General features: G+C 53.1%; 191 protein-coding genes, 2 tRNA genes, 2 rRNA genes and 3 pseudogenes (2 of these 198 running past the window's edge). 127 read left to right on the plus strand and 71 right to left on the minus strand.

The window, feature by feature from the left end; all coding sequences use genetic code 11:
- The 5 genes from D5085_11430 to D5085_11450 all read left to right on the plus strand — a co-directional run.
- Positions 1-1,221 (plus strand): 23S ribosomal RNA (locus D5085_11430); it begins 1,684 nt to the left of the window's first position.
- Between the two features lie 36 nt (positions 1,222-1,257).
- Positions 1,258-1,372: ribosomal RNA gene (gene rrf, locus D5085_11435) — 5S ribosomal RNA — on the plus strand.
- 54 nt (positions 1,373-1,426) lie between these two features.
- Positions 1,427-2,224, plus strand: a complete 798-nt coding sequence (locus tag D5085_11440) for a biotin--[acetyl-CoA-carboxylase] ligase (protein QEP43675.1) — start codon at positions 1,427-1,429, stop codon at positions 2,222-2,224.
- On the plus strand, positions 2,170-2,979 hold the full coding sequence (locus tag D5085_11445; protein ID QEP43676.1) for a type III pantothenate kinase: 810 nt from the start codon (positions 2,170-2,172) through the stop codon (positions 2,977-2,979). The genes D5085_11440 and D5085_11445 overlap by 55 nt, the downstream gene beginning before the upstream one ends.
- Entirely contained in the window at positions 2,976-3,746 is a 771-nt protein-coding gene (locus D5085_11450; protein ID QEP43677.1) for a hypothetical protein, read from the plus strand. Before D5085_11445 ends, D5085_11450 begins: the two co-directional genes overlap by 4 nt.
- Here D5085_11450 and D5085_11455 read toward each other — a convergent pair.
- Positions 3,737-7,432, minus strand: a complete 3,696-nt coding sequence (locus D5085_11455) for a methionine synthase (GenBank protein QEP43678.1) — start codon at positions 7,430-7,432, stop codon at positions 3,737-3,739. The two genes, D5085_11450 and D5085_11455, sit on opposite strands and share 10 nt — an antisense overlap.
- Before the next feature lie 57 nt (positions 7,433-7,489).
- Between D5085_11455 and D5085_11460 the strand changes: the two genes are divergently transcribed.
- Positions 7,490-8,356 carry a DUF4124 domain-containing protein gene (locus D5085_11460; protein QEP43679.1) on the plus strand — a complete coding sequence of 289 codons (867 nt, stop codon included), beginning with the start codon at positions 7,490-7,492 and terminating at the stop codon, positions 8,354-8,356.
- Here the strand turns inward: D5085_11460 and D5085_11465 are convergent.
- From D5085_11465 to D5085_11510, 10 genes and pseudogenes are all read right to left on the minus strand, one after another.
- Positions 8,348-10,027, minus strand: coding sequence for a DEAD/DEAH box helicase (locus D5085_11465; protein QEP43680.1), 1,680 nt, complete (start codon positions 10,025-10,027; stop codon positions 8,348-8,350). The two genes, D5085_11460 and D5085_11465, sit on opposite strands and share 9 nt — an antisense overlap.
- 63 nt (positions 10,028-10,090) lie before the next feature.
- Positions 10,091-11,167, minus strand: a complete 1,077-nt coding sequence (locus D5085_11470; protein QEP43681.1) for a chemotaxis response regulator protein-glutamate methylesterase — start codon at positions 11,165-11,167, stop codon at positions 10,091-10,093.
- 14 nt (positions 11,168-11,181) lie between these two features.
- Entirely contained in the window at positions 11,182-11,985 is an 804-nt protein-coding gene (locus D5085_11475) for a protein-glutamate O-methyltransferase CheR (GenBank protein QEP45143.1), read from the minus strand.
- A 144-nt stretch (positions 11,986-12,129) separates the two neighbouring features.
- Positions 12,130-13,173, minus strand: coding sequence for an ABC transporter ATP-binding protein (locus tag D5085_11480; GenBank protein ID QEP43682.1), 1,044 nt, complete (start codon positions 13,171-13,173; stop codon positions 12,130-12,132).
- A complete protein-coding gene (locus D5085_11485) occupies positions 13,170-14,870 on the minus strand; it encodes an iron ABC transporter permease (protein ID QEP43683.1) in 1,701 nt (566 codons plus the stop codon). The genes D5085_11480 and D5085_11485 overlap by 4 nt, the downstream gene beginning before the upstream one ends.
- Positions 14,861-15,865: a Fe(3+) ABC transporter substrate-binding protein gene (locus D5085_11490; GenBank protein QEP43684.1), complete on the minus strand. Its 1,005-nt coding sequence runs from the start codon at positions 15,863-15,865 to the stop codon at positions 14,861-14,863. The genes D5085_11485 and D5085_11490 overlap by 10 nt, the downstream gene beginning before the upstream one ends.
- Before the next feature lie 318 nt (positions 15,866-16,183).
- A pseudogene (locus D5085_11495) lies at positions 16,184-16,537 on the minus strand (sulfur globule protein CV1).
- A 212-nt stretch (positions 16,538-16,749) separates the two neighbouring features.
- Positions 16,750-17,388 carry a guanylate kinase gene (locus D5085_11500; protein QEP43685.1) on the minus strand — a complete coding sequence of 213 codons (639 nt, stop codon included), beginning with the start codon at positions 17,386-17,388 and terminating at the stop codon, positions 16,750-16,752.
- Positions 17,389-17,412: 24 nt separating this feature from the next.
- Entirely contained in the window at positions 17,413-18,288 is an 876-nt protein-coding gene (locus D5085_11505; GenBank protein ID QEP43686.1) for a lipid A biosynthesis acyltransferase, read from the minus strand.
- Positions 18,272-19,009 carry a tRNA 2-thiocytidine biosynthesis protein TtcA gene (locus D5085_11510; protein ID QEP43687.1) on the minus strand — a complete coding sequence of 246 codons (738 nt, stop codon included), beginning with the start codon at positions 19,007-19,009 and terminating at the stop codon, positions 18,272-18,274. Before D5085_11510 ends, D5085_11505 begins: the two co-directional genes overlap by 17 nt.
- A 40-nt stretch (positions 19,010-19,049) precedes the next feature.
- On the opposite strand from D5085_11510, the gene D5085_11515 reads away from it, so the two are divergent.
- The 9 genes from D5085_11515 (at position 19,050) to D5085_11555 (ending at position 29,247) form a co-directional block, all read left to right on the plus strand.
- On the plus strand, positions 19,050-19,478 hold the full coding sequence (locus D5085_11515; GenBank protein QEP43688.1) for a rhodanese-like domain-containing protein: 429 nt from the start codon (positions 19,050-19,052) through the stop codon (positions 19,476-19,478).
- Positions 19,479-19,531: 53 nt separating this feature from the next.
- Positions 19,532-20,161, plus strand: coding sequence for an IS607 family transposase (locus tag D5085_11520; GenBank protein ID QEP43689.1), 630 nt, complete (start codon positions 19,532-19,534; stop codon positions 20,159-20,161).
- Entirely contained in the window at positions 20,158-21,558 is a 1,401-nt protein-coding gene (locus D5085_11525) for a transposase (GenBank protein ID QEP43690.1), read from the plus strand. Before D5085_11520 ends, D5085_11525 begins: the two co-directional genes overlap by 4 nt.
- 15 nt (positions 21,559-21,573) lie before the next feature.
- Positions 21,574-24,441 carry a class I adenylate cyclase gene (locus D5085_11530; GenBank protein QEP43691.1) on the plus strand — a complete coding sequence of 956 codons (2,868 nt, stop codon included), beginning with the start codon at positions 21,574-21,576 and terminating at the stop codon, positions 24,439-24,441.
- The gene (locus D5085_11535; GenBank protein ID QEP43692.1) at positions 24,441-24,686 is read left to right on the plus strand and encodes a hypothetical protein; all 246 of its coding nucleotides are present in this window, start codon (positions 24,441-24,443) and stop codon (positions 24,684-24,686) included. The genes D5085_11530 and D5085_11535 overlap by 1 nt, the downstream gene beginning before the upstream one ends.
- Positions 24,649-26,268 (plus strand): PAS domain-containing protein, encoded by a 1,620-nt coding sequence (locus tag D5085_11540; protein ID QEP43693.1) that lies wholly within the window; start codon positions 24,649-24,651, stop codon positions 26,266-26,268. Before D5085_11535 ends, D5085_11540 begins: the two co-directional genes overlap by 38 nt.
- Before the next feature lie 10 nt (positions 26,269-26,278).
- Positions 26,279-26,995 carry a DUF3782 domain-containing protein gene (locus D5085_11545; protein ID QEP43694.1) on the plus strand — a complete coding sequence of 239 codons (717 nt, stop codon included), beginning with the start codon at positions 26,279-26,281 and terminating at the stop codon, positions 26,993-26,995.
- A 66-nt stretch (positions 26,996-27,061) separates the two neighbouring features.
- Complete coding sequence (locus D5085_11550; protein QEP43695.1) at positions 27,062-27,874, plus strand: DUF3782 domain-containing protein; 813 nt, start codon at positions 27,062-27,064, stop codon at positions 27,872-27,874.
- Entirely contained in the window at positions 27,871-29,247 is a 1,377-nt protein-coding gene (locus D5085_11555; GenBank protein QEP43696.1) for a sigma-54-dependent Fis family transcriptional regulator, read from the plus strand. The genes D5085_11550 and D5085_11555 overlap by 4 nt, the downstream gene beginning before the upstream one ends.
- Here D5085_11555 and D5085_11560 read toward each other — a convergent pair.
- Positions 29,198-30,031, minus strand: coding sequence for an inositol monophosphatase (locus D5085_11560; protein ID QEP43697.1), 834 nt, complete (start codon positions 30,029-30,031; stop codon positions 29,198-29,200). The genes D5085_11555 and D5085_11560 overlap by 50 nt on opposite strands.
- A gap of 216 nt (positions 30,032-30,247) precedes the next feature.
- Here D5085_11560 and D5085_11565 point away from each other — a divergent pair, with 216 nt between their 5' ends.
- The 34 genes from D5085_11565 (at position 30,248) to D5085_11730 (ending at position 64,665) form a co-directional block, all read left to right on the plus strand.
- Positions 30,248-30,946, plus strand: a complete 699-nt coding sequence (locus D5085_11565) for an RNA methyltransferase (GenBank protein QEP45144.1) — start codon at positions 30,248-30,250, stop codon at positions 30,944-30,946.
- Between the two features lie 62 nt (positions 30,947-31,008).
- Complete coding sequence (cysE, locus tag D5085_11570) at positions 31,009-31,815, plus strand: serine O-acetyltransferase (GenBank protein QEP43698.1); 807 nt, start codon at positions 31,009-31,011, stop codon at positions 31,813-31,815.
- A 78-nt stretch (positions 31,816-31,893) separates the two neighbouring features.
- Entirely contained in the window at positions 31,894-32,376 is a 483-nt protein-coding gene (locus D5085_11575) for an Rrf2 family transcriptional regulator (protein ID QEP43699.1), read from the plus strand.
- Positions 32,377-32,406: 30 nt separating this feature from the next.
- The gene (locus tag D5085_11580; GenBank protein ID QEP43700.1) at positions 32,407-33,555 is read left to right on the plus strand and encodes a cysteine desulfurase; all 1,149 of its coding nucleotides are present in this window, start codon (positions 32,407-32,409) and stop codon (positions 33,553-33,555) included.
- A gap of 52 nt (positions 33,556-33,607) precedes the next feature.
- Positions 33,608-34,825 (plus strand): IscS subfamily cysteine desulfurase, encoded by a 1,218-nt coding sequence (locus D5085_11585; protein QEP43701.1) that lies wholly within the window; start codon positions 33,608-33,610, stop codon positions 34,823-34,825.
- 103 nt (positions 34,826-34,928) lie between these two features.
- On the plus strand, positions 34,929-35,333 hold the full coding sequence (gene iscU / locus D5085_11590) for a Fe-S cluster assembly scaffold IscU (protein QEP43702.1): 405 nt from the start codon (positions 34,929-34,931) through the stop codon (positions 35,331-35,333).
- Positions 35,334-35,657, plus strand: coding sequence for an iron-sulfur cluster assembly protein IscA (iscA, locus tag D5085_11595; protein QEP43703.1), 324 nt, complete (start codon positions 35,334-35,336; stop codon positions 35,655-35,657).
- Positions 35,657-36,205: a Fe-S protein assembly co-chaperone HscB gene (gene hscB / locus D5085_11600; protein ID QEP43704.1), complete on the plus strand. Its 549-nt coding sequence runs from the start codon at positions 35,657-35,659 to the stop codon at positions 36,203-36,205. The genes iscA and hscB overlap by 1 nt, the downstream gene beginning before the upstream one ends.
- 50 nt (positions 36,206-36,255) lie before the next feature.
- Complete coding sequence (hscA, locus tag D5085_11605; GenBank protein QEP43705.1) at positions 36,256-38,130, plus strand: Fe-S protein assembly chaperone HscA; 1,875 nt, start codon at positions 36,256-36,258, stop codon at positions 38,128-38,130.
- Between the two features lie 10 nt (positions 38,131-38,140).
- Positions 38,141-38,479 carry an ISC system 2Fe-2S type ferredoxin gene (fdx, locus tag D5085_11610; protein QEP43706.1) on the plus strand — a complete coding sequence of 113 codons (339 nt, stop codon included), beginning with the start codon at positions 38,141-38,143 and terminating at the stop codon, positions 38,477-38,479.
- 18 nt (positions 38,480-38,497) lie between these two features.
- On the plus strand, positions 38,498-38,692 hold the full coding sequence (gene iscX / locus D5085_11615) for a Fe-S assembly protein IscX (protein QEP43707.1): 195 nt from the start codon (positions 38,498-38,500) through the stop codon (positions 38,690-38,692).
- Positions 38,693-38,748: 56 nt separating this feature from the next.
- On the plus strand, positions 38,749-39,084 hold the full coding sequence (locus D5085_11620) for a helix-hairpin-helix domain-containing protein (GenBank protein QEP43708.1): 336 nt from the start codon (positions 38,749-38,751) through the stop codon (positions 39,082-39,084).
- 139 nt (positions 39,085-39,223) lie between these two features.
- Entirely contained in the window at positions 39,224-39,433 is a 210-nt protein-coding gene (locus tag D5085_11625; protein QEP43709.1) for a 50S ribosomal protein L31, read from the plus strand.
- A gap of 83 nt (positions 39,434-39,516) precedes the next feature.
- The gene (locus tag D5085_11630; GenBank protein QEP43710.1) at positions 39,517-40,911 is read left to right on the plus strand and encodes a hypothetical protein; all 1,395 of its coding nucleotides are present in this window, start codon (positions 39,517-39,519) and stop codon (positions 40,909-40,911) included.
- A 13-nt stretch (positions 40,912-40,924) separates the two neighbouring features.
- The gene (locus D5085_11635) at positions 40,925-41,329 is read left to right on the plus strand and encodes a DUF1425 domain-containing protein (protein ID QEP43711.1); all 405 of its coding nucleotides are present in this window, start codon (positions 40,925-40,927) and stop codon (positions 41,327-41,329) included.
- Positions 41,329-41,916 carry a penicillin-binding protein activator LpoB gene (gene lpoB / locus D5085_11640; GenBank protein ID QEP43712.1) on the plus strand — a complete coding sequence of 196 codons (588 nt, stop codon included), beginning with the start codon at positions 41,329-41,331 and terminating at the stop codon, positions 41,914-41,916. The genes D5085_11635 and lpoB overlap by 1 nt, the downstream gene beginning before the upstream one ends.
- Before the next feature lie 3 nt (positions 41,917-41,919).
- The gene (locus D5085_11645; protein QEP43713.1) at positions 41,920-43,068 is read left to right on the plus strand and encodes an FAD-dependent oxidoreductase; all 1,149 of its coding nucleotides are present in this window, start codon (positions 41,920-41,922) and stop codon (positions 43,066-43,068) included.
- A 19-nt stretch (positions 43,069-43,087) separates the two neighbouring features.
- The gene (locus tag D5085_11650) at positions 43,088-43,330 is read left to right on the plus strand and encodes a hypothetical protein (GenBank protein QEP43714.1); all 243 of its coding nucleotides are present in this window, start codon (positions 43,088-43,090) and stop codon (positions 43,328-43,330) included.
- 32 nt (positions 43,331-43,362) lie between these two features.
- Complete coding sequence (locus D5085_11655) at positions 43,363-43,713, plus strand: response regulator (protein ID QEP45145.1); 351 nt, start codon at positions 43,363-43,365, stop codon at positions 43,711-43,713.
- Positions 43,714-43,739: 26 nt separating this feature from the next.
- Positions 43,740-44,102 (plus strand): response regulator, encoded by a 363-nt coding sequence (locus tag D5085_11660; protein QEP43715.1) that lies wholly within the window; start codon positions 43,740-43,742, stop codon positions 44,100-44,102.
- A 15-nt stretch (positions 44,103-44,117) separates the two neighbouring features.
- Positions 44,118-44,684, plus strand: coding sequence for a chemotaxis protein CheW (locus tag D5085_11665; GenBank protein ID QEP43716.1), 567 nt, complete (start codon positions 44,118-44,120; stop codon positions 44,682-44,684).
- A 62-nt stretch (positions 44,685-44,746) separates the two neighbouring features.
- Complete coding sequence (locus D5085_11670; GenBank protein ID QEP43717.1) at positions 44,747-46,837, plus strand: chemotaxis protein; 2,091 nt, start codon at positions 44,747-44,749, stop codon at positions 46,835-46,837.
- Between the two features lie 48 nt (positions 46,838-46,885).
- Positions 46,886-52,516: a response regulator gene (locus tag D5085_11675; GenBank protein ID QEP43718.1), complete on the plus strand. Its 5,631-nt coding sequence runs from the start codon at positions 46,886-46,888 to the stop codon at positions 52,514-52,516.
- 3 nt (positions 52,517-52,519) lie between these two features.
- Entirely contained in the window at positions 52,520-52,996 is a 477-nt protein-coding gene (locus tag D5085_11680; GenBank protein QEP43719.1) for a chemotaxis protein CheW, read from the plus strand.
- Between the two features lie 232 nt (positions 52,997-53,228).
- Positions 53,229-56,216 (plus strand): hypothetical protein, encoded by a 2,988-nt coding sequence (locus tag D5085_11685; GenBank protein ID QEP43720.1) that lies wholly within the window; start codon positions 53,229-53,231, stop codon positions 56,214-56,216.
- A 29-nt stretch (positions 56,217-56,245) separates the two neighbouring features.
- Positions 56,246-57,031: a tRNA pseudouridine(38-40) synthase TruA gene (gene truA, locus D5085_11690; GenBank protein QEP43721.1), complete on the plus strand. Its 786-nt coding sequence runs from the start codon at positions 56,246-56,248 to the stop codon at positions 57,029-57,031.
- Positions 57,032-57,035: 4 nt separating this feature from the next.
- A complete protein-coding gene (locus tag D5085_11695) occupies positions 57,036-57,668 on the plus strand; it encodes a phosphoribosylanthranilate isomerase (GenBank protein ID QEP43722.1) in 633 nt (210 codons plus the stop codon).
- Entirely contained in the window at positions 57,652-58,872 is a 1,221-nt protein-coding gene (gene trpB / locus D5085_11700; GenBank protein ID QEP43723.1) for a tryptophan synthase subunit beta, read from the plus strand. Before D5085_11695 ends, trpB begins: the two co-directional genes overlap by 17 nt.
- The gene (locus D5085_11705; GenBank protein QEP43724.1) at positions 58,869-59,669 is read left to right on the plus strand and encodes a tryptophan synthase subunit alpha; all 801 of its coding nucleotides are present in this window, start codon (positions 58,869-58,871) and stop codon (positions 59,667-59,669) included. The genes trpB and D5085_11705 overlap by 4 nt, the downstream gene beginning before the upstream one ends.
- Before the next feature lie 39 nt (positions 59,670-59,708).
- The gene (locus D5085_11710; GenBank protein ID QEP43725.1) at positions 59,709-60,581 is read left to right on the plus strand and encodes an acetyl-CoA carboxylase carboxyltransferase subunit beta; all 873 of its coding nucleotides are present in this window, start codon (positions 59,709-59,711) and stop codon (positions 60,579-60,581) included.
- 15 nt (positions 60,582-60,596) lie between these two features.
- The gene (locus tag D5085_11715) at positions 60,597-61,883 is read left to right on the plus strand and encodes a bifunctional folylpolyglutamate synthase/dihydrofolate synthase (protein QEP43726.1); all 1,287 of its coding nucleotides are present in this window, start codon (positions 60,597-60,599) and stop codon (positions 61,881-61,883) included.
- Positions 61,876-62,469, plus strand: coding sequence for a hypothetical protein (locus D5085_11720; protein QEP43727.1), 594 nt, complete (start codon positions 61,876-61,878; stop codon positions 62,467-62,469). The genes D5085_11715 and D5085_11720 overlap by 8 nt, the downstream gene beginning before the upstream one ends.
- A 72-nt stretch (positions 62,470-62,541) precedes the next feature.
- The gene (locus D5085_11725) at positions 62,542-63,099 is read left to right on the plus strand and encodes a CvpA family protein (protein ID QEP45146.1); all 558 of its coding nucleotides are present in this window, start codon (positions 62,542-62,544) and stop codon (positions 63,097-63,099) included.
- 18 nt (positions 63,100-63,117) lie between these two features.
- Positions 63,118-64,665, plus strand: a complete 1,548-nt coding sequence (locus tag D5085_11730) for an amidophosphoribosyltransferase (protein ID QEP43728.1) — start codon at positions 63,118-63,120, stop codon at positions 64,663-64,665.
- Here D5085_11730 and D5085_11735 read toward each other — a convergent pair.
- A complete protein-coding gene (locus D5085_11735) occupies positions 64,662-65,903 on the minus strand; it encodes a DUF1015 domain-containing protein (protein ID QEP43729.1) in 1,242 nt (413 codons plus the stop codon). The genes D5085_11730 and D5085_11735 overlap by 4 nt on opposite strands.
- Positions 65,904-65,966: 63 nt before the next feature.
- Complete coding sequence (locus tag D5085_11740) at positions 65,967-66,251, minus strand: YcgL domain-containing protein (GenBank protein QEP43730.1); 285 nt, start codon at positions 66,249-66,251, stop codon at positions 65,967-65,969.
- Between the two features lie 104 nt (positions 66,252-66,355).
- Between D5085_11740 and soxB the strand changes: the two genes are divergently transcribed.
- Positions 66,356-68,155, plus strand: a complete 1,800-nt coding sequence (gene soxB / locus D5085_11745; protein QEP43731.1) for a thiosulfohydrolase SoxB — start codon at positions 66,356-66,358, stop codon at positions 68,153-68,155.
- Between the two features lie 210 nt (positions 68,156-68,365).
- Here soxB and D5085_11750 read toward each other — a convergent pair whose 3' ends face one another.
- Entirely contained in the window at positions 68,366-69,475 is a 1,110-nt protein-coding gene (locus D5085_11750) for a hypothetical protein (GenBank protein QEP43732.1), read from the minus strand.
- A 321-nt stretch (positions 69,476-69,796) separates the two neighbouring features.
- Here D5085_11750 and D5085_11755 point away from each other — a divergent pair, with 321 nt between their 5' ends.
- Together D5085_11755 and D5085_11760 are read left to right on the plus strand one after the other, a co-directional pair.
- Positions 69,797-70,312 carry a hypothetical protein gene (locus D5085_11755; protein ID QEP43733.1) on the plus strand — a complete coding sequence of 172 codons (516 nt, stop codon included), beginning with the start codon at positions 69,797-69,799 and terminating at the stop codon, positions 70,310-70,312.
- A gap of 3 nt (positions 70,313-70,315) precedes the next feature.
- Positions 70,316-70,993, plus strand: coding sequence for a hypothetical protein (locus tag D5085_11760; protein QEP43734.1), 678 nt, complete (start codon positions 70,316-70,318; stop codon positions 70,991-70,993).
- 20 nt (positions 70,994-71,013) lie between these two features.
- Here the strand turns inward: D5085_11760 and tusE are convergent, their stop codons facing one another.
- Positions 71,014-71,352 (minus strand): TusE/DsrC/DsvC family sulfur relay protein, encoded by a 339-nt coding sequence (gene tusE, locus D5085_11765; protein ID QEP43735.1) that lies wholly within the window; start codon positions 71,350-71,352, stop codon positions 71,014-71,016.
- Between the two features lie 115 nt (positions 71,353-71,467).
- Positions 71,468-73,582, minus strand: a complete 2,115-nt coding sequence (gene rlmL / locus D5085_11770; protein ID QEP43736.1) for a bifunctional 23S rRNA (guanine(2069)-N(7))-methyltransferase RlmK/23S rRNA (guanine(2445)-N(2))-methyltransferase RlmL — start codon at positions 73,580-73,582, stop codon at positions 71,468-71,470.
- A gap of 189 nt (positions 73,583-73,771) precedes the next feature.
- Here rlmL and D5085_11775 point away from each other — a divergent pair, with 189 nt between their 5' ends.
- The 3 genes from D5085_11775 to D5085_11785 are packed head-to-tail and all read left to right on the plus strand — an operon-like array spanning position 73,772 to position 75,662.
- Positions 73,772-74,548, plus strand: coding sequence for a hypothetical protein (locus D5085_11775; protein QEP43737.1), 777 nt, complete (start codon positions 73,772-73,774; stop codon positions 74,546-74,548).
- Positions 74,549-74,572: 24 nt separating this feature from the next.
- On the plus strand, positions 74,573-74,785 hold the full coding sequence (locus D5085_11780; protein QEP43738.1) for a DUF465 domain-containing protein: 213 nt from the start codon (positions 74,573-74,575) through the stop codon (positions 74,783-74,785).
- The gene (locus D5085_11785; GenBank protein ID QEP43739.1) at positions 74,778-75,662 is read left to right on the plus strand and encodes a taurine catabolism dioxygenase TauD; all 885 of its coding nucleotides are present in this window, start codon (positions 74,778-74,780) and stop codon (positions 75,660-75,662) included. The genes D5085_11780 and D5085_11785 overlap by 8 nt, the downstream gene beginning before the upstream one ends.
- Here D5085_11785 and D5085_11790 read toward each other — a convergent pair.
- On the minus strand, positions 75,651-76,835 hold the full coding sequence (locus tag D5085_11790; protein ID QEP43740.1) for a nitronate monooxygenase: 1,185 nt from the start codon (positions 76,833-76,835) through the stop codon (positions 75,651-75,653). The two genes, D5085_11785 and D5085_11790, sit on opposite strands and share 12 nt — an antisense overlap.
- A gap of 133 nt (positions 76,836-76,968) precedes the next feature.
- On the opposite strand from D5085_11790, the gene D5085_11795 reads away from it, so the two are divergent.
- From D5085_11795 to D5085_11860, 14 genes are all read left to right on the plus strand, one after another.
- Positions 76,969-77,589 (plus strand): radical SAM protein, encoded by a 621-nt coding sequence (locus D5085_11795; GenBank protein ID QEP43741.1) that lies wholly within the window; start codon positions 76,969-76,971, stop codon positions 77,587-77,589.
- Between the two features lie 141 nt (positions 77,590-77,730).
- Positions 77,731-78,060 carry an ATP-dependent Clp protease adapter ClpS gene (clpS, locus tag D5085_11800; GenBank protein QEP45147.1) on the plus strand — a complete coding sequence of 110 codons (330 nt, stop codon included), beginning with the start codon at positions 77,731-77,733 and terminating at the stop codon, positions 78,058-78,060.
- Positions 78,061-78,062: 2 nt separating this feature from the next.
- The gene (locus D5085_11805; protein QEP43742.1) at positions 78,063-78,701 is read left to right on the plus strand and encodes a hypothetical protein; all 639 of its coding nucleotides are present in this window, start codon (positions 78,063-78,065) and stop codon (positions 78,699-78,701) included.
- A gap of 7 nt (positions 78,702-78,708) precedes the next feature.
- On the plus strand, positions 78,709-82,359 hold the full coding sequence (locus tag D5085_11810; GenBank protein ID QEP43743.1) for a hypothetical protein: 3,651 nt from the start codon (positions 78,709-78,711) through the stop codon (positions 82,357-82,359).
- 15 nt (positions 82,360-82,374) lie between these two features.
- Positions 82,375-82,602 carry an envelope stress response membrane protein PspB gene (pspB, locus tag D5085_11815; protein ID QEP43744.1) on the plus strand — a complete coding sequence of 76 codons (228 nt, stop codon included), beginning with the start codon at positions 82,375-82,377 and terminating at the stop codon, positions 82,600-82,602.
- Complete coding sequence (locus tag D5085_11820) at positions 82,599-82,949, plus strand: PspC domain-containing protein (GenBank protein QEP43745.1); 351 nt, start codon at positions 82,599-82,601, stop codon at positions 82,947-82,949. The genes pspB and D5085_11820 overlap by 4 nt, the downstream gene beginning before the upstream one ends.
- Positions 82,950-82,971: 22 nt before the next feature.
- Positions 82,972-83,766 (plus strand): prolipoprotein diacylglyceryl transferase, encoded by a 795-nt coding sequence (locus D5085_11825; GenBank protein ID QEP43746.1) that lies wholly within the window; start codon positions 82,972-82,974, stop codon positions 83,764-83,766.
- Positions 83,759-84,553 (plus strand): thymidylate synthase, encoded by a 795-nt coding sequence (locus tag D5085_11830; protein ID QEP43747.1) that lies wholly within the window; start codon positions 83,759-83,761, stop codon positions 84,551-84,553. The genes D5085_11825 and D5085_11830 overlap by 8 nt, the downstream gene beginning before the upstream one ends.
- 32 nt (positions 84,554-84,585) lie before the next feature.
- Complete coding sequence (locus tag D5085_11835) at positions 84,586-85,569, plus strand: DUF2887 domain-containing protein (protein ID QEP43748.1); 984 nt, start codon at positions 84,586-84,588, stop codon at positions 85,567-85,569.
- A gap of 89 nt (positions 85,570-85,658) precedes the next feature.
- Positions 85,659-86,021, plus strand: coding sequence for a DUF4351 domain-containing protein (locus tag D5085_11840; GenBank protein ID QEP43749.1), 363 nt, complete (start codon positions 85,659-85,661; stop codon positions 86,019-86,021).
- Between the two features lie 41 nt (positions 86,022-86,062).
- A complete protein-coding gene (locus D5085_11845) occupies positions 86,063-86,998 on the plus strand; it encodes a DUF2887 domain-containing protein (GenBank protein QEP43750.1) in 936 nt (311 codons plus the stop codon).
- Positions 86,995-87,492 (plus strand): dihydrofolate reductase, encoded by a 498-nt coding sequence (locus D5085_11850; GenBank protein QEP43751.1) that lies wholly within the window; start codon positions 86,995-86,997, stop codon positions 87,490-87,492. The genes D5085_11845 and D5085_11850 overlap by 4 nt, the downstream gene beginning before the upstream one ends.
- Complete coding sequence (locus tag D5085_11855; GenBank protein ID QEP43752.1) at positions 87,485-87,892, plus strand: YjbQ family protein; 408 nt, start codon at positions 87,485-87,487, stop codon at positions 87,890-87,892. Before D5085_11850 ends, D5085_11855 begins: the two co-directional genes overlap by 8 nt.
- 73 nt (positions 87,893-87,965) lie before the next feature.
- The gene (locus D5085_11860; GenBank protein QEP43753.1) at positions 87,966-88,529 is read left to right on the plus strand and encodes a TIGR04211 family SH3 domain-containing protein; all 564 of its coding nucleotides are present in this window, start codon (positions 87,966-87,968) and stop codon (positions 88,527-88,529) included.
- A gap of 46 nt (positions 88,530-88,575) precedes the next feature.
- Here D5085_11860 and D5085_11865 read toward each other — a convergent pair whose 3' ends face one another.
- Together D5085_11865 and msrB are read right to left on the minus strand one after the other, a co-directional pair.
- Positions 88,576-89,475: a hypothetical protein gene (locus D5085_11865; GenBank protein ID QEP43754.1), complete on the minus strand. Its 900-nt coding sequence runs from the start codon at positions 89,473-89,475 to the stop codon at positions 88,576-88,578.
- Positions 89,476-89,582: 107 nt separating this feature from the next.
- Complete coding sequence (msrB, locus tag D5085_11870) at positions 89,583-89,954, minus strand: peptide-methionine (R)-S-oxide reductase (protein ID QEP43755.1); 372 nt, start codon at positions 89,952-89,954, stop codon at positions 89,583-89,585.
- A gap of 412 nt (positions 89,955-90,366) precedes the next feature.
- On the opposite strand from msrB, the gene ccoN reads away from it, so the two are divergent.
- From ccoN to D5085_11920, 10 genes are all read left to right on the plus strand, one after another.
- Complete coding sequence (gene ccoN / locus D5085_11875) at positions 90,367-91,794, plus strand: cytochrome-c oxidase, cbb3-type subunit I (GenBank protein QEP43756.1); 1,428 nt, start codon at positions 90,367-90,369, stop codon at positions 91,792-91,794.
- Between the two features lie 19 nt (positions 91,795-91,813).
- A complete protein-coding gene (ccoO, locus tag D5085_11880) occupies positions 91,814-92,527 on the plus strand; it encodes a cytochrome-c oxidase, cbb3-type subunit II (protein QEP43757.1) in 714 nt (237 codons plus the stop codon).
- Positions 92,528-92,563: 36 nt separating this feature from the next.
- On the plus strand, positions 92,564-92,710 hold the full coding sequence (locus D5085_11885; GenBank protein QEP43758.1) for a cbb3-type cytochrome c oxidase subunit 3: 147 nt from the start codon (positions 92,564-92,566) through the stop codon (positions 92,708-92,710).
- Positions 92,711-92,730: 20 nt separating this feature from the next.
- A complete protein-coding gene (gene ccoP / locus D5085_11890) occupies positions 92,731-93,582 on the plus strand; it encodes a cytochrome-c oxidase, cbb3-type subunit III (protein ID QEP43759.1) in 852 nt (283 codons plus the stop codon).
- A gap of 345 nt (positions 93,583-93,927) precedes the next feature.
- Complete coding sequence (ccoG, locus tag D5085_11895) at positions 93,928-95,340, plus strand: cytochrome c oxidase accessory protein CcoG (GenBank protein ID QEP43760.1); 1,413 nt, start codon at positions 93,928-93,930, stop codon at positions 95,338-95,340.
- 12 nt (positions 95,341-95,352) lie between these two features.
- Entirely contained in the window at positions 95,353-95,874 is a 522-nt protein-coding gene (locus tag D5085_11900) for a hypothetical protein (GenBank protein QEP43761.1), read from the plus strand.
- Positions 95,871-98,339 (plus strand): heavy metal translocating P-type ATPase, encoded by a 2,469-nt coding sequence (locus tag D5085_11905; GenBank protein ID QEP43762.1) that lies wholly within the window; start codon positions 95,871-95,873, stop codon positions 98,337-98,339. The genes D5085_11900 and D5085_11905 overlap by 4 nt, the downstream gene beginning before the upstream one ends.
- 6 nt (positions 98,340-98,345) lie before the next feature.
- On the plus strand, positions 98,346-99,497 hold the full coding sequence (locus tag D5085_11910) for a lipid-A-disaccharide synthase (protein QEP43763.1): 1,152 nt from the start codon (positions 98,346-98,348) through the stop codon (positions 99,495-99,497).
- Positions 99,497-100,675, plus strand: a complete 1,179-nt coding sequence (locus D5085_11915) for a hypothetical protein (protein ID QEP43764.1) — start codon at positions 99,497-99,499, stop codon at positions 100,673-100,675. The genes D5085_11910 and D5085_11915 overlap by 1 nt, the downstream gene beginning before the upstream one ends.
- A gap of 9 nt (positions 100,676-100,684) precedes the next feature.
- Positions 100,685-101,629 carry a DUF1722 domain-containing protein gene (locus D5085_11920; GenBank protein QEP43765.1) on the plus strand — a complete coding sequence of 315 codons (945 nt, stop codon included), beginning with the start codon at positions 100,685-100,687 and terminating at the stop codon, positions 101,627-101,629.
- Here D5085_11920 and D5085_11925 read toward each other — a convergent pair.
- Positions 101,626-102,033 (minus strand): BLUF domain-containing protein, encoded by a 408-nt coding sequence (locus D5085_11925; protein QEP43766.1) that lies wholly within the window; start codon positions 102,031-102,033, stop codon positions 101,626-101,628. The two genes, D5085_11920 and D5085_11925, sit on opposite strands and share 4 nt — an antisense overlap.
- 230 nt (positions 102,034-102,263) lie before the next feature.
- On the opposite strand from D5085_11925, the gene D5085_11930 reads away from it, so the two are divergent.
- From D5085_11930 to D5085_11980, 11 genes and pseudogenes are all read left to right on the plus strand, one after another.
- Complete coding sequence (locus D5085_11930; GenBank protein ID QEP43767.1) at positions 102,264-104,183, plus strand: methyl-accepting chemotaxis protein; 1,920 nt, start codon at positions 102,264-102,266, stop codon at positions 104,181-104,183.
- Positions 104,184-104,195: 12 nt separating this feature from the next.
- A complete protein-coding gene (locus D5085_11935; GenBank protein QEP43768.1) occupies positions 104,196-105,761 on the plus strand; it encodes a purine-binding chemotaxis protein CheW in 1,566 nt (521 codons plus the stop codon).
- Between the two features lie 61 nt (positions 105,762-105,822).
- On the plus strand, positions 105,823-106,890 hold the full coding sequence (cheB, locus tag D5085_11940; GenBank protein ID QEP43769.1) for a chemotaxis-specific protein-glutamate methyltransferase CheB: 1,068 nt from the start codon (positions 105,823-105,825) through the stop codon (positions 106,888-106,890).
- Between the two features lie 13 nt (positions 106,891-106,903).
- Positions 106,904-107,536: a HEAT repeat domain-containing protein gene (locus D5085_11945; GenBank protein QEP43770.1), complete on the plus strand. Its 633-nt coding sequence runs from the start codon at positions 106,904-106,906 to the stop codon at positions 107,534-107,536.
- Between the two features lies 1 nt (position 107,537).
- Positions 107,538-108,410: a protein-glutamate O-methyltransferase CheR gene (locus D5085_11950; GenBank protein QEP43771.1), complete on the plus strand. Its 873-nt coding sequence runs from the start codon at positions 107,538-107,540 to the stop codon at positions 108,408-108,410.
- A 26-nt stretch (positions 108,411-108,436) separates the two neighbouring features.
- Positions 108,437-108,805, plus strand: a complete 369-nt coding sequence (locus D5085_11955) for a response regulator (protein ID QEP43772.1) — start codon at positions 108,437-108,439, stop codon at positions 108,803-108,805.
- Position 108,806: 1 nt separating this feature from the next.
- A complete protein-coding gene (locus D5085_11960) occupies positions 108,807-111,464 on the plus strand; it encodes a chemotaxis protein CheA (GenBank protein QEP43773.1) in 2,658 nt (885 codons plus the stop codon).
- Positions 111,455-111,634, plus strand: a pseudogene (locus D5085_11965) (hypothetical protein). Before D5085_11960 ends, D5085_11965 begins: the two are co-directional and overlap by 10 nt.
- 148 nt (positions 111,635-111,782) lie before the next feature.
- Positions 111,783-112,556 (plus strand): ParA family protein, encoded by a 774-nt coding sequence (locus D5085_11970; protein QEP43774.1) that lies wholly within the window; start codon positions 111,783-111,785, stop codon positions 112,554-112,556.
- 30 nt (positions 112,557-112,586) lie between these two features.
- Positions 112,587-112,958: a response regulator gene (locus tag D5085_11975; protein ID QEP43775.1), complete on the plus strand. Its 372-nt coding sequence runs from the start codon at positions 112,587-112,589 to the stop codon at positions 112,956-112,958.
- A 17-nt stretch (positions 112,959-112,975) separates the two neighbouring features.
- Positions 112,976-114,292, plus strand: coding sequence for a hypothetical protein (locus D5085_11980; protein QEP43776.1), 1,317 nt, complete (start codon positions 112,976-112,978; stop codon positions 114,290-114,292).
- Positions 114,293-114,382: 90 nt separating this feature from the next.
- Here the strand turns inward: D5085_11980 and D5085_11985 are convergent, their stop codons facing one another.
- The 5 genes from D5085_11985 to D5085_12005 all read right to left on the minus strand — a co-directional run bounded on the left by D5085_11985 (position 114,383) and on the right by D5085_12005 (position 117,189).
- Complete coding sequence (locus D5085_11985; GenBank protein ID QEP43777.1) at positions 114,383-115,012, minus strand: hypothetical protein; 630 nt, start codon at positions 115,010-115,012, stop codon at positions 114,383-114,385.
- Complete coding sequence (locus D5085_11990) at positions 115,000-115,413, minus strand: anti-sigma regulatory factor (GenBank protein ID QEP43778.1); 414 nt, start codon at positions 115,411-115,413, stop codon at positions 115,000-115,002. The genes D5085_11985 and D5085_11990 overlap by 13 nt, the downstream gene beginning before the upstream one ends.
- A 3-nt stretch (positions 115,414-115,416) precedes the next feature.
- On the minus strand, positions 115,417-115,842 hold the full coding sequence (locus D5085_11995) for an anti-sigma regulatory factor (protein QEP43779.1): 426 nt from the start codon (positions 115,840-115,842) through the stop codon (positions 115,417-115,419).
- Positions 115,839-116,270: an STAS domain-containing protein gene (locus D5085_12000; protein QEP43780.1), complete on the minus strand. Its 432-nt coding sequence runs from the start codon at positions 116,268-116,270 to the stop codon at positions 115,839-115,841. Before D5085_12000 ends, D5085_11995 begins: the two co-directional genes overlap by 4 nt.
- 61 nt (positions 116,271-116,331) lie before the next feature.
- On the minus strand, positions 116,332-117,189 hold the full coding sequence (locus tag D5085_12005) for an STAS domain-containing protein (GenBank protein QEP43781.1): 858 nt from the start codon (positions 117,187-117,189) through the stop codon (positions 116,332-116,334).
- A gap of 119 nt (positions 117,190-117,308) precedes the next feature.
- Between D5085_12005 and D5085_12010 the strand changes: the two genes are divergently transcribed.
- From D5085_12010 to D5085_12085, 16 genes are all read left to right on the plus strand, one after another.
- Positions 117,309-119,111: a response regulator gene (locus tag D5085_12010; GenBank protein ID QEP43782.1), complete on the plus strand. Its 1,803-nt coding sequence runs from the start codon at positions 117,309-117,311 to the stop codon at positions 119,109-119,111.
- A gap of 2 nt (positions 119,112-119,113) precedes the next feature.
- Positions 119,114-119,482: a response regulator gene (locus tag D5085_12015; GenBank protein QEP43783.1), complete on the plus strand. Its 369-nt coding sequence runs from the start codon at positions 119,114-119,116 to the stop codon at positions 119,480-119,482.
- Positions 119,483-119,561: 79 nt separating this feature from the next.
- Positions 119,562-122,387: an EAL domain-containing protein gene (locus tag D5085_12020; protein ID QEP43784.1), complete on the plus strand. Its 2,826-nt coding sequence runs from the start codon at positions 119,562-119,564 to the stop codon at positions 122,385-122,387.
- Positions 122,387-123,205: a hypothetical protein gene (locus tag D5085_12025; GenBank protein QEP43785.1), complete on the plus strand. Its 819-nt coding sequence runs from the start codon at positions 122,387-122,389 to the stop codon at positions 123,203-123,205. Before D5085_12020 ends, D5085_12025 begins: the two co-directional genes overlap by 1 nt.
- On the plus strand, positions 123,202-123,558 hold the full coding sequence (locus tag D5085_12030) for a response regulator (GenBank protein ID QEP43786.1): 357 nt from the start codon (positions 123,202-123,204) through the stop codon (positions 123,556-123,558). The genes D5085_12025 and D5085_12030 overlap by 4 nt, the downstream gene beginning before the upstream one ends.
- A 74-nt stretch (positions 123,559-123,632) precedes the next feature.
- Positions 123,633-124,823 (plus strand): hypothetical protein, encoded by a 1,191-nt coding sequence (locus D5085_12035; GenBank protein QEP43787.1) that lies wholly within the window; start codon positions 123,633-123,635, stop codon positions 124,821-124,823.
- Between the two features lie 6 nt (positions 124,824-124,829).
- A complete protein-coding gene (locus tag D5085_12040; GenBank protein ID QEP43788.1) occupies positions 124,830-126,605 on the plus strand; it encodes a response regulator in 1,776 nt (591 codons plus the stop codon).
- A 15-nt stretch (positions 126,606-126,620) separates the two neighbouring features.
- Positions 126,621-127,802, plus strand: a complete 1,182-nt coding sequence (locus D5085_12045) for a DNA cytosine methyltransferase (GenBank protein QEP43789.1) — start codon at positions 126,621-126,623, stop codon at positions 127,800-127,802.
- Positions 127,792-128,700 (plus strand): restriction endonuclease, encoded by a 909-nt coding sequence (locus D5085_12050; GenBank protein QEP43790.1) that lies wholly within the window; start codon positions 127,792-127,794, stop codon positions 128,698-128,700. Before D5085_12045 ends, D5085_12050 begins: the two co-directional genes overlap by 11 nt.
- Before the next feature lie 147 nt (positions 128,701-128,847).
- The gene (locus tag D5085_12055; protein ID QEP43791.1) at positions 128,848-129,111 is read left to right on the plus strand and encodes a hypothetical protein; all 264 of its coding nucleotides are present in this window, start codon (positions 128,848-128,850) and stop codon (positions 129,109-129,111) included.
- The gene (locus tag D5085_12060; GenBank protein QEP43792.1) at positions 129,108-129,326 is read left to right on the plus strand and encodes a hypothetical protein; all 219 of its coding nucleotides are present in this window, start codon (positions 129,108-129,110) and stop codon (positions 129,324-129,326) included. The genes D5085_12055 and D5085_12060 overlap by 4 nt, the downstream gene beginning before the upstream one ends.
- A gap of 323 nt (positions 129,327-129,649) precedes the next feature.
- Positions 129,650-132,844: a carboxypeptidase regulatory-like domain-containing protein gene (locus tag D5085_12065; GenBank protein ID QEP43793.1), complete on the plus strand. Its 3,195-nt coding sequence runs from the start codon at positions 129,650-129,652 to the stop codon at positions 132,842-132,844.
- Between the two features lie 212 nt (positions 132,845-133,056).
- Positions 133,057-138,216 carry a DUF1566 domain-containing protein gene (locus tag D5085_12070; GenBank protein ID QEP43794.1) on the plus strand — a complete coding sequence of 1,720 codons (5,160 nt, stop codon included), beginning with the start codon at positions 133,057-133,059 and terminating at the stop codon, positions 138,214-138,216.
- On the plus strand, positions 138,107-138,619 hold the full coding sequence (locus tag D5085_12075; GenBank protein QEP43795.1) for a four helix bundle protein: 513 nt from the start codon (positions 138,107-138,109) through the stop codon (positions 138,617-138,619). The genes D5085_12070 and D5085_12075 overlap by 110 nt, the downstream gene beginning before the upstream one ends.
- A gap of 145 nt (positions 138,620-138,764) precedes the next feature.
- Positions 138,765-140,360 (plus strand): RNA-directed DNA polymerase, encoded by a 1,596-nt coding sequence (locus D5085_12080; protein QEP43796.1) that lies wholly within the window; start codon positions 138,765-138,767, stop codon positions 140,358-140,360.
- Positions 140,342-140,863, plus strand: a complete 522-nt coding sequence (locus D5085_12085; GenBank protein QEP43797.1) for a DUF1566 domain-containing protein — start codon at positions 140,342-140,344, stop codon at positions 140,861-140,863. Before D5085_12080 ends, D5085_12085 begins: the two co-directional genes overlap by 19 nt.
- A gap of 377 nt (positions 140,864-141,240) precedes the next feature.
- Here the strand turns inward: D5085_12085 and D5085_12090 are convergent, their stop codons facing one another.
- From D5085_12090 to D5085_12105, 4 genes are all read right to left on the minus strand, one after another.
- Positions 141,241-142,224 carry an Rpn family recombination-promoting nuclease/putative transposase gene (locus D5085_12090; GenBank protein QEP43798.1) on the minus strand — a complete coding sequence of 328 codons (984 nt, stop codon included), beginning with the start codon at positions 142,222-142,224 and terminating at the stop codon, positions 141,241-141,243.
- A gap of 655 nt (positions 142,225-142,879) precedes the next feature.
- On the minus strand, positions 142,880-143,884 hold the full coding sequence (locus D5085_12095) for an Rpn family recombination-promoting nuclease/putative transposase (protein QEP43799.1): 1,005 nt from the start codon (positions 143,882-143,884) through the stop codon (positions 142,880-142,882).
- 655 nt (positions 143,885-144,539) lie between these two features.
- Positions 144,540-145,607, minus strand: coding sequence for an Rpn family recombination-promoting nuclease/putative transposase (locus D5085_12100; GenBank protein ID QEP43800.1), 1,068 nt, complete (start codon positions 145,605-145,607; stop codon positions 144,540-144,542).
- A 655-nt stretch (positions 145,608-146,262) separates the two neighbouring features.
- The gene (locus tag D5085_12105) at positions 146,263-147,288 is read right to left on the minus strand and encodes an Rpn family recombination-promoting nuclease/putative transposase (GenBank protein QEP43801.1); all 1,026 of its coding nucleotides are present in this window, start codon (positions 147,286-147,288) and stop codon (positions 146,263-146,265) included.
- 874 nt (positions 147,289-148,162) lie between these two features.
- Here D5085_12105 and D5085_12110 point away from each other — a divergent pair.
- Positions 148,163-149,449: pseudogene (locus tag D5085_12110) on the plus strand (IS701 family transposase).
- A gap of 202 nt (positions 149,450-149,651) precedes the next feature.
- Here the strand turns inward: D5085_12110 and D5085_12115 are convergent.
- Positions 149,652-150,668 carry an Rpn family recombination-promoting nuclease/putative transposase gene (locus D5085_12115; protein ID QEP43802.1) on the minus strand — a complete coding sequence of 339 codons (1,017 nt, stop codon included), beginning with the start codon at positions 150,666-150,668 and terminating at the stop codon, positions 149,652-149,654.
- Positions 150,669-150,918: 250 nt separating this feature from the next.
- Between D5085_12115 and D5085_12120 the strand changes: the two genes are divergently transcribed.
- Positions 150,919-152,163, plus strand: coding sequence for a hypothetical protein (locus D5085_12120; protein QEP43803.1), 1,245 nt, complete (start codon positions 150,919-150,921; stop codon positions 152,161-152,163).
- Between the two features lie 894 nt (positions 152,164-153,057).
- Here D5085_12120 and D5085_12125 read toward each other — a convergent pair.
- Entirely contained in the window at positions 153,058-154,020 is a 963-nt protein-coding gene (locus D5085_12125; GenBank protein ID QEP43804.1) for an Rpn family recombination-promoting nuclease/putative transposase, read from the minus strand.
- Between the two features lie 486 nt (positions 154,021-154,506).
- On the opposite strand from D5085_12125, the gene D5085_12130 reads away from it, so the two are divergent.
- Entirely contained in the window at positions 154,507-155,751 is a 1,245-nt protein-coding gene (locus D5085_12130) for a hypothetical protein (protein QEP43805.1), read from the plus strand.
- Positions 155,752-156,378: 627 nt separating this feature from the next.
- On the opposite strand, the gene D5085_12135 is transcribed toward D5085_12130, so the two are convergent.
- The 7 genes from D5085_12135 to D5085_12165 form a co-directional block, all read right to left on the minus strand.
- Positions 156,379-156,885 carry a hypothetical protein gene (locus D5085_12135; GenBank protein ID QEP43806.1) on the minus strand — a complete coding sequence of 169 codons (507 nt, stop codon included), beginning with the start codon at positions 156,883-156,885 and terminating at the stop codon, positions 156,379-156,381.
- Positions 156,886-157,215: 330 nt separating this feature from the next.
- Positions 157,216-157,926 (minus strand): transposase, encoded by a 711-nt coding sequence (locus D5085_12140; GenBank protein ID QEP43807.1) that lies wholly within the window; start codon positions 157,924-157,926, stop codon positions 157,216-157,218.
- Positions 157,927-158,259: 333 nt separating this feature from the next.
- On the minus strand, positions 158,260-158,703 hold the full coding sequence (locus tag D5085_12145) for a hypothetical protein (GenBank protein ID QEP43808.1): 444 nt from the start codon (positions 158,701-158,703) through the stop codon (positions 158,260-158,262).
- Entirely contained in the window at positions 158,612-159,211 is a 600-nt protein-coding gene (locus tag D5085_12150; protein ID QEP43809.1) for an Rpn family recombination-promoting nuclease/putative transposase, read from the minus strand. Before D5085_12150 ends, D5085_12145 begins: the two co-directional genes overlap by 92 nt.
- Positions 159,212-159,866: 655 nt before the next feature.
- On the minus strand, positions 159,867-160,934 hold the full coding sequence (locus D5085_12155; GenBank protein QEP43810.1) for an Rpn family recombination-promoting nuclease/putative transposase: 1,068 nt from the start codon (positions 160,932-160,934) through the stop codon (positions 159,867-159,869).
- Between the two features lie 689 nt (positions 160,935-161,623).
- Positions 161,624-162,715 carry an Rpn family recombination-promoting nuclease/putative transposase gene (locus D5085_12160; protein ID QEP43811.1) on the minus strand — a complete coding sequence of 364 codons (1,092 nt, stop codon included), beginning with the start codon at positions 162,713-162,715 and terminating at the stop codon, positions 161,624-161,626.
- Positions 162,716-163,017: 302 nt separating this feature from the next.
- On the minus strand, positions 163,018-164,262 hold the full coding sequence (locus tag D5085_12165) for a hypothetical protein (GenBank protein QEP43812.1): 1,245 nt from the start codon (positions 164,260-164,262) through the stop codon (positions 163,018-163,020).
- A gap of 351 nt (positions 164,263-164,613) precedes the next feature.
- Between D5085_12165 and D5085_12170 the strand changes: the two genes are divergently transcribed.
- On the plus strand, positions 164,614-166,296 hold the full coding sequence (locus tag D5085_12170) for an IS1634 family transposase (protein ID QEP43813.1): 1,683 nt from the start codon (positions 164,614-164,616) through the stop codon (positions 166,294-166,296).
- A 654-nt stretch (positions 166,297-166,950) separates the two neighbouring features.
- Here D5085_12170 and D5085_12175 read toward each other — a convergent pair.
- The 3 genes from D5085_12175 to D5085_12185 all read right to left on the minus strand — a co-directional run bounded on the left by D5085_12175 (position 166,951) and on the right by D5085_12185 (position 171,380).
- Positions 166,951-168,018 carry an Rpn family recombination-promoting nuclease/putative transposase gene (locus D5085_12175; GenBank protein QEP43814.1) on the minus strand — a complete coding sequence of 356 codons (1,068 nt, stop codon included), beginning with the start codon at positions 168,016-168,018 and terminating at the stop codon, positions 166,951-166,953.
- A gap of 655 nt (positions 168,019-168,673) precedes the next feature.
- Positions 168,674-169,699, minus strand: a complete 1,026-nt coding sequence (locus tag D5085_12180; GenBank protein ID QEP43815.1) for an Rpn family recombination-promoting nuclease/putative transposase — start codon at positions 169,697-169,699, stop codon at positions 168,674-168,676.
- A gap of 655 nt (positions 169,700-170,354) precedes the next feature.
- Complete coding sequence (locus tag D5085_12185; protein ID QEP43816.1) at positions 170,355-171,380, minus strand: Rpn family recombination-promoting nuclease/putative transposase; 1,026 nt, start codon at positions 171,378-171,380, stop codon at positions 170,355-170,357.
- 460 nt (positions 171,381-171,840) lie between these two features.
- On the opposite strand from D5085_12185, the gene D5085_12190 reads away from it, so the two are divergent.
- From D5085_12190 to D5085_12215, 6 genes are all read left to right on the plus strand, one after another.
- Complete coding sequence (locus D5085_12190; protein ID QEP43817.1) at positions 171,841-174,606, plus strand: hypothetical protein; 2,766 nt, start codon at positions 171,841-171,843, stop codon at positions 174,604-174,606.
- 170 nt (positions 174,607-174,776) lie between these two features.
- A complete protein-coding gene (locus D5085_12195; GenBank protein QEP43818.1) occupies positions 174,777-176,927 on the plus strand; it encodes a hypothetical protein in 2,151 nt (716 codons plus the stop codon).
- Complete coding sequence (locus tag D5085_12200) at positions 176,921-181,315, plus strand: DUF1566 domain-containing protein (GenBank protein ID QEP43819.1); 4,395 nt, start codon at positions 176,921-176,923, stop codon at positions 181,313-181,315. Before D5085_12195 ends, D5085_12200 begins: the two co-directional genes overlap by 7 nt.
- 59 nt (positions 181,316-181,374) lie before the next feature.
- Entirely contained in the window at positions 181,375-181,908 is a 534-nt protein-coding gene (locus tag D5085_12205) for a DUF1566 domain-containing protein (protein ID QEP43820.1), read from the plus strand.
- Positions 181,909-182,154: 246 nt separating this feature from the next.
- Positions 182,155-182,472, plus strand: coding sequence for a hypothetical protein (locus D5085_12210; GenBank protein ID QEP43821.1), 318 nt, complete (start codon positions 182,155-182,157; stop codon positions 182,470-182,472).
- The gene (locus tag D5085_12215; protein QEP43822.1) at positions 182,472-182,771 is read left to right on the plus strand and encodes a helix-turn-helix domain-containing protein; all 300 of its coding nucleotides are present in this window, start codon (positions 182,472-182,474) and stop codon (positions 182,769-182,771) included. The genes D5085_12210 and D5085_12215 overlap by 1 nt, the downstream gene beginning before the upstream one ends.
- A gap of 155 nt (positions 182,772-182,926) precedes the next feature.
- Here D5085_12215 and D5085_12220 read toward each other — a convergent pair whose 3' ends face one another.
- From D5085_12220 to D5085_12245, 6 genes are all read right to left on the minus strand, one after another.
- Positions 182,927-184,309, minus strand: a complete 1,383-nt coding sequence (locus D5085_12220; GenBank protein QEP43823.1) for a DUF1566 domain-containing protein — start codon at positions 184,307-184,309, stop codon at positions 182,927-182,929.
- Positions 184,310-184,383: 74 nt separating this feature from the next.
- Positions 184,384-185,094, minus strand: a complete 711-nt coding sequence (locus D5085_12225) for a 3'-5' exonuclease (GenBank protein ID QEP43824.1) — start codon at positions 185,092-185,094, stop codon at positions 184,384-184,386.
- 12 nt (positions 185,095-185,106) lie between these two features.
- Positions 185,107-186,501, minus strand: a complete 1,395-nt coding sequence (locus D5085_12230) for a CBS domain-containing protein (protein QEP43825.1) — start codon at positions 186,499-186,501, stop codon at positions 185,107-185,109.
- An 83-nt stretch (positions 186,502-186,584) separates the two neighbouring features.
- A complete protein-coding gene (locus D5085_12235; GenBank protein ID QEP43826.1) occupies positions 186,585-186,947 on the minus strand; it encodes a hypothetical protein in 363 nt (120 codons plus the stop codon).
- A gap of 88 nt (positions 186,948-187,035) precedes the next feature.
- Positions 187,036-187,692 carry a hypothetical protein gene (locus D5085_12240; protein ID QEP43827.1) on the minus strand — a complete coding sequence of 219 codons (657 nt, stop codon included), beginning with the start codon at positions 187,690-187,692 and terminating at the stop codon, positions 187,036-187,038.
- A 200-nt stretch (positions 187,693-187,892) separates the two neighbouring features.
- Positions 187,893-189,137, minus strand: coding sequence for a hypothetical protein (locus D5085_12245; protein QEP43828.1), 1,245 nt, complete (start codon positions 189,135-189,137; stop codon positions 187,893-187,895).
- Positions 189,138-189,185: 48 nt separating this feature from the next.
- On the opposite strand from D5085_12245, the gene D5085_12250 reads away from it, so the two are divergent.
- From D5085_12250 to D5085_12260, 3 genes are all read left to right on the plus strand, one after another.
- On the plus strand, positions 189,186-189,941 hold the full coding sequence (locus D5085_12250) for a class I SAM-dependent methyltransferase (GenBank protein QEP43829.1): 756 nt from the start codon (positions 189,186-189,188) through the stop codon (positions 189,939-189,941).
- A 293-nt stretch (positions 189,942-190,234) separates the two neighbouring features.
- Positions 190,235-190,310: transfer RNA gene (locus D5085_12255), tRNA-Gly, on the plus strand.
- Positions 190,311-190,321: 11 nt separating this feature from the next.
- Positions 190,322-190,398, plus strand: a tRNA-Arg gene (locus tag D5085_12260).
- Between the two features lie 45 nt (positions 190,399-190,443).
- Here the strand turns inward: D5085_12260 and D5085_12265 are convergent.
- From D5085_12265 to psd, 6 genes are all read right to left on the minus strand, one after another.
- Positions 190,444-191,043, minus strand: a complete 600-nt coding sequence (locus D5085_12265; protein ID QEP43830.1) for a hypothetical protein — start codon at positions 191,041-191,043, stop codon at positions 190,444-190,446.
- A gap of 19 nt (positions 191,044-191,062) precedes the next feature.
- Entirely contained in the window at positions 191,063-191,950 is an 888-nt protein-coding gene (locus D5085_12270; GenBank protein ID QEP45148.1) for a transglutaminase family protein, read from the minus strand.
- A 21-nt stretch (positions 191,951-191,971) separates the two neighbouring features.
- Positions 191,972-194,569 carry a hypothetical protein gene (locus D5085_12275; GenBank protein QEP43831.1) on the minus strand — a complete coding sequence of 866 codons (2,598 nt, stop codon included), beginning with the start codon at positions 194,567-194,569 and terminating at the stop codon, positions 191,972-191,974.
- A 63-nt stretch (positions 194,570-194,632) separates the two neighbouring features.
- Positions 194,633-197,782, minus strand: coding sequence for a DUF748 domain-containing protein (locus D5085_12280; GenBank protein ID QEP43832.1), 3,150 nt, complete (start codon positions 197,780-197,782; stop codon positions 194,633-194,635).
- A gap of 28 nt (positions 197,783-197,810) precedes the next feature.
- Entirely contained in the window at positions 197,811-198,242 is a 432-nt protein-coding gene (locus tag D5085_12285; GenBank protein ID QEP43833.1) for an SseB family protein, read from the minus strand.
- Positions 198,243-198,337: 95 nt separating this feature from the next.
- The gene (psd, locus tag D5085_12290) at positions 198,338-199,201 is read right to left on the minus strand and encodes a phosphatidylserine decarboxylase (GenBank protein ID QEP43834.1); all 864 of its coding nucleotides are present in this window, start codon (positions 199,199-199,201) and stop codon (positions 198,338-198,340) included.
- Positions 199,202-199,375: 174 nt separating this feature from the next.
- Here psd and D5085_12295 point away from each other — a divergent pair, with 174 nt between their 5' ends.
- The 3 genes from D5085_12295 to amt all read left to right on the plus strand — a co-directional run bounded on the left by D5085_12295 (position 199,376) and on the right by amt (position 204,781).
- Positions 199,376-199,819 carry an NUDIX domain-containing protein gene (locus D5085_12295; GenBank protein QEP43835.1) on the plus strand — a complete coding sequence of 148 codons (444 nt, stop codon included), beginning with the start codon at positions 199,376-199,378 and terminating at the stop codon, positions 199,817-199,819.
- On the plus strand, positions 199,812-201,188 hold the full coding sequence (radA, locus tag D5085_12300) for a DNA repair protein RadA (protein QEP43836.1): 1,377 nt from the start codon (positions 199,812-199,814) through the stop codon (positions 201,186-201,188). Before D5085_12295 ends, radA begins: the two co-directional genes overlap by 8 nt.
- Before the next feature lie 167 nt (positions 201,189-201,355).
- A complete protein-coding gene (amt, locus tag D5085_12305; protein ID QEP43837.1) occupies positions 201,356-204,781 on the plus strand; it encodes an ammonium transporter in 3,426 nt (1,141 codons plus the stop codon).
- On the opposite strand, the gene D5085_12310 is transcribed toward amt, so the two are convergent.
- Positions 204,752-205,474 (minus strand): DNA-binding response regulator, encoded by a 723-nt coding sequence (locus D5085_12310; protein ID QEP43838.1) that lies wholly within the window; start codon positions 205,472-205,474, stop codon positions 204,752-204,754. The genes amt and D5085_12310 overlap by 30 nt on opposite strands.
- 147 nt (positions 205,475-205,621) lie before the next feature.
- On the opposite strand from D5085_12310, the gene D5085_12315 reads away from it, so the two are divergent.
- Positions 205,622-206,851, plus strand: coding sequence for a response regulator (locus D5085_12315; protein ID QEP43839.1), 1,230 nt, complete (start codon positions 205,622-205,624; stop codon positions 206,849-206,851).
- Positions 206,852-206,861: 10 nt separating this feature from the next.
- On the opposite strand, the gene D5085_12320 is transcribed toward D5085_12315, so the two are convergent.
- The 16 genes from D5085_12320 to D5085_12395 form a co-directional block, all read right to left on the minus strand.
- A complete protein-coding gene (locus D5085_12320; protein ID QEP43840.1) occupies positions 206,862-207,404 on the minus strand; it encodes a hypothetical protein in 543 nt (180 codons plus the stop codon).
- A gap of 15 nt (positions 207,405-207,419) precedes the next feature.
- Positions 207,420-207,827: a response regulator gene (locus D5085_12325; protein ID QEP43841.1), complete on the minus strand. Its 408-nt coding sequence runs from the start codon at positions 207,825-207,827 to the stop codon at positions 207,420-207,422.
- A complete protein-coding gene (locus D5085_12330; GenBank protein QEP43842.1) occupies positions 207,820-209,535 on the minus strand; it encodes a response regulator in 1,716 nt (571 codons plus the stop codon). Before D5085_12330 ends, D5085_12325 begins: the two co-directional genes overlap by 8 nt.
- On the minus strand, positions 209,507-210,625 hold the full coding sequence (locus D5085_12335) for a 3-deoxy-7-phosphoheptulonate synthase (protein ID QEP43843.1): 1,119 nt from the start codon (positions 210,623-210,625) through the stop codon (positions 209,507-209,509). The genes D5085_12330 and D5085_12335 overlap by 29 nt, the downstream gene beginning before the upstream one ends.
- Positions 210,626-210,713: 88 nt before the next feature.
- Positions 210,714-211,343 carry a VacJ family lipoprotein gene (locus tag D5085_12340; protein ID QEP45149.1) on the minus strand — a complete coding sequence of 210 codons (630 nt, stop codon included), beginning with the start codon at positions 211,341-211,343 and terminating at the stop codon, positions 210,714-210,716.
- Between the two features lie 212 nt (positions 211,344-211,555).
- Positions 211,556-214,636 (minus strand): efflux RND transporter permease subunit, encoded by a 3,081-nt coding sequence (locus D5085_12345; protein QEP45150.1) that lies wholly within the window; start codon positions 214,634-214,636, stop codon positions 211,556-211,558.
- 101 nt (positions 214,637-214,737) lie between these two features.
- Positions 214,738-215,835, minus strand: coding sequence for a tRNA 2-thiouridine(34) synthase MnmA (gene mnmA, locus D5085_12350; protein ID QEP43844.1), 1,098 nt, complete (start codon positions 215,833-215,835; stop codon positions 214,738-214,740).
- Positions 215,836-215,849: 14 nt separating this feature from the next.
- Positions 215,850-216,557 (minus strand): hypothetical protein, encoded by a 708-nt coding sequence (locus D5085_12355; protein ID QEP43845.1) that lies wholly within the window; start codon positions 216,555-216,557, stop codon positions 215,850-215,852.
- 26 nt (positions 216,558-216,583) lie between these two features.
- On the minus strand, positions 216,584-219,286 hold the full coding sequence (gene polA / locus D5085_12360) for a DNA polymerase I (GenBank protein QEP45151.1): 2,703 nt from the start codon (positions 219,284-219,286) through the stop codon (positions 216,584-216,586).
- 9 nt (positions 219,287-219,295) lie between these two features.
- Positions 219,296-220,894, minus strand: coding sequence for a HAMP domain-containing protein (locus D5085_12365; GenBank protein ID QEP43846.1), 1,599 nt, complete (start codon positions 220,892-220,894; stop codon positions 219,296-219,298).
- A gap of 48 nt (positions 220,895-220,942) precedes the next feature.
- Entirely contained in the window at positions 220,943-221,446 is a 504-nt protein-coding gene (locus tag D5085_12370; protein QEP43847.1) for a heme-binding protein, read from the minus strand.
- A gap of 19 nt (positions 221,447-221,465) precedes the next feature.
- The gene (locus D5085_12375; GenBank protein ID QEP43848.1) at positions 221,466-222,698 is read right to left on the minus strand and encodes a 2-octaprenyl-3-methyl-6-methoxy-1,4-benzoquinol hydroxylase; all 1,233 of its coding nucleotides are present in this window, start codon (positions 222,696-222,698) and stop codon (positions 221,466-221,468) included.
- Positions 222,685-223,995 carry a 2-octaprenyl-6-methoxyphenyl hydroxylase gene (locus D5085_12380; protein QEP43849.1) on the minus strand — a complete coding sequence of 437 codons (1,311 nt, stop codon included), beginning with the start codon at positions 223,993-223,995 and terminating at the stop codon, positions 222,685-222,687. Before D5085_12380 ends, D5085_12375 begins: the two co-directional genes overlap by 14 nt.
- Complete coding sequence (locus D5085_12385; protein ID QEP45152.1) at positions 223,895-225,214, minus strand: Xaa-Pro aminopeptidase; 1,320 nt, start codon at positions 225,212-225,214, stop codon at positions 223,895-223,897. The genes D5085_12380 and D5085_12385 overlap by 101 nt, the downstream gene beginning before the upstream one ends.
- A gap of 27 nt (positions 225,215-225,241) precedes the next feature.
- Positions 225,242-225,820, minus strand: coding sequence for a hypothetical protein (locus tag D5085_12390; GenBank protein ID QEP43850.1), 579 nt, complete (start codon positions 225,818-225,820; stop codon positions 225,242-225,244).
- Between the two features lie 74 nt (positions 225,821-225,894).
- Complete coding sequence (locus D5085_12395) at positions 225,895-226,284, minus strand: prepilin-type N-terminal cleavage/methylation domain-containing protein (GenBank protein ID QEP43851.1); 390 nt, start codon at positions 226,282-226,284, stop codon at positions 225,895-225,897.
- Between the two features lie 196 nt (positions 226,285-226,480).
- Between D5085_12395 and gspH the strand changes: the two genes are divergently transcribed.
- The 4 genes in view from gspH to D5085_12415 are tightly spaced (at most 16 nt apart) and all read left to right on the plus strand, a layout consistent with a single transcriptional unit that may run on beyond the window.
- Positions 226,481-227,062: a type II secretion system protein GspH gene (gene gspH / locus D5085_12400; protein QEP43852.1), complete on the plus strand. Its 582-nt coding sequence runs from the start codon at positions 226,481-226,483 to the stop codon at positions 227,060-227,062.
- A gap of 6 nt (positions 227,063-227,068) precedes the next feature.
- Positions 227,069-227,863: a hypothetical protein gene (locus D5085_12405; GenBank protein ID QEP43853.1), complete on the plus strand. Its 795-nt coding sequence runs from the start codon at positions 227,069-227,071 to the stop codon at positions 227,861-227,863.
- Positions 227,864-227,879: 16 nt separating this feature from the next.
- Positions 227,880-229,046: a hypothetical protein gene (locus D5085_12410; GenBank protein QEP43854.1), complete on the plus strand. Its 1,167-nt coding sequence runs from the start codon at positions 227,880-227,882 to the stop codon at positions 229,044-229,046.
- A gap of 12 nt (positions 229,047-229,058) precedes the next feature.
- Positions 229,059-230,686, plus strand: partial view of a hypothetical protein gene (locus D5085_12415; GenBank protein QEP43855.1) — the 5' portion only. The gene runs 1,390 nt beyond the window's last position; 1,628 of the gene's 3,018 nt are visible here — the first part of the coding sequence; its start codon is at positions 229,059-229,061; the stop codon falls past the right edge of the window.

The raw sequence follows: 230,686 nt of genomic DNA on the forward strand, positions 1-230,686 counted from the left end.
AAGGTGTGCCTGCATTAAGTGAAGCTTCTAGCAAGTAGAGCTGAAACAGGTTGCAATAACCAGGTGGCTGCGACTGTTTATCAAAAACATAGCACTCTGCAAAATCGAAAGATGAAGTATAGGGTGTGACGCCTGCCCGGTGCCGGAAGGTTAATTGATGGGGTTAGCGCAAGCGAAGCTCTTGATCGAAGCCCCGGTAAACGGCGGCCGTAACTATAACGGTCCTAAGGTAGCGAAATTCCTTGTCGGGTAAGTTCCGACCTGCACGAATGGCGTAACGATGGCCACACTGTCTCCACCCGAGACTCAGTGAAATTGAAATCGCTGTTAAGATGCAGCGTACCCGCGGCTAGACGGAAAGACCCCGTGAACCTTTACTACAGCTTTGCACTGAATTTTGAACCTGCTTGTGTAGGATAGGTGGGAGGCAATGAAACTAAAACGCCAGTTTTAGCCGAGCCGCCCTTGAAATACCACCCTGGCATGTTTGGAGTTCTAACCTCGGGCCGTAAACCGGTTCAGGGACAGTGTATGGTGGGTAGTTTGACTGGGGCGGTCTCCTCCCAAAGAGTAACGGAGGAGCACGAAGGTACCCTAAGCATGGTCGGACATCATGCGGTTAGTGTAAAGGCACAAGGGTGCTTGACTGTGAGACAGACAAGTCGAACAGGTACGAAAGTAGGTCTTAGTGATCCGGTGGTTCTGAATGGAAGGGCCATCGCTCAACGGATAAAAGGTACTCCGGGGATAACAGGCTGATACCGCCCAAGAGTTCATATCGACGGCGGTGTTTGGCACCTCGATGTCGGCTCATCACATCCTGGGGCTGTAGTCGGTCCCAAGGGTATGGCTGTTCGCCATTTAAAGTGGTACGCGAGCTGGGTTCAGAACGTCGTGAGACAGTTCGGTCCCTATCTGCCGTGGGCGTTTGAGAATTGAGAGGAGCTGCTCCTAGTACGAGAGGACCGGAGTGGACGAACCTCTGGTGTTCCGGTTGTCACGCCAGTGGCACTGCCGGGTAGCTATGTTCGGACGGGATAACCGCTGAAAGCATCTAAGCGGGAAGCCTCCCTCAAGACGAGTTCTCACTGGAGCCTTGAGCTCCCTAAAGGGTCGTTGGAGACTACGACGTTGATAGGTCGGGTGTGGAAGCGCAGTAATGTGTGAAGCTAACCGATACTAATTGCCCGTGAGGCTTGGCCATATAACCCCAAAGGGTTTAGCCGATTATTAACATGCTTGCCTGTACCTGTTTTTCCTGGTGGCAATAGCGAGTGGGAACCACCTGACCCCATCCCGAACTCAGAAGTGAAACTGCTCAGCGCCGATGATAGTGTGGCAGATGCTATGTGAAAGTAGGTCACCGCCAGGAACTTATTCCTAAAGCCTCTGCTATAGCCTAGCAGAGGCTTTCTTCGTTTGGAGAGTGCCAACCTTGTTTGAATTGCAGAACCGCATTTTTTGCGCGTTACTACGAAGCTATTGCTGCTTATCTCGTCGCTACTCCATTGAGATATTTGATCAGATCGATTCAACCAACTCCTATCTATTGCAACGCTCTCCCCTTCAGTCGGATAGAGTACAGTTACTCTTTGCTCGTCGGCAGACGGCCGGTAGGGGACAGTATCGGCGCCAGTGGCTCTCGCCTGAGACGGGGAATCTCTATCTATCTATCGGTTTTGGTGCTGAGATGAATCACCCTAATCTCTCTCAGGCAAGCCTGTTAACTGGAGTGCTACTGATAACCACGCTACAAAATAGCCCTATGCCAGAGCCGATTAAGCACCGTTTACAGTTAAAATGGCCTAACGATCTCTGGTTAGAGGGGGCGAAAGTGGGGGGAGTATTGACCGAGCAGCGTTTTACCGGTCAGCACATTAGTATGGTTATCGGTTTAGGTGTTAACTTTAGTGGTGAAGGTTTGGAGCCGCTTGAGAGTAGCTACAGCTATCTGTCGCTAGAAGCGGGGGCACAACCGGTCTGGTTAGCTCAGTTACTACAGGGGATGGATAGACTTTTTTGCCAGTTTGATACTCAATACGCCGTTGAGCTGTTGCAGTTGTGGCCAACCCTGGATGCTTTGTGGCAGCAGCCTCTGCAGGTTCAGCAGGGAGAGAGAGTTTTTTATGGAACGGGGGCGGGTATCGATAGCCGTGGTCACCTGTTGCTATCTACTCAAGAGGGAGTGGTCGCTCTCTGCTCCGGCTCGGTGGTATTGTGTTGAGGGTCGCCACACTCTACTGTGATGCTGGTAACAGCCGCTTAAAGTGGTGGTTGGTGGCTGAAGAGCAGCAGCTCGATAGTGGTGTGTGGCTCTATCAGATGCGATGCGATTCCCCTCTGGTTAAGTGGTCTAAGCGGATTAGCTTGCAGCAGGTGGTGGTCGCCGCTGTCGTTGAGCGGGAGCGACTAGATCCCCTTTGGGAGGCGCTCTCTCCTTGGTTAAAAGGGATAGTGCCTACTTTTATCGCTGCTGATGCGATTGCAGGGCTGGTCGATTCTGATTATGATCTCACTCAGTTGGGTGTGGATCGAGCTTTAGCTATCGCCGCAGTCTCTGCTAGCGCCCACGCGATAGTGGTTGTCGATTGCGGGACATCGGTGACGGTGGAGCTGGTGACCTCAAAACAGCGCTATTTGGGGGGGTATATCTTGCCAGGCGTGGCCATGATCTCAGAGCTTTTTCGAGCGCATACCGCTGCGGTAAGGCTCGATGGTGGAGTGCAACCGATCGTGGCAGCGAAAACTCCCGGCACGAATACTCAACAGGCGTTACTGCACGGCTCAATGGTGGCGGTAGGTGAGACGGTAGCGTATGCGATCAACTACCTACAGCAGCTTGAGCAGCAGTTACCGAAACTAGTTGTGACCGGTGGTGATGGGCAGATTATGGCGCAGCAGTTTAAGCACCCTTTTCAGTTACGGCCCGATCTGATCTTGTCGGGTATGCAGCGACTACAGCGGTTAGGAAGAGTGTGAAAAGACTGCTACTGCTGTTAGGGCTCATGAATCTGGCGGTGGCGCTACTGCTACTCGGGGAGAGGCTCTCTGCTGAGAGGGCGGCTCTCTCGCTTTCGGTGATAGCGACACCTGTTCCAGATCAGATTCAGCTATTGAGTGAGTTATCAGCGGCACAGTTGCAGCAACGCAAAAAATCGGCACCAGCTAAGAGCCCTCCGGCCCCGATACCGATGGTGCTCTTTGAGTGGCAGGCGAGTCGCGTGAAACTAGAATCGTTGTGGCAGACACGACTGCCCGATGAGATGAGTGTTGTCCCTCAGCCCCCGCGCTACTGTCTGCAAGCGCAGCAGTTATTGACCGTCACAGAGGTTGAGCGCTGGAGTCACCAGTTAGAGCCACTTGGCGAGGTGAGCCAGCAACAGGTGCCGCAGCAGGTGGAGCGCTACTGGGTGATGATACCGCAGCAGCGTCTGTCACAATCGGCACCTCGGCTAGTGACTGTGTTAAAGTCGCAGGGGGTGGTCGATGTGGCGCAGATCTTTGTCGGCGAGCACCGTGGCGCCGTCTCGTTGGGGCTCTTTTCACAGCGTAGCAGTGCAGAGCGGCGGTTGCAGCAGGTTAATCGCCTGCTCTCGAAACGGGAGCAGGCGGAGGTAGTTGTCCAGAAACGGCAGTTAGATCGAATCGCGCTCTATCTGCTTACAGAGCGATCGCTAAGTGAGCTACCCGCCTCGGTGACTGAGTTAGCGTGGCAGGTGGTAGAGAGGCAGCGGTGTCATGAGTAACCTAGGTTGGGGCTAAGCCACCTCTCTACCTCCTCTAGTGCCATCTGTTTGCGCTGGGCGTACTCTTTAACTTGATCTCGACCTAGTTTGCCTATCGCAAAATAGCGGGCGTCGGGGTGGCTGAAGTAGAGGCCGCTTACCGCAGCAGTCGGTACCATTGCCTTGGATTCTGTGAGCCAGATGCCGGTTTGCTGTTCGGCATCTAACTGCTGCCACAGTGGATCTTTTTCACTATGATCGGGGCTGGCGGGGTAACCCATCGCGGGACGAATGCCTTGATACTTCTCCGCAATTAACTGCTCATTGGTGAGCTTTTCGTTAGCGGCGTAGCCCCATAGATCGGTGCGTACCTGTTGATGGAGCCACTCAGCGAGCGCTTCGGCGAGACGATCTGCCAGCGCTTTGAGCATAATGGCACGATAGTCGTCGTGTTCGGCCTCAAAGCGGGCGACATGGTCATCAATGCCAATTCCGGCGGTGCAGGCAAACATTCCTAAATAGTCGCTCACACCACTTGCCGTCGGAGCGATATAGTCGGCTAGACAGTAGTTAGGGTGCCCTTTAGGTTGCGGTTTCTGTTGGCGTAAAAAACAGAACCGCTGCTCTCCATGGGGTAGTCGGCGCATAATGACATCATCGCCATCGCTATTAGCTGGAAAGAGGCCCACAATCGCTTTCGCTTGGAGCCAGTGATGCTCAATCAGCTCGGTGAGCATCGCTTCGGCATCGGCAAATAGTTTTCTCGCCTCCTCCCCCTTCTCCCTATCTTCAAGAATTTGTGGATAGCGCCCCTTAAGCTCCCAAGCGTGGAAGAAGAAAGTCCAATCGATATAGGGGCGCAGTTGGTTTAAGTCGATACTATCGAACAGCGTCAGGCCGAGGCGGCGGGGGGGCGGTGGGGTGTAGTTAGACCAATCGATAGTGACCCGATTAGCACGAGCCGTGGCGAGATCGATAAGAGCCGTCTGGCCATGGCGCTGCTGATGGGCGGTGCGCACCTGCTCATAGTCGAGAGCTAACTGCGCTAAAAAGGGTTCGCGTCCCCCCTTACTAATCAGATTTTGTGCCACCCCGACGGCGCGGGAGGCGTCTTTAACCCACACAATGGGGGAGTCGGAGTGGGGGGCGATCTTAACCGCAGTATGGGCCTTCGAGGTGGTGGCACCGCCAATCATTAAAGGGGTAGTGAGTTTAAGCCGCGCCATCTCTTTAGCGATCTGCTCCATCTCCTCTAGCGATGGGGTGATGAGTCCCGATAGGCCGATAATATCGACCTGATGCTCCAGTGCCGCCTCCAGAATTTTACCCATCGGCACCATGACACCGAGATCAATCACCTCAAAGTTGTTGCACTGTAGTACCACCGCGACGATATTTTTGCCGATATCGTGTACATCTCCCTTGACTGTCGCTAGTAGAATTTTGCCGTTAGAACTACTGACTCCCGCCTGCTCTCCCGCTTCGATATAGGGGATAAGATAGGCGACCGCCTTTTTCATCACCCGAGCCGACTTGACCACTTGGGGCAGAAACATCTTACCGGCACCAAAGAGATCGCCAACGCTATTCATGCCTGCCATTAACGGCCCCTCAATAACCCTAATCGGATCTTGTAGCTGTTGCCGAGCCTCTTCAGTATCCTCTTCGACATAACGATCAATGCCTTTAATGAGCGAGTGCTCTAGCCGCTGCTCTATCGGTAACTCACGCCAGCTATCACTCTCACTCTTATCGCTCGGTTGAGCGCTATCACGGTAGTTTTCGGCAATTTCTAGTAGCCTGTCGGTGCTATCTTGGCGTCGATTGAGAATGACATCTTCAACCCGTTCACGCAGCTCTTCTGTCAGCTCGTCGTAGAGCGCTAGTTGGCCGGCGTTGACAATTCCCATCGTGAGTCCGGCTTTAATGGCGTGGTAGAGAAAGACGGAGTGGATAGCCTCTCGCACCGGATGATTGCCCCGAAATGAGAACGAGACATTGGAAACCCCACCGGAGATATGGGTGTAGGGTAGGTGCTGTTTAATCCAACGAGTGGCTTCGATAAAATCGACTGCGTAGTTATTGTGCTCCTCAATTCCGGTCGCAACGGCGAAGATATTAGGATCAAAGATAATATCGGCCGGATCGAAGTGAATCGTCTCGGTTAAGAGTCGATAGCTACGCTGGCAGATATCGATTTTGCGCTGATAGCTGTCGGCCTGGCCGCTCTCATCAAAGGCCATAATAACCACAGCGGCCCCATAGCGCTGTAGCCGCTTCGCCTGCTGTAGAAACTTCTCCTCCCCCTCTTTGAGGGAGATAGAGTTTACAATCGCCTTGCCCTGACAGCACTGTAGGCCGGCTTCGATAATCTCCCACTTTGAGGAGTCGAGCATCACTGGTACGCGGGAGATATCGGGTTCAGCGGCGATAAGGTTAAGAAAGGTGACCATCGCCTCTTTGCCATCGAGCATCGCCTCATCCATATTGATGTCGATAATTTGAGCACCATTTTCGACCTGTTCCCGACAGACCGAGAGCGCCTCATCGTAGTCGCCATTGAGAATGAGTCGCTTGAACTTGGCCGAGCCGGTGACATTGGCTCGCTCACCGACATTCACAAATAGTGACTTTTTATCGATGTTAAAGGCCTCCAATCCGGCTAGACGACACTTAGGCTCTAGCGTTGGTAGCTGTCGCGGTGAGAAGGGGGCAACCGCCTCGGCGATCGCCTGAATATGTGCCGGTGTGGTGCCACAGCAGCCGCCGATAATATTTAAAAAGCCCCGCTCGGCCCACTCGGCTATTTTAGTGGCCATCGATTCGGGTGTCTCATCATAGTCACCAAAGGCGTTGGGTAAGCCGGCGTTGGGGTGGACATTGACCCGACAATCGACTTCGCGCGCAATCTCTTCAACATACTGACGCAGCTCATCGGCACCGAGGGCACAGTTAAAGCCAAAACTTAGGGGGGTCGCGTGGCGCAGCGAGTTCCAGAACGCCTCAACGGTTTGACCGGAGAGGGTTCTTCCGGAGGCATCGGTAATGGTGCCGGAGATAATAATCGGCAGCTCAATTTGGTGCCGCTCAAAGTAGTCTCGAATGGCAAAGAGTGCTGCTTTGGCATTGAGAGTATCGAAGATCGTTTCGACTAGGACGATATCCACTCCCCCCTCAATCAGGCCGTGTAGCGCTTCGTGATAGGTATCGACCAGTTGGCTAAAGTTGATATTGCGAAAGCCGGGGTTATTAACATCGGGAGAGATAGAGCAGGTTTTACTGGTCGGGCCAAGAACACCGGCGACAAAACGGGGTTTTGCGGCCGTTTGCGCCGTCATGGTATCGGCAGCCTCTCTCGCTAGTTCCGCGCCGGCGCGATTGAGACGATAGACTAACTGCTGCATACCGTAATCTTCCATTGAGATAGCGGTAGCATTAAAGGTGTTAGTTTCGATAATATCGGCACCCGCTTGCAGGTAGTCGCTATGGATGGTGCGAATCAGATCGGGCTGAGTTAGGTTGAGCAGATCGTTATTGCCTTTTAGATCGCTTTGCCAGTTAGCAAACTCGGTGCCGCGATAGGCGGCTTCGGTCAGCTTCTGTCGCTGAATCATGGTACCCATGCCGCCATCGAGAATGATAATGCGCTGTTGCAGAGCGTTAAGTAGGGCAGCGCTACGGCTGCCGGTGTAGGAGGGGAGAAGCATAGTGCAGAGGTTTCCGTTATGACAAAGTGTGATTGAAAATTTGAGGGGTAGTTTAACATGGCTCGGGTAGTAAAATCGTCTTTGAAGTTAGCGAGCCTACTATTAGGGGGGGCTCTGTCGCTATCGGTCGCTGCGGTGACGGTCTATCAGTGGCGTGGTGAGGGGGAGGTGACTTCGTTTGGTGATCGCCCTCCAGCGACAGCGGCGGAGGTTAAAAAGCGCCAGCTAGGTGTCGAGCCGGCCCTCTATCGGGTTAAATCGGTACATGATGGCGATACGGTGACCCTAACCGATGGTCGCCGGGTACGGCTGATCGGCATTAACGCGCCCGAAATTGCCCATCGCGGTAGGCCGGGGCAGACGGGGGGGAAGGCGGCGAAGCGCTACCTTAAACAGCTAGTGGAGGGCAAATCGATCTACCTTCAGTGGGGGGTTGAGCGACAGGATCGCTATAAGCGGCTGTTAGCCCATCTGCTCTTTCAGGATAGAGATAGCGTTAACGAGCAGTTACTGCGGCAGGGGCTGGTTCATCTATCGATAAAACCGCCTAATCTGACTCGATTAGAGAGCTATCATCAGGCCGAACAGGAGGCACGGCAGGCAGGACGCGGCATTTGGCAGCTACCGCAGTACCAAATTGTGGCCGCTGCGGATAGAGCGGACTATCAAAATACCTTTCGCCGTATGAGAGGCGAGGTGACTGGGGTGACCGAAAAAGAGCATCTGTGGGTGGTGGCGCTCACAGGGGGAGTTAAGGTGATGATTCGCAAGGACTCTCTGCCCGCCTTTAGCGCAGCAGGGCTGGCGTTACCGGCCCTGCTGGGGCAAGAGGTGGTTGTTCGCGGCTGGGTTCATCGCGCCTCGGGTGAACCGGTCGTGCGGCTAGTCCATCCGTTGGAGTTTGAGCAGTGGTCGCTACGATAGGGGTTTAAGCTTCATCGGCTTGCCACAGATGCGGCAATTGTAGAGATCGCCAAAGATCTCCTCCGGCATACCGTCGGGGAGTTCGACGGTGCTGTGATCACTATAGATTTCGATATTGCCGATATGGCGACTCTCTAGACCGGCAACATTGGCAATGGCGCCAACGATGTTGCCCGGTTTGACCTGATCCTGACTACCGATCTCAAGGCGGTAGAGCTTATTGGCAAGAGTGCCTGAGTGGCGCTTTTGACGCTTACTGTCGCGCCCTTTTTTGCCTCTGTCGCCCTGAGGGGGAGCGCTAGCGTGCTCACCCCCGCGCCGTTCGTTCGCCTCACCAAAATCGCTTGCGGGGAGCTCTTTGACCGAGAGTAGCGCGTCGCCCTGCTGTAGCATCGCTAGTACGGCGGCCATATCGTCAAAGGCGATATCGTACTCGGCCTCTAATTGATGCACGATACCGCGATAGCGCTCTAGTCTGGGATCCTCCATCGCCGCGAGCAGGGTCTGGGTAAAGCGATCGAGTCGCAGACGGTTAATCTCTGCCGCACTAGGTAGCTCCATTAACTCAATCGGCTGACGCGTAGAGCGCTCAATCGTGCGCAGCATCCTCTTTTCCCGTGGGGTGACAAACAGAATCGCCTCCCCCTCACGACCGGCACGACCGGTACGGCCGATACGGTGGACATACGATTCGGCATCGTAGGGGATATCGTAATTGACCACCAGCGTGACCCGTTCGACATCAAGACCTCGGGCGGCGACATCGGTAGCTACTAGGATATCGATCTTCCCTTTCTTGAACTGATCTACAGTTCGTTGACGAATGCTCTGATCCATATCGCCATTTAGCGCCGAAGCGCTGTAGCCTCTCGCTAGCAGCTTTTCGTTTAGCTCTGTGGTGCTATTTTTGGTACGAACGAAGATAATAACCCCCTCATACTCCCGCCCTTCGAGAATGCGGGTCAGCACTTCAGTCTTATGGTGAGCGGCTACCACGCGATATTTTTGGGTGATGGTGGTGGCGGTACGAGTCTGGCTCTTAATCGTAATCTCTTCCGGCTGACGCAGATAGCGGGCGGCGATGCGACCGATCGGAGCCGGCATGGTGGCTGAGAAGAGGGCGATCTGTCTCTCAGTCGGTGTCTGCTCTAAGATAGTCTCAACATCATCGATAAAGCCCATGCGTAACATCTCATCGGCCTCATCTAGGACTAGATGGGCGAGTTGATCTAACTTAAGTGAGCCACGACGCAGGTGATCTAAAATGCGCCCCGGTGTGCCGACGACAATATCGACTCCCCGTTTAAGCTGCCGTAGCTGTACTCGGTACTCCTCTCCGCCATAGATAGCGGCAATATGGATATCTTGACGGGCAGAGGCGTAGCGCTGACACGCTTCGGCTACCTGTAGCGCCAGTTCGCGGGTGGGGGTCAAAATCAGTAGCTGTGGCTGCTGACTGTGGCCACTAAGCTGGCTGAGGAGGGGGAGGGCAAAGGCGGCGGTTTTGCCAGTACCGGTCTGGGCAACGCCGATGACATCGCGTCCTGCTAGTAGATGGGGAATAATGGCTGCCTGAATCGGAGAGGGGGATTCGTAGCCTATCTGTTGTAGCGACTGTAGTACCGCCTCGCTAAGGCCTAGGTCGCTAAATGTGGGCTGAGTGTTTTGCATAGAGTTGAATCTCGAATTAATTTAGGGGTAGATAAAAAATGGGCAAGATCGTAGTGTCTTTAATCAGGCGTGCCCCTTGATAATCAGCTCTGGTAGCCGATTTAGCGGTAGCTGGATATCGACTCCACCGAGTTTGACCGCCTCTTTAGGCATGCCATACACCACACAGCTCGCCTCATCTTGAGCAACGGTATAGGCGCCGGCATCATGCATCTCTTTCATGCCGCGGGCACCATCATCTCCCATGCCGGTCATAATAATACCGATGGCATTTTTACCGGCTGAGTTAGCAACCGAGCGAAATAGCACATCGACAGAGGGGCGGTGGCGACTGACTAGTGGGCCATCTTTTACCTCGACCCGATATTGAGCACCACTGCGACGCAGCAGCATGTGTTTACCGCCATTGGCGACGAGCGCTAGCCCTGGCATGACTCTATCACCACTGACGGCCTCTTTGACCTGTATTTGACACACACTGTCGAGCCGAGCGGCAAAGGCGGAGGTAAAGTGTTCTGGCATATGTTGTACGATCACAATACCGGGGACGGTGCGGGGGAGTTGAGTTAGTAGCTGCTCTAACGCCTGAGTTCCTCCGGTGCTGGTACCGATGGCGATGACTCTGTCGGTGGTCTCATGCATCGGTCTGGTCGCAGGTTGTATGACTGCGTCGGCCGACAGCTTGGCGGTTACCAACAGCGGCTGCGCGGTGGCCGAGGGGGGGCTAAAGCGCATCTTGCCCACTGCGGCGCGGGAGGCGTTTTTGACCGCATTGACAACGGTATGGCCCGACTCCTCCAGAAAACCGCGTAGTCCCGCCTTCGGTTTGGTAATGATCTCCACCGCACCGCTAGCCATCGCTTCCATGGTCACCTTGGCACCTCGTTCGGTGAGGGTAGAGCAGATCACGACCGGAGTTGGGTGCTCTGCCATAATCTTTTTTAGAAAGGTGATGCCATCCATGCGGGGCATTTCGATATCGAGCACAATCACATCGGGCCACTCGCGCTCCATCGCCTTCATGGCAAAGATGGGATCACGGGCAGAGCCGATGAGATGGATACCGGGCGATTTTTGTAGCTGTTCGGTCAGTACCTGCCGTACTACTGCTGAGTCGTCAACAATGAGAACTTTAATCATAGACTATATTTAAGTTATAGACGGCGGAAGATAGACGATTTAATCGTCTCTAGTTTGCCGCCCTCTAAGCCACGCAAATTTTCGGTATGGCTGATAAAGAGATACCCCCCGTGGTTAAGATGGGTGAGTACATTGTCAAGCACCCGTCGTTTGGTCTCCTGTTCAAAGTAGATAAGTACATTGCGTAAAAAGATCACATCAAAGTGGCCAAGATTGCGTAGCGGGGTGATTAAGTTGAGCTGTTTGAAGTCACACCGTTGATGCAGCGGATCGGCAATCATAAAGGTGCCTAGGTGTTGCCGCACCCCCTTAAGGCAGTAGCGGCGTAGCCTATCGGCGCTAATACCGCCATTGCGCTCCATCGGATAGTGGCCGTTACGGGCCATCTCAAGCACTCGCTCACTAATATCGGATCCCATGATATACCAATCTTTAACCGGACTGTCGGCCATCTCCATCGCAAGCGAATAGACCTCCTCTCCTGAGGAGCAGGCGGCACTCCACAGCCGCATCGGGCGACCGCTATAGTGGGGGAGAATCATCTGCCGCAGAAAGTCAAAATGGGCCGGTTCGCGAAAAAAGTAGGTCTCATTTGTCGTTAATAGATCAATAAATCGCTGCTTCTCTGCGGTATTAGATGGCTGGTTAATTAGGTTGATATAGTCACTAAAGCGCGACATACCGTAGTGTGCTAGCCGCTTTTGCAGCCGACTAGAGACCATCATCTTTTTGCTAGGGCAGAGGGAGATACCGGCACTGTCGAAGATCAGCTTGCGTACACGGTTAAACTCTTCGTCACTAATAGGACGAATGTTAATAAATTTATCCACAAAGGTTGGAGGCGCGTTACCGAGTAGTCAGAAAGGGGGGATTATATACCGAGACGGGGTAAAGTGCATTAATCGATTACATCGCCTAGCTCGCGGCGCTATCCTTGCGACCGCTGTTTGAGGCTTCTGAGGTTATTGATACGAGGCCTCCGCTAGGGTGCAGACCGGATAGAGCGAATCGTCGGCACGCACTCGCAGCCGCTGCCCCGGTGGGAAACTGGTGTGGCTAGCGAAGAGCCCTAACAGGGGGGTGTGGTCACTGCTCTCTAACTCGTAGAGGTAGCTGGCACCGCGAAAGTGGCGCCGTTTGACCGTAACCTCTAGGGGGCCGTCATCATCGGCAATAATATCATCGGGGCGAATGAGTACCTCAAGTTTGTGGTCAAGTGGGTAGTTGCCGTTAATCGCTAGGGTGCCTAGGAGGGTCTCTACTAGCGAGGGGGCGATCATGCGAGCAGGAATACAGACCCCCTCACCGATAAAGTCGGCGACATAGCGGCTCGCTGGTTGATGGTAGAGAAGATAGCCGCGATCCCACTGCTCTAGCTGCCCTTGATGCATAACTCCGATCAGATCGGCCATCGCAAAGGCCTCGTTTTGATCGTGGGTGACCATCAGAGCGCTCATCTGCTCTTGGCGGATAATATCCCCTAGCTCTAGCGCTAGTTTAGCGCGTAGTTCGACATCAAGATTGGAGAACGGTTCATCTAGTAGCAGCAGTTTAGGTCGAGGAGCGAGCGCCCGAGCGAGTGCAACTCGCTGCTGCTGTCCACCTGAGAGCTGGTGCGGATATTCGTGCCGAATGTGGTCTAAGCCGACTAGCTGTAGTAGCTCATCGATCCGTTGTTGCTGTTGTGCTCTGGAGGCGTGGCGCAGACCGAAGGCGATATTGGCTCGAACCGACAGGTGGGGGAAGAGGGCGTGATCTTGAAATACCATGCCGATATGACGCGCCTCGGTTGGCAGCGTATCGACAGCCTGGTTATCGATGGTGATGCTCCCCTCGGTGAGCGGTTCAAAGCCGGCGATGGCGCGAAGCAGGGTGGTTTTACCACAGCCGCTAGCCCCTAACAGAGCCCCAATCGCCCCTTGTGGCAGCGTGAGTGAGAGTTGGCGTACAACAGTCTGGCTACCATAACAGACCGTGACATCGGTTAGATTTAATGCGCTGCTCATCGACTCTCTTCTCCTGTGGTGGTGATGGGTTGAGTGGCCGTACTGCGACTGCGGCTAATCGCGACACTAAGTAAGACCACCGGAATGAGGCCGGCGGCAACAATCATGAGTGCCGAAGGGGCTGAATCGGCTAGCCGTTCATCGGCGGCTAGTTCAAAAGTTCTTACGGCAAGGGTATTAAAGTTGAACGGGCGCAGCACCAGTGTGGCCGGTAGCTCCTTCATCACATCGACAAAGACTAGCAGTAGGGCCGTGAGCAGGCTGCCTCGTAGTAGCGGCAGATGGAGCCGGTACCACATTGTACGGGGGGGGTAGCCGAGGGTGCGTGCGGCATCATCGATATGCGGGTCGATCTTGCCCATACCGCTCTCGACACTATTGATCGCTACGGCCAAAAAGCGGATCAGATAACCGAAGATGAGAGCAAATAGGGTGCCACTGAGCAGTAGTCCTGGAGTGATATCGAACAGAGCCGTGCCTAGCCGATTTAGCTGCTGATCGAGCCACCCTAACGGGGTTAGTACCGCGACAGCGATAATAGCGCCGGGAACGGCGTAGCCGAAGCTGACCACTTTGGCCGCTGTAGATAGCCCCTTGCTAGGTTGAAACCGGCGTAGTAGTTGAATAGAGAGCGCGATTACCACAGCTAGTAGCGCGGTAATGAGGGCTAGCTTTAGCGTATTGGCCACTAACGCCCAAAACTGCTCATCGACCACGCGGTGGTAGCTCTCTACCGACCAGAGTCCGAGCTGAATGGCCGGGATCATAAACCCTAGCAGTAGCGGCATCAGGCAGAGTGCAAAGAGTAGCCACTGCCGTGAGCGCGAGAGGATCATCAGCTTGACCGGTCGTTGGCTGCTACTGCGGCTATTGTGGTAGCGGGCGTGGCGTCGTGACCACTGCTCTAGCAGTAGCAGGACGATGACAAAGAGCAGCAGCATGGCGGCTAACTGGCTAGCTGCCTGTAGATCACCTAGGCCAAACCAGGTGCGGTAGATACCGGTGGTGAAGGTATCGATACCAAAATATTGTACCGTACCGTAGTCGGCCAGCGTCTCCATAAGTGCTAACGCCATGCCGGCAATAATGGCCGGTCTAGCCATCGGTACTGCGATACGAAAAAAGCTCTGACGGCGGTTAAGCCCTAAGGTTTGAGCCGCCTCTAGGGCTGTTAATGACTGTTGCAAAAAGGCGGCCCGAGCGAGAAGATAGACGTAGGGGTAGAGTACCAGCGAGAGCATGATAATCGCGCCACCGAGAGTGCGAATATCGGGAAAGGTGTAGTCGCCATAGTGCCAGTCAAATAGCTGGCGTAACATACTCTGTAACGGGCCGCTGTAGTCGAGCAGTCCGGTGTAGGTGTAGGCGATAATATAGGCCGGCATCGCCAGCGGTAGCAGCAGCGCCCAGCTAAGCCAGCGCCGACCGGGGAAGTGGTACATGGCGGTTAGCCAAGCGGTCGGCACCCCTAGCAGCAGGGTGCCTATGGCAACCCCCAAGACCAAAATGGCGCTATTAATAAGGTAGCCGCCTAATACAGTGTCAACTAGGTGCTGCCAGTGGTTACTGGTACCAAAAAGCTGCGCCACCACGATCAGAATCGGGGCGGCGAGAGCTATCGTTAGCAGATAGACCATCCCCTGTGGCCACCGTTTTAGGGTGGCTAGCAGGGAGCTATTAGGAGAGGTTAGCGCCATCCAGCGCGATCCATTAACTTGACCGCTGTTGCATTGTGTTCTCCTAGGAGATGGAGGGGTAACTCCTCGCCCTTAAATTCACCCCACTGTTTTAAAGTGGCAGAGACGGGGATATTATCGACGACAGGGTACTCGTGGTTCTGTTCGGCATACCACTTTTGGGCGTGATCACTGAGTAAGAACTCGATCAGTTGTAGCGCATCATCGCGATTTTTAGCGGTACGGGTGAGGCCGATACCGGAGACATTGATATGGGTTCCCCGATCGCTCTGATTCGGCCAGAAGAGGGCAACTCGATTGGCTGCCTCCCGCTCATCGTTATCGCTACTATTTAACATCATCCCTAGATAGTAGGCGTTAACCACAGCGACATCGCACTGACCGGTGGCGACCGCTTTAATCTGATCGCGATCCCCCCCTTGGGGCTTGCGGGCGAAGTTAGCGACTAGGCCGCGCATCCATGTTTCGGTTTCAGTCTCTCCGAGCAGGGCGATCATAGCGGCGGCTAAGGATTGATTGTAGATATTATTGGAGGAGCGGATACAGATGCGGTTGCGCCACTTCTCATCGGTGAGGGCCTCATAGCTCTCAAGCTCTTCGGGTTTGACTCGATCTTTTGCGTAGATTAAGGGGCGGGTACGCACCGAGAGCGCCGTCCAGTACCCATCGGGATCACGATAATGGGCCGCTACTCGCGCCTTAATCGAGGCGGAGCTGAGGGGGGAGAGAACCCCCGCCTGCTGAGCACGATAGAGTCGACCTGCATCAGTGGTCAGTAACAGATCGGCCGGAGAGTACTCCCCTTCGCGAATGAGTCGTTGCAGCAGAGCATCGGCTTTGCCGGTGACTAGATTGACTTCGATGCCGCTTTGGGCGGTAAATTGATCGAGTAGGGGTTTAATGAGCGCCTCTTTACGCGCCGAGTAGATATTGACCGCTGTCGCGGGTAGTGAGAGGGTGAGTAGCAGCAGCCAGAGTAGGGGTTGAAAACGCATAGTTGATGAATCTCCTAGTTAAATGGTAATGATTAGCAACATCGATTCTAAATGAAATTAAGTAGCGTTTGCAACAGTTTCATTGCGGTTTTTTGGGGGGGCACAAAAAAAAGCCTGCCTCGGCGAACCGAGACAGGCTTGATTGCAATCGGGGGACGATTACTGGGCGGCAGGTGCTTTAGGCTCTGTAGGAGCACCATACTGCTGCATACGATCTTCGTAGGCTTTACGCTGGGCTTCCATCCGCTCCATCGCCTGCTGACGATGCTTCTCCATCATCTCTTGCTGCGCTTTCATCTGTGCTTCAGCCGCTTCAGGGCCGAAGCCATGACCGGCAGGAGCCGCAGGGGCGCCATAGCCATAAGGAGCGCCATAACCATAAGGAGCGTAGCCATAAGGGGCATAACCGTTGTAACCACGATAGTCGTTGTAGCCATAACCGCGATAGCTGTTGTAGCCGCGACCGGTACCACGACCACTGCCACGACCGCTCATGCCAAAGTTGAAGCTACCATCCATATCACCGTAACCGTCGCCATAGCCATCACCGTAGCCATCGCCCCAGCCATTACCATAGCCGTTACCGTTGTTCCAACCATCTCCCCACCATGCTTGAGCACTGGCGGCAACGGTAAATAGGGCTGTGGCGGCAATAATATTACGAATTTTCATATATCTCTCTCCTAAAATGGAAATTACTTAAGTGACAAAATCTGACGGCATGGTAGAGGCGCTATTAGGTGCCCTTTGTGTCCGCCGAGTGAGCATTAGTATATTAGATTTTTCTTAAATTGCAATAGTGATTTCGATCAATTTATCGATTCGATTCGGCATAATTGAATTTGATTTTAATAAACAATGAGTTAGTTTGATATTTAATGATACTAAATTTTTTCTTCCCCCCCTTGTTCGCCGAGCAGTTGCCGCAGAAGTGACTGCTGCCGCTGCTGTTGAGAGGGGGTGCGCAGACGGTTAGCGGTAAATATCGCCTGTAGCTGTGTTAGGGCGGTATCAAAGTTATCGTTAATGATTAGATAGTCGCCTTCGTGGTAGTGGCTGCTCTCGCTTAGCGCTTCGGCCATCCGTCGTTCAATGATCGCCTCGCTATCTTGTCCGCGCTGGCGCAGCCGCTGCTCTAAGGCGTCGCGCCCTGGGGGGAGGATAAAGATGGCTAGCGTCTCTGGTAGCTGCTGTTTTATCTGCCGCGCTCCTTGCCAGTCGATCTCTAAAATGACATCGGCCTGTTGTGCTCTTAGGCGATTAACCGATTCGACGGCGGTGCCGTAGTAGTTGTCAAATACCTTGGCGTGTTCGAGAAACTGGCCCTGCGCTACCATCGACTCAAAAGTGGTGTGATCAATGAAATGGTAATCGATGCCATCGCTCTCTCCCGGGCGGGGGAGGCGCGTGGTGTGAGAGATGGAGAGTTTCGCGTAGCTATCTTGTTGCCGTAGCGCCTTTAGCAAGCTGGTTTTGCCGGCCCCTGAGGGGGCCGATACGGTATAGAGTTGTCCGGTGGTCATCCTAAGTGCTCCTTGAGGGGTAAGTTAGGGGTAGAGAGGGGGGTGGTCGGGAGGACGGGTGCGGAACCGTTTATAGCTCCACTGATATTGGGTCGGCTGGGTTCTAATCTGCCGCTCTAGTTCGCGATTGAGGGCGGCGGTAATCTGCGCTAGCGACTCGGTGGCCGAGATATCGGCAGGTTGACTAAAATGGAGCCGAAAGCCGCGCCCAAAACTGAGCCGCTCAGCGGTGCAGAAGAGGGCCGCCGCTCCCCCTTTTTGCACTAGCCGTCCATAGAGGGTCATGGTGTTAGCGTCAATGCCGAACAGGGGAGCAAATAGATTGCCATGTTGGCGCGGATCTTGATCGGGTAAAATGCCGATCATCTCTCCCTGCTTTAATGCCTGTAAGCTGGTGCGAATACCGCGACTATCGAGTGTCACTAGGCGGGCACCGAAGCGGGCGCGACTGTCACGAATGAGCTGCTCTAGTTGCTGTTGACGAGGGGGGCGGTAGAGGGTCACCATCGGGTAGTGGAGTGAGCACCACGCGCCGGCCATCTCCCAGGCACCTAAATGGAAAGTCGCCATCACCACCCCCTGCTGCGCTATCGCCCGATCTGCTAGCTGTTGTTGATGAACACTACGGACCATGCGTCGTAGGCGAGTTTTGGAGGCAAGCAGCAGGATTGGGGTCTCAAATAGGGTCTTGCCGGTCTCAATGAGGGTAAGAAGTAGGTACCACTGGTGTAACATTTTACTTAGCTCTGGAAAGCAGAGTGCTAGATTAATCGCGCTAATTTGGCGATGATGATTGGGGACGATATAGAAGAGCACACCGAGCAGCAGCCCTAACAGATGAGCTAACGGTAGTGGTGTAACGGCATAGAGCCGCAGGAGTGCGCTAGTGAGTACGGCCATCTAATAGCGGTTTCATCGTGGTGAGCAGGGTTTTAAACAGCGTGGGGGTGTGCTGCTCTTCACTTAATAGGAGCTGTTTGAGATGTTGGCGCTCAGTCGGTTGACGAAAGCAGGCGGGGCAGTTGTCGGGGACGACAGGTAACTCTGCTTGGCGAGCAAAGGCGTCGGTTTGGCGTTCCCGAACATAGATGAGTGGTCGGATAATACGCAAATCGCCCTGATCGTTGGTATAGTGGGCCATCATGGTACGAAGTTGACCACGATGAAAGGCTGACATCAAAAAGCTTTCGGCCAGATCGTCCAGATGCTGTGCTAATACAATCACGCCGTAGCCGTGTTGGCGTGCAGTAGAGTAGATCATCCCCCGTTTCATGCGGGCGCAGTAAGCGCAGAAGGAGAATCCGGGCTCATTCGCGTGCTCTTTGGCGTCGGCGGCAATGGTTTGTGACTGGTAGAAGTAGGGGAGGTTAAGCTCGGAGAGATAGGGTTTGAGGGTTGAGGGGTCAAAACCGTCGATAGATGGATCGATGGTGACCACTCCTAAATCGAACCTAACCGGAGCGTAGCGGCGCAGATGGGCCAGAATATGGAGCAGTGATAGCGAGTCTTTGCCGCCGGAGAGTCCGAGCAGCAGCCGGTCACCATCGCGAATCATTGCGTAGTCGGCGATGGCGCGTCCTACCTGACGCATGATGGATTTTGGAGGCTTTACTGGTAACATGATCTATAATTTTACGGTTAATTGGTGAGGATGATTGTAAGTGAATCGGCAAACGAACCCAAGCGGCGTTTCACCTGAAGTGTGTTGGCAGGCGCTGCAGAGCAACCGTTATGCGTTGCTAATCGATGTTCGCTCCAGTATGGAGTATCTGTTTGTGGGCCACCCTAGGGGGGCGATCCACCTTCCGTGGATTGATGAGCCTGACTGGGATGTTAACCCCGATTTTGTCAAACAGGTGCGCCAACTGCTGCTAGAGAGAGTGGCGCAAGGGGGGGAGAACCGCACCGAAATCTATCTTATCTGCCGCAGCGGTAACCGTTCGCATGAGGCGGGTAAACAGCTCTTGGAGGCGGGATTAGAGCGGGTCTTTAATGTCCTAGAGGGGTTTGAGGGGGAGCTAGATGAGCAGCACCACCGTAGTACCCTAGGGGGGTGGCGCTTTGCCGGCCTGCCGTGGGAGCAGTGTTAGGAGCAATTAACAGTTGCTTGATTTATACTCGAATATGTCTATAATTACGTGTTATGAGCAGTAGATACAGCATAGGTGAGTTTGCTAAGCGCATTGGGCGGTCAGTACAAACCGTGCGGCGTTGGGAAAGAGAGGGGAAGTTGCAGTCCAAGCGCCTGCCATCGGGGCATCGGTATTTCGATGAGTCCGATGTTCGCCTGATGCTGGGCGGGGCGCCTAAGAGGCGAGATGTGGTGGTGTATTGCCGAGTCTCCAGTGCGGGACAAAAAGACGATCTTGCCTCCCAGGTCAAAGCGATGGAAACCTACTGTCTGGGCGCAGGGATTGCGGTCGATGAGTGGGTGCAAGAAATCGGCGGCGGGATGAACTTCAAGCGCAAGCGCTTTCTCGCTCTGGTCGATCGGATTCATCGTGGGGAAGTGCGCCTACTGCTGATTGCCCACAAGGATCGGTTGATGCGCTTTGGCTTCGATTTGTTGGCGCATATCGCAGCAGAAAATGGCTGTGAGATAGTCGTTGTGAACCAGGAGTCTCTCTCCCCTGAGCAAGAGATGGTTGAGGATTTACTGGCGATTGTGCATACCTTCAGTTGCCGACTGTATCGGATGCGCAAGTACAAGCAGCAGATCAAGGAGGATTTTCCCGATAGTCCCATTCAGTTACCAAAGGATGTGTGCGAATGAAGGTCACGCGAGTTTTGAACGCAAAACGCCCGAACAAGGGCAAAGTCGCCGCATTGCGCGAGCAGGCGCGTCGGCTTGGCCAAGTGCGTACCGAGGTCTGGCAGAGGTTTGGGTCGGTCGGTGGCGTGGGTCTCTCGGATCGCAAGATTCGCGATGGCTGGCTGAAGGAAGGTCGCGCCTTTCCGGTTTCCGCCAACGCTTGGAAAGAGACCCTACGCGATGCGAAGGGCAACATCACCGCCTGCATGGAAGCGGCCAAGGTTAAGGTTCGCCAATCTGTCTTTCGTCACATCCGGGACGAAGCCGAGCAAAAACGCCTGTTCACTGCCCTCAAGCGCAACGAATGGACGGGCGATTCTTATCTGCGCCGGCTCATGCGTAAGCACTGGCATCATGGCCATAACCATACCCATAACCAGATTATTGTCCGTTCAGATAATTACACTACCTTCCTCCTGGGTGGGTGCGTCTGGATCAAGATCCCCGGCCTTGTTAAAGGTCAGCGTATCGCCATTTTGCTCAATACCACGATCACGCCAACTGGCACTCTGCGCGTCATTATCAAAGACGATGACCGTATTGAGGTTCACACCACCGTTAATGTCGAAACCAAACAGGATTGCGGCAAGCGCACCCTCGGCATTGATAAAGGCTACTCCGAAGTGCTTGTGGATTCAGACGGCGATCACCACGGCCAGGAGCTCGGTCAAGTACTGACCGAACAATCCGATAAGCTAAAAGCCAAATATCAGTGCCGATCAAAACTGCGAGCGCTCGCCAACACGACCCGTAACCCGCATAAACGCGAGCACATTTATCGCTTTAACCTTGGGCGCAAAAAGCTAAACCGGCAGATGGACAAAACCCATGCAAGCATCCGTGATGTGGTGTTTCAGTCGGTTCATAAGGTTGTTGATAAAGCCGCCGTGATTGCGGCGGAAGAGCTCACCGCCCCGATGTCGGGCAAGTCCTTCGGCAAGAACGTCAATCGTCGGCTGGCAAGCTGGACGAAAGGCGTCATTGCCGAAGCACTTGATAGTGTTTCAAGCCGCAGAGGTTCTGCGGTCGTTCTGGTCAATCCTGCCTACACATCGCAAATTGATTCCCGCAACGGATGCCTACTCGGCAAACGCCAGGGGGATCGGTTTTACTGTTTCGACGGGGTTGTGTTGCAGGCAGATCAGAACGCTGCGCGAAACGTGCTGGCACGGTTGTCCGATCTTGACATCGATCGGTTCATGCCGTACCGACAGGTGAAGACGATCTTGCAAGCGCGGACTGAGCGCCTCCGGTTGGGACTGCTCAACCAGGACTCCAGTTGCTCGCCCGTACGGGTGTTATCAACGGAGAGCGAATTACCGAAAAACTGCCATGAGCAACTTTGCTTAGGTTTTTAGGAACAGCTATATCAAGTGACTACCCTTGACAATAGCCACAAAGGGCTAATTAGCCGCTTTCGCCAAGTCAATAGCCAGCGCCTAGAGCGTGCCTACGCGCTGGTGCGGCCGAGTCAGCGCCCCTTTCTGGAGCTGCTGCCGCTGCTGTGGCATAGCAACGATCCCCATTTACCAGGCTTTGTGGGCGAAGAGACCCCGTGGGGAGTTTGGGACTACGCCCCCCCACAGGAGCTACAGAAGCTGGCGCAAAAGATCTACTCCCGCAACTTTGTCAGTCGCCGACCACGCCGACAGCCGATTTTGGCCCTCTATGTGATGGGCAGCGTCGGCTCGATCGCCCAAAGCAGTGGCAGCGACTTCGATTTCTGGCTCTGCCACAGCCCCGATCTAAAACGGCATGAGCTGGAGCTGTTGCAGCAGAAGGCGATGCTGTTAGAGCAGGAGGCGGAGCGACTGCAGCTAGAGGTTCACTTCTTTTTAGTCGATGCGCAGAAGTTTCGCCAAGGGCAGATGAGTTCACTTAGCAGTGAGAGCAGTGGCACTGCACAGCACCATCTACTGCTCGATGAGTTCTACCGTACCGGCCTGCTGATTGTCGGTAAATTTCCGGCCTGGTGGATGGTGCCGCCTGAGCGGGAGGGCGACTATGAGGCGCTGTTAGAGGAGTACTATCAGCACCGCTTTTTCTTTGTCGATGAGATGCTCGATTTTGGCTCAATGTCCACCATTCAGGCCGAGGAGTTTTTTGGTGCCTCCTTGTGGCAGTTCTCCAAAGCGATCGATTCGCCCTATAAATCGATGCTGAAACTACTGCTCATCGAGAGCTATATTCAGAACTACCCCGATATCAATCTGCTGAGTCACCAATTTAAAGAGTTAATCTATCGGGGGGTGACCGAACTCGATCTGCTCGATGGCTACTGCGGGATGGTGAACCATCTGGAGAGCTACCTACAGCAGCTACAGGACGCCTCGCGGCTGGAGCTGCTGCGCCGAGCCTTCTACTTTAAAGTCAATATCGAGCTAAGTGGCGCGTCTCGGCAACGAGTATCGCCCTGGCGCAAGGCGCTATTAGAGAAGATGATCGCCAAATGGGGGTGGGGGTTAAGCGACTACGCTACCCTCGATAGACGCCATAGCTGGGGGGTCTCTCAGGTGGGCAGAGAGCGGCAAAATCTGTTTGAGGCGCTCTCTAACAGCTATCGGGTTCTCTCCCTATCGGTGCACAAATTTGGGGCTCGGGCGATGATTAGCGAGCAGGATTTGACTATTTTAGGGCGTAAGCTCTTTGCCGCCTACGAGCGCAAAGCGGGCAAAATAGATATTATCAGTCGCGGGCTAGCGCGAGATCTGCATAGCGATAGACTCTCGCTGCACGAGGTCTATGACACGGAAGGGAGAGCGATTTGGCAGGGGTTTAATGGCTACATTACCAGCGAGGAGCGGCGTGGCCGTACCCCCATTAAGCAGGCTCGCAGTATGGTAGAGGTGCTGACTTGGTGCTACTTTAACCGTATTATCGATAAATCGACCGTGGTCTCACTCTTTAGTCAGCGTAGTTTAAATGATAAGTCGGTTGTGCAGAAGATTATCGACCGCCTTAGTTACCAGTTCCCCTTAGCTGAGATGGGCTATAGTGGTAGCGACTATAGTCAGGCGGCGGTGATGCAGCGCTGCCAGTTTTTTCTCAATATCGGTCTGGACGATAGCGAAGGTTTCGATCCGCAAAAGTATAAAACAGAAGGGCGGGTAAGTGAGCCGTTAAGTTACGGCTTCAAAAAGGAGTGCCTGCTACAGCGAATCGACTTTGTCTATAGCACTAGCTGGGGCGAAATTTTAACCAGTCGCCACCTCGGTGAGAGTGGCATTGCCGATGCGATCTGCCACTACCTAAAGTGGTATCCGCGTCAAGGTGGGCAGCGCCCGCTGGTGCCGGAGTTTATGACCATGGGAGTGTCGAAGGGGACTTCGATCAGCTATCGTATGACTGAGCTGTTTACCGTGCTCATCAATTTTTTTTACGACGAAGAGGAGAGTCTCGGCTACCGCTTTCTGCTCGCTGTTGGCGAAAACTGGTATCTATTCTACTTTGGTGCCGAAAGGCTACTTAAAGCGCGTCGAATTGAGAGCTACGCCCAGCTCTGTAGCTTGATGGGGCAGGGGAGTAGCCGTTTCATTAATACCCTCATTGATAACTATGCGCTGGTCGATAAGCCACTGCCACACCTATTTCGGCTTAACCGCAGTGGTGTCATTCAGTTCTTCTATCTAGTACGGCAGCGTAAGGTCGATATTTGGGTGCTAGATGAGCGGGGGGTGCTATTTACCCAAGAGGGGGCCGATCTCTACGACGATACGACACTGATTAACCAATTTAACCACTTCTTTGAGGCGGTCATTAATCGAATCACTTTTCTTAGCCAAGAGGGGGTAACCCAAATGGTTCCGAGCCGAGTCGAGTACTATCAGGTTGAACGCAATAATTTGGGAGAGTATGGGCTAAAACGGCAGAGTCCGGCGACTCTAATGCTAGCGGGGCGTTTCTTGAGTCTACAAGTGATTGTCGATGTCGATGAGCGGCAGAAGACCCAATTTACCATCTATTGCGAGGGTGAGGAGTTCTCCTCGCTAGCGCACGGTAACGGGCTATTTCGTGAAGTGGTTAGCCATATTCTGGCCAAACGCTCTAGTGGTCAGGCCTACCCGGTCTATATTACTGATATTAGTATGTCACCTGATGTCGTTGGTGAGGAGGGGAGCAGCAAGATAGAGACTACACTATTTTTAAAGTATAAGACGCGCATTGAGGCGCGGTTAAATCAGGTGCTGCAGCAGGTAGCATTGAGTGGTGGCGATCTCGCCACAGTTGAGGAGGTGTCGTGATGGGAGTCGGTTTTATTCGTTTACTTATTATTGGGTTAATTATTTGGTTGCTATTGCGACTCTATCGGGGTTGGCAGCAGAAACAGCAGCAGCTACCGCAAGAGCGCAGATCGCCGCGCCAGATCGGGACGATGGTTCGTTGCGACTACTGTGGTCTGCATATTCCCGATACCGAAGCGATTATCAGCGATAAGAGCCACTTCTGCTGTGAACAGCATCGAAAACAGCATCAACAGTCACCGTAGTGACCATCGGCTAATCGAAGGCGAGCGGTGGCAACTGCTGCTACTGCTCCATCTAGCTCGCATCGCGGTGGTGATGCTGCTGCTGATGCTGGCGATTATCCATGAGCTGCCGCTGCCGCTCGGTGATCGCGATGCCGATCTCTTCACCCGTATTAGCGTTATCTACCTCTTCTTGCTGCTACTAACGACGCCGCCGCTGCTACTACGGCGACCCCGTTTTGGCTGGCAGTGTGGCATTCAGGTGGCAATAGATGTGGCAATGATTACGCCGCTAATGTATAGCAGTGGCGGGGTAGGGAGTGGGGTGGCGATGTTAATGGTGATTAGTATCGCCAACCACAGCATGTTAACCAGTGGTCGTATGGGGCTCTTTTTTGCCTCACTAGGGACGATTGCACTGCTGTTAGAGCAGAGCTTTACCCTCTATTTGGCCAGTTATACCACCATTAACTACCCCTATGCGGCACTGTTTGGGGTGGTGTTGTTTACGACCACCCAGTTAACTCGGGTGATGGCGCGGCGAGCGCAGCAGAGTGCGGAGCTGGCTGAACAGCGCTCGATTGATCTGGAAAATATGGCTGAATTGGCCCAGTTTGTCATTACACAACTAGGTGACGGGGTAGTCGTGCTTGATGGGAAGGGGCAGATTCGGATGGTCAATCAGGCCGCCAGCGAGCTGCTGGGGGTGGCTCTAGTCACGGGGGTTCCGCTGGCGCAGCTAGTGGCTCCACTCGCGCGGCCACTTAAACAGTGGCTGAGATCGCAGCGTTGCGACGGTGAGCCGATCCCCTCCTTGCCATCGGGGCGGCAGGTTTTAATTCACTGCCGCCCTCTAGGAAGTCGAGGCAGCGATGGGCTTTTACTACTGCTAGAGGATATTGAGCAGAGCCACCAGCGGGCGCAGCAGTTGAAGCTGGCGGCGCTCGGACAGTTAACCGCCAGCATAGCTCATGAGATTCGTAACCCGTTGGGGGCGATTAGCCACGCCGGAGAGTTATTGAGAGAGTCGGAAGGACTCGGGGCAACTGATCAGCGACTGAGCGAGATTATTCACAGTAACAGTCGCCGCTTAAACCAGATTATCGAGTCGATATTAGTTCTTGGGCGCAAGGATCGAGTGGTGAATCGCACGGCCATCGATCTATTACAATGGCTACCGCCGCACCTAGAGTCGTTTCGCACTACCTACCACCTGCAGCCAGAAGAGGTAGTGATGCTGCCGCTACCAGAGGGGCTGCCGATGCTAAAGTTTGATGAGGGGCACCTCTATCAGCTGCTATGGAATGTGTGTAAAAATGGCCTGCGCCACGCGACGACCGTCCCTAGGTTGCAACTACAGCTTGCGTGTCGTGACGAACGACTTTGTGTGATGGTCATCGATAGTGGGCCGGGGATTGCCAAAGAGGATGAGGAACACCTATTTGAGCCCTTCTTTACCACCGAGAGCCAAGGGACTGGTTTGGGGCTCTATATCAGTAAAACGCTGGCGGAGGCGAACCACGCCTCGCTCAAATTTCAGCGAACCGAGAGAGGAGAGAGTGCGTTTGTGCTCTGTGGTGAAATATTAACTAATAGAGATTAAGAGGTAGAGTATGACTCAGGTGATTGAAAAAGAGCAGCTAGTCGAGACGATTCGTCTCTACTTACCAGAACTATTAGAGAGTGATCAACAGTTTCGATACGAGATAGAGCAGCTACTCTCGCGCCACTTTATGAACCGTCACGAAAGTGATCGTCGTTTTGATCGCTTAATGGACGAGTGGCGCAGTGAACGAGAGGAGCAGAGCCGTCAGTGGGAACTTAAGTGGGAGGAGCAGAACAGTAAGTGGGATGAGCAGAATCGTAAGTGGGATGAGCACCGACGCGAGTTTGATCGTGTGCATGAAGAGATTATGGCGATAAGCCAAAAGCATGATCGCTCAATCGGTGCCTTAGGGTCTCGTTGGGGGCTCCAATCGGAACGAGCGTTTCGGGACGCACTTGCCGCCATTTTAGAGCAGAGTTTTGGGGTACAGGTCATTAATGTGAACGAGTTTGATGATGAGGGGAGCGTGTTTGGGGCACCGGATCAGGTCGAGATTGATGTGATTATCAGAAATGGCCTACTCATTATTTGTGAACTTAAATCGTCCATCGATAAGGCGGGTATGTATATTTTTCATCGCAAGACACTCTTTTATGAGCAGCGCCATAACCGGACAGCTAACCGTAAAATAGTGATCTCACCGATGATCGATACAAGAGCGAGAGCGGTAGGTGAGCGGTTAGGGATTGAGATGTATGGTGATTCACTCGATGTTGTGGCATGAGTTTTAGGTCAACGAAGCTGACGCTAGTGAAAGATGAACTAACAGATAGAGATTAAGAGGTAGAGTATGACTCAGGTGATTGAAAAAGAGCAGCTAGTCGAGACGATTCGTCTCTACTTACCAGAACTATTAGAGAGTGATCAACAGTTTCGATACGAGATAGAGCAGCTACTCTCGCGCCACTTTATGAACCGTCACGAAAGTGATCGTCGTTTTGATCGCTTAATGGACGAGTGGCGCAGTGAACGAGAGGAGCAGAGCCGTCAGTGGGATCTCAAGTGGGAGGAGCAGAACAGTAAGTGGGAGGAGCAGAACCGTAAGTGGGAGGAGCAGAACCGTAAGTGGGATGAACAGAACCGGAAGTGGGATGAACAGAACCGTAAGTGGGATGAACAGAACCGGAAGTGGGAACTTAAGTGGGAGGAGCACCGACGCGAGTTTGATCGTGTGCATGAAGAGATTATGGCGATAAGCCAAAAGCATGATCGATCAATCGGTGCCTTAGGGTCTCGTTGGGGGCTCCAATCGGAACGAGCGTTTCGGGACGCACTTGCCGCCATTTTAGAGCAGAGTTTTGGGGTACAGGTCATTAATGTGAACGAGTTTGATGATGAGGGGAGCGTGTTTGGGGCACCGGATCAGGTCGAGATTGATGTGATTATCAAAAACGGCCTACTCATTATTTGTGAGCTTAAATCGTCCATCGATAAGGCGGGTATGTATATTTTTCATCGCAAGACACTCTTTTATGAGCAGCGCCATAACCGGACAGCTAACCGTAAAATAGTGATCTCACCGATGATCGATACAAGAGCGAGAGCGGTAGGTGAGCGGTTAGGGATTGAGATGTATGGTGATTCACTCGATGTTGTGGCATGAGTTTTAGGCCAACGGCGCTCATTGTCGATGATGAGCCCGATATACTAGAGCTATTAGCGCTGACTCTGTCGCGCATGGGAGTGGAGAGTCGTGCTGCCGCCTCACTAGAGCAGGCGTTTCGTATGTTACAACAGCAGCCGTTTCACCTCTGTTTGACCGATATGCGTCTGCCCGATGGCGATGGTCTGGAGCTAGTGCGCTATATTAGCAGCGAACTACCACAGCTACCGGTAGCGGTGATTACCGCTCACGGCAATATGGATTGCGCGATTGAGGCGCTAAAGGCGGGGGCGTTCGATTTTGTTAATAAACCGGTCGAACTGAAAACACTGAAGGCACTCATCGAGAGTGCACTGAAGCTATCACGCGGCGATAGTGAACCATCAGCAGACCGGGCGAGTGAGGAGGCTAGTTTTTTAGGCGAGGCCGCTGTGGTTATCGAGCTGCGGCAGACAGTGCGTAAATTAGCACGCAGCCAGGCACCCATCTACATTAAAGGCGAGTCGGGAACCGGCAAAGAGCTCATCGCCCGCATGATTCACCGCTTAAGTCCCCGAGCAGAGCGACCCTTTATCGCCGTTAACTGTGGCGCGATTCCGGCTGAACTGATTGAGAGCGAACTGTTTGGCCATGTGAAGGGGAGCTTTACCGGCGCTACTCAGAATAAACAGGGGCTATTTGTAGCGGCCGATGGCGGGACGCTGTTTTTAGACGAAATCGCCGAACTGCCGCTTGAGATGCAGGTTAAATTGCTGCGGGTGATTCAGGAGCGGCGAGTGCGTCCGGTCGGCTCAGAGCGAGAGCAGGCGATCGATATTCGTATTTTGAGTGCTACCCACCAACATTTAGCTGCCCGAGTACGGGAGGGGCTGTTTCGGGAAGATCTCTACTTCCGAATTAATGTGATTGAGCTGGAGCTACCGAGTCTGCGCCAACGGCGTGAGGATATTCCCCTACTAGTTGACCATATTGTGCAGAGGATCTGTCGGCGTCTGCAGCAGCTACCGATCAAACTGAGCCCGCAGGCGCTAGAGACGCTGCAACACTACCCCTTTCCGGGCAATGTTCGAGAGTTGGAGAATATACTAGAGCGAGCCTTGACCTTGAGTGATGGCTCAATGGTGGGGGTGGACGATCTGCGTCTGCAGCTCCCCGAACCGGAAGAGCTGCAGCGAGAGAGACTTGATGAGGGGGCTAGAGTGCTGCTGTGGGCAGAGGAGGTAGGGCTCGATGCCTGCATGGAACAGATAGAGCGCTCTGTGTTACAGCAGGCGCTACAACAGTGCCGTTTTAATAAAACGGCTGCCGCAAAGAGGCTTGGAATCAGTTTTCGTTCGCTGCGCTATCGTCTGCAGCGACTGGGGATTGAGTAGCGGCTAACACCGGTTGTAGCCGTTTAATCATGACGCCAAATAGTTTAGGACCGGCAGCAACGAGGTCGCCGCGCTGCATATAGCCCTCATCGCCGCGCATATCGCCGACCAGCCCCCCCGCCTCTTTGATCAGTAATACCCCAGCGGCAATATCCCAAGGATTGAGGCCAAACTCCCAAAAACCGTCAAAACGGCCCGCAGCGACCCAAGCTAGATCGAGTGCTGCCGAGCCTGGGCGACGAATACCGGCACTATCGGGTATCAGTGCCTTTAGGGTCTGTAGATAGAGCTCCAGATTCTGATTGGGGCGAAATGGAAATCCAGTGCCGAGTAGCGCCCCCTTCATGGAACGGCGTTGAGTGACTCGCAGGCGGCGGTTATTGAGCTGAGCGCCGCCCCCCTTGCTAGCGGTAAAGAGCTCCTGACTCACCGGATCGTACACCACCGCTTGGGTTAGCTGCCCCTTATGTTGTAGCGCAATCGAGACGGCAAACTGCGGCACTCCGTGGATAAAGTTGGTAGTGCCATCTAGGGGATCGATAATCCACACATAGTCGCTATCGCGCAGATTTTGGCCACTCTCCTCGCCCCAAAAGCCGTGATCGGGGTAGGCTTTGGTCAAAGTTTCAATAATCATCTGCTCCGCCCGCTCATCGACCTCAGTGACATAGTCGTGTCGCGACTTGTTGTTTATCTGCAACCTATCCACCTGTTCTAGCGAACGGCTGATATAATTCCCCGCCTTGAGGGCGGCATTAACGGCAATATTGAGCATCGGATGCATGATGGGCTCCTTGATGGTGAATGGTGAACAGTGCAGATGACAGAGTCAATGGAGTGAGGGGCGATTATAGCAGCCGTCCGCCTTAGAGGGGGCGCTGTTCTGTCGTGGTTATGACATTTTTTGTTGCTAAGGCTATTTTAAACGGGAGATAAGGAGCAGAGAGTGAACAGCTATCATGAGGCGAGGCGAGTTAAACCGCGTGATGTTGTCGTGGTCATGGTGGAGACCAGCCACCCTGGAAATATCGGCGCAGCAGCCCGAGCGATGAAAAATATGGGATTGCGGCAGTTACGACTAGTCGAGCCGCGCCACTTTCCCCACCCTGATGCAGAGGCTCGCGCATCGGGGGCGGAGGATATTTTGCAAAAAGCAGAGCGCTACTCGCAGTTAGCTGAAGCGATTGCCGATTGCGACATCGTCTATGGTGCTTCGGCGCGGCAGCGAACTCTGCACTGGCCGCAGGTCACGCCGCGAGAACTGGCTGAAGAGGTTAGTCAGCGACCTCTCTCGAAGGTGGCGCTGGTCTTAGGGCGGGAGAGCTCCGGCTTGAGCAACAGTGAGCTTCAGTTATGTCAGCGGCTAGTTACCATACCGGCGGCTGCCGATTTTAGCTCGCTAAATGTGGCCGCTGCGGTGCAGATTTTAGCTTACGAACTCTTTCTTGCCCTCGCCGAGAGGGAGCTACCGCCGTTATCATCGCCGTCGGCTGCTAGTCGGTTGGTGAGTAGTGGTGAACGCGAAGGGTTCTACGCCCAGCTACAGCAGACACTGATAGCGCTCGATTTTCTCGATCCGACTAATCCGCGTCAGCTAATGCCACGGTTGCGACGACTCTTCGCTCGTATTGAGCTAGAGCAGCGGGAGCTTAATATCCTTAGGGGAATATTGACCGCTATGGGCAAGCGCCTACAGTAACTATTGGCCTGGTTATTGCATTGATTTAACAGAACAGAACATTGGCATGGAGCATAAAAGTTATGTTTGAACGGTTAAGAGAGGATATTCGCTGTATTTTTGATCGTGATCCAGCAGCCCATTCACTAGCTGAGGTGCTGCTTACCTATCCGGGGCTGCATGCGGTGCTATTTCACCGTATGGCGCATAGGCTATGGCACTGGCGATTATCGCTACTGGCCAAACTGGTGGCTACCTTTTCACGCTGGCTAACCGGCATTGAGATCCATCCTGCTGCAGTGATTGGGCGACGCTTTTTTATCGATCACGGCATGGGGGTGGTCATTGGCGAGACGGCAGTCATTGGGGATGACTGTACCCTCTATCACGGCGTGACGCTAGGAGGAACGAGTTGGCAGGCGGGTAAGCGCCATCCGACTTTAGGTAACGATGTCGTGGTTGGCGCAGGGGCTAAGGTACTCGGGCCTTTAGAGGTCGGTGATGGCGCTCGTATTGGCTCAAATGCAGTCATTGTCAAAGGGGTGCCGCCGCGGACCACCGTCGTCGGGGTGCCGGGGCGAGTGGTGCGCCGCCCTGTGGCTGACGAAACACACGAAAAGCGTAAAAAGATCGCCGCTAAAATTGGCTTTGACGCTTACGGCACCAGCGCTGACATGCCTGATCCGGTTGCGCATGCGATTAACTGTATGCTGGACCATATTCATGCGATGGATGAGAAGATGGAGCAGATGTGCGGGGCGATAAAGAGCTTGGGGGCCGAGATCGATATCGACAAACTAGTCGAACTCGGTGCCTGTGAGATCGATTCGGGAGAGGCGTTGTTACAGCGAGAGCGCCTCGATACCGGTGAGAAGGGGGAAAAAATTTGATCCTTAATACTTGACTATTTTGCTAAGGAACTATAGATTAGCAGCCAATGATAGCGACAACGATGGGGAATCACAACGATGCGACTCACTACAAAAGGGCGTTATGCCGTCACTGCGATGCTCGATTTGGCTCTTCACTACGAACAGGGAGCCGTTAGCCTCTCCGATATCTCTGCTCGGCAAGGGATTTCGCTCTCCTATTTAGAGCAGCTCTTCTCTAAGATGCGCCGCAGGGGGCTAGTTAATAGCTCTCGCGGCCCCGGTGGCGGGTATCGTTTGAGCCGCAGCGCGTCGGACATTTTTGTCGCCGAGGTGATTGCCTCTGTCGATGAGAAGGTTGATGCGCGTAAGTGCGAGGGCAAGGGCAACTGCAACAATGAGACCAAATGTCTGACACACGATCTCTGGTGCGATTTGAGTGACCAGATCTATAACTTCCTCAGTCAGATCGATCTGCAGCAGCTAGTTAACCGAGAGCAGGCGAGAGGGCGTAGCTGCTCGACTACCACTAACCAGCTATTGCGCCAAGAGATTTTGTCACAGTCGTTGCCATCACTTTAAAGCACGAGGGTAGCGGCTGAGGCTCTTAGCGTGTCACTCGAATACTATTTTGACCACAATGCGACCACCCCCTGCTTCGATGAGGTGGTTGAAGCGATGCAGCCCTTTTGGCGGCAACACTGTTATAACCCCTCTGCTCTCTACCGGGGAGCTAGAGTTGCTAAAGATGCTGTTGAGCAGGCGCGTAGAGAGGTAGCGGCGCTGGTTGAGGCCTATCCGGAGCAGGTGCTATTCACCAGTGGCGGCAGTGAAGCGAACAGTTGGGGGGTGGCCGAACTGTGGCGTCAGAGCCGTAGTGGAGCGGTGGGTGTCAGTCGCATCGAACATCCCTCGGTGCTTGAGGCGGCGCGGGCACAGAGGGGAGAGTGTCATCCGTTAGCGGTTAACGAAGTGGGTGAACTGGATATGGCCGCTTTGCAGCAGCAGCTTGAGAGTGGCACCGATGCGATTGCAGTCATGGCGGCAAATAATGAAACCGGCGTGGTGCAGCCGCTGCAACAGCTTAGCGAGCTGTGTCGTCACTCTCAGTGTCGCTGGCACTGTGACGCGGTACAGCTAGTTGGCAAGGTGCCGTTTAGCTTTAGCCAGAGCCACTGCGCTACACTGTCGCTGTCGGCACACAAGCTAAATGGCCCTAAGGGTGTCGGGGCACTGGTGGTGCGCGAACCGGCACGATTGAGCCCGCACCAGCGAGGTGGAGGACAGGAGCGATCGTTACGAGCTGGAACAGAAAATGTTGCCGCTATCGTCGGTTTCGGTGTCGCCGCTTCGATATGGCACCAGCAGGGAGAGGGGCTGCGGCAGCATCTGACACAGTTAGGTCACTATTTAGAGCAGCAGCTACGGCGGCGATTTCCGACGGCACGGCTGTTTGCGACCGAGGCGGAGCAGCGACTGCCTAATACGCTCTTTTTTGCGCTCCCTGCGATTGAGGGGCAGAGCCTGATTATGGCGCTCGACCGAGTCGGTTTTGCCATCGCCAGTGGTTCGGCTTGTGGTAGTCATCATGAAGCACCGAGCCATGTACTACAGGCGATGGGGGTGAGTGACGAGTTAGCGCGCGGCGCAGTTAGAGTCAGCTTAGGTATCGATAGCTGCCGTGACGGTGTCGATAGTCTGCTAACTGCTCTGGAGCAGCAGGTAAAAGGGCTACGCTCGATCGCTGCGCTAGGCTGGTAAAGCAATGGGTAATGACTAATTTTTTTACGATGACGATTTTGGAGCAACGATGATGAACAGACCAATCTATCTTGACTATTCGGCAACCACCCCGGTCGATCCGCGTGTGGCCCACGAGATGTGCCGCTATCTGATGCCGGAGGATGGTCTATTTGGTAACCCCGCCTCCCGCTCTCATCGCTATGGCTGGGATGCGGAGAAGGCGGTGGAGCAGGCGCGGCACTATGTGGCCGAGCTGATTAATGCTGATGCAAAAGAGATAGTCTGGACCTCGGGGGCGACTGAATCGAATAATCTGGCCATTAAAGGGGTCGCCCACTTCTACCATAAGAGGGGCAAACATATTATCACCAGTAAGACCGAACATAAGGCAGTACTCGATACCTGTCGCCACCTTGAGAAGGAGGGGTATGAGGTCACCTATCTCGATCCCGACGCCAATGGCCTCATCGATCTGGCCAAGCTAGAGGCGACGATGCGTGAGGATACTATCTTGGTCTCGATTATGCATGTGAATAACGAAATTGGCGTAGTGCAGAATATGGCGGCGATTGGTGAGCTGTGTCGTGAGCGCAAAGTGCTGTTCCATGTCGATGGAGCCCAGAGCGCCGGCAAGGTGCCGATTGATGTGCGGGCGATGAAGATCGATCTACTATCGCTCTCGGCGCATAAAATTTATGGCCCTAAAGGGGTAGGAGCGCTCTATGTGCAACGCAAGCCGAGGGTTCGCATTGAGGCGCAGATGCACGGTGGTGGGCATGAAAGAGGGATGCGCTCTGGAACGCTAGCGACCCATCAGCTAGTGGGTATGGGAGAGGCGTTTCGGCTAGCTAAAGAGGAGATGGCGAGCGATAACGAACGGATCTACGCTCTGCGCGAGCGACTGCTAGCGGGGATTAAGGATATAGAGGAGGTCTATATTAATGGCGATATGGAGCAGCGGGTGCCGCATAATATCAATATTAGCTTTAACTATGTTGAGGGCGAATCGCTGATGATGGCGCTGTCAGATCTGGCCGTCTCCTCTGGTTCTGCCTGCACGTCAGCCTCCTTAGAGCCCTCTTATGTGTTGCGAGCGTTAGGCCGGAGCGATGAGTTAGCCCACAGCTCAATTCGCTTTAGCATCGGGCGCTTTACCACTGAGGCCGATATTGACCATGCGATTGAGCTGATTCAACAGAAGATTAGCAAACTGCGCGACCTCTCCCCGTTGTGGGAGATGTATAAAGAGGGGATCGATCTGTCCAAAATTCAGTGGGCAGCCCATTAATTTAACTCTCGTCGATGTCGGCAGAACAGGCAGCGGCCGGCAAAATCCCGTATAATGAACAGGGAATTGAGAGCTGCCAAGCGATAAAATGAGGTAAATAGCAATGGCATATAGCGAAAAGGTAATTGATCACTACGAAAACCCGCGTAATGTTGGGGCGTTTGACAAGAGTGAAACTAATGTAGGTACCGGCATGGTCGGGGCACCGGCGTGTGGCGATGTGATGCGGCTACAGATTCGGGTTAACGATGAGGGGGTGATTGAAGACGCCTGTTTTAAAACCTACGGCTGTGGTTCGGCGATTGCATCGAGCTCACTGGTCACCGAGTGGGTAAAGGGGAAGAGCCTAGATGAGGCGAGTACGATAAAAAATAGCGATATTGCCGAAGAGTTGGCACTACCGCCGGTAAAAATCCACTGCTCGGTGTTAGCTGAAGATGCGATTAAGGCCGCGATTCACGATCTACAGGAGAAGCGGGGTGCGGCTGTTGCCGCAAAGGGGGCCTAGATGGCGGTGACACTGACGAATACGGCCGCAGAACGGGTAAAGAGCTACCTGACTAATCGTGGCAAGGGGGAGGGGCTACGCCTTGGGGTACGCACCTCCGGTTGCTCTGGCATGGCCTATGTGATCGAGTTTGCTGACGAGGTTTCGAGTGAAGATCAAGTCTTTGAAAGTCACGGCGTAAAGGTGATCGTTGATCCTAAAAGCATGGTCTATCTCAATGGCACTGAGGTCGATTTTGCCAAAGAGGGGCTCAATGAGGGGTTTAAGTTTAATAACCCTAACGCCAAAGATGCCTGTGGTTGCGGCGAGAGTTTTAATGTCTGATGCAACTCGATAGCCGTTTAAGTACTAAAGACCATTTTGAGCTGTTTGGGCTAACCCCCGGTTTCGATATCGATACCGGGCAGTTAGCCAGCGCCTATCGAGAGCTACAGCAGCAGACCCATCCTGATCGCTTCGTCAATGAGGGAGAGTCGCTGCGGCGGATGGCGCTCCAGCTCAATTCGCAGGTGAATGAGGCCTACACCACACTCAAATCGCCCCTCTCTCGTGGGCGTTATCTACTTCAGCTACGAGGGCTGTTGATGGATGAGAGCGATACTCGTATGGAGACCCCCTTTTTGATGCAGCAGATGGCGCTGCGTGAGGCACTAGAGAACTCTGGCCAGAGTGAGGATCCGCTAGCTACCATCGACTCAATTCGACAACAGCTAGAGGCCGATACCAACGCACTACAGCAGAGCTTGCGTAGTCAGTTAGCTCAACAGAGCCCGCAAGGGGATAGCGAGGCGTGGCAGAGCCTTCGTAAACTACAGTTTTTAGTTAAATTTGCCCAAGAGCTGGATGAAGCGGAGCAGCGGCTCAGCGACTAGCATCAACCATTTAATTGTACTAATAGCCACAACAGAGAAGGGAGAGCGTTTTGGCACTTTTGCAAATTAGCGAACCGGGGCAGTCGGCCGCTCCGCACCAACGGCGATTGGCGGTCGGCATCGATTTAGGTACGACCAATTCGCTAGTGGCGACCGTGCGCAGTGGCATGGCCGAAACCCTAGCCGATGGAGAGGAGCGCCACCCCCTCCCTTCAGTGGTGCGTTATCTGCCAGAGGGGCGAGTGACAGTCGGCTACGAGGCAAAGGCTGCCGCAACCACGGATCCACTCAATACCATCGTCTCCGTTAAACGCTTTTTAGGACGAGGCGTTGACGATTTTAAACTGCTAGGGACAACCCCGCCGCATGAGTTTATTGCCACCGATTCGGCAATGCCGAGATTGCGAACCGTCGGCGGTGATGTCAGTCCGGTGGAGGTATCGGCTGAAATTCTCAAAGCCCTAAAACATCGCGCGAAAGAGAGTCTAGGGGGCGAGATTGAGGGGGCGGTCATTACGGTGCCGGCCTACTTCGATGATGCTCAGCGACAGGCGACCAAAGATGCCGCTCGTCTGGCCGGACTCAATATTTTACGACTATTAAATGAACCGACCGCAGCAGCGGTTGCCTATGGGCTGGATCAAGGCTCGGAGGGGGTGATCGCCATCTACGATCTAGGCGGGGGAACTTTCGATATCTCGATTTTACGCCTCAATAAGGGGGTATTTGAGGTGTTAGCCACAGCGGGTGACTCTGCCCTAGGGGGGGATGATTTTGATCGCGCCTTAGCGGGCTGGATTATGCAGCAGGCGGCCATTCGTGACGATGCGGATCACCACCAGATGCGGCGCTTGATGCAGGTGGCTTGCGATGCGAAAGAGCTGTTGACTGAGGTGGAACAGACCAATATCCGCATCGAGCTGGAGGATGGCAGCCACTGGGAGGGGCGTCTGAACCGAGAGGAGATGGAGCGGCTATTTGCCCCCTTAGTACGAAAAACCCTCATTCCGTGTCGGCGGGCGCTAGCTGATGCGGGAATAGCCATCGATGAGATTCACGATGTAGTGATGGTGGGTGGTTCGACTCGGATTCCTTTGGTCAGAGAGAGGGTGGGCGACTTTTTTCAGCGCGAACCGCACGTCGATATCGACCCTGATCGGGTCGTGGCGATTGGCGCCGCGATGCAGGCCGATCAACTCATCGGCAATAAACCTGACGACCAGATGCTGCTTTTAGATGTCATTCCGCTCTCTCTCGGGTTAGAGATGATGGGCGGATTAACCGAAAAAGTGGTTCCACGAAACACCACGATTCCAGTTGCTAGAGCACAGGAGTTTACCACCTATAAAGAGGGGCAGACGGCTATGGTGATCCATGTAGTACAAGGCGAACGGGAGCTGGTGAGCGACTGTCGCTCACTCGCGCGCTTTGAGCTGCACGGTATCCCCCCTATGGCGGCGGGAGCGGCCAGAATTCGGGTCACCTTTCAGGTGGATGCCGATGGTCTGCTCTCGGTGACAGCGAAAGAGCAGACCAGTGGCGTTGAGAGCAGCATTCAAGTCAAACCCTCCTATGGCCTGAGCGATAGTGAAATTAGCCGCATGATCGAAGAGTCGATGGCTCATGCTAGGGATGATATGGATGCTCGTAATCTGCGTGAACAGCAGGTTGAAGCGCAGCGTGTGGTTGAGGCGCTACAGGTGGCCCTTAACGCTGATGGTGAGGCGCTGCTAAGTGAAAAAGAGCGTCAGCGAATCGATAGAGCGATGGTGGCCGTTAACGAGAAGATGGCCGGTGATAACTGGATGGAGCTGAAAGAGGCGGTAACTCGATTGAACCATAGTACTACCGAGTTTGCGGCTAGGCGGATGAATGTCTCCATTCAAAAAGCTCTGTCGGGTCAACAACTGCAACATTTTGAATAGAGGGTGAGCCATGCCACAACTAATTTTTCTTCCCCACGAAGAGCTCTGCCCCGATGGGGCAGTGATTGAGGCCGATAGCGGTATCTCGATTTGTGATGCGGCTAACGCCGGTGGTATAGAGATTGAACACGCTTGTGAAAAGTCGTGTGCCTGTACCACCTGCCATGTCATTATTCGAGAGGGGTTTGACTCTCTTGAGCCATCGGATGAGCTAGAAGATGATATGCTCGATAAGGCGTGGGGGCTGGAGCCTGAGTCGCGCCTCTCGTGTCAGGCGCGGGTGGCTGAGGAGGATTTGGTCATAGAAATTCCTAAATATACGCTCAACATGGTTTCAGAAAACCACTAGCAAGTAAGGGGGTAGAGTATGCGCTGGTCAGATGTTAATGAGATTGCGATAGAGCTAGAGGAGCAGCACGGCGATATCGATCCACAGTATGTCAGATTCACCGATCTCCATCGCTGGATAACAGCACTAGAGGGGTTTGAGGATGATCCTGAGCGGTCAAACGAAAAGATTCTTGAGGCCATTCAGATGGCTTGGATGGAAGAGAGGGATTGACAGAGATCAAATAAGTTGGCACATTAGCCGCTCTTAACAACTTAAGGAGGATTAAGATGAGTCGTAAAGTTTATGCTCTAGTCGCTTTTGTCTTAGCGATGATGATTTTTCCACTTCAAGCCGAAGTGATCGATATTAACAGTGCGACCGCCGCACAGATTAGTAGCGCTTTAGCCGGTATTGGGCCTGCTAAGGCTGAAGCTATCGTCGCTTATCGCAACGCGAACGGTTCGTTTAAATCGATCGATGATCTACTAAAGGTGAAGGGAATTGGGCCGGCGACGCTGCAAAAGATAGCCAACAAGCTGCAATTTGGCGCTGTCGCTCCGGCGGCAAAAGCGGCCGCACAGAGCGTTAAGAGCGGTAGTGTCGGCGCGATGCCGGGAATGTAGCTAAAATCGGTGGTTGCAGTTGTTGCCAACGCTCTGTATGATTGCGCACCTTTTTTGATTGGCGGTCATGGTGCCTCTTAACGATATAGTTAAGATTTAAGGGGTAGCGATGTCCAGAAATTTGCAACCGGAGTGTTAAATGAAGTCCGAAATCCATCCCGATTATCACGATATTAATGTGAACTGTAGTTGCGGTAATAGTTTTGTTACCCGCTCTACGCTCGACAAGGAGAGCCTGACGCTGGATGTCTGCTCTAGTTGTCACCCCTTCTTCACAGGCAAGCAGAAAATTGTTGATACTGCGGGCCGAGTCGATAAGTTCCGGCAGAAATACGGACTCAAAAAGTAACCTTTTCAATCGTCAACCGGAAGGTAGCTACGATGTGAGTCACATCGTAGTTGCCTCTCCTTAAGTGAGTTCAGGGCGCAGCCGTGAAATTTAGCCGACAATGGCTACTTCTCTGGTCTCTGCTTATTGCAGGTTGTGCTACCACCTCCCTCTTCTTGAGCTATCCTGAGCTACTCGCGCCGGTAAAGCGTGCGCTACAGAGTGGACAGATTGAGCCGGCGATCAAGGCCCTCTCCCCCTATCGTGATTCAGCCGATGGCGTGCTCTATCTACTCGAACTTGGCCGAGTGCACCAAATTGGCGGGGAGTTATCGGCTAGTAGAGCGAGCTTTAAACAGGCGCTCTCCCGTTTTAGCCAGATAGACAATCGGGCTACAATCAGCTTACGGCGTAGTGTCGCCACCGGCGGTTCGCTGTTAACCAACGAGAATGCCATTCCATACGATGGCGAAAGTTATGAACGGATCTTTTTGCACCAACTTCAGTCGCTCAACTATCTATTTTTAGGTGAGCTAGAGGCTGCGCTAGTGGAGGTAAGGCGAGCCAATTTAGAACAGAAGCTAGCACTAGAGCGCCATATCGATGAAGTAGAGCAGGCGACTCAACAGCATCAGCGGCTGCTACAACGCAACGAGACCTTTATATCGGGCTTTAAGTCGCTACAGGAGCGGGTGGCTGGCGTCAAAAATTCGTTCCAAAATGGCTACACCTTTTTTACCTCTGGACTTATCTATGAGATTAACGGCCAGCTAGAGTCAGCCTACATCGACTACCGTCGCGCTCAGGAGATCTATCCCGACAACCGCTACCTACAGCAGATAGTGCTACGGCTAGCCGAACAGCTACAACGGCGGGACGATCTACAGCGCTATCGGCGTCAATTTGGCCTATCCTCTGCACGACTCGGCGCCGATGCTGGAGAGCTAATTGTGCTCTATGAGTACGCCTTTGCCCCAGTCAGACAGCAGATTAAAGTGCCGATATTAGGGGAGAACCATTGGCATACGATCGCCTTTCCCACCTATTCGACGACCCAACAAGCGCCGACCACTGCGTTACGCTTGCGCACTCAAGGGGGTAACATAGATATCACCACTGAGCCGATCGTCTCGGTGGCCGCGTTAGCGGCCAAATCGCTCCAAGAGCGTCTGCCGGGGATGATGTTGCGACAGCTACTACGGCTAGCGGCAAAGAAGAGGCTTGCCGATCAGTCACAACAGCTTCTAGGCGATATGGGCGGGATTTTGGCCAATGTCGCCAATACCCTAAGTGAAAATGCCGATCTGCGTAGCTGGCTGACCCTACCATCGGGGGCACACATTGCCCGCCAAGGGGTGGAGGCGGGGCGGGTTAAACTGGAGCTTCGGCGTGGTAGTGTGAGCCGTTGGCTCGATATAGAGGTTAGAGCTGGGGGTAAAAGCGTGATCTGGGTGATCGATACCGGCCAGCGGTGGCAGATTCAACAGCAGCAATTTTAGGAGGTACCATTGTATGGCAGTCGCTAGAGGGAGAGGTTGGTTAGGTGTATGGATAGGGCTTGTCGCCATCGTAGGCGGCTGTGCAACGGCCGGTATTGAACAGCGAGGGGGACGAGAGGGGGAGGATCAGCTATTTGTTTACAACCAGCCATTGGCCGATCGGATTGACTTGACCGCAGCGCGATGGCGTCAACAGGGCGAACTGTTACAAGTTGAAGTTACGGTGGTTAATCAGAGTCAATTTACCGAATCGCTGCAGTACCGTTGGCAGTGGTTTGATAGCGAACAGTTTGTCATTGAGGGGGAGAAGCCTAGCTGGATTCCGTTGACACTTTATGGTAGATCGTCCCAAGCTTTACGCGCTGTGGCTCCTAGTGCCACAGCGACCCAATATCAACTCTATCTGCGAGAGAGGTAATGTTAATGAAATCGGTCATTGTATTCATGGCGCTGTGGCTACTCGGTGGCTGTGCGACTAAAATCGACTATGGCGATGCGACGGCGGTAGAGACGACTACCATCGATTTTGGCTCGACCGATCTGCAGCAGATGGCCTCCTCCATGGTCGATTCGCTGCTCTCGTTCCCGCCAATGGTAGAGGCCACTAGGGAGCGCAGACCGGTTATCTTTGTCGAAAAGGTGAGTAATAAGACCACAGAGCATATCGATACCGAATCGATTACCGATACCATTAGTAACCGACTGCTGCGTTCGGGCAAGTTCCGCTTTGTCGATATGGGCAAGAGCCGGGTGGCACTAGAGCAGATGGAGTTTCAGAATAGCGGCTTAGTTGATCGCTCGACGGCAGTCAAAATAGGACGCCAAATTGGCGCTGAATACATGATGTATGGCAACCTTGCGGCCATCGATAAGCGCGATGGAGATAGTCGCGACCTCTACTATAAATTTACTCTGCGTCTGATGCACCTTGAGAGTGGCCTAATTGAGTGGTCAGATGAGAAGGAGATTCGTAAAACTGCCGAAAAATCGCTATTTGGGTTATAGAGGATGGCTAAAACCTATGAGGTCGCCATTATTGGGGCCGGACTTATCGGCCTATTAACCGCACGAGAGCTGAGTCGCGCGGGGGTATCGGTAGTGGTGCTGGAGCGGCAGCAGGCGGGGCGTGAGTCAACTTGGGCCGGCGGAGGGATTATTTCCCCCCTCTATCCTTGGCGCTACCCTGAGGCGGTATCGGCGCTCGCATCTTGGGGACAGCAGCACTATCAGGAGCTATGTCGGCAGCTAACTGAGGAGAGTGGTACCGATCCTCAGTGGCAACGCAGTGGTCTGTTAATTCCCAATTTGGACGAATCAGAACGGCAGCGAGCACTACAGTGGTGTCAGCGTTGGCAAAATAGCGCGCTAGAGGTTGACGCAAAAGAGATGGCTAAATTAGAGCCACTACTGGCCACTGAGGCGTTAACTACCGGCCTCTATCTGCCCGAGGTGGCGCAGCTACGCAACTCACGCCTCTCCCGTGCACTGGTAAAATCGACCGAGCGCAGCGATATCGACCTAAAACAGCACTGGCCGGTGAGTGGTATTGAGTCTAGGGGCGGCTGTTTCTACTGTCGTAACTCTCTAGGAGAGCAGATCGCCGCGGCACAGGTGGTGCTCTGTGGTGGGGCGTGGAGTGGTGAGCTAGGTGATCTAGCCGGGGAGTCGTTGAGTGTGGCACCGGTTAAAGGGCAGATGATTGCCATCCCGCTTGAGCCGGAGCAGATCAAACGGATTACCTTGATTGATGGCCACTACTTCATTCCCCGTCGTGACGGGCTGCTACTGGTCGGCTCAACGCTGGAGCCAGAGGCCGGTTTTGACAAGCAGATAAGTCACGCAGCGGCTGAAGAGCTACAACGGTTAGCCTGGCGCTATCTGCCGGCACTCAATGGGCGAGTCTTGCGCTACCATTGGGCCGGCCTGCGTCCGGGTAGCGAGAACCGAGGGATTCCGTTTATCGGTAAAAGTCGCATAACTGACGGGATTTGGTATAATTGCGGCCACTTTCGTAACGGCGTTGTGCTAGGCGCGGCATCGGCTCGACTGCTAGCCGATCTGCTGTTGCAACGACAACCGCAGCTTGCCTCTGAACCCTATAGAATTAATAGTGATGCAACGATGAATAAGGCAAAACTTAACAATATAACGATATGATGATATACCCTGTGAACGCATGGAATTGCTTGAATCTGGTGGCAGCTCTTCTATAATTGCCCTCCTGTTGTGGTGTTTAGCGGGAGCAAACCGGCCGGCATCGCAGGGAAAACAGGGATGGGAAGAGTTTGTCGATGTAGAGATAGACCATAACCAGATAAGCATAGAGTTGACTTTGGTGTCGCCGGCTGGCCTGTGGTCGTCGGCTACGCATAGCCGCCATATCGATTGGGCGGAGAGGATCCGAAGGAGGATAATGTGAGCGCTGCACCACAGTTCGATGGCCTGAAAGTTATGGTCATTGATGACAGTAAAACCATTCGGCGAACGGCCGAGACCCTGTTGGCGAAAGAGGGGTGCGATGTCATTACCGCCGGTGATGGCTTTGAGGCGCTGGCCAAAATTGTTGATCACAATCCACAAGTTATCTTTGTCGATATTATGATGCCCCGTCTGGATGGTTATCAAACCTGTGCTCTGATTAAACATAACCAGAAATTTAGTCAAACCCCGGTCATTATGTTAACTAGCAAAGATGGCCTGTTTGATCGGGCTAGGGGACGCATCGTTGGTGCCTCCCAATATTTGACCAAACCTTTCAATAAACAGACTCTGCTGGAGGCTCTGCAGCAGATCGTCCACTAACAGCTATCAGTTTCAGGAGAGACGCAATGGCTTCCGTATTAATTGTTGATGATTCACCGACTGAAGTGCATGTCCTAAAGGGGGTGCTGACGAAGTTAGGCCACGATGCTCACCACGCCCAAAATGGCGAGATTGGGGTGGAGATGGCCGCTGCCATTCAACCGGATCTGATTCTAATGGATGTTGTGATGCCGGGAATGAACGGTTTCCAGGCGACGCGGCAGATATCCAAAAATCCTGCCACCTCCCATATACCGGTGATTATTGTCACGACTAAAAATCAGGAGACTGATCGAGTCTGGGGGCTGCGCCAAGGAGCGAAGGACTACATTACCAAGCCGATTGATGAGTCGTTATTAATGCAAAAAATTGATGCCCTCATCGGCTAATAGTCGGGGAGTCGCATGGAACAGGAACAGCTCACCGACTTAGCCGCGGATAATCCGGCTCGGCTACTGTGGCAGATCGACCAACAGGTTCGCCGCTACGCCTCGCCACTACCGCAGCGAATTGAACTAAAAGCGAACTGGGAAGGGATTGCCTTTCGGATATTCGATACCCCGATGGTGGTGTCGGTTGAGCAGGTGGCCGAGATTTTGCTCGATTTTCGGGTGACCGTGGTTCCCGGTGTTAAAGCGTGGGTATTAGGCGTTGCTAATGTGCGGGGAGTCCTGTTGCCGATGCTTGATCTACCGACGCTGCTCGGCGACCACTCTCGGGTCGCCTTGAACCGAAAAAAGGTCTTTATCGTCAATCATGCTGGGATGAGTGCTGGGCTCTGCATAGACGAGGTGATCGGAATTCGGCGTTTTGATGAGGGGGATTACCAACGAGGTGACGGTGGCGTAACACTGCCGCAGTTGCGGACACTCATTCAGGGGAGCTATCGCGATAACGACGACAGGCAGTGGCCAGTGGTCGATCTCTATCGATTGATGGAGCAAGATGAGTTTTTGCAGATTGCGGCCTGAGTTACCGATAACTAGAGTTCGGGGTAGCCAGACTAAGCCAATTATGAGGATAACTGGAGATAATGATGAGTAGTAGTGTAACGGGGAATAAGCAACAGTTCAGTGGCCGCATCGGCATACTTTTCATTGTACTGCTGCTGCTGTCGATGCTTATCGGCTTTACCATCTATGGTCTGGTGGCTCGCCAAGCGGGATATGACCGTGAGTATGCCACGACCTTAGGGGAGATGCGGGTTTTATCACAGCAGATGACCACCCTAACCCAACAGGTGAGTCGTGGCCGGCCGCAAACTTTTGATAATCTGCAACAGATGCGCGAGCGTTTTAATGAGCTAGTGCGGATGTTAGAGCAAGGGAATAGTGAGAGCGGTATGCCCCCGACTGCAGACGAATTGAATCCGCGACGGCTTGAGATGAGTAGCGTTTGGAGCGAGTACAACGAACAGGTACTGCAACTGCTAGAGGCACGCGGGGTCATTATCTCCCTCAGTGAGATTGTGCGGCTGATTAACGAATATTCGGCAGAGTTTTTTATTAAAACCGATGCGATTGCCACACAGATGGCCAAAGGGAAGAAGTTTAGCCAGCAGGAGATCTATGTCGCGACCCGTCAGCTAATGTTAGGGCAGCGGATTATTACCAATGTCAACAAGATTTTCGATGGCGGCGAAGATGCGCTTGATGCGGCTAATAACTTCGGGCGCGATGCCGAGCTATTTGGCCGAGTATTGAACGGTTTTTACGATGGGGATGCCGAACTAGGCATTAAACCGTTTGAGGATGAGCAGCTAGTGACCCTAGTCGATGAGACAGCCGATATTTTCGATACAATTGGTCGGCAGGTGAACGGTATCCTAGAGCGGAGCCCAGAGATGTTACGGGTATCGCAGGCGGTGAATCGAGTGACCGAATTGAGCCAACCGCTGTTAGAACGCCTGTCGGAGCTAGAGCTCTCCCATGCTAACTATCTGGAACAGCGGCTACTTAGCCCGATGCTGGGAAATATTTTTAGTGGTTTGGCTGTGTTATGGTTAATTTTGCTCGGGATTACTTTGAAACGAGAGGCTGATCGCCGGATTGAAGAGACAGAAGCGCAGCGAATTAAGACCGAACAGGAGAATGCCCGTAATCAGGCCGCGATTTTACAGCTACTAGATGAGATGGGTGATCTGGCCGATGGTGATCTGACCGTGAATGCGACAGTGACGGAGGACATTACCGGTGCCATCGCCGATTCGATGAACTTTACTATCGAAGCACTGCGCTCACTAGTTGAATCGATCACCTCCAGTTCGCAAGGGGTATTGCAGTCGGCGGAGCAGAGTCTGAATACCGCTAGCCGCCTAACCGAAGCGAGTCGAGTCCAGACCGAGCAGATTACTAACGCTGCCGATGCGGTACAGAATATGGCCTCCTCTATTGAAGGGGTTTCGGCGACTGCGGGGCAGTTGGCCAAAGAGTCGGAGCGCTCGGTAACTATCGCCAAGAAGGGGGCGGAGACGGTTGCCAGTACCATCGAGGGGATGAACACCATTCGGGAACAGATTCAGGAGACCTCCAAGCGGATTAAACGACTAGGGGAGAGCTCGCAGGAGATTGGTGAGATTGTGGAGCTAATTAACGACATCGCCGAACAGACCAATATCTTGTCGCTAAACGCCTCTATTCAGGCCGCGATGGCTGGCGATGCTGGACGCGGTTTTGCGGTGGTTGCCGACGAAGTGCAGCGGCTAGCGGAGCGCTCTGCCGATGCGACCAAACAGATTGAAGCGTTAGTGAAGACGATTCAGACCGATACTAACGAAGCGGTGACCTCCATGGAGCGTAGTACCTCAGAGGTGGTCAGTGGTGCCGGATTGGCCCAAGATGCGGGGGCGGCACTGCAGGAGATTCAGACAGTAGCCGATACCCTAGCGCAACTTATCGGCAATATCTCTACCGCTACCGGTGAACAGGCCAAAGTGGCCGAGAGCGTCACCCACATTATGCGTCAAATTGAGGAGGTGACTCGTCAAACGACCGAAGGAACCGAGACCACAGCGAAAGATATCGGCAAGCTAGCAGAACTAGCAGAGGAGATGAAACGCTCAGTCTCGGGCTTTAAGCTGCCACAAGAGAGCCTTGTCGATAGTGCCAGTCGTGCAGCGATCTAGCTGAGCACTCAACTTTGACCCAATCAGACGGCAGGTAGGGGGTAGAGCATGGCTGACCCGCAACAACAGTATGACAGCAGCACTCTGGACTGGATTAAGGCCGAAATCGCCGAAAATCTGGCGTTAGCGCGTAGGGTGCTCGAACAGCTACTAGAACAGCAGGAGGCCGCAGAGAACCTTCAAGCGCTACAAAACTGCCTGCATCAGGTCGCCGGAGCGCTGCAACTTGTCGAACTACAGGGGATAGCCACCTATGTGGCTGAATTAGAGGCCTTTGCGGCAAGAAGTGAGCTCTACCTACAAGATGAGGCGCTCGCGGAGTTGTTGATGGAGGGGATCTTACTCATCCCCGAATATATGGAGTACATCGCCCAAGGGCGTCCCGACTCGCTCTATGCGCTACTATCGCCCCTGAATCAGCTTAGAGGGGTATTAGGAGAGCCGCCTCTCAAACGGCTTGACTATTTTCAACCCTCGCTCTCGGTTCCGGTACCGGAGGGGTTTGCTGGATTGTTAGCCGGTAAGGAGACCGCGCGGCAAGCGGCGACCAAGCTGCTCAAATATCTGCAAGCGGCGGTTATAGCGCTGCCGCAGGGGGAGGCGTCGAAACAGCTCGCCGTCGTGATGACCGTATTGCAAAAACTGGCCCCCTATCTGAGCCATGAACGGATGCAGCGCTGGCTCTGGATAGCGACCGCTTTTGTCGATGGGTTGCAGAGCCAAAAAATACCGCTCGATGAGGAGAGTCTAGGCGGGATACAGAAGATCGTCGAAATGGTACAGCTACTCTCTCGACAGGGGGAGTCGGAGCAGCTACCGTGGGCTACCATCGATAAGCTCAACTACTGGCTATTGTGGAGAGTTGCGACGACCAACTCCTCTTATCCGCTACAGAGTGTGGCGGCAGAGGTCTATCACGCCTTTGCACTAGGGGGATTTTGGGGGGCTAATGATGCGGTAGCGACGATTAACAGCGAGACCCGTCAGGCACTAGCGGACGATATTCTGGGCGAGTTAACGACCATTAAGGAGCGACTCGACCTCTGTGTTCGTACCGGTAATCGAGAAGATGAGAAGCTACAATCGCTGCTCGAACAGCTACAGAGGATGCGAGCCCCCTTGATGATTATCGAGCAGAGTGACGCGGTTAACGATCTGCAACAGGTCTGCTCTCTCCTACAGACTCTCCTTGAACAGGGGGGCGGTCTGGAGTTAATGATGGATGCTGCCACGCTGATTTTGCAGCTCGAAGCGACCCTACAGGGGTGGAGTCAGCATACCAGTGTCGCAGCAGACGAGACGGGGGGGGGCGAACTCTTCTCCTCTAGCCATAATGTCGTCATTCAACATGCGATGGAGGAGGCTCGTAGCGAGCTGCTTAAAGTACGCGCACAGCTATCGGACTATCTCGAACAAGGTGGTCAAGCCGAGTTATTGACGGAGGCGCTACAGCAGCTTGATCAGCTGCGTGGAACCTTGATTATGCTCAACTATTCGCGACTAGCGAAGTTAATTCACGCCTGCGGCCTATTTGTTCAACGAGAGCTCATTGGTGCCGATTCGTTACCACCAGCGGCGCGACTCGATATGTTTGCCGATGCGTTTATGGCTGCCGAGTACTTTTTAGATGCTTTCGTAGAGAAGAGAGTTCACCCCGCACTCATTCTCCGAGTGGCTGAGACCTCTTTTGTCGCTCTCGGTATCGATCTTAACTCCCTAGAGCCGTTACAGCTCGCGGTTAAGGCGAGCGACGAGCTAGCCGATGAGGGTGAGGATGAGGATGAGGGTGAAAGTGAGGATTTAGCCTGGATCGCGACCGACTATGCTGCACCGATGGCTGATGAGACGGTGCCTGGTGAAGAGGCTTCGACCGCTTCGCAACAGCCGACTGAGGCGCTAGAGGAGGAGCAGGGAGAGGAGATCGATGAGGAGATTTTAGAGATATTCATCGACGAGGCTAAGACAGAGCTTGAGAGTATCGCCACCGAACTGCCGCATTGGCAACAGAATCCACAAAATAGCGACGCTCTTGGCTCTATTCGGCGCAGCTTCCATACCATAAAGGGGAGTGGCCGGCTGGTCGGCGCGACGAGATTAGGCGAATTTGCTTGGGCATTTGAGAAACTGCTGAACAAAATACTTGAGGGGCAGTTGGCTCCTAGCGCCACCCTTTTCGATATGCTAGAGCAGGCGTTAGAGGCGCTAGAGCAGCTAATCGCCAACTTCTCTCAACGGGAACCGATTAGCGTCGATTACCAGCTATTGCAATCGTTTGCTCACGAGCTAGTTGATGGCATGGGGATGCCGGTTGCCGAATCGGTGGTTGACGAGCCGCCGGCAGCGGTCGTGGTGAGCAGAGCAGACCCCTCAGCTGAAGACAGTGCTTATGATGCTGAACTGTTAGCCATCTACAGTGCCGAAACAGATACGCATCTCGATACCCTGCGCCAATTTATCGATGATAGTCAGCGGCGGACAATTGATGAGCCGGTGATGCGAGCGATACACACCCTTAACGGCAGCTCCCGCATGGCCGGTATTGAGGCCGTGCCGGCGCTAATGGTGCCGCTAGAGGAGGTGGTGCGGCAGATGCAGTTAAGTGGTACCGATGTCTCGGTGGCGATGCGAGAGCTGTTGAGTGATGCCATCGACTATATCTTCACGGTCAGAGAGCAGCTACTCGCGGGGGGGGATAACTACCCCTCGGTTACCTCACTACTGCAACGGCTGCAGCAGCTTAGCGAGGGTATCGGCAGAGTCGATGGCACCCATCCTGAGCAGGGGCTAGTCTCAGTGGCCGAGCCGGTCGAAGAGTGCATGATGCCCGAGTATAGCGGGGATGATGCGGAGCTGATTGAGATCTTCTTGGTCGAGGCCGAAGAGTTAATCGATGCGAGCGAGAGTGCCCTACACCAGTGGGCTCAAAATCCACAGCAGTTGAGCTGGGCTAGAGAGCTACAGCGCCATCTCCACACACTAAAAGGGGGGGCGCGATTAGGGGGAATTACCCCCATGGGTGATCTAAGCCACGCGCTAGAGTCGGCCTTTGAAGCGGTGGTCGAGGGGCGGCTGCCGAGCAGTCGTGAGCTATTTGAGCTGCTACAGTTAGCGCATGATCGCCTAGTCGGAATGTTACAACAGGTAGAGCAGCGCCAAGCGGTGACGGTTGCTAGGGCGATTATTGAGCAGCTACAGAGGCTGCAACGGGGTGAGACAGCCGTCGTCGAAGCCGCAATCGTTAAGGATGAGGAGACTCCTCCTGAGCCTAGCGTTGTTGAAGTAGCGGTGACTCCGAGTTCGCAACTCCCTTGTCATGAGGTCAACTATGACGATGAGGATGCCGATCTACTGGAGATATTTCTGGAGGAGGCCAAAGAGCTACTCGATGCGAGCGATGGAACGCTCCATCTCTGGTCGGAGCAGCCCGATAACTTTGAACTGGCACGCATTTTACAACGCCAGCTTCACACCCTCAAAGGGGGGGCGCGCCTCGCTGGCCTGAGTTCGATGGGGGAGCTCTGCTATGCGCTAGAGGCCCTGTTTGAGAGCGCTGTGCTATTAACCCCCCCCCTGCTGGAGTCACTGACATTGGCTCAGCGTCGTTTAACGACCATGGTCGAGCAGCTAGAGGCGAAGCAGCCGGTGGTGGTGGGGGATGATCTCGTCCCACTGTTTGAGCGGCTGCGTTGCGGTGAGTCGCTACGCCTCGTCGAGCGGGAGCAGGGGGAGACTATCGTTGCGACAGAGAGCGCCCCCTCTGAACCACCCACGACAGCCGCGAGAGATGTAGCAGCCGCAGCCGCAGCCACACCCACACCCGTATCGGAGCGAGCCACCCAAGATATTGTCCGGGTACGGGCCGATCTACTCGATAATTTGGTCAATTTTGCCGGTGAAATGAGTATCTACCGCTCTAGGATAGAGCAGCAGATAGGCAAATTTGGTGGCCAGCTCTATGAGATGGAGCAGACAATCGAACGACTGCGGGAGCAGCTGCGCAAATTCGATATCGAAACTGAAGCGCAAATTGACGCTAAAGGGTATCGGGCAGAGGGGGAGGTCGAGAGTAACAGCGAGTTCGACCCACTCGAATTTGATCGCTTTACCACCATGCAGCAGCTATCGCGCTCCATGATGGAGTCACTGGCCGATATTCAAAATATCGAAGATACCATGCTAGGGCTATCGCGTGATACTGAGACGCTGTTACTACAGCAGTCTCGGGTTAACTCTGAATTGCAACAGAGTTTAGTGCAGACCCGAATGACTCCTCTAGCCGATTACGCCTCGCGTCTGCGGCGACTCGTTCGACAAGTGGCTAGCGAGTTGGGCAAAAAGGCCAACTTACTGATTCGTGGCGCCGAAGTAGAGATGGATCGCCATGTCGTTGAGCGGATTATTGCACCCTTAGAGCATCTGCTGCGCAACGCCTTAGCGCACGGCATTGAGTCACCAGAGCAGCGACAGCAGCGGGGTAAGACTGCTGAGGGTGAAATTGCCATTATGGTCGAGCGCGAAGGGTCGGAGATTGTTATTCATGTTCGCGATGATGGGAGCGGAATTGCCATCGATAAGGTGCGACAAAAGGCGGTAGCGCGTGGCCTAATTCCGGTCAATGCCGTGTTAAGTGACGAGGAGATGCTGCAATTTATCTTCGAGTCGGGCTTCTCTACCGCCTCGGGGGTGAGTCAAGTGGCGGGGCGCGGCGTCGGTATGGATGTGGTCAATAGCGAAGTGCGTCAACTCGGTGGTGCGATTCACCTTAAATCGGTAGCGGATCAAGGGGCCACCTTTACCATTCGTCTGCCGCTTAATCTGACAGTGACTCGGGCGCTGTTAGTCGAAGTCGGTGAGAGCGTCTATGCGCTGCCGCTGTTAAGTGTGCGTACGATTGAGCGGATCGATAATAGCGATCTACTTGAGCTTCTGAATGAAGATAAACCGATATTTGAGTGGGTAGATGGCGATTACGAAATGTTTCACCTCACCCATCTTTTAGGGGAGATGGTTCACTCGATTATCGAGAATGAGGGTAAACAGTCGTTAATCTTGGTGCAAAGTGGTGAGCATAAGGTTGCCATGATGGTTGACCGCCTAATCGGTAGCCGCGAAGTGGTGGTAAAGTCGCTAGGACTACAGTTAGGCGCACTACCGAAGATCTCCGGTGCAACGATTATGGGGGATGGGAGTGTGGTGCTGATTCTGGATGTGCCAGCGCTAATTCGCCACCGGACGCAACTCTATGAGGAGCTGCAACAGCGAGCACTGCACGAGGCGCAGGAGCAGCATCAGAGGCAGCAAAATATCGATCCGTTGGTCATGGTGGTGGATGACTCCATTACGGTGCGCAAGGTGACTGAACGCATGCTCAAGCGGCAGAATATCCGTTGTGTCACCGCGAAAGATGGGGTCGATGCGATCGCAGTGCTGGATCATACCCTGCCCGATGTGATGCTGCTTGATATCGAAATGCCGCGGATGGATGGTTTTGAGCTAGCGACCCATATTCGCAATAATCAGCGTTTGCGCCATATTCCAATCATCATGATCACCTCTCGTAGCGGGGATAAGCATCGCAATCGCGCCTTTGAGATCGGGGTTAACCGCTATATGACCAAACCTTACGCCGAAGCAGATCTGCTACAGGCGATTCAACAGCAGCTACTGGTGGAGGTATAGCGCATGGCCAATATCTATCAAGATAGCGAACGGCGCCTGCGTTGCCTCTCGCTGCCGGTTGCCCTCTCGGAGCCATTGATTGTCCCTAACGCCGCCGTGGCGGAGATTCTGCCCTACAGTGAACCGGAGAGGATGCGTGACCCCCCAAAGTGGCTACTCGGTCTCTACCATTGGCGTGGCCACTCGATGCCGCTGATAACCTTGCAACCGCTGTTGGAGCGACAAAAGGTGCCATCGCCGCGACAACATCGCCGAATTGCGGTGATGAATCAGCTCTGTGCCGACTCCCGACGCCCCTTTTATGGGATTGCGCTCGATGAGGTGCCGCACCAGTTGACTATCGGTAGCACCACCTTGAGCGCCCGTGGCGAAGTGTTACAAAATCAGCCACTGCTGCAACGGGTGAGCTACCTTGGGATCCCCTATGCCATTCCCAATTTAGAGTACTATGAGGCGTTGGCGAACAAGCTAACCCTCTAGTGGGTGTGAATTAGCGCCGCTTTTAACCAATAAACTGTTTGGAAATAGCCGCGAGTGGGGTATAGTTTTGCCCAAACTGTTGTCGTGCTCTCTTAGTGGTTGTCGATTTTGCTAGGAGGTGCGGGTTGGGTAGTTGGTGCCATTATACTCTGCAAGATCGCAACAGAGGACTTAATGACATTAGGAAGAGTAAACAGACAAGACTCTGTGCAAAGCGTTTTAAGGAAAGAGGATGAACTATAGACTGATAGCCGGTCTGCTCTCGGTTCTGGTTGGATTGCCATCGCTGGCTGCTGCCCTCGGATTGGGGGAGATTCGGCTCTATTCGGCTCTCAATCAACAACTCAATGCCGAAATTGAGCTACTCTCAGCGGAGCCCGATGATTTAAATCGATTATCGATCAATTTAGCCTCCCATGAGACCTTTGCTAAATTAGGTCTTGAGCGCCCGCAGCATCTACTCTCGCTCCGTTTTCAGGTCGAACCGTCGCTTCAAGGCAAAGCGGTAGTTCGGATCACCAGTCAGGAGAATATTCGCGAGCCTTTTCTTGATTTTGTCATCGAGGCGCTCTGGCCTGGGGGGCGGGTGCTGCGTGAATATACGCTACTGCTCGATCCGCCAGAGTATAACCGCAATCAACCGGTTAGGGTCGCGGCTCAGCCGCTTCAACCACCACCGGAGTGGGGGGGGAGTGGCAGGGGCGCTTCGGTTGGGGCAAGCGCAAGTGGCGAGACCTTTACCTACGGGCCGGTGCGTCGTGGCGATACCTTGTGGCGTATTGCCGGTGAGTATCGCTCAAATCAGCAAGCAAGCCGTCAGCAGATTATGCAGGCGCTGTTTCGGGAGAATCCCGAAGCCTTTATGGAGGGAGATATTAACCGCCTAAAACAGGGGGTGATTTTGCGCCTGAGCGAGCCTGCGCTGGTGGCGAGTATGGCGTCCCCCGCGGCGATAGAGGCGCTACGGCGTCAGAGTGAGCAGGAGCGGCTACAGATGGCGGCCGAGGCGGAGAAGCGTCAGCCGGAGCCTGCACCAGAGAAGCCGCCGGCTGATCGCGTTGTGGCTCAACGACCTAATGTTAAACTGGTCTCTCCGAGCGAAGGGGGGCGTGAGCTTGATCTCTCCGGTAGTGGCGAGGGTGACAACGATAAGTTACAGCAGCAGTTGCGACAGGAGCTGCTGCTAGCACTAGAGACCTCTGAAGCACAACGGCAGGAGAATAGTGAGCTGCGGCAGCGTCTAGGTGAGTTGCAGCAGCAGTTAGAGCAGGTAAAGCGCCTGATAGCGCTGAAAAATCCCCAGTTAGCACAACTACAGCAGTTAGCCGGTAACGATGAGGTGCCACCGACAGACAGCGCCGTGGTTGAGACGCCGTCTGTACCGGCACCGATGGTTGAGGCGGTGGCAACGGCGACTGACCCTGACTCCGATCTGGAGTCGGTTGAGGGGAGTGAGACTAGAACTGACACTGGGGCTGAGGCTGAGGCTGAGGCTGAGACTAGAACCGAGACCGACATCGAAGCTATCGCAGTCACAGCTACCGCTTTACAGGTAGAGCCACCGTCCCCTCCACCGCCACCACCCCCGCCGGCTAGAGCAGCGCCATCGGCACTCGACTGGGTAATGGCTAATCTGTGGCTAGTCGGCAGCGGCGCGGCACTGGTACTGATTCTGCTAACTCTAGTGATTACCATCATGCGGCGGCGGCGAGGTTTTCAAGAGAGCATCCTCAGCAACGGCGGTTCGTTATCGGTAGCGACAACCTTTGACGGTGGCAGCGGCCCCGATACCTCATTTATGAGCGATTTGGCCATCAGTGGTCTGAGCACGATTGGGGGGAGTGATGAGGGGAGTAGCGTCGATCCCCTCACTGAGGCCGATGTCTATATGGCCTATGGACGGATTAAACAGGCCGAGGAGCTACTAAGTCACGCGATTGAGAAGGAGCCGGATAGACTCGAACTAAAGGTCAAGATGCTGGAGGTTTACTACCTAAAGAAGGATCAAAAGTCGTTTGATAAGCTGCTACTAGCGGCCGGCGTAGCGCTACAGGAGCAGGAGGAGTTATGGCGTCAGGTGGTGCCGATGGGCAGGGAGATCTCCCCCGATAATCCTCTGTTTGCTAATGTCGAAGAGGGTGAGTTTGAGCTGCCGCCCGGCGTGGTTGAGGGAGAGGGGAGTGATAAGCCGTCAATCTTCGATGATGTACTCGATATAGGTATCGATCTCGACGAGTTGAGTGCCGAGATGGAGTCAGCGGTCGGCGACGATCTAGATATTGACTTAGGGATCGACTTCTCTGAGCTAGGAGATACTTTTGGGGGGACCGCGACCGAAGCCGTTAAGAAGGGGGGGGATAGCGAGATGGATGCGCTGCTCAACTTTACGGTTGAGGAGCTAGAGCTAGAGAGGGGTGATAGCGATAAAGAGAAAGAGAAAGAGAACAGTGAGGCGACTAAACCCTCTGTCGCTAGCGGTGGCGTGGCCGCAGCCGCAACTATGGATATGGAGGATTCACTAGGAGAGCTGCTTAACCTCGATCTCAACCTAGAGAGTTCACCGCCCCTGACCGAGGAGAGCGAACGCGACACGGATGAGGAGGCACCGCTTAACCTAGACGATTTGGCCGATCTCGATCTGACGCTGCCCGATGAGAACGACTCTCCGAGTGGCGAGGCTGAGCTAGATTTTAGCCTTGAACTAGACCAGTTAGCTCTGGAGCAGAGTGATGTCGCTGCTGCCCATACTGACAATGGGGGGGGCGATGCCCTGCCTGAGTTCAATTTTGATGATCTAGATATCGATTTAACCGAACTAGAGGGGATCGAGGCTACCCCGCCCATCCCTGAGACTGATGCGAGCGATGCACTGCTTGATTTGAGTGAGCTGGAGTTAGATAGCCTCCCTGAGGTAGCAGAGGATGAGTCGGAGCTAGCCGCGCTAGCGCAGCAGCTTGACCTTGGGGAGGGGAGCGGCGACGATTTTCTGACCGATTTAGGTGAAATCCCCGATTTTGATGCCATGTTTGGAGATGATTTGACCCAAGGCGAGAGCGATAGTAGCGGTGAAAGCGTCGAAACTAAGCTCGATTTGGCACGCGCCTATATGGAGATGGAGGGGGGAGACGCCGATGCTCGCAGCCAGTTACAAGAGGTACTGGCCGAAGGGAGTGAGGAGCAGAAACACAAAGCGCAGCAGCTACTGGATAAACTCGGTTAAGCGGTTAAACGGTCGAACTGTTAAGCTCTGTGCGTATCGCTGTCGGAATTGAATATGATGGGAGTGGATTCTGCGGCTGGCAGCGTCAGCGCCATACCGCAGCGACAATACAGCAGGTGTGTGAAGAGGCGCTAAGCCAAGTGGCCAACCAGCCGCTGGCGCTACAGTGCGCCGGCCGTACCGATACCGGAGTCCATGCGGCGATGCAGGTGGCCCATTTTGATACCACCGCGTCGCGTAGTGAGCGCTCTTGGGTGTTAGGTGGCAACGCTAATCTGCCCACTGGGGTGGTGGTACACTGGGCTAAAGCGGTAGAGAGCCGATTTCATGCCCGCTTTAGCGCCACTCGACGCTGTTACCGCTACCTGATTCAGCAGCGCTCGGTGCGGCCGGTGTTGAGCGCCCACCGAGTCTGCTGGAGCCGACAGGCGCTCGATATGGAGAGTATGCAGCAGGCGGCGCTGCTGCTCGTTGGCAGGCACGACTTTAGTGCGCTAAGAGCCGCTGGGTGTCAGGCGAGATCGCCCTATCGGCTGGTATCGAAATTCAATTTAGAGGGGCGGGGCGACTTTATCTGGTTCGATATCTGCGCAAACGCCTTTTTGCACCACATGGTTAGAAATATCGCCGGGTTGCTGTTAGCCGTAGGCCGACGCGAGCAGCCGCCGCAGTGGGTGGCCGAGGTGTTGCAGAGTCGGGATCGGCGCCTAGCGGGGGTGACCGCGCCAGCGGCCGGTCTCTATCTGACTGATATCAGCTATCCGGCCCATTTTGGCGTGCCGACTGCAATAATGCGGCCCGATTTGATAGGATAGTGGGATGAGTCGAGTTCATGTCAAAATTTGTGGAATTACCCGCCCTGAGGATGGCCTCTTTGCCGCCGCCTGTGGGGTCGATGCGATTGGTCTGGTCTTCTATCCGCCGAGCCCAAGAGCGGTCACTCTGGAGCAGGCTGCGGCAGTGGTTGCGCGACTACCACCGTTTGTCTCGGTGGTGGCGCTCCTAGTCAACCCGACAGTCACGGAGGTCGAGGCGGTGTTGGCGCAGATCGCCCCCGATATTTTGCAGTTTCATGGCCAAGAGAGTGATGAGTTTTGTCGCCAGTTTCAGCGGCGCTACATTAAAGCGTTGGCGGTACAGTCGGGCAGTTCGGTGGTGCAGTTAGTCTCAGCCTATCCTGAGGCTTCGGCGCTGCTGCTCGATGCTTGGCACCCTAAGCTGCATGGGGGCAGTGGCGAGGCGTTTGATTGGGGGCTCATTCCCCCCCTCACCCAGCCATTGATCCTAGCCGGAGGGCTCAATCCCGATAATGTCGCTACCGCTATCGCCACGGTGCACCCCTATGCGGTCGATGTCAGTAGTGGGGTCGAGTCGCGCAAGGGGTGTAAGGATCACACCAAAATCAGCCGTTTTTTAACCGAAGTAGAGCAGTGTAATGTCAATAGAGTCTGATTCATCTACCCAATATCGCTGGCCCGATGCTGGCGGTCACTTTGGCCCCTATGGTGGTATGTTTGTGGCCGAAACCTTAATGGCACCGCTACAGCAGCTACAGCAGGCCTACGAGCGCTATCTGCAAGACCCCGACTTTCTGGCCGAATTTGAGCACGATCTGCACCAATTTGTCGGCCGACCGACGCCGCTCTACTATGCCGAGCGCTGGAGTCGGGAGTTAGGGGGAGCCAAAATCTACCTTAAACGGGAGGATTTGAACCATACCGGTGCCCATAAAATTAACAATACCATCGGTCAGGCGCTCTTAGCGCGTCGAATGGGTAAACAGCGAATTATCGCTGAAACCGGTGCCGGCCAGCATGGGGTGGCGACGGCGACGGTAGCGGCGCGAATGGGGCTAGAGTGCGTGGTCTATATGGGGGCTGACGATATTGAGCGCCAAAAGATCAATGTCTATCGCATGAAGCTGCTCGGGGCGGAGGTGGTGGCGGTCAGATCGGGCACGGCAACTTTGAAAGATGCGCTTAATGAGGCGATGCGTGACTGGGTGACTAGCGTCGATAATACCTTCTACATTATCGGCACTGTGGCCGGCCCCCACCCCTATCCGGCGATGGTGCGCGACTTCCAATCGGTGATCGGCAGAGAGACTCGCGAGCAGATATTGGCGCAGGAGGGGAGGCTGCCCGATAGGTTAATCGCCTGTGTCGGCGGTGGCTCGAATGCGATGGGGCTCTTCTACCCATTTTTGGACGATAGTGGTGTGGGGATTATCGGGGTCGAGGCGGCCGGTGATGGCCTTGAGAGTGGTCGCCACGCCGCACCGCTCTGTGCTGGTAGGCCGGGGGTGTTGCACGGTAACCGTACCTATCTGATGGAGGATAGTGATGGCCAGATTATCGGTACCCACTCGATCTCGGCTGGACTCGACTACCCCGGTGTCGGCCCCGAACACGCTTGGCTAAAAGATAGCGGTCGGGCGCGATATGTGGCCGTGACCGATACCGAGGCGCTACAGGCGTTTCACTCTTTAACCCGAACTGAGGGGATTATTCCGGCACTAGAGTCGAGCCACGCACTCGCCTATGCCGCTAAACTCGCTCCAACGCTCGACCGAGAGCAGTTGATAGTGGTGAACCTCTCCGGTCGCGGTGATAAGGATATTCATACGGTTGCATCACTAGAGGGCATGAAGGTATGAGCCGAATTCAATCCCGTTTTGAAAAGTTACGCGCCGCGCAGCGCCGGGGATTAATCCCCTTCATTACCGCCGGCGATCCCCATCCGGATCAGACGGTAGCGATGATGCTGATGTTGGTGGCACAGGGGGCTGATCTGATTGAGTTGGGCGTCCCCTTTTCCGATCCGATGGCCGATGGTCCGGTCATTCAACGCGCGAGCGAACGGGCGTTAGCCCATGGGGTCTCGTTGCGGCAGGTGCTTGAGCTGGTAGCGCTGTTTCGGCAACAAGATAGCGAGACGCCGGTTATCTTGATGGGGTATCTGAATCCGGTCGAGGTGATGGGATACGCCTCTTTTGCGACCGCAGCTGCTAAGGCGGGTGTCGATGGGGTACTGCTCGTTGATCTCCCTCCGGAGGAGAGCGATATGCTAGCGGCGGCGTTAAAACAGCAGCAGATCGATATGATCTATCTTATCGCACCGACCACGACCGATGAGCGCATGGCGACTATCTGTCGTCTTGCTAGCGGGTTTGTCTATTATGTTTCGGTTAAGGGGATTACCGGTGCCGGGAGCTTAAATAGCGAGGAGGTGGCGCAGCGGGTGGCCCATATTCGCCAATTTACCTCGCTACCGGTCGGGGTCGGTTTTGGGATTAAAGAGGGTGCCTCAGCGGCAGCGATTACGCGCACAGCCGATGCCGCTGTGGTCGGCAGTGCCGTTGTCAGCCGTATTGAGGCTAACGCAGCCGACGCAGCCGCTGCCCGCGAGAGTGTCGGAGCCTTTATTGCTGAGCTGCGCCAAGCGTTGAGTTAAGCTAATAATCTAACAGTAGAGATGGAATGATAATCGGTTATGAGTAGCTGGCTACAGAAATTTTTTCCCTCCCAAATTCGTACGGAAGGGGGGAATAAGAAGAATGTCCCCGAAGGGCTATGGGATAAGTGTCAAGGCTGCAACTCGGTGCTTTACAAAGCGGAGTTAGAGCGCAACCTTGAGGTCTGCCCTAAGTGTGGTCACCATATGCGTATTGGTGCGCGACGGCGCTTAGAGGGGTTTCTCGATCCGGAGCCTCGGCAAGAGTTAGCAAGTGGCGTTGTGCCGATAGATATGCTTAAATTTAAGGACTCGAAACGCTATAAAGATCGCCTCGCACAGGCGCAAAAGAGCACCGATGAGAGCGATGCTCTGCTGGTGATGCGGGGGGAGGTGAGGGGATTGGCGGTGATTGCCGCTGCGTTTGAGTTTCGCTTTATGGGGGGCTCGATGGGCTCGGTGGTCGGTGAGCGTTTTGTTCGTGGTGTCAATGCTGCCATTGAGCACCACTCGCCGCTCATCGTCTTCTCCGCTAGTGGTGGGGCGCGGATGCAGGAGGCGCTCTTTTCGCTGATGCAGATGGCCAAAACCTCGGCGGCACTGACCCGTTTAAGTGATCAACGGCTCCCCTTTATCTCGGTATTAACCGATCCGACTATGGGGGGGGTCTCGGCTAGTCTAGCGATGCTAGGCGATATCCATATCGCCGAACCGAATGCTCTCATCGGCTTTGCAGGGCCGCGGGTCATCGAACAGACGGTGCGAGAGACGCTACCGTCAGGCTTTCAGCGCAGTGAGTTTCTGCTAGAGAAGGGGGCTATCGACATGATTGTCGATCGCCGCGAGCTAGCAGAGAGGATTCATGCCCTGTTAAGTATGATGATGGCAAATCGTACCATAGCAGCAGCTTGACACCCGTTGCGCCTAATGAGTCGAACGCCTAGAGGGGGATCGTTGCCACAGAGCCTCTCTGAATGGTTGCAGTGGCAGCAGCAGCTCCACCCAAAATCGATCGATATGGGGCTAGAGCGTAGCCGTCAGGTGTTAAACCGTATGGCATTAGTACAGCCTCCGCTGGTGGTGACTGTGGCGGGAACGAATGGCAAAGGCTCGGTTGTCGCCCTGCTAACTAAGCTGTTTCAACTCGGCGGCTATCGGGTGGGAAGCTATACCTCCCCCCACCTGTGGCGCTATAACGAACGGATAGCGCTCAATGGCGAGCCGGTGAGCGATAGTGAGCTGATAGCGGCCTTTAACGCCGTTGAGGCGGCCAGAGAGGGGCAGCCTCTGACCTATTTTGAGTTTGGTACCCTCGCTGCGTTTGCTCTGCTAGTGAGATGGCGGGTCGAGGTCGCGGTGTTGGAGGTCGGATTGGGCGGGCGACTCGATGCGGTCAATCTGTGGGATGCCGATATGGCGATTATTAGCGCCATCGGGCTCGACCACACCGCTTGGTTAGGCGAGACTGAGACTGAGATTGCGCGGGAGAAGGCGGGTATTATGCGCCGAGATCAGACGGTTATCTATGGAGGCAGAGCGGTTGTCGAAGTGATTGAGGCTGAAGCGAGTCGAAGGGGGGCACGGCTGTGGCGAGCTGGGCGCGACTACCATTGGCAGCAGGGGCATTCGATGTGGCAGTGGCAGAGCGATAACCACCGTTTTACCCTACCGCTACCGGCACTGGTCGGAGAGCATCAACTGAGTAACGCCGCTGCGGTGGTGATGTTGCAGCAGCGACTGCCGGTGTCTGTTTCAATCTCGTTATCGAGCGTTATTAAGGCGCTGCGCCACTGGTCACTACCGGCACGGCTAGAGCGGCGAGTCGTGCAGCCTGAAGGGGTGGAGTGTCTGCTCGATGTCTCCCATAACCCGCAGGCGGTCGCCGCCCTTAGCGACTGGTTGCGCCGCCACCCTGCCTCTGGACGACAGCTAGCTCTGTTGTCGATGCTGGCCGATAAGGACTACACCACGGTGATTAAAATAATGCTACCTCTGATTGATCTTTGGTATGTGACCGATTCAGAGGGGGAACGGGGGCTATCGGGACGCGAACTTGAACGGGTTATTACGGCAGCGGGGGGAGAGGCCTGCTATCATAGCGACCTGACCACAGTATGGCGACAGCTGCGTGGTCAGTTGTTGACGACCGATCGCCTGATTGTGTTTGGTTCTTTCTATAGTGTCGCCGCAGTAGGGGCGTTAATTGATGAGTGAACAGCTAAAACAGCGCTTAGTTGGAGCCGTCGTGCTGTTGTCACTGGCGGTGATATTTATCCCGATGCTACTCGGGGGTAGAGAGGCGACTACCCAAATAACCTCCCTTGAGCCGCACCCCCCTAAACCGGTATTTAGCTATGAGTCGCTGCCACTGCCAACCCCAGATCAGTTAGTGTTTAATGACGAGACGGTGGTCACCGCCCCAGAGCCGAGCTATGAACCGGAGCCGAACAAGACACCAGAGCCCTCCAGTCCCCCAAGCCACGATCCTAAACCGACGGTTGCACAACCTGTGACCGAACCACCTGTTGAGACAGAGGTGCCTCCCGTCTCAGATAACGCTCTCGCTTGGGTGGTACAGATCGCCAGTGTTACCCGCCAACAGGGGGCGCTGGCGCTGCGTGATAAGGTGCGTGAGCAGGGACATCGCTGCTTTGTGCTCACTACCGATATTAACGGCACCCGCTTCTTTCGGGTGCGGGTAGGGCCGTTTCTGGATAAGAGCGAGGCGCAGCGGGCGGAGCGGCAGCTACAGCAGCAGCTAAAACTAAAGGGGCAGATATTGCGCCATGCGTCGCAGTAGCTTGCGATAGGCATAGATAGATAGATAGTAGATAGACAGCGTTCAAGTGAGAGAGTAGCCACAATGGAGAGTATGCAACAGACAGTAGCCGATATCGGCTTTAATTGGGCCGACTATGCGATTTTGGTCATCATTGCCCTATCAGTGATCATCAGCGTGATTCGGGGGTTTGCTAAAGAGGCACTCTCTTTAGCCGGCTGGATTATCTCATTTTGGGTAGCGGTGCAGTTCTCCCCCGAACTACAGCCGCTGCTAGCGGACTATATCGATACCCCCTCGCTACAGCTACTGATCTCGTTTGTGGTGCTGCTAATTATGGGACTGTTTGTGACCGGATTTATTAACTTTCTGGTCGGACAGGTAATTCAAAAAACCGGTTTAAGTGGCACTGATCGTATGGTTGGGGTACTGTTCGGGGGGGTGCGCGGAGTAGTGATTGTCGCAGCTTTAGTCTTAATGGCTAGCATGACACCGATACCGAGCGATCCTTGGTGGCAAGCGTCGCAGCTACTGCCCCACTTTGAGCAGTTAGCAGCCGAGCTGCAAAGCTATCTGCCGGAGGATATTCCGGCTCGATTTGGTGACAGTGAACTGTTTCAGCAGGTGGTGCCCGCAGAGGGCGGCCCTTAACTCTGAGGAGAGAGGTCGATGTGTGGAATTATAGGAATAGTGGCCAATAGCTCGGTCAATCAGGCGCTGTATGATGGTTTGACCGTACTACAGCACCGAGGTCAGGATGCGGCGGGGATGATGACCTGTGATGGCGATCGAATCTATCTGCGCAAGGATAACGGTCTGGTTAGGGATGTCTTCCATACCCGGCACATGATCGGGTTACGAGGCAATATGGGGATTGGCCATGTGCGCTATCCGACGGCGGGTAGCGCCTCCTCAGCAGAGGCGCAGCCCTTCTATGTCAACTCCCCCTACGGTATCGCCCTAGCCCATAATGGTAATTTAACCAATGCGGCGATGTTAAAGGCGGATCTGTTTCGGGAGGAGTTGCGCCATATTAATACCAACTCCGATTCAGAGATTCTGCTCAATGTCTTTGCCTACGAGCTACAGCAGCAGGGAAAAATCGTCTGCACTGCCGCAGATATTTTTGCGGCTATCGAGCGGGTGCACCAGCGCTGTGAGGGGGGGTATGCCGCTGTAGCGCTCATTATCGGTTACGGTGTGGTTGCCTTTCGTGATCCCTTCGGCATTCGGCCACTGATGATCGGTCGGCGCAGCCATGGCAAACGAAGTGAGTATATGGTCGCCTCGGAGAGTGTGTCGATTGATGTACTCGGATTCGAGCGCTATCGCGATGTCGAACCGGGGGAGGCGGTCTATATCGATAGTAAAGGCCAGCTCCATAGCCACCAGTGTGCCAAATCACCCCGTTATGCCCCCTGTCTGTTTGAGTATGTCTATTTTGCCCGCCCCGACTCAATTATTGACGGGATTTCGGTCTATAAAGCGCGACTACGAATGGGCACTAAGCTGGCGAAAAAGATTGAACGGACCTTCCCTGATCACGATATCGATGTCGTCATTCCGATCCCCGATACCAGTCGAACCTCGGCGCTGCAGCTAGCTAATAAGTTAGGGGTTACTTTTCGGGAGGGGTTTATTAAAAACCGCTATATTGGCCGTACCTTCATTATGCCAGGACAGAAGCAGCGCAAAAAATCGGTACGGCAGAAACTGAATGCCATCGAACTAGAGTTTCATGGCAAAAATGTACTGCTAGTCGATGACTCCATTGTGCGGGGGACGACCTCAAAACAGATTATTCAGATGGCACGCGAGGCGGGAGCGAACAAGGTCTATTTCGCCTCCGCCTCGCCGCCGGTACGCTATCCGAATGTTTACGGTATCGATATGCCGGCTGCGAGTGAGCTAGTCGGTCATGGTCGCGATGAGGCGCAGATCGCCGCTAAAATTGGTGCCGACAGGCTCTTTTACCAAGATTTAAAAGATTTAGTTAAAGCGGTCTGCCATAAAAAAATCCCACATATTCAAGAGTTCGAGGATTCGGTCTTTAGCGGCCACTATATCACCGAGGGGATTACCAAAGACTACTTAACTCGACTAGAGCAGCAGCGCAGCGACAAGGCCAAACATAGTAGCATCGGGGGGGAGGAGTTAACCGATGTGGATCACAATGCTAATACCGATCTAGCCGCTGCGACCGAAGTACAGCTTTAACGCAACGAGTGCGATACCAATCCATCAGCGAGTTTTGGCTCAAACCAGGTCGATTTAGGTGGCATGACCTCATTGGCATCGGCTACGTCCATTAGCTGCGCTAGTGAGGTCGGATAGAGCGAGAAGGCAACTGCCATCTCGCCGCTGTTAACCCTCTTCTCTAACTCGCCTAGACCACGAATACCACCGACAAAGTCGATGCGCTTATCGCGTCTCGGATCACTAATACCGAGCAGTGGCTCAATCAGTTCGCTAGCTAGCAGGCTGACATCGAGCGCCTTGACCGGATTATCTGCTGGGATCTTCTCCGCTTTAATCGTCAAAGCGTACCACTGCCCCGAAAGATACATCCCAAACTCTCCCCGCTGCTGCGGCTTGATAGCAGTGCGGCTTGGGGTGATCTCGAAGCTAGCACTCACGCGCTTGAGCAGGGTGTCGCTATCGAGGCCGTTTAGATCGACCACGACTCGATTATAGTCGAGAATTAACATCTGGTTATCGGGAAAGAGAACCGATAGAAAGTAGTTGTAGGGTTCATCACCGGTATGGTTAGGATTAGCCGCCTTACGAGCCGCGCAGACGCGGGAGGCGGCGGCAGAGCGGTGGTGACCATCGGCGATATAGATAGCCTCCATGCTATTAAAAGTCGTCGTGATAGTCTCAATCGCACTGCTGTCGGTGATCGGCCAGAGACGGTGAATGATACCATCATCCGCCGTCACCTCGACTTCGGCTGGTGCGGTCACTATCGCGTTAACTAGCGCATCAATGTCGGGGTGGTGGCGATAGGTGAGAAAGACTGGGCCGGTCTGGGCGTCAAGGGCGTCAATCTGTCGCACGCGGTCATCCTCTTTATCGGGGCGGGTGAATTCGTGTTTACGAATACGGTTGGTCTCGTAATCGGCCACTGAGGCGGCGGCGACTAGACCTATCTGCGTATGTTCGCCCATCGTAAGCTGATAGAGATAGTAGCTCGGCTGCTCATCTTGTCGCAAAACGCCCTGTTGTAGCAAGTGGCGGTAGTTCTCTGCCCCTTTTGCATAGACCTCATCGGCATAGGGGTGGGTGCCTTCGGGTAGATCGATCTCCGGTTTGGAGATATGGAGAAAGCTCCAGGGACGATTAGCGGCTCGTTGCCGTGCCTCGCTGCTATTTAGCACATCGTAGGGGGGGGCAATAACATCAGCGGCATGGCCGGGGGCAGGACGAATCGCGCGAAACGGGCGTAGAAGGGACATAGCTTCTCCTTAGTAAGTTAAGAGGGGTTAATGAAGAGAGTGGGGGGGGAGTGCAGGCTTTGGCTAAGTTGCTGTTAATTGCTCCTCAAGCGGAATCTCTGGGGGTAGTTGAATATGGAACCCCCTCTTGGCCAGATTTTGCAGCACCTCGGCCACGCTGCTGCGGGCGAGGCGGCTCTGTGGCGTTAGTTGCAGCGTCATGGCGTATTCTGGGGGGCCGAAGTAGCGCCATACCGTCTCTGGTAGTGCGGTAAAGTCATCTTTTTGCGCTAAAAAGAGGTAGAGTTCGCCCCTTTTGCGCGAGCGGTAGATAAAACAGGGGGTTATAACGGTTGATTTATTTAGCATACATGGCATATTAGCTGGCTTTTAACTTTAGCAATTATACCATTATAGAGGCGCGAGGCTGTAGCCCCCTGCGTCAATTTACCAAAGAGAGGAGAAACCCGTTTATGTCTTTAAGTCGTCGTCAATTTGTGCAGCTACTCGGTTTTGCCGGTATGGCAGGCTCTCTGCCTGGCTGTTTTGGAGATGCGTTTGCTAAGAGTCATGCCTCCGTGCCGGAGGACTACTATGAGATCCCCAAGTTTGGCAATGTATCGCTGCTGCATATTACCGATACTCACGCGCAGCTAAAACCTATCTATTTTCGTGAACCGAATGTCAATTTAGGGCTAGGCGATGCGTTTGGTAAAGCGCCCCATCTGGTGGGGGAGGCGTTGTTAAAGCACTTCAATTTAGGCGCACCTATCGACTCTCACGGCTATACCTATCTCGATTTTATCAATCAGAGCGAGCTGTTTGGTAAGGTGGGCGGCTTTGCTCATCTAGCGACTTTAGTGAAACGGATTCGCGCTGCCCGTGGTGAGGGTAACTCGCTGCTGCTCGATGGGGGCGATACTTGGCAGGGGTCGGCCACAGCACTCTGGACCCGAGGCAAAGATATGGTGCAGGCGTGTAACTTACTGGGGGTCGATATTATGACCGGTCACTGGGAGTTTACCTATCTAGATTATGAGGTGCTGGACAACATTGCCGATTTTAAGGGCGAGTTTGTGGCGCAAAATATTCGGCTCACCGATGAGGCGCTCTTTGACTACGAATATGATAGCTTTGATGGGTTTAATGAGGATAGCGGCCACGCCTTTAAGCCCTATACGATTCGTAATGTTGGGGGGGCGAAGGTCGCGGTGATAGGTCAGGCGTTCCCTTATACACCGATTGCCAACCCATCCCGCTTTATGCCCTACTGGAGCTTCGGTATTCGTGATCTGGAGATGCAGGAGATGGTTGATCAGATACGGGAGAGTGATAAACCCGATCTGGTCGTGGTACTCTCTCACAACGGTATGGATGTGGATCTGAAAATGGCGTCGGTGGTGAGTGGTATTGATGTCATTTTAGGCGGCCATACCCACGACGGGATGCCGGCGCCTTCGGTGATCCAAAATAGCGGCGGCAAGACGCTGGTGACTAATGCCGGCTCTAATGGTAAATATCTGGGGGTACTTGATCTCGATGTGCGCGGCGGCAAGCTGCGTGACTATCGTTATCGGCTACTGCCGATCTTCTCTAATCTGCTGCCGGCTGATGCCGAGATGGATCGGCTGATTAACCGTATTCGTGCCCCCTATGAGGATAAGCTAGGTGAGAGGCTGGCGGTTGCCGGCGATCTGCTCTACCGTCGTGGTAACTTTAACGGTACCTTTGATCAGATTATTTGTGATGCTCAGCGGGTAGTTGGGGAGGCTCAAATCTCGCTCTCCCCCGGCTTTCGCTGGGGCACCACGGTGCTACCGGGGCAGGCTATTACTATGGAGCATATCTATGATCAGACCGGTACCACCTATCCTGAGACCTATGTGCGCGATATGAGTGGTGAGGAGATTAAGCTGATCCTAGAAGATGTACTCGATAACCTATTTAACGAGGATCCCTTTCGCCAACAAGGGGGTGACATGGTGCGGGTCGGTGGGCTCGATTATAGCTGTCACCCAGCCGCTAGGTTCGGTAAACGGATTACCGCGATGCAGTTAGATGATGGCACTAAAATTGAAGCGACTAAAAAGTATCGTGTGGCAGGCTGGGCGACTGTGGGAGCGAAGTCAGAGGGGCCGCCGATTTGGGAGGTGGTGGCCGACTATCTGCGTGATGTGAAGGTGGCTGAGGTGAAGAAGTTTAATACGCCGGTATTAACTGGGGTGAAGGGGAATCCTGGTATTGCCGATTATGATGGTCAGATAGTGTCATAAATTTTAGCTCTGTTCATTGATGCCCCCCTCCAAAATACTTAGGCGTAGAGTTCGCCATTGATTAGTTGGTAACGCTGTTCGCTGTGGTGCTCTTTAGCTAGGTACTCTTCGGTACTTAGTTTGGTCTGTTTGAGTTGTGGGTGTGCCATGATTGTTGAGGTGGGTTCCCACGGCGAGCGTGGGAACCTGACGCAGTCAATCAGAAATTGTCTAAAAGGATGTTGTTGTTCCGAGAGCAGATACCTGCTTAGTTTGGAAATCAACTGTGATCGCACCAGCGGGACAGGCGCTGACAGCACTATAAGAGTTAACTGTTAGGGTGCCTCCGGTAGAACCTGATTGAGCCATGGCACTCTCTACTTCAGATTGAAGATTGATATTACAGGCAGCAGGGTCGATATTGGTATAGCAGACCTTATAAGGGAAGGTCATTGGCATGGGTGAAGTTATCTGCATGGTTAAATCCGCTAGACAGGTACCACTTCCCACGGCGGCATCCATAGCCTCATTGACCTCTTGCTGCTGCTCTGCGGTGTATCCTGGGACATGAGCTGTGATCGTTTGTCCGTTGACTGTCATTGTCACTTTGCCATCACTTAATTTAATGTCAGTCGGTGGGATAGCGTCCATGATGGCATCAAAGTTGTCACCAACGGTAAATTGGCTCATGAAAAAATCAACATTTTCAAACGAAGCTGTCGGCAGACCTGCGGTTTTTAGCTGAGTTTTTAACTCGGTGATGGCTGATTCGATACCAGCTGCCTTAATAGGTTGGGAGGATTTCCAGTCATCCCACACCGCTTTTAGATCATCGCTATTAGCTGCCATCTTTAAGGCGGTATCGGTCAGGGTAGTTACATTGACCGGTACATTTTCATCACTGCTGTCGCTCCATGAGTAGAGTGTTAACTCTTCACGACCGTCACAGTCGGAGGCTTTAATCATGTAGGGGGGCGTTCTAGTGATAGTCAGATCGCTATAGACACCGTTACTGTCGGTTGTGGTTGTCTTGGTCTCACCGCCACCGTTTTTGGCGATAACCTCCCCATTAGCACAAGCGGCACCGGTGGCAACGGTACCAGAGAGCTTGACTGAGAGTGTTTCGTCGCTGTTATTCGTGGTATCAGTGGCGGTTGCTGTGCTGGTGGCGGTTGCTGTGCTGGTGGCGGTTGCTGTGCTGGTGGCAGTTGCTGTGTTGGCCGCTTCGGGTGTCGAGCCAGAGTTGTTGTCGTCGTCATCACTACTACAACCACTTAGTACTAGTAGCATCGCCGCACTGGTTAAGGTTAGCAGGGAGGGGAGTGTCAGTTCAGTTCTCATAGAGCATCCTTTGAATGTAAGTTTAAGTTTGAGAGCTAGAGATTGGCTAGCGCCAGAGAACGGATCATGGCGAATGTTACCGGTTGTGTCAATTTAGGTGGCGGTAGAAATGCCAGTTAAAAAAATAGATCTAAAAAAAACAATAAGTTATAACCAAGAGTAAAGGATAGTCTCCGGAGGTTATGTCAAAATGTGCTAGTGGGCTCGGGGCGAGGGGACGATGGGCTAGCGGGTGTGGCTAGGGCGGCGGTAATTTGCTGGAAATTTAACTCCGTTCGCGCTACCTTAACGCCCCTTTAATCTTTTGTCGGAGTGATTTTTATGCAGGTCGATGTCTCTGAGTTATCGTGCAAACGGGCTAAAATGCCACACGAAATTTTTCTTATCAATTTGATTACTAACCATATTTTGCTTTTTGTCGGCCTGCTGGGAATGGCAAAAACTGTTCCGGCTGTGATGGCGGTCACGCCGGTTATCTCGCTGCTGGTGATTAGCTATCTATTGCTGCGCAATCGGCAGATTCAGGGGAGTGAGCGTGACTGGTTCGTCCGCTGCCACTGGCAGTTAGGGGTGCGGCGCAGCCTCTTTTTTGTGGCGATGCTGCTGTTGATGACCGTGGTGGTAGCGGCCATCGTCAGCTCTGTTGGCTGGGATTTTAACGCTCTGCGGCCGGGACACTTTGCGCTGTTGGGGCTTGGGGTGTTGCCGACGATGTTGTCGGTGCTGGTGCTGATCGTGATGGAGTCGGATGCGATTCATCAGGCTAAGCAGGGTAAGCTACCTAAGTGGCTATGGGAGAGAAATCCCGATAGCGCGATTGTGGTGTTGGCGGAGTAGGCGATGAGATTTTGGGAACGGCATACCTTTTTGACGGTGTTGGGTGTGACTCTGCTCTTGGTGGCGGTCGCGATGTTGGTGCCGCCGGAGCATATTGTCGAGGAGCGCTATCTACCGTGGCAGATCGAGCCGGTGGGGGAGTCGATTGAGGTCTTCGGATTAACCTTAGGGGAAACAACCTTGGCGGAGACTGAGCAGCGCTTTTTGGAGTCGGCAGAGGTGACGCTGTTTGTTCGTGACGGTAGGCATGTGGTGGAGGCCTATTTTGATAGCGTCACTTTGGCGCAAATTCGAGCTAAAGTGGTGGTCTCGTTAGCCTTTTCGGCGACAGAGTTAGAGCAGATCTATCAGCGCGGTGCCCGTATCGCTAAGATGGGGGATGGCGGCCATAAGGTGACCCTCTCTGGGGCCGATGTCGAGCTAAGTTATCGCACGCCTATCGACTCGATTACCTATATGCCAAGAGCAACACTCTCGCCGGAGCTGGTGGTGCGGCGCTTTGGTGAACCGATTGAGCAGATTGAGGAGCCTGGCGTGGGTCAGCATTGGCTCTATCCCGATAGGGGACTCGATCTATTGTTAACTGAGAGGGGGAGTGCGGTGTTGCAGTATGTGGCACCGAGCCATTTTGAGCGCCTTATCGCGCCCCTAAGAGCACTCTCCGCACCGAGCGGAGAGTAGGGGGGCAAAGGGGAAGGGGGTTAGCTGCACCCTTTAGGGCGGGGGAGGCCGGCAATTTTGTTGGCTGACTTCACTAGCCCAAATGGAAATAGCGAGTAGATATACTTTTGCGAGCTGCGATCCTCACCGTACTTCTTCTTCATCAATTTAGAGAAGGAGCGCGGTTCGCAGACCACGCCATACTCTTCGTAGTAGCTGCGAGCTTCGCGAATGATATCCCAATGCTCATCGGTCAATTCGACCTTCTCGTTTATCGCAATCTGTCGGGCGACATCCTCATCCCACTGACTTAAATCTTCCAACCAGCCATTTTCGCTGACTTCAACCTCTTTGCCGTTAATCTCGTATTTGGTTCCCATGGAACGCTCTCCTTACATTGTGTGGGGATAAAAAACCTACTAAATTTGTCGGGATAATAGTAATCCTGACTATTTTTGTCAAGTGTTTGCAAAAAAAAGATGATATAGGCGCTCGTCACTCCCTCCCTTTTAGCCGATGCCGCAGCTCCCAACAGCGGTGGGGGGGGCGTTGACGAAAATCTTCATCGATAGTGCGGGCGGTGATCTCTTCGCAAATAAACTGCTCAGTTAGTGCGCTATCGAACCGAAATTTGCGAAAGTTGGTGGAGAAGAGCAGCACTCCATTAGCTCTAAGTCGCTGCATCGCCTGTTGTAATAGCTGGGTATGGTGGGTCTGAATATCGAAGTGTTCACGAGTGCGTTTGGAGTTGGAGAAGGTGGGGGGATCGACAAAGATCAGATCAAATTCGGCTTTAGGCCACGGGCGTTGTAGCCACTGCATCACATCGGCCTCTATGAGCTGGTGCTCTGCGCTTTCGCGCCACCGATTGAGGCGAAAGTTATCTCTGGCCCACTCAAGGTAGGTCGGCGATAGATCGACCGAGACGGTGCGGCTGGCCCCGCCAGCAATCGCATGTAGGGTGGCGCTGGCAGTGTAGGCAAATAGGTTTAAAAAGTGGCACTGTTTAGCGTGCGCGGCAATCCAGAGCCGTAGTGGGCGGTGGTCGAGAAAGAGGCCGGTATCGAGATAGTCGTGGCAGTTAATGGCGAGGGTAACCTGCCCTTCCGTCACCAGTTCTATCTGCTGCTGCCGATTGTGGCGCTGGTATTGGGCGTTGCCCTTCTGTCGTTGGCGGGTCTTAAGGTGCAGCTCATCTGGGGCAAACTGCTCTTGGATGAGTTGTAGCGCCTGCTGTCGTCGCTCTGCGGCTACTTCGGGGGGGATATCTTTCGGCGCTTGATACTCTTGCAGCACTAGGAGGGTTTTACCGCTCTGGCTCTGGTAGCGATCTAAGGCAAAGGCAAAGTCGGGGAGATCGGCATCGTAGAGCCGATAGCACTCTATTTGGCGCCGTTTGGCCCACTTTTGCAGATGTTTGTGCCGTTTTTGCAGTCGGTTACTCAAGGGAATCACCGCATCGGGCAGGGGGGTTGCTGCGGGGAGGTGGTGGTAGATAGTGCACTCTAACGCACCATTGTTAACTTTAAGAGGGGCGGCATCGTGGCCTTGACAGGCGTGGTAGAGCGTTTCATCGCTGGTTATGAGTGCGAGGTGGTAGTGGCGATAGTGGCTCTGCATGAGTTCGCCTAAGCGTCGATAGAGTGGGGTTAACTCGGCCCCCCTACCGAGCCGCTCCCCGTAGGGGGGGTTGGTGATGACCAGTCCGCTCTCTGTTGTTGGGGCGGGAGGGGGGTGGTGGAGATCGTGGTTTTGAAACCGAATCGACTCCCCCAAACCGGCTCTTTGGCTGTTGTGTTGTGCTAGCTCAATGAGAGCTAGATCGCTATCGTAGCCGTAGAGCGGATAGCGTAGTTCACTACGGCACGCTTCGGCCTGCTGCCGTAGCTGTTGCCATAGGTCAGGTTGGTGCCGTTTCCAGCGTTCAACGCCAAATTGGGGACGCAGTAGGCCTGGGGCGGTGTGGGTTGCCATGAGTGCCGCTTCAATCACTAGCGTGCCAGAGCCGCAGAGCGGATCGATGAGTGAGCCACCGGCGGCGTAAATCTCAGGCCAGCCGGCGTGCATTAGCATGGCTGCGGCGAGATTCTCTTTAATCGGAGCGTCACCGGCCTGCGTGCGGTAACCGCGACGATGTAGTGCTTCCCCGCTAAGATCGATGGAGATCTTTACCTTATCAGGCAGTAGGAGTAGCTGTAGCCGCAGATCGGGGTGGTCGGTATCGATATCGGGTCGTTCGCCGAACTGTGCCTTCAGGCGGTCAACAATCGCATCTTTAACTGTCAGTGCGGCAAAGTGGCTGTGGCGAAAGTGATCGTTCTGACCGCGAGTATCGATAGCTAACGAACCGGAGGAGTCAAGGTGGCGCTCCCAGCGAATCGCCCTGACCGCCTGATAGAGCTCAGTGGCTGAGGTGGCCGGCAGGGTCTCTAGCGGTAACAGAATACGGCTGGCGATACGGCTATGGAGCAGGGCGCGATAGACGCCGTCGAGTTCGGCATCGAAACTGACACCGCTCTGGGCGCGGCGGTGGATGGTCAGTTTTAGCTGCTGTAGCTCTTGCTGTAACAGGGGCACGAGAGCGGGAGAGGTGGTGGCAAAGAGTCGCATAGTGGGTCTAACAGAGTGAATAAAGGGGCTATTCTACTCTGAAAAAGGGGGGGAGAGTTGATCTGGTGTTAACTTAATCTGTTGCGGGAGGGGGAATCTTACTGTGGTCGGAACCGAACCTCTGCTATGATAGCGGGCTGAAAGTTAATTGGACGGTGGTGAGTGGTACGCTATCTCTTCTCAACAATATTGCTGTTATTGCTGGCTTGGCGGGTCGAGGCCGAAGATCCGGCGACGCGAATGATGGAGCTAATGCTTGATATGATGGAGCTCTTCTCTGGGGTCGATATTGATCGCTATGATGAGTGGCGTGATCGCGTTGGCGATGGGCGCTCTCTCCCCTATCGCTCTTTGAGTGAGTGGGGGAGTATGGTGCCAGGGGGAGGCTACTCGCCGTTAGGCTTTAACTCGGTTTTCAATGGCTTTAGCCTCTCTAATCCGGCGATGGTGCCGTTAGGTTTAGGGGGAGGGCTGCCCGCCTTCTCTCATTGGGATAGCCTGCTGGAGGAGCCGAAGCGCTTTATGAGCTGGCGCGATGAGCTGCGGCGTGAGCCGTCACGCTATAGAGAGGGCAGAAGAGAGGGCAGAGACGATAGAGACAGCTATCGTGATCGTCGTGATCTGGATGAGCGAGAGCCGCGCTATAGCGAGGGGCGAGGCGGTTTTGCCCGCGAGGTGGCTCCCTATTCGGGTTACGAGGGGTTGGATGGTGTCTGGCTCTCCCCGTCGGGGGAGCGCTGGCTGGTGCAGCAGAATCAGTTTATCCTCTATCACGGTTCGGGGGGGGGGAGTGAGGGGGTGTTTCGGGTGCGGGATGATAAAATTATCGCCCAAGTGGTAGGGAGCAGTCGTCCGGTCATTTTTCAGTTTCGACAGATGGATGATCTACTACTGCTCCGCTCTGATGGCGGCCAGATCATGCTGCTGCAGCGGGGCTACGCCAATCTGGACAGAAAGCTCTATTAATAATAACAGGCGCAGAGGTGGGTGATGGAACTGGAGAATGAGGAGATCGTGGCGCTGCACCAGCAGCTCTATGAGCTGCGACAGCAGCATCGAGATCTGGATGAAGCTATCTATAGCCTATCGCACTCAAGCCGTGCTGATCAGCTACAGCTAGTACGGTTTAAAAAACGCAAGCTGCAACTAAAAGAGCAGATTCAACGGCTTGAAGATAGATTGATTCCCGATCTTAATGCCTGATTCGACTCCAGTCTGGCTACAGCCCCTCCACTCCGATAGCTGGCAGCGCTGGGTGGAGGCGAAACTGGCGGCCTATCCGCGCTCAATGGCGCAGCTAGTGGTCGATATCGCAACACCGCAGGCGATCTCGCCAGAGGAGCATCAGCAGCTAGCCATGCGAATTAGCAGCTGTAATATGGCCATCTACTGTCTGCCTACGCCAGAGATTGCGACTAAAGAGAGTTTGCGAGCGATTGCGGCCCACTTTGGTCTGCTAGGACTCGATAGTAACTATCTGGCCGATGAGGATGGGATTAGTGCGATAGAGGTGGCGGCAGGAGAGTTGAAACCGAACTATATTCCCTATACTAATCGGGCGATTCATTGGCACTGTGATGGCTACTACAATCGTCCGGGGGAACAGATTCAGGCGATGGTGCTGCAGTGCGTGCGCAGTGCTGCTGCGGGGGGGGAGAGCGGATTACTGGATCATGAGTTAGTGTGGCTGCTACTGCGTCAGCAGAGCCCTGAGGCGGCGCTTACCCTAATGGAGCCCGATATTTTGACCATCCCCGCTGGCAAAGATGGCGCGGGGGCAGAGCGCGGTGCCTCTGTCGGCCCGCTCTTTTCGATAACCGCTGAGGGGCGACTCCATATGCGCTACAGCGCCCGTAAGCGCCATATCGAGTGGCGTCAGGATAGGGCCGCAGTGGCGGCTAGGGCGCTGTTAGAGCAGACGCTCGCTGAGTGTGACTATGTGCTAACCGGTCGTCTGGAGCCGGGCATGGGGCTTATCTGCAATAATGTGCTGCATCGTCGCGCTGCCTTTGAGGAGCCTAGGCAGGGGGCGGGGCGGCTCCTATACCGTGCCCGCTATCATCGGCCGTTACGCCTCTAGTGAGAGACTCGGTTGGTATCCGTTTGGAAACTTGCCATTGAGTAGATATTGCAGCGTGTCGTGTACCGAATAGATCTGGTTTCCGAACGGTAATGGCTCGGAGCCGCGAAAAAATAGCCCCTTATCGATATTGCCTAGCACTGCATGTTGCAGTTGGGTATCGATGCAAAATTGACCTGCATCGCCATTCCCATCTTTTAAGCCGCAGTGGCTGAGGCACTCGAACCAGACGGCGCACTTGCTCTTATCGGGGTTCGCTCGGGCACGCACTTTTGACTCTCGCTCCAGATACTTCTTCAGCCAAGGGGTCAATACCGCCCGCGCCGGTAGGCCAGCGGTACTCATAAAGGTCACAATATCTTCTGGTTTGGCATTTAGCAGAATCTGTTTAAAGTTGATATGGGCATCTCCCTCTTGGGTGACCGCAAAGGGGGTGCCGATCTGTACCCCACTCGCCCCCATGCCAAATAGCTCTTTAATTTTTTGAAACGAATTGATCCCGCCGGCGGGAATGAGCGGAATCGGATCGATTTTGAGTGCCTCAAAGACTCGGGCGATCTCCTCTAAAATACGCGGAAAGTCGAAGCGAGGGTTATTGACATCCTCCGGTTTCGGGGCACCGAGGTGGCCGCCGGCGTAACGAGGGTGTTCGAGGATAATGGCATCTGGCAGGGTATCTTTACGCATCCACCGTTTTAGCACGGCTCTAACGCCGCGCTCTTCAGAGAGGATAGGAAACAGCGATACCTTATCGGTGTACTCTCTCATAATGTCGGGGAGATCAAACGGCAGACCGGCACCCATAATGATGGCATTGGCACCTGTGGCGCAGGCTTGGCGAACCAGATCGGCGTAGCGATCCACCGCCTTCATTACATTCACTGCGATAAAGCCGTGACTGCCCGCTAGTGCTCTGGCTGAGCGAATTTCGCGCTCTAGCGCCTCCATATTGGCCTCATCAATAACATCGCGGCTCTTAGTGCGATGAGTTCGCGCCATTAAATCGGCATGGTGAACCCGCAGATCGATGCTGGCGATGGTACCGATAGCCCCCTCTCTGGCGACTGTACCGGCAAGTCGGTGTGCCGAGATGCCAACGCCCATCCCTCCCTGTATTAGCGGCAGCAGCTTTTGTCCACGAATATCCAAAAGTGGCAGGGAAGTTTCAATCATCTTCTTTAATGTCCCGGTATCTGGTTAGGTTACTGTGGAAAACGGTGTATGATACCCTAATTTGGGGATTGAGGGGGGAGAGTTTAACTCCCCCCGTGAAAATAGTTTAGCAAATTAGTAAAGTACTGGAACCGTGACCGATAAAACTCCCGCCTCGACCTACGCCTATGAGCTGCATGGTAGCTGCTATCTCAACATTACCAGCGAGTGCACGCTTCGTTGCCGTTTCTGCCCTAAATATCACCACACTTGGCAGGTGCAGCAGTACGATTTAGCCCTCAAACAGGAGCCTGAGCTAGCGCAAGTGCTGCAGGCGGTGGGGGATGCTAGTCGTTATCGGGAGATAGTCTTTTGTGGCTTAGGGGAGCCGACCCAGCGGCTGTCGCTACTGCTGCAGGTAGCGACAGAGCTAAAGTTGCGCTACGGCTCGACGATTCGGGTCAATACTGACGGCTTGGCGAATCTGCTCTACCATCGGGATGTCACAGCTCAAATGGCCGCTGTGGTCGATGCGGTATCGATATCGCTTAATGGTCAAAATAGCACCGTTTATGAGCGCCATACCCGCCCTAAGCGGGAGGGCACCTATCCGGCGATGCTCGACTTTGCCCGTGCCGCCAAAGCGGCAGGGATGGCGGTGACGCTAACCGCCATCGACGGTCTGGAGGGGCTTGATATCGAAGCGTGCCGTAAAATTGCCGAGGAGGAGATTGGGGTCAGTTTTCGGCGGCGGGTGCTGGATGAGGTTGGGTAGAACAACTGGGGAGCAATTAACAGCGAATCGGCTATAATGGGCCGATAACGGGAGTTTTTTTCGAGCGCAAGCTGGAGCAGTAGGTTATAACGCATGCAGCAACTGAGTATCATGGCAACTGACATAGAGATGATTCGCCTGATGGCGGAGAGTGACGGAGACGGAGACGGAGAGTATGACGACGGCTTTGTGGTCGAGGCGATCCGACCGAAGCTAAAAAAGCCGCCGCTCTATCGGGTGGTATTATTGAACGATGACTATACTCCGATGGAGTTTGTCGTCCATGTACTACAGGTGTTTTTTAACAAAAACCGCGAAGAGGCAACTCAGATTATGTGGAAAGTTCACACTGAAGGGAGAGGCGTTTGTGGTCTTTTTACCTACGATATAGCGGAGACTAAGGTCAGTCAGGTCAATAATTATGCTAGAAAACATGAGCATCCATTATTATCGATGCTGGAGGCGGAGTAGAGATGAGACTAAAGCGGAACGCAATAGCGGTTCTATTGTGGTTGGGATTAAGTATTGTTTCAGCGGTCCTTAAAGCGGAGATCAGTGACCTTTACGCCCAGCTCCATTTAGGCAGCGCGACTAGCCGTGGGTTAAGCGATGCGATTGGGGGGGTAGAGGATCAGAGCATGGGTTATCGAGTCGCAGCCGGATTGATGCTAAGTCGTTACCTTGGTGTTGAGGCGGGTTTTGCCGATTTAGGTGCCTACGATATTAATAGCGGTTTGAGTGTGGGTGAGTGGAAAGCGCAAGCGAGTGATATTTCGATCATGGGTCACCTTCCTCTAAAAGAGATGGCGATTGAGGATGATAACTGGCGGGTAAGACTCGGTTTTGGGCTGACTCAGTGGCGTAGTTCGGTGTCACAATACGACATTACCCACAGTGTGAGCGGTACCGGAACGCGGTTTGGGATTGAGCTTGGTTATCGACTCAATCGGGTCAGGCAACCTGTCGATGCGATGGTGGTAAAACGGCAGTTGAGTTATGAGCTCTCACTCGGCTGGAGTCGTTATGGTGATGTCGGAGAGGGGGCGAGTCACGGTGGCTATGGCAATAGTGATATCGATCTCTGGTTGGCAGGGCTTCGGGTAACCTACTAATCTACTAATGTTTGGCGAGACTGTTATGCTTCTGTTTATGCGTATGTGTCTGTCTATGTCTATGCGGCTCATGGTGATTGGGGGGGGCTTACTAATAGCGGCCTGTCAATCAGATAGCGAGCCGGAAGATAACCTGGCGGTACTGCCACCATTGACCGATTCTCAATATGCGACACTGATTGAGAGTGTCGATTTGAATAGGGTTGCGACCAGAGTAGATGCCGGAAGTGAGGCCATTGTGCTGGCGCTGCAAATTAGTGATAGTCAGGGCAAGCCGCTAGCGGGGGTGCCGGTAGATATCTGTAGCGATTTGGGGCAATTACTTACCGCTGAGGGGGCTGTTATTGAGAGCAGTGAGGCGTGCGAGCCCTCTGACGATGTGGCCGAGGTGGCAACAGAAACAGAAGCTGTGGCTGTAGCGGGAGTGATGCGATATGCCCCTGACCGTTTGATGACCGATAGTCGTGGGGTAGTTAACTTAACTTTTCTTCCCGGTCAAAAGAGTGGGGTGGCATCGGTCATTATCCGCTACCCCGGTGGTGAACTGCTGCAACAGTTTGAGATAGTGCCGCTGTCACTATCGACTATCGAATGGCAGTATGTTGAGTTCATGGAGGTGGGTAGCACCCAGACTATCGAACTGATCGCGCAAGATCGTTACGGTAACCCCTTGAGTGATATCTCGCTGGCGCTACAGCTTGAGAGTCAGATTGGATCTGTGTTGAGTGAGAGTCGGCTGGTGACCGATAGCGATGGTAGGGCTACGGTTGATTTGGTTGCCGGTAGTGGATCAGGGATGGATAGCCTGAGTGCTGAGGCTGATGAGATAGTCGATGCGATAACGATTGAGATCACCCGTCCCTCGCAGAGTTTGGCAGAGGTTGAGTTTATTGACGGCGTAGCGGCTCTAGCGGCTGATGGTGAGAGCTTGATAAGCCGTTTTGTGGTTTTGCGAGATGTTTTAGGGGAGGTCATCCCTGAACAGATAGTTACCTTCACAACCACCATGGGCGATATCGATCTTGATAGAGCAGGCGTGCAGAGTAGCGTGGTGACCAAAACCGATCAGCAGGGGCGGGCAATGGTCACACTGCAGGGGGTACCGGGCGAGATAGGTAGTGCCAAAATGACGGCATCGAGTGGGCGATTGAGTGACTTGATTCAAATTAACCTCACTGCTGCCACAGCCGCTGAGCTAACCCTGTCGGCGGGCAAAGATAGGCTAGAGACTGGAACGGAGACCGTTATTCAGGCAACTGTTAAAGATGGCTATGGTGTGCCGATCGTTGGAGCTAGCGTACATTTTAGTCTAATCGTCAATCGTAGTGGTGGTTCGCTATCGGCTCAAGAGCTAAAAACCGATGCTTTTGGGGTTGCCTCTGTGACCTATCGTGCTGGTGAAGCTGAGGTGATAGATAGTGTGGCTGTGGTTGTGGCAGATAATTTTAATCTCTCCAAACAGCAGCAGATAACTGTGGTAGAGCCGGAGGTGGTGGATACCGATACCGATACCGATACTGATACTGATACGGTTGTGGATGATGGTACGGTTACAACCGCGACTCTACAAGGGAGTGGAACGGGTAATAGTGATAAATTGCTGAAAATAGACGATACCAATGTGGTAACATTTTCAATCAATTACAGTGGTACAGATAGGGATAACTATTTTTGGCTCTACGATAAAAATAACAATAAAATTGCTACACTGTTTTATCAATTTGGTGGTGAGGCTGTAAAAACTCTCTCTCTTCCTACCGGTAGTTATTTTATTTCAGCTAGAGCCGATTCGGCTTGGATGGTAACAGCCATAGCGACTCGTGGTTTTCTGGTGGAAAATAATGGGCTTGCGACGGTGGCGGCAGTCAAAGCAGAGCACCTATTTTTAGCGACGAATGCCGTCTCTGTAAAGACTGATGGAATAAGTGAAGCAACGATTAGCGCGACCATATTGGATCAAAACCGAGGCGCACTCTCCGAAATCGAGGTCAATTTTAGTACGACAGGCGGACAGTTAAGCCACAGTAAGGTCAGTTCTGGTGACAATGGTGTGGCAGCGGTAACCCTGAGCGCCGGCAATGAAAAGATAAACCAAACGGTTGTGATCACCGCCTTAGTTGAAGGCTTGGAGCAAAAACAGATTCCGATTGTCATTACCGGCAGTGATATTTTGCTTGAACCGGCACAGCTATCACTGCGTACCGATGAGTCGATAGGGGTGACGGTCTCATTAACGGATGCCGCTGGGGTTGGTATTTACGGGGTGCCTATTGAGTTATCGATCTCATCTGACGGTGAGGGCGCTGGTCATTGGGGGAGTGAGAGTGACTCACAGTTGGTCACGACCTCGGGTTTCACCGATGTATTAGGGCAATTCTTTCAATCGCTGACGGCTACCAACGCGGGCAATATCACCGTTACCGCGACTGCCTTGAATCGGCAACAGCAGAAGAGCCTCGCCATTGAGGGGGCTTCGACAGCGCTTCAAATCACCTCTCCGGCACAGACCCCTGTCACCAATGAAATTAACAACGAACTAACGGTTTGCGTGCGTGCTCCTATCTCCGAGTCGGTTAAATTTGTCACCAGCCATGGTCAGTGGGATAGCGTAGATAGTGCGGTAGTTGTGAAACCGGTGGTTAATGATACGACTTGTAACGGCATGACTGATCGTTTTGCCTCTGCGGTACTCTCGGCTACCGAGAGTGGTACGGCTTCGGTACAGGTTCTAGACGGTGGTGAAGAGAGTAGCTCAGTGGATAAGTTGACCGTCTATTTTACTAATTCAACGGTAACAGCTACCGATACGATTAATTTTCAAGCAACGGCTGCAACTTTAGGTATTTCAAGTGGCGATAACCAAAATTCGACCACCCTGATTGCCAGAGTGAAAGATGATAATGGCCAGCCGGTTTCTGGGGCATTAGTGCAGTTTCAAATCTCCAATAGTACTGGAGGAGGGGAATACCTAGAACCTCCCTATGCGGTGACCGATGTCGCTGGTGTGGCGCAGAGTCGTTTCTTCTCAGGGAGTTTGAGCAGCGATTCACAAGGGGTGGATGTGACAGCGACTCTCTATGACCAAGATAATAATGTAATCCATAATGATAGCGTGACACTGATTATTAACCAGTCGGCAGCTTCGGTCACTTTAGGGGCTGCGACAACAGCTAGCGTAGATTATAATGATACGATATATAAGTTACCTATTTCGCTATTAGTAACTGACTCGGCGGGTAATGCGGTAGGTAATCAGAGAGTCTATTTGCATCTATGGCCAATGAAATATCGCACGGGTAGTTGGTCGCTACCCGATGCAAACGGCGTCTGCTCACCTATTATTAATGCCGTTTACGATAATGATGATGTTAATCGTAATCTTGTCCTTGATGATGGTGAGATCGACTCAGATGGGAATGGTATGATAACCCCACCAAGCTCAAGCGCGGGTTCGTTGCCAAGCGAAGTGGTAACGGATGAAAATGGGGTGGCTAACTTTAACCTAACCTATCTTAAAGAGTATGCTGTTTGGATAGAGGCAGAAATTAGCGCTTCAACACAAGTATTGGGTAATGAGAGCCGTTCGGTATTCACCAAAATCCTTCCGTATGTTGTTAGTGATTCATGTTTTTTGAGTAGCTCACCCTTTAATTTTTAAAACAGGAGTATAAATATGGAAGCCATAGAAGATGCTATCTATGTCATTTTGATTTTTATCCTGCCGATTTGGCTCTTTCTGCACTATCGGCTAAAAACAGCGCAAGCGAAAAATGGCCTCTCGAAAGAGGAGCGAGAACAGGTAGCCCAGCTTACAGAGCAGGCGGAACGATTACAAAGGCGGGTTGAATCGCTGGAGATTATTCTCGACGAGTCGCTGCCCGATTGGAGAGCTCGGCAATGATACAACTGCCACTCTATCGCGATCGGGAGAATCGGGTGCTGTTCGGGGTCTGCGCTGGTATCGCCACCTACCTCGATATTAACCGCATCTTCTTACGCACTATCTGGTTCTTTATCGGTCTAGTACAGCCCTTTTTTATCTTACTCTATTTTGGCTTGGTACTGCTGCTCAAATCGAACCCTAATGCTCTCTCGCGCCAAAGAGAGAACGAAATCTCCCTACAACAGCAGCGCGAGCAAATTTCACAGGCCACACGACAACTACAGCAGATACAGCAACGGGTATCGGCACTTGAGAACTGCGTCACTTCGGATGACTTTTCGATTCGAAGTCAACTTAACCGTTAATTGAGCTACCTATCTCTATCTAATGCTTAACTATCCTAATATCGATCCGGTAGCGCTCGACCTCGGCGCAGTGAAAATTCACTGGTACGGTGTGATGTACCTTATCGGCTTTGCGGCTGCTTGGTGGCTGGGGCGACTGCGAGCGGCGAGCTACCAGTGGTCGCATAAAGAGGTCGAAGATCTAATCTTCTTTGGCGCTTTAGGGGTGATTCTCGGTGGTAGAGTCGGTTATCTGCTGTTCTATAACTTCGATGCCTTAGTCGATAACCCCCTTACCCTATTTAAAATCTGGCAGGGGGGCATGTCGTTTCATGGTGGCTTATTAGGGGTGATGGCCGCGCTGTGGTTTTTGGCGCGTAAAAATGGTCGCTGCTACTTTTGTGTCATCGATTTTGTCGCCCCACTAGTGCCGCTAGGCCTTGCGGCCGGACGGTTAGGCAACTTTATCAACGCCGAACTGTGGGGACGGACAACCGAACTGCCGTGGGGGATGATCTTTCCCGGTGCCGGCCCACTGCCACGACACCCCTCAATGCTCTATGAGTTTTTGCTCGAAGGGGTGGTGTTATTTATCATTCTCTGGTGGTTTAGCGCCAAGCCGCGTCCGGTGATGGCCGTATCGGGACTATTTGCACTAGGGTATGGCACCTTTCGGTTTATGGTCGAATTTGTGCGCGAACCCGATGCCCATATCGGCTATCTAGCTGGCGAATGGCTAACGATGGGAATGGTGCTATCGCTGCCGCTGATCGCGATCGGTATCGGGCTGTTATGGTTAGCCTATCGTCGCCACCCGAGAGAGTTGCTGCATGGATAGCTATTTACAGCTAATGAGAACCGTATTGGAGCAGGGGGTGGATAAGAGCGATCGCACCGGCACCGGTACCCGCTCCCTCTTTGGCTATCAGATGCGTTTTAATTTGGCGGCTGGTTTTCCAATCGTCACTACCAAAAAGCTCCATCTGCGGTCGATTATCCATGAGCTACTCTGGTTTTTGAGTGGTTCGACCAATATCGACTACCTAAAACAGCACGGCGTCTCGATTTGGGATGAGTGGGCCGATCCAGAGGGTGAACTAGGGCCGGTGTATGGTCACCAGTGGCGTAGCTGGCCAACGGCCTCTGGAGAGTCTATTGATCAAATCTCGCAGCTTATTGAACAGATTCGAACCAACCCCGATTCGCGTCGGCTAATCGTTTCTGCTTGGAATGTGGCCGATATCGACAAAATGGCGCTGCCACCGTGCCATCTACTGTTTCAGTTCTATGTCGCTAATGACAAACTCTCCTGTCAGCTCTACCAGCGCAGTGCAGATATTTTTCTAGGGGTACCGTTTAACATCGCCTCCTATGCTCTGCTCACGATGATGATCGCGCAGGTGTGTGATTTGGCACCGGGTGAATTTATCCATACCCTAGGGGATGCCCACCTCTACTCGAACCATCTGCAGCAGGCAGAGTTACAGTTAGAGAGAACCCCCTATCCTCTACCCACGATGGCAATTAACCCCGCTGTAAAAGATATTTTTGCTTTTGGCTATGGCGACTTTACTTTGCAGAACTATCAACACCATCCGCATATTAAGGCACCGGTAGCGGTATGACTCATTCTGTTTGAGGCTATAGGGGGGGCGGAGTGAAGAGCGATCCATTAATTTATGACTACCTGACTCTCGGCAGTGAGGCGTTTCGAATCTTAAGCGGTGGCATAGAGCTACAGGGAGAGTATCAATTCTCCTCGACGAGCATCAAAGGGATAGAGCGGCGGATTGATGCGCTGTTTGAGCCGGTAGAAGCGACGGATGACCCAGTCTATGTGGTTGAGTTTCAGGCACAAAAATTGTCAACGATTGGCTATAACCTGATGACCAAGATGGGTCTATATGGAGAGCAGCACCCCGATAGAGATGTGATTGGGGTCTTGATCTTATTGAGTAAGCGCCACAAACCGCGCTATCCTTCGCTCCTAAGGAGAAAGAGCGCCCTGATTAGAGTCGTCTATTTACGGGAGGTGCTAAAACACTGGTTGTTTGAAGAGCCTGAAAACCCGTTTGTGATCGCTTTTGCCCCGCTAGTTGAGACAAAAAAGCGCTTAATTCAAAATTCGGCACACCACTGGCAGAGATTGAAGAGCTATATCTCTGAACATAGAGAAGACGAACAGTTGGAGCTGTGCTACCAGTATCTTATATTTGAACGGTTCAAAGAGCTCAATGAAGAGGAGATATGGACGATGTTAAATGAGTTGATTCCTATTGAACAGACTCGGGCCTATCAATCTATCTTTACGAAAGGTTTTTTGCAGGGAGAAGCACGAGGAGAGGCACGAGGAGAGGCACGAGGAGAGGCACGAGGAGAGGCACGAGGAGAGGCACGAGGAGAGGCACGAGGGGAAGCACGAGGGGAAGCACGAGGGGAGTTGCGTGGTATTGTGGCCGGCAAGCGGGAGACGCTACTACAGCTACTGCAGCACCGTTTTGGAGCCTTACCAACTGAAGTTAGCGAGCAGATTGGATCAGCGTCTGCGGTGCAGCTAGAGCAGTGGCTCACTCGACTATTGGATGGGGAAGGGTTAGAGCAGCTATTTATTTTGTCAACGAATGATAAGTCGCCGTTGTGATCTCTTTTAATTAAAGCGCCGGTAGCGGTGTGACTCACTTCTGTCTTTGTGAACGGTTTAAAGAGCTCAATGAAGAGGAGATATGGACGATGTTAAATGAGTTGATTCCTATTGAACAGACTCGGGCCTATCAATCTATCTTTACGAAAGGTTTTTTGCGGGGAGAAGCACGAGGCGAGGCACGAGGAGAAGCACGAGGAGAGGCACGAGGAGAGGCACGAGGGGAAGCACGAGGGGAAGCACGAGGGGAGTTGCGTGGTATTGTGGCCGGCAAGCGGGAGACGCTACTACAGCTACTGCAGCACCGTTTTGGAGCCTTACCAACTGAAGTTAGCGAGCAGATTGGATCAGCGTCTGCGGTGCAGCTAGAGCAGTGGCTCACTCGACTGTTGGATGGGGAAGGGTTAGAGCAGCTATTTATTTTGTCAACGAATGATAAGTCGCCGTTGTGACTCGCTTCTGTTGGAGGCTATAGAAGTGACGGGGTGAAGGGGTGAAGAGCGATCCATTAATTTATGACTATCTGACTCTCGGCAGTGAGGCGTTTCGAATCTTAAGCGGTGGCATAGAGCTACAGGGAGAGTATCAATTCTCCTCGACGAGCATCAAAGGGATAGAGCGGCGGATTGATGCGCTGTTTGAACCGGTAGAAGCGACGGATGACCCAGTCTATGTGGTTGAGTTTCAGGCACAAAAATTGTCAACGATTGGCTATAACCTGATGACCAAGATGGGTCTATATGGAGAGCAGCACCCCGATAGAGATGTGATTGGGGTCTTGATCTTATTGAGTAAGCGCCACAAACCGCGCTATCCTTCGCTCCTAAGGAGGAAGAGCGCCCTGATTAGAGTCGTCTATTTACGGGAGGTGCTAAAACACTGGTTGTTTGAAGAGCCTGAAAACCCGTTTGTGATCGCTTTTGCCCCGCTAGTTGAGACAAAAAAGCGCTTAATTCAAAATTCGGCACACCACTGGCAGAGATTGAAGAGCTATATCTCTGAACATAGAGAAGACGAACAGTTGGAGCTGTGCTACCAGTATCTTATATTTGAACGGTTTAAAGAGCTCAATGAAGAGGAGATATGGAAGATGTTAAATGAGTTGATTCCTATTGAACAGACTCGGGCCTATCAATCTATCTTTACAAAAGGTTTTTTGCAGGGAGAAGCACGAGGCGAGGCACGAGGAGAAGCACGAGGTGAGACACGAGGAGAAGCACGAGGGGAGTTGCGTGGTATTGTGGCCGGCAAGCGGGAGACGCTACTACAGCTATTGCAGCACCGTTTTGGAGCCTTACCAACTGAAGTTAGCGAGCAGATTGGATCAGCGTCTGCGGTGCAGCTAGAGCAGTGGCTCACTCGACTGTTGGATGGGGAGGGGTTAGAGCAGCTATTTGCTTTATCAGCGAATGATAAATTGCCGCTGTGATCTCGCTTATTTGGGCAATGGATCGTCAGGGATTGATCGGTAACAATAATCGATTACCGTGGCGACTTCCTGCCGATATGCAGTGGTTTCGAAAACAGACTCTGGGTAAGCCTATCGTGATGGGGCGGGCGACTTGGGAGTCGTTTGGTGCTAGGCCGTTGCCGCAGCGGCATAACATTATTGTGACTCGGCAAACAGATTATCTCGCCGCAGGGGGAAGCATCTGCCACTCCCTGCAACAGGGGCTCGATTTAGGGGGAGCAGAGTCAGATGAAGTGGTGGTTATTGGCGGGGCATCTATCTATCAGCAGGCCCTAATATTGGCTGACAGACTCTATGTTACCCAAGTCGAAGGGGTGTTTGAGGGCGATACTTGGTTTCCTGAAGTCGAGTGGCGACTGTGGCAGTTACAGCAAGAGAGTTGGCATGAGATCGATGCACAAAATAGCTATCGTTGTCACTTCGCCACCTATTACCGGAGAACGCATGGTTAAAGTAATGACGATTAAGAGTAGCGGACAGGGGCTTTATCCCATTACTACAGAGATTAATCGAGTAGTGACTGACGCTGCGATTGAGGAGGGGATCTGCCATATTTTGGTGCAGCACACTTCAGCGAGTTTAACGATTCAAGAGAACGCAGACCCGTCAGCGAAGTACGATTTAGAGCAGTTTTTAAAACGCCTAGTCCCTGAAGGTGATCCGCACTATACCCACAGATTAGAGGGGAGAGATGATATGCCGGCCCATATTCGGGCAGCGCTAACCTCAACCTCACTCTCGGTACCGGTGCTAGGTGGCCGTCTAGCGCTCGGTACCTGGCAGGGGATCTATCTATGGGAGCACCGTTATCGGCCACAGCAGCGACAACTAGTTATCTATGTAGGGGGGTAGCGACCGGTGCAACAGTGCAGAATCTATTATAAACGGAGGGTGTAGAGTGAATTATCGTTGGAGTACTATCGCCATGATAGGTACCGTTGTCGGGTTCGTCTGGAGTGGTATGGTGATGGCAGAGGCTGAGCGCTGGTATGTCACCGATACGATTACTGTTCCTCTGCTTAGTCATGCCCGCAGCGATAGTAAAGTGTTAGTCGAAGCGATGACGGGGGAGGAGCTAGAGCTACTCGAAGAGAGTAAAGAGTTCTATAAGGTAAAAAATTCGGCCGGGACAATTGGCTGGGTCGATGCACGCTTTGTGACTACCGCTATACCGGAAGCTGCTCAAATCGCGCAAATTGAGGTACAGCGGCGGCAGCTAGAGCAGCAGCTAGAGCAGCAGCAGGCGCTACTGCAGCGTAGTGAGGTTTCAGAACAGCAGTTACAGCGTCAACTACTGTTACGCACCGAGGAGAGAGATCGTTTGCGCCGAGAGCTTGAGCGGATAAAGAGTGAGGCGTGGTTACCGGAGCCGTATCGTCTACCGGTCACTGCTGCAGTAGCCTTGGGGTTGCTGTTGCTCGGCTATATGTGGGGAATTGGTCGCGAACGGGGAAAAATCCGACGCAGGTTCGGCGGGTTAATGCCGTGATGGTATCCACTCCCTCTCAATGAGGGAGTGGCGATGTAAGCGGCAACTATTTGGCTAGATCGATTAACTTATTGGCCGATCTATCCATCTGCCCCGGCACATCACTAATGCGCATAAAGGTTCCCATGCTTAAATCGGGAAAGACCAGCGCGATGCGGTACTTGCCCGGCAGATAGACGACGCTATTTTTATAGACCAAAATCTCCCAAGGGAGCGAAGCGGTATGTTTAGGGCCACCGGTATCGAGCGTGGCCATAATTGACATCAATTTATTATCGCTCCAGTAACCACGCAGTAGCTGCACCCCGAACAGAGTCTGCTCGCCACCTACATCGACCCGCCAAACCGAACGCATATCACTTTCGGGGTTGTTTAACGCGTTAGCCACCGACTCAACCGCCGCCTCATGAGATGGGAACTCCTCCAGCGTGACCGCATCTTCAAAGTAGGGCATTCCCCACATATAGCGCCAGTTACCGAGATCATTGGCCGAAATCCCCTCTTCAGAGCCAAAATTGCCGCTATTACCTAGCGCCTGTTCTAGCTGATTGGCGAAGCTCTCTAAGGATCCCACCTGATAGGCGTAGCCCAGATAGGAGGGGTTAGTATAGCTAATCTCAAGGCCGTTGCCATTCGCAGTGGCGGTAATCGCGACATGCATCACGGCGGCAAAGCCACCATGTCGGCTCTGGCTACTGATCTTTTTTAGCTCCGCACTGGTGACACCAATGATAATGGCACCCGGGAAGGGAGAGTATTGGCCGACAATCTCCAATCCCGCTTGGTTCAGTTTCGCCTGCACCTCTGTGGCAGCCGTCTCCACCGATCGAGCATTGACCGGATCGGCCATAATAAACGGTCGGTAGATAGCACTCGCTAGTAGCTGACTACTCGCTAATGCCGTTAGCAGAGCGATCAATAGTGCAAAGTTAATTGTCTGTCTCATAATAGCTGACTCCCTTGGTATCGTGGTTGGCTATGACATTAGATAGGTGTTGTGCGGGCTTATTATAAGCGCAAGCGGTATGGTGCAGGCAAATGGAAACTGCGGCTCTACGAGTCAGCGATGAACTTGAGTGTCAGACCGTTGTTGCAGTAGCGTCGTCCGGTCGGTGCCGGGCCATCATTAAACAGGTGGCCATGGTGCCCACCACACTGAGCGCAGTGATATTCGGTACGAACCATCGCCAGTTTGTAGTCCTCTTTGGTCTCTAGTGCTCCGGCTACGGCGTTAAAGAAGCTAGGCCAGCCGCTGCCGCTGTCATATTTCATCTCTGATGTGAACAGCTTATTGCCGCAGCCGGCGCAGTGGTAACTGCCGTGGCGTTGTTCTCGATTTAGCGGACTACTCCACGGAGGCTCTGTTCCCTCATGGTAGAGAATCTGTTGTTGGGCATCGTTGAGGGGGGGAGTGGTCTGGTTCATTGGGTTAATGGCTCTTTGGCAGGTAATGGGACGACTCCCACTGTCTGGGGATAAATAGGAGCCGATTCAAGTTAAATCTTTGTTAACACAGCGAGATAGCGCAATAAATCTCTTTTCCTGACTGAAAAGGTATGGAATAAGAAGCTGTTTTTTTGAGAGTTTTTTTGGCAGGGCATATTCATTATCCATTTTTTCAGCTATTATACGCCACTCAAAATTTTGCTTGGGGGTAGAGAGGAGGCCAAAAACTCTGGGCAGATTGGGGGGCGTTGTGGCGGTTGGAGCGCCGAAACAGCGACTCAGCTTCTCGACTGATGGCAGATGCTACAGGCGAGGGCAAACGGCTGGAGGCAGTCGCACAAAACCATACTGAACTTTAGTAATTTTTAAGCAACTTACAGGAGAACTACTCGTGGAAGCAGCACAAGTAGAGCAAAAATATGACTTTGAAGTGGTGCGATGGTTTACCGTTGCATCGGTCGTATACCTAGTAGTGGGAACACTGGTGGGTACCTATGTCGCCTCAGAGCTGGCGTGGCCATTTCTGAACTTTGATATGGCCGAGCTGAGTTTCGGACGGCTACGACCATTACACACGAATGCGGTTATCTTCGCTTTTGGAGGCTGTGCCCTGATGGCAACGGCCTATTATTCGGTCCAACGAACCTGCGGGGTAGGTTTGTGGAGCAATAAACTGGCGTGGTTTACCTTTTGGGGTTGGAATCTGATTATTGTCTCTGCAGTGATCACCCTGCCTCTTGGGCTGACCTCCGGTAAAGAGTATGCTGAGTTGGAGTGGCCGATTGATATCGCTATTGCAGTCGTCTGGCTCGCCTACAGCGCTAACTTTATTATGACGATTGCTAAGCGTAAGACTTCCCATATCTATGTCTCTAACTGGTTCTTCATGGGGATGATGGTGATGATCACCTATCTGCATGTGGTTAACTCACTGGCGATTCCGGTCACCCTGTTTGATTCCTACTCGGTCTTCTCCGGAGTTCAGGATGCGATGATTCAGTGGTGGTGGGGCCATAATGCGGTAGGTTTCTACCTGACTGCTGGCTTCTTAGGCATTATGTACTATTTTGTCCCGAAGCAGGCTAACCGTCCTATCTTCTCCTATCGCCTCTCGGTGCTCCACTTCTGGGCGTTAATGTTCGGTTATGTCTGGCTCGGTGCGCACCACCTGCAATATACAGCACTGCCTGACTGGACTGGCTCTTTAGGTGCCGCTGTCTCTCTAGCGATGATTATCCCCTCATGGGGTGGGGCTGTTAATGGCATGATGACCCTCTCCGGCGCTTGGGATAAGCTGCGTACCGACTATGTTTTGCGCTTTTTGATCGTCTCGCTTGCCTTCTATGCGATGTCAACTTTCGAAGGGCCGGTCATGTCGTCGAAAACGGTGAACGCCTTGTCGCACTATACCGACTGGACGGTAGGCCATGTGCACTCCGGTGCGTTAGGTTGGGTTGCCATGGTGGCGGCCGGAGCGCTCTACCATCTGGTGATGAAGCTCTGGAATACCGACATGTACAGCGCTAAGTTGGTTAACCTCCACTTCTGGATGGCAACCATCGGAGCGGTGGTCTATATCACTGCAATGTGGGTATCGGGCATTATGCAGGGTCTGATGTGGCGCGACTACGATGAGTTTGGCACCTTGACCTATACCTTCGCCGAGTCGGTGGCTGCGATGCACCCCTACTATGCGATGCGTGCGGTAGGTGGAATGATCTACTGGGCGGGCGCGACGGTGATGCTCTACAATGTCGTTATGACTATTCGCCAGGCGTCTGCACAGCGCAGCACCTCCGCTTCACCGGCCATGGCCTAATCTATTAAGGAGCTAATCGATGGCTGATAGAATCTACTCAACTAAATTTCAGGATAAGATCGAACGCAATGTCTTCCTGATGCTGTTTATGCTACTTATTCTCCTTTCGGTAGGGGGGTTGGTAGAGATTGTGCCTCTGTTTTATCTGAAAGATACTATGGAGCACAATAAGCATCCTGAAATCGTATGGGATCGCCAAGAGGGTCAGACCCTACACGACTGGAAAGCGGGGGATGGTATGCGTCCCTATACGCCGCTGGAGCTCGCTGGGCGTGAGGTCTATATCCGTGAGGGGTGCTATACCTGCCACTCACAGATGATTCGTCCGTTTAGAGATGAGAAGGAGCGCTACGGTCACTACTCACTCGCCTCTGAGTCGATGTATGACCATCCGTTTCAGTGGGGTTCGAAGCGAACTGGGCCTGATCTGGCTCGGGTGGGTGGTAAATACTCTGATGAGTGGCATCGCCAGCACCTACGCGCACCGCGTTCGGTGGTTCCTGAGTCGGTAATGCCGAACTACCCATGGCTAGATGACAATATGGTCGATGGCGAGTTTGTCAAAAAGGCGATGTCCGCACTGCGGGTTGTGGGTGTTCCCTATCTTGATGAGGACATTAACGCCGCGCCTGCCGAAGTGAAAGGCCAGACTGAAATGGATGCGATGGTAGCCTACCTACAAGTGTTAGGTACCATGGTGAATTTGGACGAAAACAAAAGTTATCGCCAGTAAGTCGTGAGTGACTTTTTTGAGACAGACTGGGCGGCCATGACGCTCAATGATTGGATAGGAACCATCTTGACCGTGGTCGTCTTTTTCCTGATGATTTGGGCCTATTTTTACGCACTTAGGCCCAAAAATCGCGATGAACTGGAGTCTCGTCGTCACATACCTTTTGACGAAGATGAGCAATAACTGTTACGGAGATCTTTTCGATGAGTGAAAATAATCCTTTTCCGAATGAGAACAATACTGGTCACATTTGGGATGATAATCTGCGCGAACTGGCTAACGATCCACCGACTTGGTGGCGAATTGGCCTCCATGCTAGCTGGATTTTGGTGGTGGTCTATACCATTCTCTATCCGAGTTGGCCGTTAATTGAGACCCACACTAAGGGGATTTGGGGCTGGACTGCCATTGGTGAGTATGAGAAGGATCTTAAAGCCCTAGATGAGGTGCGTGCGAAGTACGAAAACCAGCTACCTAGCAAAGATGTCAACGCTATTTTAGCTGACAGTGAGTTGACCAACTATGTGGTCAAGTCGGCCAAAGTACTGTTTGGCGATAACTGTGCTGCCTGTCATGGTACCGGCGGTGCGGGGAATCCTAGCTATCCGGTACTGGCCGATGATGACTGGCTCTATGGGGGCTCTGTTAATGCTATCCATCAGTCGATTGTCAATGGTCGCCAAGGGATGATGACCGCCCATGGCAGAACCCTGACCGATGCCGAAGTTGACGAGCTAGCTCAGGCGATTATTAACGGTGAGCCGACCTCTACGCCACTCTATATGGGCAAAGCCTGTTTTGCCTGTCACGGTGCCGATGGCAAAGGGATGGCAGCTCTCGGTTCGGCTAATTTGACCGATGGTATCTATCGTTTTGTCGATAGTGACCGTTCGCAACTAGAGAGCGTGAAATATACCATTCGTCATGGAGTGAACGACCCTTCAGACCCACAAACCCGTGATGCGGTGATGCCGAAGTTTGGTGATACTAAACTTTCAGAGACCGATATCAAAAAACTGGCTGTCTATGTGCATCAGTTAGGTGGTGGTCAGTAGGCCGTTAACGACGCCTCTCTTTCGGTGTTGAGACCGAAAGGGGGGGCTTTGCTTTATAGTGATACCATATAAGGGGGTAAATGATGGGCTTAGATTGGGTTGCATGGGGCTCTATTCTGTCGGTGGTTATTAGTCTGGTGGTGCTGGTTTTTCTTGGCTTTAAACTGAAGAAGCTGATGGACTCCACCCATTCGGAAGATTGAGTGCGGCAGGATGGCTAAATCATAAATCTGTAGAGGAGAGGGAACTTTGGTTCCCTCTCTTTTTTAGTAATGTTTGTTTATTAACATATTATAATATAGAATAGCTGTTCTATTTGCTAATGACTGTAATGGAGTCGTATTCATGAGTACCGAGTCAACACCGAATCAATCCCTAGATGATATTTACGCCGAAGTTGAACACTGGCATGTCAACACCGGCGGAGAGACTATTCACGCTAAACGGATGCCGGGAAAATTCAGAACCTTAAAGTGGATTGGAGCCTCAAGCTGGCTCATCTTCTTTCTCGGCCCCTACCTGCGTTGGGATGGCCGACAGGCGGTGCTTTTTGATATTCCGAACCGACAGTTTCATATTTTCAACATTACCATTCTGCCGCAGGATGTATGGATGTTATCGCTAACGCTGCTCTTTTTTGCCATTTTATTGGCGGTGGTGACTTCGATTGCCGGACGGGTCTTCTGCGGCTACTTCTGTTTTCAGACCGTCTGGACTGACATCTTTACTTGGATTGATGAGAAGATGGAGGGGAGTGTGGCACAACGGCGGAAGCTCGATAAAGCGCCGTGGGATTTTGCAAAAATTCGGATTAAGGTGACCAAGCACCTGCTCTGGATAGCGATCGGTATCTTTACCGGTATGAGTTTTACCTTCTGGTTTACCGACGCTTTTGAGATGTGGCACGCCTATCTCACCCTCTCTGCGACACCGATGGCGTATGGTTCGATTGCAGTATTTGCCTTCTTTACCTACCTGTTTGCTGGCCACATGCGTGAGCAGGTCTGCTTCTGGCTCTGCCCCTATGCTCGACTGCAGGGGGTGATGCTCGATAAAGAGACTATCTTGCCCGCATACGACTTCTCACGAGGGGAGCCGCGCGGTAAATTAAAAAAGGGGCAGCCGGAGGAGGGTAAAGGGGATTGTATCTCCTGTCATCAGTGTGTCGCCGTCTGCCCGACCGGCGTCGATATTCGTGAAGGTCAGCAGGAGGGGTGCATTACCTGTGCACTCTGTATTGATGCCTGTGATTCGGTGATGGAGAAGATTAATAAACCGAAAGGCTTAATTCGCTACGCCTCCTACGATGAGCTGAGCGGCTTGGCGAAAATTCCACTCTATAAGCGGCCGCGGCCACTCATCTACATTACCATTATGGTGCTAGCGCTAGGGGGGATCTTTTATGGTCTGAATAATCTAGGTTCGCTGGAGTTGCGAGTGCTGCACGAGCGCTCACCGCTCTATGTGATGCAGAGTGATGGCTCTATTCAGAATAAGTATGAGCTGAAGATTCTCAATAAGACCCATGAAGATACCGAAGTGTCAGTGAGCGCCATCGGGCCTGCTGAGTTACAGCTACGAGGGGGAGATGAACCGATCTTTGCCCGCTCCGGCAATACTAGCAGCCACACCGTGTTTGTGACTGTACCAAGAGAGAGTCTGCGAGGTGAGCGAGAGCCTATCACCTTCATGATTCAGGATCTGAATAATCCGCAGAGCAGTTCGGAGTACGAAAGTATGTTTATCGGGCCAAGATAGGAGGAGAGTGCTATGGCATGGATTTCACAAACGAATAAAGCGGCCTTTAGAAACCCTTGGGTGTTGTGGTGGCTGGCCGGGTTGTTACTAGTATTGAGCGTTAATACCGCTTTTATTATCACTGCGGTGGTGACTAACCCGGGTTTAGTCGAAAAGGACTACTATGAGCAGGGGCGTAATCACGAACAGACGGTGCAACAGAAGCTAGCTACCCGCAAAGAGCTAGGGTGGGAGATGACGCTGGAGATTATCAAAAATCCGGTACAAGGGGAGGAGAGTCTGGTGAGCTTCTACCTGCGTGACAAGCAGGGAGAGCCGCTGCTAGTCGATGGGGTCGCGCTCAATGTCTATCGCCCCTCTAGTGCGGCACTCGATTTTGCCACTGGGATGACAGCGGTCGCTAATGGTGAGTACCAGGCACGCATTATCTTTAGTGAGCGGGGGGTGTGGGAGCTGACGGCGGTGGCGGTTGAAGGAGAGGATAGACTCGATACCACGCTACGACTGGTGGTGGCACCGGCCTCAGACTCTTGATTGAACCCTTAGCAGAGCGCTGTTTTCACTGCGGTCTGCCGCTGCCACAGGATGAGGAGATAGTCTCCCATCTGAAGGGGGAGCGGCGTGACTTCTGTTGCCACGGCTGCCAAGCGGTCTGTGAGACCATCTTTGCCGCCGGCATGGAGGGGTTTTACGAACGCACCCCTGATGCGGGATTAGGTGCTCGCCCCCCCGCACCCCCGCAAGAGCTAACGCTCTATGATCTTGACGAGGTGCAGCAGGAGTTTATTCGCGCCTCTGAGGGCAGCACGCTGCGCTCTATTCATCTGTTGGTCGAAGGGATCCACTGCGCGGCCTGTGTCTGGTTGATTGAGCGCACTCTACGCACCCTTCCGGGCGTGGTGGGTGTTGCGGTCAACCTCTCGGGTAAACGGCTCCATCTACAGTGGGACAATAGTCGTTTGGCTCTCTCCACTGTCCTGCAAAAATTGGCCGATATCGGCTATAGCGCGGTACCGTTTGATCCCGATGTCGCCGAGGGGCGTCTCCAAAAGCAGAATCGAGCGCTGCTGTTTCGAATGGCCTTTGCCGGCTTTGCGATGATGAATCTGACTTGGATCTCAATCGCCCTCTACAGCGGTGCGGATGAGGGGGAGTTTCGGTCGCTATTTCACTGGATAGGGTTTGTGCTGGCGACGCCGACGCTGCTCTACGCCGGTTGGCCCTTTTTGCGTGGCGCGGTCACCGGGCTACGACACGCCCATTTAACCATGGATCTGCCGATTGCTATCGGTGCGACTGTCACCTGGCTCTACTCGACCTATATTACTGTCGTCCAGCCGCCGTTAGGCGAGGTCTATTTCGATACTGTAGTTAACTTTCTGTTTGTCATTTTGGTGGGTCGTTTTCTGGAGTCGATCTCCAAACGCCATGCCGTGGCAGCCACCCAGCGACTGTTTGATCTACAACCGAAGGTAGCGATTGTACTGGATGGGGGAGAGGAGCGAGTGACCCCCATTCGCGCCGTGAAAGTGGGGCAATGGGTACTGGTAAAACCGGGGCAGAAGATTCCGGTCGATGGCGTGATCCTAGAGGGGGAGAGCGAAGTCGATGAGGCGATGCTCAGTGGTGAGTCGCTGCCGGTTATTAAACGCTGTGGTGATAGCGTCTCGGCGGGGACGCTCAACCGCCTAAATCCATTACAGCTAGAGGTTGCGGCAACGCTACAGCAGACTGCGTTGGGTAAAATTATCACCTTAGTTGAGGAGGCGCAGGCCTCAAAAGCGCCGATTCAGTGTACCGCCGATCGCATTGTCCCTTGGTTTGTCGCGGCGACACTGCTATTGGCCGCCATTACCTTTCTCTATTGGGTGGGGCAAGAGTTTGAGTTTGCCCTCATGGCCGCGACCTCGGTGCTAATTATCACCTGTCCCTGCGCCTTTGGGCTAGCGACGCCGATGGCGATTGCGGTAGCGTCAGGGCAGGGAGCGAAACACGGTATTTTGCTAAAAAATGGCGCAGTGCTGGAGCGGCTCTCACAACTGCACCACTTTGTCTTCGATAAGACCGGTACGCTGACGGAAGGGGCGATGCGACTACAAAAGCTCTATCTGCCCGAGTCGGCAGCGGTGGAGGAGCGCCGAATAATTGAGCTAGCGGCTGCGCTGGAGGCCCAATCGGAACACCCACTCGCCGAGGCGATTATTCGCCTAGCTAAGGAGAACGATATCTCCCTAAAGCAGATGCTAGTTAGCGACATTGTTAACGCCCCCGGGGAGGGGATGAGAGCCACTGTGGCAGGACATCAGGTCGTGATCGGCACCCTAAACTGGCTGCAACAGCACCATATCTCCCCGCTGTTGCAGCTAGTAGAGCAGGAGCAGCGGGTGAGTCAACAGCTCCAGACCCCAGTCCATTTTGGTTGTGATGGCGAACATCAGGCGCTGTTTGCCATTGCCGATCAGCTACGGGAGACGGCCAAACCGCTTCTACAGCGACTCCACCGTGCTGGCCATAGTTTGACGCTGTTAAGTGGTGACCGCCAAGCGGTGGCTGACGCGGTGGCGCGACATTTAGCGGTACCGATGAGCGTCATCGCCGAAGTGAAACCGGATGAGAAGCACCATCTCATTGCACAGTTACAGCAGCAGGGCGAGGCGGTGGTGATGGTGGGGGATGGCATTAACGATGGCCCGGCGCTTATTCAGGCCGATGTCGGCATTGCGATGGGAACGGGTACCGATGTCTCGGTAGAGAGTGCCGATATCGTCTTGACCGATAGCGATTTGAACAAAATCGATTTAGCAACCCAGCTAGCGCACCGCACTTTGCGAACGGTTAAGCAGAATATTGCCATCTCCTTTAGCTACAATATCATTATGGTACCGCTGGCGATGGCCGGTTTTATCACCCCACTGGTGGCGGCCATCAGTATGCCGATTAGCTCGCTGTTGGTGATTGGTAATGCGGCCCGTATTCGGACTCTATTTAGTGGCAAATAGGCCTTAATGAGTTACCGTATCGCCATCATTGCCGGAGAGCCCTCGGGGGATCGATTAGGGGCAGCTGTGGTGCGGGCGATGCCGCAGCTATCGCCGAACATACACTTTGTTGGGGTGGGGGGGGAGCTGATGGCCAAGGCGGGCGTTGAGTTGCTCTACTCCTGTCACGACTTAAGTGTGATGGGGCTGGTCGAGGTGCTGCGCCACTACCCGCGCTTAAAAAGAAAACTACAGTGGACGGTGACTGAGTTGCAGCGGCTTAAGCCAGATCTACTGCTAACTATTGACTATCCTGGCTTTAATCTTCGCCTAGCGACGGCGATGAAGCGTCTAGGAGTGCCGACACTGCACTATGTCGGCCCACAGGTGTGGGCGTGGCGGGCGGGGCGACTAGAGACGATGAAACAGCAGGTCGATCACATAGCGCTGCTGTTTGAGTTTGAGCTACCCTACTACCAGCAAGCCGGCCTAGCGGCGACAGTCGTCGGTCATCCGATGGTGGGGTGGGTTCACTCGACCCTAACGCCCGCTGAGGCGAAAATTTTTTGCGGCAGCTCGCCAGATCGGCCACTCATTGGCCTCTTTCCCGGCAGTCGGCAGAGCGAAATTGCCCGCCATCTACCGTTAATGGTGGCTAGCGCTGAAAAGTTATGGCGCAACCAGCCGCAGCGCCAATTTGTGCTAGTAGCCGCCACCGAACCGCTAGCTAGAGAGATAGAGCGCTGGCTACGACAGGCCGATTGTCGTCTGCCGCTGCAGCTAGTCAGCGGCCACAGTTATGATGTGATGCGCGGTTGCGAGCTGATTATTGCCGCCTCCGGAACGGTGACGCTAGAGATCGCCCTCATGCAGGTGCCGATGGTGGTGATCTACCGTATGGCAGCCGTTAGCTACGCCATTTTGTCTCGTTTGGTCAACATCCCCCACGTATCACTCTGTAATATTGTGGCTAACCAAGCGATAGTCCCAGAGCTGATTCAAAATCAAGCGAATGTGACGCGCCTCGTGGCGACGGCTGAACCGCTATTACGGCCGAGCGCCGCAAAAGAGCAGCAACAACGACTCGCTACCCTTAAATCGATGTTAGCGATAGGCGAGCGTGGTAGTGAAAATGTGGCGCAATTGGCGCTATCGATCTTAGTTTCAAAGGAGAAGTGATGAGTTACCCCACCGGCCCTAGAGAGATTGTCACCCCATTTCGACCCATTCCACTCGATGTACCCGAAGGCATGGCACCGAATGAGTTCTTTAACAGCACCGAAAATTTGAACGATTTAGAGCATAATAACGGCCTGTTATCCAATCCCGAGGGGCTACTGCTCTACCGTAAGGCGTTAGGGCATAGTAATGAGTTTGACTGTTCGATTATCTATAACACCTCTAAAACGATTCTCGACCCGTTAGGGCGGCCGGTGCGGCGCACTCAGGTGCCGCCTAGAGTGAAACAGATCTGGAATCGAATGAACCAGATGATTATTGAGTTTATGCTCCAGCGCTATCCCGATCCTGAGGCGGCGCTGCTACTCGCCGGTGAGGCGAGTCTCGATGCCACCTGGCCTCTCACCTCACCCGGGGTGCCGTCGATTCGGATGCTGCACAACCACTTTATCGCCTTCAATAGGGAGCAGCTACGCCAGGCACCTCTAGCCGATAGCGCCAATCCTAACTTAACCGATGGCGGCCAGCACAGCCTGTTTCAGGCCTATATGCGTGATGTCTATCGTACCTTTTTTGAACAGGCGCTTGAGCTACAAATTCTTAAACCACTCGATTCGGAGCAGTCGGCGCTCAACTTAACCGGCTATCCGCGCGGGCTCCCCTGTTGGGAGATTCAAGGGGGGGCAGAGTCGCTGAAAAATATCCGCTTTTGGCACGAATATGATGAGATTCTGAAGGGGTTTATCGACTTCTATCGCGCCTTTTTTAGCCAAGTTTCGACCCGTAACGCCCCCTGTCCGGCCGATGCTTACTATCCGCAGCAGGTTGAGAGTGTCCTGCTATTTAATAACGACTTTATGGCGACGGCGAAAAAGGTGCGCGACCGCTGTATTACCGATGCTAAATATGCCAACTCCATTCGGTGGCAACCGGCGTTTAAGCAGCTTATCTACCGCAATGATGCCGGGAAACTGGTGGTGACAATTAGCCAAAATTCGATTGGAAATGCCATTACCGAACTGTTAGGGGTGGTGGTCAAGCGAGTACCTGATGCGGAGGCCTATGCCCAATTTGAACCGATGCTATTAGAGCGACTACTCCAGGTGCGGCAACGGCTCATTGAGGCCGATTTAGGGCAAGGATTAGCCACCGCACAGTGGCCGGCGGCGCTCAATTAAGTCGTGGCAATGGAGAAGATGACCCTCGGAATCAGTAGCTGTCTTTTAGGCGAGCGGGTTCGGTTTGATAACTCCCATAAACACAACCGTTATATTACTGATACCCTAGGGGAGTATTTTGCCTTTCGCCCCTACTGCCCCGAGGTGGCGATTGGGTTGGGGACTCCGCGCCCGCCGCTTCGATTAGTTCGATTCGCAGAGGAGATACGGGTGAGGGGGGTCAAAGATCCGACTCAAGATGTGACTGAAGCGTTAACCGCCTATGGGGAGCAGATTGGTGCCGAGTGTGACCAGCTCTGTGGCTATATCTTCAAGAGTCAATCGCCTAGCTGCGGTATGGAGCGGGTGAAAAACTATAGTGACCAAGGTGTCCGACAGGGGAGTAGTCCCGGTCGCTATGCGGCCGCAGTGATGGCCGCTAACCCCTCTCTGCCGGTCGAGGAGGAGGGGCGGTTAATGGATGCCCGGCTTAGGGAGAACTTTATCGAGCGGGTCTTTATCTATCACCGCTGGCAGCGCTATTGGCAGCAGGGGTTAACCCCCGCGACGCTAGTCGAGTTCCATACCCGGCATAAATTGACGCTCTTAGCGCACGATGAGCTAGGCTATCGGGAGCTAGGCCGGTTGGTAGCGAGGGCGGGGAGTGAGGCGTTATCGACGCTAGCTGCGGACTATCTAGCTAGAGCGATGGTATCGCTAAAAAAATTGGCTACCCCTAAAACCCACACCAATGTATTACAACATATTTTTGGCTATATTAAGGATAACCTCAGTCGGGAGGATAAGCAGGAGCTATTGGAGGTGTTTGAGGCGTATCGTACCGGACAGGTGCCACTCATTGTGCCGATGACGCTGTTAAAACACTATCTGCGTCGCTACCCTAACGACTACATTAGCCAGCAGTACTATCTACAGCCCCATCCGCGCGAGTTACAGCTTAGAAATCGGGTTTAATCGGTCTCTAAAAAAGAGGCCATTAGCTCCAACAGGATATTGGGCTCGTTCGCAAAACGCTCACGCAGATGCGCCAGCGTTAAACTATTGCCAAACTGCTGTAGATCCTTGCCATCGAGCGACTTAAAGCCCATTGACCAATCTTGACAGATGCGGGGGCGGTTTTCGACATCTAGTACCACCTCAAGATTGGCATGGCGATTATCGGTGGCGATCTGCTCCATTAGCGACAACACACTCTCCTTCTCCCCCTCAAGTAGCTGCAAAAACAGATTATTGTGAACCAGCAAGATGCCAGTGATATCGTGCTGGCGATTGTAGCTGCGAGCCTTGGCGAGAATATTGGCCAGATCAGCCTCAGAGAGGGGGCGGGCTGTTTCGCTCATATAGACAATTTGGTACATGGGGGGTTGCTCTCCGGCGTAAAGAGTGGTTTAGTGCGGCTGCATAGGTTAGCGCAGAGAGGCTCGAAGGTCAAAAAAGCTTAAGTTTGATTTTAATGTGGCCGACCTGGGAGTAGTATTGCACAGGTTAGCACCCTTTGCCGGCCTGTTTTTATCAAGGCGGTGTGGGCGTTTGGTTGGCGAAAGCCACACTATATATACTTTATTGAACATTGTGAGGAGAGATAACCATGGCACTGATGAAAACCGGCAAAGTGGTTTCCAGTGAGTCTTCGGTCAGTAGTGGCGACAGTAGCGTCCGTACTCGGCGAGAGGCAGAGGATAAGCGCCGTCAGGCGCGAACGCTGGCGAAACAGCAGCAGGCGGCGGAGCGGATTTCGGCCGCATCGACCCAGCTCGCTAGCGGTATTACCGAAGCCTCCTCGGCGCAGGAGGAGTTAACCAAGGCGATGGAGCAGGTCGGCAGCGGTGCCGAGGAGGCGGCTGGTGCGAGTCAAGAGTCGCTCGCGGCGATGGAGCAGATTAACGGTCGCTTAACCCGACAGTCGGAGATTGCCGAAAGTGGCGCTAGCAAGACCCAAGAGCTACAGATAAATATCGATAGGGTGAGTGGTGAGGTGGGTGAGCTGGTGCAGAGTGTCAAACTCGGTGCCAAACGGCAAGATGCTTCAGTCAAACAGATGGAAGCGTTAGAGACCCAGGCGGCCAAAATTAACGAATCGGTCAAGCAGGTGATGCGAATTGCCGATCAGACCAATCTTTTAGCACTCAATGCCGCGATCGAGGCTGGCCGTGCCGGTAAACATGGCAAGGGCTTTGCTGTTGTGGCCGATACAGTACGCAACTTAGCCGAGACCTCAGAGACCAATGCCGCCAGTATTGCCAAACTGATTGAGGAGATTCAGAGCAAATCGCGTTCCATCGGTGAGTCGGTTCGGGGGGCGGCCGACAATGCGGGCAGAGAGGCTGAAGTGGGTAATCAGATAGTCGAACAGCTTGGGCAGATTAAAGCCGATATGGCGCTCCTCTACAAAGGGGCGAATGAGCTGATGGCCTCATCGCAACAGATGAGTCGTGCGGCAGCCGATGCCCAGGCCGGTTCTGAGTCGATTGCTGCGGCGGCGGAGGAGCAATCTTCGGCAGTGGAGGAGTCGATTAAGAGTCTTAGCCAGCAGGGGCAGGCGCTCGCCGGTGCCGAAGAGGCGGCGCGATCACTAGAAGAGCTAGCCGATGAGCTAAAAAGTAGCACCGATATTGCAAAAAGCTCAGAAGATGTCGCGGCAGCGGCGGAGGAGCTCTCGGCCTCAATTGAGGAGATTAACCGCTCGGCAAGCGAAATTATGAGCGCCATTACCCAAATCAGTCGCGGTGCCGAACAGCAGGCCACTGCCGCAGAGCAGGCGGTCGCCGGCATTAGCCAGATCGATAGAGGGACTCAGCTCGCGCTAGAGAGCAGCAGTTTTGCCCTAGAGAAGGGGGCAGAGATGACCGAAAAGCTGCAAAAGAATAAAGAGAGCATCGACAAGATGATTAACGGTATTAGTACCGCGACCGAGGCAGGACAGATCAATCTTGATAACATTCGTGCCCTCGAAGATGTGACTCGTAAAATTGACAAAATTGTCGATGCCATTGCTACCGTTGCTATTAAAATCAGCATGTTGGCAGTCAATGGCGCCGTTGAAGCGGCACGAGCGGGGGAGTATGGCAAAGGGTTTGCCGTCGTCTCCTCTGATATTCAAAATCTAGCCGATGATGCGGCTGAAAATGCCGAACAGATTAAAGATATGGTGAAAGCGATTCAGGATCAGTCGGTAGTGGTGCGCAACGATCTCTATGAAGTGGCCGATGCCTCAATGAAAGGGGTGGAGAAGGCGAAGATCACCGCCACAGCCCTAGAGGGGGTCGAACGCGATATGGGGACAGTGATTGACGGTAATCGCCAGATTCAGCAGGCGGCAGAAGAGGCGGCAGCGGCGGTAGTACAGGCGAAGAAGGGGATTGAGCAGATTGCCGCCGCCGCCGAAGAGGCGAGTACCGCCACCGCCGAAGCCTCGGCAGCGGCGAAACAGCAGTCACAAGGTGCCGAAGAGCTCGCCTCAGCCATTGAGGAGATCGCCTCTATTGCCGATGAGTTGCAGAGCGGTTAAGGAGAGAATCCAATGAGTGAACTGCAACAACTAGATAGTCATGAGGAGGAGGAGATCGCCGATATGGCCGATCAATATGTTACCTTCTTTCTCGGTGACGAGGCGTTTGCCTTTCCGATGGCCTCCGTGCTGGAGATTGTCCGCATTCCGCAGACGGTAGAGGTACCGCTCACCCCCGGCAGTCTGGTCGGTCTAGCTAACCTGCGCGGTAGTGTGCTGCCGATTCTCGAACTGCGACGACTACTCGGCATGGAGGAGGTCGAGTTTAACGATGCGACCCGAGTGATTGTGGCCGATGCCGGCCGACCGGTCGGGCTGATTGTCGATAAGGTGGCGCGAGTGATGAATATCGACCCGCGCAATATTGAAAGTGCCGATCGAGTCGGCTCTACCATCGATAGCTCGCTCCTAGTGGGCGTGGCTAAAAATGTCGATAACCACGCCCTAATTCAGCTACTGAATGTCGAGAAGGTGATTAAGCAGGAGTTTGGCAGCATAATTGACAAAGCGGCCAATCATGAAGGGGGAGAGCTAGGCGGGGTAGCTGCGCTCGAACAGAGTAGCCACGATGAGGGGGAGGAGGATACCCGACAGCTAGTTAGCTTTATGGTCGATAACCAAGAGTATGCGTTTGACATTGAGGATGTCGAGGAGATTGTGCGGGTACCGGAGAGCATTAGTCGGGTGCCCCACGCCGAACCCCATGTGCTGGGGCTAATCAACTTGCGCGAATCGCTGCTGCCGTTGGTGAATCTACGGACTCTGTTCGCGATGCCGGAGTCGGAGCTAGATGAGCACCACCGTATTTTGGTACTCAGTCTGCGCCGTAGTGGGCAGCGGGAGTCGGTCGGTATCGTGGTCGATCAGGTGCGTGAAGTGCTGCGCATTACCCCTGAGGTGCAAGATAAAGTCCCCTCAATGCTGCGCCAAGGGGAGAAGCTCAACGAGATCGCCGCTGTCTGCCGACTCGAACAGGGCAAGCGGCTGGTCTCGGTACTCACCGCCGATGAGCTGTTTGCCCACCCCTCAATTCAGCAAGCGCTGGAGAGTCGTGACAGTCAACAGGAGGAGCTAGCTGTGGTAAATCAGAGCAGTGAGGGTGATGAGGCTATCACCGAAGAGGAGGAGACCCAACTGGTGGTGTTCCAGCTAGCTGGGCAGGAGTTTGGCGTCTCGATCGAATCGGTACAGGAGATCACCCGCGTACCGGAGCAGATGACCCGAGTCCCTAAAACCCCCGCCTTTATTGAAGGGATGGTCAATCTGCGCGGGGCGGTGCTGCCGGTACTCGATATGCGGATTCGGTTCGGCCTAGAGCGGATGGAGCGTAACGAGCGGCAACGAATTTTAGTGCTCGATCTCAAAGGCACCCGCACCGGCTTTATTACCGATGCCGTCCTTGAGGTGCTGCGACTTAACCGTAAGGTGATTGAGCAGGCACCGCCGCTCTCAGATGAGCAGTCACGCATTATGGGGCAGGTGGTCAACTTTCGCGATAAGAAGCGGATGATTCAGGTACTGAGCGTGAGCGAACTACTCGATGAGCAGGAGCGGCGCGATATACAGCAGACACTCTAATCACTTGTCTGTTAGCTAAGCGTGAGAACCGTGAGAACTGTGAGAACCGTGGAGAGAGAGCGTGACTAAAGTCCTTATTGTCGATGATTCGGCGCTAATGCGTAAAAAGATTCGGGAGATTTTGCAGGAGGGGGGCGATTTCGAACTCGATACCGCCCGCGACGGCAGAGACGCGCTGGAAAAAATGCCACAATTTCGCCCCGATGTCGTTACGCTTGATATCAACATGCCGATCATGGATGGCCTAACCTGTCTCGCCCACATTATGGCGCTAGAGAGTCCGCCACCGGTGGTGATGGTCTCCTCGCTCACGGAAGAGGGGGCGCTGACCACCTTTGAGGCGCTAGAGCTCGGTGCCTTCGACTATGTCGCCAAACCCGGCGGGACGGTGTCGCTCAATATTCGCGATGTCGAGCAGGAGATTGTCGCCAAAGTGAAGGCGGCAGCGAAGAGTCGTCGCCGCAAAGTCGCCCGAGGGGGCGGTCTGCGGGAGCGGCTACGGCAGCAGCGAGTCGAACATAACGAGAGTAGCGTCTCGACTTCGGGGGCTGATGTCAAAGGGCTAGTCGTGATCGGCGTCTCCACCGGCGGGCCTTCGACCCTAGAGGAGATTCTGCCGCTACTGCCGGCCGCTTTTCCCTGGCCGGTGCTGGTCGCGCAGCACATGCCGGGGCGCTTTACCGCCGTGTTTGCCCGCAGACTCGATGGCCGCTGTCAGATGGCGGTCAAAGAGGTGGACTCCCCCATGGCGCTGCGTCCGGGGGAGATCTATATTGCCCGAGGCGATGCTGATGTCAAAATTGGCCGTCGCAAAGGGGTACTGATGGCGCTATCGGTGCCACAAAATAGCGCTCTATGGCACCCCTGTGTCGATCGTATGGTCGAATCGGCGATGGAGTACTTTTCACCCAAACAGCTAGTCGGGGTGCAGCTAACCGGAATGGGGTATGACGGTGCCGAACAGATGGCCAAACTACACCAGAAGGGGGGGCGAACCATCGCTGAGGCAGAGGAGAGTGCGGTGGTCTTTGGGATGCCAAAAGAGTTAATTGAGCGCGGCGGTGCGACAGAAGTGCTGCCGGCGAACAAAGTGGCGGCACAACTACTACGCTGGGTTAAGTCGCCGTAGGAGGGGGAGAGAGATGGGATTGGTAAAATCAAAACAGCCGCCAGTGACGGGTAGCGAGGTAGAGCGACGCCACCTGCAACGGACTCTGGAGGAGCTGCGTCAACTTCTGCAACAGGGAGAGGCGGCTGAACGGCGCTGGGCGGCACGCGATCTAGCCTCCTGTGGCGAGGCAGCGGTTGAGGGTCTGATTCGGGCGCTACCGGCTGAGACAGTGTTAGTGGTGCGGGAGGCGATTTTAGATGCCCTCTTAACGATTGGGGGCCGAGGCGTGATTGAGGGGCTCATTCCACTACTGCGCAGCGATGATGCGGCGCTGCGCAACGGCGTGATTGAGGTGTTGCAGGGGATGCCCGACGATATCGCCCCCTACATGGCACAGATCCTCGCGGATGAGGACTCCGATGTGCGCATCTTTGCCATTGATATCTTGCAGATGCTCTCGCATCGCAGTGGCCCGCAGTGGCTATTGGAGGTCATAGAGCGGGAGAGTCATGTCAATGTCCTCGCCGCCGCGATAGATCGTTTAGCCGAAGTCGGCACACCGGAGATGATCCCAGCCCTAGAGCGGCTGAGGCAGCAGTGGCAGCAGCAGCCCTTTATCAGCTTTGCGATTAAAGCGGCGATTCAACGGATAAACGGAGCTTAAGATGTCTTTTAACAGGGCGGTCGGAGATAAAAACAGCACTATTTCTGAGCTAAGCGACGCCGAATTTGCCCGTTTTCGCGATTTTTTCTATCGCAAGACCGGTATCTACTTTGAAGAGAGCAAACGCTACTTTGTCGATAAACGGGTCATTCAGCGCATTGAAGCGACAGCTAGTGATAGCTTTCGGGACTACTTTACCCTGCTGCGGTTTCAGGCCTCAGGGGAGGAGCTCCAGCAGCTCATCAATCTGTTGACCGTTAACGAAACCTACTTTTTTCGCGAGGAGTACCAGTTTCAGTGCATGGTGCGCTCGGTACTGCCGGAGATCGTGCGCCATAAACCGCTCGGGGAGCGGATGAGAATCTGGTCGATCCCCTCATCGACCGGCGAAGAGCCCTACTCAGTCGCCCTCTATCTCCTAGAGCATTGGGCCGATATTAACCGTATCGATGTTGAACTAACTGGCTCCGATATCGATAGTCGGGTACTAGAGCGGGCACAGAAGGGGATCTTTAATGCCCGTTCGGTTAACCATCTGCCGCGCCACATTCTTAACCGCTACTTTACCCCCTTAGTGGGCGACAACTACCAAATCAGTACCGATCTGCGCGAGTCGGTCGAGTTTAAACTACTGAATTTAACCGATGGCACCGCCACCCGCTACTACCGCAACTATGATGTCATCTTTTGTCGTAACCTATTGATCTATTTTGATGACACCTCACGCCGCCAAGCCGCTGAATCGCTGTTCGATGCACTAAGGCCGGGAGGTTTTCTGTTTTTGGGCCATTCGGAATCGATGAGCCGGATTTCGTCACTGTTTACAGTGCGCAAGTTTCCAGAAGCCATCGCCTACCAGAAGCCGCTGAGCTAGATAAGAGAAGTATTGAGGAGTAATCGATGACCCGCGTTCTGATTGTAGATGATGCGCTGACGGTAAGAATGTACCATCGTCAGCTGATGGAGCAGCTCGGCTTTGAGGTCGATGAGGCCTCTAACGGCATTGAGGCGCTGGAGAAGGGGCTAAGCACACGCTATGAGCTCTTTATCGTCGATGTCAATATGCCGAAGATGGATGGCTATCGACTGGTGCAGGAGATGCGAAAAAATGGGGCGCTGCAACATATTCCGGTCATTATGGTCAGTACCGAGGCGCAGCTAAGAGACCGAGAGCAGGCGCTACTCGCTGGCGCTAACTTCTATGTGGTCAAACCGGCCGATCCCGACTCGTTGCAACTGCAGGCTCGTCTGCTAGCGGGGGAGGTGTAGCATGAATCCACTGTTAAGCGCCTTTATCGCCGAGGCGCGAGAGTTACTGGAGCTAGCCGGAGCACGCTTTTTAGATCTGGAGCAGTCGCCCCCCGATAACGACGAGCTAATTAACGAACTATTTCGGGCGATTCACACCATCAAAGGGGCGTCGGGGCTGTTCGATATCGTCCCGTTTACCAAAGTGGTGCACGCTGCTGAAGATGTGCTCGATAAGGTGCGGGCAGGTAAACTGCAACTTAACTCTGAACATATCGATCTACTCCTCGATGCGATGGATCAGGTCGGCGCTTGGCTCGATGAGCTACAGGCGCAGGAGGCGCTAGCCGCCTCAGCCGCCGGACGCAGTGCGGCGCTGGTGCAGCAGATTCGACAACTGCTCAATAGCTGCAGTGAGGCCCCTGATACCCCTGATACCCCTGACCCCCTTCATGCTATCGACGCGAACACAGCCGCCGCACCGCTAGAGCGACCCGAGTGGCTAACAGCCGTGCCGGAGGAGCTAAGAGGTGAACTCTATCAGCAGTCACAGCCGCTACTAGCACTCGTCTATGAGCCGGATGAGGAGTGCTTTTTTCAAGGCCACGATCCGCTGTTTACGCTGCAAAATCTACCGGGGATGGTCTGGTTTACCCTCCAGGCGCGGCAGAAGTGGGGAGATCTAGAGCAGCTCGATCCATTTCGTTGCAACCTACGCCTCTTTGCCCTAACAACAGCGGCGACAGAAGAGGTTGAAGAGTATCTGCGCTATGTCCTAGAGGAGGTGACCCTCACCCCCATCGCCCCCCAACAGCTCATTGAGCCGCAGGGGGCGAGGGGCGATAGAGCACCGTTTGGACTCTTTATCGAAGATAGTCGAGAGCTGGTGGCCACACAGAACTGGCAAGGGTTGCAGCAGGCGTGCCACATTGTACTGCAAAGTAGTGGTAGCGAGCTCATTCAGAGCTCGGCACTGCGCTGGTTAGTGCGCCTATTTTCTCGAGGAGAGCCGCCGATCGCCTGGGTAGAGGCGCTGCTACAGGTGGTCGCGGGCGACGAGTTTACCCCCCCCGCGACTCAACCCGACGCTGTCGATGAGACAACTTCGGTTGCCGCTAAACGCATGGCGTTACAGATGGTGGCCGAACAGCAGCCGCTACTCTCACTCCCATGGGAGGCTCAGATGTGGCCCGGACGCATCGCCTCGGTAGTGACCGTGGTGCAGCGACTGTTAGCGGCCATAGGGGCGGAGGGCGAGGCGGCGGCGCTCGACAATGCCCACCAAGAGGCGTTAGCGACCCGTAGTGGGGATCCGCTACTAAAATTTATTCAGCAGCTAGTCGAGAGCCACACACCGGCGGCTGTGGCCGATCCTGAGCGGATCGAGACGATCATCCCAGAGGGGGGGGCTCAGAGCGCGGCGGATGAGCCAAGCGGCGTGGCGCGGCGCAACAGTCAGACCAATACGAACACTATGTTTCGTACCTTAAAGGTCGATCAAGAGCGGATCGATAACCTCATGGATCTAGTCGGCGAACTGGTCGTGGCCAAAAATGCGCTGCCGTTTCTAGCGAAAAGGGCGGAAGATAGGTACGGTATGCGCGAGCTGGCGCGGGAGATTAAGGGGCAGCACGCGGTGATTAACCGTCTGGCCGAAGATCTGCAATACGCGGTGATGCAGGTGCGAATGGTGCCGGTTAGTAGCGCCTTTCAACGCTTTCCGCGCCTAGTGCGCGATATCTCACGCAAGTTAGGCAAACAGGTGAAGTTTCTAACCCAAGGCGAAGAGACCGAAGCGGATAAAAATATCGTAGAAGATCTGGCCGATCCCTTAATCCATCTAGTCCGTAATAGTCTTGATCACGGGATTGAAGTGCCCGAGGTGCGCCAGCAGGCGGGTAAAGCGGCCGAAGCGCAGCTCATACTACGGGCGACACAGCAAGATGATCGGGTACTGATTGAAATTATTGACGATGGCAAAGGGATCGATCCGGAGGTCATTAAGCAGCTAGCCTACGCTAAAGGGCTGATTAGCGAAGAGGTGGTCGAGACGATGAGCGACCACGAAGCGATTCAGCTCATCTTTGCCGCCGGCTTCTCTACCGCAGAGAGGATCTCTGATCTCTCCGGACGCGGGGTCGGTATGGATGTGGTGCGCAGTACCGTACAGCGAGTCGGCGGTAGCGTGGTCGTAGAGAGTGAGAAGGGCCGGGGAACAACGGTGCGCCTCTCGCTGCCGCTCTCAATGGCGGTCACCCGAGTGATGATGATTCGGGTCGGTAACGAAGATTTCGGCATCGCCTTTGATGCGGTCAGAGAGACCGTTCGTATCCCGAAACGGGAGATTCGCTATATCAAACAGCAAGAGAGCGTGATCCTGCGAAATCGCCTGCTGCCACTGTTTCGGCTACGACAGCTACTATCGATCCAGCTAGCCGATGAGAGTGAGCAGCCGCTAGAGCTCTCGGCCGAGGAGCGAGAGATTGCGATTTTAGTGGTGACCATTAATGGCGAGAGCGTCGGCCTCATTGTCGATGATTTCCACGAGGGGACTGACATTATCCTTAAACCGCTAGAGGGGGTCATGTCGGGCTTTAACCTCTACTCCGGCACGGCCCTACTAGGCGATGGTCGAGTGCTGTTGGTACTAAATCTGAAGGAGCTAATGCGATGCCGATAAATTTTTTAAAGACAGTGGCCAAACTAGAGGGGCGCTGCGAGGTCGATGAAGCGGAGACACTATTCGAGTGGTTACAGGAGCACCCTGGAGGGCGGGTCAATCTAAAAGAGTGCCAAGCGCTGCACGCAGCGGTCGTACAGGTATTAATGGCGCTTAAACCGCCGATTTCGGTCGCACCCGACGACAAGGCGCTGCAAAGGTGGTTAATGCCGGTCGTGGCACCGGAGGGGGTGAGGGAGGGCTAGCGCTCTGCGTGGGGGGGTTACACACCGCACGATTTAGGTTAGACTAAATCGTTATGAAACACAGAGCGACTCCATGAATCGACCTACCGTGGTTGCGGTCTCAAATCGCAAGGGCGGCAGTGGTAAAACCACGACGGCAGTTAACCTTGCTGCCCAGTGGGCTGTGAGTGGTTGGCGGACGCTGCTCATTGATCTCGATACCCAGAGCCATAGCGCCATCGGACTAGGGATAGAGGTAGAGCGTAGCGGGGCGATACATCGACTGTTTGACACCCCTAGCTATACCCTACAGCAGGGTCAGTTAGCGACAGCGCTTAACAACTTGACCCTTATTGGTGCCGATATCGACTATGAGACCCGGGTCGCCTCCCCCGACTATACTCTCCTACAACGGCAGCTACATGAGGGGTGGGTAGCCGAACAGTTTGATCGGGTGGTACTTGATACCCCGCCGACCTCCGATCTGCTGCTCATTAGCGCCTTAGCGGCTGCGGATGGGGTGTTAATCCCCTTTGTTCCGCACCATTTAGCGGCGGTTGGGGTCAATCAGCTCGCGAGACTCTTCTACCGAGTGGCCACGCGCTACAACCCCTCGCTGCAACTCATCGCGCTGCTGCCGGTGATGGTCAACCGTAACTTTACCCTACAGCGTAAAGTGTTAGACGAGCTGGCGATACAGTTTGGCAAGGGGCGACTTTTGCGCGGTATTCGCACCAATATCCGCCTAGCTGAGGCGTTTGCCGCCGGAGAACCGATCTGTCGCTTTGCGCCGCGCAGCCCTGGCGCGATGGACTATCAGCTACTCGCCGATGAGCTAGAGACGGTGTGGTTAAATAACAGAACCTGATTTTTTGGTGTTAATTTAGGATAAGTACTGATGAAGACAATACTACTGGTCGATGACTCCTCGACAATACTGTTGAGTATGGGCGATATTTTAACTAAGGCTGGCTTTAAGGTTGAAAAGGCCTCCAATGGCAAGGAGGCGCTGACCAAACTACAATCGGGGCTAAAGCCCAATTTAGTGATTACCGATGTCAATATGCCGCTAATGAACGGCATTGAACTGGTACGGGAGGCGAAAAAGCTCCCCGGCATGCGCTTTACGCCGATGCTGGTGTTAACGACCGAATCGCAGCAGTCGATGCGGGATGAGGGCAAAAAGGCTGGCGCAACCGGCTGGCTGGTCAAACCGGTCAATTCAGCACAGCTACTACAGGTGGTAAAACAAGTTGTCCCAGGTGCTTAGAAGAGGAGAGCGTGGCTGTGGCAAATCTCAATAGCAGTGATAAGGGGACTCGAAGCCTAGATCATAAAAGTACCCTTCGCTACTCCACTGCGGTCACCAAAAGTTTTATTTTGGTATCGCTAGCGGCGATTATCCCCTACTGGATTGTCGTCTATGCGATCCATGGCTGGCTGATTGCACTTGAGGGGATCGGCTCCTTCTCTGCCGGCGCAACACATGCGTTTGTATTAATGGCTCTTGGCGTGATTTTCGGACTCTTTGCCACAGTCGGTTTCTACCTTATCTCCTATCAGCGCCATAAGAGCGGTAGTCAGTTTTTTATTATGAGCAGCGAAGGGATGATGCGTCAGGCGCAGTTGGAGCTAGCGCTACAGGATCTGACTGAGATGATTGGTGCTTTTCGCAATATCTTGATCGAATATGAGACACCGCTGAACCGTATTGCCAGTGATACCGAAGCCTCGGCCATCGATATGGTCAATCGCACCCGAGAGCTGGATCAGACCGCCCAAAAGCTGGTTGATTACCTAAGTGGTTCCGATTTTGATGCGGCCGATATGCAGGGGGAGATTCAGAAAAATACCGAAAGCATTAAAAAGATTGCCGACTATATCACCCAACTGCCGGCGCAGTTAGAGCAGGATCATGCCGCCGTGCAGAACTTGATGCAGGAGGTCTCTAATCTCAGCGGCATGATCAACACCATCAAAGAGATTAGTGAACAGACCAACCTGTTAGCGCTGAATGCCGCGATTGAGGCGGCGCGGGCGGGCGACTCGGGGCGGGGATTTGCCGTCGTGGCTAGTGAGGTGCGGCAGTTAGCCAAAAAGTCAGCTGAAGCGGCTGATGAGATTGAGCAGCGGATTAAATCGGCTCACAGAGTTGTGAGTGAGAGCCTCAGTAAGCAGGATGTGAATGCGGTGGATGAGCTACAGCAGGCAGCTGGGGTAAACACCTTTATCCATAAGCTCTACGAGAGTTATGAGGATATGCGTCAATTCTATAAGACGCTGCTAACGGTCAGCACCGAGCATAATGTCAGATTAGCCGAGGGGATTGTCGATATGCTCGGTTCGATTCAGTATCAGGATGTGGTGCGGCAGCGAATTGAACGGCTGAACGAGGCCAATGGTGAGGCGATAGCCCAGCTCGATGCGATACGGCAGCTACTCCATGATCAGCAGTTTGGTCAGCTTACCGCAGTGTTGCAAGAGATAGAGCAGATGGCGCAGAGATATCGCCAAAATGAGCAGCGCCATGTAACGAGTTCAGGCCAGAGTGCGGGTGACAGCAATAGCGCTGAGGAGGCGCTGCCACAAATTCAGCTCTTTTAAGGTGCCCCTACGAACCCAAATCGGGCCAATGGGGTGAATGGCCATGACATTGACATTCTGCCGAACCATTGTCGCAGGATCGTTATTTTTCTACAGCACAGGATTGTGATAGTAGAGCAGCAGACCGGCATCATCGGTAGAGCGCCCCCACTGCTTGAGTAGCTGATCGGCAATCGACTCAAAATCAAATTCGGCACCACAGTTAGGATCGAAGCTGAGGCCGGGGGGGAGCTGTAGCTGCTCACTAATGCCATCGGTATGAAGAAGTAGCAGTGTACCGGGGAGTAGGGTCAAGTTTTGAATATGGAGGTGGTGGTAGCCGCCGCCGACAATACCCGGATCGGCATAAATATGGTGCCTGTCACTATCGTGGGGGTAGATAATGGCAACCACATTGCCCACTCCGGCTATCCTCGCCCGATTATCACTAAGCTCTATCTGGGTCATCGCGACGCCACGGGTTGAGCGCAGCGCCTCGTTACAGACAGCAAAGCGCTCACTCATCGGCCACTGCAGATGATGTTTGCTACACTCTATCGCCGCTAGTGCCGCCCGCTCCGCTTCGGGGCCATGGCCTAGACCATCGACTAAAATCAGATAGGTGGTGTGGTCGCTGTGTACTATCGTGGCTTGATCACCGCACCGAATCTGCCCCGGATAGGGGCGAGTTTTTATAACAACATGGCCATGGCAGGAGGAGGCATCGGTTAGCGATCCCATTTAATAGCCTCAATGCGGGTCTCTCCCCCCTTTTGGGAGTCGATAGTAAACTCATCGGCCAGCCGCCTAACCCCCGGAAGTCCACCGCCGAGGCCGCCGCAGGTGGAGTAGCCATCCTGCATCGCTAGGGTAATATCGGCAATGCCAGGGCCTTGATCGACCGCTTCGACTCGCACCCCCTTGCGGGGCGGCTGGTAGAGTGGTATGAGATGGATGATGCCGCCGCAGCCGGCGGTGTGGAGTACTAAATTGTAGGCCAGTTCAGAGACGATAGTCGCTACCGAGTGGCGGCTGATATTTCGTAGCCCCATCTCTCGCCCTATCTGTAGAGCTCGATTGCGAACTAGTGCAACATCGTACTCAATACGGACAACATAGTCGAAGGGAGGGGGGGCGCTCATCGGTTAGTGGCCAATGGCGCGACTCATAATCGCCGTCACTCGGGTATGGCCGGGTGATGACTCTATCTCGAACTGATCGACTAGCCGTCGGGTGCCGGGTAGGCCGACACCGAGGCCGTTGCCGCTGCTGTAGCCATCTTGCATGGCCTGTTCAATATCGGCAATCCCGGGGCCAAAATCTTCGGCGACAATCTCGATATGGGTCAGATTCTGCTCCCGATAGCTACAGATATGGCACACCCCCTCACCGGCATAGTTGAGAATATTGCGGGCAAGCTCCGAAATCGCGGTGGCGAGCCGAGTCTGATCGACAATTCTAAAACCGAGCTTTTTGGCTAAGGTGCGGCCCTCTTGTCGTGCCTGAATAATATCGTCCGGTTTGACAATCGTCACTTTAAAGATATCGAGTGGTGTGGTAGAGAGCCTCATCGACGAGGGAGCCCTGCCGGTCGCGTGGGGTCTGTCGTCGCGGCCGGTTTGGGTTTGAGAGCTAGAAAGCTATCGAGCCGCTCTTTGCCTACTAGCTTCTCTAAGCCGTGGTTGAGATTGAGCGCCGTTTCGACCCCCTCTAGCTCACGCCCCATATCGACTAGAGTGAGGGCGACAGCCGGCTGCATACCGCAGATAACTACCCGACAACCGAGCAGGCTAATCATGTGCGCCGTTTCGCTTAAAATTCGTGCCATGTAGGAGTCAACCACATCGAGCGCACTAATATCGATGACGGCACCGTTCGCATCGTAGTTCTGCACCATCGTTAACATATCCTCCCGAAAACGGGAGAGATCTTGATCGTTAAGATCGACCTGAATAGAGGTTAAAAGCAGGTGGCGGATTCTAAGAATAGGGACTCGCATAGGCTGACTGACTTGGGCAAGTTAAACAGTAACAGGGGGCATGGCAGTAGGAGAGGAACGCTTATTGGCTCTCATTGCCGATATGTTTACCGAGGCGGGTAAAGGCCTCCTTAACGCCGCTCTTTAGGCTCCCTTTGGTGGTCATATTCTGCATATTGACCCCTAACTCGGTCATGGTTTGGGCATTGGTCGGGCTAATACCGGTTAAAATCACCTCCGCACCGAGCATTCTGGCGGCGGTAATGGTCTTAATCAGGTGGCGACCGACCTGGGTGTCGATAATCGGTACACCGGTGACATCGAGAATAGCAATAGAGGCCTCGTTAGCAACGATGCTCTCTAACAGCGATTCGATAATGTGCTGGGCGCGAATGGTATCGACCACCCCGACTAGGGGGAGCAGAATCACCTGATCCCAGAGCTTAATCACCGGTGTGGCTAATTCGAGCAGGCTCTCCGATTGCTGACGGATAAACTCCTCCCGTTTTTTAGAGTAGATATCGAGGGTAATTAGCCCCATCTGATCGACTAGGCGCTGAATAGTGCGACTTAACTGCAGTAGCTGCGGCAGATTAGTCTCAAAGTGGCGGTCGAGCAATCTTTGTATGACATCTTTAAGCACAAAGATAAAAGAGGCGGTCTCTGTGGGGCTAAACCCGCGCGAGACGCGGCTAGTGCTAATCTCCTGTAGGAGCTGATAGAGTTCGTGATTCTGTTCGACATCCTCTATCTGGCCTCTCTCGAAGCTGCGAATCGTGATACTAAGCAGCGAGGAGGTCTCGTTACTGAGCTCCTGACGGCTCATCAACTCTAACAGCCGGTTACCGGTAGAGAGCAGTGCCGCCTCTATCCACTCCTGTTGTAGCTGTTGTCGAGCATGGGACATCAAGGCCGCAAGTTCTGTCAAAGGCTGCGTCATAAAAATTGACTCCTGAATCAGTTAGCCATAATGTAACGGCCACCTAGACCGATGACACCGTTTAATTATGGACTAATTTTTCTCTATTAGCAAAGATAACTAACTATGGTGACCCTACTATGAGCCCGCTGGCCTCCGAATCGATCACTGCCGCTGAACAGGAACACTACTGCCAGATTTTGCAACAATTTTTGGCCGAAGGGAGTGAAACGGCGCTGATGGAGGCGACCGAGCTAGGGCGGGCGATGGTGGCTCGTGGTGTCCCTCCCGAGGAGGCGATTGAGCTGCATCAGTTAGCGCTAGAGCAGCAGGTGTTAAGAGCGCGGGGAGGCGTCGCTGAGCTTATTGAGAGTTCGACCGCGCTGCTCTATGAGATGATTATGGCCTATGGTATCGCCTTTCGAGCCCATATCGAACTGCTACAGCGACGGCAGCGAGCCAATTTGGAGTCGATTACCGAGCAGTCGGACGAGATGGTGGTACTCACCGATCGCGCTGGCAGAGTCGAGTATGTCAATCGTGCCTTTAGTGACATTACCGGCTATCGTCGCAGCGCGGCACGACAGATGGCGCTAGTCGAACTACTCGGGCTAGAGGTGGGAGAGCGGCAGCTACTACAGCGCAGTATCGAGTCGGCCGAGCGCTTTAGCCGACGCCTACAGCATGTTGATGCGAAGGGGCAGCCCTATGTCACCGATACCGTCTTCTTTCCGCTACGGGATCACCAGCTACAGTTGAGCAACTTTGTGCTAGTCGGGCGCGATATTACCCACAAGGTGGCGATGGAGCGCGATCTACAACAAAAATCGCAGCGACTAGAGGCGATCGGGACGCTAGCGGCCGGTATTTCGCACGACTTCAATAATGTACTGGGGATGATTTTAGGTTACGCCTCGCTGCTCAATGCGTCGTTGCGGCAGCAGGAGGATCGTGACAACTTAGCGCAGATTCGCGCGGCGGCAGAGCGGGGGCGTGAGCTAGTCGAGCAGATTCTCGCCTTCTCCCGTCCGGGGCGAGAGAGGGTGCGCAAGGCGATACCGCTAGCCAAAATAGTTCGAGAGACCTTAAGCCTACTGCGCGGGAGCTATCCGCACAGGATAGCGTTTGAGATTGACGCGAATGATGACTCATTGACCGTCTGGGCGGTCTCGACCCACCTGACCCAGCTAGTGATGAATCTGGCGGTTAACGCGCTACAGGCGATGCAGCTAGAGGGGGGGCAGCTAACGGTGAGTGTGGCGCGACAGGGGGAGTCGGTCATGCTAAAGGTGGCCGATAGTGGCCCTGGTATCGCAGCTGAGATTCGCGAACGGATCTTTGATCCCTTCTTCACCACCAAAGAGGAGGGGGAGGGGACTGGGTTGGGTCTATCGGTGGTGAGTGATATTATTCGCCGCTATCGTGGCTCGGTCGATATCGACTCCCAGTTGGGTCGGGGGACGACCTTTACGCTCCTGTTTCCGCTGTGTGGATCGGAGGGGGGGGCGATGGCAGCGATAGAGCCGCCGCCGGTGATAGCCGACCCACCGAGGGTCGCTAGCGAGCGCCAAGCGACGCCTGCCCATCTTGTCGTGGTCGATGATGAGCTATCGATGCTACAACTAGCGGGTGAGGTATTGCAGGGGGCCGGTTATCGGGTGACACTGGAGTCGAGCGCCTGGTCGGCGCTACGAACGCTCTACGCTGAGGAGGCCGCGCTACTGATTACCGACCGCGAGATGCCAGAGCTCGATGGGGTGGAGCTAGTGAGGCGCGTTCACGGCCTAAAGCCAGAGCTGCCGCTGCTGATGTGGACCGGTCACCCCGATGAGGCGAGTGAGCAGGCGGCGAGAGAGTACGGCGTGGCAGAGATTCTCTATAAACCGGTCGATTTTGACCGACTAAAAGCCGTTATTGAAACCATAACCCGGGAGTTAAATTAGCTATGGCAAGAGTAATCGTGATGGATGATGAGCAGAGTATGCGTGATATGGTCAGACAGATGCTCACCAAAGATGGTCATCAGGTGACCATCGCAAGTGATGGCGGGGAGGGGCTGAAAACTATGCGGGGGGGAGGGTTCGATCTAGCCATTATCGATATTCTCATGCCGGGCAAAGATGGCATAGAGACGATGATTGAGATTAAACGCAGCTACCCGACGACCAAAATTATTGCCATGTCGGGGGGGCGTCGCGGGATTAAAGCCTCATTTAACCTCGATTCGGCGGTATTAATGGGGGCCGATGCGACCCTACCAAAGCCGTTTGAGTGGCCGCAACTGCGAAGTGCCGTGCAAAAGTTGGGTCTATAACGAGAGTTTACGCTTGGGGCTGTTGAGAGAGAGTGCTACTCTATACGGCCCCTATTTTCTGACCTCTAAATGGTAGTTTATGCCCTCTAACCCGCCAGAAAACGCCTCAGACGAGCGATTTGCCAAAGCGTTTAACCACAGTACTGTTGCGATGGCGATGACCGATATTGAGACCGGTAGCTACCTCGATGTCAATGAGGCCTTCTGCTCGACTACCGGTTATCGCAGCGAGGAGGCGCTAGGGCGAACTTCGCTAGAGTTAGGTATCTGGAAAGAGCCTAAGCAGCGGCAACAGCTCATTGAGCAGGTGTTGGCTCAGGGGAGTGTGACCGGGGTGAGGGTGACGATACGACATCGTGACGGCAGTGACATTCACGGTGTCTTTAGCGTTTCGCTGTTACCGCTACAGCAGCGGCAGGTACTCTTAACCCAATTTGTCGATGTCACCCGGCAATATCTAGCTGAGGCGGCGCTGAAGGCCGAGCGCGATCTCTTCATCGGTGGCCCGGTGGTGGTGCTGATCTGGCTCCCCGAACCGGAGTGGCCGATCCTCTACGCCTCGCCCAACGCTACTCATCTATTTGGCTATAGTCTTGAGGCGTTAACTGAGGGATCGTTCCCCTTTAGCCAATTAATCTCGCCTAAAGATGGGGCGCGTGTCGGCTCGGAGGTGGAACACTATCTGGCCGCAGGCTACCCCTCTTGGGAGCAGCGCTACCGCATTGTGCGCCAAGATGGCAAGGTGCGCTGGCTTTATGACTTTACCGTCGTTGAGCAAGATAGCGATGGCCGAGTGAGCCGACTTCGTGGCTATGTGATGGACGAGACCCACCGCATCGCCTCAGAGGAGCGATTACGGCTCGCCTCGCTCGCTTTTGAGCAGGCGAAAGAGGGGATTATCATCTGCGATTCGAACGGCAACATTATTGAGGTAAATAGCGCCTTTAGCCATGTGACCGGCTACAGCGCCGTCGATGCGATTGGCAAAAATCCACGCCTCTTAGCCTCCGGTCGCCACGACTCACCGTTCTATCGCAAAATGTGGCGCGACATTGAGACCTGCGGCTACTGGCAGGGCGAGTTGTGGAATCGTAAAAAGTCCGGTGAACTCTACGCCTGTTTAATGAGTATCTCCACCCTAAGCGGCAGCGAGGGGGGGCTGGGCTACTATCTGGCCATCTTTACCGACATTACCGAAAATAAGCGTCACCAAGAGAAGCTGGAGCTAATGGCCCACTTTGATGCCCTCACCTCACTCCCTAATCGGGTGCTGCTAGCCGACCGACTGCGACAAGAGATGGTTCGAATGCGGCGAAAGGGGCAGCTTTTGGCCGTCTGCTACCTCGATCTCGATGGCTTTAAGCCGATTAACGACCACTATGGCCACGATCAGGGGGATAGGGTCTTAATCGAGATCGCCTCACGGCTGAAGCTAACTTTGCGAGAGGAGGATACCGTCGCCCGTATAGGGGGGGATGAGTTTGTCCTGCTGTTAACCGATCTCGACTCCAAGCAGGAGTGTGAACAGATCATACAGCGGCTGCTGCGTCGCATTAGCGAACCGATAGTCAGTGAAGGGCAGTCGATGGCGGTCTCCGGCAGTATCGGCATTACCTTCTATCCTGAGGATAATAGTGGCAGCGACGCCCTGCTCTGTCACGCCGATGTGGCGATGTATCGCGCCAAAATGGCCGGTCGTAACGGCTTTGCGTTCTATGAACTGTGTCGTGAATCGTCGCAAGATGAGCGCCAGCAGCTATTGCGGCAAGCTGAACAGGCGCTGCAGCGGGGCGAGTTTGAGCTCTACTACCAGCCTAAGGTCGATATGCGACACGAGGAGGTGGTCGGCATGGAGGCGCTGATTCGCTGGAACCACTCTGAAAATGGCCTCATGCTGCCGCTACAGTTTCTACCCCAACTAGAGGGGGATCTGCTACAGCAGCAGCTCGACTGGTGGGTGATACAGCAGGCCATTGCACAATTAGTTCAGTGGCAACGGCAGGGGCTAATGGTTCCGGTGAGTGTTAACCTGAATGGCGCGACCCTCATGCAGAAGGGGTTTATACGCCAGCTCGACACCCTGCTGCAGGCAGAAGAGATAGGCGTTGCTAACTACTTAGAGCTGGAGATCGTCGAAACCTCGGCGCTGGAGGATATCGAAAAGATTAGCGAGATATTTCGCCAGTGTCAGGCGCGGGGAATGACGATTGCACTCGACGATTTTGGCACCGGCTTCTCATCGCTGATCTATTTTCGGCGCCTGCCGGTCGATGCTTTGAAAATAGATCAGCAGTTTATTCGCAATATGATTAATGACCCCGAAGATATGGCCATTGTGGAGAGTGTGATAGGGTTAAGTCGCGCCTTCGGTCGCCAAGTCGTGGCGGAGGGGGTTGAGCTGGGTGAGGTGGGTAGTTTTCTGCTACAGATGGGGTGTGACATTGCCCAAGGGTATGCCATTTCGCAGCCACTGCCGGCGGCTGATGTGGCGGCTTGGATCGAGAGCTACCGCGCCGAAAGTCGCTGGCACGAGTTTATGCAGGCGCAGTGGTCGGAGCAGGAGCTAACCCTGAAACTACTGGAGCGGGAGCATCGCCGCTGGGTTAGCGAAGTTCAGCAGTGGCTGACGCATCGCCCCCACAGCCTCTACTACCCCCCGCTACTCGATCCGCACCAGTGTCGTGTTGGGCGCTGGCTCGATGTTAGCGGCAGAAAACAGTTGGCCGATCACCGCCTTTTTATTGAGTTGGTACGGTGCCACGATGAGGTGCACCAGCTAGCGCGAGAGCTGTTTGAGAGCCGTCACCTCTCCGATAAGCTCTCTTCGGCACAGTTAGAGCAGTTTCTACAAGCCAGTGAGGCGTTGCTAGAGATATTACAGCAGTTAAATAGTGAGTTAGAGTGATGGAGAGAAGAGGGGACTATCTTGTTTGCCGTATTGCCGAGTTTAAATACGCTCTGCCGATTGAGATGATTATCGAAATCACCGAATCGAATAAACTCCAGCCGACGACACTACCTAACAGCCTGAAACATGTGCGCGGTATCGTCAATTTTCGCGGTGAAATTATCCCGATTTACGATCTACGGGTCTTTAATCATCTACCATCGTATCGCGATAACCAGCGTTCGTTGTGCCGCACATTGGCCGAGCGGGAGCAAGATCACCGTCACTGGTTACAGGAGCTAGAGAACTCGGTGGTTGAGCAGCGCCCCTTTACGCTGCAAACAGATCCCCATCAATGCGAATTTGGCCTCTGGTACGACCGATTTACGACCGATAACCCGCGCCTAGAGGAGGTGCTTCGCCAGTTCGATCGGCCCCATAAGGCGATTCATGCCCTAGCTAAGCAGGTAGAGATCATGCTACGGCAGGGGGCGCGGCAGCAGGCGTTAACGCTCATAGAACAGTCGCGCCATACCACCTTGTCCGACTTAATTGCGCTATTTGAGCAGGCGCGGCAAGAGGTGAGTGACTATAGCCGTGAGGTGGTCTTTGTGATTGAGGAGCAGCAGCAGAAGATCGGCATCACTATCGATGAGATTATTGATGCTATAACGGTGCAGGAGAGCGACCTGATGCTTTCAAACGAGATCGATGAGAGTCAGCTCTCCGATTGTGTCATCTCCCATGGCGACAGTGTGGCGGTAGTGATCAATAGCTTTGCTCCGGTACTGCCGCCGCCGTTAGTAGCAGACGAAGAGTCAGGAGCGTTTGATTGAGTGGACGGGTGTTAGTGGTTGATGATGAGGAGCTATTGACCCTCTTTTATGAAGAGATTTTAGGGGACTACGGTTTAAGCGTGGTCTGCTGCCATAGCGGTTTTGAGGCGTTAGAGCTGTTTAACGAGCCACCCCCTTTTGATCTATTGATTACCGATCAGTCGATGCTTGGGATGGAGGGAACCGAGCTTATTGAGCGGCTAAAAGGGGTGCAACCGAGCTTAAAAACGGTACTCTGCTCCGGGCTGAGTGAGCCGTATCGGCTGGATGCTAAAGCTGATGCGATCCTCGATAAACCACTCGATATTGAGGCGCTCTACCGAGTCCTAGATCGGTTATTAGGTCGCGTGTAGAGGCGGGATGGGGAGCGATTACCAGCAATAAATCGTTGACTATTGTGCTAAGAGTCTTAAAGGAGGCATAGGGGATGAAAATGGGTACTGGCGTTTCGACGCAAGGGGAGACCGAGGCGGCGATAGCAGAGATTGTCGCCCAGCTCGAACAGAGGGGTGGGGATAGTGTGGATCTGCTTATCTGTTACTACACCGAAAATCATGCGCCGGCGCGGCTACAGCAGGTATTGACTCAACTCTATCCTAAGAGCCAGATTCATGGCTGTAGCACCTGTCAAGGGGTGATGACCGAGCAGGGCTACTTTAGCGAGCAGGGTTCTGCAATCGCGGTGTTAGCTATCTCTGATCCAGAGGGGAGCTACGGCAGTGCCCTAGTTCCGATGGCCGACGGTGGCGAGTTGGGGGGACGGCAGGCGATTGAGGCGGCCATTGCCGGTGCCGAACGGGAGGGGGAGAGCCCTGAACTGGTCTGGTTGAGCGCCACCCCCGGCTGTGAGGAGAGTGTCATTATGGGTATTCAGCAGGTGATTGGTGATCAGACCCCGATCGCCGGTGGTAGCGCTGCCGATAATAGTGTGGCGGGGGGGTGGTCGCTCTTTAACCAGCAGCAGCAAGAGCGGCAGGGGGTATTGGTGACGGCGTTCTATCCCTCGGTGGAGCTCTCGTTCGCCTTTCACAGCGGTTACTATCCGACAGCGTTTCGCGGTGTGGTGACGCGCTCTAGTGGGCGGACAATTTGGGAGATCGATCACCAGTGCGCCGCCGCTGTCTATAACCGTTGGATCGACCACCGTCTCGATGAGGTGATCGCCCAAGGTGGGGGGAGTATTCTGTCGCAGACCACACTCTTTCCGTTAGGACGGGTGGGGGGAGATGGCAGTCAGCGCTATAAACTGTCACACCCAGAGAGCATCACTGCCGCAGGAGGGCTGGCGCTCTTTACCGATATGAGTGAGGGCGAGGAGCTAATTTTAATGGAGGGCTCTAGCGAGTCTCTCATTCATCGAGCCGGACGGGTGGCCGATGAGGCGTTAACGATTGCCGACATGGCTGCCGAGGGGTCGAGTGGCGCGTTAGTCATCTACTGCGCCGGCTGTATGTTGACAGTCGAGGCGCAGATGGGGGAGGTGGTCGAGTCGATCAAAAGCGCCATTCCAGCGGTGCCGTTTTTAGGTGCCTTCACCTTTGGCGAACAGGGCTGTTTTATCGATGCGGGCAATTTGCATGGAAATTTAATGATCTCGATCGTTATTTTTGGTCGTTAACTGACGATGGAGGTCGAAAAACGGCAACCGCCTCATCAGGCTAACAACGAGGAGCTGCTAGAGACGCAGCTACAGTTAGAGCGGATTGTCGCTCAGGAGAAGCATCTTCGCGGCGAGGCGGAGGGGATTCTTAATGGACTGAAGATTTTAAACAGCTCGACCTCGCCACAGCAGATGTTTATTGCGCTGCTAGAGCTGCTACGCCAATTTATCCCCTTTGAAGAGGCGATGATCTTAATTGAGGAGGAGGGCGTACTGTTAGCCGCAGCGACGACCTCGCCCCCGTTAGCCGACTGCCGTTGGCAGCCGCAGGCGCTATTTCGGCGGGTGTTAGACGGTAAGATTGTCGCCTCTTTTGATGTCACCCCGATCCCTGAGTGGCAGCAGCTACAGCAGCTTAAACTGTCGGTTAAGTCGGCACTACACGCACCGCTGCAGACCAAATCGACTCGGGCTATTTTAGTCTGTACCCACTCTGAGCCGGCCAAGTTCAATAAACAGCATGTTAAGCTGCTAGAGCGATTCTCGCCACTTACCAATCAGGCACTCTTTAACCTAGAGCATCGGCTCGATTTAGAGCGCACCGTCGAGGAGCGCACGGCCGAGTTACGAGACGCGAAAGAGCGAGCAGAGGCGGCTAATCGGGCGAAAAGCGAATTTTTGGCCACGATGAGCCATGAGATTCGCACCCCCATGAATGGCGTGTTAGGGATGGCTGAACTGCTGCACGCTACCGAGCTCAATTCACAGCAGCAGAGCTATCTGCACCACATGATCGCCTCGGCCAAACTGCTGCGAACTATTATTGACGATATTCTCGACTTTTCGAAAATCGAATCCTCTCGCCTGATATTAGAGCGGGCACCGTTTGATCTGTCGCAGTTACTCCAGACAACCCTAGAGCTGATTCGGCCCGCGACCGATAAATGGGGCGTGGCGCTACTTTGCGAACTCGATCCCTGTTTGCCACCGCGGTTTTACGGTGACAGTAGTCGGGTGAAGCAGATTCTGTTAAACCTACTTAGCAACGCGGCTAAATTTACCCATCAGGGGCAGATTAAGCTGAGCGTAGCGCTTAAACAGCAGCAGCAACAGCGTTTACAACTGCTGTTTGTGGTTGAAGATAGCGGTATCGGCATCGAGCCGGAGAAGATTGCCGGACTGTTCGAGCGCTTTACCCAAGCCGATAGCTCGACGACTCGTAACTATGGGGGAACCGGACTAGGGTTAGCTATCTGTAAAGCGCTAGTTGAGTTAATGGAGGGGGAGATTGAGGCTGAGAGTCGTCCGGGGGAGGGGAGTCGGTTTCAGTTCTATATCTCGCTAGAGCCGATGAGAGGTGGGGAGGTGGCCGATCCTGCCTTAGCTAAGAGCGCCACGACTGCTACCTCCGCGGCACTATCGATTCTTTTGGTCGAAGATAATCGAGTTAACCAAATTGTGGCTAAAGAGCTGCTAGCCTCTTTAGGGCATGAGGTGGTGGTGGTGGATGATGGTCAGGCGGCGATAGAGCTGCTGCTGAGGCGGGGCGAGCACTTCGATCTTATCTTTATGGATATGATGATGCCGCGACTCGATGGGCTCGAAGCGACCCGCGCTATTCGTGGTCGGCAGATGGTTCCGGCCACTGTACCTATTATTGCGATGACGGCCAATGCCATGGCAGAGGATCGGCAGCGCTGTCTCGATGCCGGTATGGATGACTATATTGCCAAGCCGATTTCGGGCCAAAATCTGCAACGGCTATTGTCGCGCTGGGCAGACACTCTCTCCTGTGTTTAGATAGGAAAGAAAAATTTGAAAAAGAAACTTTTAGTTGATTTGTTTGCAGGTGCTGGAGGTCTTTCGCGTGGTTTGGAAATGGCTGGTTTTTCACCAATATTGGCAAATGAAATTGACCAAAATTATGCAGATACCTACAAGCGAAACCATTCAGATACAGAGGTTGTTGTCGATGATATCCGAGAGATCTGCGAAGGAGATTTGAAGAAAAGCCTTGGCTTGAAAGTTGGCGAGCTAGATTTGCTTGCAGGCGGGCCGCCTTGCCAAGGCTTCTCTATAAATGCACCAATCCGAAGCCTTGATGATAAACGAAATCATCTATTTAAAGATTATTTGCGCATTGCAGAAACACTTAAGCCTAAAGCTGTATTGATTGAAAATGTACCTGGCATTGTATCTTTAGGAAAAGGAACAGTTGTTGAACAAATTTATAAAGAGCTTGACAGGATGGGCTATAGTGTTTGCCATAAAATATTATTTGCAGGCCATTACGGAGTGCCGCAAATGAGATTCAGAACCACCTTTATTGCAATTAAAGGTCGAGGAAAAAAGATAATTTTTCCTGGGCCTACTTATAACGCAACAGCAGTTGCCAATTTCACTGGTGCAAAAGAACTTTGCATTAACATCCCGCCGTTGTTTGCACAGCACTTAAAAACCCACACAAGTGTATGGGATGCAATATCAGATTTGCCAGACATAGAATCGGGAAATACTAACGGTATATTTGACTATCGGACAGAGCCAAAAAGCGAATATCAACAAACTCTTCGCATAGGCTCCAAGCGCATTGAAAACCATATTTGCTCAAAACTTGGCAAGATTAATTTAGAGCGACTAAAACATATACCGCAAGGCGGTAGCTGGAGAGATATTCCATTTGATTTGTTACCCGCGGGATTAAAGCGTGCTCGTCGAAGTGATCACACTAAACGATATGGAAGACTTCACCCTGATGGGTTATGTTCAACGGTGTTAACTAAATGTGACCCGCATTGGGGTAGCTTCTTCCATCCGGTACAAGATAGGGTTATATCTGTTAGGGAGGCTGCGAGAATACAATCGTTCCCAGATACATATATTTTCTATGGAAACATCACTCAGCAATATGAACAAGTAGGCAATGCTGTTCCACCGTTTTTGGCAAAATCAATCGGTGAAACTATATTAAAAATGATTGGGGACGATGATGAGTAGAAAAAAAGATCTAATTGAAGTGTTTGGATACAGTCCCGATGACTTAACACAGAGTGTCCGAGCACTTTGGAGTATGGGGGGATGCCCATTCACCAATAAAGGCTGCATTAAAATTAATCACGATCAAACCATAATCTATGGAACATGCAGTGTAACCTCACCGTATGGCGATATTATTATTTTTCCAAATAGACTATACATTAACACTTACGAAGTTTTGGCTAAGGTGAGTCAAGATGCTTTCGGAGATAACTTACCATTCTTAATGTATGATCAATTTATTGAAAAAAGGGCTTTACATTCAGAATATATCGTTGCACTCGGTAAGAATTCTGGAAGAGAGATACAAGTCGGTCGATCTTTATCAATGGATTGGGTTTTGGCGCATATTTCAGAAGCCAAATTGATTGAGTATGTAGGCATAGAGGTTCAAAGCATAGATATTACAGGAAATTATCGCGATGCATGGCATGCCTATAAGAATTTCAAAAAGAACAGTGATCGAGATACGCTGCCATCATCTCAACATGGCCTCAACTGGGCCAATGTTCACAAGCGTTTAATACCCCAAATAATCCGAAAAAGTATGGTGTATTCATGTTCAAATCTAGTCAAGAAGGGCCTTTATTTTATATTGCCAGATATTGTCTATCAGAAATTTGAGGAAATTGTTGGTAGTGATATCCCATTGGTTGATGATTTAAGTCATGACACCATAACGGTTTATACCTATGAATTAGGTGAGTCGGTTCCGTATGGTAGTCAGAGAAATTTAGTTCAAGTTAGAAAATTGAGATTCAATTTAGATGAGTTTTCAAATCGTTTTATTTCAGGCCCGAATTTACCAAGTGGTGAAGATTTAGATCAAGTAGTCAAAAGGGTTCTTGGGGTGGGCTAAGTGCATGACAAGGCGCTGCATTGCCGCTGGTGAGCTTGGTCGTTAGCAAACGCCTAATGGATAAAGTATGAGGGGTCTATTTACGAATAAGAGTAAAATAAAAATAGAGGTTGAGAGTGATTATGAGTAGTATCTTGAAAAATATTTATGCGACTCTACCTCGATAACTGCTGTCTGAATCGCCCTTTTGACGATCAATCCAATTTGCGGATTCATCTGGAATCTGAGGCGATTAAAACGATACTGAAACAGTGTGATACCGGTGACTGGCAGCTATTGGTCAGTGATGTGCTGCTGTTTGAAATTGCCAAAACACCGGATCAGGAGAAACGACAAAAACTATCTGCACTGATTGCGATTCCCCATCAAACTATTGCCCTAACAACCGACATTAACGAGGTACTGCAATGAAAAATGAACCCTATCAAACCGATGCACAACTCCACCAGCAGGTATTTCAATTGTTAAGCAAACAGTTAGGTGCCGCTAACTTTATCCGCTTTATCCAGCATTACGAACAAGGTAACGGCGATTACACCAAGGATCGCGAAAGCTGGCAGGCAGGTTACACGGTTGATTCACTTGCCGACGAAATCATGCGGTGGAAAGAGCAGAATCAGGGATAAATTGACCCCTCCCGCATAATCTTCCTGATACTCTCCTCCGATAATTTCCTAAACTCGCCTGAACGGGCAATCTTCCCCGCAATCCATTTACCCGGTTTATTGGGATTTAACTATAGGGAGCTGACGAAGAGATGAACAGGGATGACTATACCCCTCCCCCCAACCCTCTCCCACTGGGAGAGGGAGATTAAGGAGGGAGAGTGAACGGCTATGTACCCAGACCCACTAAAAACCCAATAGCCCCAAATTTTAGCTTGCCCCCTCCCAAGTCATTGGCTAGACTACCGCCTTATTTCCCACCACTGAAAGAGAGCTTAATCCCGATGTCAACCCTACGAGCCATCCTCTCCCTCCTACTTATCCTTAGTACATCAACCGCCTTTAGCGGCCAGACGCTCACCCTAAATAACGGCTGGAACCTAGTCTCCCTCTACAGCGAAGCGGAGGAGGGGAGGGCGACCGTCGCCGAAACCTTCGCCATCGACGGCATCGAACGCATCTTCGCCTTTATCGACGGTCGCTGGCAATTTTACGATGCGACATCGAACACCGGTTCACTAGGGGCCGAACCCCTCACCCACCTACTCAACCGCGGCGTATGGATCAAGACCAGCCTCAGCAGTGATGCCCCCCCTATCGAACTGACCCTGACCGGCCCGAGCCACAGCCTCGATCCCAACACCCTCAGCTCAGGCTGGAACCTCATCGGCCTAGGCAGCGGCCTCAACGACATCGACAGCTTTAACCAACAGATGGCCCTCTATCCCATCCGCCCCCAGCGCCTCTTCGCCTTTAGCAATGGTAGCTGGCAATTTCGTGACCTCACCAGCCACAGCGGTAGCCTCACCGACCTAGATCCCCACCACGGCCTCTGGCTCTACCTCAACACCGCCCTAACCCTCACCCAAAACAACCAAACCACCTCCCGCATCGACCTAGGCGACGACCTCTACGGCTACCTCTTTGCCGAAGGCACCCCCCGCGATACCCCCCAACCCCTCACCCTACGACACAACAACACCGACTACCCACTCACCGTACCACAGGCCGACAACTACACCCTACAACTCCACGACCCCTACGGCAGCGACTACGCCCCCCTCACCCTCAGCGGTGACACCGACCTAAGCGACCACCTCGCCCAGACCGAACGACTGCGCCCGACCCGACTCTATGTTTACGGCCTACCCGACCAAAACAACCCCGCCACCCTACTGCAAGAGGTCGAACTCTACCAAAACGGCACCCTGCTCGGCACCCTCACCGACCCTGTGACCGGCTTCGAACTCCCCCCCCTGAGCGCAAGCACCGAACTTACCCTCAAAAAATCGGGCTACCTCGACACCCTCCTCGAAACCACCGACCAACCGACCCTCTACGCCGTCATGCAACCGGCCACCTACCAGAGCGGCCAACTCCTCCAAAACCAACGCCTCAATGACGACTACACCGCTACCCGCCCCCTAGAGGCCAGCGCCCCCCTCGCCGTACCGAACAACGGCAACCACCAACTCGGTGCCGTCCTGCTCCACCGCAGCGGCCGCGACAACCCCAACCGCAGCCTCAGCATTCGCCTCACCCCCTACCAGAGCCAGAGCGCCATCCCCGACTTAGAACAACTCCAGAGCGCTGCCGCCCAAGACTTCCTCACCGAACAGAACCTCACCGAGCTACCCGAACGCTGGCACTGGCAAGTGATAGCCGGCAGCCAACTCGACATCATCGACATCAGTCGCGAGACCCGACTTACCCTCAGCGAACGAAGCGCCGACTCCCTCGGTGCCTACGCCACCATCGACCCCTACCAGAGCCAACTCCTCCAGGGCGACCTCAACAACTACCGAGCCCTCCTCGAAGAGCTTCGCGATAGCCGCGACTACCCCACCTCCATCGACCTCTATGTTCGCACCGCAAGCGGCTGGCAAAAAGCGTCCGAGGGCGTCCGCATCATCGACCCCCTCACCGGTTACGATAACCAAGAGAGCTACGCCGTCAAAGGCCAACTCCCCCTCAATCGCCCCCTCATCACCTCCGCCACCCCCGGCAGCCTCATGAGCCAACAGAACAGCGGCGGCCTCTACGACTACGCCTTTGTCCTCAAACAGAACGCCCCAATACAGCGTGATCTCACCCTCACCCTCATCGACGCACAAGGCCAACCCCTCCCCAACGCCCTCATCGCTCTCGACTGGACTCGCTGGGGGCTGACCGATACCAATGGCCAATACACCTTCACCAACCTCACCCTACCGCTCGACCGCACCGCCCTCAACTTCGAAGCGATACACACCAGCACCGCCCGCACCCCCCTCACCCTCAGCATCAACGACCTAGTCGATACCCCCGCCCCGAGCGCCACCCTAGCACTCAACGACACCCTCAACCGCCCCCTCAACCGTCTCCTTGAGAGCCAACAACTCACCCTCACCGGCAGCATCGTTGATAGCCAAAGCGGCAGCCCCATCGTCGGAGCCAGAGTTCGCCTCCAAGCCCCCGCCGCCCTAGCCAACCTCCACTACCACCAAGGCACCTTTAGCGCCTACCAGCTCCACCAAGCCAACTACACCTGGCAGATCCGCATCCGCCCCGGCACCACCAGCCGCCTCTTGCGCCTACTCGACAATCAGTGGCGCACCCTCAAACAGGCCAGCGGTAGCCAAAACGGCCACCGCCTCACCCAAAGCGAACTCCTGCAAGAGCTCATCATCGCCAGTGACGACCAAGACCCTAACGCCCCCTTCACCCTCGTCGGCGACTTCGACCTCAGCCTCACCGTTGAGCACGACCTCGACCAAAATGGCACCATCGACTACACCGAAACCGCCACCAACATGGGCGTCAGCATCGCCCTCAACGAAACCTACCTCACCCTAAACGGCAGCGCCACCGCTGATGAGCGCTACCAACTAAACGGTGGCCCCGACCAAGGCTTCTTTCTCCTCAAACGACTCGATGCTAACGCCCCCGCAGCCGACGCCCTCTGGCAACTCCGCCTCGGCGAGACCACCCTCAGCCTCAACACCCAACCGACCCCCATGATTAGCTGGAAACAGCTCCTACAACACCTCTCCGACCCGACCACTCTCGCCAACCTCATCACCAGCGGCGCCATCGAAGGGAGCGACTTAGCCCTCACCGCCACCCTAAACGGCACCGACTACAGCCAACCCCTACGCCTAGCCGCCCCCTACGCCGACGAACCCCTCTCCATCCTCACCCTCCAAAACGGCAGCGCCACCCCCGGCCAAGGCCTCCCCGAACGGATAGCCCGCACCGACGAGCGCGGCCGCTACCAATTTAACGACATTAACCCCGCCTTTAACGGCGACAGCTTCGCCAGCCTCACCCTCGAAGCGAGCCACCCTAGCTACCAACCCCACCCCCAACCCTCCTGCCCCCCTTTGAGAGCGCCGCCCTCAACCAGACCCTCAACCTCACCGCCATCCCGACTCGCGATGTCACCGTCAGCGTCAACCTCAGCAACACCACCCCCGCCGCCAACGCCACCGTCCGCCTAGGCGACCGCACCCAAACCACCGACAGCCAAGGCCAGACCACCTTCACCGCCGTCCCCCTCGGCAGCTACCACCTGAGCGCCACCCCCACCGAAACCGGCTACGACCTCGCCAGCGACACCCTCACCGTCCAACAGAGCCTAACCGATCCGACCGCACCGCTGACCCCCACCCTCACCGCCACCACCAGCGAATGGCTCTCCCCCCTACCACCCGTGATACAACTCACCGCCAGCGAACTCCAAGGGAGCAACATCGTCATCGAAGGGGCTATTTTCGAATATCGACTCAACAACAACCAACTCGAAGCGATACCCTACGGCCTCGCCGACAACGGTAGCCGCCTGCGCAACCAAGTGAGCCTCACCCTCAACAACCAGACCCAACCGCTCACCCTCAGCCACGACTCCACCTTTCGCCAAACCCTCACCCTCCAACAGGGGCGCAACCAAATCGCCCTCACCGCCCTCAACAGCAGTGGCACCACCACCACCCCGACCCTAGAACGAACCCTCTTCCCCCCCCAAGGGAGCTTTGCCGGCCAACTGACCTACGGCAGCGACGCCCAATTAGCCACCCACGCCAAAGTCACCCTCACCGATGCCAAAGGCGATGGCCGCATGACACGCACCGACAGCGACGGGCGCTACCAATTTAGTGGCCTCATCGCCGGCGAGAGCTACCGCCTCAGCGCCAGCTACTACGCCGATAGCATCAACTACCGCTACACCGACGAACTACTGCTAACCGCTCCGGCCAACAGCCGCCTGACTCTCCCGACCCTCAACCTAAGCGCTGTCGAGACCACCTTTACCGGTGCCCCCCTAGTCGTCCTCAACCCACTCATCGCGCCCGATGAGAACGGCAGCCTCACCTTCAGCGGCCAAATCGCCAACTACGACGCCACCCTCGCCGGTAGCGACCGTCCGGTGACCCTGCTCATCAACGGTCAGAGCGTCGCCCAACTGACAGTCACCCTAACCGATGGCGTAGGGAGCTTCAGCGGCACCCACACCTTAACCGAAGCCGACAATCAGATCGCCATTCGTGCGACCAACCTCAACGGCCTCAGCAGCCAAACCCCGCCACAACTCAGTCGCCTCGACCTAACCCACTATGGCGCTATCGGCCTCACCATTAACGCCAGCGGCGGGATCGGGAGCCAAGGGCGGCTACAGATCTTTAACAGCGCCCAACAGCTAACCGTTGACCGCCAAATTACCCTAACTGGCGAACAGAGCGTTATCGAAATCGATAGACTCGCCTACGATAGCTACCACTACCAACTCGCCCTAAACGGCTACCTTAACCAAAGTGGCAACTTTATCGTCAACGAACCGAGCAGAACGGTGACCGCCCAACTCACTGCCGCCGGTATTGACCTAAGCTGGATTAGCCAGAGCGTCACCCTTCGCCCCTACGCCGAAGACCCCGCACTTGCCCACCTAAGCGGTAACTATACCCTAGAGGTACCAACCAGTCGGGTCGCCGGCCTCAACGGCGAGCTAGGTCTTAGCGCCCTTATCAGCCACAACCACAACCTAGGCACACAACAGCTCACCCTCAGCCTGCCAACTCAACTGCCACCCCCCCTCAGTAGCAGCGACACCACCACCCGCTATCTGATTCCATTTAACTACCTGCTTGAGCTAGTTGCCGGAGAGAATCGTTTCAAACTCACCACTACCACCCGTCAGGCCAGTCAAGAGACGCTGCTCGATAGCCTCACCTACCAACCCCAAACGGTCGATCTTAACAATCAACCACCGCTAGCCTATGCTGGGGAAGATCAAAGCGTCATCAGTGGCGACCGTTTTACCCTAACCGGCCAAGGTAGCGATAGCGACGGCAGCCTCACCGCCTACCTATGGCAACAGCTCGATGGCCCCACCCTCCCTCTAAGCGACCCCACCCTCGCCACCATTGAACTGACCGCCCCCACACTCACCGAGCGCCAATCCGCCATTTTTGAGCTAACCGTCTTTGATAACCAAAACGGCCAAGGGAGCGATATTGTGATCGTAGAGATTGAGCCTAGACTCACCCTTGCACACCCCTTTGAACTAATCGCGCAGAGCGATGTGCGACTCAACACCGTCATCGAATCGAACCCCATCACCGTGAGCGGAATTAATGTAGCCGTTCCCCTCACCATTAGCGGCGGCGAATACCGCATCGACCAAGGCAGCTACACCACCGCCGATGGCAGCGTCACCAACGGCCAAACCGTCACCGTACGCCATACCAGCAGCAGCAGCCACAGCAGCCAAACCGACACCATCCTCACCCTCGGCGGCATTAGCGACACCTTCACCACCACCACCCTCGACGACACCACCCCCGACGCCTTCAGCTTTACCGACCAAACCGGCGTAGCGCTCACCACCCCAACCGAATCGAACACCCTCACCATTACCGGCCTCAACGCTGCCACCCCCATCAGCATCAGCGGTGGCGAATACCGCATCGACAGCGGCAACTACACCACCGAAGCCGGCACTCTCAACAACAACCAAACCGTCACCCTACGCCAAACCAGCGCCTCCAGCTTTAGCACCCTCACCACCGCCACCCTCACCATCGGCGGCGTCGAAGGGAGCTTCAGCCTCACCACCCTAGCGGCCATCACCGCCCCCGAGGCCTTTAGCTTTAACGACCAACAAAATGTCGCCCTCAACAGCGTCATCGAATCGAACCCCATCACCGTCAACGGCATCAACACCGTCTCAACCCTCACCATCAGCGGCGGCGAATACCGCATCGACCAAGGCAACTACACCACCGCCGATGGCAGCGTCACCAACGGCCAAACCGTCACCGTACGCCATACCAGCAGCAGCAGCCACAGCAGCCAAACCGACACCATCCTCACCATCGGCGGCATTAGCGACACCTTCACCACCACCACCCTCGACGACACCGTTCCCGACGCCTTCAGCTTTATTGCCCAAACCGGCGTGGCGCTCACCACCCCAACCGAATCGAACACCCTCACCATTACCGGCCTCAACGCTGCCACCCCCATCAGCATCAGCGGTGGCGAATACCGCATCGACAGCGGCAACTACACCACCGAAGCCGGCACTCTCAACAACAACCAAACCGTCACCCTACGCCAAACCAGCGCCTCCAGCTTTAGCACCCTCACCACCGCCACCCTCACCATCGGCGGCGTCGAAGGGAGCTTCAGCCTCACCACCCTAGCGGCCATCACCGCCCCCGAGGCCTTTAGCTTTAACGACCAACAAAATGTCGCCCTCAACAGCGTCATCGAATCGAACCCCATCACCGTCAACGGCATCAACACCGTCTCAACCCTCACCATCAGCGGCGGCGAATACCGCATCGACCAAGGCAACTACACCACCGCCGATGGCAGCGTCACCAACGGCCAAACCGTCACCGTACGCCATACCAGCAGCAGCAGCCACAGCAGCCAAACCGACACCATCCTCACCATCGGCGGCATTAGCGACACCTTCACCACCACCACCCTCGACGACACCACCCCCGACGCCTTCAGCTTTACCGACCAAACCGGCGTAGCACTCAGTACGCTCATCGAGTCGAACACTATCACCGTAGCAGGCATTAACGCCGCCACAGCCATTAGTATCAGCGGTGGGGAGTACAAAATAGACGCCGGCAGCTACACCAGCACAGCAGGCACCGTACTGAATGGCCAGACGGTAACGGTGCGCCATACCAGCTCGGCCAGCCACAGCAGCCAAACCGACACCATCCTCACCCTCGGCGGCATTAGCGACACCTTCACCACCACCACTCTCGACGACACCACCCCCGACGCCTTCAGCTTTACCGACCAAACCGGCGTAGCGCTCAGTACGCTCATCGAGTCGAACACTATCACCGTAGCAGGCATTAACGCCGCCACAGCCATTAGTATCAGCGGTGGGGAGTACAAAATAGACGCCGGCAGCTACACCAGCACAGCAGGCACCGTACTGAATGGCCAGACGGTAACGGTGCGCCATACCAGCTCGGCCAGCCACAGCAGCCAAACCGACACCATCCTCACCCTCGGCGGCATTAGCGACACCTTCACCACCACCACTCTCGACGACACCACCCCCGACGCCTTCAGCTTTACCGACCAAACCGGCGTAGCGCTCAGTACGCTCATCGAGTCGAACACTATCACCGTAGCAGGCATTAACGCCGCCACAGCCATTAGTATCAGCGGTGGGGAGTACAAAATAGACGCCGGCAGCTACACCAGCACAGCAGGCACCGTACTGAATGGCCAGACGGTAACGGTGCGCCATACCAGCTCGGCCAGCCACAGCAGCCAAACCGACACCATCCTCACCCTCGGCGGCATTAGCGACACCTTCACCACCACCACCACCCTCGACGACACCACCCCCGACGCCTTCAGTTTTATTGCTCAAACAGGGGTGCCTCGCGCCACAGTCACAGAGTCTAACGCCATTACCGTATCGGGTCTTAGTGTTGGGGCAGAGATTAGCGTCATAGGAGGGGAGTACCAAATCGATGGTGGCGGATATAGCGCCATAACCGGTACGGTACAAAACGGCCAGACGGTACAGCTTCGTCATACCAGCTCGGCCGATTATGCCACCCTAACAACAACCACACTCACCATAGGTGGGGTAGAGGCTAGCTTCTCCACTACTACGGAGGCTGAACCTGCTCAACCCGCCACCCGCCCCCTCAACGACACCGGCCTGCTTTGGGGCGGGAACTACCCTAGCGGCAATAACGGTACCTGTATTGGTGAGACTATTGAGCAACAGGACTGCTCCCACGGTCGCGATGCGCAGGCATTAGCCGGCACCCTGACTAAAGTGGGGGGAGGCCATGGGGGCTTTGACTTCACCAAACTGGGTGCTAACGGCGAGCCGCTGGCGATACAAACGGGTGCCTATGATGCTATTAGCGGCAGCGAAGCGGCGGGCACGCTCTGGCGTTGCGTTAAAGATAATCTCACCGGCCTAATATGGGAGGTCAAAACCGATGATGGCGGGATTCATGATAAAGATAACACCTACCGTTGGGGTGGGGTGACGGCGCTGCTTAATGGTGATTTTGGTACCCGTTATAACGATTGGGATACGCTGGTTAACGGTAGTAACAGCGAAGCGCTCTGCGGCTTTAGTGACTGGCGGGTGCCTTCGATTCGTGAGCTAGAGTCGATTCGCAATCTTAATCGTGCTAATCCTGCGATTGATACTGCCTACTTTCCTAATACGCTGGGCTCGTTTGTCTGGTCGGCTTCGGCCAATGCCAACTATAGTGACGATGCCTGGGTTGTCTATTTCTACTATGGCAACTCCTACAACGACAACCGTACCAACTCTTACGGTGTGCGGCTGGTTCGTAGCGGACAGTGATTTTGATTTTTTTATTTTTATTTTTATTATGAGTCATAACCTACCTATTTGGCGTGATACGCAACGGCTGTTAGTACGGATTGAGGAGGTGGTGCGCCACTTCCCCCGCTACCATAAATATGCCCTCGGCAGCGATATGCGCCGTCAAGCGATGCGACTAATGCAGTTGCTAATGCGAGCGCTACAAGCACAAAACTCGGAGCGAATTGAGCAGGTCAAAGAGCTACAGCTAGCGATAGGGGAGATGAAGGTAATGATTCAGACAGCCAAAGAGCTACAAGCGTTTCAACATTTTGCCCAATTTGAAGAGCTATCGCTATTGGCTGTCACAATAGGACGACAGAGCGGTGGTTGGTTAAACAAGCTCTCTAGCAGAGCACAGCCAGAACAGGGAGGGGGCTAACTTTGATGGCCTCTCATCTCTGGCGTGCTGAGTTCACTGTGCGCCGCTGGAGCCGGTTCGATAACTATCGACGGCATCAACAGGGTGCCCCTCTCTACCCCTCGGGATGGGACGGGCGCGAGCAATACCAGCGGCTAAGGCTCGAATGTCTGGTCGGCTTCGGCCAATGCCAACAATAGTGACAATGCCTGGAATGTCAATTTCAACAATGGCAACTCCAACAACAACAACCGTACCAACTCTTACGGTGTGCGGCTGGTTCGTAGCGGAGAGTGATACTCGGGTGGCGTTTGACTACAGCTCACTCTACCATGCGTGGTTAGCGTGTCGGCGCCGGAAACGGCGCTCACCCCAAGCACAGCGTTATGAGGTCTATCTGTTAGATAACCTCGCAACGGCAGTGCAAGCTCTGCAACGAGGCACTTGGAGACCTAGCCGCTCTGTCGTTTTTGTTACCACTCACCCCAAAGCAAGGGAGATTCACGCCGCCCCCTACGCCGACCGAGTGATACACCACTGGCTGGTTCCACGGCTAGAGCGGCTATATGAGCCGATATTGATTGACGACCTCTACTCCAATCGGCGCAACAAAGGGAGCCATACCGCCGTTGTCAGACTGCAACACTTCATGCGTAGCGTCAATAACCAAGCACAACCAGCAGCAGGCGGCGGCTACTACCTGCAGCTCGATATTCGCAACTTTTTTCATAGCATCGATAAAGTGAGACTATTCCAACTGTTGCAACACCGTCTTGCGCGGTCAGTGAAAGCCAAACTCTTAACCGTCGTAGAGGCAGAGCGTCTTCGCGACCTGTCGCACCACATCCTCAAACCCCATGTCGGCCGCGAAGCGCGTTGGGTCGGCCCCCCTCAGGCGCGTTACCAAGTGCCAGCGCATAAACGGCTAGAGTCTGTCGCCGAAGGTAAGGGCCTGCCGATTGGCAATCTCACTAGCCAGTTCTTTGCTAATGTCTATCTCAACGAGCTAGACCAATTTATCAAACATCAACTCAAATGCCGTCACTACATCAGATATGTCGATGACTTTATTCTGCTCCACCCTGACAGAGGGCAACTACAGCAGTGGCAACACGCCATCAGCGACTTTTTGGCTAAACGGCTGCAGTTACAACTAAAAGCGTCGCCACCGCTTCGGCCGATTCATAACGGTGCCGACTTTTTAGGCTATATCGTTCGCCCCCACTACCTACTCGTGCGGCGACGAGTTATTGGCCATTTACGACAAAAACTCTACCGCTGGCAGCAACAGAATCTACTAAACAGCCCCCAAAGCGGCCAACGACTACGACTCTCGCCCCCCCAGCGCGAATCGTTACGAGCGCTGCTAGCGAGCTACTTAGGCCACTTTCGCCACGCATCGAGCCACCGCTTAATCGCCTCCCTATTTGAACAGCGCTACCGCTGGCTCTCGCTGCTATTTTATTATCGGGAGGGACGCCTAACCCCCCTTTGGCAACCACAACAGGTGAGCAGCTATCGTAGCCAAGTGCGCTACTTCCGGCGCACCTACCCCTATAGCGAACTCACTATCCAACGAGGCAGCGAGTTTGACCACTTTCAGCCCCTAGTCACTGCCCCTAGTCTGTCGCGCTCACCCTTTACGATGGTGCGCCATATTCATGTCATTGAGTCAGGCTATCTTCGCGGCGGGCTAAAACGACGCCAAATCCACTTTATCGACACTCACCTAGGAGTAAATCTATGTTCCCTGCAACCGTAATCATAGCCCTGCTAATGCTACTGCCCCTCTCGCTACAGGCGGTGACCTGCAATAACTCAGCCCTCCCACCTTCGACCCCCGATAGCCAATTTACCGTTCATGGCGATGGTACCGTCACCGATACCGTCACCGGCTTGATGTGGAAGCAGTGTGTTGAGGGGCTCAGTGGCGGCGACTGCTCGACCGGCAGTGCGCAAACCTTCACTTGGCAAGGTGCGCTGCAACGCCCAGCGTCGCTCAATGTGGGGGGTGGCTTTGCCGGTTATACCGATTGGCGTCTGCCTAATCTAAACGAGTTGCTGTCATTGGTGGAAACTTGTCGCAACTCTCCGGCCATTAATAATGTGGTATTTCCTAATACGCCTAGCTCGTATGTCTGGTCGGCTTCGGCCAATGCCAACGTTAGTGACTTTGCCTGGCGTGTCTATTTCAACAATGGCAACTCCAACAACAACTTCCGTCCCTACTCTTACGGTGTGCGGCTGGTTCGTAGCGGACAGTGATTTTGATTTTTTATTTTTTATCCTTTGCTACTGCTGTGGCGATGGGGGTATGGTTGGGCGGTTTTTCTCGTCTCCTTGCTCATGCCTATACTGAAAAGAGCGCTACTAACCTCTCGCCCCTCTTTGGCCTCATTGAGTAGGGGCGAGTTTCAAACCCGCCCTGACACGCCGTTAGTTACCGAAAATCGTTTGGGCATTAGAAATAGTGTCATCCCGACGAATCAACGAATCGCTCCAAACCCGAGTATAAAGCTATAAAGCTATGGCAATGCAATGATTGGGAACAGGTTATCTGCATTGTCGGGCTGGTTTCGTAGAGACTGGTTTCAGGTTTCGTGGCCATGACCGCCTAAAAAGCACGGTTTGAATCACGCTCCTTACAACTTTAGTCTCTTTTTTAACTCCGCTAACTCAGCTAAAGCCTGCTCCCGCTCGGCTTGAGCCTGCTCTCGCTCGGCTTGAGCCCTTAATTCGCGCTCTATTGCCTGCTCCCGCTCGGCTTGAGCCCTTAATTCGCGCTCTATTGCCTGATCCCGCTCGGCTTGAGCCAGCTCCTGCGCACTTTTAGCTTGTTGTAGTTCCTGCTCCATCATATCGTGCTCATGCAGAATGGTTAAGTGCTCCCGCTGTGCATCAAGTCGGGAGAGGTAGAGATAACGAGCCTGTTTGTTAGCCGAAAATGTTCTGAGGGTATGCTGTGCCTGTCTCATCTCTTTGGTTCTCATCCATTGGGGTAAATTATTGCTATCAAGCCGATGTGCTTCCATAAAAAAGCGGATCCAGCGCTGGGCTTCGCTGGATACTATATCGTCTTTAAACTCAAAACGGTGCAGTTCGCAGATCGTGATACCGCCACACCGGTCACTTATCGCTCTGCCCGACTCATCAAGCAGAGCATAGTGTCGTAGTGGTGGAGGTGGTTGGCTCTTAGTTTGAGTCGCTGTCTTTGCGGCTTGTTGGGCCGCATTGAGCCGTTTATGTCCAAACGACTCGGTTAACAGCCAGATGGAGTAAACGGGTTGTAGTTCATCGTAGTTCATCCCCTCTTCTAGCTGCTCCTGATAGAGGTGGCACCAACTATAGACTATACGCTCTGGCAGCGAGGTGTAATTTTTACGCTGAATCTCTAACTGAAACTGGCGGCCACGGCTATCTTCGGCTCTGATATCGACAATATGGAGCTTGTCAGTCTCATAATCTTTACTGCTGTAGGGGTTAAGGATAGTCACTTTAACCAGCGGGTAGCGCAGCTTATCCTCCAGCATGGCATTAAGAAAGTGGAGCAGCAGATGACGCCGGCTGCGCCGCCCTAATATCGCCTTAAAGACGCAATCTACTTTGGGGTCGATGTTGTATATCATGGGTTGATAATAGGCCGTTGGGGAGGTGGGTGCAAGATGGAATTGGGAAAAAATATCCCGCTGTACAAGCCAGTAGGGGCGGGTTTTAAACCCGCCCTGACACGCCGTTAATTACCGAAAATCGTTTGGGCAGGGCAGACACTACCAATTTACCAATGTTAAAAATAACGGTTGCCGCTCATTGCTTTCATCAATTACACCCAGTAAGTTTTTAACTTATACCAAAGGCCACTCTCGTAATGAATTTTCGCCATAATCTGAGTATATTAAACGCTTTTCTTCTTTGTTTTGCTTTTTTAAGTCAATCGTTTAGCGCTCAAACGCTACAGTTGCAAAATGGTTGGAATCTGGTGATGACTATATTGCCAAGCCGATTTCGGGTCAAAATCTGCAACGGCTATTGTCGCGCTGGGCAGACACCCTCTCCTAGCGGGGAAGCGGTCGTACCCAGACCCACTAAAAACCCAATAGCCTCAAATAATAGTGTCATCCCGACGAATCAACGAATCGCTCCAAACCCGAGTATAAAGCTATAAAGCTATGGCAATGCAATGATTGGGAACAGGTTATCTGCATTGTCGGGCTGGTTTCGTAGAGACTGGTTTCAGGTTTCGTGGCCATGACCGCCTAAAAAGCACGGTTTGAATCACGCTCCTTACAACTTTAGTCTCTTTTTTAACTCCGCTAACTCAGCTAAAGCCTGCTCCCGCTCGGCTTGAGCCTGCTCTCGCTCGGCTTGAGCCCTTAATTCGCGCTCTATTGCCTGCTCCCGCTCGGCTTGAGCCAGCTCTCGCTCGGCTTGAGCCCTTAATTCGCGCTCTATTGCCTGATCCCGCTCGGCTTGAGCCAGCTCCTGCGCACTTTTAGCTTGTTGTAGCTCCTGCTCCATCATATCGTGCTCATGCAGAATGGTTAAGTGCTCCCGCTGTGCATCAAGTCGGGAGAGGTAGAGATAACGAGCCTGTTTGTTAGCCGAAAATGTTCTGAGGGTATGCTGTGCCTGTCTCATCTCTTTGGTTCTCATCCATTGGGGTAAATTATTGCTATCAAGCCGATGCGCTTCCATAAAAAAGCGGATCCAGCGCTGGGCTTCGCTGGATACTATATCGTCTTTAAACTCAAAACGGTGCAGTTCGCAGATCGTGATACCGCCACACCGGTCACTTATCGCTCTGCCCGACTCATCAAGCAGAGCATAGTGTCGTAGTGGTGGAGGTGGTTGGCTCTTAGTTTGAGTCGCTGTCTTTGCGGCTTGTTGGGCCGCATTGAGCCGTTTATGTCCAAACGACTCGGTTAACAGCCAGATGGAGTAAACGGGTTGTAGTTCATCGTAGTTCATCCCCTCTTCTAGCTGCTCCTGATAGAGGTGGCACCAACTATAGACTATACGCTCTGGCAGCGAGGTGTAATTTTTACGCTGAATCTCTAACTGAAACTGGCGGCCACGGCTATCTTCGGCTCTGATATCGACAATATGGAGCTTGTCAGTCTCATAATCTTTACTGCTGTAGGGGTTAAGGATAGTCACTTTAACCAGCGGGTAGCGCAGCTTATCCTCCAGCATGGCATTAAGAAAGTGGAGCAGCAGATGACGCCGGCTGCGCCGCCCTAATATCGCCTTAAAGACGCAATCTACTTTGGGGTCGATGTTGTATATCATGGGTTGATAATAGGCCGTTGGGGAGGTGGGTGCAAGATGGAATTGGGAAAAAATATCCCGCTGTACAAGCCAGTAGGGGCGGGTTTTAAACCCGCCCTGACACGCCGTTAATTACCGAAAATCGTTTGGGCAGGGCAGACACTACCAATTTACCAATGTTAAAAATAACGGTTGCCGCTCATTGCTTTCATCAATTACACCCAGTAAGTTTTTAACTTATACCAAAGGCCACTCTCGTAATGAATTTTCGCCATAATCTGAGTATATTAAACGCTTTTCTTCTTTGTTTTGCTTTTTTAAGTCAATCGTTTAGCGCTCAAACGCTACAGTTGCAAAATGGTTGGAATCTGGTGATGACTATATTGCCAAGCCGATTTCGGGTCAAAATCTGCAACGGCTATTGTCGCGCTGGGCAGACACCCTCTCCTAGCGGGGAAGCGGTCGTACCCAGACCCACTAAAAACCCAATAGCCTCAAATAATAGTGTCATCCCGACGAATCAACGAATCGCTCCAAACCCGAGTATAAAGCTATAAAGCTATGGCAATGCAATGATTGGGAACAGGTTATCTGCATTGTCGGGCTGGTTTCGTAGAGACTGGTTTCAGGTTTCGTGGCCATGACCGCCTAAAAAGCACGGTTTGAATCACGCTCCTTACAACTTTAGTCTCTTTTTTAACTCCGCTAACTCAGCTAAAGCCTGCTCCCGCTCGGCTTGAGCCTGCTCTCGCTCGGCTTGAGCCTGCTCTCGCTCGGCTTGAGCCCTTAATTCGCGCTCTATTGCCTGCTCCCGCTCGGCTTGAGCCCTTAATTCGCGCTCTATTGCCTGCTCCCGCTCGGCTTGAGCCAGCTCTCGCTCGGCTTGAGCCCTTAATTCGCGCTCTATTGCCTGATCCCGCTCGGCTTGAGCCAGCTCCTGCGCACTTTTAGCTTGTTGTAGCTCCTGCTCCATCATATCGTGCTCATGCAGAATGGTTAAGTGCTCCCGCTGTGCATCAAGTCGGGAGAGGTAGAGATAACGAGCCTGTTTGTTAGCCGAAAATGTTCTGAGGGTATGCTGTGCCTGTCTCATCTCTTTGGTTCTCATCCATTGGGGTAAATTATTGCTATCAAGCCGATGCGCTTCCATAAAAAAGCGGATCCAGCGCTGGGCTTCGCTGGATACTATATCGTCTTTAAACTCAAAACGGTGCAGTTCGCAGATCGTGATACCGCCACACCGGTCACTTATCGCTCTGCCCGACTCATCAAGCAGAGCATAGTGTCGTAGTGGTGGAGGTGGTTGGCTCTTAGTTTGAGTCGCTGTCTTTGCGGCTTGTTGGGCCGCATTGAGCCGTTTATGTCCAAACGACTCGGTTAACAGCCAGATGGAGTAAACGGGTTGTAGTTCATCGTAGTTCATCCCCTCTTCTAGCTGCTCCTGATAGAGGTGGCACCAACTATAGACTATACGCTCTGGCAGCGAGGTGTAATTTTTACGCTGAATCTCTAACTGAAACTGGCGGCCACGGCTATCTTCGGCTCTGATATCGACAATATGGAGCTTGTCAGTCTCATAATCTTTACTGCTGTAGGGGTTAAGGATAGTCACTTTAACCAGCGGGTAGCGCAGCTTATCCTCCAGCATGGCATTAAGAAAGTGGAGCAGCAGATGACGCCGGCTGCGCCGCCCTAATATCGCCTTAAAGACGCAATCTACTTTGGGGTCGATGTTGTATATCATGGGTTGATAATAGGCCGTTGGGGAGGTGGGTGCAAGATGGAATTGGGAAAAAATATCCCGCTGTACAAGCCAGTAGGGGCGGGTTTTAAACCCGCCCTGACACGCCGTTAATTACCGAAAATCGTTTGGGCAGGGCAGACACTACCAATTTACCAATGTTAAAAATAACGGTTGCCGCTCATTGCTTTCATCAATTACACCCAGTAAGTTTTTAACTTATACCAAAGGCCACTCTCGTAATGAATTTTCGCCATAATCTGAGTATATTAAACGCTTTTCTTCTTTGTTTTGCTTTTTTAAGTCAATCGTTTAGCGCTCAAACGCTACAGTTGCAAAATGGTTGGAATCTGGTGATGACTATATTGCCAAGCCGATTTCGGGTCAAAATCTGCAACGGCTATTGTCGCGCTGGGCAGACACCCTCTCCTAGCGGGGAAGCGGTCGTACCCAGACCCACTAAAAACCCAATAGCCTCAAATAATAGTGTCATCCCGACGAATCAACGAATCGCTCCAAACCCGAGTATAAAGCTATAAAGCTATGGCAATGCAATGATTGGGAACAGGTTATCTGCATTGTCGGGCTGGTTTCGTAGAGACTGGTTTCAGGTTTCGTGGCCATGACCGCCTAAAAAGCACGGTTTGAATCACGCTCCTTACAACTTTAGTCTCTTTTTTAACTCCGCTAACTCAGCTAAAGCCTGCTCCCGCTCGGCTTGAGCCTGCTCCCGCTCGGCTTGAGCCTGCTCTCGCTCGGCTTGAGCCCTTAATTCGCGCTCTATTGCCTGCTCCCGCTCGGCTTGAGCCAGCTCTCGCTCGGCTTGAGCCCTTAATTCGCGCTCTATTGCCTGATCCCGCTCGGCTTGAGCCAGCTCCTGCGCACTTTTAGCTTGTTGTAGCTCCTGCTCCATCATATCGTGCTCATGCAGAATGGTTAAGTGCTCCCGCTGTGCATCAAGTCGGGAGAGGTAGAGATAACGAGCCTGTTTGTTAGCCGAAAATGTTCTGAGGGTATGCTGTGCCTGTCTCATCTCTTTGGTTCTCATCCATTGGGGTAAATTATTGCTATCAAGCCGATGCGCTTCCATAAAAAAGCGGATCCAGCGCTGGGCTTCGCTGGATACTATATCGTCTTTAAACTCAAAACGGTGCAGTTCGCAGATCGTGATACCGCCACACCGGTCACTTATCGCTCTGCCCGACTCATCAAGCAGAGCATAGTGTCGTAGTGGTGGAGGTGGTTGGCTCTTAGTTTGAGTCGCTGTCTTTGCGGCTTGTTGGGCCGCATTGAGCCGTTTATGTCCAAACGACTCGGTTAACAGCCAGATGGAGTAAACGGGTTGTAGTTCATCGTAGTTCATCCCCTCTTCTAGCTGCTCCTGATAGAGGTGGCACCAACTATAGACTATACGCTCTGGCAGCGAGGTGTAATTTTTACGCTGAATCTCTAACTGAAACTGGCGGCCACGGCTATCTTCGGCTCTGATATCGACAATATGGAGCTTGTCAGTCTCATAATCTTTACTGCTGTAGGGGTTAAGGATAGTCACTTTAACCAGCGGGTAGCGCAGCTTATCCTCCAGCATGGCATTAAGAAAGTGGAGCAGCAGATGACGCCGGCTGCGCCGCCCTAATATCGCCTTAAAGACGCAATCTACTTTGGGGTCGATGTTGTATATCATGGGTTGATAATAGGCCGTTGGGGAGGTGGGTGCAAGATGGAATTGGGAAAAAATATCCCGCTGTACAAGCCAGTAGGGGCGGGTTTTAAACCCGCCCTGACACGCCGTTAATTACCGAAAATCGTTTGGGCAGGGCAGACACTACCAATTTACCAATGTTAAAAATAACGGTTGCCGCTCATTGCTTTCATCAATTACATCCAGTAAGTTTTTAACTTATACCAAAGGCCACTCGTAATGAATTTTCGCCATAATCTGAGTATATTAAACGCTTTTCTTCTTTGTTTTGCTTTTTTAAGTCAATCGTTTAGCGCTCAAACGCTACAGTTGCAAAATGGTTGGAATCTGGTGATGACTATATTGCCAAGCCGATTTCGGGTCAAAATCTGCAACGGCTATTGTCGCGCTGGGCAGACACCCTCTCCTAGCGGGGAAGCGGTCGTACCCAGACCCACTAAAAACCCAATAGCCTCAAATAATAGTCAATACCTTCGCCAAAAAAATGAGGAGGGCGAGGGGCTAAGGTGATAAGCTTAAGTGACAAAACAACAAGCGAACACCGGAGCCCCAGCCCATGCCAGACATTATGCTACTTTTAACCTGTTTAAGCTACGAGTTAGGAAAAACGGCCTTGTTCATCTCTTCGTCAGCTCCCCTCCACCCCTCCCCGCTGGGGGAGGCGAAAAGGGAAGGCGAGGGAGTTATGCCTCATGAGGGTGACGAGACGATGAACAATACCCGGGTTTCGTAGGGGCGGGTTTGAAACCCGCCCCTACACGCCGTGGATTACTGGAAAAAAGGGTCGTCTAAAAAGCACGGTTTGAATCACACTTGGTTGGATGGGCATAATAGAAATCGCAAGGGTGACGAAACGATGAACAAGGCCGGAAAAACAAATCAGCGTCGTTTAGTTCGAATCGCTGAAGCGATGCTGTCGATGACAGGCCGAGTCACCATGTTGGGACTTTCCCGCTGGAGCGGTCGAGGGGGGAGTTATCGTACACTTCAGCGTTTTTTTCATAGCACGATTAATTGGCCACAACTGAATTGGTCGCTGTTTCAGAGCCATCTTTTAGGAGAGGATACCGAATGGGTGATGGCTGCGGATGAGGTTGTGGTCACGAAATCGGGTAAAAAAACATATGGCTTGGAACGATTTTTTTCTTCAATATATGGCAAGACGGTACCCGGATTGTGCTTTTTCAGTCTATCACTTATTAATGTAAAGCGACGCAGTTCGCACCCGATGCTGCTAGAGCCGATTATAAAAGAGGCAGCGGCGAGCTGTCCTAAAGGAACGAGTAGCGTTAAAGAAAAAAAGAGCGGTCGTCCGAAAGGGAGTAGCAATCGAAACCTTAAAGAAGTCGAGTTATCTCCTTATTTGCAGTTTGCAAAAGGATTGATAAATCAGGTATTAACGCGGATCAATGGCCGGATTTTAATCCGCTATTTTGTTTTCGACGGCGCATTTGGACACAATAACGCCCTGCAAATGGTTCAACAATTGAAATTACACCTCATCTCAAAGCTACGCTGCAATTCAGCACTTTATCTCCCCTATGACAGTCCCTACAGTGGCCGAGGCCGACGACGCAAATAGGGTGAACGGCTTGATTATCGCAACCTGCCACAAGCGTATCTCAAAAACACATCGACTGAAGACCATATTCGAACGGACATCTATCAGATGCCTGTTTTCCACAAGAAATTTGCCGATTTACTGAATGTTGTAATCATTGTCAAAACGAATCAAATGAGTGGTGCACACTCTCATGTCATTCTCTTCAGCAGTGATGTGGAATTAGGCTATGAGAAGTTGGTTGACTACTACCGACTCAGATTCCAAATTGAGTTCAATTTTAGGGATGCCAAGCAGTACTGGGGACTGGAAGATTTTATGGCCGTCAAACAAACACCAGTTTACAACAGTGCTAATCTTGCGATGCTGATGGTTAACCTCTCTTATATATTACGCCAGTCCATGCGTGAAGAGTGTCCAGACTTCAGTGTGAACGATCTCAAAGCGCAGTTCAGAGGGCTCCAATATGTCTTGGAAGCTTTAAAATTGCTTCCGGAAATGCCGGATGCGGTTATTATTGACCAAATTATTCAGCAGGCGGCTAATAGAGGCCGTATTAATCAGATACCTAAGGCTGCCTAGCATGAATAATTTTGGCGAAGGTATTGAATAGTGTCATCCCGACGAATCAACGAATCGCTCCAAACCCGAGTATAAAGCTATAAAGCTATGGCAATGCAATGATTGGGAACAGGTTATCTGCATTGTCGGGCTGGTTTCGTAGAGACTGGTTTCAGGTTTCGTGGCCATGACCGCCTAAAAAGCACGGTTTGAATCACGCTCCTTACAACTTTAGTCTCTTTTTTAACTCCGCTAACTCAGCTAAAGCCTGCTCCCGCTCGGCTTGAGCCTGCTCTCGCTCGGCTTGAGCCCTTAATTCGCGCTCTATTGCCTGCTCCCGCTCGGCTTGAGCCCTTAATTCGCGCTCTATTGCCTGCTCCCGCTCGGCTTGAGCCAGCTCTCGCTCGGCTTGAGCCCTTAATTCGCGCTCTATTGCCTGATCCCGCTCGGCTTGAGCCAGCTCCTGCGCACTTTTAGCTTGTTGTAGCTCCTGCTCCATCATATCGTGCTCATGCAGAATGGTTAAGTGCTCCCGCTGTGCATCAAGTCGGGAGAGGTAGAGATAACGAGCCTGTTTGTTAGCCGAAAATGTTCTGAGGGTATGCTGTGCCTGTCTCATCTCTTTGGTTCTCATCCATTGGGGTAAATTATTGCTATCAAGCCGATGCGCTTCCATAAAAAAGCGGATCCAGCGCTGGGCTTCGCTGGATACTATATCGTCTTTAAACTCAAAACGGTGCAGTTCGCAGATCGTGATACCGCCACACCGGTCACTTATCGCTCTGCCCGACTCATCAAGCAGAGCATAGTGTCGTAGTGGTGGAGGTGGTTGGCTCTTAGTTTGAGTCGCTGTCTTTGCGGCTTGTTGGGCCGCATTGAGCCGTTTATGTCCAAACGACTCGGTTAACAGCCAGATGGAGTAAACGGGTTGTAGTTCATCGTAGTTCATCCCCTCTTCTAGCTGCTCCTGATAGAGGTGGCACCAACTATAGACTATACGCTCTGGCAGCGAGGTGTAATTTTTACGCTGAATCTCTAACTGAAACTGGCGGCCACGGCTATCTTCGGCTCTGATATCGACAATATGGAGCTTGTCAGTCTCATAATCTTTACTGCTGTAGGGGTTAAGGATAGTCACTTTAACCAGCGGGTAGCGCAGCTTATCCTCCAGCATGGCATTAAGAAAGTGGAGCAGCAGATGACGCCGGCTGCGCCGCCCTAATATCGCCTTAACAGCAATTCAGGGGCAGCTCCATAACCGACTAACTTCATAAACTTACATTGGCAAAAAAATTATTTTTTCCAGCAAAAATAGCCCATATATCTCCAATTTTGAGAGGTAACCGCATGTCAACTGCACGAAAATCAGCTTCGAACCAATCCGTCCGGTCTAAAAAAAGAATCGGAATAAACGTAAATTACAGCGCAAAGATGTCGTCTATCAACTCCACCTGACCATCACACACTTCTTTCCTGCTCTCTTTGAGCAGATGAGAGAGCTGGATGAGTGCCGGACATCTACTAATTATGATTTGGCGGCTCTTATTACGGCCTGCATTGCCATGTTTCTCTTTAAAGCCGGTTCTCGTAATGAAATGAATAATCTGCGCGAAGAGAAACGCTTTCGCAAAAACTACCAGCGGTTGTTCAAAATGCCGCTACCTCATATGGATACCGTCGATAATGTCATGCGACAACTCACGGAGGATCAACTGCAAAAACTGACTCAATCCATGGTTAGGGCGCTGTTGAAAAAGAAGATATTCCACAATCAACGGCTGTTTGGTGAATGGTTTGTCATTGCGGTGGATGCGAGCGGGATTCATAGTTTTACAGAGTGTCCCCATGAACAGGCGCTGCACAAAGACTACAGCAGCGGTAAAAGTAGCTGGCATAACATGGTTTTAGAGGCCAAACTGATTACCGCTAACGGCTTCGCCATCTCCATTGCCACAGAGTGGCTGGAAAACCCCGAAGAGGGCAACTATGACAAACAGGATTGTGAGCGTAAGGCATTCAAACGCCTAGCAAAAAAGTTGAAATCGGCGTTTCCGCGTCTACCCATCTGTCTGGTTGCCGATGGACTCTATCCTTATCAGGGATTCTTCGAAATTTGCTCAGAGTATGGTTGGGGCTGGATAGTCACCTTCAAGGATGGCAATCTGCCATCTGTTTGGGAAGAGGTTAAATCCTTGTGCCAGTTAACATCCGGCAATCAACGAAAAATCATTCTACGGCAACAGGATAATGTCATTGAGCAAAACTATACATGGATTAACGATATTGACTATCATGGCGTGAAACTACACTGGCTGGAATGCATAGAGACAACCACCGACAAAGAGGGGCAGATAATTGAAAATCGGTTCGTTCACATTAGCTCCTATCCCATCAACTGGAATACGGCACCGGAATTGAGCCGTACCGGACGCTTACGCTGGAAAATAGAGAACGAAGGCTTTAATACCCAAAAAAATCATGGATATGCATTAGAGCACAAATTTTCACGGGTGAGTTATCTGGCGACCAAGAATTACTACCAGTGCTTGCAAATAGCTCACATCATCAATCAGTTACTGGTATTTAGCAAGACATTTCAAAGTGTTATGCAGGGGAAGATGACCTTAAAGCGCATCTGGGGAAAGATGATTGCCGTTATGACTGAACGAAAACTGTCGGTAACGAAATTAGCCCAACTCACCGGGCGCCCCTGCCAGATTCGACTCATCAATTAAAAGACGATGGAGATCCCCGCTCCGAAATTCGGGATAACCCTCATTACACACTGGAGACAAGCTCACTCAACACCGCTGTACAATTTGAAATAGTTGACTTTTCAACAAGGAAATGTTGAGAAGAGGGGGGGTATTGTCGCCAAGAAAGCAAGGCTATGTAGTGATGCTGGTTTGGCGGTGACTCTGAATTGCTGCGCCTTAAAGACGCAATCTACTTTGGGGTCGATGTTGTATATCATGGGTTGATAATAGGCCGTTGGGGAGGTGGGTGCAAGATGGAATTGGGAAAAAATATCCCGCTGTACAAGCCAGTAGGGGCGGGTTTTAAACCCGCCCTGACACGCCGTTAATTACCGAAAATCGTTTGGGCAGGGCAGACACTACCAATTTACCAATGTTAAAAATAACGGTTGCCGCTCATTGCTTTCATCAATTACACCCAGTAAGTTTTTAACTTATACCAAAGGCCACTCTCGTAATGAATTTTCGCCATAATCTGAGTATATTAAACGCTTTTCTTCTTTGTTTTGCTTTTTTAAGTCAATCGTTTAGCGCTCAAACGCTACAGTTGCAAAATGGTTGGAATCTGGTGATGACTATATTGCCAAGCCGATTTCGGGTCAAAATCTGCAACGGCTATTGTCGCGCTGGGCAGACACCCTCTCCTAGCGGGGAAGCGGTCGTACCCAGACCCACTAAAAACCCAATAGCCTCAAATAATAGTGTCATCCCGACGAATCAACGAATCGCTCCAAACCCGAGTATAAAGCTATAAAGCTATGGCAATGCAATGATTGGGAACAGGTTATCTGCATTGTCGGGCTGGTTTCGTAGAGACTGGTTTCAGGTTTCGTGGCCATGACCGCCTAAAAAGCACGGTTTGAATCACGCTCCTTACAACTTTAGTCTCTTTTTTAACTCCGCTAACTCAGCTAAAGCCTGCTCCCGCTCGGCTTGAGCCAGCTCTCGCTCGGCTTGAGCCCTTAATTCGCGCTCTATTGCCTGATCCCGCTCGGCTTGAGCCTGATCCCGCTCGGCTTGAGCCAGCTCCTGCGCACTTTTAGCTTGTTGTAGTTCCTGCTCCATCATATCGTGCTCATGCAGAATGGTTAAGTGCTCCCGCTGTGCATCAAGTCGGGAGAGGTAGAGATAACGAGCCTGTTTGTTAGCCGAAAATGTTCTGAGGGTATGCTGTGCCTGTCTCATCTCTTTGGTTCTCATCCATTGGGGTAAATTATTGCTATCAAGCCGATGCGCTTCCATAAAAAAGCGGATCCAGCGCTGGGCTTCGCTGGATACTATATCGTCTTTAAACTCAAAACGGTGCAGTTCGCAGATCGTGATACCGCCACACCGGTCACTTATCGCTCTGCCCGACTCATCAAGCAGAGCATAGTGTCGTAGTGGTGGAGGTGGTTGGCTCTTAGTTTGAGTCGCTGTCTTTGCGGCTTGTTGGGCCGCATTGAGCCGTTTATGTCCAAACGACTCGGTTAACAGCCAGATGGAGTAAACGGGTTGTAGTTCATCGTAGTTCATCCCCTCTTCTAGCTGCTCCTGATAGAGGTGGCACCAACTATAGACTATACGCTCTGGCAGCGAGGTGTAATTTTTACGCTGAATCTCTAACTGAAACTGGCGGCCACGGCTATCTTCGGCTCTGATATCGACAATATGGAGCTTGTCAGTCTCATAATCTTTACTGCTGTAGGGGTTAAGGATAGTCACTTTAACCAGCGGGTAGCGCAGCTTATCCTCCAGCATGGCATTAAGAAAGTGGAGCAGCAGATGACGCCGGCTGCGCCGCCCTAATATCGCCTTAAAGACGCAATCTACTTTGGGGTCGATGTTGTATATCATGGGTTGATAATAGGCCGTTGGGGAGGTGGGTGCAAGATGGAATTGGGAAAAAATATCCCGCTGTACAAGCCAGTAGGGGCGGGTTTTAAACCCGCCCTGACACGCCGTTAATTACCGAAAATCGTTTGGGCAGGGCAGACACTACCAATTTACCAATGTTAAAAATAACGGTTGCCGCTCATTGCTTTCATCAATTACACCCAGTAAGTTTTTAACTTATACCAAAGGCCAGCAATTCAGGGGCAGCTCCATAACCGACTAACTTCATAAACTTACATTGGCAAAAAAATTATTTTTTCCAGCAAAAATAGCCCATATATCTCCAATTTTGAGAGGTAACCGCATGTCAACTGCACGAAAATCAGCTTCGAACCAATCCGTCCGGTCTAAAAAAAGAATCGGAATAAACGTAAATTACAGCGCAAAGATGTCGTCTATCAACTCCACCTGACCATCACACACTTCTTTCCTGCTCTCTTTGAGCAGATGAGAGAGCTGGATGAGTGCCGGACATCTACTAATTATGATTTGGCGGCTCTTATTACGGCCTGCATTGCCATGTTTCTCTTTAAAGCCGGTTCTCGTAATGAAATGAATAATCTGCGCGAAGAGAAACGCTTTCGCAAAAACTACCAGCGGTTGTTCAAAATGCCGCTACCTCATATGGATACCGTCGATAATGTCATGCGACAACTCACGGAGGATCAACTGCAAAAACTGACTCAATCCATGGTTAGGGCGCTGTTGAAAAAGAAGATATTCCACAATCAACGGCTGTTTGGTGAATGGTTTGTCATTGCGGTGGATGCGAGCGGGATTCATAGTTTTACAGAGTGTCCCCATGAACAGGCGCTGCACAAAGACTACAGCAGCGGTAAAAGTAGCTGGCATAACATGGTTTTAGAGGCCAAACTGATTACCGCTAACGGCTTCGCCATCTCCATTGCCACAGAGTGGCTGGAAAACCCCGAAGAGGGCAACTATGACAAACAGGATTGTGAGCGTAAGGCATTCAAACGCCTAGCAAAAAAGTTGAAATCGGCGTTTCCGCGTCTACCCATCTGTCTGGTTGCCGATGGACTCTATCCTTATCAGGGATTCTTCGAAATTTGCTCAGAGTATGGTTGGGGCTGGATAGTCACCTTCAAGGATGGCAATCTGCCATCTGTTTGGGAAGAGGTTAAATCCTTGTGCCAGTTAACATCCGGCAATCAACGAAAAATCATTCTACGGCAACAGGATAATGTCATTGAGCAAAACTATACATGGATTAACGATATTGACTATCATGGCGTGAAACTACACTGGCTGGAATGCATAGAGACAACCACCGACAAAGAGGGGCAGATAATTGAAAATCGGTTCGTTCACATTAGCTCCTATCCCATCAACTGGAATACGGCACCGGAATTGAGCCGTACCGGACGCTTACGCTGGAAAATAGAGAACGAAGGCTTTAATACCCAAAAAAATCATGGATATGCATTAGAGCACAAATTTTCACGGGTGAGTTATCTGGCGACCAAGAATTACTACCAGTGCTTGCAAATAGCTCACATCATCAATCAGTTACTGGTATTTAGCAAGACATTTCAAAGTGTTATGCAGGGGAAGATGACCTTAAAGCGCATCTGGGGAAAGATGATTGCCGTTATGACTGAACGAAAACTGTCGGTAACGAAATTAGCCCAACTCACCGGGCGCCCCTGCCAGATTCGACTCATCAATTAAAAGACGATGGAGATCCCCGCTCCGAAATTCGGGATAACCCTCATTACACACTGGAGACAAGCTCACTCAACACCGCTGTACAATTTGAAATAGTTGACTTTTCAACAAGGAAATGTTGAGAAGAGGGGGGGTATTGTCGCCAAGAAAGCAAGGCTATGTAGTGATGCTGGTTTGGCGGTGACTCTGAATTGCTGACCAAAGGCCACTCGTAATGAATTTTCGCCATAATCTGAGTATATTAAACGCTTTTCTTCTTTGTTTTGCTTTTTTAAGTCAATCGTTTAGCGCTCAAACGCTACAGTTGCAAAATGGTTGGAATCTGGTGATGACTATATTGCCAAGCCGATTTCGGGTCAAAATCTGCAACGGCTATTGTCGCGCTGGGCAGACACCCTCTCCTAGCGGGGAAGCGGTCGTACCCAGACCCACTAAAAACCCAATAGCCTCAAATAATAGTGTCATCCCGACGAATCAACGAATCGCTCCAAACCCGAGTATAAAGCTATAAAGCTATGGCAATGCAATGATTGGGAACAGGTTATCTGCATTGTCGGGCTGGTTTCGTAGAGACTGGTTTCAGGTTTCGTGGCCATGACCGCCTAAAAAGCACGGTTTGAATCACGCTCCTTACAACTTTAGTCTCTTTTTTAACTCCGCTAACTCAGCTAAAGCCTGCTCCCGCTCGGCTTGAGCCAGCTCTCGCTCGGCTTGAGCCCTTAATTCGCGCTCTATTGCCTGATCCCGCTCGGCTTGAGCCAGCTCCTGCGCACTTTTAGCTTGTTGTAGCTCCTGCTCCATCATATCGTGCTCATGCAGAATGGTTAAGTGCTCCCGCTGTGCATCAAGTCGGGAGAGGTAGAGATAACGAGCCTGTTTGTTAGCCGAAAATGTTCTGAGGGTATGCTGTGCCTGTCTCATCTCTTTGGTTCTCATCCATTGGGGTAAATTATTGCTATCAAGCCGATGTGCTTCCATAAAAAAGCGGATCCAGCGCTGGGCTTCGCTGGATACTATATCGTCTTTAAACTCAAAACGGTGCAGTTCGCAGATCGTGATACCGCCACACCGGTCACTTATCGCTCTGCCCGACTCATCAAGCAGAGCATCGGAAGCTGTCAAGTAATTTGAGACCAGTTGTTAAAAAAATAAAGCTCTAAATCTAGCCGGTGATTGCCACTGCCCTCACCGGCAAATTTCGCCTATGTTGAGTCATGACGCAACAAGGAGCGAACATGACCCTCATGGCCCTTTGCCGCAAGAGCCAAGCCCTTCAGCAAGGGGGAGCTGCAAGGCGAACTGCAACCCCTAATCTAGGAACCTCCCTCCTGCACCGCGTTACCCACAGCCCGCCCCCCTACGATAATAAGGGGGTCTCCGGGGGGCGGGCTATGGATAACGCTCTGTCATTCAGCCACCACAACCGGCTAAAGCCATCGACGATAGACCCACTAGCGGCACCGTCACTCATCTCTCCTTCGCTCTATTCAGGGTTGGATAGTTGACCTCCAGCGACCCCACCCCCTCCTCCGGTAGAGCGGGGTTAATCCATACCTCAGTAGGGGGTTGCTTAACCTTGGGCTCACCATGAATAAAGCGTTTCGGATGCTGCTGATAGGCCTGCTTCAGCGCCTGTTCACGCTGCTCGCTAACCTCCTTGTAACGACCGGTAAATACCTGCTCTGGAGTGAACCACGCAATCCCTCGATGGTGGTGGTGGAAACAGTACCAGTCAACATAGTCACTAAACCATATTCTGGCATGGTCAACTCCTGTCAATCGTTGAGGATAATCGGGTTGTTGCTTGAGTGTTTTAAATTGACTCTCGCTAAACGGATTGTCGTTACTGACTCGTGGACGGCTGTGGGAGCAGGTGATCCCCAGTTCGGCCATCAAGTCGAGATAGCCTCTGGCGGTCATCGGCACACCTCTATCCTGATGCAGTGTTAAGCCACTGAGCGCGACCCGATAGCGAGCCGCTGCGTCACTGATTAACAGCTTGGAGAGCTCACTATTCTCCTTCCTTGAGACCATCCAAGCCACAATAAAACGGCTGTAGAGATCCATCACCACATAGAGATTCAAGAAGTTACCCTGCTCTGTGGTGGGAAGCTTAGTGATATCCCATGTCCAAACCTCATTCGGGCGGGTCGCCCGTAATCGGGGATAGCGTGTGATTTGGCCGGTTTTTGAGCTCGCCGCTCTCCCGTCTGTTGATTAGCACGAAGGATCCGATACATCGTACTGATTGAACAGTAATATTTCCCTTCATCCAGCAGGCTAGCATAGATCTCTGCCGGAGGTTGGTCATAGAATCGTTCGCTGTTCAAAAGCCCCAGAACGGCTTGCCTCTCTGCCTCACTCAGCGCATTGGCTGCGACGGGTCTTGGAAGGCTCGCTCGGGGGAGACAACCGGAGCCTGTCGGCGGTAGTAGCCTGCACGCGAGAGCGCTAGGCTATCGCAAGCGGCTCTTATGCTCACCGAACTGGGGCACTCTTTTTCAACTAATCTCATAAGCTTATCTCTGTGTTCATCTGCTCCAATAAGCTGAAGGCTTTTTTTTGGAGCGCAATCACCCCTTCGGTCTGCTGTAACCGTTGGCTAAGACGCTGAATTTCCTTCTTTAAACGCTCTATCTCCTTATCTCGCTTGTCTAGGCTCGGTTTGCGACCACTCTGTTTCCCTTTCAGGCCAGCCTGCCCCTGTGCTTGCAGTTGTCGGCGCCATTTGGTCAGATGGGAGCTGTAGATCTGCTCTTTGCGCAGCAGCTCGCCTAGCTGACCCGGCTCCTTGCACTGCTCTGCTTCTGCTAGGATCCGAAGCTTCTCTTCCTCACTAAATTTGCGGTAGGAGCGCTTCTCTTCATCGGGGTCGGTAACCTCGTTGGAGGGTAAAACGGTAGTATCTTTGGGCATCGTGTATCTCCTCTGTTGCCCCCCTGATTCTACATTCATTTCTCATCAGGGGTGGTCTCAGGGTATCTTGACACTCAGGGGCATAGTGTCGTAGTGGTGGAGGTGGTTGGCTCTTAGTTTGAGTCGCTGTCTTTGCGGCTTTTTGGGCCGCATTGAGCCGTTTATGTCCAAACGACTCGGTTAACAGCCAGATGGAGTAAACGGGTTGTAGTTCATCGTAGTTCATCCCCTCTTCTAGCTGCTCCTGATAGAGGTGGCACCAACTATAGACTATACGCTCTGGCAGCGAGGTGTAATTTTTACGCTGAATCTCTAACTGAAACTGGCGGCCACGGCTATCTTCGGCTCTGATATCGACAATATGGAGCTTGTCAGTCTCATAATCTTTACTGCTGTAGGGGTTAAGGATAGTCACTTTAACCAGCGGGTAGCGCAGCTTATCCTCCAGCATGGCATTAAGAAAGTGGAGCAGCAGATGACGCCGGCTGCGCCGCCCTAATATCGCCTTAAAGACGCAATCTACTTTGGGGTCGATGTTGTATATCATGGGTTGATAATAGGCCGTTGGGGAGGTGGGTGCAAGATGGAATTGGGAAAAAATATCCCGCTGTACAAGCCAGTAGGGGCGGGTTTTAAACCCGCCCTGACACGCCGTTAATTACCGAAAATCGTTTGGGCAGGGCAGACACTACCAATTTACCAATGTTAAAAATAACGGTTGCCGCTCATTGCTTTCATCAATTACACCCAGTAAGTTTTTAACTTATACCAAAGGCCACTCTCGTAATGAATTTTCGCCATAATCTGAGTATATTAAACGCTTTTCTTCTTTGTTTTGCTTTTTTAAGTCAATCGTTTAGCGCTCAAACGCTACAGTTGCAAAATGGTTGGAATCTGGTGATGACTATATTGCCAAGCCGATTTCGGGTCAAAATCTGCAACGGCTATTGTCGCGCTGGGCAGACACCCTCTCCTAGCGGGGAAGCGGTCGTACCCAGACCCACTAAAAACCCAATAGCCTCAAATAATAGTGTCATCCCGACGAATCAACGAATCGCTCCAAACCCGAGTATAAAGCTATAAAGCTATGGCAATGCAATGATTGGGAACAGGTTATCTGCATTGTCGGGCTGGTTTCGTAGAGACTGGTTTCAGGTTTCGTGGCCATGACCGCCTAAAAAGCACGGTTTGAATCACGCTCCTTACAACTTTAGTCTCTTTTTTAACTCCGCTAACTCAGCTAAAGCCTGCTCCCGCTCGGCTTGAGCCTGCTCCCGCTCGGCTTGAGCCTGCTCCCGCTCGGCTTGAGCCTGCTCTCGCTCGGCTTGAGCCCTTAATTCGCGCTCTATTGCCTGCTCCCGCTCGGCTTGAGCCCTTAATTCGCGCTCTATTGCCTGCTCCCGCTCGGCTTGAGCCCTTAATTCGCGCTCTATTGCCTGATCCCGCTCGGCTTGAGCCAGCTCCTGCGCACTTTTAGCTTGTTGTAGCTCCTGCTCCATCATATCGTGCTCATGCAGAATGGTTAAGTGCTCCCGCTGTGCATCAAGTCGGGAGAGGTAGAGATAACGAGCCTGTTTGTTAGCCGAAAATGTTCTGAGGGTATGCTGTGCCTGTCTCATCTCTTTGGTTCTCATCCATTGGGGTAAATTATTGCTATCAAGCCGATGTGCTTCCATAAAAAAGCGGATCCAGCGCTGGGCTTCGCTGGATACTATATCGTCTTTAAACTCAAAACGGTGCAGTTCGCAGATCGTGATACCGCCACACCGGTCACTTATCGCTCTGCCCGACTCATCAAGCAGAGCATAGTGTCGTAGTGGTGGAGGTGGTTGGCTCTTAGTTTGAGTCGCTGTCTTTGCGGCTTGTTGGGCCGCATTGAGCCGTTTATGTCCAAACGACTCGGTTAACAGCCAGATGGAGTAAACGGGTTGTAGTTCATCGTAGTTCATCCCCTCTTCTAGCTGCTCCTGATAGAGGTGGCACCAACTATAGACTATACGCTCTGGCAGCGAGGTGTAATTTTTACGCTGAATCTCTAACTGAAACTGGCGGCCACGGCTATCTTCGGCTCTGATATCGACAATATGGAGCTTGTCAGTCTCATAATCTTTACTGCTGTAGGGGTTAAGGATAGTCACTTTAACCAGCGGGTAGCGCAGCTTATCCTCCAGCATGGCATTAAGAAAGTGGAGCAGCAGATGACGCCGGCTGCGCCGCCCTAATATCGCCTTAAAGACGCAATCTACTTTGGGGTCGATGTTGTATATCATGGGTTGATAATAGGCCGTTGGGGAGGTGGGTGCAAGATGGAATTGGGAAAAAATATCCCGCTGTACAAGCCAGTAGGGGCGGGTTTTAAACCCGCCCTGACACGCCGTTAATTACCGAAAATCGTTTGGGCAGGGCAGACACTACCAATTTACCAATGTTAAAAATAACGGTTGCCGCTCATTGCTTTCATCAATTACACCCAGTAAGTTTTTAACTTATACCAAAGGCCACTCTCGTAATGAATTTTCGCCATAATCTGAGTATATTAAACGCTTTTCTTCTTTGTTTTGCTTTTTTAAGTCAATCGTTTAGCGCTCAAACGCTACAGTTGCAAAATGGTTGGAATCTGGTGATGACTATATTGCCAAGCCGATTTCGGGTCAAAATCTGCAACGGCTATTGTCGCGCTGGGCAGACACCCTCTCCTAGCGGGGAAGCGGTCGTACCCAGACCCACTAAAAACCCAATAGCCTCAAATAATAGTGTCATCCCGACGAATCAACGAATCGCTCCAAACCCGAGTATAAAGCTATAAAGCTATGGCAATGCAATGATTGGGAACAGGTTATCTGCATTGTCGGGCTGGTTTCGTAGAGACTGGTTTCAGGTTTCGTGGCCATGACCGCCTAAAAAGCACGGTTTGAATCACGCTCCTTACAACTTTAGTCTCTTTTTTAACTCCGCTAACTCAGCTAAAGCCTGCTCCCGCTCGGCTTGAGCCTGCTCTCGCTCGGCTTGAGCCCTTAATTCGCGCTCTATTGCCTGCTCTCGCTCGGCTTGAGCCCTTAATTCGCGCTCTATTGCCTGGCCTCTCTCGCTCGGCTTGAGCCCTTAATTCGCGCTCTATTGCCTGTTCGCGCTCGGCTTGAGCCTGATCCCGCTCGGCTTGAGCCAGCTCCTGCGCACTTTTAGCTTGTTGTAGCTCCTGCTCCATCATATCGTGCTCATGCAGAATGGTTAAGTGCTCCCGCTGTGCATCAAGTCGGGAGAGGTAGAGATAACGAGCCTGTTTGTTAGCCGAAAATGTTCTGAGGGTATGCTGTGCCTGTCTCATCTCTTTGGTTCTCATCCATTGGGGTAAATTATTGCTATCAAGCCGATGTGCTTCCATAAAAAAGCGGATCCAGCGCTGGGCTTCGCTGGATACTATATCGTCTTTAAACTCAAAACGGTGCAGTTCGCAGATCGTGATACCGCCACACCGGTCACTTATCGCTCTGCCCGACTCATCAAGCAGAGCATAGTGTCGTAGTGGTGGAGGTGGTTGGCTCTTAGTTTGAGTCGCTGTCTTTGCGGCTTGTTGGGCCGCATTGAGCCGTTTATGTCCAAACGACTCGGTTAACAGCCAGATGGAGTAAACGGGTTGTAGTTCATCGTAGTTCATCCCCTCTTCTAGCTGCTCCTGATAGAGGTGGCACCAACTATAGACTATACGCTCTGGCAGCGAGGTGTAATTTTTACGCTGAATCTCTAACTGAAACTGGCGGCCACGGCTATCTTCGGCTCTGATATCGACAATATGGAGCTTGTCAGTCTCATAATCTTTACTGCTGTAGGGGTTAAGGATAGTCACTTTAACCAGCGGGTAGTGCAGCTTATCCTCCAGCATGGCATTAAGAAAGTGGAGCAGCAGATGACGCCGGCTGCGCCGCCCTAATATTGCCTTAAAGACGCAATCTACTTTGGGGTCGATGTTGTATATCATGGGTTGATAATAGGCCGTTGGGGAGGTGGGTGCAAGATGGAATTGGGAAAAAATATCCCGCTGTACAACTCGCATTTCGCACCCTGCTATCTAAATTTTCCGAATTATCGTCATGATGCGTGAAAAAATCATCACTCACGATAGCCGATATATTACAGCAAAATCAAACAATGGCAGATCAAACAGCAATTCAGAGTCACCGCCAAACCAGCATCACTACATAGCCTTGCTTTCTTGGCGACAATACCCCCCCTCTTCTCAACATTTCCTTGTTGAAAAGTCAACTATTTCAAATTGTACAGCGGTGTTGAGTGAGCTTGTCTCCAGTGTGTAATGAGGGTTATCCCGAATTTCGGAGCGGGGATCTCCATCGTCTTTTAATTGATGAGTCGAATCTGGCAGGGGCGCCCGGTGAGTTGGGCTAATTTCGTTACCGACAGTTTTCGTTCAGTCATAACGGCAATCATCTTTCCCCAGATGCGCTTTAAGGTCATCTTCCCCTGCATAACACTTTGAAATGTCTTGCTAAATACCAGTAACTGATTGATGATGTGAGCTATTTGCAAGCACTGGTAGTAATTCTTGGTCGCCAGATAACTCACCCGTGAAAATTTGTGCTCTAATGCATATCCATGATTTTTTTGGGTATTAAAGCCTTCGTTCTCTATTTTCCAGCGTAAGCGTCCGGTACGGCTCAATTCCGGTGCCGTATTCCAGTTGATGGGATAGGAGCTAATGTGAACGAACCGATTTTCAATTATCTGCCCCTCTTTGTCGGTGGTTGTCTCTATGCATTCCAGCCAGTGTAGTTTCACGCCATGATAGTCAATATCGTTAATCCATGTATAGTTTTGCTCAATGACATTATCCTGTTGCCGTAGAATGATTTTTCGTTGATTGCCGGATGTTAACTGGCACAAGGATTTAACCTCTTCCCAAACAGATGGCAGATTGCCATCCTTGAAGGTGACTATCCAGCCCCAACCATACTCTGAGCAAATTTCGAAGAATCCCTGATAAGGATAGAGTCCATCGGCAACCAGACAGATGGGTAGACGCGGAAACGCCGATTTCAACTTTTTTGCTAGGCGTTTGAATGCCTTACGCTCACAATCCTGTTTGTCATAGTTGCCCTCTTCGGGGTTTTCCAGCCACTCTGTGGCAATGGAGATGGCGAAGCCGTTAGCGGTAATCAGTTTGGCCTCTAAAACCATGTTATGCCAGCTACTTTTACCGCTGCTGTAGTCTTTGTGCAGCGCCTGTTCATGGGGACACTCTGTAAAACTATGAATCCCGCTCGCATCCACCGCAATGACAAACCATTCACCAAACAGCCGTTGATTGTGGAATATCTTCTTTTTCAACAGCGCCCTAACCATGGATTGAGTCAGTTTTTGCAGTTGATCCTCCGTGAGTTGTCGCATGACATTATCGACGGTATCCATATGAGGTAGCGGCATTTTGAACAACCGCTGGTAGTTTTTGCGAAAGCGTTTCTCTTCGCGCAGATTATTCATTTCATTACGAGAACCGGCTTTAAAGAGAAACATGGCAATGCAGGCCGTAATAAGAGCCGCCAAATCATAATTAGTAGATGTCCGGCACTCATCCAGCTCTCTCATCTGCTCAAAGAGAGCAGGAAAGAAGTGTGTGATGGTCAGGTGGAGTTGATAGACGACATCTTTGCGCTGTAATTTACGTTTATTCCGATTCTTTTTTTAGACCGGACGGATTGGTTCGAAGCTGATTTTCGTGCAGTTGACATGCGGTTACCTCTCAAAATTGGAGATATATGGGCTATTTTTGCTGGAAAAAATAATTTTTTTGCCAATGTAAGTTTATGAAGTTAGTCGGTTATGGAGCTGCCCCTGAATTGCTGAGATCAAATCTCTTAATACCCCGATCAAATATTTTGAACAGACAAATGGGTAAAAATCCGGCATTTTGTCTGTTTTTGCGAACGGGGAGTTTTGATGACCACATCCATAGAGAGCACGACACAATCAGTCGATGCCATGCCTATCATCAAGCACTATATGGACAAGCTAGAGATACCGGCACTGCTCAATAAATATGTTCCCAATAACACCGGGGCCGATATTGCTCCGGCGCAGGTCTTGTCGCTGCTGGTGATGAACCTGCTCAACGCCCCCACGCCGCTCTATCAAATCCCGCAATGGCTCGGCAAATATGTCGACGGGCTGGGAGAAGATATCGATATCGCCAATAAATACAACGATGATCGCTCTGCACGGGCGCTAACTCGTCTCTACGACGCCGATCGGGATAATCTGCTGGTCGAGTTAACCGCCAACGCGATTCGGGTCTGGCGTCTGGAATACGCCTGTATTCAGAACGATACCACCAGCATCACGCTCATCGGTGCTTACGATACCCCTTACCCGCATGCGGCGTTACCGCTACATGGTCACAACAAGGATTTCCGACCCGACTGCAAACAGTTAGTTTTTGGCTTGAACACCACCACCGATGGTTATGTTCCGTTAAGCTATCGGCTCTATGATGGCAATCAGGCCGACATCGCGACCCATCAGACCAACTGGCAGCAACTCAGAGAGCAACTGGGTAAGAGTGATTTCATCTATGTCGCCGACAGCAAACTCTGCTCCCAAGCCAACCTGGATGTGATTGCCTCGGCCGGAGGCCAGTTCATTACCGTGATGTCGCGCAATATCAAGGTGGCCAAACAGTTCACCCAGGCGGTTGAAGAGGGTTTCGAGCCGAAGTGGGATGCCGAGTGGAGCAAGCCCAACCCGCGCAAAAAAGGGAGTGAGCACCACTACGAGTTGCATGAAGCCGCAGAGCAGTGGCAAGGCTACCGCGTTATCTGGGTACGCTCATCCAGTAAAGCAGCGACCCAATCAAAACAACGCCATCATGACATCACAACCGCCTGTGCCAACCTGACTGCACTCCAACCCAAACTGAACCGCTATCACCTCAAAAGCCGCCAACAGATTGAAGCGGCAATCAAAGAGGCCGCAGGCTCTGCCGCAATCTATCTGGATATCCAACTCACCGAACAGTGCCAAACCGTATCCGTGAAGATAGGTCGTGGTCGCCCGGGAGCCGATAGCGAATACCAGCAACAAGAGGTCATCAGCTATCAGCTTAGCTGGCAAATCAAGCAGAGTGACATCGATAAGAAAGCCCGCAGCGATGGCCTGTTTCCCCTGTTGACTAACACCGATTTACCCCCTCTGGAGGTGTTGCAGACATATAAAAAACAACCCCATCTGGAGAAACGCTTTTTGGCCGGCAAGTCGGTACTGGAGATTGCGCCGGTCTTCCTGAAAGATACGCGCCGCATTGAGGCGATGATGCTACTCATCTTCATCGCCCTGATGATTCTGTCGCTGGTTGAGCGCGCTATCCGTAAAGCGATGGACGAACAGGCCATCACTGCGCTGCCTATCCGTCCCTCGGGCTTAAAGACCAAAGCGCCTACTTGGCGAGTTATCCGCCAATTCTTTACCGATATCAATCTGACACACATTCGCCAGAACGGCGTGATCATTCATCGTGAACTTAAGGGGCTAAGCGCGCTGCATCAGCAAGTACTCAGACTCATCGATGTTCCGCTGGCAGTCTACCAACAACTACAGCGCTCCTGGTGGGTATTTGTGGAGCCGTAATTGAAAAAATTTAGTACCCGATTTAATTCGGGAATTGTCTGTGCTAGGGTGCGAAATGTGTGGTACAAGCCAGTAGGGGCGGGTTTTAAACCCGCCCTGACACGCCGTTAATTACCGAAAATCGTTTGGGCAGGGCAGACACTACCAATTTACCAATGTTAAAAATAACGGTTGCCGCTCATTGCTTTCATCAATTACACCCAGTAAGTTTTTAACTTATACCAAAGGCCACTCCGTAATGAATTTTCGCCATAATCTGAGTATATTAAACGCTTTTCTTCTTTGTTTTGCTTTTTTAAGTCAATCGTTTAGCGCTCAAACGCTACAGTTGCAAAATGGTTGGAATCTGGTGATGACTATATTGCCAAGCCGATTTCGGGTCAAAATCTGCAACGGCTATTGTCGCGCTGGGCAGACACCCTCTCCTAGCGGGGAAGCGGTCGTACCCAGACCCACTAAAAACCCAATAGCCTCAAATAATAGTGTCATCCCGACGAATCAACGAATCGCTCCAAACCCGAGTATAAAGCTATAAAGCTATGGCAATGCAATGATTGGGAACAGGTTATCTGCATTGTCGGGCTGGTTTCGTAGAGACTGGTTTCAGGTTTCGTGGCCATGACCGCCTAAAAAGCACGGTTTGAATCACGCTCCTTACAACTTTAGTCTCTTTTTTAACTCCGCTAACTCAGCTAAAGCCTGCTCCCGCTCGGCTTGAGCCTGCTCTCGCTCGGCTTGAGCCCTTAATTCGCGCTCTATTGCCTGCTCTCGCTCGGCTTGAGCCCTTAATTCGCGCTCTATTGCCTGCTCCCGCTCGGCTTGAGCCTGCTCTCGCTCGGCTTGAGCCCTTAATTCGCGCTCTATTGCCTGTTCGCGCTCGGCTTGAGCCTGATCCCGCTCGGCTTGAGCCAGCTCCTGCGCACTTTTAGCTTGTTGTAGTTCCTGCTCCATCATATCGTGCTCATGCAGAATGGTTAAGTGCTCCCGCTGTGCATCAAGTCGGGAGAGGTAGAGATAACGAGCCTGTTTGTTAGCCGAAAATGTTCTGAGGGTATGCTGTGCCTGTCTCATCTCTTTGGTTCTCATCCATTGGGGTAAATTATTGCTATCAAGCCGATGTGCTTCCATAAAAAAGCGGATCCAGCGCTGGGCTTCGCTGGATACTATATCGTCTTTAAACTCAAAACGGTGCAGTTCGCAGATCGTGATACCGCCACACCGGTCACTTATCGCTCTGCCCGACTCATCAAGCAGAGCATAGTGTCGTAGTGGTGGAGGTGGTTGGCTCTTAGTTTGAGTCGCTGTCTTTGCGGCTTGTTGGGCCGCATTGAGCCGTTTATGTCCAAACGACTCGGTTAACAGCCAGATGGAGTAAACGGGTTGTAGTTCATCGTAGTTCATCCCCTCTTCTAGCTGCTCCTGATAGAGGTGGCACCAACTATAGACTATACGCTCTGGCAGCGAGGTGTAATTTTTACGCTGAATCTCTAACTGAAACTGGCGGCCACGGCTATCTTCGGCTCTGATATCGACAATATGGAGCTTGTCAGTCTCATAATCTTTACTGCTGTAGGGGTTAAGGATAGTCACTTTAACCAGCGGGTAGCGCAGCTTATCCTCCAGCATGGCATTAAGAAAGTGGAGCAGCAGATGACGCCGGCTGCGCCGCCCTAATATCGCCTTAAAGACGCAATCTACTTTGGGGTCGATGTTGTATATCATGGGTTGATAATAGGCCGTTGGGGAGGTGGGTGCAAGATGGAATTGGGAAAAAATATCCCGCTGTACAAGCCAGTAGGGGCGGGTTTTAAACCCGCCCTGACACGCCGTTAATTACCGAAAATCGTTTGGGCAGGGCAGACACTACCAATTTACCAATGTTAAAAATAACGGTTGCCGCTCATTGCTTTCATCAATTACACCCAGTAAGTTTTTAACTTATACCAAAGGCCACTCTCGTAATGAATTTTCGCCATAATCTGAGTATATTAAACGCTTTTCTTCTTTGTTTTGCTTTTTTAAGTCAATCGTTTAGCGCTCAAACGCTACAGTTGCAAAATGGTTGGAATCTGGTGATGACTATATTGCCAAGCCGATTTCGGGTCAAAATCTGCAACGGCTATTGTCGCGCTGGGCAGACACCCTCTCCTAGCGGGGAAGCGGTCGTACCCAGACCCACTAAAAACCCAATAGCCTCAAATAATAGTGTCATCCCGACGAATCAACGAATCGCTCCAAACCCGAGTATAAAGCTATAAAGCTATGGCAATGCAATGATTGGGAACAGGTTATCTGCATTGTCGGGCTGGTTTCGTAGAGACTGGTTTCAGGTTTCGTGGCCATGACCGCCTAAAAAGCACGGTTTGAATCACGCTCCTTACAACTTTAGTCTCTTTTTTAACTCCGCTAACTCAGCTAAAGCCTGCTCCCGCTCGGCTTGAGCCAGCTCTCGCTCGGCTTGAGCCTGCTCTCGCTCGGCTTGAGCCCTTAATTCGCGCTCTATTGCCTGCTCCCGCTCGGCTTGAGCCAGCTCTCGCTCGGCTTGAGCCCTTAATTCGCGCTCTATTGCCTGATCCCGCTCGGCTTGAGCCAGCTCCTGCGCACTTTTAGCTTGTTGTAGCTCCTGCTCCATCATATCGTGCTCATGCAGAATGGTTAAGTGCTCCCGCTGTGCATCAAGTCGGGAGAGGTAGAGATAACGAGCCTGTTTGTTAGCCGAAAATGTTCTGAGGGTATGCTGTGCCTGTCTCATCTCTTTGGTTCTCATCCATTGGGGTAAATTATTGCTATCAAGCCGATGCGCTTCCATAAAAAAGCGGATCCAGCGCTGGGCTTCGCTGGATACTATATCGTCTTTAAACTCAAAACGGTGCAGTTCGCAGATCGTGATACCGCCACACCGGTCACTTATCGCTCTGCCCGACTCATCAAGCAGAGCATAGTGTCGTAGTGGTGGAGGTGGTTGGCTCTTAGTTTGAGTCGCTGTCTTTGCGGCTTGTTGGGCCGCATTGAGCCGTTTATGTCCAAACGACTCGGTTAACAGCCAGATGGAGTAAACGGGTTGTAGTTCATCGTAGTTCATCCCCTCTTCTAGCTGCTCCTGATAGAGGTGGCACCAACTATAGACTATACGCTCTGGCAGCGAGGTGTAATTTTTACGCTGAATCTCTAACTGAAACTGGCGGCCACGGCTATCTTCGGCTCTGATATCGACAATATGGAGCTTGTCAGTCTCATAATCTTTACTGCTGTAGGGGTTAAGGATAGTCACTTTAACCAGCGGGTAGCGCAGCTTATCCTCCAGCATGGCATTAAGAAAGTGGAGCAGCAGATGACGCCGGCTGCGCCGCCCTAATATCGCCTTAAAGACGCAATCTACTTTGGGGTCGATGTTGTATATCATGGGTTGATAATAGGCCGTTGGGGAGGTGGGTGCAAGATGGAATTGGGAAAAAATATCCCGCTGTACAAGCCAGTAGGGGCGGGTTTTAAACCCGCCCTGACACGCCGTTAATTACCGAAAATCGTTTGGGCAGGGCAGACACTACCAATTTACCAATGTTAAAAATAACGGTTGCCGCTCATTGCTTTCATCAATTACACCCAGTAAGTTTTTAACTTATACCAAAGGCCACTCTCGTAATGAATTTTCGCCATAATCTGAGTATATTAAACGCTTTTCTTCTTTGTTTTGCTTTTTTAAGTCAATCGTTTAGCGCTCAAACGCTACAGTTGCAAAATGGTTGGAATCTGGTGATGACTATATTGCCAAGCCGATTTCGGGTCAAAATCTGCAACGGCTATTGTCGCGCTGGGCAGACACCCTCTCCTAGCGGGGAAGCGGTCGTACCCAGACCCACTAAAAACCCAATAGCCTCAAATAATAGTGTCATCCCGACGAATCAACGAATCGCTCCAAACCCGAGTATAAAGCTATAAAGCTATGGCAATGCAATGATTGGGAACAGGTTATCTGCATTGTCGGGCTGGTTTCGTAGAGACTGGTTTCAGGTTTCGTGGCCATGACCGCCTAAAAAGCACGGTTTGAATCACGCTCCTTACAACTTTAGTCTCTTTTTTAACTCCGCTAACTCAGCTAAAGCCTGCTCCCGCTCGGCTTGAGCCTGCTCTCGCTCGGCTTGAGCCCTTAATTCGCGCTCTATTGCCTGCTCTCGCTCGGCTTGAGCCCTTAATTCGCGCTCTATTGCCTGCTCCCGCTCGGCTTGAGCCCTTAATTCGCGCTCTATTGCCTGATCCCGCTCGGCTTGAGCCAGCTCCTGCGCACTTTTAGCTTGTTGTAGCTCCTGCTCCATCATATCGTGCTCATGCAGAATGGTTAAGTGCTCCCGCTGTGCATCAAGTCGGGAGAGGTAGAGATAACGAGCCTGTTTGTTAGCCGAAAATGTTCTGAGGGTATGCTGTGCCTGTCTCATCTCTTTGGTTCTCATCCATTGGGGTAAATTATTGCTATCAAGCCGATGTGCTTCCATAAAAAAGCGGATCCAGCGCTGGGCTTCGCTGGATACTATATCGTCTTTAAACTCAAAACGGTGCAGTTCGCAGATCGTGATACCGCCACACCGGTCACTTATCGCTCTGCCCGACTCATCAAGCAGAGCATAGTGTCGTAGTGGTGGAGGTGGTTGGCTCTTAGTTTGAGTCGCTGTCTTTGCGGCTTGTTGGGCCGCATTGAGCCGTTTATGTCCAAACGACTCGGTTAACAGCCAGATGGAGTAAACGGGTTGTAGTTCATCGTAGTTCATCCCCTCTTCTAGCTGCTCCTGATAGAGGTGGCACCAACTATAGACTATACGCTCTGGCAGCGAGGTGTAATTTTTACGCTGAATCTCTAACTGAAACTGGCGGCCACGGCTATCTTCGGCTCTGATATCGACAATATGGAGCTTGTCAGTCTCATAATCTTTACTGCTGTAGGGGTTAAGGATAGTCACTTTAACCAGCGGGTAGCGCAGCTTATCCTCCAGCATGGCATTAAGAAAGTGGAGCAGCAGATGACGCCGGCTGCGCCGCCCTAATATCGCCTTAAAGACGCAATCTACTTTGGGGTCGATGTTGTATATCATGGGTTGATAATAGGCCGTTGGGGAGGTGGGTGCAAGATGGAATTGGGAAAAAATATCCCGCTGTACAAGCCAGTAGGGGCGGGTTTTAAACCCGCCCTGACACGCCGTTAATTACCGAAAATCGTTTGGGCAGGGCAGACACTACCAATTTACCAATGTTAAAAATAACGGTTGCCGCTCATTGCTTTCATCAATTACACCAGTAAGTTTTTAACTTATACCAAAGGCCACTCGTAATGAATTTTCGCCATAATCTGAGTATATTAAACGCTTTTCTTCTTTGTTTTGCTTTTTTAAGTCAATCGTTTAGCGCTCAAACGCTACAGTTGCAAAATGGTTGGAATCTGGTTGCGATATACAGGGAGGTATGGCGCAGGCAAGCACATGTATCCGATATATTTAGCGCTGATGGCATTGAGCGCCGGTTTGCGTTTATTGAGGGGGATGGCAATTTTATGATGTGGCGGGCGATACCGGTTCGCTCGGTGGTGAGCTGCTCTCCTCGCTACAGAATCGGGGCGTTTGGGTTAAGGTGGCTACCTCTACGACCGTAGAAATTACTCTCGGTGGAGCATCGGCTACAATTGATCCGCAACAGTTACAGTCGGGGTGGAATTTAGTCGGGTTTGGTCCTGAGTTAACCGCTATAGAGCAGATGCTGATACATACGGCGGCTAACCGGTTACAGATTTTACGCCTGTTTGCCTTTGTGGAGGGTGGCTGGCAGTTTCGTGATATTTTGAGTGAACAGGGTTCACTGGAGCAGCTCGATCCCGACTATGGCGTCTGGGTCTATACGCAGCAGCCGTTAATCATTACCCAAAACGGGGTTGAAGCCGATACAATCGACTTGGGCGAGGGCTTAACCGCAACACTCTTTGCTACAACGGCAGGGGGTGAGATGACCGATTTAAGTTTCGATTTAGGCAGTGGTGAAACGGCAAGAACGGTTACGGTATCGGCTCCCTCTGCTGTGAGTTACACCCTGCGTATTGGTGATGCTAACGACAATTTTTACCCCGATATCGCCGTGACAACGGCTGCAAATGATCTGACTGCTCTGGAGCCCTTCACCACAGGCTTACAGCTCTATGTTTACGGCATGCCGGCTGAAGCCGGTTCACCAACGCTGCTGCAGGATGTGGCTGTGTATAGTGGTGACAACTACTTAGATACTTTAATCGATCCGGTAACCGGCCTCACGCTGGATGAATTGGCGGAAGGGACGACTTTAACACTGCAAAAAGAGGGCTATCTGGATGTGGCTCTGACCGTTGAGAGCGGACAGAGTGTGTTATACGCCATTATGCAGCAGGCCTCCTCGACCCATGGTCAGCTCATAGAGAATCAATACAATAGTGATGACTATGTCGCTAGCCGACCACTCGATGCTAGTGCGCCATTAACCGTCCCCTCAAATGGCGATCACCAACTCGGAGCGGTACTGCTGCACCGTGCCGGACGCAATAATCCGAATCAAAGTATCAATATTAGGGTGACGCCCTATCAGGGACTGGATGCGATTAACGATGTCGAGACGCTATCACAACAGGTGGCGAGTGACTTTATTGAGGCATACTCTCCTACAGGGGCCTCGAATCCTGATGAACTCAATAGTAACCCCTTCTGGAGTTGGCAGATTATCGCCGGTGCTCAGATGGAAGTGACCGACATGACCACCGGCGAGGTGATCACCGATAGAAGTAGCAGTACGCTGGGCGCTTATGCCACGATTGATCCCTATCAGGCGACACTTATTAGCGGTAAAGCGGAGGAGTATCAGGCACTGCTACAGGAGTTTGGCCAAAGCAGCGACTACCCTGCTGTGGTTGATCTCTATGTGCGGGGGGCTCAGGGTTGGCAGCTAGCCTCAACCGGAGTGCGTTTTATCGACCCGACGCTGGATGAGGCAACAGAGGGTGTCGATATCTACGATGCGCAGGAGAGTTATGCGGTTGCCGGCCAGCTACCGCTAAATCGGTTAATTATAGCCCCTGCAACCACGGGGACACTTATGACCCAAGATAGCGGTGGTGGGCTGTTTGACTATGTTTTTGTGCTCAAACAGCTAACTCCGGTTACCCGTGATATGACGGTAACGGTGACCGATACCGCTGGTGCCCCGTTAGCTAATGCACTGGTATCGCTTAACTGGGGACTGCGCGAGTTGAGCGATAGTCGTGGTCAGGTTGTGTTTAGTGATATCGCTATGCCCCTGACCGAAGCCTCTTTAAATCTGGAGGCACTACGGAACGATCACTACCGTAATGGGATGGCACTGAGTGTCGGTGATCTACTTAATAATACCGAACCGGCCTACACACTACAGCTACGACCAGTCAATGAAACCGCCACGATTCGTGGCACCATTACCGATGTTGTCACCGGCGAGCCGCTGGAAAAGGCGACCGTACGCCTGATCACGCCTGCTGCCCTATCACAGTTAAGCTATGACGAGGGGACATTTACCGCCTATAACGATCCACAGGCGAACTATCGTTGGCAGATTAGAGCACGAGATGTTCTAGCTAGTAGCGGCGGTCGGTTGTTGCGACTGCTCGATAGTGACTGGGTTGAGATTAAAGCGGATAGTGGTGCGAATGAGGGGTATCAGTTAACCGAAAGTGAAGTCGTACAGGCGCTGCTAGTGGCCGAAGAGGGCCAGGATAGCAGTGCGTTATTCTATATGGTAGGGGATTACGATCTGACACTGACGGTTGAGTACGATATCGACCAGGATGGCACCGCCGATTTTAGCGAAACATCGGGTGATGGTATGGGAGTGAGTGTTTCACTCAATCCTGCCTATATTACCGCTAATGGTCGTGGTGAGAGTGACAGCGACTATAGTCTCGATGGCAGCATAGCGCAGGGCTTTTTTGTGCTGCGCCGCTTAGGTAGCACCGTAGCGCAACCGAGTGTGCTGTGGCAGTTAGATACCCCCCATGAGACGATTGAGCTTAACCAACAACCGACGCCAATCCTTAACTGGCGCTATCTGCTGGATCAGCTCTCTACACCGCAGCGGGTATTTGATTTAATTGCCGATGGTTCGATTGAAAATAGCCAACTGACACTGCGTGCGATGGTGACGGTTGATGGCGTGAGTCGTAGTTATAGTCAACATGTCGATTTAGCGATTCCCTATAGCGATGAGCCGTTAGAGACGCTGGCGCTACACCATGGCACCGCTGTGCCCGGAGGGGGGGAGCGGAGCGGACGCTAAGTAGTGATGCGAATGGTTATTACCAATTTTCTGAAATTAATACCATCTATAGTGGCAGCGATAGCTCCTACCTGCGTTTAAGTGTCGAAAGAGAGGGCTATGATGAGCATCCACTGGAACTCATTCCCGCCTTTAGTCTCGATAACCCTGCGACCGCTGAGCTAGAGGATGTGGTCGAGTTGAATATCGCGTTAGATGCTATTCCGGCACGGGATGTGATCGTGACTGTCGAGCTTGGTACATCTGGTGTCGCTGAGGGGGCAACGGTCTATTTAGGAGATCTGCAGCAGGTGACTGATGCCAATGGCCAAGCCACCTTTAGTGCGGTACCTGAGGGCTCCTATCCTCTGTCGATAGTTGCCGCTACTAGCGGTTATGAACTAGAGGGCGATAACACTATTGTTGTAGCGCAAGAGTTTGATAGCGAAGGTAATCTTCTCTCAACCCCTCAGTCTGAAACCATATCGTTGGTTGCGGTGGAGTGGGTTTCGCCGTTGCCGCCGGTAATTGATGCGACGATTAGTAGTGTTGACAGTAGTGGCACCGTGGTAGTTGAAGGAAGCGTTATAGAGTATCGTTTAGAGAATAACCAAATCTACCCGACTGCGTATGGTATTGCCGATGATGGTGAGAGGATGCGCCAGGCCGTTACTATTATTGTGAATGGCGAAGCAACGCCGCTAGTCCTGGATCAAGACTCCGTTTTTCGTACCACAGTTAATCTGCGAGAGGGGCGCAACCACCTCAATCTAACTGCTCGTAATAGTGTTGGCGTAGCTAGCAGCCAGCCGGCTATGCGTGTCTATTTTCCCGATTTTGGGAGTGTGACCGGCGTGTTGAGCTATACTCCGGATGGCGGTAGTAGTCAGGCGGCCGCTAATGCTAGGGTGACCTTAATGGATGGTCGCGGTCAGGGACGGGTGACCCGAGCCGATGCCGAGGGGAATTTCCGCTTTACTGCGCTGCAGGCGGGTCAGAGCTACCGCTTAGGGGCTTTGTTAGAGAGCGATGGGGTACGCTATACGCTTTCGGCTGACGCGAGCAACACCTTGACCGCGCCATCAGGCAGTCGGCTCGACTTAGGCACCAAAGCACTGGTTGAACAGGCACTGCAGCAGACTATTAATGGCGCACCGATTGTGCAGATTAATCCACCGGTTTTGACCGGAAGTGTGGTCACGGTGACAGGGCGCCTTGGTAACTTTAATGGCAGTGCGGAACTGATTGTTAATCGTGAGCCGGTTGAGACCTTAACCTTAACCCAAAATGGCACCTTGTGGGATTTTAGTACCACTGTGACTCTAATCGAACCGCAAAATGGTATCACCGTTCGGGCGACTAACCTGAATGGGCAATCCAATCTGGCACCGCCGCGTCTGATAACACTCAATACGATTGAATATGGTAGCGTCGGTTTAACCATTGAGTCACCGGCCGGTATCGGTACCGAGGGGCGGCTGCAGGTGATGAATGCCGAAAACCGAATTGTGATAGACCGACCGACGATTTTGACCGGAACCACGACGACTATTACCTTAAATAATCTCCCCTTTGGCAGCTATAGCTATCAGCTATTTATGCCCGGTTTTGTGGGGCAATTAAACAACTTTGTGGTCGATGAGGCGAGTGAATCGGCCTCAGTCACACTCTCTTCAACTGGCATTGATCTCTCTTGGATCTCCTTTAATAGTGTCGTGGCGGAGCCTCAAAGTGAAGGTTCAACCTTGGCAAAGATGAGCGGTAACTTAGTGCTAACGGTACCTCAGAGCCGAGTGGAGAGTTTGGGTAATCAGCTACCGCTAGCGATGCAGCTAATGCACGGTAGTCGCGAGGGTGTGCTATCACAGCCGGTTGGCTTACCGGCAGAGCTGCCTGATGCCGATACCATCACTACTGTAGCAGATCAGACTATCTATACCTTTTCGTGGACAGCCTATCGCGAGATGGAGCCGGGGGTTAACCGCTTTTCACTGCGGGTTTCGACCCAGAGGGGGGAGTTTAACTACCCGAACAGGCCATTTGAGTTGGCACTAGTTGAAGATTTGAACCAGACTAACACACCACCTGTGGCCGATGCCGGTAGTGATCAGACTGTCTCTGCCGGGGTCGCGGTGACCTTAGAGGGCAGCGCCAGTAGTGATACCGAGTCGCCCGCTTTAGCCTATCACTGGATGCAGCTTGATGGTCCGCCTACCCGTCTGACGAATCCGACTAGCGCGACACCGACCTTTATGGCACCGAGCCTGCTCAATGGTGCCGAACTCACTTTTGAGTTGACTGTATTTGATGCTCAAGGGGGCAGAGTCGTGATCGGGTGGTGATTACCGTGGAAGCGGGCGGCGGCTTCCCGCAGCCGGTTACCGGTGGTGGGCAGTTAACAACATATTTTAATGTACAAACCGGCAGTCATGATAATTTTGCTCTTGATTTTGATCGCATTGATTTTTTTGAAAATCATCTCGTAATATCGCGCTTGATAGCTCAGGGAGAGATAGAGTCATTACCCTACCAAATTAACGGCAATATTCTGAAAATAGGCTCAAGTGAGGAGTTTTGGGAGTATGAGCTGATTGAGAGCAATACCGACTATCTGCTGCTGCGTTTAAAAGGTGATATTAATAATCCTACTATGCGCTGGTACTCTAACGAAGCCGTAGCACGCGACTGGTTTAATGCGAACCGCGTTGTGCCGCCAAGCACTCCGATAGTGATCAATGGTAGCCTTGATGATTGGGCTAATGTTGACGATGTTGGTAACCGTGGGACTCGCTCCTCCATCATTAGCATAACTAATATTCGTTATGCTCAGGACATTGATAATCTCTATGTGTTAGTCGAAGCGAGTAGTGATATCAGCGCTTTTGTTTCGACTAGCAGTCAAGAGGGGCAACACCGGTTTCAGTTTAGTTTAAAGGCGCTTGAGTTTACTATATTAGGCGATCCGACTACTGCGACTTTAGTTAACACGAATAATAACAGCCAATTAGATACGCTATCGGTTGCTAATGGTGACTATTCGATAAATGGCAACATACTGGAGTTGCGTTTACCAAAATCATATCTTGCTAGTAGTATCATTAATGCAAACCTCATCTCTGAATCAGCGAGTTTTGCGGCTGTGAATAGTGACAATAGATATTACTATTCAATTTCGCAACGCCCTTCGCTATTACTTGATCCCGAAGCGCAGCAGAATCCTCTCTTTACGACTACCGAACAGGCGTTGTCAGGAGTTTGGTGGGCCAGTGTGGTTGATGATGGCGTTTTGGCTAATGGAGCTGTAGATAACCATGCTGAAGAGTTAAATCAATGGCTCCATCTAGCGATGCAGGGAGGTGGTAGCTACTACTATTCACTCTTTACTGATTCGGGTGAAGTGTTGGATGTCGGTTATGATAGAGAGATAGTGATTGATGATACAGAACAAACCTTGACGGTTACCGAAAGTGATAGTCAGAATCGGTCAATCATAGATTTTGACCCTGTTACTGGAACGGCACTTATCTCTCGACAACAGTTAGCTACTGATGGTTTAAGCTATTTTGTCACCGATACCACTAACTTAGTCCGCACCCGTCCGCTTCCGGCCACTCCGCTAGCTGATCTCAATGGTGAGGTGCTCTACTTTGTCGGTATTGATCAAACCGGACAGTTTGCGACCGGTTACCCGATTAAACAGCTCTTTAGTGCCGGTAATATGGTCGGTGGCGAGTTAGTCGGAGAGGTGGTGACGGCACAAAAACTGGCTACTCTTATTGACCAGCCGAATGAGTATCACCGTTATCGGGTCGAGGGCAATCAACTGATTCTCTTTAGTGATTCCCACACCCAGGAAAATCTGCGCCTGACTCTTGAGACCAATGGTACTGGTGAGCTGCAATTTATCACCACCGGTGGTGCGCAGTTTTATGCCTATCGCAGTGACGGTGAAGCGCAAAACCGCTGGGCTAGCAGCCAGCGCTATCCAGTTGCTAATGCAGCAATGAGTGTTGATGGGGTGAATAGTGACTGGGCGGATATTATCGGCGTTGCGACTTCTACAGAGAGCCAGCCACTCTCTGCGGCGATACATATTAACGATATTAAAGTCGCCAGCGATGGGACTAACCTCTACGTCAATATTGAAGCCGATCGCGAGATTAGCCCGTTCCTGAGTGCTACCAGTGCTGAAGGGTGGGATCATGAACTGCTGTTTGGTTTTGGCGGTTGGGATTTTGAGATTTGGAGTCGTGATGGACTCACTGCGCGTAGTGATAACCCCTTCGATCCTGATGGCAGTTCGGTTGATATTACCAACTACGGTGGTCAATTGGTGGTAAACGGCGCTACTGCTGAGCTGAAAGTACCGCTTGATCTACTACCGCAGTTTAATAACACTATCGGGATGCAGCTACAGTTTAAGGCGGTGCAGCCACAAATTGATGGCGGTAATGACTATAGCTATAGCGGTGGTGGTCTGTTACTAGATGCCAATTCGATTATCCGGCCCGAACTACAGACCCCGCGCCTGCTGTCACGCATCTGGTGGACCACTCACAATGATGACGGTACTCGTCAGGATGGGTCTGTTGACGATACAACGGGTGAAGAGCCGGGTGGCGAGACGCTGGTAGGTAATCCTGATGGTAGCTGGACTATAAGTAACGGCGATGGGGTCTATAACTTCACCGCTGACAGAGTTACCCTTCTCGATAGCCTTAATACCGTGATCTTAAATGAGAGGGATGGTCAGGGCCGGGTGGTCTATCGGGTTAACCCGGAGGGAACTCAGCTTTTCGGCCAATGGCAGAAAATGGCACCCGATGGCAGTTGGTGGGCCGACTATGAGACTTGGAACGGTCAAATGATGGCACCGCTGCCCGATAGTGCGCCTGAGGCGGTTTATGGCCAATATAATAGTGGCGGGGCGCTGCTTAACTGTCTGGAACTGCGCGGTGAGCAGACGCTGATCTACCCACCTACCAGTCGAAATATCCCAACCGATGTGCGCAATCGCTCAATTCAGACCTCGCTGTCGCTCGCAGCGGTGCAACCGGTGACGAATAGTGTGTTGACCCTGCATCAATTGACGCAGGAGCCGGATGGTTCACACTATATGTTACGCTCTCAGGGCACGACGCCACTGGGGTTAGCCTATCGTAAACGGGTCAATAGCTGTACTCAGGCACCGGCAACGATCACGCCGCCGGCAATGGGTCACGCCTACTACCGTATGAGCGGCCAAAATGGGGTGCTAGAGAGTTGTGCGGTGATTGACCCATCTAGCGGCCGTTTTACCCTCTATCGTGACAACACAACGACAGAACCTAACCTCTCCGGTCAGCTTTTTGTTCAGGTCGATGCGTTGCGCTTAGTGGCGGATGATGGTCAAACTGAGTTCAATATTCACCGTACCTCACCTCTCTTTGATGATGGCAGTTATATCGTGCGAATGGATCAATCGGCTGACTACTACCACCGTCTGCAGAGCGTTAGTTGTGACTACGATACCCTGCCGCCTACTATGACAGTCATGCCTTCGGGAGCTGTATCGGGTGAGTTTGTGTTAGATAACACAGAGTCGGTCTATATCCCGTTTGATGATTATGAGCTGATATCGGGCAGTGTCACTTTTGTGGATGAGTTAGGTAACCCGATAGCGGTGCCGACCGATGCTAAAGTGCGCTTTGTGCCTAACCGCTATATTGCCATTAATGACTATAACTACAGTATCGATTGTGCGGTGCGGAGTGATGGCTCTTTTGGTAATGGTGGCTGTTATGCCTACTCCAACCGCTTTAACGGGCTCTACCTCTCATTGGCATATGATGTTGCTGAAACTTGGCAAGTGGTGCTCTATAAAGATCACCTACAGGATATTTCGGGCTGGAACTGTGGTGAAGATGCTTACCTTTATATGGGTGATAATATCGAAAATACGATCTTTGAGCCCTTTACTGTAGCGCCGACAGACTATCAGGATCGCTCTGGCGATGTGTGTGATAGTGGCTCAAGTGGTGGTGAGACGACCACACCGCTATTTCGTCCGCTAAACGATACCGGCTTGGTATGGGGCGGTAACTACCCCGAAGGTAATAACACGACCTGTATTGGTGAAACGATTGAGCAGCAGGATTGTGCTCATGGTCGCGATGCAGAGGCGCTGGCCGGTACGCTAACTAAAATGGGTGCTGGTCATGCTGGTTTTGATTACACCAAGCTGGGCGCTAATGGTCAGCGATTAGCGATACAGGATGGGGTCTATGATGCTTTAAATGGCAGCGAGGCGGCCGGAACAAAGTGGAGCTGTGTGCAGGATAATGTCACCGGTTTGATATGGGAAGTTAAAACCGATGATGGTGGGATTCACGATAAGGACAATACTTACCGTTGGGGTGGGGTGACGGCGCTGCTGACTGGTGAGTTTGGTACCCGCTATAGCGACTGGGATGAGCTGGTTATTGGTAGTAACAATGAGATGCTGTGCGGTTTTAGTGACTGGCGGGTGCCTTCGGTGCATGAGTTGACTTCGTTGGTGAACAGTCATCAAAGCAATCTAGCTATTGACACCAACTTTTTTCCTAATAGTGGCTCTAGCCTATTTTGGTCGGGCTCGCCTCGTGCAAATCTCTCCAGCTATGGGTGGGCCGTGAATTTCAACTATGGTAATGTTGGCGATGTCGGTCGTCTTAGTCCTTACGGCGTGCGACTGGTTCGTAGTAGAGAATAATTGTTATTTGTAATTTTTTGTTCCCATGCTTTCCTTGGGAGTGTATTAGGAGTATTTCGATGAGACTGAATAGTGCATTATGGCTGGCAGCTATTGCTATAGCTACTCTACCAGTATCCCTACAGGCTCAAATCTGCGAAGTAACTATTCCTCGTTTAGCGCCCGATAGTCGCTATATTGACCATGGGAATGGTACTGTGACTGATAGTGTTACCGGATTGATGTGGAAACAGTGTAGCGAAGGGCAGAGCGGTAGTGGCTGTAGCAGTGGTAGTGCTGAAATATTTACTTGGGATGCTGCCCTACAGCGTCCCGCTACGCTAAACAGTTCTGGTGGTTTTGCCGGTTATGGCGATTGGCGATTACCTAACCGTCATGAACTCTACTCGTTAGTAGAAGTCGCTTGTGCCAGTCCTTCTATTAATTTGACCTATTTTCCCAATACATCTTCAGGTATCTTCTGGTCGTCATCGGTTGTTGCGGATCTTAACGGTAATGCTTGGTTTGTTGATTTTAATATTGGTAGATCTAACTATAATTACAGCCGTACGAGTACAGATTTTGTGCGACTGGTTCGCGGTGGAACATTTTGATTTTGATCTTGATTTTTTCGTTCAGGTATTCCGAAGGTGTAGTGTGTAGGTCGGGTTAGCCCGTAGGGCGTAACCCGACGCCGGATAGGTTCAGGGGGATTGTCGGGTTACGCTGCGCTAACCCGACCTACACACTTGATTTTTTTTCGTTCAGATACTTTGAAGATGTAGGTCGGGTTAGCCCGCAGGGCGTAACCCGACACACACTCGCTGGATATTGTACGTCAATGACGTATTGTTCACTCCATGATTATCTTCGAGACAACAGTTTTCACCAAAATTATTCATTCACTGATGCCCGATGATGAGTATCGCCTGCTCCAAAATCACATAATTGAATCTCCTGATACGGGGGAGCTAATTAAAGGAAGTGGAGGACTTCGAAAAGTTCATTGGAAACTTCAAGGTCGTGGAAAACGAGGTGGTGTTCGGGTAATCTACTACTGGGCGATAAATGACGATCAAATTTTCATGCTCTATGAATATCCAAAGAGTGAGCAAGAGAATTTAACCCATGAGCAGTTGTCAGCGCTTAAAAAACTTGTTGAGTCGGAGTTCAGATAATGAAAGATGAACATTTCAAAGAGCTAGTGGCTAGCATTGAAGAAGCGGGTAAAATTCACAGAGGAGAGGAGAAGCCTTCTCGGTCATACGAATTGCCAGAGCCTGATGTGAAAGCTATAAGGGAGGGAATTGGTTTTTCTCAGTCGAAGTTTGCCGCGTTAATTGGCGTTAATGTGCGCACATTGCAACATTGGGAACAAGGCCACCGGCACCCAACTGGTCCGGCCAAGATCTTATTAAGACTTGTGCAATCTGATCCCGTATCGGTATTCAAAAATCTGCACATAAATCACATATAACGGATAAGGTTAGTGTGTAGGTCGGGTTAGCCCGTAGGGCGTAACCCGACGCTGGATAGGTTCAGGGGATTGTCGGGTTACGCTGCGCTAACCCGACCTACACACTACACACTGAGGGCGACTTCACTTAGATGAGAGGGTTAGCTACCCCCGACCTATTGAACGCTACGGACTAAACGAACATAGTTGAAGACCCTCAACGCATCGCCCTGAGGCCCGTGGCTTTGGGGATAGTCAGCGGCATTGCCACTTTTCGGATCACTGCGTTGAGCACCGGCGCCATGGACATCCAACCAACTTTTGCCACCATCCATTGAGCCGATGGCTCTGCCAAAAGCGATGTAGGCTCCATACCCTCCACTGATTTCGCCGAGAGTGGCGTGGGTAGTACTGCTCCAGTAATAGGGGGCATCGGTCTGCCCTGCCTCATTGGTGATTGCGCTGACGCCAAAGAGTGAGTCGATGGCCGCTCGGTTAGCGTGGGTATCCGGAGAGAGGCTGTAGTCCAATAGGCTTTGTAACTCTTTGATAGTTGGCAGACGCCAGTCACGATACCCTAGATGGTTTTCGCTATTGCGTTGTTCGGCTAGCTTTAAGGCCTCCTCCCAGTTGAGACCGACACCACTATCGCTAGCCTGCCACATTAGCTGGGTCGCCTCATCTGTAATGGTGCCATCGCCGTTGGAGACGAATCGGTTGCTACCGTAAGTAGGGTTATCTCGGACGCACAGAGTATAGAAGGTTTTATCAGATCCTTGCATAGTGGTGGGATAGCCTTTGATACGGCCATCGGCAAAATTGACCCCAAAAACGGTTTCATCGCCATTCATGGTGGTGGAGACATATCGGGTAGCGGAGACAAACTGGGCATCAATGAGTCGTTCGTTGGCAGAGGTATCGCCATAGCCAAAGCCAAAATAGCGAGTATCAATAAAGGGGGTAAGTCCACTAGTCTCGCTGCCGGTATAGCTACTAGGATCGAGTCCGCGAAAGTCGATGAGTGAGTAGAGTGTTTTGATGTCTGGTAAGCGCCAATCGTTGTAACCGGCGAGTGAGAGGCTCTCACAATAGTCAATCGCAGCGCTGTAGCTCAATTTATCCTTGGCGGTGATGCTCTGATCGTTGGTTAGATCAGGGCTCTGCATCCACATCAAGCCGGTTATTTGATCGCTCACCGTACCCTCTTCATGGAGAAGATAGCTAGCCTGATTTCCCTGTTGCTGCCCATCTTGGCCATAAAAGGGCGAGCCACTCGTCGGACAGTCGATAGGCGTGGTCGCATTAAAGCACTGCGCCTGCATCGTATCGACAATGGGATAGGTTGGTTTTGCCGATGAGTCTGGATTAGTCTCATCGGCTTCGGTTGTATCGAGGGATGGCTCTTCTTGTGTTGGTGAGTCAGTCTTATCGGTATCTGTAGGCGTGAGCGAGGAGGGGCTCTTCTCATCGGCTTGTGTGGGCTGGCTACTGTTGTCTGAAGAGCTGGAGCAGCTAGAGAGGAGTAGCAGTGCTAGAGTGTGTAAAAGATAACGATTCATAGTGATGGTTCCTTAAATTGAGGGGGGAATATCATACAAAACCTATCGGTGTGAGGTTACTAATGTACCCTAGATCACAACCCCGCGCGAGGGTAGAGCAGCCGTTTGAGCGGTAGATCCTTGCCACCGGTTAGCTGCTCTCGTTGCACTAAAAAGAGCTCTGCGGTGGCTAACGCATCACTGAGTGCGTTGTGGGCTCTATAGAGTGGCAGTTGGGCGTGTTGACGCAGTGTAGCTAGGCGCAGATCACCGCGCCTTATCGGCAGGTTGCGCCGCTGCATCTGGCGGCGGGCGAGCCATTCGGTATCGATGACCGGTACTATCCAGCGGCAGCCGTAAATGATTTCGATAGCTCGGCCGATAAAGTTAAGCTCCATCGCGGCGTGGTGGGCTAGCATCACCCGTCCAGCGATGAGGGGGAGGATCTGGTTGAGTGCCTCTTCTAGGGGGAGGCCGGCGGCGGCATCGGTATCGGTAATTCCGTGGATAATCGCACTCGGTTCGGGAATCGCTTGCGCCGGACGGACTAAGAGGTGGAGACTCTGTTGTAGTTCGATGATCTCGCCATTGAGATGGAGCAGGCCGATGGAGAGGATATCATCCTCTTTCGCCTTGAGGCCGGTGGTCTCTAGATCGATAGCGACTATCGGTACCTGACGGCTCGGTGTGTTCGGATCGGGAAAGGGGGTGGAGAGGAAGTGGTGCAGGGCGGTGCCTGTCGGGCAGTGGCGTAGTCGTTGTAGGCGGTAGTGGTTGTCACTGAGTAGAAAACGGGGCCACTGCATCGTTCGATTCGCCTAACTCAATTCGGCCACAGAGTAGTGCTGGCTTAGTTGGCTCTGCCACTGGCGCAGGGTGAGGAAGATCTCCTTTAGGTGCTGCATCTCCCAGCGACTGAGGTGGTTGGGGTTGATAAAGTTATCGACCGGCTGCGCGTTGGCTATCTGTTGGGCGTGGTGGCGCAGCCGCAGCTTGGCAACAAAATGAAAGGCCTGTTGTAGCTCGATGCTCTCTTCTCGATTGAGTTGGCCGGCAGATTCGCACTGGCGCAGGCGGTTGAGGGTCGATGGGGGGAGGGGGGCAAGGGCTAGTGCGAGGGCGCGGTGGCGGGCGAGTGAGACGAGTGGAATCAGTGCCCCCTGTTTGATATCGAGCTCTTCGGCGTGCTCCCCCTCGCCCATGACCACCAGTTGGCGAAAAAAGCCGATCGGGGGGCGGCAGGTGACGGCGTGGGCGGCAAGATAGCGCAAAAAGCGCTCTTGTCGGGCAATGTCGCGGCTCAGCGGAGACCATACAGACTCAAAGAGGGTTAGATCGCCCGCTAGGGGGCGGGCATCGAGTAGATTAACGGCGACGGCCACGCTATGGAGGGTCGGTGCCGTTAGCCACTGCTGCCACTGCCGCTGCCAGCTAGTGAGGGTGCGACACCAGGGGCGGTGTTGCGCCATCACTCTGCCGGAGCAGAGCGGGTAGCCACACTGTGCTAGGTGCTGGTTGACGGTCGTGGCGAAGTGTTGAAACCAGTTAAGATCACTCTCTGAGGCGCCATCGGCAATAATGAGCGCATTATCTTGGTCGCTATAGGTGAGCTGCTCCTGCCGTGCCTGTGAGCCGCCGCAGATCCAGCACCAGGCTGTCGGTGCCTCCCCCTGCTGCTGTAGTGTGAGGCTGAGGGTCTGGCGGGTAATGGCGTCACTTAAGAGTGTCATGGTTTGGTGGATATGTTCGGCGCTGTGGCCGAAGAGGGTGAGCTGAGACTGTAGTTTCGGTAGTCGTTGCGCTAGCGTTATTAGCTCATGGTGGCTCTGGCAGCGGCCGATATCGACCGTCAGATAGAGCGGGTGATCGCTCTGTAGCCGAAGTAGATCGAGGCTGGTGATCATGCCGCAGAGCTGCCCCTGTTCGACCACTGCGAGATGGTTAATTTGGTGGCTAGAGAGCAGATAGAGTGCCTCATTGACCGAAGCGCTACGCTCAATCGTCAGTGGGTTGAGGGTCATAATCGACTTAATGGCGGTAGCGGGAGAGAGGGCGGCGGCGAGGCAGCGATTGCGTAGATCAAGATCGGTCACTACCCCCTCTAAGCGATCGGGGCTGCCGATAAAGAGGGCAGAGAGGCTATGTTGCTGCATGAGTCGAGCCGCTTCGGTAATGGGGATCGTGGCTGCGGCGGTTAGGGTTAGCGGCCGCATAATGTCGGCTAGTGGTTGGTTGATCGCGGTGATCGGTAGCGGTGAGGTGTGGAGGTAGTGGGTCGCTTTGCGCAGGCGACGGGTCAGGGGCTGGCTGAAGTGGTGATCAAATTTGCGCTGCTGTTGTCGTAGCCGTTCGACCTCAATGAGGGGAGCAGATAGACTAGGCTATCCTCTATTGCTTGTAGTTGTTGAGGGGTATTGGGGTCGGGAAGGTAGTGATCGCCTTCACTTAGCTGCTGTTGTAGCTCGCCTTGTGGATTGAGGAGCGAGAGTGCCCCTTGACGAATAATCGTTAACGCCTGTAGGGGTGGCAGTAGGGCGTGTTGTCGAAAATAGCGGATCTGTAGCCGCTGGGGCAGGGCGTTAAGCTGCCTCTCTTCTAGCAGATCAAACGGTGGGTAGAGGGCGAGAAAGTTGCGAATCTCTAGTAGTTCAATATCCACGCTGTTCCAAAATCTAACCCGATAGGGTGGGTGGGAGGAGGAGAGGCTCAACCGGCGACAGTGTGTCGCCGGTTGAAAAGTCTGGCCTCTAGTGGTCGGTAGCGCTACTAGCGCCTTTAGGCACGCGAATATCTTCAACCAGAGTCTGAATATGCTCCGGTGGGGGAGCGGTCACTTTGGAGAGGATAATCGCAGTGGCAAAGTTGAGTAGAGCGCCAATGGCACCGAAGGATTCAGGCTGAATCCCCATAAACCAGTGTTCGGCGTTATTCGGTGCCATTGCCGTTCCCGGAATAAAGAACCACCCTTTAAACCAGAAGATGTAGAGCAGTGTTGATCCGAGACCGACCAGCATACCGGCAACGGCAGCGATATTATTAATCCGCTTGCTGAAGATACCCATCATCAGTGCTGGGAAGAGTGACGAGGCGGCTAGGCCGAAGGCGAGCGCTACCACTTGAGCGGCAAAGCCGGGGGGGTGCATCCCTAGATAGCCGGCGACTAAAATCGCCCCCGCCATCGCGATGCGCCCTGCCATTAGCTCGTTTTTCTCTGAGATTGAGGGCATAAATACCCCCTTTAACAGATCGTGCGAAATGGCCGAGGCGATCGCAAGCAGTAGTCCTGCTGCGGTCGAGAGTGCCGCTGCCAGTCCCCCAGCTGCCACCAGCGCAATCACCCAGTTAGGGAGTTGGGCGATTTCGGGGTTAGCTAGTACCATAATGTCGCGGTCAACCTTGACCATTTCGTTCAGCAATTCAGAGTCACCGCCAAACCAGCATCACTACATAGCCTTGCTTTCTTGGCGACAATACCCCCCCTCTTCTCAACATTTCCTTGTTGAAAAGTCAACTATTTCAAATTGTACAGCGGTGTTGAGTGAGCTTGTCTCCAGTGTGTAATGAGGGTTATCCCGAATTTCGGAGCGGGGATCTCCATCGTCTTTTAATTGATGAGTCGAATCTGGCAGGGGCGCCCGGTGAGTTGGGCTAATTTCGTTACCGACAGTTTTCGTTCAGTCATAACGGCAATCATCTTTCCCCAGATGCGCTTTAAGGTCATCTTCCCCTGCATAACACTTTGAAATGTCTTGCTAAATACCAGTAACTGATTGATGATGTGAGCTATTTGCAAGCACTGGTAGTAATTCTTGGTCGCCAGATAACTCACCCGTGAAAATTTGTGCTCTAATGCATATCCATGATTTTTTTGGGTATTAAAGCCTTCGTTCTCTATTTTCCAGCGTAAGCGTCCGGTACGGCTCAATTCCGGTGCCGTATTCCAGTTGATGGGATAGGAGCTAATGTGAACGAACCGATTTTCAATTATCTGCCCCTCTTTGTCGGTGGTTGTCTCTATGCATTCCAGCCAGTGTAGTTTCACGCCATGATAGTCAATATCGTTAATCCATGTATAGTTTTGCTCAATGACATTATCCTGTTGCCGTAGAATGATTTTTCGTTGATTGCCGGATGTTAACTGGCACAAGGATTTAACCTCTTCCCAAACAGATGGCAGATTGCCATCCTTGAAGGTGACTATCCAGCCCCAACCATACTCTGAGCAAATTTCGAAGAATCCCTGATAAGGATAGAGTCCATCGGCAACCAGACAGATGGGTAGACGCGGAAACGCCGATTTCAACTTTTTTGCTAGGCGTTTGAATGCCTTACGCTCACAATCCTGTTTGTCATAGTTGCCCTCTTCGGGGTTTTCCAGCCACTCTGTGGCAATGGAGATGGCGAAGCCGTTAGCGGTAATCAGTTTGGCCTCTAAAACCATGTTATGCCAGCTACTTTTACCGCTGCTGTAGTCTTTGTGCAGCGCCTGTTCATGGGGACACTCTGTAAAACTATGAATCCCGCTCGCATCCACCGCAATGACAAACCATTCACCAAACAGCCGTTGATTGTGGAATATCTTCTTTTTCAACAGCGCCCTAACCATGGATTGAGTCAGTTTTTGCAGTTGATCCTCCGTGAGTTGTCGCATGACATTATCGACGGTATCCATATGAGGTAGCGGCATTTTGAACAACCGCTGGTAGTTTTTGCGAAAGCGTTTCTCTTCGCGCAGATTATTCATTTCATTACGAGAACCGGCTTTAAAGAGAAACATGGCAATGCAGGCCGTAATAAGAGCCGCCAAATCATAATTAGTAGATGTCCGGCACTCATCCAGCTCTCTCATCTGCTCAAAGAGAGCAGGAAAGAAGTGTGTGAATTAACGGGAGGGAATATGGATGATTTGCAAATGCAGCTTTTGCTTGATTTGCATAAATCAAATATCAGGCAAGGACCTGGTGGGGACGCTGAATCAAAACGGGCAATGGAGCTAGCTGGTCTCGACCGCTCGCGTCCGCTAAAGATCGCTGATGTTGGCTGCGGTACTGGCTCATCCACCATCCTTCTGGCCAAGGAGCTGGATGCCGACATCACCGCCGTGGATCTCCTGCCGCAGTTTCTCGACGAGCTTCAGAGCAGAGCTAGCGACCACGGCGTGGCGGACAGGATCACCCCGCTGAACTGCTCCATGGATGAGCTGCCTTTTGCTGAGGAACAGTTCGATGTGATCTGGTCCGAAGGGGCTATTTACAACATAGGCTTCGAAGCTGGGGTGTCAGCCTGGAGGCGATTCCTAAAGCCCGGTGGAAAGCTCATCGTTTCTGAGATCACCTGGTTCAGCGCCACACGATCGCCGGAGCTCCAGTCCCATTGGCAGAGCGAATATCCCGAGATCGATGTCGCATCAGCAAAGATCGGGCTCCTTGAACGGCATGGCTATAGCCCGGAAGGCTACTTTGTCCTGCCGATCCATTGTTGGCTTGACAACTACTATCGCCCCATGCAGAGCCGTTTTGATGCGTTTTTGGAGCGACATGGCCACAGCGACCAGGCCAAGGCTATCGTCGATGCGGAACGGCACGAGATTGCCCTTTATGACAAATTCCGGGACGACTACGGCTACGGCGTTTATGTGGCGAAAAAGGTGTGAGCCGTGACGCCACCGGAGGCAAGATGGCTTGCCCGAGATGTTCAATTCAATTCGATGCATGTTGGGGAACCGAACCGGCATCCGAAAACCCTATTCGAAGTTGTTGCGGTTCAACGCTGCCATCTTAGCCCCCCTCCAGGGGGTATGTCGGGTTATTTGAAAATTTTTAAACAATAAGTTATCGTGTTGATTTTATTTATTTTTTTATTTAATAAACAACATTTTAAAGGGGAGAGTCCATTTGGGTTGTTGACAGCTTAGATTATCTGAGTATAATGCGCCTCACTTTCCAAGCGGGAATAGCTCAGCTGGTAGAGCACAACCTTGCCAAGGTTGGGGTCGCGAGTTCGAATCTCGTTTCCCGCTCCAAAATAGAATACGCGCATGTAGCTCAGCTGGATAGAGTACCTGGCTACGAACCAGGCGGTCGGAGGTTCGACTCCTTCCATGCGCGCCAACTTAAGACCGCAAGATAACTACTCCCCCCCTTCTTGCTCTCCTCTTATCTTTTCTCCTCTTGGCAGTAGGATGTATTGGTAGCTAAGACGACGCCAATGCGGCTAAATATGGTGCCAAAACGCGCCCGCCTCGCTCCGAAATAGAAAAACACCTGCCCGCGTGTATTACCAGAGATAAATTTGCCATCGTCATTTTCAAAAGCGATCCTTCGATCAGGTAGGCAGAGTGAGGTGGCGCTGTGCAGTAGGGCGTGAAACCAGCGCGTCTCGGTGGAGTTATTAACCAGTACAATCGCTTCACAGACACGCTGTTGATGCCAATGATCCAAAAAGAGATCAACGGCCGCATTGATTAACCTCCTGCCGTAGGGGGGATTCATAAATACCCGCCCGGGGACTCGAAACCACTCTTGGTTAAAGGCGTCATCGGTGGGATCAAAAAAGCGCTTCGCTCTGACATGGGCGTTGGCTGTCGCCGACGAAAATGGATCGAGATCTATCTCCCCCATGACCTCTCTGGCCATATCGGTATAGAGACTGGGGGTAAACCAAGCGTCAGAGTCTCGATCACTGCTCTTTTTTAGACCCGGTTTTGAGCCGATATAGGCTAATCTATTAATATCTGCCTTCTGTTTTGCGTTCACCACTATCCCTTTTCGTTGCCTACTCTAACTCACCTAGCCGAGTTACATCGACCGCGACCGCGAGAGTGTGCGTTCCGCCGCCGTAGATGACCCCTTTTAATGGCGCTACGTCGCTATAGTCGCGCCCCCAAGCGATCGTTAGATGTTGGGTGGTGGGGATTTGATTATTGGTTGGATCAAAATCGGTCCAGCCCATTTCGGGGATATAGACCGAGATCCAAGCGTGAGAGGCGTCTGATCCCTGTAGTTTCTCCTCTCCCGGGGGGGGTAAGGTCTCCAGATAGCCACTGACATAGCGAGCCGGCAGCCCTAGCACCCGCAGTGAGGCGATCATTAGGTGGGCAAAATCTTGGCAGACCCCCCGACGATGCTCAAAAACACTCTGTAGCGGCGTCACTAAGGTGGTAAAGCCGGGGGCGTAGCTAAAGTCGTTAAAGATACGCTGCATCAGCTCACGCACTGCATCAAGTAGTGGGCGGCCGAGATCGAAACTCTCGCTAGCGTAGTCGTATAGCTGCGGCAGCAGGGGGACATAGGGCGAGGCGAAGGTGTAGCCGTGGGCGTGCAGCAGGGCATCATCACCACAACCGGCCACGGCATCACGAACCTCCTCCCACGGGGGGGAGTGGGTGGGGAGCGGGAGAATACCGGGGTGGCTAATCTCTAGTCGGCTGTGCGAAGTCACCTGCAGCCGACTGTGGGGCTGATCTACGGCAAAATAGGTGGTGACATTGCCAAAGTAGTCACTGTAGCGCTGACTGAAGGCGGGGGGGGGATCGATCTGTAAACTGGCCTCTAGTCGGCGTTGGTGCTCACTGTTGCGGGGGATGAGGCGGGCGGTGTTATGGCACAGCGCCACACGGCCTTGATAGAGATATTCGGTCACATGGCGAATTTGGTACTGCATGGGGCTATCGTCCACCTCGACTCATTGCACTACCCCTTCAAGTTGAACTAGCTGGGTCGAGTTTTCGGTATGGTTAAAGTAGGCGTTACTCATAGCATCGGAGATGTGTGGCAGCAGCGACTCCAGATCGGCTAGCAGGGCAATGAGCCGTTGCCGTTGTGGCGGCGACTCCCCCTCGGTCTGACCTAATAGCGCCGGATCGGCGAGTCGCACCCGACTAATCGCCTCTAGCACCAGCCGCTCCTCACGGCTTTTGTAGGCGAATAGATTATGGCGCGGTAGTTCGGTAATAAAGTGCTGTAGCGCATCGAGCTGAAAGCTGAGCGAGCGGGGATTGGTCTCATCCTGTAATAGTAGATCGAGCAGGGGGTGGATATGGACTTGGGTACGGTAGCGGCTGCGGTAGGTCAGTTGGCTGTCACAGATCACCAGTAGCTGCTCCATAATGGCGCTCTCTTCGCGACAGGGGGTAGAGAGGGTCGCCTGTAGCAGATGGGTCATCTGCGTTGCCCGCTCTAGCCGACGACCGATAGAGAGGAAGCGCCACCCCTGGCCATAGGTCATATTTTCGGCCATCAGCCCGTTAAAGGCGGCGAAAGCGATTACCAGCTCATCGAGCTGCTCTTGGGCATCATTGAGCGCATCTTCGCCGGAGGAGTCGAGATTGGTTAACGAGCGAAACCGATTTTGGTTCTGTAACAGCTCCAGACTCTCCTCAATGCGGTTAAAGACCCGCCAGATATCGGACGAAATCCGTTCGCGAACGCTGCGGGCGGCGTAGAGCAGAGCGTTTAGATTAAACGACAGGGTACCGGGACGCTCGCGATCGAGAAAGACTGACATAAGCTCCGCCTCCGGCTGTTTAAGCCGCGCCGCTGCCCCATCGCCGATAAAGCCAGGATAGGTCTCGGTGGTACGGGTGATCGCCCGTAGCAGGCCGTGCTGGCACTGATTATTGAGGGGTAGCTCTACCGGATTGAGCAGCATTAACAGCACCGTTCGCAGTAGCCTGACGCTACTTTCGGCTCGCTCCAGATAGCGCCCGAGCCAGAAGAGGTTCTCTATCACCCGACTCGGGATCTCGTTACGCCGAAACTGCGGTACGCTATCGTTCCCCGGCATCATACTCTGGAACTGAAGCTCCGGCTCAGAAGCGAGCAGCCAGATATCTTTACTAATACCGCCATGGCGCAGTAGCGGCGTTCGCTGTGGTGCCGTCCCGGCGAGGCGGCCTATGCCGCCGGGAAGGAGTTGATAGCCCCCCTCATCGGCGGCGGCGAAGATCTGCAACAGTACCGGATGCGCCCTGAGGCTACGGCCCTCGAATAGCGGGGCTGTGGTCGGTTCGGTAACCGGCTGGGCGATATAGAGCTGCGGCTGATGCCTCATCTGCTCTAACAGCTCATGGCGCTGGTTCGCCGAGAGTTCGCTGCCGTTGAGGAGAGTCGTCGCCTCTGGCAGCAGGGTGCGAATCGCTAGCTCATCGAGGTGGGTGGTAACATAGTCGTAGTCGGCTTTGCGACCACACCACCAGCGGGGGGAGGAGGGGAGCTGCAGCGGCTCTCCGAGTAGATATTGGCACAGCTCAGGGAGAAACGGGGTCAGCGCTGGACTGTTAACCGCCTCAGCACCGAGTGGATTTAGGACGGTAACGTTCTGACTACGAACCGCCTGCACTAACCCGGCAATCCCAAAGAGCGAATCTTCTCGTAGCTCCAACGGATCACACAGATGGCTCTCTAGCCAGCGAATAATCACCTGTACCGGCTGTAGCCCCTCTAGCGTTTTGAGCCAGACCCGCCCCTCTCTGACGGTTAGATCGGCCCCCTCAACGAGAGTATAACCCAGATAGCGGGCAATATAGGCGTGTTCAAAATAGGCCTCATCTCCCGGCCCGGGGGAGAGAATAACAATGCGTAGCGGCTCACTCTGCTCATTAGCTAGCTTATGGATTCGGTAGCGCAGGCGACGGAAGAAGGCGGCGAGGCGGTGTACCTGCGAGTCGCGAAACAGACTAGGGAAGACTCGCGATAGCACCACCCGATTCTCCAGAGCGTAGCCGATACCCCCTAACGAGCCGCAGCGATCGGTGGTGATCTGAAAAGAGCCGTCGTGACAGCGCTCTAGGTCGGCGCTATAGAACTGGAGCATCCGATCATCGGGGAGGGAGAGGCCGTGACAGGGGCGCAGAAAGGTGGGGGAGGCGTAGATTAACTCTGGAGGGAGTAGCCCCTTTCTTAACACTTTGGCAGGGCCGTAGAGATCTTTGAGCAGCAGATTGAGTAGCTCAGCCCGCTGCTGTACGCCACGCTCAATATCGAGCCAGTCGTGGCTGGAGATTAACAGCGGTACCGGATCGAGCACCCAAGGGCGTCGTAGCTGTCGCGGCTCACCAAAGGCACCCCCAGTGACACCGTTATCGCGCAGCAGGCGGCCGATCTCTCGACTGCGCTCCTCAATCTCCTCAGGGCCTAAATCCTCCAGCACTCGTAGTAGATAGTGCCAGTGGGGGTGTAGCTCACCACTGGCGCTAAACAGCTCATCGAAATGGCTGGAGGGGTGGTAGTGCTCTAGTAGAGGGGAGATAGTTTCAGGTTCCGCAGCAGGTTCTGGTGGCATTGATGGGCTCTTGTCATTCGGTAAAGGGGAGAGTCTAAGCCGATTTTGAGCCAAATTCAAAGATTACATCTTTAACTCCACTTCGGGGATCGCCTCTTCGGTCGATTTTATGACCGCGCGGCAGGTTAAGAGTCGGGTCGTACCGATCCCCTGCTGCAACAGTCGCTGCTTGGCGTTTGCCGCACGAGTTTTGGCTAGTTGCAGCAGTGCCTCATCGGTAATGGTTATCTCGACAGGCGCTGGCGCTGGCGCGGGGGAGGGGGCAGGGGAGGGGGCAGGAGAGGGGGCCGCCTGCTGCTGTAGAGCGTCGCGATCTGACTCGGTAGCGGTTGGGCAGAGCTTAAGCTGCAACTCTGAGCGCTCAGTTAACAGCGTGGCCAGCTTGGTCAAGTAGTCGCGATGGGTATCGGTGAGTGTGGAAGTGCCTGGCTCAAACTGTAGCGGCTGCAGGGGGATCTCTTGTGACATCTTATGCAGCATCTCGCCGACAGCAAAGAGAGCCCCATAGGGCTGTAGCGCCACCTTAAGATAGGTCGTGGCGGCCATTTTAACGCTATTGGTAATGGCGGTATTGATAATATCGCCGATACTGAACTGAGGATTGCTAGTATCGCCGCTTATCGGAATATTGAGTGCGATATTATCCTGCTTATCACGCAGCACCGCTAGCCCCATCTCTAACGGCGGCGCAGGGTTAGCCTGCTGCTCCGCCTCCGTCCGCTCGGCGAGCGAGATCTGTAGCTGGTTAATTAACAGCTTAGCTAGCCCACTCATTTTGCCCTGCTCAATAGTGAGTTGAATATCGCTATTTAACTGGCCGCTATCGAGGTGGTAACCGAGGATCGGAGAGGCGTAACCGCTGATATCGTGCAGCTCTAAGGCCTCAATAGTGGCGGTCAGATCGAGCGTCGGTAGCGTGGCAAAGGGGGCCACCTCTCCGGTAACAGTCACGGTAGAGAAGTCACCAAGGGTTGCCTGTAGCTGTAACGGAGCGGCCCTATCTGGCCGGGTCGAGTCGATTGGGCCGAGCTGTAGCTGAGTGAGAGTTAGGGTCTCTTTCAAGGGGGGCGTCGGTACCGCATCGTGGAGTGAGAGGCGGTTATCCCCCCTAAACTCTAAGCCACCGATACGAATCGCCATGGGGGGATCACCCGACATCTGATCGGCGCTAGGGGAGGGGGGCGGAGAGGGAGAGGGAGCTAGGGAGGGGGGCAGAGCGAGTGAGCCGTCGGCTTGGCGCTCTAGCGAAAGTTCGATGCCACTTAGGATCATCTGCCCGATATCGATGGCATCAGGGTGGTAGTTGAGCTGTTGTAGTTGTAACTGTTGTAGCTGTAGTAGCCGCTCTCCTTGGGGCTGCTGATGGAGCTGGTGGCCGCTTAGCGTGAGTTCGCCGCTAATGTTTGGCCCCGTTTCGGGTTGCCACCCTATCTCACCTTGCCACTGAAGCTGCTGCTGTTGTAGCGCTAGCCCGGCCACCTCTGCCCCTATACCGGTGAGGGTGAGCCGACTCTGCTGCTGTAGCTGCTGCTGTGGCTGCTGCCAATTGACTTCACCCTGCCACTGTAGCTGCTCATAAGAGGCCTGCTGGGCGGCGGTTGGGTTGGCAACATTGACTGACTCGCTATCGAGTTGACCTTTAAGGGCTAAGATTAGGCTGTTAGGCTCTGGCTGCTGTAGATCGACACTCCCCTGCCAGCGTAGCTGCTGCTGAGAGAGTTGTTGCTCGCCCACTTGAGCCTCTAGCTGCTGCTGAGTCAGCGTGCCGTTGAGTGCTAGTTGTCGCTGATCTGATAACTGCGTCAGTGCGATCTCCCCCTCCCACTCAAGGCTAGCGCTCTGGAGCTGCTGCGCTGCGGCGGTGGCGGCTAGATGTTGGTTCGCGAGGTTGCCGTTGAGCGTCAGCTCGACGCCTGCCTCACTCTGATTGAGGCGGATATCGCCCCGCCACCGTAGCGGGCCGCTGTTGAGAGTCACCTCAGCGTCGCTCTGACTGAGTGTTAACGGCGCTAGTGTCAGCTCTGATTGGCTCTCGATCTGCCGCCGTTCACCCTTTAGCGTCGTGCTACGGCTGTTATCGATCAACACTAGCTGCGGCAGCGAAAAGTGGGTGAGCAGGTCTTGGTAGCGGCTCTGCTGTAGGGTCACTTGCCCCTCATGCTGTAGCTGCTGCTCCCCCGCCTGCTGGTTAAATTGTAGCTTCCCCTGCCACTGTAGCTGCTGCTGACTTAGCTGCTGCTGGCCGAGTTGGGCCTGTAGCTGCTGCTGGGTTAGGGTGCCATTGAGCTGACTCTTTAGTGCGCCTTGGTTGAGATCGTAGCTAATACGGGAGTGGCCCTGCCAGTCGATTTGATCCAGCGTTAACTGCTGCCCTGGCTGCTGAAATTGGAGCTTATTGAGTTGCAGTTGGCCGTTATGGGTTAGAGTTAACTGGTTATCTGCTAGCTGTAGCAGGAGGTGGGCCTGGTGCGATAACTGACCTTGTAGCGACTGCTCAGGTGGGAGTAGCGGGGCTAGCAGAGGGGCTAGTTCGATACCGTTGTGGCTGATAAAGAGCTCGCCCTGCAGCGGCTGGTTGAGTGGGGTAATCTCTGCCAGTAGCTGTAGCGGTAGATCGTTGAGGGCTATATCGATCTGCGCTAGCGTCGGCTGTTGCGGTTGCCAGCTATAGAGCTGGTGCAGCAGGAGCTGTTCAATCTGAAGTCGCTGTGGCATATCGCCACTTACATCGAGCCTAATATCGGCCAGACGAATCGTCTCAAACCCAACCCCCCAACTCAACTCGATTGCCGAGTCTGTCGTCGGCTCCTCCTTCGAACTAGCCGGAAGCGCGACACCGGCGATGCTTACCCCGCTCTGGGCCTGATAGTCAATGGGCAGTACCACCCCGGCGATCACTAGCTGTTTGACCACGACTCGCTTTTCGAGTAGCTGGCGGTAGTCGAGATCGAGATAGAGCCGCTCCAGTTTTGCTAGCGGCTCAGAGCCGGCACCGATCACCAGTTGGTGTAGAGTAACGCTTCCGGCTAGCAGACTGAAGTCGAGGCTCTCTATCTCCACGACCTCACCGGTAGCACTCTGAAGCTGATCGGCAACTAGCTGTTTTAAGAGCAGCGGCAGAGCGGCAAAACTAGCTAACAGCAGTAGTGTTAGCGTATAGAACACCTTGCGCCAGCGCGGGATGAGCGGTAGAGAGTCGATAAGTGGTGGCATGGTCGTAGGGGAGAGGATGGTTCTGTTATTAAAGGGGTTGTTGGGGGGCGTTCGCTTTGACAGTGGCGACGAGCTGTTCGACTAGCATAGGTTCTAGATCGATGCCGATCTCAAGGCCCGGATTAATCGAGATAGCAACGCCGCTGCCGACCCGCTCTAAAATCCAACTCGCCTCGGCCAATAGCCCCCCCTCATAACCGGGGTAGTTAGCCAAAAAGGCCTTACCTCGCTCCGGTGCGGTAAAGAGGATCAGAATGTCATACCCCTCATCACTGGTAATCGTTAACGGCTTAGCGATTTGGGAGCGCTGTAGGCCGCCGATTTTGTCCTCATCGTGAATAGGCATAAAGAGTTCGCTATTGAGTAGCGAGTGCATGAACTGCTCATCCTCCAAGGTACCTTGGGTAAGAGCGAGCAGGGACTCTTCGAGAGTCGAGGTGGGGCGAATGGTAGTGGTCATGGCGTTAGATCTCGATATTAATTGACAAAAAAGCGTGACAGATAGTCTATTCATTGCTCTGGATGGGGGTTTGGGTAGCCATAGGCAACTGTGGTTTAGTGAAACCGAGCGATTAACTGCCCCATCTGGAGCCGCGCTGCGGGGGATTGTACCCCCTCACTCCAATCGAGTCTCGCCCGCTGTAGCAGCAGTATCACCGTCGAGCCCATGTTAAAGCGACCGATCTCCTCCCCTTTAGTGAAGTGGGTCGCGGGGGTATCGACATAGTGCCAGTGGTGGATCTGCTTACCGGCAGGGGGGGTGATCTCACCGGCCCAGAGAGTCTCAATGCTGCCGACATTGACCGCCCCGACCATAATGAGAGCCAGTTTGCCAAAGGGGGTTGCAAAGTGGGCGACGACCCGTTCGTTGCGGGCGAAGAGCTTTGGAATAGTGCGAGCGGTGGCCGGGTTGACGCTAAACAGCCGTCCGGGGATATAACTCATGGCGGTGAGGGTGGCATCGAGTGGGATATGGATGCGGTGGTAGTCACGCGGGGAGAGGTAGAGGGTGATAAACTGCCCCTGCTGATAGTGACGGGCGTTGATCGGGTGGCTCTCGCCTAAGAGTTCGGCGACACTAAAGTCGCGCCCTTTAGCCTGAATCATTCGCCCTTGACGAATCGGTCCATATTGGCTGACGCTACCATCGACCGGCGAGATGAGGCCATCAATGTCAGTCGCAATAGGTCGGGACTCTGGGCGTAATTCACGGGTAAAAAAGTCGTTAAAGTGGCGAAATTGGTGCGGCGATTGGCGCTGAGCCGCCCCCATATCGACCTGAAACAGGCGGCAGAAGTGGCGAATCGCCCCATTTTTGAACCAACTCACTTCACAGCGAGTGAGGCGGTGGGTGAGACGGGAGAGGGCGTGTCCTGGCATTAGGTATTGGGGCCAGCTTTTCAGTTTATCGGTTAGCATAACGGTTAGACTATTGGTTAGGCTTGAAAAAAGTGAGGAGGGCAGAAGGCTATAGTGGTAAGCTTAGGAGACCCAAAACCAGCCAACACACAGGAGCCGCTGCCCATGTCAGATATTATGCAACTTTTAAACCGTTTAAGCCACGAAATATAGCCGCAGCTAAGGTGGCAAGGTATGCAGCCTAAAGAGAGTATCGCGCAACCGGTGGTTGCGGTGGGGGCGTTTGTGATTCACAACGGGGCGATTTTGCTGGTTAAACGGGGCAGACCGCCCGCCGCTGGAGAGTGGGCGGTTCCGGGGGGGCGGCTACAGTGGGGAGAGTCGTTGCAGCAGGGGGCAGAGCGCGAAGTGTGGGAGGAGTGTGGGGTGACTATTTGCGCTAAAGAGGTGATCTACCACTTTGAAAACCGAGTGAGTGATGGCCTAGGTGGCTATCTCTACCACTATGTGGTGCTCGATATGGTCGCCGACTATCTCGGCGGTGAGCCGCAGGCTGGCGATGATGCCGCAGAGGTGGCGTGGTTCGAACTGACACAGTTGCCTAGCGTGGCACTGAATCGGCAGACCGCCTTAGCGCTGCAACAGTTAGGGTGGTGGCGAGGGGAGCTGCGTGGCTAAAGCGAAGCTACAGTATAGCTGTCGTGAGTGTGGCGCTATCTCCCCGAAATGGGCGGGGCAGTGCGGCGATTGTGGTGCTTGGAATAGTATGGGTGAGGAGTTAGCACCCGTCACAACAGCGGCGGCGGTTAAGCCCCGTTTCGGTGGCTACGCCGGCGCTGGGCAGACGGGGGCGGCGGCGATTATCGAACTTAACGCTGTCGAAAGCGAAGCGGTCGAACGCGATAGCGTCGGCATTGGGGAGTTTGATCGAGTCTTAGGCGGCGGTCTGGTGCCCGGCTCGGTGGTGCTGTTAGGGGGCGATCCTGGGATCGGCAAATCGACGCTACTGCTGCAGGTGCTCGATAAGCTCTCTGATCGCTTTGCCGTGCTCTATATGAGTGGCGAAGAGTCGCCGCAGCAGGTCTCGCTTCGTGCTCGGCGGCTACAATTAGCCGCAAAATCGGTGCGTATTTTAGCCGAAACTCGGGTGGAGGCGATTTTACACGCCTGTTATCAGGAGCAGCCGCGGGTGCTGGTAATCGATTCGGTGCAGACGATCTACTCCGAAATGCTCTCATCGGCCCCCGGTTCGGTCTCTCAGGTTAGAGAGAGCTGCGCTAAGCTAGTACAGTTTGCCAAACAGACCCAGACGGGGCTCTTCTTGGTCGGCCATGTGACTAAAGAGGGGCAGCTAGCCGGCCCTAGAGTGCTAGAGCACATGGTCGATACGGTACTCTATTTTGAGGGGGATAGCGGTAGCCGCTATCGGGTGATTCGGGCGGTTAAAAATCGCTTTGGCGCGGTGAACGAGCTAGGGGTGTTTGCCATGACCGAGGCGGGATTAAAGGCGATCACCAACCCCTCGGCGATCTTTTTGGCCAACCGTGACCCCGATAGCAGTGGCAGTGTGGTGATGGTGACAGTGGAGGGGAGTCGGCCACTCTTGGTGGAGGTACAGGCGCTGGTCGATGAGAGCCACGGCTCGGCACCGAGGCGGTTAGCGGTAGGGCTCGATGTCAACCGGCTCATGCTGCTGCTAGCCGTACTACACCGGCATGGGGGGATCGCCACTTTTGATCAAGATATCTTCATCAATGTCGTTGGCGGGGTGAAGCTGAACGAAACTGCGGTCGATTTAGCGCTCTTAGCCGCCATCTGGTCGAGTCTGCGTGATCGCCCGCTGCCGCAGACGCTGATTATCTTCGGCGAAGTGGGGTTAGGCGGTGAGATTCGTCCAGTGCCTAATGGACAGGAGCGGCTGCGGGAGGCGGCTAAACACGGCTTTACCCGAGCGATTATCCCCTATGCGAACCGCTCTCGGCAGGTGGTTGAGGGGTTGCAGGTGGAGACAGTCAAACGGATCGATGAGCTGTTTGAGCGCTTGTGAGAGAGGGCGCATTATCGCCGCACCAATAGAGTGCATTGTGGCATGGCGAGAGGGGGTCTGAGGCGACTCTTTTAGCGTATGTCACTGAAATAGAACCTAACCTATGCTATATGGATAGTTTTTTGCTCACCCCCCTATTGCTATTATCGTAAAGCAAAAGGGGTGCGATGGACAAGCTACTGTTAGATACACTTTGGTTGCTGCTCTGCTCGGTACTGGTGCTACTGATGCAGGCCGGTTTTCTGGCACTGGAGTCGGGGGCGACCCGTACTAAAAATGCCATCAATGTGGCGTTAAAAAATGCCGCTGATCTGCTGCTCGCGCTGTTTCTGTTTTGGCTGGTCGGTTTTGGGATCATGTTTGGTCAGTCGGTCTCGGGCTGGTTCGGCAGCGACCATCTGCTACTCTCAATGGAGAGCAACCCGCCGTGGTTGCCGGTCTTTTTTCTGTTTCAGGCGATGTTTTGTGCTACCGCCGCAACGATTGTCTCAGGGGCGGTGGCCGAACGGGTGCGCTTTAACGGCTATCTCCTCATGACCGCTGTGGTGGTGGTGGTGATCTACCCTGTTGCCGGCCACTGGATCTGGGGGGGAGCCTACCTACCGCAGCCGACTTGGCTGGCCGAACAGGGTTTTGTCGATTTTGCCGGCTCGACGCTAGTACATAGCCTAGGCGGCTGGGTGGCGCTGGCGGCGCTGTTGCTGATTGGCCCCCGTCAGGGGCGCTTTAGTGCGGAAGGGGGGCAGACGATTCCGGCGAGCAATCTGCCGCTATCGATGCTAGGGGTGATCTTCTTTCTGATCGGTTGGATCGGCTTTAATGGCGGTTCGCTGCTGGAGTTAAACAGCGAAGTGGCGCTGGTGGTTGTCCATACCCTGTTAGCGGCGGTCTCTGGCGGGGTGACAGCTTGGCTGGTGAGTCGGTGGATACCGCAGGGGCGAGATGAGGTGCTACTGCCTCTAAATGGGATTCTGGCCGGATTGGTCTCGGTGACCGCGAGCGCCCACGCTATTGGGACGCTACAGGCGCTCTTAATTGGCGCGGTGGGGGCGGTGGTGATGGTGCTGACCCATGTTGAGTTGTTACGACGGCGGATTGATGATGCCATTGGCGCGGTGCCGGTTCACCTAGCGGCGGGAATTTGGGGGACTATCGCGGTGGCGCTCTTTGGTGATAGCGATAAGTTGGCCACCGGACTCTCAGCCTCTGAGCAGCTTTGGGTACAGCTACAGGGGATTGTGATTGTCGGGGTGTGGGCGTTTGGCCTCAGCTATCTCATCTTTGGGCTGATTAACCGCTATCTGCCGCTGCGGGTAAGTCGCGAAGCGGAAGCCGTTGGCCTGAATATCTCCGAACATGGGGCGAGAACGCCGCTACTAGAGCTACTACAGGCGATGGATAGAGCCGAAGCGCAGCAAGATCTGACCCAGCGGCTGCCGGAGGAGCCCTTTACCGAAGTGGGTCAAATCGCGGCTCGCCATAATCTATTAATGGAGGCGTTAGAGCAGGCGATTGCCACCACCAGAGCGATTGTGCGTGATATTCGTGATGGTATCGTCACCTTTAACAGCCATGGCGAGCTGACTAGCTTTAACCCCGGTGCCGAACGGCTGTTTGGCTACACCAATGAGCGAGTCATGGGAGAGTCGATAACGACTCTGTTTGACACCGCGCAGCGCCATCTGCCGTTTCGTAGTGATGGCGAGGGGGCGGGCCGAGCGCTATTTGAGTTTGGCGAGCAGAACCAAATTTGCGAATTTATCGGTAAGCGGGCCGACAATACCAAATTTGCGATGGAGTTTATCGTTAGCCAGAGCCGTAAAGATGGGGAGAGTCTCTTTACCGGCTTAATTCGTGATGTGACTGAACGGCGTAAAATAGAGGATAAGCTGTTTCAGGAGAAGGAGCAGGCGCAGATCACCTTAGAGTCGATTATCGACGGCGTCATTACTACCGATCAGGAGGGGCGGGTGGCGTTTGTCAATAGCGCTGCCGAACGGATGACCGGTTGGCCGAACCGTCAGGCGAAAGGGATCGCCTTTGAGCAGATTTACGACTGTCGCGATGAGGTGACCGAGCAGAGCTGTAGCCAGATTGTGCAGCAGGTGATTCGCTCCGAAAGCGCCCTCTCCGACTCCTCGCCACGACTGCTGCGCCACCGCGACGGCACGCTCTATGCCGTACACCACGCCGCCTCGCCGCTCCTTAATCGTAAAAAGCGTCTAACCGGTGTGGTGGTCGTGTTTCACGACATAACCCGAGCGCGACAGATGCAGGCGCAGCTCTCCTATCAGGCGAGCCATGATAGTCTAACCGGACTGAAGAACCGCGCGGCGTTCGAGAGTGCGGTGGCCAATCTGTTAACCCATCTTCAGCTAGATGAGGGCGAACATATCATCGGCTATCTCGATCTCGATCAATTTAAACTGGTCAACGATACCTGTGGCCATATCGCTGGAGATCAGCTCTTAACCCAAGTCGCTAAGCTGTTACAGAGCTGCCTGCGGGAGCACGATCTACTCGCCCGATTAGGGGGCGATGAGTTTGGTGTCTTGCTGCACAATGCTAGCGTCGAGGCGGGGGTGAGGGTGGCCGAACGGATGAGGGAGGCGATCGCTAGCTACCGTTTTCCGTGGCAGGAGCGGCAGTTCTCTATCGGAGTCAGTATCGGGTTGGTAACGGTCGATCTCCACTGCGAGAGTTTAGGTCAACTCTTAAGTCGTGCCGATACCGCCTGCTATGCTGCTAAGGATTTAGGTCGAAATCGAGTCCATGTCTATGATATTAATGATGGTGAGGTCGCCCAGCGACAGGGGCAGATGCACTGGGCACAGGAGATCCGCCAGGCGCTCGATAGTGATAGGTTTCGACTCTACTGCCAGCGTATTGAGCCGCTCCACAGCTCAGAACGGTACCACGCCCACTACGAAATATTGGTACGAATGGTTGACCATAGCGGTCAGATCATCCCTCCTGGGGCCTTTATTCCGGCGGCTGAGCGTTATAACTTAATGGTCGAAATTGACCAGTGGGTCGTACGAAATACACTCGCTTGGCAGGGGGATATGGAGCGCAGCCACCCTGAGGCGGCGATCTACTGTGCAATCAACCTCTCCGGTAGCTCCATCGGCACCCCCGCCTGTTTGCAGTCGATTCGTAGCGCCTTTAAGGGCTATGGTGCCAACCCCGAGCGAGTCACCTTTGAGATCACCGAAACGGCGGCGATTGCCAACCTCGATGCTGCTATCCACTTTATACAGCAGTTAAAACAGATTGGGTGTCGCTTTGCTCTCGATGACTTTGGCAGCGGCCTCTCCTCGTTCGGCTATCTGCGTAATCTGGCGGTGGACTACTTGAAAATTGATGGCAGTTTTATTCGGGAGATAGAGAGCTCCCAGACGGATCGAGCGCTAGTGGAGTCGATTAACCATATTGGCCATGTGATGGGGCTACAGACCATTGCCGAATTTGTCGAAAATAGCCAAATCGAATCGCTGTTACGGGAGATGGGGGTCGATTACGCTCAGGGCTATCACATCGGCCACCCTAAACCGCTAGAGGAGCTAGGTACGGTGCGGCGGATGGGGCGGTAGTGACGATTCGACTAACGACAGGCGATACCCGAATCCGCGCACGGTGCCGATGTTAAACGGATGGTGGGGTAGTTCGTTAAGTTTGTTTCTGATGCGGGCGATGGTGGTATCGACGGTACGGCTGTCGGTGGAGGTTGGGCGCAGCCAGACCTCATCGAGTAGGGTCTGTCGTGAGACTAGCTCATTGCTGTGGCGAGTTAGGAAGATCAGTAGCCGATACTCAATAGGGGTGAGACGAACCGATTGGTGCTGATAGTTAAAGGTGTGTTCGGCCTCATTAAAGTAGTAACCTGCGGGTAGGATCAGCTCCTGCTCCTGCTCCTTCGTAACGCTGGTGCGCATCTGGGCATAGAGCCTCGCCGTCAGCTCAGCAACTCGAATCGGCTTGGTGATATAGTCGTTCGCCCCCTGCTCTAGCGCGTGGACAATCTGTGCTTCGGTATCGTGAATACTTTGAATCACAATCGGCGTCTGCCAGCCGAGCCGCTGGCGAATCTGTTGAATCACCTCTAGTGCAGTGCCATCGGGCAGTGACCAGTCGAGTAGAAACAGATCGAAACTCTGCCGCTGCAATGCGTTTATCATCTCCTGAATTGTCGTGAAGGGGTGTACTTCATAGTGTGCCTGTTGCAAAATGCGTTGCAGCATGGTGCGCTGGAGTGGGTCATCTTCAAGAAGTCCAAGTGTCGGCATTGACAATCCTTTTTTATCAAATATTTTGAATTAAATTGAAAAAAAAACGCAAGATAGTGATCCTCGTCTGTGCGGCAAGTTTGGCATTGCGGTCTGTTTTGAGAGGGCTAAGTTAATGGCTGAATTGTACCATAAGTCGGGCTAGCGATGAGCTGCTTCTCTATTTTATCGGCTCTTAGGGGGGGGGCTCTTGTGTGGTATAGTGCACTGGTGGCGCTAGTCGGTGGGGGGCTAGTTATCGCGCTGTTGAGCTGTAGGCGGCGCTACCGCGATCTGCAGCTAGCGCTAGAGCAGCAGCAGCGACTAGTGCAGCGGTTAGAGGCGAGCTGTGCCCGTCGCGATACTATCAATCATGACGCCCTTCAACACTCACTTGCCCATCTTAGCCATGAGCTACGAACACCGTTAAATACCTTAAATGGTTATCTACAGCTACTGCGGCAGGAGACGCAGGGGGAGAGGAGCCTTGCGTGGTGGCATCAGGCCGATAGCTCGATAGATCATCTATTGAAGCTGCTTAATCAGCTACTCGATCCGGCTAAAATCGAGGCGGGTAAGTGGGAGCTAGAGCCGCAACCGCTTGTCGAGGTGGGGGGGAGAGAGCGGAGTGAGTCGAAGGCGCTGCTACAGATCAATATCTTAGTGGTAGATGATAACCCGCTAAACCGAGAGGTGGCAGAGCAGCTATTAAGGCGGTGTGGGGCGATTGTGACGAGTGTTGACGATGGTCAGCGGGCGTTGGCGCTGCTACAACAGGGGGGAGCGGTCGATCTCATTTTGATGGATATTCAGATGCCAAATATGGATGGATATAGTACGACTAGCCATATTCGGCAGCTACCCCACTGTCGCGATATACCGGTGATTGCGATGAGTGCCCATGCGCATGAGCTGGATCGTGAGCGCAGCCTTGCTTGCGGGATGGTGGAGCATATTAGTAAACCGTTCCATTTAGAGCAGCTAATCGCCGCTATCGACTACCATGTTGTCCGCCCGTCTGCGATAGCAGAGGGGAGCGAGGGGGAGGCGACTTTGCCGCTGTTAAATCGGGCGTTAGCGGTAGAGCAGCTAGGTGGCATGGAGGATATTTGGTGCGATTTGGCACAGCAGTATCTGGCCACTTGGCAGCTACCCCATCAGGAGCTGCAAAGGGCGCTACAGCAGCAGCAGCGGAGTCGTGCTCGCCAGTTGAGTCACCGTCTCGCTGGCAGTGCGGCGATGATTGGCCTCAAGCGGCTGGAGCACTCTTTGCGCCAAATTGAGAGCCAGATGGAGGAGGAGGATCACACCCCTCCATGGCGGCCGTTACTAGAGGAGCTACAGCAGTCGTTAGCCCTATCGATTAACGCGCTACAGCAGCTACTAGAGCGATCGTAGGGCTCAGCAGTTACTGGTGCTGTAGAGTAAAGATAATATAGCTGCCACTCTCATCGGAGAGATCGTCGTAATCGATGCTAATCTGCTCATTAAAGTGGGTGATGCAGCCTCGAATCAGGCCGTAGGCGAAGAGCCCCATCTGGCGGGGGGAGCGATAGACTAGCTCTAGCCGGTTTGGCTCTGGTTCAGAGTGTTCGAAGGTAGGCAGCTCGGCATCGGGGTAGAGTTTTCTCACCTCGACATGGATATAGCTTTCAATCCCTTTTAGAAAGTCGAAGGCGTTGGTGACTCCCTCAAAGAAGGTCGGGTAGAGCTGATAGAAGCGTTCAAACAGATAGTCGCCAAAGGTGATAAGTAGCTCGCTAAGCGGTAGCTCGACCCGTGTGCTTAGCGCGGCCACTAGGCGCACCATCTCCTCATAGGGGTAGGTGCCGACTGCGGTGTAGCTACCGCCGTGGGGTAGTTCGGCGGCCTCAATGATATCGTCCAGAATATCTTCGGAGAAGGTGGTAGCGACCATCTCCATAAACTCGGTAAAGACCATACCCTTCATTAGTGTCATGACTCCCTAAAAGTTATATTTTTTAAAACAGTGCTCAATCGAATCTTTGACTTTAATCAGTTTAAACGGTTTGAGGATAAAGCTACAGGCACCGTAGCTCATCGCCGCTTTAACATTTTCGACGGTGGCATCACCGCTAATAATAATCACCCCCATCTTAGGGTGGCTCTCTTTTAACTCTGACATAAACTGCAGCCCGTTGCCATCGGGGAGATTAATATCGAGAAAGGTGATATGAGCCTGTTGGAAGAGTAGATGGCGTCGCGCCTCGGCAAAGGATTCGGCCTGGTGAATCTTGACTAGCCACTGGGGGTAGTTTTCGCGAAAGATATTTAATAGCACTAGCTGTAGCGTCTCTCGGGTCGAGCTAGCATCATCGATAATAAAAATGTGCAGCGGTTTGAGTTTAGTCATGAGAGTGTTCGGCAAGCAATTGGTCAATGTGATCGCTAAATTGATCGAGTTGCAAGACCAACTCCTCTAGTCGCTGCGACTTAAGGCGGCTTTGCAGCTCCCCCGCCTCATCCGTTAGCCGATGAAAGCCGACATTGCCGGCCGACCCTTTGATACGGTGGGCGATTTTGGTGCAGCCGGTGGTATCGTTGCGCTCTCTGGCCTGCTGGAGTTGCTGTTTTAATGAGCGTAACTCATTAATAAACTGCCCCCTAAGCTCTACCATCCACGCCTCAATAGGGAGCGCCTCGCTAGCTGGGGCGGTGGCGGCTGCCGCTGGAATCGTCTGCGCTAAAGTGGCAAAAAACTTCTCCTGCTCTATCGGTTTAGCAAGACAGCTATAGAACCCCTGCTGTTGGTAGTTAGTCATATCTTCTGGCATGACATTGGCAGTTAGAGCGATCACAGGGGTCGAAAAACCGAGCTGCTGTAGCAGTTCAAAGGCCTGTTTACCGTCCATTTTGGGCATTTGAATATCCATCAGTACCAGATTGAAGTTATCGCTTAGCGCCGCCTCTACCGCCTCTTCGCCATTGGTGGCGGTGACTATCTCTAGCTGGCACGCCTTAAGGAGGGTGGTGACAATCTGTAGGTTAACGGGGCTGTCATCGGCAACGAGTACCTTGCCCTGCAGCTTGGGGATGATAGGTATCACTTTAGATTTCGGTTCGCGCTTGTCGATAGAGTTCATATCGCCACTATCAATGGTGATGGTAAAGACTGAGCCCTCTCCCTTTGTACTGTTGACGGTAATATCTCCCCCCAACAGATTGGCCAGTCGCTTGGAGAGGTGGAGCCCCATGCCGTTGCCGCCATATTGGCGATTACTCTCCTCATCGAGCTGAGTAAAGGGGCGAAACAGGCGGGGAGTATCAGCTGGGCTGATGCCGATGCCACTATCTTCAACCTTAACCTCTAGCAGGCGACTTGCCGGATGGTGGTTAACCGCGAGGCTGACCTTGCCCTGTTGGGTAAATTTGACCGCATTTTGGGTAATATGAAACAGAATCTGTTTGAACATCACCGGATCGGTCACAATTCGCTCGGGCACGCTAGGGTGAATGGTCAGATCGAAGTTAAGCCCCTTATTGGCCGCCTCGGCGCCAAAGTTGCTGCGAATGAGCTCGAACAGTCGCTTAATCGGTACGGTTGCGAGCTCCTTCGTTAGGGTGCCGGACTCAATATCGCTAATATTAATAATGCCGTTTAGGACGCCTAATAGGTGGTAGCTGCTATCGATAATCGATTCGATGGCGCTATCGACCTCATCGATCGCAATAATACCGTTTTTAATATTTTCGGCAAAACCGATAACGGCGGTGAGTGGGGTGCGTAACTCATGGCTAACATTGGCGAGAAAGTTAGTTTTGGCGCGGTTAGCCTCTAAGGCTTTGTCACGGGCTATCTCTAGCTCTCGGGTGCGCTGCTTGACCTCCTGTTCTAGGGAGTCGTGCAGACGAGTTAACTCCTGGTTGCGGTTGTATAGCTCTAGGCTTTTGCCCTCTAACAGATGCTCGGCCTGTTTGCGGGCGTTGCGCTCCCGCTCTAGGCGCCGCTCAAGGCGCTGGAGCTGCTGCTGTAGCGCGGCTAACTCGCCCTCGGGTGCTGCTGTGGGGCTGCTCATCATAGGCGCTCTCTCACTAATCGGTTTGGCTAGCCGCGAGCGCAATGCGCTCTAGGTAGGCTTTGCGGCTAATATCAACATCCCGAATAAAGTAGGGCAGCTCATTCAGTCGCAGTGCCTGCGGGCCATCGACTAGGGCGTTGGCTGGGTGGGGATGAAAATCGACCAAAACCATGTTAGCTCCAGCGATCACCCCTTGGGCGGTGACATGCATTACATCGAGTAGTCGATCTGAGCCGACCTCGCGGCTGCCGACCGAGTGGGAGGGATCGATACAGACCGGCATACGGGTGAGCCGTTTAACGACCGGAACATGGGCAAAATCGACGAAGTTACGGTGGGGATCGCCCATGTTGGTCTTCATGCCTCGTAGGCCGAAGATGACTCGGTCATTGCCTTCGCTAGCCAGATATTCGGCGGCATTGAGTGACTCATCGAGAGTAATGCCAAACCCCCGTTTAAGCAGCACTGGAAACGCCTGCTGCCGGCCAACCACCTTAAGGAGCTCAAAATTTTGGGTATTGCGGGTGCCTATCTGTAGCATCACTCCGGTCGGATGGCCGGTCTGCTCTAGGGCGCTATTGATTTCGTGAATATGTGACTCGTGGGTGACCTCCATCGCGATCACCTTAATGCCATAGTTACCCGCGATATCGAATACATAGGGGAGGCAGCTCGCTCCGTGTCCCTGAAACGCGTAAGGGCTAGTCCGCGGTTTATAGGCTCCCATGCGGGTGCAGACCTGCCCCTGCTGCTGTAGCGCCCTCATCATCAGTTCGACATCTTCGGGGGTATTGACAGCACAGAGGCCGGCAAAGATATTGAGGCTCTCTTGGCTGAATGTCACGCCGTTATACTCAAAGCCGGTGCGGCGCTGATCATCGTGTTGATGACGCCCTAAAATACGGTAGGGCCTAGAGACTCGAACCACCCGATCAACTCCGGGAAGGGTCTTAATCTCACTATCATTAATGGTGGCGGTCTCGCCGAGTAGGTAGAGTTCGGTTAGGGTCTGCCGCTCACCATGAACCTGGTGAGTGCGGACGGTAATGTTAGGCAGTGTCAGCAGGAAGCTCATGATGCTGTCGAACTCGCGGCTAGTACGGGTAATTTCGGGTTTTAAGATAACAATCATTGTCGTGACTCGGTTAATTAGCTGTTAATTGCTCTCATTCATAAAAGGCAAGGGTAGCATAGACCCCCGTTTCACCAAAGAGGGGTCGCTACTCCTCAAAACCGAACAGGGCATCGTCGATCTCGGGGGGAGGGGGGTTGCCATCATAGATTTGGTAGCTGCGGCGCTGTAGGTAGGCCTCACGCATAAAGGTATAACCATCACCGCCGGTGCGCTGCATGGAGTCGGTTAGTGGGAGGAGATCGGCGCGGGTATCGACAATATTGAGCGCAAGTAGCGAGTAGCGACTCCCCTCTAGTAACTCCTCTTCGAGCCTAGGCTCCACCGCCCACTCAATGACGGTCGCACTGCCATCTCTTAAGGTTGAGGGGCCGAGAAACGGCAGCACCAGATAGGGGCCGCTGCCGACTCCCCAGACGGCGAGGGTCTGACCAAAATCCTCATCGTGGGCGATAAGCCCCATCGGAGTGGCGACATCGACTAGCCCTAATAGACCGATCGTGGAGTTAGCGACAAAACGGCCACCCGACATTAGCGCCTGTGTCGGTTTAAGCTGCAACAGATTGTTGGCCATGACGCTTATTTCATCTAGGTTATTGAAAAAATTGGTAATGCCGGTATCGACAAAGCCCGGGGTGACCGCCTTATAGCCTCGGGCAACCGGTTGCATGAGGTGGCTGTCCACGACGCTATTGAACGCAAACAGAGTGCGGTTCATCGACTCCCACGGATCGGGGGTCGGTGGTGGCGGCTTTAGAGAGTGGGTTGTGGCACAGCCTGCGAGGAGTGTGGTGGTTAACAGTAACAGCAATAGGGGTAGGGGTAGGGGGGAACGCACAGACTCACTCCATCCAGTTATAGTGGGCTAAACAAGGGGGGATATAGTACGCAATTTGGCCGCCGCTTGCACACAACTTTATTGCTAGGTGGCTACCGTTTGAGCCTCGGGGAGCGGCTCATCGTGATCCGATAGAGCACCGGAATGACAAAGAGGGTCAAAAGGGTAGAGAAGGCGAGTCCCCAGACGATAGCGGTCGCCACCGGCCCCCAGACCAGCGATTTTCCCCCTAAGCCGGTAGCGAGCGAGAAGAGTCCGGCAATCGTGGTGAGTGAAGTAATCAGAATCGGAATCACCCGCCGTCTAGCCGCGTAGAGGGTGGCGTGCAGCAGGCTCATACCTGCTGCGAGGCGATCATTAGCGGCGGAGATTAAGACAATCGCCGAGTTCACCGCAATGCCGGCGAGCGCCACCACGCCATAGAGGGTGTAGAGGCTGAGCGGATTGTTGGAGATGATTAATCCTAACACTACGCCGGTAAAGGCTAGCGGCACCGTCACTAAAATCGCCAGCGGCTGAAAATAGCTGTTAAATTGGGTGCCGAGAATGATGTACATAATGCCCACCCCCATCATAAACAGCACAATAATGTTATCTAGGGCTTCGTTAATATCATCTAGTGCGCCACTAGTATCGATCGCTAGATTCGGGTAGTGCGATTGTAGTTCGCGCTCCCAGTAGTCGATAATGGCACCGTTAGCGGCGACCTCATCGGTGATCTTTTTGTCGATATCGGCTTCGATTGTTATCGCACGGCGGAAGTTGTAGTGGCGGATATTGCCAACTCCCTGAGCACTCTCGACTTGAACTAGCTCTCGTAGCGCGATCTCTCCCCCTCCGGGTAGTGGTAGGGTGAGTTGTAGCAGTTGGCCAATGTCATCAACATTAGCGGGGCGGCCGCGCACCCGTACCGGCCACTTCTCCCCCTCATACTGTACTGAGGCGAGTGCTTCGCCGTCAGTGAGTAGCCGAAGGGTGCGGCGAACGGTCTCGGCGTTCAAACCGACCTGACGAATGGTGTCGTAGTCGGGTCGTAGCCGTAGCTCCATGCGCCCTGCGACCGCATCATCACTAATATCCTTAATACCGCTCATCTGGAACATGGCGGCCTTTAACCTATCGGCAGCCTGACGAATCTCGTCATAGTCATCGCCCCGAACCTTGATTTTAACCGGTTTCTCTACCGGCGGGCCGCCAGCTAGTCGTACAAAGGAGATATTGACCGCCCCGGGGATGGTGAGTACCTCGCTGCGCATCGACTCCATCACCTGATCCACGCTACGCATCCCCGGCTGCTCCGGTAGGAGGCTGACCATTATCTGACCATAGTGTTCGCCGATAAGAGGGGCGGTTTCAGTAAACGCGATCCCGGCATAGCTGACGACGGCACGGGCATCTTCAGGTTGAAGATAGTGTCTGACTACTCTCTCGACCCGTTCGCTCTGTTGTAGCGTCTGCGCGAGTGGGGTAGAGGGCTCCATCTCGATAGTGATATAGAAGAGCCGAATCGGATCGGAGGCAAAAAAGTCCATCTTTACCACACCACTACTAACGGCGCTAAGAATCGCAATAAACATCAGGAGTGCCGAGATAAGGGTTAGCCTTGGCCAGCGCATCGTCCGTAGTAGCAGACGGGTATATTTAATCCTGATCCAGTGGGTCATAGCGGTGCGATAGGGCTGTAGTCGCGACGGGCGGTCTGCTCTACTGCCGTGTTGGGCGACCACATGAGCCGGCAGGATCCAGTAAGCTTCGATAAGCGATATTGCCAACGATAGGGTTACCACTAGCGGAATCACCATCATAAACTGCCCCAAAATTCCCGGTAGTAGCATGAGCGGCAGAAAGGCGGCGATAGTGGTTAAGACGGCGGCGGTTATTGGGGCGAAAATCTCTTTAAGCGAGTCGATTGCCGCCTGAAGCCGATCAACGCCGCGCTGGAGCCGGTAGTAGATCGCCTCGGCCATCACTACCGCATCATCAACCAGCATACCTAGCGCAATCACCACCCCGAGCAGAATCGACTGATTGAGGGTCTGACCGATAGCGGCTAAGATCCAGAAGGTCGCCGCCAAAATAAACGGAATGCCGATAGAGACCAGCAGTGAGATGCGTGATCCTAAAAATATCCAAGTCACCAAGACAACTAGCAGCAGGCCGATGAGGGCATTATTTTGCATAATCTCAATCGCATGACGGGTGGGAATGGTCTGATCGTCAGCCAAAATCAGCCTCACACCGGTCAGTTCGCTCATCTGATTTCTTGTCTCAAGATACTCTTTTATATCGGCCAGAATATCGAGAGTGTTGGTCTGGCTCTTTTTGGTGATACCGAAAAAGAGGGCGGGTTGGCCTTGGTAGCTGGCGAGATAGGTCGGATCTTCATAGGCTCGTACCACCTCCGCGACCTCATCGAGACGAATTTCACCTCGTGCGGTGGCAATCGGCATGGCGCCTAAATAGGCAGGATCGGCAGAGGTGCCCAATACCCTAATCAGCCAGCTCTGCTGCTGCTGTTGGGTATCTCCGGCGGCGATATCGCGAAAATTGAGGCTCACGGTATGGGCGATATCGATCGGGGAGAGGCCGAACTCGGTTAACCGTTCGGGAATGAGATTCACTTGCAGCTCCGGATCGGGTAGGCCGATTTCGGTCACGCCATTGACGCCGGGGAGTCGCTTTAGATCCTTAGTAATGAGTACCCCTTGGCGGCGCAAATTATCATCGAACCGAGGGGCAGTGACCACCACCATGGCGGTGGGGAAAGCATTGGCAGTGGTGATTTCGTTAATGACCGGATCGAGTGCATCGGTGGGTAGCTCTCGCTGCTTATTCTGCACCTCGCGGCGCAGATCGTTGAGCCGTTTATCGAAAGTGCGCTCGTCGATCTCATCAAAGCGTACCAAGATGGACGAAAGCCCTTGGCGACTATTACTGTCAACAAAACGAATGTCGGCTAGGTTCGATATCGCCTCTTCGAGCGGATCGGTGAGCAGCTTCTCCACATCGCTCGCCGCTGCGCCAGGCCAGAGGGTGGTAATATTGATCCAGTTAAAGTTAATCTCCGGGTCTTGCTGTCGAGGCAGGTCGAGATAGGCTAGTGTTCCCATCACCAACACCAGCACAAATAGCAGGTTGGCTAGGACTTGGTTTTGGAACAATTTTTGTAGCATGATTTTGCTCTCTATCCTCTCAATAATTGCGTTGCCACAATTTGCCATCAGACCGTTGCCAGCCATGCAATGTTACCCCATCCGCTGGGTGCCCATATTACTTAGTCTATGCCGCGCTCAATAATCGCCCCGCCAAGAGTTATCTCTCCTTGGTAGAAGACGATAGATTGCCCCGATGTGACGGCTCGTTGTGGTGAGTCGAAGTCGATCCGCCACTGTTGTGGGTCGAGCGCCGTTATGGTACAGGGTTGATCTGCCTGTCGATAGCGAATTTTGGCCTGACACCGAAGCGGCAGAGCCGGAGGGGTGGGGCTAATCCAGTGTTGTTGGGTGGCGATGAGCGCTGAATAGAAGAGTCGTGGGTGGTGATACCCCTGCACCACTACGAGCCGATTATGGGTTAAATCTTTGGCGGCGACAAACCACGGCTCCTCGGGATAGCCCTTTAGTCCACCGATGCCTAACCCCTGCCGCTGACCGATGGTGTAGAACATTAGCCCCTGATGCTGACCAATGACCGCACCCGTTTCGGTCACTATCTCCCCAGGCTGGGCGGGTAGGTAGCGTTGCAGAAAGTCACTAAACCGCCGTTCACCGATAAAGCAGATGCCGGTACTATCCCTTTTTTGGCTAGTGGCTAACTCTGCTTCGGTTGCGAATTGACGCACTTCGGGTTTGGTTAGCTCTCCTAGGGGGAAGAGCGAATGGCTGAGTTGATATTGATTCAGGGCGTGGAGAAAATAGCTCTGATCTTTATGACTATCGACCCCTTTCAGTAGCTGCCACTCCCCATCGCGGTAGCGGGTGCGGGCGTAGTGGCCGGTGGCGATCTTATCGGCTCCTAACGATAGGGCATAGTCGAGAAAGGCACGAAATTTAATCTCTTTATTGCATAAAATATCGGGGTTGGGGGTACGACCGACGCGATACTCTGCTAAAAAGTGCTCAAAAACCCGATCCCAATACTCGCTAGCGAAGTTTATGGTCAGTAGCTCCAGCTCTAGCTGTTTTGCCACTGCCGTTGCATCGGTGAGATCAACTGCAGCAGCGCAGTAGTCGTCGCGGTCATCCTCCTCCCAGTTTTTCATAAATAGCCCCCGCAGCGAGTATCCCTGCGCTTGCAGTAACAGCGCGGCGACGGAGGAGTCCACCCCGCCCGACATACCGATAATTAACTTGAGTTTGGAGGGCGTAGCCACTGCTGTTAATTGCTCTATACGGGCCAGAGGCGCAATATCGCAACGACCAATCCTCCTATTCCCATGGAGGTGGCAAAAAACCAGCGCATTTGGGTTTTAATCTCTTGATGGATGGCTACAATCTCTTGGTGCTGCTGATCGAGCCGCTTTTCGATCTGTTCAAAGCGCAGATTGAATTGCTTTTCCTGCCTCTCAAAGCGTTTATCTAGCTGTTCGGCTTGCATCTCAAAGCGTTTATCTAGCTGTTCGGCTTGCATCTCAAAGCGTTTATCTAGCTGTTCGGCTTGCATCTCAAAGCGCTTATCGATCTGCTCAAAGCGCTTCTCCATCTGCTCAAAACGCTTCTCCATCTGCTCGGTTAACATCTCAAAGCGTCTATCCATCTGATCTAAGCGTTTATCCATCTGATCTAAGCGTTTATCCATCTGATCTAAGCGTTTATCCATCTGATCTAAGCGTTTATCGATCTGCTCAAAGCGCTTATCTATCTGTTCGAAACGCTTCTCCATCTGGTTGATTAACATCTCAAAGCGCTTATCCATCTGCACGAAGCCCTGTTCCATCAACTCTCGTTGATGAAGTAGCTCCTGCTCTACGCGAGCCATGCGTTCGCGTATATCCATCTCATAACGGACATTGGCATTTTTTTGCCACGGCTGCTGTTGCAGCTTTTGATCAATTAGGGAGGCTATCTGTTCTAAATCTTCAACGGCTAGTGACATCTGATTTTTACTCCTAAAGGTGGAAGTTAGTGTGCTTCATCCCAATTCTCGCCATGGCCACACTCAACCTTTAACGGCACTCGTAGCTCGGCTGCGCTCTCCATGAGTTGGGTAAGGGTGGCGGTAGTGCTCTCTAACGCTGTTTTGGGCAGTTCAAACACCAATTCGTCATGAACCTGCATGAGTAGTTGGGTGGTGCTCTCTTGTTGAGATAACCAGTGGCCGACTTTGAGCATGGCTCGTTTAATAATATCGGCTGCCGTGCCTTGCATCGGGGCGTTAATCGCTGTCCGTTCGGCATATTGGCGGCGGGCGGCGTTGCGGGAGTGAATTTCCGGCAGGTAGAGGCGACGGCCAAACAGAGTTTCGACATAGCCCTGCTCTCGTGCCAGTTCACGGGTACGATCCATATAGGCTTTGACGCCAGGATAGCGGCTAAAGTAGAGATTGATATAGTCTTGCGCTGCATTGCGCTCTATGCCGAGCTGTTTGGCTAGACCAAAGGCCGACATACCGTAAATTAGCCCAAAATTGATCGCCTTGGCACTGCGGCGCTGCTCGTAGGTAACCTGATCGAGTGCGGTGGCAAAGAGTTCGGCGGCGGTGGCGCGGTGGATATCTTCGCCGGCATGAAAGGCGGCAACTAGTCCGCTATCTTGCGATAGGTGGGCCATAATTCGCAGCTCGATTTGGGAGTAGTCGGCGGCGAGGAGGTAGTGGTCTGGTGGGGCGATAAAGGCTTGACGAATCCGCCGCCCCTCTGGAGTACGAATCGGAATATTTTGTAAATTGGGATCGGAGGAGGAGAGCCGACCCGTCGCCGCGACCGCTTGATGGTAGGAGGTGTGAACTCTTCCGGTGGTTGGGTTAACCATCTTTGGCAGCTTGTCGGTATAGGTCGATTTGAGTTTGGCGAGCGAACGGTGTTGTAGAATTAGCTGCGGCAGTTCGTAGTCGAGTGCGAGCTCTTGGAGTACCTCCTCAGCAGTCGAAGGCTGCCCCTTGGGGGTCTTTTTCAGGATGGGTAGCGACTGCTTTTCGAACAGAAGCGCTTGAATCTGTTTGGGGGAGGCGGGGTTAAAGGGTTCGCCGGCGGCGTCGAATAGCTGCTGCTCTAGTCGGGCTAGCTTCTCGGTGAGCTCTAGGCTCTGCTGCCGGAGCAGAGAGGTATCGATTAATACGCCGTGGTGCTCCATCTTTACGAGTAGCGGTAGAAGTGGCAGCTCTAGCTCGCGGTAGAGCTGTTGCAGTGTCGGTTCGGCGGCCAATTTGGGGCTTAGCTGCTGCTGTAGGGCTAGGGTGACTGCCGCATCTTCAGCGGCATAGGGGGCCGCTTGGGATAGCGCTACTTCGGCAAACCCTATCTGTTTCGCCCCCTTACCGGCGACCTCTTGGTAACTAATGGTCTTATAACCGAGATATTTTAGCGCTAACGAATCCATATCGTGACGGCTCGCGGTGCTGTCGAGTAGATAGGATTGCAGCATCGTGTCATCGCCAATGCCGCGCAGGGTGATGCCGTGGTTGCGTAGAATATGGCTATCGTACTTCAGGTTTTGGCCACATTTAAGCGGGGTCTCACCCTCTAGCAGCGGCTTAAACTGGGCTAGTACAGCGTCCCGATTGAGTTGGTGCTCGCTTCCGGCACCGCTATGGGCTAGGGGGAGATAGGCCGCCCGATTAGGGGCGGTCGCGATGGCGATGCCGACAATGCGGCCATCAATATAGTCTAATGAGGTGGTTTCGGTATCAAACGCAAACTGTTCGCACTGGTTTAGTTCGGTTAGCCACTGCTGTAGCGCCTCCTCGGTAGTAATTAGCGGATAGCTTTGGGGGTCGATAGGGAGGGGCGAGCTAGTCTCTTCACTGCCACTCTCTAGTAGCTCTTTAAGCCAGCTTTTAAACTCAAACCGCTGGTAGAGCTGCCGTAGCTGTTGGGTGTCGGGTGGTTGTCGGGCTGTTAGCGAGCGCCATTGGCCCCCTAAATCGACATCACAGCGAATGGTCACCAGTTGTCGCGCCAGCGCTAGCTGCGGTAGGTGGCTGCGCAGACTCTCTCCCACTTTGCCCTTAATCTCTGCGGCATGATCTATTAAGGTATCGAGGGAGCCGTAGTGCTGTAGCCACTTCGCCGCCGTCTTTTCACCCACTTTGGGGATACCGGGGACATTGTCGCTACTATCCCCCATGAGTGCTAGATAGCCGATAATCTGCTCTGGTAGGACACCAAATCTCTCTACGACGCCTTGGGTGTCGGTTATGCTCCCTTTCATGGTGTCGATGAGGGTGATGTGGTCACTGACTAGCTGCGCCATATCTTTATCACCGCTAGAGATGATCACGCTCTGGCCATCGGCCTCTGCTCGACGGGCTAGGGTGCCGATGACATCGTCCGCCTCGACCCCGGCGATCACAAAGAGCGGCAGGCCAGCTGCCGTGAGTGCTTGGTGTAGGGGGGCAATTTGAGCACGCAGCTCGTCGGGCATCGCCGAACGGGTCGCTTTGTAGTCGCTATAGAGCTCATCACGAAAGGTTTTGCCGGGGGCATCGAAGACGACTGCTATCTGTTGTGGCTGGTAGTGCTGTTGCAGCTTGCGCACCATGTTGATAACACCGTAGATGGCACCGGTCGGCTCACCGGCAGAGTTGCTGAGCTGCGGCATGGCGTGGAAGGCGCGATAGAGGTAGGAGCTGCCATCAATTAAGATGAGTGGTGTGGTCATGGTCATCGTCATCGTTTAATGGATGCGATATTGACGAATGAGTTCGACTAGACGGTTAATCTCCCGATTAATCTCATCGGTTGCGCCGACCGATTCGTGCGCTTTCTCGGTGGTGGTGTGGGCAATGTCGGCGATATGGACGATATTGCGGTCGATATCCTGACTGACGGTACTCTGTTCGCTAGTCGCCTGTACAATTTGGCTATTCATTTGGGCGATGGTATCGACAGCGACGACAATCTGCTGTAGCACCTCGCCCGCTTTATGGGTCTCGGTGACACTGCTGTTGGTCAGTTCGCGGCTGGTCTGCATCGCGCTGACCGCATGTTGGGACTGATTTTGCAGCCGTTCGATAATTTGCCGAATCTCCTCGGTTGACTGCTGGGTCTTTTGCGCTAGGGTACGAACCTCATCGGCGACCACGGCGAAGCCGCGCCCCTGCTCTCCGGCGCGAGCGGCCTCAATGGCGGCGTTGAGCGCTAGTAGGTTGGTCTGTTCGGCAATTCCGGTAATCACCTCTAGGACATGGCCGACCTGTTGGGCATCGGTTTCGAGTTTGGCCATCACCTCGGCGGCATGGCCAATCTCATTGGCTAGGGAGGAGATGCGTGTGACGGTACTGTTCACAACTTGACTCCCCTCTTCGGCAGAGTGTTTGGCACTGTGGGCCTGCTCTGAGGCGCTGACCGCCTGTGAGGAGACCTCCTGCACCGAGACTGCCATCTGATTCATCGCGGTGGCGACCTTATCGAGCTCCTGCTGCTGTTGCCGTACCCCCGCTTCAGTCTGAGAGAGCATACCGCTGACGGCACGGTTATCGTTATCGATACGCTCTGAGATCTCGCTAACCTGTCGTAGTAGATCTTCGGTGCGCTGTAGCATCTCGTTATAGGCGGTAATAATCGCTCCAATCTCATCGTCATCAAAATTGCTCTGTAGCCGACCGGTGTAGTCCCCTTGGCGGACGGTCGCTAGGTGGTTGCGTAGCTGCTCAATCGGTCGCATTAACACCTGCGTCCCGAAGATACGGCCAAAGATAACCAGAATTAAGATCGAACCGGCGGTGAACATAACCACATTGAGCTTAAGGGCTTGAACCTCATTGGCGGTTTTGGTCATCATGACGACCGCTTGATGCATCTCTTTTAAGATAAGCGGCGACTGCTGGTGGATCTGGCGGTAGCTGTCGGTGGTGGGGTGGTCGATGTGGGCTAAAATGACCTGTTTATAGTCGCGCCATAAGCTCTCAACCCGCTGCATCTGTTTAAGGGTGGCGCTATCGGTAATGGGGTAGAGATTCTGTGTCGGATCGCCCTCTAGCAGGCTGCGGTGCGACTTCTCAAACAGCTCGATGCTCTCCATCACTTCGTTGCGATTGGCGATCTCTTGGGCGATTAACAGCGCCTCTTTGGCCATTCGTTGGCTGAGCATTCGCTGTTGACCGGCGATATTGACCGAGTTGGCATCGCTCCCCATCGATAGATAGAGCACGGCCACTGAGGTGAAGGCAAATAGAAAGATAACGATATAGGTAAACAGAAACTGTGAGGCGATAGAGTGAATACCGATGCCGCGCATGGTTTGCTGCATGAATAGACCGAGTTGACGACCCATGAGACTCTCCTTGGATTATCGGGGCTAGGGGATAGAATGAGAGAGGCGTTAGAGCTCCATCTCTAAATCGTCGCGAAGGGTATCGAGCCCCGCCTTAGCACACGCCTCATCGGTCTCACCGGCGGGGGCACCGCTCACCCCGATAGCACCGAGTAGCTGGCCGCCACCGCCATGAATAGGCACGCCTCCAGCCGACATCACTAGCCCGTCAACTCGGCCAACGGCGCTATTAGCTCGCTCGGTGAGCGCTGAGGTGGGGGCATTGAAATTGGCGGCGGTATAGGCCTTCATTTGGCTAATTTGGAGCGATATGGGGGCGGCGAGGGTGTCTCGTAGCTGCACCTGTAGCGTACCGTCGCGGTCAACGATGGCGACTGAGATATGAATCCCCTCCTTGCGACAGGCGTTGATGGTGCCTTGGGCTATCTTTTGAGCACTGTCGAGTGAGAGGCGGATGAGCTCGATCGCCAGTGGCTCTTCGGCCAGTGTGGGTGCTGTGTGGAGGGTAAGTAGTAGCGGTAGTGCGGTTAAGCCGGTGTTAAGGCTTTTCATTAGGGTAGCTCCTTAAGTTCTAGGGTGAATCGGTTGGCCAGAGGGGGCGGCAGAGCGGGGGTAGCTCTTCGCCGCCGTTAAGCCCCATGGCGTTAATAATCAGTTGCCGTTTGAGAGGAGTCAAGCGATCGGTTAGCTGTAGTCCACGGTTTCGCAGTGTGGTTATTAGGGGGTGACTGTTGCTAAAGAGCCGTTTTAAGCCATCCATTGCCCCCATCATGAGTAGATTATCCCCTTTGCGCCAGCGCTCGTAGCGGCGCAGGGTCTTAAAACGGGACGGTGTGCGCCCCTGGCGGATATCGTTTAGGATCACTTCGGCGAGTGCGGCGGCATCGAGCAGGCCGATATTGAGCCCCTGTCCTGCGAGCGGGTGGATTACATGGGCGGCATTACCGATCAAGGCGAGGCGCTCTTGGGTGTATTGGCGGCTATGTTTGAGCTGTAGCGCAAAGCTGGCGCGCTGGCCGCTCGCCTCTAGCTCGCCGAGTGCAGTACCGAACTGCTGCTGTAGCTGGTGTAAAAAAGGGGCCTCCTCTAGCTGCATCACGGTGTCAGCCTCCTCGGTCGGTAGCGACCAGACTAGGGAGCAGCGGTGGGGATCGGCAAGTGGCAGCATGGCGATGGGGCCTTTGGGGGTAAAGCGCTGCCAAGCGGTCTGCTGGTGGGGGTCGCGGGTGGTAATCGTGGCGACCACAGCCTGCTGATCGTAGCTCCAGCCGTGGCTCGGCATGGCGGCTAACTGTCGCACTTGTGAGTTGGCTCCATCAGCACCGATGAGCAGATCGCACTGGAGCGCGCGACCGCGATCGTCCCGTAGCTCAATCGATTCGGGGTGGCGTCGTAGGGTGGTTAGATTAAAATCGGTGATTAGCTCACACTGCCCCTGCCGCCGTAATCGGTTCACTAGGGCGCTCTGAATCGCCCCATTTTCGACAATATGGCCCAAATTGGGCTCTCCTACCTCTGCGGCGTCAAAGTGGATCGCCCCCGATCTCTCCCAGACGCTCATGGCACGATAGGGGCAGAGGCGTAACTGCGCTATCTCATCCCAACAGTTAAGACGTCGTAGCAGATTTTCACTGGCGCGGGTCAGTGCGCTAACTCGCAGATCGTACTCTGCTGGAGGGCGTTGCCAGGGGGTAAATGGGCGCGGTTCGATCATTGCGAGGCTTAGGCCGCTGTCGGCCATGGCGGCGGCAAAGGCGTTGCCGACCATGCCGCCGCCGACGATAATTAGCTCATAGTCGTTCATAGTGGTATCCCATCATCTGGTGGGTGAATGGGCGTCGCAGCGAGGGAAGGTTATCGAGAATGGCTAGCCCTTTGCTGCGAAGGGCGCCACACGCCGCTCCCTGGTGGCCAAAGAGTTTGCTTAGCAGGTGGGTGGTGCCGATAACCCGCCAGTGATCACTGCGTCTTAGGCTCTGATAGTGGTGCAGTAGCGCCGGATCGCCCGGATCGCTCCCCTGCTGTAGCTGCGGTTTCAGTAGCGCCGTTAGGGTATCAACATCACGCAGGCCGAGATTAAACCCCTGTCCGGCGATAGGGTGGATCGTATGGCTGGCGTTACCGATAAAGAGTGTTCGTGGCGCTACCGCTTGGGGGAGATAGCGCAGTGTCAACGGGTAGCTATCGCGCTGGCCTACAGCGGTAAAGTGGCCGGCACGGCGGCCAAAGCGCTGCTGTAGCTGCTGTAAAAAGTCGTTGTCATCTAAGTTGATCCGAGGCGGTTGCTGCGAGTCGGGTTGGGTCCAGACGAGCGACCAGTCGCAGCTATCGGCTCGGTTTCCGTAGGGGAGTAGGGCGATCGGCCCTTCGTTAGTAAAACGCTCGTAGGCGCAAAACTGGTGGGGAAGATGGGTGGTCACGGTGGTAGTTAGCGCCTGTTGGTGATAGGTGTATGCTATCTTTGTTAGCCCTAGCCTATCGCTAAAATAGCTCCCACCACCATCGGCGATCACGACTAATCGCGCCTGAATTGTGAATGGCTCGCCGGTGAGGGGGGTGAGATGGATCCGGTTACTCTCGCCCTCAAACTCAAGCTCTTCGGCCTCTACCGGCGCTATCCTCTCGACGCTTAAGGGGGGGAGCTGCTGTAGGGCGCGGCCTAGCGCGGCGGCAGCAGCGACATAGCCGAGCGCTTCGACCCGCTCTGTCGCCGCGCTAATGCGAGTGGTGCCGAAGTGGCCTCGATCTGAGACATGGATAGCTTTAATCGGTGTCGCCTCGGCCGCCACCGACTCCCAGATACCGAGCTGCTGTAGTCGTCGCACCGAGAAGTGGGAGAGGGCGATAGCGCGTTGATCAAAGCTCTGATGCTGGCGGCTGTCGCTCTGCTGGCGATTAATGAGTGCTATTTTTGTTGGCGTGGAGGCGAGCGCTAATGCCAGTGAGGTACCGATGAGGCCGCCACCGATAATGGCGATATCGTACTGCGTTTTAGCCATGTTAATGCTCCGCTTCCGCCATAATCGCCTCAATGGCATCAATCTCTTTCGGAATAGCGGCGCTAAGTACCTCGTAGCCGCTGTCGGTGACGAGGAGATCATCTTCGATACGAATGGCGATTCCCCACCACTTTTTGGCCACTTTTTTCGATTTGGGGGGGATATAGAGCCCCGGTTCGATGGTCAGCACCATCCCAGGCTCCAGTTCCCGCCAGGTCTCTTCGATTTTATAGTCACCGACATCGTGGACATCCATGCCGAGCCAGTGGCCGGTGCGGTGGGGAAAGAAGGGTTTATAGGCCTCTTTTTTAATTAGGCTCGATAGATTGCTCCCCTTGAGGATATTGAGCTCCATCAAACCGGCGGTGACCACTTCGACCGCCGCTTCATGGGGGGCGTTCCAGTGGTTACCCGGTTTCACCTGTGCCATGGCCGCCTGCTGTGCCTTGAGGACGATTTGATAGAGCAGGCGCTGATTTTTGGAGAACTTGCCATTGATTGGAAAGGTGCGGGTAATGTCAGCGGCATAGTAGTCGAGCTCCGCAGCGGCATCGATAAGCAGCAGATCGCCCTCCTGTAGTGGCTGATTATTGGCGGTATAGTGGAGGGTGCAGCCATTGACACCGCCACCGACAATGGAGGGGTAGGCGGGGGAGCGGCAGCCGTGGAGCATAAAGTGGTGCAACAGCTCCGCCTCCACCTGAAACTCATATTTGCAGCGGCGGGTCATCTGCATCGCTCGCCGATGTGCTTCGGCGGAGATGTTGGCCGCACGGCGCATGGTCTCGATTTCGGCTGGGCTTTTGATAAGTCGCATATCGTGCAGAATGTGGCTTAAATCGATAATCTCGCCCGGGGTATGGACACCCGCGCGGCTCTGACAACGCAACTTGTTTAACCAGCCGAGCAGTTTGGTGTCAAACTCGGCATGACACCCCATGGCGTAGAAGATGCGCTCTTTGCCCTCTAAGAGTCCTGGCAGAATATCGCCGATATCGTCAATCGGAAAGGCGTCATCGGCACCGAAGTCGGCTTTAGCGCCATCGAGTCCGGCACGATGGCCGTGCCACATCTCCTTTTTGGGATCTTTTTCCCGACAAAAGAGCAGATACTCGCCTTGATCTCGCTCTGGAATGATGACCGCGATCGCCTCTGGTTCGGCAAAACCGGTCAGGTAATAGAAGTCGCTGTCGGGACGAAACGGATAGTCAACATCGCGGTTACGAAGCTTCTCTATGGCGGTAGGTATAATGGCGATACTCTTCGAGCCTATCTGCTCTATAAAGTCGCGGCGACGGTGGCGAAACTCTCGACTCTCTATCGGCATAGCGCCCTCTCTCAGATCGGGTTAGTGGAGTGTGGGGGTATCATCGGCAACAGAGAAGAGTGGCAGGGGGTGGAGCTCATCTAGTAGCGTCAGGGCACCGGCACGCAGATATTCACCGATTTCGGTCAGTGAACGATCATTAATCTCCTCATTGCTATCGGGAACAAAGGTGTTAGCGCGGCTGATTTCGAGTAGATCATCTAGAAACTCGCCACTTTCGGCCGAGAGCTTTTCGACGGCAAGATTGCCGTGGCTGAGCCCTAATAGCAGCCCTTGAGTCCACTCCGATATCGCCTCAATGCGCTGTTCAATCGACGCATCCCCCTCCTCGGGCATGAGGGGCGAGAAGCTGAGCATCGGATCGTTTAGCTCCTCAATAAGCGACTCAAAGACGATATTGAGGTTATCAACCGCCTCTTCGCGCACCAGATCGCCAGGATTGAGATCGGGGGTAATATAGGGCTGCCACTGCACGGCCGCCTTATTGCCTTGGGTAATAATCAGCCCGGTGAGGAGGCCGTGAAATTCGCTGGCGCTAGTCGAGGCATTTAGCTGGTCTAGCCAGTGGGTAATGGTATAGGTATCGTTACTACTTTCCATGGTCTTTATCAGTTGTTGTGGTTCATATAGGTGTCACAATGGCATGAAAAAGGGCGGATGACAAGATGCTACTGCTACTGGGCGAAGCAGGCGGTCGGTGTACGGGTGGTGGGAGTGACGGTTAAGACGGTACAACCGCTATCGCTGCTCTGCGCACCGCTGGCGGTGGCGGTCAGGGTATAGCTACCGGCGCTCTGGGCGCTAACGGCAAAGGTGTAGTAGGTGAAGTTGGCCGAAGGATCGCCTAACTCGGCGAGGGTCGCGTAGTCGCTGTCACTAGCACGCCACTTCTCCTGCGCCATCTGTAGTCGAGCGAGTTCAGCAATCGCCTCCCCACGGCGAGCCTCAAGCATATAATTGGTATAGCTAGGATAGGCAACCGCAGCGAGGATGCCGACAATGGCAACCACAATCATCAGTTCAACTAGCGTAAAGCCTTGGTAAGAGGTCGCATTGAGTTTCATCATTCTCTCCGGTAGTTTAGAAATTGGGTTAATGCTAGATGCTAAGCGTCCAAGTATAGGCGGAGTGTGACCGATTCGGCAAAATTTCTTTGTCACCGTGATTAGCGGTGGCTGAAAGCGGATAAGCGGTAGGTGACTGGCCGATAAAGTGGCTATACTAAGCTCAGTAGCAGTCGATTGAGGCGAATAACAGGCGATGAAGCAGAACAGAACAGTTAGGTGGCGCTTTAGGGCGAGCGGGATGACCCTGATAGAGGTGCTGATTGTGGTGGTGATTGTGGGGATTATCGCTTCACTCGCTGCGCCGTCGTTTACCGGTGGCGTTGGTACGGCTCGGGTGACGGGGGCGGCAGAAGCTCTCTATGCTCACCTACAGTTAGCCCGCTCCGAGGCGGTTAAACGCAATACACCGATCACAGTCAGCTTTAATGCTGCCGCGTGGTGTGCGGGGATGATTGCAGGCACAGCGGCCTGTGATTGTACCGAAACGGTGACGAGCGAGAGTGACTATTGCGGACTAGATATGGGGGGGACGATGACAGCCCAACTAGTCACCGGTAACGCTTTTCAAGGGGTCACCATGGCAGCTAATCCATTTACTAATGGCAACACAACAATAGATAATGTTCGTGGCACTGCGAATAATGGCAGCGTCTGTTTAACTTCGAGTGATGGGAAAGTGTTGCGAGTCTCGATGAGTATCTTAGGTCGGGTCTCTATCTGCGAATCGGGTGGAACCTCCTATACCACTTATCCTGCCTGTAGCACTAACTGCTAGTGGGTGATGATGATGAAACAGTTCTCCTGTACACATTTTGGTTCAAGCGGCTTTACCTTAGTCGAAATTATGATCGGCATGTTTGTCGGTCTGTTCGTGATTGGGGGCACCATTAGTTACTACAGCGCCTCGACTGGCAATAGTGCTGATATCGTTCGCATGGCGAGACTGCATCAAGACCTAGGTGCCATCAGCCATATTATAGCTGGCGAGGTTCGTCGCGCGGGCTACTGGGGCGGGGGGCCGGGGCTAGATAACCCCTTTATGCAGCCCCCCTATCTGTTGGCTATTAGCGTGAATAGTGGCGCGACCTGCCTCTCCTACAGCTACGACTACAATGGTGCTAATCCAAATGGCACCCTAGATACGACAGGCGATGTGTTTGGTATGTTTCGTTACGATGTCACTAATCGCGCGATTGAGATGTATAAACGGGTAAATAGCGCTGGCACTGGTGCCAATTTTACCTGTACCAATAGTGCTGCCTCTGACTGGGAAGATATTACCGACCCAACGGTGATCGAGGTGACCGCCTTTAGCGCCGATTTTGTCGGCTCTCGTTGCGCTAATACCGAAACGGGGGGCGGGAATTGGCAGAGTGTGACGGTAGGCGATACCACTTTACCTTGTGATACCAATAGCGTAGCTCGATCCGTTGGCGATAAGATGGTTGAGTCGCGTTATGTCAACTTTTCTATCACGGCGCGTTTGGTCAGTGATAATAGCGTGACCTTAACGCTCTCTGAATCGGTGGCGGTAGCTAATAACCGTACCTTTTACGCCACAGCGGCTGTGCCATAGTTTGGGAGAAAATGATATGAAACGCTCTATTGTCGTCAATAAGTTTCAGCGGGGGGCAGCGGCGCTCTTAGTCTCTACCGTACTGCTCTTCTCGGTCAGTATGGTGACTCTGTTTACCTCCAAAACGGTCATGATGGAACAGAAAATTAGCGCCAATCAGGTGCGTTCTATTGAGGCGCTAGAGAGTGCACAGGCTGGGTTAGAGTATGTGCTCGCCTATGTTAAAGGGGGGGGCGGAGCCGATCAGGATGGCGATGGCAATATTGATGTGATTAGCGTGCCAGCAGGCACCCTTACCCCGGCGCCGGCTATTACTATGTGTAACTATCGTGCCACCGGTTATGTTGCCTGCGGCTGCACCCCTGGCACTGCCGACGCCCCTGATGGAACCACCTTTGAAATTTGTGTTACCGGTAGTAGTGCCGATGGCACAGCAACTCGAACGATACGCTATCGAGGGACAGGCATAGGGCTATTTCAAGGGGGAGGGCCAACCCACCCTGTTGTTGCCAGAACCACCGTGAATATGATAGGGGAGGCTAAAATTCATAATACCGAAACGAATGCCACCATCTGGACTGGTCAGACGGTCACTATGACCGGTAATAAGTTTATTACCTTTATTGCTGATGGTTCTAGTTCTGGAGGTGAGGTGGCTATCTCAAGACCTGCGGATGGCACGCTAGGATTCGATATTGTTGACCAAGATCCACAATTAGTCGCTTTGACTGGCGATGAGTTTTTTCAGAGCTTCTTCTCAGGCACAAAAGCCGACATTAAAGCAACTGCCGATACTATCTCCTGTAGTGCCGCTGAGGTGCAACCGGGGCGATTTGTCTGGTGTGATGGTAGTAGTACCTTAAGCGTAGGGAGCGTGGGTAATAGTAGTTCAGCACCAGCGATTGTGGTCACGGAGGGGGATTTTAAGATAACTGGTAATAGTGTTTTTTACGGCATTATCTATGTGATGGGGGAGGTTCAGACCAGTGGTACTCCACAAATTCATGGGTCTCTCATTGGCGAAGGTGAGGATACCAATGGGGATGGTATTCCTGATACCGCACTAAAAGTGAATGGTACCCCTGATATCTATTATAAACGCTATTTTGAGGGCGGAGGAGATGGTGTCGGTATGCCGAGTCGGGATATTAGGGTCGATACAGCTAGTTGGCGCGATTTTTAAGAGGATAGAACAGTGAAGCTATTTAACAGACAGATAGGTATTGCACTCATTGATGCGGTGATGGCAATGGCTTTTACCTCCATTGGCGTGCTGGCGTTAACCAATTTGCAGCTCAATTTAACCTCCTCTAGTGGTGAGTCGCAGTCTCGTAATGAGGCGATGCTATTAGCGCAAGAGAAGATTAACGATGTTCGCAATCTATTTACTGTCAACGAGTTTGGAACATATAACCCAACAACGAATACCTTTACGGCCAACTTTGCCTGCACTGCCAATGAGTCTGTGACTCGTGGTTTTACAACCTATGATCGTGACTGTAGTTATACCCCGGAAGTGGTCAATGGTGAGGTCAATCGGGTGCTACTAACCGTTGATGTTAACTGGAGTGATCGCGCGGGTGACACCCAGACAGTGACTCTGACCGGTTATGTGACCTGGGATAATCCTACCGCCGACACCTCTGTTAGTGACGGCACCGGCGGCGGGGGGATCTCTCCGCCTACGGGGGATGGTTACCTTAAGAAAAATGTCACCGAACCTGATAGAGGGGAGATGGATGCTGCCCGAGATGGAATGCGTATCTATAAAGAAGATGGCGGGTTTAAAATATTTACCGATACCGATAATAACGATGAGGGGTGGACGCTTATCTCATCAGAAAAACTATTAATTATCTCTGGGGAGATCTCCAAAGGGGGGGCAACCAGTGATGCGTTTATGGAGAAGATTCGCGTGATGACCTCAGATGCGGGTCTATGTGCTTTTCAATGGGTCAATGACAGTGTCGGCGAGGCCTATCTCTGCATCACGCCAGAGAGTTGGTATGGCAATCTGGGGGTCATCTCCCGTATTACCGAAGGTGGACAGGGAAACAAGTATAAATATACTGTCTGTAGTGGCTCTATTGAGTATGAAACGAACGATGCGATTATTACCCATCCACTCTTTACGACCGATATATTGGGGATGCAGCGCTACTACAGTTATAGTGACGATGGCGATGAGGGTAATGATGTGTTAACGGGGTTAACTTCGGCACAGTCAGACGATATCTTTATCGGTGAGTTGACGGAGCAGAACTTTAGTGTCACCGGTTCTGGTACCTCTTGTGCGATTAGCACTAACTCTGGGGCCACTATTCAGTTAGAGCTACTCATTACGCCTAACCATACCGGTGGCGAGACGGTCACGATTACTTCAGTCGCTGCGAATGGTCAGCTCTGTACTTTAGAGGGAGAGGCCGGTGGCGTGTGGGATTGGGCTTGTACGGCAAGTCGCGCTAGTGCTATCGATCTCGTTGTTAAGGGCGAAGATGCACCTGGTCCGACTAAGGCGTGTGATGCAAACGCCTCAATTGAGAGTGTCTTTGTCGTGGAAGATTTTACGGCAAATCTCTCATACAACTGCAATAACGGCTCCTCTAGTAACATAGTCCTAAAACTCTGTACCCTCGACACGCCAGAGGGGTGTGTGACCGAAGCGCAGTGTGGCTCTGTTAACGCGGTGTGGGATGCGGCGGCTTCCCCACAATGCGCTGCGGTAAACGACTGTAGTGCCGCGACACTGAGCTACTGTACCGATGAGAGCGAGCCTAGCTGTACGAGCGCTGGCGGTTACTGGAACGGTAGTAGCTGTGAAGC

It is taken from the genome of Ectothiorhodospiraceae bacterium BW-2 (assembly GCA_008375315.1).
Lineage (GTDB): Bacteria > Pseudomonadota > Gammaproteobacteria > Thiohalomonadales > Thiohalomonadaceae > BW-2.

Bases quoted from the DNA above. Each gene is read 5' to 3' on its own strand.
- D5085_11455 (QEP43678.1), bottom strand. From the start codon at position 7,432: ATGCTTCTCCCCTCCTACACCGGCAGCCGTAGCGCTGCCCTACTTAAC.
- D5085_12085 (QEP43797.1), top strand. From the start codon at position 140,342: ATGTTCCCTGCAACCGTAATCATAGCCCTGCTAATGCTACTGCCCCTC.
- D5085_12060 (QEP43792.1), top strand. From the start codon at position 129,108: ATGAAAAATGAACCCTATCAAACCGATGCACAACTCCACCAGCAGGTA.
- D5085_12005 (QEP43781.1), bottom strand. From the start codon at position 117,189: ATGACGCAGCCTTTGACAGAACTTGCGGCCTTGATGTCCCATGCTCGA.
- D5085_12370 (QEP43847.1), bottom strand. From the start codon at position 221,446: ATGAAAAGCCTTAACACCGGCTTAACCGCACTACCGCTACTACTTACC.
- D5085_12095 (QEP43799.1), bottom strand. From the start codon at position 143,884: ATGATATACAACATCGACCCCAAAGTAGATTGCGTCTTTAAGGCGATA.
- D5085_12155 (QEP43810.1), bottom strand. From the start codon at position 160,934: ATGATATACAACATCGACCCCAAAGTAGATTGCGTCTTTAAGGCGATA.
- D5085_11910 (QEP43763.1), top strand. From the start codon at position 98,346: ATGAGTTACCGTATCGCCATCATTGCCGGAGAGCCCTCGGGGGATCGA.
- msrB (QEP43755.1), bottom strand. From the start codon at position 89,954: ATGAACCAGACCACTCCCCCCCTCAACGATGCCCAACAACAGATTCTC.
- D5085_12150 (QEP43809.1), bottom strand. From the start codon at position 159,211: ATGATATACAACATCGACCCCAAAGTAGATTGCGTCTTTAAGGCGATA.
- D5085_11560 (QEP43697.1), bottom strand. From the start codon at position 30,031: ATGCATCCGATGCTCAATATTGCCGTTAATGCCGCCCTCAAGGCGGGG.
- iscU (QEP43702.1), top strand. From the start codon at position 34,929: ATGGCATATAGCGAAAAGGTAATTGATCACTACGAAAACCCGCGTAAT.
- D5085_12210 (QEP43821.1), top strand. From the start codon at position 182,155: ATGATTATCTTCGAGACAACAGTTTTCACCAAAATTATTCATTCACTG.
- D5085_12375 (QEP43848.1), bottom strand. From the start codon at position 222,698: ATGAACGACTATGAGCTAATTATCGTCGGCGGCGGCATGGTCGGCAAC.
- D5085_12410 (QEP43854.1), top strand. From the start codon at position 227,880: ATGAAACGCTCTATTGTCGTCAATAAGTTTCAGCGGGGGGCAGCGGCG.
- D5085_11860 (QEP43753.1), top strand. From the start codon at position 87,966: ATGATAGGTACCGTTGTCGGGTTCGTCTGGAGTGGTATGGTGATGGCA.
- D5085_12395 (QEP43851.1), bottom strand. From the start codon at position 226,284: ATGAAACTCAATGCGACCTCTTACCAAGGCTTTACGCTAGTTGAACTG.
- D5085_12335 (QEP43843.1), bottom strand. From the start codon at position 210,625: ATGATTGTTATCTTAAAACCCGAAATTACCCGTACTAGCCGCGAGTTC.
- D5085_12245 (QEP43828.1), bottom strand. From the start codon at position 189,137: ATGAGAGAGCTGGATGAGTGCCGGACATCTACTAATTATGATTTGGCG.
- D5085_12240 (QEP43827.1), bottom strand. From the start codon at position 187,692: ATGGTCAAGGTTGACCGCGACATTATGGTACTAGCTAACCCCGAAATC.
- D5085_12180 (QEP43815.1), bottom strand. From the start codon at position 169,699: ATGATATACAACATCGACCCCAAAGTAGATTGCGTCTTTAAGGCGATA.
- D5085_12225 (QEP43824.1), bottom strand. From the start codon at position 185,094: ATGCAGTGGCCCCGTTTTCTACTCAGTGACAACCACTACCGCCTACAA.
- D5085_11780 (QEP43738.1), top strand. From the start codon at position 74,573: ATGGAACTGGAGAATGAGGAGATCGTGGCGCTGCACCAGCAGCTCTAT.
- D5085_11525 (QEP43690.1), top strand. From the start codon at position 20,158: ATGAAGGTCACGCGAGTTTTGAACGCAAAACGCCCGAACAAGGGCAAA.
- D5085_12090 (QEP43798.1), bottom strand. From the start codon at position 142,224: ATGATATACAACATCGACCCCAAAGTAGATTGCGTCTTTAAGGCGATA.
- tusE (QEP43735.1), bottom strand. From the start codon at position 71,352: ATGGGAACCAAATACGAGATTAACGGCAAAGAGGTTGAAGTCAGCGAA.
- D5085_12315 (QEP43839.1), top strand. From the start codon at position 205,622: ATGAGCTGCTTCTCTATTTTATCGGCTCTTAGGGGGGGGGCTCTTGTG.
- D5085_12220 (QEP43823.1), bottom strand. From the start codon at position 184,309: ATGAATCGTTATCTTTTACACACTCTAGCACTGCTACTCCTCTCTAGC.
- soxB (QEP43731.1), top strand. From the start codon at position 66,356: ATGTCTTTAAGTCGTCGTCAATTTGTGCAGCTACTCGGTTTTGCCGGT.
- D5085_12170 (QEP43813.1), top strand. From the start codon at position 164,614: ATGACCACATCCATAGAGAGCACGACACAATCAGTCGATGCCATGCCT.
- D5085_12055 (QEP43791.1), top strand. From the start codon at position 128,848: ATGCGACTCTACCTCGATAACTGCTGTCTGAATCGCCCTTTTGACGAT.
- D5085_11920 (QEP43765.1), top strand. From the start codon at position 100,685: ATGGAGAAGATGACCCTCGGAATCAGTAGCTGTCTTTTAGGCGAGCGG.
- D5085_11625 (QEP43709.1), top strand. From the start codon at position 39,224: ATGAAGTCCGAAATCCATCCCGATTATCACGATATTAATGTGAACTGT.
- D5085_11565 (QEP45144.1), top strand. From the start codon at position 30,248: ATGGTGGAGACCAGCCACCCTGGAAATATCGGCGCAGCAGCCCGAGCG.
- D5085_11970 (QEP43774.1), top strand. From the start codon at position 111,783: ATGAATCGACCTACCGTGGTTGCGGTCTCAAATCGCAAGGGCGGCAGT.
- D5085_11945 (QEP43770.1), top strand. From the start codon at position 106,904: ATGGGATTGGTAAAATCAAAACAGCCGCCAGTGACGGGTAGCGAGGTA.
- rlmL (QEP43736.1), bottom strand. From the start codon at position 73,582: ATGCGACTCTTTGCCACCACCTCTCCCGCTCTCGTGCCCCTGTTACAG.
- D5085_11545 (QEP43694.1), top strand. From the start codon at position 26,279: ATGACTCAGGTGATTGAAAAAGAGCAGCTAGTCGAGACGATTCGTCTC.
- D5085_11620 (QEP43708.1), top strand. From the start codon at position 38,749: ATGAGTCGTAAAGTTTATGCTCTAGTCGCTTTTGTCTTAGCGATGATG.
- polA (QEP45151.1), bottom strand. From the start codon at position 219,286: ATGACCATGACCACACCACTCATCTTAATTGATGGCAGCTCCTACCTC.
- D5085_11550 (QEP43695.1), top strand. From the start codon at position 27,062: ATGACTCAGGTGATTGAAAAAGAGCAGCTAGTCGAGACGATTCGTCTC.
- D5085_11750 (QEP43732.1), bottom strand. From the start codon at position 69,475: ATGAGAACTGAACTGACACTCCCCTCCCTGCTAACCTTAACCAGTGCG.
- ccoO (QEP43757.1), top strand. From the start codon at position 91,814: ATGGCTGATAGAATCTACTCAACTAAATTTCAGGATAAGATCGAACGC.
- D5085_11885 (QEP43758.1), top strand. From the start codon at position 92,564: ATGACGCTCAATGATTGGATAGGAACCATCTTGACCGTGGTCGTCTTT.
- D5085_11465 (QEP43680.1), bottom strand. From the start codon at position 10,027: ATGCAAAACACTCAGCCCACATTTAGCGACCTAGGCCTTAGCGAGGCG.
- D5085_11660 (QEP43715.1), top strand. From the start codon at position 43,740: ATGGCTTCCGTATTAATTGTTGATGATTCACCGACTGAAGTGCATGTC.
- D5085_12230 (QEP43825.1), bottom strand. From the start codon at position 186,501: ATGCGGCCGCTAACCCTAACCGCCGCAGCCACGATCCCCATTACCGAA.
- D5085_11915 (QEP43764.1), top strand. From the start codon at position 99,497: ATGAGTTACCCCACCGGCCCTAGAGAGATTGTCACCCCATTTCGACCC.
- D5085_11820 (QEP43745.1), top strand. From the start codon at position 82,599: ATGATACAACTGCCACTCTATCGCGATCGGGAGAATCGGGTGCTGTTC.
- D5085_11665 (QEP43716.1), top strand. From the start codon at position 44,118: ATGGAACAGGAACAGCTCACCGACTTAGCCGCGGATAATCCGGCTCGG.
- D5085_11655 (QEP45145.1), top strand. From the start codon at position 43,363: ATGGTCATTGATGACAGTAAAACCATTCGGCGAACGGCCGAGACCCTG.
- D5085_11555 (QEP43696.1), top strand. From the start codon at position 27,871: ATGAGTTTTAGGCCAACGGCGCTCATTGTCGATGATGAGCCCGATATA.
- D5085_11505 (QEP43686.1), bottom strand. From the start codon at position 18,288: ATGGCCGTACTCACTAGCGCACTCCTGCGGCTCTATGCCGTTACACCA.
- D5085_12040 (QEP43788.1), top strand. From the start codon at position 124,830: ATGGAGGTCGAAAAACGGCAACCGCCTCATCAGGCTAACAACGAGGAG.
- D5085_11485 (QEP43683.1), bottom strand. From the start codon at position 14,870: ATGGCGCTAACCTCTCCTAATAGCTCCCTGCTAGCCACCCTAAAACGG.
- D5085_12355 (QEP43845.1), bottom strand. From the start codon at position 216,557: ATGTCACTAGCCGTTGAAGATTTAGAACAGATAGCCTCCCTAATTGAT.
- D5085_11720 (QEP43727.1), top strand. From the start codon at position 61,876: ATGAGTGAACAGCTAAAACAGCGCTTAGTTGGAGCCGTCGTGCTGTTG.
- D5085_11675 (QEP43718.1), top strand. From the start codon at position 46,886: ATGGCTGACCCGCAACAACAGTATGACAGCAGCACTCTGGACTGGATT.
- D5085_11470 (QEP43681.1), bottom strand. From the start codon at position 11,167: ATGATTAAAGTTCTCATTGTTGACGACTCAGCAGTAGTACGGCAGGTA.
- D5085_11865 (QEP43754.1), bottom strand. From the start codon at position 89,475: ATGAGACAGACAATTAACTTTGCACTATTGATCGCTCTGCTAACGGCA.
- D5085_11680 (QEP43719.1), top strand. From the start codon at position 52,520: ATGGCCAATATCTATCAAGATAGCGAACGGCGCCTGCGTTGCCTCTCG.
- D5085_11715 (QEP43726.1), top strand. From the start codon at position 60,597: ATGAGTCGAACGCCTAGAGGGGGATCGTTGCCACAGAGCCTCTCTGAA.
- D5085_12065 (QEP43793.1), top strand. From the start codon at position 129,650: ATGTCAACCCTACGAGCCATCCTCTCCCTCCTACTTATCCTTAGTACA.
- D5085_12345 (QEP45150.1), bottom strand. From the start codon at position 214,636: ATGCTACAAAAATTGTTCCAAAACCAAGTCCTAGCCAACCTGCTATTT.
- D5085_12100 (QEP43800.1), bottom strand. From the start codon at position 145,607: ATGATATACAACATCGACCCCAAAGTAGATTGCGTCTTTAAGGCGATA.
- D5085_11500 (QEP43685.1), bottom strand. From the start codon at position 17,388: ATGACCACCGGACAACTCTATACCGTATCGGCCCCCTCAGGGGCCGGC.
- D5085_12020 (QEP43784.1), top strand. From the start codon at position 119,562: ATGCCCTCTAACCCGCCAGAAAACGCCTCAGACGAGCGATTTGCCAAA.
- D5085_12000 (QEP43780.1), bottom strand. From the start codon at position 116,270: ATGCGAGTCCCTATTCTTAGAATCCGCCACCTGCTTTTAACCTCTATT.
- D5085_11955 (QEP43772.1), top strand. From the start codon at position 108,437: ATGACCCGCGTTCTGATTGTAGATGATGCGCTGACGGTAAGAATGTAC.
- D5085_11995 (QEP43779.1), bottom strand. From the start codon at position 115,842: ATGAGGCTCTCTACCACACCACTCGATATCTTTAAAGTGACGATTGTC.
- D5085_12175 (QEP43814.1), bottom strand. From the start codon at position 168,018: ATGATATACAACATCGACCCCAAAGTAGATTGCGTCTTTAAGGCGATA.
- D5085_12215 (QEP43822.1), top strand. From the start codon at position 182,472: ATGAAAGATGAACATTTCAAAGAGCTAGTGGCTAGCATTGAAGAAGCG.
- D5085_11830 (QEP43747.1), top strand. From the start codon at position 83,759: ATGGATAGCTATTTACAGCTAATGAGAACCGTATTGGAGCAGGGGGTG.
- D5085_11710 (QEP43725.1), top strand. From the start codon at position 59,709: ATGAGTAGCTGGCTACAGAAATTTTTTCCCTCCCAAATTCGTACGGAA.
- D5085_11990 (QEP43778.1), bottom strand. From the start codon at position 115,413: ATGAGCGCCCCCCCTCCCTTCGACTATGTTGTCCGTATTGAGTACGAT.
- D5085_11490 (QEP43684.1), bottom strand. From the start codon at position 15,865: ATGCGTTTTCAACCCCTACTCTGGCTGCTGCTACTCACCCTCTCACTA.
- D5085_11930 (QEP43767.1), top strand. From the start codon at position 102,264: ATGGCACTGATGAAAACCGGCAAAGTGGTTTCCAGTGAGTCTTCGGTC.
- fdx (QEP43706.1), top strand. From the start codon at position 38,141: ATGCCACAACTAATTTTTCTTCCCCACGAAGAGCTCTGCCCCGATGGG.
- D5085_11670 (QEP43717.1), top strand. From the start codon at position 44,747: ATGATGAGTAGTAGTGTAACGGGGAATAAGCAACAGTTCAGTGGCCGC.
- D5085_11950 (QEP43771.1), top strand. From the start codon at position 107,538: ATGTCTTTTAACAGGGCGGTCGGAGATAAAAACAGCACTATTTCTGAG.
- D5085_12285 (QEP43833.1), bottom strand. From the start codon at position 198,242: ATGACCACTACCATTCGCCCCACCTCGACTCTCGAAGAGTCCCTGCTC.
- D5085_12035 (QEP43787.1), top strand. From the start codon at position 123,633: ATGAAAATGGGTACTGGCGTTTCGACGCAAGGGGAGACCGAGGCGGCG.
- D5085_11790 (QEP43740.1), bottom strand. From the start codon at position 76,835: ATGATTGAAACTTCCCTGCCACTTTTGGATATTCGTGGACAAAAGCTG.
- D5085_11725 (QEP45146.1), top strand. From the start codon at position 62,542: ATGCAACAGACAGTAGCCGATATCGGCTTTAATTGGGCCGACTATGCG.
- D5085_12325 (QEP43841.1), bottom strand. From the start codon at position 207,827: ATGACTAAACTCAAACCGCTGCACATTTTTATTATCGATGATGCTAGC.
- D5085_12250 (QEP43829.1), top strand. From the start codon at position 189,186: ATGGATGATTTGCAAATGCAGCTTTTGCTTGATTTGCATAAATCAAAT.
- D5085_11760 (QEP43734.1), top strand. From the start codon at position 70,316: ATGAGATTTTGGGAACGGCATACCTTTTTGACGGTGTTGGGTGTGACT.
- hscB (QEP43704.1), top strand. From the start codon at position 35,657: ATGCAACTCGATAGCCGTTTAAGTACTAAAGACCATTTTGAGCTGTTT.
- D5085_11480 (QEP43682.1), bottom strand. From the start codon at position 13,173: ATGAGCAGCGCATTAAATCTAACCGATGTCACGGTCTGTTATGGTAGC.
- D5085_12295 (QEP43835.1), top strand. From the start codon at position 199,376: ATGCAGCCTAAAGAGAGTATCGCGCAACCGGTGGTTGCGGTGGGGGCG.
- D5085_11735 (QEP43729.1), bottom strand. From the start codon at position 65,903: ATGTCCCTTCTACGCCCGTTTCGCGCGATTCGTCCTGCCCCCGGCCAT.
- D5085_12105 (QEP43801.1), bottom strand. From the start codon at position 147,288: ATGATATACAACATCGACCCCAAAGTAGATTGCGTCTTTAAGGCGATA.
- D5085_11685 (QEP43720.1), top strand. From the start codon at position 53,229: ATGAACTATAGACTGATAGCCGGTCTGCTCTCGGTTCTGGTTGGATTG.
- D5085_12015 (QEP43783.1), top strand. From the start codon at position 119,114: ATGGCAAGAGTAATCGTGATGGATGATGAGCAGAGTATGCGTGATATG.
- D5085_12405 (QEP43853.1), top strand. From the start codon at position 227,069: ATGATGATGAAACAGTTCTCCTGTACACATTTTGGTTCAAGCGGCTTT.
- D5085_11935 (QEP43768.1), top strand. From the start codon at position 104,196: ATGAGTGAACTGCAACAACTAGATAGTCATGAGGAGGAGGAGATCGCC.
- gspH (QEP43852.1), top strand. From the start codon at position 226,481: ATGAAGCAGAACAGAACAGTTAGGTGGCGCTTTAGGGCGAGCGGGATG.
- D5085_12280 (QEP43832.1), bottom strand. From the start codon at position 197,782: ATGCCACCACTTATCGACTCTCTACCGCTCATCCCGCGCTGGCGCAAG.
- trpB (QEP43723.1), top strand. From the start codon at position 57,652: ATGTCAATAGAGTCTGATTCATCTACCCAATATCGCTGGCCCGATGCT.
- D5085_11985 (QEP43777.1), bottom strand. From the start codon at position 115,012: ATGGGATCGCTAACCGATGCCTCCTCCTGCCATGGCCATGTTGTTATA.
- D5085_11635 (QEP43711.1), top strand. From the start codon at position 40,925: ATGGCAGTCGCTAGAGGGAGAGGTTGGTTAGGTGTATGGATAGGGCTT.
- D5085_12365 (QEP43846.1), bottom strand. From the start codon at position 220,894: ATGGGTCGTCAACTCGGTCTATTCATGCAGCAAACCATGCGCGGCATC.
- psd (QEP43834.1), bottom strand. From the start codon at position 199,201: ATGCTAACCGATAAACTGAAAAGCTGGCCCCAATACCTAATGCCAGGA.
- D5085_12275 (QEP43831.1), bottom strand. From the start codon at position 194,569: ATGCCACCAGAACCTGCTGCGGAACCTGAAACTATCTCCCCTCTACTA.
- D5085_12075 (QEP43795.1), top strand. From the start codon at position 138,107: ATGCCAACTATAGTGACGATGCCTGGGTTGTCTATTTCTACTATGGCA.
- D5085_12340 (QEP45149.1), bottom strand. From the start codon at position 211,343: ATGAACCGCACTCTGTTTGCGTTCAATAGCGTCGTGGACAGCCACCTC.
- D5085_11535 (QEP43692.1), top strand. From the start codon at position 24,441: ATGGGAGTCGGTTTTATTCGTTTACTTATTATTGGGTTAATTATTTGG.
- D5085_12165 (QEP43812.1), bottom strand. From the start codon at position 164,262: ATGAGAGAGCTGGATGAGTGCCGGACATCTACTAATTATGATTTGGCG.
- pspB (QEP43744.1), top strand. From the start codon at position 82,375: ATGGAAGCCATAGAAGATGCTATCTATGTCATTTTGATTTTTATCCTG.
- D5085_11975 (QEP43775.1), top strand. From the start codon at position 112,587: ATGAAGACAATACTACTGGTCGATGACTCCTCGACAATACTGTTGAGT.
- D5085_12080 (QEP43796.1), top strand. From the start codon at position 138,765: ATGTCTGGTCGGCTTCGGCCAATGCCAACAATAGTGACAATGCCTGGA.
- D5085_12120 (QEP43803.1), top strand. From the start codon at position 150,919: ATGAGAGAGCTGGATGAGTGCCGGACATCTACTAATTATGATTTGGCG.
- D5085_11755 (QEP43733.1), top strand. From the start codon at position 69,797: ATGCAGGTCGATGTCTCTGAGTTATCGTGCAAACGGGCTAAAATGCCA.
- D5085_11805 (QEP43742.1), top strand. From the start codon at position 78,063: ATGAGACTAAAGCGGAACGCAATAGCGGTTCTATTGTGGTTGGGATTA.
- D5085_12025 (QEP43785.1), top strand. From the start codon at position 122,387: ATGGAGAGAAGAGGGGACTATCTTGTTTGCCGTATTGCCGAGTTTAAA.
- D5085_12130 (QEP43805.1), top strand. From the start codon at position 154,507: ATGAGAGAGCTGGATGAGTGCCGGACATCTACTAATTATGATTTGGCG.
- iscA (QEP43703.1), top strand. From the start codon at position 35,334: ATGGCGGTGACACTGACGAATACGGCCGCAGAACGGGTAAAGAGCTAC.
- D5085_12185 (QEP43816.1), bottom strand. From the start codon at position 171,380: ATGATATACAACATCGACCCCAAAGTAGATTGCGTCTTTAAGGCGATA.
- lpoB (QEP43712.1), top strand. From the start codon at position 41,329: ATGTTAATGAAATCGGTCATTGTATTCATGGCGCTGTGGCTACTCGGT.
- D5085_11825 (QEP43746.1), top strand. From the start codon at position 82,972: ATGCTTAACTATCCTAATATCGATCCGGTAGCGCTCGACCTCGGCGCA.
- D5085_11510 (QEP43687.1), bottom strand. From the start codon at position 19,009: ATGTTACCAGTAAAGCCTCCAAAATCCATCATGCGTCAGGTAGGACGC.
- D5085_12320 (QEP43840.1), bottom strand. From the start codon at position 207,404: ATGAAGGGTATGGTCTTTACCGAGTTTATGGAGATGGTCGCTACCACC.
- ccoG (QEP43760.1), top strand. From the start codon at position 93,928: ATGAGTACCGAGTCAACACCGAATCAATCCCTAGATGATATTTACGCC.
- D5085_11460 (QEP43679.1), top strand. From the start codon at position 7,490: ATGGCTCGGGTAGTAAAATCGTCTTTGAAGTTAGCGAGCCTACTATTA.
- amt (QEP43837.1), top strand. From the start codon at position 201,356: ATGGACAAGCTACTGTTAGATACACTTTGGTTGCTGCTCTGCTCGGTA.
- cysE (QEP43698.1), top strand. From the start codon at position 31,009: ATGTTTGAACGGTTAAGAGAGGATATTCGCTGTATTTTTGATCGTGAT.
- D5085_11960 (QEP43773.1), top strand. From the start codon at position 108,807: ATGAATCCACTGTTAAGCGCCTTTATCGCCGAGGCGCGAGAGTTACTG.
- D5085_11730 (QEP43728.1), top strand. From the start codon at position 63,118: ATGTGTGGAATTATAGGAATAGTGGCCAATAGCTCGGTCAATCAGGCG.
- D5085_11900 (QEP43761.1), top strand. From the start codon at position 95,353: ATGGCATGGATTTCACAAACGAATAAAGCGGCCTTTAGAAACCCTTGG.
- D5085_11705 (QEP43724.1), top strand. From the start codon at position 58,869: ATGAGCCGAATTCAATCCCGTTTTGAAAAGTTACGCGCCGCGCAGCGC.
- D5085_11785 (QEP43739.1), top strand. From the start codon at position 74,778: ATGCCTGATTCGACTCCAGTCTGGCTACAGCCCCTCCACTCCGATAGC.
- D5085_11585 (QEP43701.1), top strand. From the start codon at position 33,608: ATGAACAGACCAATCTATCTTGACTATTCGGCAACCACCCCGGTCGAT.
- D5085_11645 (QEP43713.1), top strand. From the start codon at position 41,920: ATGGCTAAAACCTATGAGGTCGCCATTATTGGGGCCGGACTTATCGGC.
- D5085_12145 (QEP43808.1), bottom strand. From the start codon at position 158,703: ATGAATGTAGAATCAGGGGGGCAACAGAGGAGATACACGATGCCCAAA.
- D5085_12310 (QEP43838.1), bottom strand. From the start codon at position 205,474: ATGCCGACACTTGGACTTCTTGAAGATGACCCACTCCAGCGCACCATG.
- D5085_12050 (QEP43790.1), top strand. From the start codon at position 127,792: ATGATGAGTAGAAAAAAAGATCTAATTGAAGTGTTTGGATACAGTCCC.
- ccoP (QEP43759.1), top strand. From the start codon at position 92,731: ATGAGTGAAAATAATCCTTTTCCGAATGAGAACAATACTGGTCACATT.
- D5085_11855 (QEP43752.1), top strand. From the start codon at position 87,485: ATGGTTAAAGTAATGACGATTAAGAGTAGCGGACAGGGGCTTTATCCC.
- D5085_12380 (QEP43849.1), bottom strand. From the start codon at position 223,995: ATGATCTCCTCGTCACCGACAGCGGCTACGAGGTACTTAGCGCCGCTA.
- D5085_12010 (QEP43782.1), top strand. From the start codon at position 117,309: ATGAGCCCGCTGGCCTCCGAATCGATCACTGCCGCTGAACAGGAACAC.
- D5085_11810 (QEP43743.1), top strand. From the start codon at position 78,709: ATGTTTGGCGAGACTGTTATGCTTCTGTTTATGCGTATGTGTCTGTCT.
- clpS (QEP45147.1), top strand. From the start codon at position 77,731: ATGGCGGAGAGTGACGGAGACGGAGACGGAGAGTATGACGACGGCTTT.
- D5085_12160 (QEP43811.1), bottom strand. From the start codon at position 162,715: ATGCGAGTTGTACAGCGGGATATTTTTTCCCAATTCCATCTTGCACCC.
- D5085_11740 (QEP43730.1), bottom strand. From the start codon at position 66,251: ATGCTAAATAAATCAACCGTTATAACCCCCTGTTTTATCTACCGCTCG.
- D5085_11840 (QEP43749.1), top strand. From the start codon at position 85,659: ATGTTAAATGAGTTGATTCCTATTGAACAGACTCGGGCCTATCAATCT.
- D5085_11520 (QEP43689.1), top strand. From the start codon at position 19,532: ATGAGCAGTAGATACAGCATAGGTGAGTTTGCTAAGCGCATTGGGCGG.
- D5085_12270 (QEP45148.1), bottom strand. From the start codon at position 191,950: ATGCAGTACCAAATTCGCCATGTGACCGAATATCTCTATCAAGGCCGT.
- D5085_12205 (QEP43820.1), top strand. From the start codon at position 181,375: ATGAGACTGAATAGTGCATTATGGCTGGCAGCTATTGCTATAGCTACT.
- D5085_11695 (QEP43722.1), top strand. From the start codon at position 57,036: ATGAGTCGAGTTCATGTCAAAATTTGTGGAATTACCCGCCCTGAGGAT.
- iscX (QEP43707.1), top strand. From the start codon at position 38,498: ATGCGCTGGTCAGATGTTAATGAGATTGCGATAGAGCTAGAGGAGCAG.
- D5085_11925 (QEP43766.1), bottom strand. From the start codon at position 102,033: ATGTACCAAATTGTCTATATGAGCGAAACAGCCCGCCCCCTCTCTGAG.
- D5085_12125 (QEP43804.1), bottom strand. From the start codon at position 154,020: ATGATATACAACATCGACCCCAAAGTAGATTGCGTCTTTAAGGCGATA.
- D5085_11575 (QEP43699.1), top strand. From the start codon at position 31,894: ATGCGACTCACTACAAAAGGGCGTTATGCCGTCACTGCGATGCTCGAT.
- D5085_12390 (QEP43850.1), bottom strand. From the start codon at position 225,820: ATGGAAAGTAGTAACGATACCTATACCATTACCCACTGGCTAGACCAG.
- D5085_11650 (QEP43714.1), top strand. From the start codon at position 43,088: ATGGAATTGCTTGAATCTGGTGGCAGCTCTTCTATAATTGCCCTCCTG.